The following is a 230,686-nucleotide window of genomic DNA, read 5'->3' on the forward strand; positions in this document are numbered from 1 at the left end:
ATCTCTCGCATCCCACGGCATAAGCGACTCCATATACGGGTTCTTATGCCTTAGTTGTAAGTGTCTACCATGTCCCCGAACAAGCGTTCACTATGTCCCCAGTCTGTACACCCACGGGGAGAGGGAGCAAACACTAAAAACGACAACCAGAGGTTGTCGTTTTGCATTTACTTATGCCACTTCCGCCAGCACAAACATCCCGTACGGGTGGATCTCGAGGTAATAGTTTTCCCCGATGTCCGGCTGTAAGCGCGTGGCGTTCACCTGCAGCAAGATCTCCTGTCCGTGCCACTCCACAATCACCTCGTACTGCGGTCCCATATAGGCGACGTGGCGGATCACGCAGCGCTGGCTTTCGTCGCCGCGCTCGCTCAGGGTGATGGCTTCCGGGCGCACGCCCACGGAGCCTGTACCCTGGCTGGCAAAGTGCAGCGGACGCGGCAAACGGTAGCCGTGGATCTCGACGTAGTCATGGTTGAATGTCGCCGGGAACAGGTTGGCATCGCCCATAAAGCTCGCCATAAAGCGCGACGCCGGCTGGCGATACAGATCCTGCGGGGAGCCAATCTGCATGATGTTGCCTTTGTTCATCACCAGCACCGTGTCGGACACCGCAAACGCCTCGCTCTGATCGTGAGTCACGTACAGCGAGGTAATGTTGAACTGCTTTTGCAGCTCGCGAATTTTATCGCGCATGCTGCGACGCAGGTTGGCGTCGAGGTTACTCAGCGGTTCATCAAACAGCAGCACTTTGGGTTTGAGGATCAGCGCGCGGGCCAGCGCCACACGCTGCTGCTGGCCGCCGGAAATCTGGTCGACAAAGCGATCTTCAAAGCCTTCAAGATCGACCATCGCCAGTGCCTCTTTGACGCGGGCTTTGGTCTCTGCGCGTGAGATGCCGAGCATTTTCAGGCCGTAGCCGACGTTCTCGCCCAACGACATGTGCGGGAACAGGGCGTAAGACTGGAACACCATGCAGATATCGCGCTGCTGAATGGAACGATGGGTCACGTCCTCACCGTCGATCAGGATCTGCCCTTCGGTCGGTTTTTCCAGCCCCGCTACCAGCCGCAGGACCGTGGTTTTGCCGCAGCCGGACGGGCCGAGCAGCGTCACCATCTGTCCCTGGGGGATAGCGAGGTTAATGTTGTCGATGACCGTGTTATTGCCAAAGCGCTTGGTCACGTTGCGAAGTTCAACGAAATGTTTCTGAGTCATAGTGTTACGCCTGGTTTTTGGCTTTTGAACGGGAGGTACGAGACTCACCGATCAGCCAGTCAAAGAGGAAAATGATCGCCAGCATGACCACAATCAGGATCGAGCCGTAGGCAATCGCCACGCCGTATTCGCCGTCTTCCACCCGGTTCAGAATGTAGGCGGTCGCCACGCGGGTATCCGGCGTGACGAGGAACACAATGGCGCTGACGGTGGTAATCGCGCGCACAAAGCTGTAGATCAGCGCCGACAGGATCGCCGGGCGCAGCAGCGGCAGCAGGATGTGGGTGATGGTCCGGAGCGAACCGGCGCGCAGGCTGAGCGAGGCTTCATCCAGCGACTTATCAATCTGCCCCAGCCCCGCAATCCCGGCGCGAATGCCCACCGGCACGTTACGCATCACCATCGAAATAATCACAATCGCCGCCGTGCCGGTCAGGTACACCGGGGCGCTGTTAAACGCCAGAATGTACGACACGCCCGCCACGGTGCCCGGTACCGCAAAGCACAGCATGGTGGTGAACTCGATGGTCTTTTTGCCACGGAACTGCTGGCGTACCACCACCCAGGCGATCAGCAGGCCAAACCCGGCGGTGATCGGTGCGGCAATCCCGGCGTACAGCAGGGTATCGAGCAGCGAAGGCCACGCGCCGTCGCTCATCCCCTGGCCGAACAGCTTGATAAAGTTATCCAGCGTCAGGGTGTAATCCACCCCCCAGTTGACGGTAAAGCTGCCGTAGAAAATGCTGCCGTAGAGCAGGGCGTTAAAGGCGATCCACACCGACAGCAAGGCCACCACGGTCCACACCAGCGTCACCGGCAGCGGCTGCACGTCGCCGCGATACGATTTCCCGGAGACGGTGACGTACGAGCGCTTGCCGATCCACATGTACTGAATGCAGAACACCAGCAGCGAGAACACCAGCAGGAACGCGCCGAGGGTGCTGGCGGCCTGATAGTCCAGCTGCGAGCCGGTGATGTAGAAGTAGATCTGCGTCGCCAGCACGTCGAAGTTACCGCCCAGCACCAGCGGGTTACTGAAATCGGCCAGCGACTGGACGATGACGATCAGGAAGGCGTTGGCCAGCGCCGGTTTCAGCAGCGGAACAAACACGCCGTTAAAGGTCTGCCAGCGGCTGGCGCGCAGGGTGTACGACGCCTCTTCCAGCGACGGATGAATAGTTTTGATCGCCCCGTCGAGGATCATAAAGGCCATCGGGGTGAAGGCCAGCACCTGCGCCAGCCAGATGCCGGTAAACCCGTACAGCCAGTTGGTGTTGGTCAGCCCGAACCAGTCGACCATCAGCTCGGTGACGTAGCCGGAGCGGCCCATCATCAGCGTCACGCCCAGCCCCACCACGAACGGCGGGGTGACGATCGGCAGGATCGAGAAGATACGGCCAATAATGGCGCTGCGTTTCGCGATGCGGGTGGTGTAGATCGCCAGCACCAGGCCAAAGAAGGTACAGCCGATGCCGACCGCCACGCAGAGCAGGATCGAGTTGATGATCACCTGAATGATGTGCGACTGCGACAGCACGGCGACAAACGCCAGCGGAGCGAACTCGCCCGCGTCGTTGGTGAACATCGGAATAAAGATGGCGATACTCGGCCAGACGATGAAAATGCCGATCAGCGCGACGATAGCAATCAGCGAGCCAATCACAAAGCGGTCGCCGCCCAGCCACTCCAGCCGGGTCAGGGCCAGCGACATGATTGCCCCCAGCGCCACAAACAGCACGATAGTGGCATAGCCTAACCCGCGTTCTTCCACCGTGGCGCTGATGACGATAAATGCCATGCACAGCAGCGCCCAGCCAGCGTCAAAATAGTGACGGCTGCGCTGTTCGCGGCGGGCGGAATGAAACGGACGCAGCAGCAGCAGGCTTGGCAGCAGATACCACAGCCAGCTGATGTTGAAGTGCGACCAGCTATAGGCGTCGAGGATCTCGTCGCGGGTGGATTCCAGCAGGCCGTAATCCAGGCTCCAGCTTGGCAGCAGCGCAAAGGCCAGCCAGCCAAGCAAAACCCAAAGGAAGACCGCATCCCGTTTTTTCACGGGATGGAGAGCGAGTGTCTGTGACATAGGAATTCCGGGTGTTGATGAAGTTGTAGGCCGGGCAAGGCGCAGCCGCCGCCCGGCATTTACCGCACAGTGGGCTTATTTACCCATCTTCACGTCGCTGACCCACTTATTGATCAGCGCCTTACGCACGTCCGTTGAGCCGTACTTATCCATGTCGTAGCTGATCAGCTTCAGGTCATCCAGCTTCAGCGAGTTCGGTGAGGTTTCAGCGGTGGTGTTGGTCAGGATCTGGTAGGACTTGCCCTGTTTCCATGCCAGCTCCTGGGCGTCTTTTGACAGCACCCAGTCGACAAACAGCTTCGCATTCTCATCGTTACGCGCGCCTTTCAGGATGCTGACGCCGCCGATTTCATACCCGGTGCCTTCGCACGGTGAAATCAGCTCCAGCGGTGCGCCTTGCTCTTTTTCCAGCGAGTAGTCGTGCAGGAAGCCAATGCCGATGGCGGTTTCACCGCGGGCGGCATTACGCGCTGGGGCGATGCCGGATTTGGTGTACTGGGAGACGTTGCTGTTCAGCTGTTTCAGATAATCGAAGGCCTGATCTTCACCCCACAACTGCACGAAGGTCGCCAGTGCGGTGTAGGCGGTGCCGGAGCTTTGCGGATCGGCAATCTGGATCTCGCCTTTGTATTCCGGTTTGGTCAGATCCTTCCAGCACTGTGGGATTGGCAGATTTTTCTCTTTCAGGCGCTGGGTGTTAACGCCAAAGCCCAGAATACCCACGTATACCGCAGAAGAGAGGTTGCCTTTCACTTTTGCCGGATCGCGGAATTTCTCCATGATCTGCTCGAGGTTTTTCGATTTGTACGGCTGCAGCAGGCCCATTTCACCGGCCTGAGACTGCGGATCCAGCGTGCCGCCGTACCAGACATCGGCCTGCGGGTTTTTCTTCTCGGCATCCACTTTCGCCAGCGTGCTGCCAGAGCCGTTGCGGATAAACGAGGTTTTGACGTCGTATTTGTCGCCAAACGCTTTGGTTTCGGCTTCACACATTTCGTTGGTGGCGCTGCAGTAAACCACCAGACGGCCTTTAGCCTGAGCGGCACCGGAGAAGGTGGCCAGGGCGATCCCAGAGACAATAAGGGTAGAGAGCAGTGTTGTTTTCATTATTCAGCCTTTTGTGACGTTATAGGACTGCGAGACGCGGTGATGCCCGCCATCAGCAGCGGCATCAGTAACAAACCCATCAGCACGGCGGCAATCGAGAGCAAACTGAACATCCCCGACCAGCCGTAGCGTTCAATAACCAGTGACAGCGGCCACCCGGCCAGCGCCGCCCCCAGATAGGCAAACACGCCGAGAAAACCGGTAATCGAGCCTGCGGCCTGCTTGTGTCCGCATTCGACGGCGGCAAGGCCGATCAGCATCTGCGGACCAAAGACAAAAAATCCCACTGTAAAAAAGCACATCGCCAGCAGGGCGTAGTGATGGACCGGGGCCAGCCACAGGGCAGCCACCGACACCATCAATCCCAGCGTGAACAGCAATATCATTGGCGCCCGCTGGCCGCTGAACAGCAGATCCGATCCCCATCCGGCGAACAGCGCGCCGAGTAAACCCCCCACTTCAAACAGCATCACCGTGGCGTTGGCACTCAGCAGGTTGACGCCGTGGCTCTCTGCCAGCCACAGATTGCCCCAGTCGTTCAGGGCGATACGGATCAGATACACCAGCACATACGACGCCCCGAGCAGCCAGATCATCGGGTTTTGCAGCATGGTGGTGCGTAACATTTGCCACAGCCCCATCCGTGGGCTTTGCTGTTGCTGGCGCAACTCCAGTGGATCGTTGCGCCACTCGCCGACCGTTGGCAGACCCTCTTCCTGCGGTGTACCCCGCAGTTGTGTGGTCAGCCACAGGCCGAGCACGATACTGATGATCCCCGGTATCAGCATCGCTGCCTGCCAGCCCCAACGTTGGGCGGCAAAGGCACAAATCAGCGGAATAATGGCCCCGCCAATGTTGATTGAGGTATTCCAGCATCCCCACCAGAAGCCGCGCTCGTTGCGCGAATACCAGTGAGTCAGCAATCTTGCGCACGGCGGCCATCCCCATCCCTGAAAGAAGCCGTTCAGCGTCCAGATAAACAGCAGCAGGGGCAGGGAATCCCCGAAGGCGAACAGCACGTTCAGCACTCCGGTGGCCATCAGGCCGATACCCATAAAGGCCCGCTGCCCCTTACTGTCGTGCCACAGTCCGGCGGCAAATTTCGACAGCCCGTAGCTCAGGTAAAACAGCGAACCGATCAGGCCGATGTCGCTTTTACTCAGCCCCAGATCGATCTGCAGGGCCGGCAGTACGTAGTTGAGGCTTTTGCGCGTCAGGTAAAACGCGGCATAGCCAATCACCATGCAAATCAGCAGTCGCGGGCGCAGTGTCCGGTAGCGTTGAGTAACCTGTTCAGCTGACAGTGCGGGCATGGCGTTCTCCATTTGAGATGACTGTATGAAAGCGCGACGAAAAAGGGATGAGAGAAAGTCTGGCGTGACTAAGACTTTTTCCTGGTTAGCGGTGTGTTTGTTGCAAAATTGTGGGCAGGTTAACAATTACGCGCGTGCCGCCCTGTGATTCGAGGGTGAATTCCCCGCCGAGGGCGTGGACGCGTTCGCGCATCCCCTGAATGCCAAAGCCGGGGCTCTGCTGCGGGCTGATGCCGTGGCCGTTATCCCTGACCTCAAGGCGCAGCTGATCCCCCTGCTGACAGAGCAGGACGCTGACTTCGCTGGCATCGGCGTGCTTGCTGACGTTGTTCAGCAGCTCCTGCAGCAGGCGATAGAGGGTAAAGACCAGGGTTTCGCTCTGCGGCGGGGCGAGAAGCCGGTAATCAAAACGGCAGGCGATCCCACGTTCGGCAAAGGCGAACTCGTTCACCAGATGGTGCAGGGCCTCGTTTAACGACAGTTCGTCGAGCACCGGCGGGCGAAGCTGGCGCAGCAGTTGACGGGTGGAGTGATGAATGCGCCGCGCGAGATCGTTAATCTGCCCGGCGGCGGCTAACGCCTGCGGCGTATCGCCGGTGCGTTTTACCAGCTGGGACTGGATTTGGATGGCGGTGATGTTCTGGCCGATTTCGTCATGCAGCTCGCGGGCCAGCTGTTTGCGGGTGTCTTCTTCGGAGTGGATCAGCTTTTCCGCCAGCGCCCGGCGGGCCTGCAGTTCGTCCTCCAGCCGACGGCGATAGTGATCGAGGTTCATCGCCAGATGCTGCTGGCGGCTGATGGCGATCCCCAGCCCAATCCCCAGCAGCGACTGAGTGGCGAGGAAAATCTCCAGCTCCAGCAGGTCGTTGAACCCGACTCCAACCTGGCGGGCGATGGTGATCATCATGCTGCCCAGCAGCCCGGAGAGCACGCCGCCCTGCCAGCCAAACTTCCACGCCATCACCACGTTGGGCAGAAACACCACGATCAGCAGCAGCCGCTCCAGCGCCGGGGAGAGCACCATCTGGGTGCCAATACCGATGATAAAAAACAGGCTGCACCAGATAATCAGCGAGGTGCGCAGCGGCGGATTGCTGGTATCGAGCCCCAGCAGATGATAGCGATGCTGCTGGCGTAAAAACTCAAACACCAGATAGACAAACGGAGTGAGCAGCACCCCGCCAGTAAAAGAGGCCAGCGCAATCAGGATGGTGGGGCTGTCGAGAAACGGCGCCAGCATCAGGGTCTGGATCAGGGCGTTAAGGGTCACCGCCGCAATCAGCAGGGACAGGCGCTGCCAGTAGAGGGGAAAGCGGTGCCAGTAGTGTTGGGCTACCCACGCCGAAACGGTGCCCAGCAGCGGCACAACCAGCATCAGGGGCCGGGTCAGGAGCTGTTCGCTGTGCAGCCACAGCATCGCGGCCAGCGTCGGCAGGATTAACGCGGGCCAGAAGCGGCGCGAGAGCACAATCATCAGCGCCAGCCAGACGCCCTGCGGCAAGAACAGTACCGCCTGCTGACCGTTCTGGGTCAGGTAAAAACTGAGCGTCCACAGCATCAGCCAGCCTGTGCCCCAGGCCAGCATAATAAACAGGGAGAGGATGATGTGCCGCAGGGAGCGCCGCATCAGTGGCCGTTCAGCAGCTGGTTATCGAGGGCAAAATGCACCAGTTCAATGGTGCTGCTGCACTGCAGTTTGCCCAGCACGTTGGCGCGATGGACGTGGACGGTTTTGTGGCTGAGTTCGAGTTTGAAGGCGATTTCCTTCACGCTGTCGCCCTTGACCAGCAGCTCAAACACCTCTTTTTCGCGCGGGGTCAGGGCCGCCAGCGCCTGGGACGTCGGCTCGCCGCCGCGCAGGGCTTTGACCGCATCGGCACACAGATAATGCCCGCCCATCCCGACGGATCGCACCGCCTGCACCAGCTCCTCCGGGCCGCAGCGTTTGGTGAGATAGCCGCTGGCACCCGCATCGAGCGCGCTCTGCACAAACGCGGGCGTATCATAGATGCTGAGAATAATGGCGCGAAAGCCGGGGCGCTGCTGACGCAGACGTTTGAGCAGGCTCAGGCCGTTTTCATCCGGCATGGCGACATCGAGCACGGCGACGTCGATGGCGTCGCGGGTCAGCGCGGGCCAGGCGTCTGCGGCGCTGCTGTACTGGCCCTCGACCACCAGATCCTGTTCCAGGTTTAACAGCTGGGCGAACCCGGAACGAACTACCACATGGTCGTCCACCAGCACCACTTTGATCATTTCCGATACCTTTGAGGGAGAGTGTGCCTATGATGCCTGTCCGGGCAGGGGTGGCAATCCTGTGCCTGTGGTTATGTAACGGATGTAACATAATTGCAATAAATGGATCGTGATGGTTGAGGGTGGGGTGGGGTGGGGTGGGGTGGGTTGGGTTGGGGGGATATGTGGCAACGGTGGGGGTTCCGTTCACTTTACGTTCTGCGTTTCTCTTTATGCCGCGTCACACGTGAACGTGCGAAGGGGGCTCGCCGCCACCCCCTTCGCCATCCCGGCTCCCGGCAACGAAAATCGCCGCTACGCGGTGCACTCAGCTTATTCCGCCTGGCTTTCGGGTCGGGCGCGATCCTGCATCCATGCAGGTCACGCCCTCTCCGCGCATCCCTGCGCGTCGCCCCGGCCAGGCGAAAACGCTTCGTCGATTTCCAGCCGGACTGGGGTGTCGCGGGGATATCTGCTTCTGCATGATCATTTTCATCGCGGTGATTTCTTGTTTTGCGAGGTTGCCTTTGCGGACGACTTTCCGACAAATTTGCCCACTTTCGAACTCGAGCCCGATCAACGGGGCATTTTCTTTACTGATACGCTAAAAATGCCTCAGTCATTTAAGATCTCACAGCGGCACCGAATCCGGCTGAAAATCGCCGAAGTGTTTCCTGTAGCCAGGGGCGACGCGCATGGATGCGCGGCGAGGGCACGTTCACAGGTGACGCGGCACACAGAGCAGCAAGAAACCTAAAGTGAACGGAACCACCACAATAGCCAACATGTTCACCCCCAAAAACCAACTATCTATTCCCACTTTTTTTCTAAAAACGATTCGGCATTAACGATGCTTTTTAATTCCTTTATCAAAATTCCGCCGCCGGAAATACTGCCTCCATAACAACAGAGGGGAGCAGACATCATGGCAATTTCATCGCGTATCACCTTACTCGGCGCACTGGCGCTGTGGGCATTCCAGGCGCAGGCGGTGGAGGTCACCGTCGCGTATCAAACCTCAGCTGAGCCCGCCAAAGTGGCTCAGGCAGACAACACTTTCGAGAACGCCAGCGGCGCGAAAGTGAACTGGCGTAAGTTCGACAGCGGCGCCAGCATTGTGCGGGCCCTGGCGTCCGGCGATGTGCAGATTGGCAACCTCGGCTCCAGCCCGCTGGCGGTCGCGGCCAGTCAGCAGGTGCCCATCGAAGTGTTCCTGCTCGCCTCCCAGCTCGGTAATTCCGAAGCGCTGGTGGTGAAGAAAAACATCACCAAACCCGAAGACCTGATCGGCAAACGCATCGCGGTGCCGTTTATCTCCACCACCCACTACAGCCTGCTGGCGGCCCTGAAACACTGGGGGATCAAGCCGGGCCAGGTCGAGATCATCAACCTGCAACCCCCGGCAATCATCGCCGCCTGGCAGCGCGGTGATATTGACGGAGCCTATGTCTGGTCGCCTGCGGTGAACGAGCTGGAAAAAGACGGCAGCGTGCTGACCGACTCCGCGCAGGTGGGGCAGTGGGGATCGCCAACCCTCGACGTGTGGGTGGTACGTAAAGACTTCGCTGAGAAGCACCCAGAGATCGTCAAAGCCTTCGCCAAAAGCGCCATCGACGCCCAGCAGCCCTACATTTCTAACCCTGATGAGTGGCTGAAACAGCCTGCAAATCTGGAGAAACTCGCCCGCCTGAGCGGCGTGCCCGAAGCCGACGTGCCGGGGCTGGTGAAAGGGAATACCTACCTGACCCCTGCCCAGCAGCTGCAGCAGCTGGCGGGTCCGGTGAATAAAGCGATTATCGACACCGCCGGGTTCCTGAAAGAGCAGGGCAAAGTGCCTGCTGTTTCGGCGGATTACAGCCAGTACGTGACCGATCGTTTTGTGAAATAACCGGAGGCCGCGATGCTGCATATTTCCAACCTTTACGCCGATTACCACGGCAAACCGGCGCTCGAGGATATCAACCTGACGGTGGACAGCGGTGAGCTGCTGGTGGTGCTGGGGCCGTCGGGCTGCGGCAAAACCACCTTGCTCAATCTGGTAGCCGGGTTTGTGCCTTATCAGCGCGGCAGCATTCAGCTGGCGGGCAAGCGGGTGGAAGGGCCAGGCGCAGAGCGCGGCGTGGTGTTCCAGAACGAAGGGTTGCTGCCGTGGCGTAACGTGCAGGAAAACGTCGCGTTTGGCCTGCAGCTGGCAGGCATCGCGCGGGAAACGCGGCTGAATATCGCCCGCGAAATGCTGAAAAAGGTCGGGCTGGAGGGGGCGGAAAAACGCTTTATCTGGCAGCTCTCTGGCGGTCAGCGTCAGCGCGTCGGGATTGCCCGGGCGCTGGCGGCCAATCCCCAGCTGTTGCTGCTGGATGAACCCTTCGGGGCGCTGGATGCCTTTACCCGGGAGCAGATGCAAACCCTGCTGCTGCGTCTGTGGCATGAGACCGGTAAGCAGGTGCTGCTGATCACCCATGACATCGAAGAAGCGGTGTTTATGGCCACCGAACTGGTGCTGTTGTCGCCGGGGCCGGGTCGGGTACTGGAGCGCCTGCCGCTCAATTTTGCCCACCGCTATGTAGGCGGCGAACCGGTGCGCAGCATCAAATCCGATCCGGACTTTATCGCCCAGCGCGAGTACGTGCTGAGCCGGGTGTTCGACCAGCGGGAGGCCTTCTCATGAGCATTGTGGTGACCGACAAAACGGCGCAAAAACGCCTTACGCTGCGCTGGCCCTTATCGCGTCAACTGACGCTGAGCATCAGCACGCTGCTGGTGCTGCTGGCAATATGGTGGGCGGTGGCAGCCCAGCAGTGGGTGAGCCCGCTGTTTCTGCCCGCGCCAGCCCAGGTGCTGAGCAAATTAATTTCTATTGCCGGTCCACAAGGCTTTATGGATGCCACCCTGTGGCAGCATCTGGCGGCCAGTCTGGGGCGCATTCTGGTGGCGCTGCTGGCAGCAGTAATCATCGGCATCCCGGTGGGGATCGCGATGGGGCTCAGCCCAACGGTGCGCGGGATCCTCGATCCGTTGATCGAGCTGTATCGACCGGTACCGCCGCTGGCGTATCTGCCGCTGATGGTTATCTGGTTTGGCATCGGTGAGACCTCGAAGATCCTGCTGATCTACCTGGCGATTTTTGCCCCGGTGGCGATGTCGGCGGTGGCGGGCGTCAAGAGTGCCCAGCAGGTGCGGCTCCGGGCGGCACAGTCGCTGGGGGCCAGCCGCGTGCAGGTGCTGTGGTTTGTGATTTTGCCCGGCGCGTTGCCGGAGATTTTAACCGGGCTGCGCATTGGGTTAGGCGTGGGCTGGTCGACGCTGGTGGCGGCGGAGCTTATCGCCGCGACGCGGGGGTTAGGGTTTATGGTGCAGTCGGCGGGGGAATTCCTGGCGACCGACGTGGTGTTGGCCGGGATCATGGTGATCGCCGTGATCGCCTTTGGTTTAGAACTGGGGCTGCGCGCGCTACAGCGCCGTCTGACGCCCTGGCATGGAGAGATACAATGAGTGAACGTCTGACCATTACCCCGCTGGGGCCGTACATTGGTGCGCAGATTTCGGGTCTGGATGTGACCCGGCCGTTAAGCGATAACCAGTTTGAGCAGCTGTATCACGCGGTGCTGCGCCATCAGGTAGTGTTCCTGCGCGAGCAGGCGGTGACCCCGCAGCAGCAGCGCGCGCTGGCCCTGCGCTTTGGCGATCTGCATATTCACCCGGTCTACCCGCATGCGGAAGGCGTTGAAGAAATTATCGTGCTGGATACCCATAACGATAACCCGCCGGATAACGACAACTGGCATACCGACGTGACGTTTATCGAGACCCCGCCCGCCGGAGCGATTCTGGCGGCGAAGCTGCTGCCAGAAACCGGTGGTGATACGCTGTGGACCAGCGGCATTGCGGCGTACGAGGCGCTGTCCGCGCCGTTTAAGCAGCTGTTGAGCGGCCTGCGTGCCGAACATGATTTTAAGAAATCGTTCCAGGAATATAAGTATCGCAAAACCGAAGAAGAGCACGCCCGCTGGCAGGAAGCGGTGGCGAAACACCCGCCGCTGCTGCATCCAGTAGTGCGTACCCATCCGGTCAGCGGTAAACAGGCGCTGTTCGTCAACGAGGGCTTCACCACCCGGATCGTTGACCTGAGCGAGAAAGAGAGCGCGGCGCTGTTAGGGTTTCTGTTTGCGCATATCACCAAACCAGAGTTCCAGGTGCGCTGGCGCTGGCAGGAAAACGATCTGGCGATCTGGGATAACCGGGTGACGCAGCACTATGCCAACGCGGATTATCTGCCGCAGCGACGCATCATGCAGCGGGCGACGATTCTGGGGGATAAGCCGTTTTATCGTGCGGGCTGATTGCCCTCACCCCAACCCTCTCCCACGGGGAGAGGGAGAAAAATAGGTAGCCGCCACCCGGCGTTACAAATGTACTTCGATATACCGCTGATAGCGGTTGGCTTTCAGGTAGCACAAGTCCACCAGCACCAGCCCGTCGACGCAGTTGTTGAAGGCCGGATCGCTGCCAAAATCGATAAACTGTACCCCGCCTGGCTCGCACAGTTCGGAATACTGTTTATACAGCGGCGGGATGCCGCAACCCAGATTGCCGAGCAGTGATTTCAGGCGGGTCAGGTCTTCGACGTAATCGACACCCGCAAACTGTGCCAGCACGTCGGGCAGCGAAGCCGGATACGGCTGGCGCGAGACGGCTAAAGGATGGCTGGCCGGGAACCACAGGCGGTAAAACGCCACCAGTAAATCCCGCGCGGCGGGCGGTAATCCGCCCGAAATTGACACCGGGCCGAAGAGATAGCGGTACTGCGGGTAGCGTGCCAGATAAGCGCCGATGCCCGACCACAAATAGTCCAGCCCACGGCGGCCCCAGTAGCGCGGCTGAATAAAGCTGCGTCCCAGCTCGATGCCGTGCTCCAGCACGTCTTCCATTTTGTCGTCGTAATGAAACAGGCTGTAGCTGTACAGCCCGCCGAGCCCGCGGTTTTCGACCTGTGTAGCGGTGGGCATAAAGCGATACGCACCGACCACTTCCAGATCCTCGTCATCCCACAGGATCAGATGCAGGTAGTCATCGTCATAGCTGTCAGTATCCCGACGCTTGCCGCTGCCTTCGCCCACGGCGCGGAATGCCACTTCACGCAAGCGCCCCAGCTCGCGCAAGATCGGCACATCTTCCTGGCCGTTGCGCTGCCACAAATAAATAGTTTTGCCATCGCTGGTTTTCCCCAGACATTCGGCCTGGGCGAGTGCGCGCTTGAGCGTGGCGCGATCCTCGGGCCGCGCAATGGCCGATTCCGTTTTAAACCGGCCAGGCAGTCCCTTGCCAAGACCCATCACGTGCTGACGGCACTGTTCGGCCATCTCACGGGGAGAGAGCGTGGCGCTGAACCAGTGGCTCCAGGGGATCTGCTGGCCGATTTTAATCGGCAGTCGGCTGTGCTGACGGCGGAACATCTGCTGCATCAACAGCAGCATCGACAGGGTGGGGGAAATCAGCGTGCTGGCATAAAACAGCAGGCTGTTGTGCGCCTGAATGTGCATCGGCAGCAGCGGGACGCGCAGCTTGCTTGCGATCTTAATAAAGCCGGAGTGCCATTTTTTATCGCGAATGCCTTTGCGCGTCGGGCGCGAGACTTCGCCCGCCGGGAAGAAGATCAACACCCCCGCGTTTTGCAGGTGCTGTTCCATTTGCACCAGCGATGTTTTGGCGGTTTTGCCGCCCAGATTATCGACCGGAATAAACAGCGAACTGAGCGGTTCAAGGTGCGTTAGCAAGCGGTTGGTGACCACTTTGACATCCCGGCGCACACGGGAAACGGCGTACATCAGCGCCAGGCCGTCGAGCGTGCCTGTCGGATGATTTGCGATAATAACCAGCGGGCCATGTTCGGGGATTTGTTCGAGATCGCGGGAAGAGAGCGTGCAGATAATATCAAGATGTTCCAGAACCTGTTCCACCATATCGAGTCCTTTCAGGTGGCGGTGGGTGGCGGCGAACTGCTGAAACTCCTCTTCGTGTAAAACTTTGCTTAACAGCCTTTTTTGCCAGGGTGCAGGCCTCGCCTGCGGCCAAAGATCGTCGAGAACGCTGTCGATACTAAACATGGTGGCTCCTCCTGCTGTCTTTCCCGGACAGTAGAATAGCCAGATGTCGTTTGCATTGCAGAGGGGTGAAGATTGTGTGGAAGGCCCGGTAAGCGGAGCGCCACCGGGCAAAAGCGGATTAACGCAGGATTTTCTTCTCGGCCAGATCCAGCGCGAAGTAGCTGAAGATCAGATCCGCGCCGGCGCGTTTGATCGCTCCCAGGCTCTCGAGGATCACTTTCTCTTCGTCGATCGCCCCCGCCTGCGCGGCGAATTTGATCATCGCGTACTCGCCGCTCACCTGGTAGGCGCCCAGCGGCAGCTCGGTGCGTTCGCGGATGTCGCGCAGGATATCAAGGTATGCGCCAGCTGGTTTCACCATCAGGCAGTCGGCACCTTGTGCTTCGTCGAGCAGCGATTCACGGATCGCTTCCCGGCGGTTGAGCGGGTTCATCTGATAGGTTTTGCGATCGCCTTTCAGCGCGGTACCGGCGGCTTCACGGAACGGGCCGTAGAACGACGAGGCGAATTTGGTGGAGTAGGACATGATCGCCGTATCGGTGAAGCCCGCCGCGTCCAGCGCCTGGCGAATGGCCTGTACCTGGCCGTCCATCGCGGCCGACGGGGCGATAAAATCTGCACCGGCAGCAGCGGCAATCACCGCCTGCTTGCCTAGATTGATCAGGGTCGCGTCGTTATCGACGCCGTGATCGCACAATACGCCGCAGTGGCCGTGCGAGGTGTATTCGCAGAAGCAGGTGTCGGACATGACGATCATCTCCGGCACGGTCTGTTTGGCAATGCGCGACATGCGCGCCACCAGACCGTCTTCTTTCAGCGCATCGCTGCCGGTGGCATCGGTATGGTGCGAAATGCCGAAGGTCATGATCGAGCGAATACCGGCATTGGCAATGCGCTCGATTTCGCGCGCCAGGTGCTTCTCGGGAATTCGCATCACGCCCGGCATGGCCTCGATGGCTTTATAGTCATCGATCTCTTCTTCAACAAAAATCGGCAACACCAGATCGTTTAAGGTCAGTGTTGTCTCTTCAAACATGGCGCGCAGAGCGGGGGATTTGCGCAGACGACGTGGACGAGCAATTAAATCGGTCATGATATGCCTGACATAGATGAATGAAAGAGGGCCAGTGTACCTGAAATGCCAATTGCCTGTTTTACTAAAATTGTCGTTAAGCCTGAATAATGTGAGTGCGATTATTGGGCCATTCCTTTTTCATTGAATAAAATAAGTTTGCGCAATATGTAATTTAATTAACTGGAGCGGGGTGGGCGGGGGGCTTTTAATCTAACGACATGGCAATGAAAGGCTTTTTGGTGATTTTCTCTTTATTCAAATTCATGCCATTTGTTTCCTTCGTTTTCTTTATTGATATTAATGATGATTTGCAAGTTAAGCTGTTATTTTTTTATATGTAACTTATTGATATTAGTGTTTTTATTTGTATTCCCCGGTGCGTTAAAAGATTATTTATTTGTTTTGTCTGTTTCCGAACTTAATTGATGGATTCATTGAACTATTTTCTTTTGAGGCTGCATAATTCCCGCCGCAATATATTTGCACTGTAGTTACGGACAAACTTGCTTACGTCCCTGAGGAGGGATGAACCAATGCAAACATGGAAAAAGAAACTTGTTGTATCTCAACTTGCATTAGCCTGCACGCTGGCTATCGCTTCTCAAGCCAATGCAAAAGATATCTCTGGTAACAGCTATAACACCTTTGGCTATGACAGTACTGCAACATCGGCCTTGTATAATGGCTATGCTGACTGGAATTACGCTACCGGGACCCACGATGGCGATATCTATCCCGTCATCAATAAGTCGACGCTGAACGGAGTACTCTCAACGTACTACCTGGATGACGGCCTGGATGGGTATAAGAACGCCCTGACTGTCTCCAACAGCACCCTTAACGGCATGATCACCTCTAAGTGCATGACCACTGAATGTGCGGGTGGTCTGAATACGGACGGTACCACTCATCAGCAGTACGATCGTTTTGCGCTGACGCCGGACAACACCACCGTCAACGATACCTATGAGCATTATGCTTACGATGTGGTAAACGGCAGCAACACGACCACGAATTACTGGGACACCTATGCCCTGGGTAATGCCATTACCCTCGACGTCGAATCTGACATTGTTATCCAGAATAACTCCCGTATTGCCGGGATTACCCTGACCCAGGGTTATCAAGAACTGGATAATACGCCGTACGATTCAACGTCTGGTATTGAAGACAGCAGCAACGTCTTTACCAACACCCTGAATGTTAAAGATTCTGTCGTCACGTCAGGGGCTGATAGCGATCTGGGGGCCAACGGTTTCTATGGCCAGTCGGCAAAACCAAGCGATTACGGTGAGAGTACGGCCACGGCATCTGACGATGCTGCGCTGATCGTCAAAGCCAGCAGCGCTGATAACGCGATGCAAACAACGGCTAACTTCGATCATTCGACGCTGACCGGCGATGTGCTGTTCACCAGCACCTTCGATAACAACTTCTATGATAATGGCGATCCGGCTACCGACACGACCAGCGATGGCGTGTACAACCCAACTACAAACGGCTGGGATGGTACCGATAAACTGGATCTGACTCTGACCAACGGCAGCAAGTGGGTCGGTGCAGCCGTCTCCAGCGTTGAGATGATCACCCCGTCGCAGATGTATGGCCTCGGCTACAGCAGCGTCGACTGGCGTGCGCTGGCGGCGAACAGTATCTGGCCATCATCCACCTATGACAGCAACGGTCATCTGGTGGGAAGCGCGGTTTATCAGAGCGGTTTGTTCAATGTCACGCTGGATAACGGTTCAGAGTGGGATACCCGTAAGGGATCCAACATTGACAAGCTGGTCGTTAATAACCGTTCACAGGTCAACGTTGAGAACTCCAGCCTGCTGGCTGACAGCATCAATCTGAGCAACGCGTCGTCAATGAACATTGGTGACGCCGGCGATGTAGCAACAGATAGCCTGTATCTCGACAGCGCAAGTCTGGTTAGTCTGACTCAGGAAACGGCAGAGCTGTACGCGAACACCATCACCGTGGATAACCGCGCAGAGCTGATGCTGGGTCTGGGTCAGGTGGACACCCATAAAATGGTGCTGACCGACGGCGGTGTGCTGAATGTGGGCAGCCGTGACTACGTGTTTAATTCAGATCTGATCAATGCCCGCTATATCACCAACGACAGTAAGCTAGCCGATTACGATTACGGGGTTATTGCCCTGAAATCTGATGGTCATCTGGCTGTAAACGGGGAAGTATCCGGTAACTACAAAGTTCGTCTGGACGATGCGACCGGGGCCGGGTCCGTTGCCGACTACCAAAACAAAGAGATCGTCCGTATTTATGACAACAACGCGGATACCCAGGCCAGCTTTACCGCTGCCAACAAAGCCGATCTCGGGGCTTACACCTATCAGGCACAGCAGCAGGGCGACACCGTGGTGTTGCAGCAGGATCGTCTGACCGATTACGCCAACATGGCGCTGAGCATTCCGTCTGCTAATACCAACATCTGGCATCTGCAGCAGGATGCGCTGGCGAACCGTTTAACCAGCAGCCGTCACGGGCTGACGGATAACGGTGGCGCATGGGTTAACTTCATCGGCGGCAATTTCGACGGCGATAACGGCACGATCAATTACGATCAGGACGTGAGCGGCATCATGGTGGGTGTCGATACTCACATCGAAGGCAATAACGCTGACTGGATCGTGGGTGGCGCGGCAGGCTTTGCGAAAGGCGACATGAGCGATCGTACCGGCCAGGTCGATCAGGATAGCCAGACCGCCATGGTGTACTCCGCGGCGCGCTTTGCTAACGATATCTTCCTCGATAGTTCCCTAAGCTACACCCGCTTCAATAACGACCTTTCGGCAAACATGAGCAACGGCAAATACGTTGAGGGCGATACCTCAACGGATGCCTGGGGCTTTGGGCTGAAGCTGGGCTACGACTGGAAACTGAACGCGTCCGGCTACATTACGCCGTATGCGGCTATTTCCGGCCTGTTCCAGTCGGGTGACGATTATCGTCTGAGCAACGACCTGCAGATGGGCAGTCAGTCCTACGACAGCATGCGTTACGAAGCGGGTATCGACGCCGGTTACACCTTTGGTTATAGCGACGATCAGGCGCTGACCCCGTACTTCAAACTGGCTTACGTTTATGACGATGCCAGTGAGGATGCGAAGGTTAACGGCGACCGCATCGATAACGGGGTGAAAGGCTCTGCCGTTCGCGTCGGGCTGGGTACGCAGTTCAGCTTCACCAAGAACTTCAGTGCCTATACCGATGCCACCTACCTCGGTGGGGGTGACGTTGATCAAAACTGGGGTGCGAACCTCGGTGTGAAATACAGCTGGTAAGGGCTGTGATGCGGGGAGGCTTGCCTCCCCGCTTTTTTAGTATCAGTTAAGGATGACCAGATACCTGCATGAACCGTTATGCGAAACCCATTTCTGAATTCTCCCGGCTCGAAAAGTGCCTTGCCGGCCACTGCACGCCGTTCAAACTCGCTGCCCAGCACCCACTGTTTGGCGATCGTGAAGAAGACGAGAATTACGCGCTGGTGCTGCAGTCAGGCACGCTCAGCATTCACCGTCAGCAGGATGATTTGCTGGTCGAGATTGTCGCCGCACCCTACATCTTCGGGATCAATGCCGGGATGATGGGCTGCAGCACCGAGTATCTGCTGGTGTCCCAGTCACTCTGTTCCGGGTTCTATCTGCCCGCCCCGGATGCCCGCCATCTGATCCAGCAGGCAGGATTATGGGCTGATGCGTTCAGCTGGCTCTCCTGGCATCACCGGGTGATGGAGATCCGCGACACGCAGCTGGTGGGCAATAACTCCTACAGCCAAATTCGCTCCATTCTGCTGGATATGGCCCAGTGGGATGAGGCATTGCGCATGCGGGTTGGGGTGATGGACTTCATTCAGCGGCGGACGCGTATTTCACGCTCGGTGGTGGCAGAGGTGCTGGCAGCGCTGCGACAGGGGGATTACATCAATATGGCCAGGGGCAAACTGGTCAGCATCAACCGTTTGCCCACGGAGTATTAAGGATTACGACGCCGGAATGACCCGCGGTTTGTTCTCGCTCATCTCGACCACCAGCTGGTTGACGCCGTCGCTCATGTTGACGAAGCGCGTCTGCGGCGAACGTGTCACCACCACAAAAACCCCCACGTTAGACTGCGGGATCATGGCCATATAGGTGATGAATCCGCCGCCACCGCCCGTTTTCTGCATAATCCCCGGCCGCCCGTTTTTCGGCGCCATATACACCCAGCCGAGGCCTAGCGCGTCGGCCCGGCCCGGGACGTCCATGCCAATCATCCGTGTGAGCTGGCTACGCTGATAGATCAGGGTCTGCATTCTGTCGGCCTGGTTGCTGCGCGAATAGAAATCGGAGGAGAGGAACTGCTGCATCCAGCGCATCATGTCGCCCGGCGTGGAGTAGACGCCACCGCTGCCCACGGCGGCGAGGGTGTTGTTACACGGACTGGCCCCTTTTTCTGCCACCATCAGGCGCTTGCACTGATCGGGGGAGGGGGTAAAGGTGGTGTCTTTCATCCCCAGCGGACGGGTAATTTGCTCGTCGAACAGCTGGCTGTAGGGTTTACCGGTGGCGGTGGCCAGCGCATCGGCCAGCAGATCAAACGCCAGGTTGGAGTAAGCAGCCTGCGAACCCGGCGCTGATTTCAGACTGGCGGTGGTCAGCCAGTTCCAGCGCTGATCGCGGGTTGGCCAGACGAAAACCGGACGGTGCGCGGCACCACCCGGCTGTTCGCGCGGCAGGGCGCTGGTGTGGGTCGCCAGGTTGACCAGCGTGATCGGCGCGCCCTGATACGTTGGCACACGGGCCCCCGGTGGCGCATATTTGCTGAGCGGATCGTTCAGTTTCACCACGCCCTGGTCGAGCATTTTCACCAGCATCTCGCTGGTCATTAATTTGGTCAGGGAGGCGATGCGCACCACGGAATCAAGCTGTGGGTGGATGTTATTACCCGGACGTGTTTCACCAAAGCTGCGGAATACGCGCTGGTTACCGTCAATTGCCACCAGTGCCATCCCGGTTGCGCCACTGCCGTAAAAAATAAGATTCGCATAGCGATCAACAACATCGGAAGCGAAAGCCGGATCGGCAATCGGCTGGGCAGCCTGCACGCTGGTCAGGCTGGCGGCGTACAACACGGCAGAGAGTAACAGACAACGTTTCAACGAAAGCATCCATGAAGTGAATGAGAAAAGTATGCGTATTTATACTATTAAACCGCGGTTTGCAAAGGCCTGAACAGGCTAACCATAGCGAGAAAAACGTAACCGCGGGTAAATACAAACAATTTGATAGCAGTCGATCTCCCGTTTTGTGACATTGCGCTTATGATAGGCGCGCAGTGCGTCCGCCTTTTCGCGCCGGGAGAGGCCTGACAGGCGAACTAATGCCGGGCCGGCAGGTCTGATAATCCGTCGTCTACAGCAGTGTCTATAACAAAAAAGAAGGAAGCATTATGTTCAAGTCGTTTTTCCCCAAACCGGGACCTTTTTTCCTTTCGGCCTTTATTTGGGCCCTGGTCGCCGTTGTTGTCTGGCAGGCGGGCGGTGGTGCCTGGCTGGAGCGCCTGACGGGCGCCACGGGGGATGTGCCCATCAGCGCCGCGCGCTTCTGGTCGCTGAGCTACCTGCTGTTTTATGCTTATTACGCGCTCTGCGTAGGAATGTTTGCCCTGTTCTGGTTTATCTACTCGCCGCACCGCTGGCAGTACTGGTCGATTCTCGGCACCTCGCTGATTATCTTCGTCACCTGGTTTTTGGTGGAAGTGGGGGTGGCGGTCAACGCCTGGTATGCTCCGTTCTACGACCTGATCCAGACCGCCCTCAGCGCGCCGCATAAAGTGACCATTAATCAGTTCTATCACGAAGTGGGGATCTTCCTCGGGATTGCGCTGATTGCCGTTATCATTGGCGTGATGAATAACTTCTTTGTCAGCCACTACGTGTTCCGCTGGCGTACCGCGATGAACGAATACTATATGGCGCACTGGCAGCAGCTGCGTCATATCGAAGGGGCGGCCCAGCGTGTGCAGGAAGATACCATGCGCTTCGCCTCGACCCTTGAGGATATGGGCGTTAGCTTTATTAACGCCATTATGACCTTGATTGCCTTCCTGCCGGTGCTGGTGACCCTTTCCGCACACGTACCGGAGCTGCCGATTGTCGGTCATCTGCCGTACGGCCTGGTGATCGCCGCGATTGTCTGGTCGCTGATGGGCACCGGCCTGCTGGCGGCGGTGGGGATCAAGCTGCCGGGGCTGGAGTTCAAAAACCAGCGCGTTGAGGCCGCCTACCGTAAAGAGCTGGTGTACGGCGAAGACGATGCTAACCGCGCGTCGCCGCCCACCGTGCGCGAGCTGTTTGGCGCGGTGCGTCGCAACTATTTCCGTCTCTATTTCCACTACATGTACTTCAACATCGCCCGTATTCTGTATCTGCAGGTGGATAACGTTTTCGGCTTATTCCTGCTGTTCCCGTCGATTGTCGCCGGTACGATTACGCTCGGTCTGATGACCCAAATTACTAACGTTTTCGGCCAGGTACGCGGATCCTTCCAGTATCTGATCAGCTCCTGGACCACGCTGGTCGAGCTGATGTCCATCTATAAACGTCTGCGCAGCTTTGAGCGTGAACTGGATGGCCAGCCGTTACAGGAAGTTACCCATACACTGAGCTAATACAGGGAGTTGTTATGTCTTTTGCCGTACCGCGTGCATTACCGTTATCGCTGCTGGCCGTGCTGGTGCTGGCGGGCTGTGCTGAACAAGGCGCTGCCCCGCTGAAAAAGGGCGAAAAGCCCGTCGACGTGGCAAGCGTGGTGCGGCAAAAAATGCCTGCCACGGTGAAAGACCGGGACCAGTGGGCATCAGCGCTGGCAAAAACCTTCGAGAGCCAGAAAATCGCCCCTACCGAGGAGAATATCTGCTCGGTGCTGGCGGTGGCACAGCAGGAGTCGATGTATCAGTCCGACCCGGCGGTGCCTGGGCTGAATAAGATTGCCTGGAAAGAGATAGACCGGCGGGCGGAAAAACTGCACATCCCGTCGTTCCTGGTGCATACGGCGCTGAAAATCAACTCGCCGAACGGCAAGAGCTACAGCCAGCGGCTGGATACGGTGAAAACCGAGAAGCAGCTGAGTGAGATCTTCGATGACATGATTGGCATGGTGCCGATGGGGCAGACGCTGTTTGGCTCCCTCAATCCGGTGCATACCGGTGGGCCGATGCAGGTCAGCATCGCCTTTGCTGAAAAGCATACTAACGGCTATCCGTGGAAAATCGACAATACGGTGCGTCAGGAGGTCTTCTCCCTGCGCGGCGGCCTGTGGTTTGGCACTTACCATCTGCTGAATTATCCCGCCAGCTATAGCGCGCCGCTGTATCGCTTTGCAGACTTTAACGCGGGCTGGTATGCCAGCCGCAATGCGGCATTCCAGAACGCCGTCAGCCGTGCCAGCGGAGTGAAGCTGGCGCTGGATGGCGATTTAATTGCCTACGGCAGCAGCAGCGCCGGCAAAACCGAGCAAACGGTGCGTAAGCTCGGCGGCAAGCTGGGGATGAGCGACAGCGAAATCCGCCGTCAGCTTGAAAAAGGCGACAGCCTGGCGTTTGAGAAAACTGAACTTTATCAGCAAGTGTATAAGCTGGCGGAGCAGAAGGCCGGGAAGAAACTGCCGAGAGAAGTGTTGCCGGGGATCCAGCTGGAGAGTCCGAAAATCACCCGTAATCTGACTACCGCGTGGTTTGCCCAGCGCGTGGACGACCGCCGGGCGCGCTGTATGGCGCTGAATTAGTGGTAACGGCGCCAGCGCAGCACTAGTGCGATAACGCCAAATATCGCGCAGCCCAGCAGGAACGGGATCAAACCAAAAATGGTCCCGACCCCCAGCCCAATCTCAACGCGCGGGCGAACGCTATCCTCAACCTGCATCAGGTGCTCGTACACCCCTGGCGCATGGACGAGGATGTTGAGCAGCTGCGATCCTGCCCAAAAACAGAACAGGACAAAAACGGCATAAGCGATATTACCTGGCGTGGAGGTTTTAGGTTGCTTGCCGCTAAAAATGGGCTTCGACATGCTGAAGTCTGCCATAACTGCCTCCGAAATAATCTGCATGGCCTGGTGCCTTGTGTTCCAGCTGAGTCTGACACCTCAGGGCGGATGTCAATATCAGAATCGTGGTAAATTGGCCTGGGGAATTCTCCTGGATGAGTGATTTCCGCGGGTCATCACAAAATCGTCAACTTAAGTAAAATTGATTCTCATTTCAGATTTTCCGCATCCACCACAGACCTGATGACAAAACTGTGCGAGGATAGATTTTTTCTGCTGGAGCGACCATGAAACTGCCTGCCAAAATCCGCCGTGACTGGCATTACTACGCCTTTGCTATTGGGCTGATCTTTATTCTGAATGGGGTAGTGGGGCTGCTGGGCTTTGAAGCGAAGGGCTGGCAAACCTATGCGGTTGGGCTGGTGACGTGGGTAGTGAGCTTCTGGCTGGCGGGGTTTATTATTCGCCGTCGCCCGGAAGAGACGACGGCGAACGAAGCCGATTAATCCTGTACTGCGATCTGCAGGGCGCTGTCGGCGGCAAAACGCTCCAGCGCCAGTTCAATCAGGCGGGTGATCAGTTCCGGGTAGCTGATACCGCTGGCCTGCCACAGTTTCGGGTACATGCTGATGTTGGTGAAGCCGGGCAGGGTGTTGATTTCATTGATGACCACCCGGTTATCTTCCGTTAAGAAGACGTCCACGCGTGCCATTCCGCGACAGCCCAGCGCCTGATAAGCCTCAATGGCGATAGCGCGGATCCGGTCGTTAATCTCGGCATCCAGCGCGGCGGGAACCACCACCTGCGCGCCCTGGTCATCGATATACTTGGTGTCGTAAGAGTAGAAATCGCTGTTCAGCACCACTTCGCCACAGGTGCTGGCCTGCGGGAAGTCGTTCCCCAGCACCGCACACTCAATCTCACGTCCTTTAATGCCCTGCTCGACCACCACTTTATGATCGAAAGTAAACGCCAGACGTACCGCGTCGTTGAACTGTGCTTCGCTGTTCACTTTGCTGACGCCGACGGAGGAGCCCTGGTTCGCCGGTTTAACGAACAGCGGCAGACCGAAGCGGGCGCTGAGATCGGCAAACACGTGCTGCTCGCGGTTGGCGCGGGTCAGGGTGACAAACGGTGCCACGTTCAGCCCGGCATCGCGCAGCAGGCGCTTGGTGACGTCTTTATCCATGCAAGCGGCGGAACCGAGCACGTCGGATCCGACGAACGGCAGATTGGCCATCCGCAGCATCCCCTGCAGGGAACCGTCTTCGCCCAGCGTGCCGTGAACAATCGGGAAAATAACGTCGATCTGCGAAAGCGACTGCCCACTGTGGGCATTGATCAGCTGGCCCTGCATCCGGCCTGGTACGGCGGCCACGCTGATTTCTGATGGATTTAGCGCGATGTGCGCCGGGTCATCGGCGTTGAGCAAATAGCCGGTTTCGTCGTTAACATGCCACTGGCCCTGTTTATCAATCCCCAGCAGCACCACCTCAAAGCGGCTTTTATCAATCGCGTTAACGATGTTTTTGGCCGACTGGAGAGACACTTCGTGCTCTGCCGATTTACCCCCAAAGACAATACCTACCCGCAACTTCGCCATCACGTACACTCATCCTGTCTGACTCAAAGTCCTTACCATATCACGATGCCCGGCGGGATTCGCCGCCTTCTGCCATAATGTTGGGGCACATTACCGAGGGGGGAGAGTGAAGGGAAAAGGTCTGATTATCTGTGCTGTGATTATTGCTGCGATGGCGGTGGGTTACCGCTGGCTGCCCTCGTACTACAATCCTTTTGCGCCACTCCAGCTTGACGATCCCCCCGGCACGTTAACCCAGTTTAAGCTCAGGCGCCTGACCCCTGAACATTGCGAAACGCTGCTGGCGCAGGCCAACGCGCGTCAACTGATCCGCACCCAGGCGGTGGCCCAGAGCGGGGGAGAGTGCCCGCTGAGTAACGTGGTGCGGGTGCGCAATTTTGGCCCGGTCAGCCTCAGCAGCAGCTTTCTTGCCAGCTGTCCGCTGGCGCTCAGTTCGGCGCTGTTCGTCAGCCAGCAGGCCCAGCCGCTGACCCGCACCCTGATGGGCAGCAGCCTGACGCGCATCGACCATCTTGGCAGCTTTGCCTGTCGCAATATCTATCACCGCCCCGATGCCCGCCGCAGCGAACATGCCAGCGCCGAAGCGTTGGATATCAGCGGCTTTAGCCTGGAGAACGGCCAGCGGGTAAGCGTGCTGCGCGGCTGGCAGAGCGCTAAAACAGAGCCGTGGCTGCGGGCGCTGCTGGGCGCCAGCTGCGGCTACTTTGGCAATGCGCTTGGCCCGGACTATAACGCCGCCCACGCCAACCATTTTCACCTGGGAATGCGCGGATTTGGCTACTGTCCACAGAGCATAAATCACCAGGCAAAAGGCGAAAATATGTGACATGTTTCACAGATATGATGACTGGGGAGATAAAATGCCGAAGTCGTCCCGGTGGCATCTCTGACGCCGTGCGCCGTAACGTAACTTGCTAATCTGGTAGCGAATTCACGCAAAATAAAGACAGTATCCGCCTATGGAATCCTGGAAAGTTAACCTCATTTCGGTCTGGTTTGGTTGTTTTTTCACCGGCCTGGCCATCAGCCAGATTTTACCCTTTTTGCCGCTGTACGTGGCTCAGCTTGGCGTCTCGTCGCACGAGGCACTGTCGATGTGGTCGGGGCTGGTCTTCAGCGTCACCTTCCTGGTGTCGGCCATCGTCTCGCCGATGTGGGGTAGCCTGGCAGACCGCAAGGGGCGCAAGCTGATGCTGCTGCGCGCCTCGCTGGGGATGGCGGTGGCGATCCTGCTGCAGGCTTTTGCCACCAACGTCTGGCAGCTGTTTTTGCTGCGCGCGCTGATGGGGCTGACCTCCGGCTATATTCCCAACGCGATGGCGCTGGTGGCGTCGCAGGTTCCCCGCGAGCGCAGCGGCTGGGCGATCAGTACCCTCTCTACCGCGCAGATCAGCGGGGTGATTGGCGGCCCGCTGATGGGCGGCTTCCTCGCGGATCACGTCGGTCTGCGCGCGGTGTTCTTTATTACCGCTTTTTTGCTGATGGTCAGCTTCCTGGTGACCTTCTTTCTGATTAAAGAGGGGGCGCGTCCGCGCGTGAGCAAGGCCCAGCGCCTGAGCGGAAAAGCCGTTTTCGCCTCGTTGCCTTATCCGGGGCTGGTGATTAGCCTGTTTGTCACCACCCTGGTTATTCAGCTCTGCAACGGCTCGGTGGGGCCGATTCTGGCGCTGTTTATCCAGTCGATGGCCCCCGACAGCAGCAATATTGCTTTCCTCAGTGGAATGATTGCCGCCGTGCCGGGGGTCTCTGCCCTGATGTCCGCGCCACGGCTGGGCAAGCTCGGGGATCGGATTGGCACCGGGCGGATCCTGATGGCCACCCTGGTGGTGGCGGTAGGGTTGTTCTTTGCAATGTCTTTTGTCACCACCCCGTTCCAGCTTGGGGTTTTGCGCTTCCTGCTGGGCTTTGCCGATGGCGCGATGCTGCCCGCCGTGCAAACCCTGCTGATCAAATATTCCAGCGACCAGGTGACCGGACGGATCTTCGGTTATAACCAGTCATTTATGTATTTAGGCAATGTCGCCGGGCCGCTGATGGGGGCGGGAGTATCGGCGATGGCAGGATTCCGCTGGGTATTTGCGGCCACCGCCGTGGTGGTGTTGCTCAATATTATTCAGCTGGCGTGGGCGATGCGCCGTCAGCGCGCGCAGGCCGCCGCCCGGCGCTAAAGTCGATGTACAATATATTTTTCTTATGACCGTCATTATCATTAATTTGAAATGACGGTTCTTATTTTATATTAATTTGCATAATAAGATTTGCGCTTAATTTAAAATTGCGTATTTATGACGTCCCGCGATCTATTTCACAAAAAACGCACTTCATTTCTGAAAATAATACATCCCCCCACTTTGCAAGTTCTTCACGGAATGCTAAGTTCAGCAAAAAACCGCTAAGGAAATAGTGCTGTGAAAAATCTCATTGCTGAATTGCTGGTCAAGCTGGCAGAAAAGGAAGAAGAGTCAAAAGAGCTGGTCGCTCAGGTCGAGGCCCTGGAGATCGTGGTTACAGCTTTGTTACGCCAGATGGCACAAAGCGATCAGCAGGTGCTGATCAAAAACATAGAGGGGGCACTGGAACAAGCCCGACCCGACGCTGAAGTCCCCGCCCATGACAGTGAAATGCTGCAGCAGTATGTGAACAAATTGTTGCGACACCCGCGCAGCTAGCCCCTTCAGTCTTTCGCCCGCTGTCATAGAACCGTCATATCTGATGCCTATAGTCGCTCTGTTTTATTTTTTGATGTATTTCTACATGGAGAAAAATAAGTGAAACAGAGCGCACTCTATATCGCATTAATGCCCTTATTATTTACCCCCGTTATTTATGCTGAAACGGCGGCCACCCATCCGGTACTGGAAAACCGTTCCGCGCAGGGCGATATCACCCAGCCTGGCGGTGCGCGTCGCCTGTCAGAAGATCAGACCGCTGCGCTGCGCGCTTCGTTGAATGACAAACCCGCTAAAAATATTATTCTGCTGATTGGCGACGGGATGGGCGATTCCGAAATTACTGCTGCGCGTAATTACGCAGAAGGCGCGGGCGGCTTTTTCAAAGGCATCGATGCCCTGCCGCTGACCGGGCAATACACCCACTACGCGCTGGATAAAAAATCCGGCAAACCGGATTACGTCACCGACTCTGCCGCCTCCGCGACCGCGTGGACCACCGGTGTGAAGACCTATAATGGCGCGCTGGGCGTGGATATCCATGAGAAAGATCACCAGACCATCCTCGAGCTTGCCAAAGCAGCGGGGCTGGCGACCGGCAACGTCTCAACGGCCGAACTGCAGGATGCGACCCCGGCTGCATTAGTGGCCCACGTGACCTCGCGCAAATGCTATGGCCCGACGGTCACCAGCGAAAAATGCGCCAGCAATGCGCTGGAAAAAGGCGGCAAAGGCTCGATCACCGAGCAGTTGCTGAATGCCCGGGCTGACGTCACCCTCGGCGGCGGGGCGAAAACCTTCGCCGAAACCGCCACCACCGGCGAGTGGCAGGGGAAAACTCTGCGTGAGCAGGCGCAGGCGCGCGGCTACCAGCTGGTAAGCGATGCTTCGTCTCTTGCAGCGATCACCGAAGCCGGTCAGGATAAGCCGCTGCTGGGCCTCTTTGCCGAAGGCAACATGCCGGTACGCTGGGAAGGGCCGAAAGCCAGCTATCACGGCAACATCGATAAGCCTGCTGTAACCTGTACGCCAAATCCTAAGCGTAACGACGCGGTGCCAACTCTGGCGGCGATGACCGATAAAGCCATCTCCCTGCTGAGCAAAAACGAAAAGGGCTTCTTCCTGCAGGTGGAAGGTGCATCGATCGATAAGCAGGATCACGCGGCGAATCCGTGTGGCCAGATTGGCGAAACCGTCGATCTGGACGAGGCGGTACAAAAGGCGCTGGCGTTTGCGAAGCAGGATGGCAATACGCTGGTGATTGTGACCGCTGACCATGCTCATGCCAGCCAGATCGTGGCCCCGGACACCAAAGCCCCGGGCCTGACCCAGGCGCTGACCACCAAAGACGGTGCGGTGATGGCGATGAGCTACGGCAACTCGGAAGAGGAGTCGATGGAACATACCGGCAGCCAGCTGCGTATCGCCGCCTACGGTCCGCATGCGGCTAACGTGGTGGGTCTGACCGATCAAACCGATCTGTTCTACACCATGAAAGCGGCATTAAGTCTGAAGTAACCTCGCTGCCCGGCAGGAAAATTTCCCTGCCGGGTGGTTTTTTTATCAGCACCGACCAGACTTAGGGTGAACATTCACTGAAGGATAGTGCTATGAAAATCACACTGCTGGTTACTCTGCTATTCAGCCTGTTCTCGCTCGCCCCGGCGGGTGCGCAAGATAAACAACCCACCCCGCAGCAGCAACGTATGACCACCTGCAATCAGCAGGCCACCGCCCAGGCGCTGAAAGGCGATTCCCGAAAAACTTACATGAGCGATTGCCTGAAAAATTCCTCGTCTAAGCCTGCTGAAAAAAGCCTGACGCCGCAGCAGCAAAAGATGCGCGAATGCAACGTGCAGGCGACGGAGCAATCCCTGAAAGGGGACGATAGGAATAAGTTTATGAGTGGCTGTTTGAAGAAATCTGTCTAGTTCAAAAGGGTGAGCCGTTCCGGCGGCTCACCCGAAATTTCATACTTAGCCTTTAGTAACCCTTTCTATAATTTGGGAAATTCTATACAGATCAGAGAATTCCCAAAATCATATGAATGATGACAACGTTTACAGCAAAGCCTTTGCCCGAGAAGGAATTAATCAACCTCGTTCGGCAGATGAGCATTATCGCTCGGGTTTGCGTTTTGCACGGCGGCTGCGTTTACCGAGGACGGCGGGTCTGGCTATCCTCTTCTTCCCTGTTGCCAGCGTGCTGGTCGAAGAGGCGGTTGCAGGGACATGGTGGCTGTTGCTGGTGGGTTGGGCGTTTATCTGGCCCCATCTGGCCTGGCAATTGTCGGCCCGTTCCGCCGATCCTTATCATAATGAAATCGTTAATCTCAAAATCGATGCCATTGTTGCCGGGATCTGGATCGGGATGATGGGCATGAATGTGATGCCCACCGCCGCGCTGGTGATGATGATGGGGATGAACCTGATGGGGACGGGGGGATTACGCCTCTTCGGCTCCGGGGCGCTGATGACCACTCTTGCGGTGATCGTCACCCTGCAGTTAACCCACGGCGTACCGCACTTCACCAGCACGCCGCTGGAAAGTCTGCTCGCGTTGCCGGTGCTTGTCGCCTATCCCCTGATCTTCGCCTGGGTCAGCCATCGCACCACCACCCGCCTGTCCGAGCATAAACGGCGGCTGGAGTTGATGAGCAATCTCGACGGGATGACCGGGGTGTTTAACCGTCGTCACTGGGAATTACTGCTGCGCACGGAGTTTGAAAACTGTCGCCGCTACCACCGCAGCGCCACCATTCTGGTGATCGATATCGATCACTTTAAGAGCATCAACGATACCTGGGGCCATGACGTGGGCGATCACGCAATCATCGCCGTTACCCGCCAGCTGCAGCTCACGCTGCGCGCCTGCGATATGGTCGGGCGTTTTGGCGGGGATGAGTTTACGGTGATCATGAGCGGAACGTCGCCAGAAAGCGCGATCGCGGCGATGTCGCGGGTTCACGAGCGGCTGGCTGATTTCCACCTGCCCGCTGCGCCGCAGGTGAGGCTGAGTATCAGCGTAGGCGTCGCGCCGTTAACCGCGTCGATGGTGCATTATCAGGAGTGGCTGAAAGCGGCAGATATCGCGCTCTATAAGGCGAAAAATGCCGGACGTAATCGCACCGAAGTGGCAGCATAACGCCCGGCTATCGGTCAGGATTTACTCAGTAGCTCTGATTTTTCCATGCACTTGGTCATGGCTTCAATAACCGCTGAGCGGAATCCGCGTTCTTCCAGAACGCGCACTGCTTCGATGGTGGTGCCGCCAGGTGAGCAGACCATGTCCTTCAGTTCGCCCGGATGTTTCCCGGTTTCCAGCACCATTTTGGCGGAGCCCATCACCGCCTGTGCCGCAAATTTATAGGCCTGCGCACGCGGCATACCGCCCAGCACCGCCGCATCGGCCATCGCCTCGATAAATATAAACACGTAGGCAGGTGCCGAACCGCTGACCCCCACCACCGGATGGATCATCGCCTCGGCAATCACTTCGGCTTCGCCAAAGCAGCGGAAGATGTTAATCACATCGGCCGTCTCTTCTGTCGTCACCAGCGCGTTAGGGGTGATGGAGGTCATCCCGGCGTTAACCAGCGACGGGGTGTTCGGCATGGCGCGGACGATTTTGCGATCGTGGCCCAGTGCACGCGCCAGCTGATCGAGGGTGACGCCTGCGGCAATCGACACCACCAGCGTATCTTTATTCAGGCTCGAGGTGATGTCGCCCAGCACTTTGAGCATGATGTTGGGTTTGACCGCGCCGAAGACGATATCAGCGACCTGGGCCACTTCCTGCGCGCTTTGTGCGGCGTTGATCCCATACTGGTCGTGCAGGGCGGCGACCTTGTCCGGCGACGGGGTATAGACCCAAATCTGGCCGGGCAGCACCTGGCCGCTGGCAATCAGGCCGCCGAGAATGGCTTTGCCCATGTTACCGCAGCCGATAAAACCGATTTTCTTCTCCATCACATCTCCCTCTTAGACTTTGTTATGTCTGTGGAACTTTAGCCTATCGCGGTTTTTTACGCAGCATTAAAGCGTCTGCGACTTTGCCTGGCGTGGAAAGCAGGCGACAATAGCGCATTACTGTTTGCCGGGGAGAGAACATGGCGATTTGGGTGGATGCCGATGCGTGTCCGAATGTGATTAAAGAGATCCTGTTTCGCGCCGCCGAGCGCGTGCAGATGCCGATGACGCTGGTGGCGAATCAGACGATCCGCGTGCCACCTTCCCGCTTTATCCGCTCCCTGCGGGTATCGGCCGGGTTTGATGAAGCCGATAATGAAATTGTCCGCCTGTGCAGTCCGGAGGATCTGGTGATCACTGCCGATATCCCACTGGCGGCCGAGGTACTGGAGAAAGGCGCCGCCGCGCTGAACCCGCGTGGCGAACGCTATTCCCCGGCGACGATCCGCGAAAAGCTGACGATGCGAGACTTTATGGACACCCTGCGCGGCAGCGGTATTCAGACCGGTGGGCCAGATGGCTTATCCCAACGCGACCGGCAGATGTTTGCCGCAGAGCTGGATAAGTGGCTGCTGGAAGTGAAACGTCGTCAGGGCTAATCATTCATAATATTTATGATTGTGCTACCCTACGCGCGTTGTGGGGTTGTCAACGACAGGTGGGTTCAGGTAAGGTGAGCGCACCAGTCATTGCCATCATTTCTTTACAGCATCCCCCCTGATTTTTCTGGGGTTGACTGAGTTGTAATTTTAATACCACATCTGATGTAATAATTTTTTTACGATTACGCGGTATGCTCGTTCAAGAGTATTATTGCGCGTTTTTAGACTTCACGCTCCGCACGCCTGCGGCCTCAAGGGGAACACCTGGTTATGACCCAGCCTATTTTTTTAATTGGCCCCCGCGGCTGTGGCAAAACAACCGTCGGCCTTGAACTGGCGCGTCTCTGCCAGAGTCAGTTTGTCGATACCGATCACTGGTTGCAGACCCACGCCGGGAAAAGCATTGCTGAGATTGTCGAACAGGAAGGCTGGGACAGTTTCCGCGCCCGCGAAACGGCCACCCTTGAAGCGGTGACTGCCACGTCCGGGATCATCGCCACCGGCGGCGGGATTATCTTATCCGCATACAACCGGCAGTTTATGCGCGAGAAGGGGATTGTCATCTACCTGAGCGCGCCGGTACCGGTGCTGGTTGAACGGCTGGAGGCGTCCCCGGAAGAGGGGCAGCGCCCGACGCTGACCGGCAAGCCCATCAGCGAAGAGGTGAGCGCGGTGCTTGCCGAGCGCGACGCGCTGTATCGCGAAGCCGCCCACCACGTTGTCGATGCGTCGTTAACCCCCGCCCAGGTGGTGCAGCACATTGTCAGGGTGCTGGATCTGGCATGCGCCAGTTAACTGATGTCTATACTGATAGTTCAGCCATTAAATAAGGATGAACTATGCCAACCAGACCTCCCTATCCGCGTGAAGCCCGTATTGTTGCCGTTGAAAAAGGCGCGACGGGCCAGACCGTCACCTGGTATCAGCTGCGCGCCGACCATCCGAAACCTGATTCGCTGATCAGCGAACATGAAACGGAGTCGGAAGCGCAGGATGCCAAAGTGCGTTACGAAGATCCCGATAAGTCCTGAGTTCTTTCTGAAAGCGACAAGAAAGGTACTGCTGTCACATTTTTGCAAAACAGACAACCGTATACGGAGAGGAATATTCAGGTTTAACAGAGGCATTGTTTTTCAGCGCCGGATATTTACATTCCGGCTCCTGAAACAGCTGCTACGCTTTTCAGCGGTTAATTATTGAACAATAAAACGTGCAGCGAAGTGTGACTGTGTCATGGCAGTGGTTGTGAGTAGAGAAAGGCGAGAACGATGAAAGCGACGTTGGCGATCCTCACCATTGGGGTAGTCCCGGTAAGTGAAGTATTACCGCTCTTAACCGAGCATGTGTCTGAACAACAGATTACCCATCACAGCCTGTTGAGTCAGTTGAGTCGGGACGAGGTCATGGAGGACTACGCGCCCGAGCCCGGCGATGTGCTGTTGCCGACGTTACTCAGCGATGGCGGGCTGGCAAATGTCTCGCTACGCAAGATTGAGCGTGCCCTGCAAAGCGTCATCGAAGTGCTCGATAACCAGGGTTATGACGTGATCCTGCTGATGAGCACCGCCAATATTACCGGCCTCGTTGCCCGCAAGGCGATCCTGCTGGAGCCGATGCGGATCATTCCCCCGCTGGTGGGATCGATTGTCGACAGCCATCAGGTTGGGGTGATCGTGCCGATCCCCGAACTGCTGGAAAACCAGTCACAGAAGTGGCAAGGGCTGGTCAATGCGCCGCTGCTGGCGGTGGCCAATCCCATCTGGGACAGCGAAGCGAAACTGATCGACGCCGGACGCGATCTGCTGGATCGCGGAGCCGACGTGCTGATGCTCGATTGCCTCGGTTTCCACCAGCGTCACCGTGACTTATTGCAAAAAACGCTGGACGTGCCGGTGCTGCTTTCTAACGTGCTGGTTGCCCGCCTGGCCTCGGAATTGCTGGTGTAATGATTTTACGTGACAGGCATGGAGTGTCACCCCTATATTGGATTCACATCCAATGACAATAAGGACCAGTCCATGCTTCAAAGTAATGAATACTTTTCCGGTAAAGTGAAATCCATTGGTTTTACCAGCAGCATTACTGGCCGTGCCAGTGTCGGCGTGATGGCGGAAGGCGAGTATGCCTTCGGTACCGCAGAGCCTGAAGAGATGACCGTCGTGAGCGGTTCGCTGAAAGTGTTATTGCCGGGCGAAACCGAGTGGAAGATTTATAACCCAGGCGATGTTTTCAACGTGCCTGGCCACAGTGAGTTCCATCTGCAGGTGGCTGAACCTGCGTCCTACCTGTGTCGCTACCTGTAAAAAAAAAGAGCCGGGTTAACCCGGCTCTGATTCTTTGCGTAAGCCTCTTAACGCTGCGCTTCGCCGCCTAATCCTTCGACCAGACTCTGAATCAACGCCGCCAGTTCACCCGTCATCAGAATGAAATCCGCATCAAAACGCTGGGCATAATCTTCCCGGTCGATATCGTCGTTCTGATCGCGCAATTCGTCGCAGAATTTCAGGCGTTTAATTGAGCCATCGTCACACATCACGAACTGAATACGCTGCTGCCAGTCGAGGGCCAGCTTGGTGACCAGCTTGCCGGCTTCGATATGCACGGCGATTTCATCGCTGACCAAATCCTGCTTCTTGGCGCGGATCACGCCGCCGTCTTCGAGGATGGCTTTCAGCTCGGCTTCATCCAGCAGCTGGAAACCTTGCGCGACATTGTTGGCACGCACCCACTCGGTCAGCGTCAGCTCGATCGGATTTTCCATCGTCAGCGGCACCACCGGCAGCGAGCCCAGGCTCTTACGCAGCAGGGCCAGCGTGTCTTCGGCTTTTTTGGCGCTGGCGCAGTCAACCATAATCAAGCCGTTCACCGTGTCGATCCACATCATCGTCTGATTGAAGCGGCTAAAGGCGCGCGGCAGCAGCGAGTGCAGGACTTCGTCTTTCAGTGAATCTTTTTCGGTTTTTTTCAGCTTGCGGCCCTGTTCGGCTTCAAGCTTGAAAATTTTGGCTTCCAGCGCCTGTTTAACTACCGGCGTTGGCAGGATTTTCTCTTCCTTGCGCGCGCAGATGATGATTTGACCATTGGTAGTGTGGGTCAGGGCATCGCTCTGTGATCCCATCGGCGGAACCCAACCGGTTTTCGCCATCTCCTGGCTGCCACACGGGGTAAATCCGTACAGGGCTAACTGTTTTTCCATCTCGTCTGCGCGAAGCTCGACGTCGCGGCTGAGACGGTAAACCATCAAATTTTTGAACCACAGCATGATAATTTCCACGGCCTTGTCGTTAAATGCAGCGGGCATGATAGCGAATTGTCGCATTGCTTGCATTGCTAATCGGGTAGTGGGCTTCTACTCTGTTGATAATCAAAAAAATGAGGAGTGTCCTGTGCGTATTGGTATTGATCTCGGCGGCACCAAAACAGAAGTGATCGCCCTTGGCGAACAGGGGGAGCAGCTTTTTCGTCATCGTCTGCCGACCCCGCGTGACGATTATCGCCTGACGATAGAGACCATCGCCCAACTGGTGGAGATGGCCGAAAGCGCCACCGGCCAGACCGGCACGGTGGGGATGGGCATTCCAGGCTCGATTTCGCCCTACACCGGGGTGGTGAAAAACGCTAACTCGACCTGGCTCAACGGCCAGCCGTTCGACCGCGACCTGAGCCTGCGCCTGAACCGCGAAGTGCGGCTGGCGAACGACGCCAACTGTCTGGCAGTGTCGGAGGCGATTGACGGCGCGGCGGCCGGGGCGCAAACCGTGTTTGCGGTGATTATCGGTACTGGCTGCGGCTCGGGCGTGGCGTTTAATGGCCGGGCGCATATCGGCGGTAACGGCACCGCAGGCGAGTGGGGGCATAACCCGCTGCCGTGGATGGATGAAGATGAGCTGAAATACCGCGCCGAAGTGCCGTGCTACTGCGGCAAGCAGGGTTGTATCGAAACCTTTATCTCCGGCACCGGCTTTGCCACCGACTATCGTCGCCTGAGCGGTCATCCGCTGAAAGGCAGTGAGATTATGCGGCGGGTGGAGGAGCAGGATCCGCTGGCGGAGCTGGCGTTCAGCCGCTACGAAATGCGGCTGGCAAAATCGCTGGCGCACGTGGTCAATATTCTCGACCCGGATGTGTTCGTGCTGGGCGGCGGGATGAGCAACGTCGACCGTCTATATACCACCTTGCCCCAGCTGGTGAAGCAGTGGGTGTTTGGCGGGGAGTGTGAAACGCCAATCCGCAAAGCGGCACACGGCGATTCCAGCGGCGTGCGTGGTGCGGCCTGGCTGTGGCCGGAATAAAAGCAAAACGGCAACGGAAGTTGCCGTTTTTAATGTGTGTTCCCTCTCCCCGTGGGAGAGGGCCAGGGTGAGGGCATCAGACCGCGCAGGGTCCAGACCCGTCACTCCACCGCAAACACTTTATCCAGCCTGCTGTACCCCAGCCCGTTAATCTTCTTCACCTTAATCTGCACTGGAATACGCTCTTTCATCGCCTCGACGTGGCTGATCACGCCAATGGTTTTACCCGTTGCGTTAAGGGCATCCAGTGCATCCAGCGCGGCGTCCAGCGTTTCGCTGTCCAGGGTGCCAAAACCTTCGTCAAGGAACAGCGAGTCGATACGCGTTTTGTGGCTCACCAGATCCGACAATGCCAGCGCCAGCGCCAGGCTCACCAGGAAACTCTCCCCGCCGGAGAGGGTGCGGGTATCGCGCACCGCGTCCGCCTGCCAGGTATCGACCACTTCCAGCTCCAGCGCGTCGCTGGCCTTGCGCTGCAGCAGGTAACGCCCGTGCAGACGCGTCAGCTGCTGGTTGGCGAGCCACACCAGATTATCCAGCGTCAGCCCCTGAGCAAACTTACGGAAGCGGTCACCGGTGCTGGAGCCAATCAGCGCATTCAGGTATCCCCAGTCTTCCGCCTGGCGGGCGGCGTCTGCAATCTGCTGTATCAGCGTCTGCTGGCGATGGCGGTTATCCTGATCCTGCTTCAGCTGCTGGCGGAACTCCCCCTGGCGGGTGGTGTTTTCGCGCAGGGTCAGCGCGAGCTGCTGCAGCTGTTCCTGCAGGGCCGGGGCGTCAGACCCCAAATCCTGCGGACGGAGCTGCAGATGCGCACTCAACCGATCGCTGGCCTGCTGCAACAGGGCCGTGCTCTGCTGGATTTGATTCTCCAGCGCGTGTTTGCGTTGCTCCAGACGGTGAACCGTTTCGTCATCCAGCAGGGCGGCCAGAAACGCCTCGCGATCGCTAAAGACGCTGGCGGTGAGCGCTGCGGCAAACTGGGTCTGCGACTGCTGCAGGCGCTCGCTTTCCAGCGTGAGCTGCTGTTGCAGCGTGGCAAGCTGGCTGTGCAGCGAGACGCACTCGGTATGGATCTCGCGCCAGTTATCCGGAATAACGGCTTCGGCTTCTGCCGATTCTTCCTCCGGGAGGGTATCCAGCAGCGGCGCGAGGGCAGAAATACGTTCCTGAAGGGTGGTGAGCTGGGTCTGTTTTTCCTGCCACAGCAGGGACTCTTTTTCGCGTTCGGCAAGCCAGGCCGCCTCTGCGCCGTCATCCGGCACGTCCAGTGACAGCGTATGCAGCGCACTTTCCATCGCGCTACGGGTGGTCGTTAACTGCTGGAGATACTGCTGTTCCTGCGTCTCCTCTTCGCCGAGCTGATTTTGCAGGGTCAGGCGCTGGCTAAGCGGGTAGAGCTGCTGCTCGTATTGCTCCTGCTTATTCAGCCACGGGGTAATATCGTCCTGAAGAGTAAGATCAATACCCAGCGATGCACACACCGCCTGCCACTCTTTAGTGAGCGCTTGCTCTTCCTGAGCCAGGGTCTGCGCCTCGTCCGCTGCACGCTGTAACTGCTGGGTTAAGGCGTTGACCTGCCCCAGGATCAGCAGACCGTCCTCTTTGAGTGCGGCGACCTCTTTTTCCATCGACTCCCGGCGCCGCTGGTTTTCGGTCAGCGCTAAGGCCTGATACTGGGCGATGGCCGGGTGTTCGGTTGAACCGCACAGCAGGCAAGGTTTACCGGCCTCCAGTTCGGCACGATAGCTCTCCAGCTTTTTGATGGTCTCTTCATGTTTACAGAGGGCGACAAGGTCAAGATAGTGCTGATTTTTCTCTTTGAACTGCTGGCGACGCAGGGCCAGCGTTTCGTTCAATGTTGCCTGCTCGTTCTGCGCTTTTTGTACGCTTTCGTGATGGTGACGCAGCCGCGTTTGCAGGGGCTGATACTGGGCATGCAGCGTGGCCAGGCGCTGGCGCGACGGACGGGAATGCGTCAGCCGCGTCATTTCGGCCGCCACGTCCTCTGCGCTGAGCGTCAGCGTGGTTTCCGGTAGCGCCGCGAGCTTGTGGCGTAACTCGGCAATCCGCCGCGTCAGCGTCGCCAGCTGGGTTTTATCCCGGCTAAGTTGGGTGAAGTGCGCGCGCCAGCCCGCCAACTCCTGCCCCCACTGGCGGAATCGGTCGTGGTCGTTAAGCCACGGCGTCAGCGCGGCCAGTTCGCTTTGCAGCCGGTCGCGAGCACGCAGCGCCCCGGTGCGGATACGCGCGCGCAGTGCCGTTCTGGCCTGTAAGCGAGTATTCACATCCTGTGCTTGCTGTTCGGTTTGCGCCAGCCGGGCGGTCTGCTCCTGCTGCCGCTCCCACAGCGGACGCAGCAGGGCCGCAGGCTGCGCCAGATGCAGTTTTTCCAGCTCCGGCGTGGCGTCTGTCAGCGCCTGCTGGGCTTGCTGCTGGGCGGTCATCGCCCGCTGCTGCTCGCGCATCAGCTCGTCGTGACGCGTAAGCCATTGAAAATCTTTCTGTTGACTCGCCTGCTGCACCAGCAGGATTTTTTCTTCGTCAGTAAGTACCTGCAAACCTTGCTGCAGTTGCTGTTGCTGCTCTTCACTGAGTAACACCACCCCCGCAGCCTGAGCCTCGCGCATCTCGAGTTCGCTGCGCGCGGCTTTGTGCTTTTCGAATACCATCGCGGAAATCTGGCCATAGATTTCCGTCCCCGTTAGCTCTTCCAGCAGCTCGGCGCGGTCGCTGGCTTTGGCGTTGAGGAAGGCGGCAAACTGGCCCTGCGAGAGCAGCATGGAGCGGGTAAAGCGGCCATAGTCGAGGCCGGTCAGGGCGGCGGTCTGCTCGAGTTTATCGGTCACTTTATCGGCCAGAATTTTACCGTCTTCGCAGCGCGCCAGCTCCACGCGCGGAGCCTGTAAGTTGCCATCCGGCTGATTTCGCGCCCGGTTCTGGCTCCAGAAGGCGCGATAGGCGATGCCTTTTACTTCAAATTCGACTTCCGCCAGGCATTCGGCGGTGTCACGCGTCATCAGATCATTTTGCGTTTGCGACACTTTCTGCAGGCGCGGCGTCTCATGGTACAGCGCCAGGCAGATGGCATCGAGAAGGGTGGTTTTCCCCGCGCCCGTTGCACCGGTAATGGCGAACAGACCGTTACTGGCAAACGGCTCGGCGGTGAAGTCGATTTTCCATTCGCCCTTCAGGGAGTTGAGGTTTTTTAGCCGCAGGCTCAGGATTTTCATCCGCGTTCGTCCTCATCATTGAGCGCGTGCAGCGCATAGGTAAACAGTTCGTTGAGGCGGGCGCGGCGTCCGTCGTCGATCTCCTCCTGCGCCAGCCGACGCTCGAACACCTCTTCGACCTTGAGCTCGCTCAGCGTTTCTCGTTGTGCGCTCAGCAGGATTTTCTCGCGCTGTTCGCGGCTGCGGCGCACCAGCAGAACCTCGACAGGCAGGCCCTCGGCAAGCGCCTGGATCTTGCGCTGCACATCGTGCAGATAGCCGTCGGTGGTGATCTCAATGTCCAGCCACACTGGCGGGTTTTGTTCACGGTCGCGCCACTGCTCAAGCTGTTCGGTGATGGCGGCGAGATCGCCTTTCAGCACCGCCAGCTGCTGGGTGACCGGCACCGTCAGCGTCTCGACGCTGCTCAGCTTGCCCGCGTCAAAACTCACCAGATGGACGCTCTTTTGCTTGCCCGTTTCGTCGAAGCTGAGCGAGATCGGCGAGCCGCAGTAGCGGATGTGCTCGCAGCCGCCAATCATCTGGGCGCGGTGGATATGTCCCAGTGCGATGTAGTCGGCTGACGGGAAGTTTTGCGCCGGGAAGGCATCCAGCGTGCCAATATAGATGTCACGCACCGCGTCACTTTTACTGGCACCGACGGTGGTAAGGTGCCCGGTGGCAATAATGGGTAGGGCGGCATCACCCCGTAATTCACAGGCATCCGTATACTGTTGGGCATAATAGTCGGTGATGGCCTGCAGCAGATGCTGCTGTTTCTGTTGCCCGGAGAGCCCCGCCTGGCTTTGCACCACGTCGCGCGGGCGTAAAAAGGGGATCGGGCACAGCACGGCACCGGGGGTGCCGTCGCGTTTGTTCAGCAGCTGTGGCGCGTGTCCGGCGCTGGCGACCACGGTGGTATTGAGAAAGGCCAGTATTTCACGGGATTCATTGAGCGTGGCCACGGAATCATGATTGCCCGCCACAATCACCAGATGGCAGCCGGTCTGTTGCAGGTTGACCACAAAACGGTTGTACAACTCGCGCGCATAGCTCGGCGGCGATCCGGTATCGAAAATGTCCCCGGCCACCAGGATGGCATCCACCTGCTGCGCCTGGGCTGTCTCAAGCAGCCAGTTGAGGAACGCTTCATGTTCGGCGGCGCGGCTTTTACTGTAAAAGTTTTGCCCCAGATGCCAGTCCGAGGTGTGAAGTATGCGCATAACAGTTCCGTGGCAAAATAAGATGAAGCGGATTATAAGCTTTCACGGCGAGGAAGATAACCGCAGTATTTTGGTCTGTCATAAAACAACGGCTTGCCCTAATCTACTGTCATGTTTTTCATAAATCTGTCATAAATCTGACGCATAATGACGCCGTATTACAAACGTGTAACCTCAATAAGACAGGGCAAAGTATGGCGAGACGTATTCTGGTCGTAGAAGATGAAGCACCCATTCGTGAAATGGTTTGCTTTGTGCTCGAACAAAATGGCTTTCAACCAGTAGAAGCCGAAGATTACGACAGCGCGGTGAATCAACTCAACGAACCCTGGCCCGATCTGATCCTGCTTGACTGGATGTTGCCAGGCGGTTCTGGTCTGCAGTTCATCAAGCATATGAAACGTGAAGCATTAACCCGCGATATCCCGGTTGTGATGCTAACGGCGCGCGGCGAAGAGGAAGATCGCGTTCGCGGTCTGGAGACCGGCGCGGATGATTACATCACCAAACCGTTCTCCCCGAAAGAGCTGGTGGCGCGCATCAAAGCCGTCATGCGCCGTATTTCACCGATGGCGGTGGAAGAGGTGATTGAGATGCAGGGGCTGAGCCTCGACCCGACATCCCATCGCGTGATGACCGGCGAAAACCCGCTGGATATGGGACCGACAGAATTTAAGCTGCTGCACTTCTTTATGACTCACCCGGAACGCGTTTACAGCCGCGAGCAATTGCTGAATAACGTCTGGGGAACCAACGTGTACGTTGAAGACCGGACGGTTGACGTGCATATCCGCCGTTTGCGTAAAGCCCTCGAAACCAGCGGTCACGATCGCATGGTTCAGACTGTCCGCGGCACGGGTTATCGTTTCTCAACCCGTTTCTGAACAATGACAGGAGTGTGACGCGTGCTGGAACGTCTGTCATGGAAAAGGCTGTGTTTTGAACTGGTATTATGCTGTATTCCAGCCCTGATCCTCGGGGCCGTTTTCGGGTATATGCCGTGGTTTCTGCTGGCCGCGGTCACCGGGCTGCTGGTCTGGCATTTCTGGAATTTACTCCGCCTCTCCTGGTGGCTGTGGGTTGACAGAAGTATGACGCCTCCGCCAGGGAGCGGAAGCTGGGAACCTCTGCTGTATGGCCTGCACCAGATGCAGATGCGTAATAAAAAGCGCCGACGCGAGCTGGGCAGCCTGATTAAACGCTTTCGCAGCGGCGCCGAATCGCTGCCGGATGCGGTTATCCTCACCACCGAAGAGGGCACCATGTTCTGGTGCAACGGGCTGGCACAGCAGCTGCTTGGCCTGCGCTGGCCGGATGATAACGGACAGAACATCCTCAACCTGCTGCGCTATCCCGAGTTCGCGCAGTATCTGAAAAAACGCGATTTTACCCGCCCGCATAATTTAGTGCTGAATAACGGTCGCCATCTGGAGATCCGCGTGATGCCCTATAGCGATAAACAGTGGCTGATGGTGGCGCGCGATGTCACCCAGATGCACCAGCTGGAAGGGGCTCGCCGTAACTTCTTTGCCAACGTCAGCCATGAGCTGCGTACCCCGCTGACCGTGCTGCAGGGCTATCTGGAGATGATGCAGGAGCAAACGCTGGAAGGGGCGCCGCGTGAAAAAGCGCTGCACACCATGCGTGAGCAAACGCAGAGGATGGAAGGGCTGGTGCGGCAGTTACTAACCCTTTCGCGGATTGAAGGTTCGCCGACGCTGGCGCTGAATGAAACCATCGATGTTCCGATGATGCTGCGGATGCTGGAGCGCGAGGCGCAAACCTTAAGCCAGCAGCAGCATCAGCTGACCTTCGAGGTGGATAGCACCCTTAAAGTGCGCGGCAGCAATGATGAACTGCGCAGCGCCATCTCGAACCTGGTGTATAACGCCGTGAATCACACCCCGCCCGGGACTCACATTACCGTGCGCTGGCGACATGCTCCCGCAGGGGCGGAGTTTAGCGTCGAAGATAACGGACCGGGTATCGGCCCGGAGCATATTCCTCGCCTGACCGAACGTTTTTATCGGGTGGATAAAGCGCGCTCCCGCCAGACCGGAGGCAGCGGTCTGGGGCTGGCTATCGTGAAACATGCGATTAATCACCACGACAGCCGTCTCGATATCACCAGTACGCCGGGTAAGAGTACGCGTTTCAGCTTCGTGCTCCCGGAACGATTAATTGCCGATAAAACCCCCTGACAGACCACCTGTCATCGAAGGTTGCCACAGGCCAGCGTAAGCTGGCCTGTTTACTTTCCAGCCGGGCGAAGCGCGGATAAATTTTATCCTCCTGTTGCTTTTTTGTTCGCATGATTAGCCATGAGTTTTTCTTATACCCGGTGAATTGTTCCAGTCTTATATTTCACGGTGGCATATTATTCTGGTTTTGCGATCCCTTATTGCCTTTAAACGTTATAAGCGTTTAAATTGCCCCCCTGATATTGTCGGACAGACTGTATTTGCGTGGTAAATCGAAAAAATATTCCTGATCACGCCGGTAGGGGAGCATTTCCCGCTGAGATTGCGCATTTTTTCCGCTGTTTTGTTCCGTAAGGGATAGCGAAAAATTCAACGTTTTCAACACAACACCACAGGCAGTAAGGTTTTATGACCCATCAACTGAAATCGCGCGATATTATCGCGTTGGGCTTTATGACATTTGCGCTGTTCGTTGGCGCAGGCAACATTATCTTCCCGCCGATGGTTGGCTTGCAGGCCGGTGAACACGTCTGGACTGCGGCTATTGGCTTTCTGATCACCGCGGTCGGTCTACCGGTGTTGACCGTGGTGGCGCTGGCAAAAGTCGGCGGCGGCGTCGACAGCCTGAGCGCGCCGATTGGCAAAGTGGCCGGGGTGATGCTGGCCGTGGTCTGCTACCTGGCGATCGGGCCGCTGTTCGCGACCCCACGTACCGCCACCGTCTCCTTTGAAGTGGGGATTGCCCCGCTGACCGGTGATGGCGCGCTGCCGCTGTTTATCTACAGCCTGGTCTACTTCGCTATCGTGATTCTGGTGTCGCTGTATCCGGGCAAACTGCTCGATACCGTGGGCAACTTCCTCGCACCGCTGAAAATTCTGGCACTGGTTGTGCTTGCCGTGGCGGCGATCGTCTGGCCTGCCGGCCCGCTGAGCTCTGCGACCGAAGCCTATCAAAACGCGGCCTTCTCTAACGGCTTTGTGAACGGCTATCTGACCATGGATACGCTGGGTGCGATGGCGTTCGGTATCGTGATTGTGAATGCTGCGCGTTCTCGCGGTGTGACCGAAGCCCGTCTGCTGACGCGCTATACCGTCTGGGCCGGTCTGATGGCGGGTGCCGGTCTGGCGCTGCTTTATCTGGCGCTGTTCCGTCTGGGTTCCGACAGCAGCGTGCTGGTGGATCAGGGCGCTAACGGTGCGGCCATTCTGCATGCTTACGTTCAGCATACCTTTGGCGGTGCGGGCAGCATGATGCTGGCCATCCTGATCTTCCTGGCCTGCCTGGTCACGGCGGTGGGCCTGACCTGCGCCTGTGCTGAGTTCTTTGCTCAGTATGTTCCGCTGTCCTACCGTACGCTGGTGTTTATCCTCGGCGGCTTCTCCATGGCGGTATCCAATCTGGGGCTGAGCCACCTGATTCAGGTGTCGATTCCGGTTCTGACCACCATCTACCCGCCGTGTATCGTGCTGGTGGTGCTGAGCTTTACCCGCGGCTGGTGGCATAATTCCTCACGAATTATCGCCCCGGCGATGTTTATCAGCCTGCTTTTTGGTATCCTTGACGGCATTAAGGCATCCGCTATCAGCGCTATGCTGCCTGCCTGGACACAGCGTCTGCCGCTGTCCGAACAGGGGCTGGCGTGGTTGATGCCTACCGTTGTTGCACTGGTACTGGCTGTTATCTGGGATCGTGCTGCAGGGCGTCAGGTTACTTCTAACGCGCATTAATCAACGGCTGAATGTTTAACCACGGGGCGTAATGCCCCGTGGTTTTTTGTTTTTTTAGTCTGAAATGGCATGACACAAATGGAAAGCACTAACACACTCAAGCGGGGCTTGAGCGCTCGCCACATCCGCTTTATGGCGCTGGGTTCGGCAATCGGTACCGGTCTTTTTTATGGCTCGGCAGATGCCATCAAAATGGCCGGTCCCAGCGTTCTGCTGGCCTATCTTATCGGCGGCGTGGCGGCCTACATCATCATGCGTGCGCTGGGGGAGATGTCTGTTCATAACCCGTCGGCCAGCTCCTTCTCGCGCTATGCACAAGAAAACCTCGGCCCGCTGGCGGGCTATATCACCGGCTGGACCTACTGCTTTGAGATCCTGATCGTGGCGATTGCCGACGTGACGGCCTTCGGCATCTATATGGGCGTCTGGTTCCCGACGGTGCCGCACTGGATTTGGGTGCTGTCGGTGGTATTGATCATCTGCGCCATCAACCTGATGAGCGTAAAGGTGTTCGGCGAGCTGGAGTTCTGGTTCTCGTTCTTTAAAGTCGCCACCATTATCATCATGATTGCCGCCGGTTTCGGAATTATTATCTGGGGGATTGGCAACGGCGGGCAACCGACCGGGATCCACAATCTCTGGAGCAACGGCGGTTTCTTCAGTAACGGCTGGATCGGGATGGTAATGTCGCTGCAGATGGTGATGTTTGCCTACGGTGGCATCGAAATCATCGGCATTACCGCCGGTGAAGCGAAAGACCCGCAGAAATCCATTCCGCGCGCCATCAACTCCGTGCCGATGCGTATTCTGATTTTCTATGTGGGCACGCTGTTTGTGATCATGTCCATCTACCCGTGGAATCAGGTTGGTACCAACGGTAGCCCGTTTGTGCTCACCTTCCAGCACCTGGGGATCACCTTTGCCGCCAGCATCCTTAACTTTGTGGTGCTGACTGCCTCGCTGTCCGCGATTAACGCGGATGTCTTTGGCGTCGGACGTATGCTGCACGGGATGGCTGAGCAGGGCAGTGCGCCGAAAGTGTTCGCCAAAACCTCCACGCGCGGTACGCCGTGGGTGACGGTGATGGTGATGACCGTGGCGCTGCTGCTGTCGGTGTACCTCAACTACATCATGCCCGAGAACGTCTTCCTGGTGATTGCCTCGCTGGCGACCTTCGCCACCGTCTGGGTGTGGATCATGATTTTGATGTCGCAGATTGGCTTCCGTCGTCGTCTGTCGCCAGACGAGGTCAAGGCGCTAAAGTTTAAAGTGCCGGGCGGCGTGGCAACCACTGTCGTTGGCCTGATCTTCCTGGTCTTCATTATTGGCCTGATTGGTTATCACCCGGAAACCCGCATCTCGCTGTATGTCGGTTTTGCGTGGATTGCGCTGCTGCTGGTGGGCTGGGTGTTTAAACGCCGCCGCGAGCGTCAGTTAGCGGAAGTCCAGTAATCAGAATGCCCGGCAAACGCCGGGCATTTTTCTCCTCCCCCTTCCTCCTCCCTCAATAAACCTCTCCGTGAGGAGTGAACATCAACTACCCTGTGGCAAGGTGACCTCATTTCTGGGAAAGGGGATACAAGATGTTGAATGCCTGGCACCTACCGGTTGCCCCATTTATTAAGCAAAACAACGATAAGCTGGTCATTACGCTGTGGCTGACGGGTGAAAACCTGCCTGAGCGGGTGACGCTGCGCGCGGAAGTCGATAATGAAGAAACCTCGTTGCCGATGCATAAACAGCGGGCGCAGCCGCAGCCTGGCGTGACCGCCTGGCGGGCGACGATTGACGTGACGCAAGGCCAGCCGCGCCGCCGCTACAGCTTTAAGATGCTGTGGCATAACCGTCAGCTGTGGTTTACCCCTCAGGGGTTTAGCCGTTTTCCGCCCGCGCGGCTGGAGCAGTTCGCCGTGGATTATCCTGACAACGGCCCACAGTGGGTAGCCGATCAGGTCTTTTATCAGATCTTCCCGGACCGCTTTGCCCGTAGCCAGCGGCGCAATCCGCAGCAGGATCGCACCTATCACCACCACGCGGCTGGTCATGAGGTGATCTTCCGTGAATGGGATGATCCGGTAACGGCCCAGGCGGGCGGGTCGACGTTTTACGGCGGCGATCTTGACGGCATCAGCGAAAAACTGCCGTACCTGAAAAAGCTCGGCGTGACCGCGCTGTATCTCAACCCGGTTTTTGCCGCCCCCAGTGTGCACAAATACGACACCGAAGATTATCGTCGCGTGGACGAGCAGTTTGGCGGCGACGTGGCGCTGCTGCGCCTGCGGGAAAATACCCGTAAGGAAGGGATGCGCCTGATTCTGGATGGCGTGTTTAACCACAGCGGCGATTCGCACGGCTGGTTTGATCGCCACAATCGTGCGACGGGCGGTGCCTGTCACAATCCAGAATCGACCCAGCGGGACTGGTACAGTTTTAACGACGAGGGGCGCGCCCTTGACTGGCTGGGCTATGCCAGCTTGCCGAAGCTCGATTACCAGTCGCCGACGCTGGTGGATGAGATCTACGGTGGTGATGACAGCATTGTGCGTCACTGGCTGAAAGCGCCGTGGAGCATGGACGGCTGGCGGCTGGACGTGGTGCACATGCTTGGCGAGGCTGGCGGGGCGCGCAATAACCTGCAGCATGTCGCCGGGATCACCCGTTCAGCGAAAATTGCCCAGCCCGAAGCGTTTGTCTTTGGCGAGCACTTTGGCGATGCCCGTCAGTGGCTGCAGGTTGATGCGGAAGATTCGGCGATGAACTATCGCGGCTTCACCTTCCCGCTGTGGGGCTTTCTTGCCAACACCGATATCTCCTACGATCCGCAGCAGATCGATGCCCAAACCTGTATGACATGGATGGATAACTACCGCGCCAGTCTGTCGCACCAGCAGCAGCTGCGCATGTTTAACCAGCTCGACAGCCATGACACCGCGCGCTTTAAATCGCTGCTGGGTAAAGACGTGGCGCGCCTGCCGCTGGCGGTCACTTGGCTGTTTAGCTGGCCTGGCGTACCCTGCATTTATTATGGCGATGAGGTGGGCCTGGACGGCAACAACGATCCGTTCTGCCGCAAGACGTTCCCGTGGGAGGCGGAGAAGCAGGACAAGGGGCTACTGTCGCTCTATCAGCGGCTGATCAAGCTGCGTAAACAGAGCCAGGCGCTGCGCTATGGCGGCTGCCAGGTGCTGTACGCCCACGACAACGTGGTGGTGTTTGTGCGCGTCTTTAACCAGCAGCGGGTGCTGGTGGCCATTAACCGTGGCGATGCCTGCGAAGTGGTGCCGGACACGTCCCCGCTGCTCAACGTTAAACAGTGGCTGCTGAAAGAGGGTAAAGGTGTGGCCCAGGATGGCGTGCTCGCGCTGCCTGCGATCTCCGCATCAATCTGGTTCGGTAATTAATCGTTTTTTGCGGCAGGTGTTGCGCACCTGCCGCCTGACCCGTCTACGCTTACCGAAGGGTATGCCCTGGCTAAAAAATCTGAAAAATCGCGTCCTGCGCTAATGGGGATAGCGGAAATGCAACAATTTGTGTCAATCTGCTCAACTCGTCTACAGAGAAGGTGGAAACATGGATGACCTGCTGATCCTTGGCGGTTTTATTGTACTGTTCGCGCTGGTGATCGTACCGATCCTTGCGATTGTTGCGCTCAACCGCAGTTCGGCGGTGCGTTTTGAGCTGGCCGTCCTGCGTCGTCGGGTTGAGGAGCTTGAACAGCGTGGGGTGGCGCAGGCCGCGGTTGCGGAACCTGTTGCGCCTGTGGTTAACATCACCCCGCCAGAGCCGGTGGCAGAGCTGCAGCCTGAGCCCGCCGACCCCTGGCAATCGCAGGCGAAACCCGACGCCGTCGGCAAAGAGCCGCAACCAGAGAAAGTGGCGGCTCCTGGTGCCAAAGCCCGACAGCCTTCTGCATTCGGTGGCGTTATTTCGTCGCTGGTGCGCTGGTTTATGCAGGGCAATCCACTGGCGAAGCTTGGGATCCTGCTGCTGTTTTTCGGTCTGTCGTTCCTGCTGCGCTACACGGTCGAGCACGCTCTGTTCCCGCTTGAGCTGCGCCTGGTCACGGCAGCGCTGTTTGCCATTGCCCTGCTGGCGGTGGGATGGCGGTTACGCCATAAACAACCGGTCTACGCACTGATTTTACAGGGGGGCGCGACCGGTGCACTCTATCTGACCGTTTTTGGCGCGTTCCGCTTATGGCAGATGCTGCCGATGACCCTGGCGTTTGGGTTGCTGGTGGTCATTTGCGCGGCGAGCGTCGGGCTGGCGATCCTGCAAAAGGCGCTCAGCCTGGCGATGCTGGCCAGCCTCGGGGGTTATCTGGCCCCGCTGTTGCTTTCTACTGGCGGCGGCAGTCACGTGGCGCTGTTCTCTTTCTATCTTCTGCTCTCCGTTGGCATTCTTGCCATCAGCGCCTGGCAACACTGGCGCGAGCTTAACCTGCTCGGCCTGTTGTTTACCTTTGGCGTCGGTGGCCTGTGGGGGCTGAACGACTATCAACCGGCCTACTACCTGAGCTGTCAGCTGTTCCTGATTGCCAACACCATCCTGTTTGGTGTGCTGAGCGTGGCGCTGTCGTTGCGGGCGCAGGAGAAAGGGAAGCAAATTGTTGATGGCGTACTGCTGTTCGCCCCGCCGCTGTTAGGCTTTGGCATGCAATACGCGATTATCCGGCATATGGCGTACGGCCCGGCGCTCAGCGCCCTCGGCTACGGTGGTTTCTATCTGGCGTTAGCCTGGCTGGCGCTGCGTCGTTATCCCTCTCTGGGCAGACCGCTGGTGCTGGCGGGGCTGGCGCTCGGCGGGGCCTTTACCACGCTCGCTATCCCGCTGGCGCTGTCGGCGCGCTGGACGGCGATGGCCTGGTCGCTGGAGGGGCTGGGGATCCTCTGGCTCGGCGTACAGCAGAACCAGCGGCGGATGAGCTACAGCGGTACCGGACTGCTGGTGCTAGCCGTCGGAAGTGCGGCCTGGGCGCAGATGCAGGGGACTACACCGCTATCACTGATGCTGATCTTCACGGTTCTCAGCCTGAGCTGGCTGATGGCAGCGTGGCTGTGGCAGGGGATCCAACGTCAGGGCAGCTGGGTACTGCTCGCAGGCGGATTACTGTTCTGGATGGTGGCGCTGTATGCGGCATCACACTGGGTGCTAAAGCACGATTCGCGGGTGTGGTCTGGCGTGCTGGCGTTGATGGCGGTGTCGGTCTGGGGCTGGCGTGCGGTGGCAGCGCGGCTGAAGTGGCAGGCGCTGGATGCCAGCAAATGGCTGCTGTGGCCGACGATGCTGGTCGTGCTGTGCTATCAGATTGGCGCTGAGCAATTATTGGCGGCAGGCTGGCTGAATCTGGCGTGGTGCCTGGCGCTGCCTGCCGCACTGGCCTTGCTCTGGCGTGACGGCCCGACGCTGCCGTCGCGGCTGGCCATGCTTGCCCATCTGACGTTGTTCTGGATGATCCTGCTGGCGCTGGCAACCGAGCTTGTCTGGTTTGCGCGGGATTTGCCGTGGGGGATGGCGGCCTGGGGAAGCGGCCTGTTAATGGCGGCGGGCGGGTTGCTGATGCTGCTGGTTGAGACGGCGGCTCGTCGACAGATCTGGCCGTTCCGGGTCTGGCCGGCACTGTATTCTTCGGTGGCCATGGTTCCGGTGGCGGTGGCGCTGGTGTGCTTACTGGCGGTGACCAATTTACAGGACGGCGTGATTTATCGTCAGGTATACCTCCCGCTGATCAATCCGTTGGAAGAGGGGGCTGCCTTCGCCCTGCTGGGGCTGGTGGTGTTGTATCGCGTCTCGCTGTGGCATTTCCCGATACCGCTATCGCGATACCGGCCGTGGCCCGTTGTTGCGTTACTGGCGCTCGGTTTCTGGTGGTTGAATGGCATGCTGCTGCGCGCGCTGGCGTGGTACGGCGACGTGGCCTGGAGCCTTGAATCGTTGTGGCACTCCCGGCTTATCCAGACCTGCTTTGCGCTGTTCTGGATGCTGGCGGCGCTGGTGGCGATGCTACACGCAACCCGACGGCGTTCCCGCCAGGAATGGCTGTGCGGGGCGGCGCTGCTGGGAATAGTTATTGTGAAACTGATGCTGGTGGACAGCGCACGCGGGGGTGGTCTGGCGCGGGCGGTGGCTTTTATCGGCGTGGCGATTCTGGTGCTCATCATCGGCTATTTCTCACCGTTACCGCCGAAAGCAGGAGAAGCAAAATGAAATGGATGAAAGCGGTGTTATGCAGTGTACTGTTGGCGACAACCGGCGCGGCGATCGGCAGTGACGACCTGCGAGAAGCGCCTGTGGACTACGTGCAGGGCGTGATGCTGGAGACCACCAGCACGTCGCCCTGGCATCGCGTTGCGCTTCCTCAGGCCCTGTATCAAAGTACGGCCTGGCCGGATTTACGCGATGTCCGGGTATTTAACCACCAGGGCGATGTGGTGCCCTTTACCCTGGAAGCACAAAAAAGCCAGCCCGTCACACCCGAGGCGGTAACGCTGCGGCTGTTTCCTTTAGCTATGTCGCCGGTCGCCCCGCGAAAAGAAGGGCAGGAGGGGACCGTTGCCTTTGTCTTACGCTCAACGAGTGGCGTAGAAATTCATCTCGAAAGCGACGATGTAAACTCCCTCGGCCAGAGCTATTTACTGATGCTGCCGGAGACGATGAAAGACTCACTCTATCTGGCGCAATTACGCCTTAATTGGAACACGCCTGCGGGTAACTGGCAGGGAAAAGCCTCCGTGTACGCCAGCCATGATTTACGCGACTGGCAGCCTGTTCAGCAAGATGCGCCGCTGATGGATCTGACGCAGGGTAACGATCGGCTGAAAATGGACGCGATTAACGCCAGCCTGACGCTCTCTGCACAAGGGACGCGCTACCTGCTGGTGATCCTCGACTCGCAAAGCCCGGCTCTGACCCTGAACAGCGTGAGTGCCATTGCCGACAGCAGCGAGCCGGAGTCAGAACGCATCGTGGTTAACGCCCGGGCGGATAAGGCAGGGAATGACGACGCCGTCTGGCGCTGGACGCAACCGCAGCCGCTGAGTGCGCTCAGAATTGAACTGGCAGAGGATGCGGTCTTGCCCGTCGAGCTGTCCTGGCGCAGCGCTGAAAACGCCCCCTGGCAACCGCTGACAAAAACCGTGCTTTACCGTCTGGATGGCAAGCGCTCGGACGATATTCCTCTTTCTGGTCAACCGGTTGAAGCAGTGCGCATGATCCCCGTGAATGCCAGATTGCCCCAGACACTCCCCGCCCTGAGCGGTGTGCGCGACAGTTACCAGCTGATATTTAATGCGCAGGGTAAAGGGCCGTATATGCTGGCCTGGGGAAACCGGGCGGCGCAGAAAGCGGATATTACAATGGATATGCTGATCCCGGCGTCGCTGCGCAAATTGCAGGATGTTGATGATCTTCCGTGGGCCGAGCCGCAGGAGAGCGTGACGCTTGGCGGTGAGGCGCGACTCACGGCAACGTCGGTCGCCGAGCAACGGAGCCTGTGGAAAACGCTGCTGGTGTGGGGAGCGCTGATTGTGGGCGTTGCCGTGCTGGCGCTGATGGCCTGGCGGCTGTGGCGTGAAGTGAAAAAGGACGGGGCGGCGTAATGCCATAAAAAAAGGCCCGCATCTGCGGGCCTTCTCGTCATTCATGCCGATTACAGGCTGGTGACGTTCTCGGTCAGGTATTTCGCTACGCCTGCTGGAGATGCAGCCATACCTTCTTTCCCTTTTTCCCACTGAGCCGGGCACACTTCACCGTGCTCTTCGTGGAACTGCAGCGCGTCAACCATACGCAGCATTTCGTCGATGTTACGACCCAGCGGCAGATCGTTCACGACCTGGTGACGCACGATGCCGTTCGCGTCGATCAGGAAGGAGCCGCGCAGTGCCACGCCAGCGTCCGGATGTTCGATACCGTATGCCTTCTGGATTTCACGCTTGATGTCCGCAACCATTGCGTATTTCACCGCACCGATGCCGCCGTTGTCGACAGGGGTGTTACGCCATGCGTTGTGTACAAACTCAGAGTCGAAGGAGACGCCAACCACTTCCACGCCACGTTTCTGGAATTCTTCGTAACGCTTGTCGAACGCGATCAGCTCAGACGGGCAAACGAAGGTAAAGTCCATCGGCCAGAAGAACAGTACGGTCGCTTTACCGTTGGTGTGCTGCTTGAAGTTGAAGTTATCAACGATTTCACCGTTGCCCAGAACTGCTGCAGCTGTAAAATCCGGAGCCGGACGAGTTACCAGAACCATAAGATTCTCCTGTAATGACTAAGGTTATTTGGAACGCAACGCGGGCCAGTATAGAGAGAGATCGGCCCGCTGACAAAGAGGTGCTGACAATCGTTAAGTCAGTTTTTACCTATCGATCACACTTTGATTAAAGTTGTTTGTTTTTTGCTTGCGCCATCATGCGCGGGTAAAACTGCCAGAAGCGGGTCTCCAGCGCGTCGTAATGGGCGTCCAGATCCTGCCAGGAGTCGCGCAGGGCATCGAGACGCGGGCGGCGGCTGGCCATCCCGTTCAGCACCCGCTGGATGAAATCCATTTCGCTGTAGCGCTCCAGCCAGCGCTCGGACCACAGGTAGTCATTCAGATTGACAAAACGCGGCGGCGAGTCAGGCAGGATCATCGCCACCTGCGCGTGGGCGTAGCGCACAAATGCCGGCAGCGGCATCTCCGGCGACAGTTGCGACCAGTGACGTGACAAAAAGTGATCCCACATCACGTCCAGCGTAATGGGTGCCACCCGGCGCGTTTCGGGGCGGAACCAGGCTTTGGCTTCGGTGACTTCGGGCAGGTTGTCGGTCAGGACATCAATCCGCCGGTGCATGAAAATCCCTTCTACGACGTCAGCGGCGTAATCCTCAGCGGGATTACCGCGCACGAAATCGGCCAGCAAATTGCCGGAAAGGGAGCTGTCAGCGAGGTGGGCGAGGTGCAGGTGAGCGAGAAAATTCATGCGATTCGTTATCCGGATACGGCTAGTTGTTGCAGCAAAGAGGTGTGAGCACTAGACTAAGCCGCCTGTTTTTAAGTCACGAGTATAAGCCATGCGCGTCGCCGATTTCTCCTTTGAATTACCCGAGTCCCTGATTGCCCACTATCCCATGCCTGAGCGCAGTAGCTGCCGCTTGTTGTCGCTGGACGGGCCGACGGGTGCGCTGACGCACGGTACTTTCACCGATTTACTCGACAAGCTCAACCCTGGCGATCTGCTGGTCTTCAACAATACCCGCGTGATCCCGGCCCGTCTGTTTGGCCGTAAAGCCAGCGGCGGAAAGATTGAAGTGCTGGTCGAAAGAATGCTCGATGACAAACGTATTCTGGCACATATTCGCGCATCCAAAGCACCGAAGCCGGGTGCAGAGCTGCTGCTGGGCGATGACGAGAGCATCAATGCCACCATGGTGGCCCGCCACGATGCGCTGTTTGAAGTGCAGTTCAACGATGAGCGTCCGGTGCTGGATATTCTGAATAGCATCGGCCATATGCCGCTGCCACCGTATATCGACCGTCCTGATGAAGAGGCCGACCGCGAGCTGTATCAGACCGTCTACAGCCAGAAGCCGGGCGCGGTTGCGGCTCCCACTGCGGGCCTGCATTTTGACGATCCGCTGCTTGAAAAGCTGCGTGAGAAAGGGGTTGAGCTGGCCTTTGTGACCCTGCACGTAGGGGCGGGCACCTTCCAGCCGGTGCGGGTGGACAGCATTGAAGATCACATCATGCACTCCGAATATGCCGAAGTGCCGCAGGAGGTTGTGGATGCGGTGCTGGCGGCAAAAGCGCGCGGCAGCCGGGTTATCGCCGTGGGCACCACCTCGGTGCGTTCGCTGGAAAGCGCCGCCCAGGCCGCCAGTGATGCGCTGATCGCGCCGTTTTTCAACGATACCAAAATCTTCATCTACCCAGGTTATCAATATCAGGTCGTCGATGCGCTGGTGACCAATTTCCACCTGCCGGAATCGACCCTGATCATGCTGGTGTCGGCATTTGCCGGTTATCAACACACCATGAATGCCTACAAGGCTGCGGTAGAACAAAAATATCGATTTTTTAGCTACGGTGACGCGATGTTTATCACGTACAATCCGCAGGCTTTAAATGAGCGTGTCGGGGAATAGCTCCGCGACACAGGTGTAACGCGCCGGACTGTTTTTCTGGTGCAGGAGAAAACATGAAATTTGAACTCGATACCACCGATGGTCGCGCTCGCCGTGGCCGTCTGGTGTTTGATCGCGGCGTAGTCGAAACGCCAGCCTTTATGCCTGTGGGCACCTACGGCACCGTCAAAGGGATGACGCCGGAAGAGGTCGAAGCCACCGGCGCGCAAATTATCCTCGGTAACACCTTCCACCTGTGGCTGCGTCCGGGTCAGGAAGTCATGAAGCTGCATGGCGATCTGCACGATTTTATGCAGTGGAAAGGTCCCATCCTGACCGATTCCGGCGGCTTCCAGGTGTTTAGCCTTGGTGATATTCGTAAGATCACCGAAAAAGGCGTTCACTTCCGTAACCCGATCAACGGCGACCCGATTTTCCTCGATCCAGAGAAGTCGATGGAGATTCAGAACGATCTCGGTTCCGACATCGTGATGATCTTCGACGAATGTACGCCATACCCGGCAGACTGGGACTACGCGAAGCGTTCGATGGAAATGTCCCTGCGCTGGGCTCAACGCAGCCGCGACCGTTTCGACTCCCTGGAAAACAAAAATGCGCTGTTCGGCATTATTCAGGGTAGCGTTTACGAAGATTTACGCGATATCTCTGTTAAAGGTCTGGTAGAGATAGGTTTTGATGGCTACGCTGTCGGCGGTCTGGCTGTGGGTGAGCCAAAGGAAGATATGCACCGGATTCTGGAGCATGTTTGCCCGCAAATTCCAGCAGATAAACCCCGGTACCTGATGGGCGTGGGTAAACCAGAAGATCTGGTTGAAGGCGTTCGTCGCGGCATTGATATGTTCGACTGCGTCATGCCTACGCGCAACGCGCGTAATGGTCACCTGTTTGTGACTGACGGCGTGGTGAAAATCCGTAATGCGAAGCACAAAAGCGATACCAGCACGCTCGATGCCGAGTGCGATTGCTACACCTGTCGCAATTATTCGCGTGCCTATCTGTACCATCTTGATCGTTGTAATGAAATATTAGGCGCGCGTCTCAACACAATTCATAACCTTCGCTATTACCAGCGCTTAATGGCTGGTTTACGCAAGGCTATCGAAGAGGGTAAATTAGAGAGCTTCGTGACTGATTTTTACCAGCGACAGGGTCGGGATGTCCCACCTTTGAACGTTGATTAATTTATAAAATGAGGGAATTTTAATGAGCTTTTTTATTTCTGATGCGGTAGCGGCAACAGGTGCACCGGCGCAGGGCAGCCCGATGTCTCTGATCCTGATGCTGGTGGTGTTTGGTCTGATTTTCTATTTCATGATCCTGCGCCCACAGCAGAAGCGCACCAAAGAGCACAAAAAGCTGATGGACTCCATCGCTAAAGGTGATGAAGTGCTGACCAACGGTGGCCTGGTGGGTCGTGTGAGCAAGGTTTCCGACAACGGTTATGTTGTTATTGCACTGAACGACACCACTGAAGTGGTTATCAAACGTGACTTCGTAGCTGCCGTTCTGCCGAAAGGCACCATGAAGGCGCTGTAATCAACTTTTCCCAAAGGGAACTGCCGTGTTAAACCGTTATCCTTTGTGGAAGTACATCATGCTGGTCGTCGTGATCCTCGTCGGCCTGCTGTATGCACTCCCCAACCTGTATGGTGAGGATCCGGCTGTTCAAATCACTGGCGCGCGCGGTGTCGCCGCCAGTGAGCAAACGCTGATCCAGGTCCAGAAAACTTTACAAGAAGAAAAAATTACCGCTAAGTCTGTGGCACTGGAAGAGGGCGCAATTCTTGCTCGCTTCGACTCCACCGACACGCAGCTCCGCGCTCGTGAAGCGCTGATGGGCGTGATGGGTGATAAATTTGTCGTGGCGTTGAACCTTGCTCCTGCAACCCCGCGCTGGTTAGCCTCCATTAACGCAGAGCCGATGAAACTCGGTCTTGACCTGCGTGGCGGCGTTCACTTCCTGATGGAAGTGGATATGGACACCGCGCTCGGTAAACTGCAGGAACAAAACATTGATAGCCTGCGCAGCGATCTGCGTGAAAAAGGCATCCCTTACACCACCGTGCGTAAGGAAGATAATTACGGGCTGAGCATCGCGTTTCGCGACAGCACCGCGCGCGATCAGGCGATGGATTACCTGACGCAGCGTCATCGCGATCTGGTGCTGTCCAGCCAGGGTAGCAACCAGCTGCGTGCGGTGATGACCGATGTTCGTCTGAAAGAAGCGCGTGAATACGCGGTTCAGCAGAACATTAACATCCTGCGTAACCGCGTTAACCAGCTTGGCGTTGCCGAACCGCTGGTACAGCGTCAGGGTGCTGACCGTATCGTGGTCGAGCTGCCGGGTATTCAGGATACTGCACGTGCGAAAGAGATTCTCGGCGCAACGGCAACTCTGGAATTCCGTCTGGTCAATACCAACGTCGATCAGTCCGCTGTAGCGTCTGGCCGCGTTCCGGGTGACTCGGAAGTGAAACAGACCCGTGAAGGTCAGCCGGTTGTCATGTACAAGCGTGTGATCCTGACCGGTGACCATATCACCGACTCTACCTCCAGCCAGGACGAATACAACCAGGCGCAGGTTAACATCTCGCTCGACAGCGCAGGTGGCAACATCATGTCTAACTTCACCAAGGACAACATCGGTAAACCGATGGCGACCCTGTTCGTGGAGTACAAAGACAGCGGTAAGAAAGACGCCAACGGCCGTGCGGTTCTGGTGAAGCAGGAAGAGGTGATTAACATCGCCAACATCCAGTCTCGCCTGGGTAACAGCTTCCGTATTACCGGTATCAGTAACCCGAACGAAGCCCGTCAGCTCTCGCTGCTGCTGCGTGCCGGTGCGCTGATTGCGCCAATTCAGATTGTTGAAGAGCGCACTATCGGTCCAACGCTGGGTATGCAGAACATCACCCAGGGGCTGGAGGCTTGTCTGGCCGGTCTGCTGATCTCTATCGTCTTCATGCTGTTCTTCTATAAGAAGTTTGGCCTGATTGCGACGTCCGCGCTGATTGCGAACCTGGTGCTGATTATCGGCATTATGTCCCTGCTGCCAGGGGCAACGCTGACCATGCCGGGGATCGCGGGTATCGTGTTAACCCTTGCGGTTGCGGTCGATGCCAACGTACTGATTAACGAACGTATCAAAGAAGAGTTGAGCAACGGGCGTTCAGTACAACAGGCTATCGATGAAGGTTACCGTGGCGCGTTCAGCTCTATTTTCGATGCGAACGTGACGACGCTAATCAAAGTTCTGATCCTGTACGCTGTCGGTACTGGTGCCATTAAAGGTTTTGCTATCACTACCGGTATCGGTGTGGCGACCTCTATGTTTACCGCTATCGTCGGCACCCGTGCCATCGTGAACCTGCTGTACGGCGGCAAGCGCGTTAAAAAGCTGTCTATCTGAGGAGTGCGTTGTGGCACAGGAATATACTGTTGAGCAATTGAACTACGGCCGTAAAGTCTGGGACTTTATGCGCTGGGATAACTGGGCGTTCGGCATTTCAGGTTTGCTGCTGATCGTCTCTATCGCCATTATGGGCGTGCGTGGTTTTAACTGGGGTCTGGATTTCACCGGTGGTACGGTGATTGAGATTACCCTGGAAAACCCGGTCGATATGGACCAGATGCGCCTGTCGCTGGAAAAGGCGGGCTTTGAAGAGCCGCTGCTGCAGAATTTCGGCAGCAGCCGTGACATCATGGTGCGTATGCCACCGGCGAAGGATGCCAACGGCAGCCAGGAGCTGGGCAGCAAGGTCGTTAACGTCATTAACGAATCGACCAACCAGCATGCGACGGTAAAACGTATTGAGTTCGTGGGTCCGAGCGTGGGTGCAGATCTGGCCCAGACCGGTGCGATGGCACTGTTGGTGGCGCTGATCTCGATCCTGGCATACGTCGGTTTCCGCTTCGAGTGGCGTCTGGCCGCCGGGGTGGTTATCGCGCTGGCGCACGACGTGGTGATCACCATGGGCGTACTGTCACTGTTCCATATCGAGATTGACCTGACGATTGTGGCATCACTGATGTCGGTAATCGGTTACTCGCTGAACGACAGTATCGTGGTATCGGACCGTATCCGTGAAAACTTCCGTAAGATCCGTCGCGGTACGCCGTACGAAATCTTTAACGTGTCGTTGACGCAGACGCTGCACCGTACTTTGATCACCTCCGGTACGACATTGATGGTGATCCTGATGCTGTTCCTCTTCGGCGGCCCGATTCTGGAAGGCTTCTCGCTGACCATGTTGATCGGTGTGTCCATCGGTACAGCCTCTTCCATCTACGTGGCGTCCGCGCTGGCGTTGAAACTGGGTATGCGCCGTGAGCACCTGCTCCAGCAGAAAGTGGAAAAAGAAGGGGCGGATCAGCCGTCAATTCTGCCGTAACAAGAACACTGTCTGAAAATACAATCCCGGCCAAAAGGCCGGGATTTTTTTTATTGGCTCCTGACAAACACTCCTGACAGTATGCTGTCAGGAGGCCTGTCATACACTCCTTCTGAACCCCAATAACAGGCAGGAGAATGTATGAAAAGTGTGATTAACTGGTTTGAAATTCCGGTCGCCGACATGGCGCGGGCCATCGCCTTTTATGAGCCGGTGATGCAGGTGGCGCTGAAGCACGCAAAAATGGACTGTGCCGAGCTGGCAATCTTCCCCCATGAAGACCCGGCAACCGGCGGCGCGCTGGCAAAATTTGACGGCATTACACCTGCTCTGCAGGGCGCTATTATTTACCTGCATACTGACAATCTGGCGGCGACGCTGGATCGTGTGTCATCTGCTGGTGGCGAGTGCGTCTTTGGTCCGCTGGAACTTCCGCGCGGTATTGGCACGATTGCGCTGTTTACCGACAGCGAAGGCAACCGGGTCGGGCTGCACCAGCCTGCCTGATCCCCACAACGAAAGTGAATAACCGATGACCCGACGTGCTGACCGCCTGTTTCAGATAGTCCAGATCCTGCGCGGCAGACGGCTAACCACTGCGGCGCTGCTCGCCGAGCGTTTGGGCGTGTCGGCGCGAACGGTTTATCGTGATATCCGGGATTTATCGCTCTCAGGCGTGCCGGTAGAAGGGGAGGCCGGTAGCGGGTACCGACTGTTGTCGGGCTTCGATTTGCCGCCCCTGATGCTGACCCACCGTGAATCAGAAGCTCTGATGGTGGCAATTCGCCTGCTCAAAACCTGGGGAGGCGAGTCGCTGTCCCGCGAGTTGGAATCGGCGCAGGAGAAGGTGCTGGCGATCTTGCCGGAAGAGAGTCGTCGCAAGGCCGAGCAGACGCGGATCTACGCCCCGGACATTGCGATGCAACATCACTCCCGCAGTAGTTTTGACGTTATTCATCGGGCGATATCCGCCCAGCAGATACTGGCGCTGCACTATCGTGATGAAGCCGGGCAGTTAACCTGGCGCGACGTTCAGCCGCTGGGGATGTTTTTCTGGGGAGAGCACTGGCTATTAGCCGCCTGGTGCGAAAGGCGCGATGACTATCGCTGCTTCCGACTTGACCGATGTCTCAATATTACGCCGATCGACAGACGATTTAGTGAAAGCGCTGACCGGTCGCTGGCTGATTTTCTGCGCAAAGTGAAGAAATAAAAAAGCCAGGTGGCGAGGTAAAAGCAAAACGGCAACGTCTGTTGCCGTTTTTGGTGTTTGCGCCCTCTCCCGTGGGAGAGGGTAGGGGTGAGGGCATCAGCCCGCACAATCCCACATTGATTAGAAGTTGTAACCCACAACCAGGTAACCACCCCAGCCGGTAGAACGGACGTTGAAGTCACCTTTGCCGAAGTTCAGGCTTGCGTCGTCGTTCCACTGACCACCGTTGTGCCAGTAACGTGCCACAACAGAGTAGTGCCAGTGATCGTAGTTCAGGGCCAGAATATGGCTGGACGCGATAGAGTTGTTAGTGCGCGCTTTCTTACCGTCCAGGTCACGGAAGTCGTCGTCGCCCAGGTCTGAACCCCAGTCAAAGTTGGTGAAGCCGATATAGCTCAGGTTACCGCCCCACAGTGAGGTGATCGGCACAAAGTATTTCACTTTGAAACGGTAGCCATCCCACTCGTTTTCGTTTGCTGCACCGTAGTTCTGCCACTGGTATTTCGCATACACGTTCATTGACAGGCTCATTGGCAGGCCAGTGTCGATGTCAGTACCCAGACCCATGTACCAGGTGCTCTGACGACCGTCTTCGTTGCGACCCATGTCGTAGATGTAGTTGTTAGCGATGTACCACTCTTTGAACGGACCGAAGCTCAGGTCAGCACCGGTCAGCTTGTCGATGGAGAAGCGCGGTTCGATCTCCATGAACAGTGGGGAACCGTGGTTCCAGATACCCTTCGCGGTAGAGTTACCGCCGAAGAAGACTGGTGCATCCATGTAACCATAGAAATCAAACCAGTCTTTCTTAGCGAAAGCTTCGTATTCCAGGTAGGTATCGTTACGGATTTGCGGTCCAAAGCGGGTGTGGTAGCTGCCTACTACGTTGACGCTCTGGTGCCACCAGTCGGAGACATACTCTGGTTTATCGTTTTCTGCTGCCTGCACAGCAAAAGTGGAGGAGAGTGCCAGTGCTGCACCGGCTGCGAGTAATGTTTTTTTCATAATGATGCCACTGATTTGAAATCCCTAACGGGAGTGAAAAAGGCGCGAATTGCGTTTCAAAATATTTCGTGTTTCTGCGAGCCTATTATAGGAATCCCTGCTCACAAAAATATGTGTTGTTTCACATATCTCTCATATACGTAATCGATTGCGTTCACGTTTGCGTATTTTAACGGAGCGGATTGTAATGGCAAACATTGATGTTGCCAATCATAACGGCCGAAAGGGGGGCGGAACGTGAAAGACGTTCCGCAGGGGGATTATTGCGCGACGGGCTGAATATCGTGAATGCGGATAAACCCGAGCTGGTCGGGGGTGATTCCGTTTAACTGGAGCGGAATATCGACATCGCTGGGCGCCAGCACGCTGGCCGGGGCGTTGATCAGCTGGGTCTGGACATTCTGTTCCTGGAAGTTATCGGTGGTGCCCTGGATCTGGCCCCAGGCGACGGTGGCGCTAAACGCCGGGAGCGGATCGTTAGATTCCCCCTGAATGCGCAGGGTCGCGCGGGTGCCATCGGCATTGGGTGCCACATTGACCAACGACATGCGCAGGGTGCCAATCTGGCTGTTCAGACGGGCAGGGGTATTCGAGCCGGGCAGCAGGTATACGCCACTGGTGGATTTCACGTTCAGCGCGTTCTGCTGAGTGATTTTTACGGTTTCCTGATTGAGCTTACTCATGGTCGCATTCAGCGAACTCACGCTCTGGTTCATCTGGCGCACTTCACTTTGCTGGGCGCAGGCGCTCAGGCTAAAGAGGCTTCCCACCAGCAGAATACTTAGGTAACGTCTTGTCATGGTGATTATTTCCCTGAGATAACGGATTCTGCTAAGGGTAGTCAACGACCCGGGCTGTGGTATAGATCCTTTATCCCAAAAACGCGTCTTCTTTGTTGTCGGCCCAGTTCAGGGTAAAATAGAGTTCAGTTAACCCGATAGTCAGGACATCGTATGCATTGCCCATTCTGTCTCGCCGTGGATACCAAAGTAATCGACTCCCGACTCGTGGGAGAAGGCTCTTCTGTGCGCCGCCGTCGGCAGTGCCTGGTCTGTAATGAACGTTTCACCACCTTCGAAGTGGCGGAGCTGGTCATGCCGCGCGTTGTGAAAAGTAATGACATCCGCGAGCCGTTCAACGAAGAGAAGCTGCGCAGAGGGATCCTCAAAGCGCTGGAAAAACGCCCGGTCAGCGCCGATGACGTTGAAATGGCGCTCAACCACATTAAATCGCAGCTGCGCGCCACCGGCGAACGCGAAGTGGCCAGCAAAATGATTGGCAACCTGGTGATGGAGCAGCTTAAAAAGCTCGATAAGGTTGCCTATATCCGCTTTGCTTCCGTGTACCGCAGTTTCGAAGATATCAAAGAGTTTGGCGAAGAGATCGCCCGCCTACAGGATTAAGCGTATGCAGGATGAAATGTACATGGCGCGAGCGCTGAAGCTGGCGCAACGCGGACGTTTTACTACCCATCCCAACCCCAATGTCGGCTGCGTCATTGTTAACGATGGCCAGATTGTCGGCGAAGGTTTTCACTACCGCGCCGGTGAGCCGCACGCAGAAGTGCATGCCCTGCGCATGGCTGGCGACAAGGCCCGAGGCGCAACAGCCTATGTGACGCTGGAACCCTGTAGCCATCACGGTCGCACGCCGCCGTGCTGCGACGCGCTGATCGCCGCCGGAGTCTCACGCGTCGTGGCCGCGATGCAGGATCCTAATCCGCAGGTGGCCGGGCGCGGTCTGTACCGTCTGCAGCAGGCGGGCATTGAGGTCAGCCACGGGCTGATGATGAGTGAAGCCGAACGCCTCAACCAGGGTTTCCTCAAGCGGATGCGGACCGGTTTCCCCTATATTCAGCTGAAAATGGGCGCATCGCTTGATGGCCGCACGGCGATGGCCAGCGGCGAAAGTCAGTGGATCACCTCCCCGCAGGCAAGGCGCGATGTGCAACGTCTGCGTGCGCAAAGTCATGCTATTCTCACCAGCCATGCCACCGTGCTGGCAGACGATCCTGCCCTGACCGTGCGCTGGGATGAGCTGAATAACGACACTCAGGCGCTTTACCCGCAGGAGGATGTACGTCAGCCGCTGCGGATTGTGGTAGACCGTGAGAACCGCGTGACCCCTGCGCACCGGATCGTGCAGCAGCCGGGCGAGACCTGGTTTGCTCGCACCCAGCAAGACGATCGTAGCTGGCCGGAAGGGGTACGCAGCATTATGGTGCCGGAGCACAACGGGCACCTGGATTTAGTGGTGCTGATGATGCTGCTGGGCAAACAGCAGGTCAACAGTATCTGGGTCGAAGCGGGCCCGACGCTGGCGGGCGCGTTGTTACAGGCCGGGCTGGTGGATGAGCTGGTTGTCTATCTGGCGCCTAAACTGTTAGGCAGCGACGCCCGTGGCTTGTGCACTCTGCCAGGGCTGGAAAAACTGGCGGATGCCCCGGCATTTCACTTTAGCGAGGTACGTTCGGTTGGACCGGATCTGTGCCTGCATTTGACTAACGCGTAACGGCTTTTTAAATTCGGAAGCGGTGCGCTAAGTATTATGATAAAATCCGCCCCCCTGCGGGGCCAAATGAACCCGTAAAGGAAGAGTATGAACATTATTGAAGCTGCTGTTGCTACCCCAGACGCTCGCGTCGCCATCACCATTGCGCGTTTCAACAACTTCATCAACGACAGCCTGCTGGATGGTGCGATTGACGCCCTGAAACGTATCGGCCAGGTGAAAGACGAAAACATTACCGTTGTCTGGGTTCCAGGTGCTTACGAACTGCCACTGGCAGCGGGTGCACTGGCGAAAACCGGCAAATACGATGCGGTGATCGCGCTGGGTACCGTTATTCGTGGCGGCACGGCACACTTTGAATATGTTGCTGGTGGTGCAAGCAACGGTCTGTTGCACGTCGCGCAGGATGCTGAAATTCCTGTCGCTTTTGGCGTACTCACCACTGAAAGTATTGAACAAGCTATCGAACGCGCTGGCACTAAAGCCGGTAACAAAGGTGCAGAAGCTGCACTGACCGCGCTTGAAATGATCAATGTATTGAAAGCCATCAAGGCCTGATTTTTTTGTAAGGGGAATTCCGTGAAACCTGCTGCTCGTCGCCGCGCCCGTGAATGTGCCGTTCAGGCACTTTACTCCTGGCAGTTGTCCCAGAACGACATCTCTGATGTTGAATACCAGTTCCTGGCGGAACAAGACGTCAAAGACGTTGACGTCGTGTACTTCCGTGAACTGCTGTCGGGAGTGGCGACTAATAGCGCGTATCTCGACGGTCTGATGAAGCCGTACCTGTCCCGTCTGCTCGAAGAGTTGGGTCAGGTTGAAAAAGCGGTGCTGCGCATTGCACTGTTTGAGCTGTCTAAGCGTGACGATGTGCCGTACAAAGTGGCCATCAACGAAGCTATCGAACTGGCGAAAACCTTCGGTGCGGAAGACAGCCACAAATTTGTTAACGGCGTACTGGACAAGGCTGCACCCGCAATCCGTCCCCGCAAAAAGTGATCCCTAAGCCGGAGTGCTGCATTACCCTGTGGGGTGGTGCAGGCTCCGGTTTTTTTATTTTCTTTGCTGAGGCATAACGTATGGCATGTGGCGAATTTTCCCTGATTGCCCGTTATTTTGACCGAGTCAGAAGCGCGCGTCTCGATGTGGAAACCGGCATCGGCGACGACTGTGCTCTTCTTAATATCCCCGAAAAACAGACGCTGGCCATCAGCACCGACACCTTAGTCTGTGGTCGTCATTTCCTGGCAGATATCGATCCAGCCGATCTGGCGTATAAAGCGCTGGCGGTGAACGTCAGCGATCTGGCGGCGATGGGGGCCGATCCGGCGTGGTTAACACTGGCATTGACCCTGCCGGACGTTGACGAAAGCTGGCTGGCTGCCTTCAGCGACGCGCTGTTTGAACAACTCAACTATTACGATATGCAGCTGATCGGTGGCGATACCACCGCCGGACCGCTGTCGATGACGCTGGCGATCCATGGCTATGTGCCCGTGGGTCGCGCCCTGAAACGCTCTGGTGCCAAACCGGGGGACTGGATCTATGTGACCGGTACACCGGGCGATAGCGCGGCGGGGCTGGCCATATTGCAGAAGCATTTAGCCGTGCCGGATGCAGATGACGCGACATACTTTGTACAACGCCATTTACGCCCGACCCCACGCATTCTGCACGGCCAGGCGCTGCGCGATCGTGCCAGTTCAGCGATCGATCTCTCGGATGGCCTGATCTCTGATCTGGGACATATTCTGAAGGCCAGCGGCGTAGGCGCACGGGTGGATCTGGATCTTTTCCCGCTGTCTGACGCTATGCGCAGGAATGTTGAGCCTGAGCAGGCCTTGCGCTGGGCGCTGTCCGGCGGCGAAGACTATGAGCTGTGCTTTACCGTGCCTGAGCTCAATCGCGGTACGCTGGATGTGGCCTTAGCCAATCTGGGCGCGCGATTCACCTGTATCGGGCAGATCCTGCCAGAAAGTGAAGGGATGCAGTTTGTGCAAAACGCGGTGCCGGTCACGCTCGACTGGAAAGGGTACGATCACTTCGCGTGATGTTGCTGTGTGCGGTTTGTGCCGGGGGCGCTGCGCTTGCCCGGCCTACAATATCTACGGTTTTGAAGGCCGGGTAAGGCGATGCCGCTACCCGGCTTTTTTATTACTTAAATCCGACCACCGGATGTTCCCGGTACGGCGTTTCCAGCTCGGCAATCTGCTCTGGGGTCAGCGTTAAATCGACCGCCCCCAATAAATCGTCCAGCTGCTCTTCGCGCGACGCGCCGATGATCGGGGCGGCAACCCCGCGTTTGCTCAGCACCCACGCCAGCGCGACCTGCGCGCGCGTCACGCCCAGTTCATCGGCAATGCCGGTCAAGCGCTCGGCAATTTGCGCATTGTTGGCTTCGGTTTCGTCATACAGCGTTTTACCAAATTCGTCGGATACCGAACGGGCGGTGGTTTCACCCCACGGGCGGGTTAAACGCCCGCGTGCCAGCGGACTCCAGGGGATCACCGCCACGCCATGTTGATAGCACAGGGGCAGCATCTCACGCTCTTCTTCGCGATAAATAAGATTGTAGTGATCCTGCATGGTCGCAAACGGTGCCCAGCCGTTCTCGGCCTGTAGCGCCAGCGCGTCAGCAAATTGCGCAGCATGCATCGATGAGGCACCGATATAGCGCGCTTTCCCCGCTTTTACCACTTCATTCAGCGCGTCAAGCGTCTCTTCAATCGGGGTGTTGTAATCCCAGCGGTGAATTTGCAGCAGATCGACATACTCCATGTTCAGACGTCGTAAACTGTCGTCGATTGAGCGCAGGATCTGTGCCCGGGAGAGCCCTTCCGCCAGGTCGCCCACCTGGTGATAGACTTTAGTGGCGACCACGACCTCATCCCGGCGGGCGAAATCGCGCAGCGCCCGCCCCACGATCTCTTCGCTGCTGCCGTCGGAATAGCTGTTAGCGGTATCAAAGAAGTTAATTCCGCCCTCGAGGGCGTGCTTGATAATCAGGCGACTGCTCTCTTCAGGTAAGGTCCAGGCGTGCTTTCCCCGGTCCGGTTCGCCAAAGGTCATACACCCCAGACATAATCGGGAAACCTTAAGATTTGTTTTTCCTAATGTATTGTATTGCATGGTTCCACTCCTGCTGATTGCTTAAAACAGTACCGTTAAGCATAGCAGGAGCGGAAAGGGGAGGGATTATGCCAGCCAGGCGGTAATGCGTGCTTCGATGCCAGCGGCATCCAGCCCAATTTCGGCACGGGCTTCATCCTGCGTGCCCTGAGGAATAAAGCGGTCCGGCAGGCCGAGATTCAGTACCGGTACAGGTTTGCGGTTGGCCATCAGCACTTCGTTCACGCCGCTGCCTGCGCCGCCCATGATGGCGTTCTCTTCGAGGGTGATCAGTGCCTCATGGCGCGTCGCCATCTCCAGAATCAGCGACTCATCCAGCGGTTTGACAAAACGCATATCCACCAGCGTGGCGTTGAGGGATTCTGCGACTTTTGCCGCTTCCGGCATCAGCGTGCCGAAGTTCAGGATCGCCAGCTTTTCACCCTGACGTTTCACAACGGCTTTGCCAATCGGCAGTTTTTGCAGCGGTTCCAGCGTCACGCCGACCGCATTACCACGCGGATAACGTACCGCCGTTGGGCCGTCCTGATAGTGATAGCCGGTAAATAACATCTGGCGGCATTCGTTTTCGTCACTTGGCGTCATCACCACCATATCCGGGATGCAGCGCAGATAAGAGAGGTCGAATGCGCCCTGATGGGTCTGGCCGTCGGCACCGACAATGCCTGCCCGGTCAATGGCGAACAGCACCGGTAATTTCTGGATCGCGACATCATGAATAACCTGATCGTAGGCGCGCTGCAGAAAGGTAGAGTAGATGGCCACCACGGGCTTATAACCGCCAATCGCCAGGCCTGCGGCGAAGGTCACTGCGTGCTGCTCGGCAATGGCCACGTCAAAATATTGCGTCGGGTACTTTTTCGAGAACTCGACCATCCCGGAGCCTTCGCGCATCGCCGGGGTCACGGCCATTAGCTTGTTGTCTTTGGCCGCCGTTTCACACAGCCAGTCGCCGAAGATTTTAGAATAGCTTGGCATACCGCCGCTGCTTTTTGGCAGACAGCCGCTGGTGGGGTCGAATTTTGGCACCGCGTGAAAGGTGATCGGATCTTTTTCTGCCGGCTCGTAGCCCCGGCCTTTTTTGGTCATAATATGCAGGAACTGCGGGCCTTTCAGGTCACGCATATTTTTCAGCGTGGTGACCAGCCCCAGAACGTCGTGACCGTCTACCGGGCCGATGTAGTTAAAGCCCAGCTCCTCGAACAGCGTACCAGGTACGACCATCCCTTTAATATGTTCTTCGGTGCGTCGCAGCAGCTCTTTGATCGGCGGAACGCCGGAAAAGACTTTTTTTCCGCCTTCGCGCAGGGTCGAGTAAAGCTTGCCGGACAGCAGTTGCGCCAGATGGTTATTCAGCGCACCAACATTTTCAGAAATCGACATCTCGTTGTCATTGAGGACCACCAGCATATCCGGTTTGATATCCCCGGCGTGGTTCATGGCCTCAAACGCCATCCCAGCGGTGATGGCGCCATCGCCAATCACGCTGACGGTGCGGCGCTGTTTGCCCTCTTTCGCTGCTGCGACGGCAATGCCGATCCCGGCAGAAATAGAGGTAGAGGAGTGACCGACGCTCAGCACGTCGTACTCGCTCTCGCCGCGCCACGGGAACGGATGCAGGCCGCCTTTCTGGCGAATAGTGCCAATTTTATCCCGACGACCGGTGAGAATTTTGTGCGGATACGCCTGATGGCCCACGTCCCAGATCAGCTGATCGAACGGGGTATTGTAGACATAGTGCAGCGCTACGGTAAGCTCCACCGTGCCAAGCCCGGAGGCGAAATGGCCGCTGGAACGGCTTACGCTGTCGAGCAGATAGCGACGCAGCTCGTCGCAAAGCTTCGGCAGGCTCTCTTTCGGCAACAGACGTAACTCCTGGCTGGAGTCAACCAACGCCAGCGTCGGGTATTTGGCAATATCAAAACTCATCAAAGGCTCATCGAGATTGTATGTTTATTTATCACGCTGGATTATATAGTCCGCTAGCGCTTCCAGTGCCGAGGTGTCCAGTGACTGCGCGGCCAGTTGGTCTAGCGACTGGCGGGCATCATTAATCAGGTCCCGGGCTTTTTGTTGGGCTTGCTCAAGGCCCAGTAGGGCGGGATAGGTACTTTTGCCAAGCTGCTGATCGGCACCCTGACGTTTCCCCAATGTTGCAGTATCGCCCACGACATCCAGAATGTCATCCTGTACCTGGAACGCCAAACCGATACTCTCTGCGTAGCGATCCAGAATCGGCAGGGCCTGACGCCCGCGTTCACCCGCACTCAGCGCACCCAAACGAACCGCCGCCCGGATTAATGCACCGGTTTTATGGCGATGAATACGCTCAAGCTGTTCCAGATTAACCTGACGGCCTTCGGCCTCCAGATCCAACGCCTGACCCCCGCACATGCCAGCTACGCCGCTTGCCGTTGCCAGCTCTGACACCATCGCCAGGCGATCTCTGTCCGCGACCTCAACCATCGGGGCGTCGCTCAGAATCGCAAAGGCCAGCGTCTGCAGGGCATCGCCTGCCAGGATCGCGTTCGCTTCGCCAAACTTAATATGACAGGTCGGCTGACCGCGACGCAGGTCGTCATCGTCCATCGCCGGTAAATCATCGTGAATCAGCGAATAGGCGTGAATACATTCGACCGCTGCCGCCGGGGCATCCAGCGTGTCATCGCTAATCCCAAACATCTTGCCGGTGGCATAAACCAAAAAGGGACGCAGGCGTTTGCCGCCTAACAGTGCGCCATAGTGCATGGCCTCAACCAGTGGAGTGTTCTGAAAAGGCTGCGGGTCGATAAACCGGCGCAACGCATCGTTAGCACGCTCAACGCACGCCTGAAGCTGGTTCGGAAAATCCATTTACTCGGCGTCCGGCGTGAAGGGGGTCGTAGTGGCATCTTCGTTATCAGAGAGCAGGATCTGCACGCGCTGTTCTGCCTGCTGCAGCTTAACCTGACCCTGACGGGCCAGCTGCACACCGCGTTCGAACTCATTAAGCGCCTCTTCTAACGGCAGCTCGCCGCTTTCCAGACGGGTAACGATTTGCTCAAGTTCACTCAGCGCAGTTTCGAAACTGGCAGGTGCATCGTTTTTCTTCGGCATAGTGAATTTTTGACTCTCAGTTTTATATCCCTGACATGGTATCGGACTCAGGGTAATTATCAAATAACGCGCAATGTGCACAGGCGCTTCGCGATGGTGGTATACTTGCGGGCCTGGATGCAGCCTGGTGGATATGCAGGCTGCTGTACTTTCTTCCATCACAAGCCGTTACCGGCTTGCCAACGAAATATTGCCGCCATGAAGTTTATCATTAAATTGTTCCCGGAAATCACTATCAAAAGCCAATCTGTGCGTTTGCGCTTTATTAAAATATTGACCGGTAACATTCGTAACGTCTTAAAAGAATACGAAGAAACGCTCGCCATTGTGCGCCATTGGGATCACATCGAAGTTCGCGCCAAAGATGAAAGCCAGCGTCTGGACATCCGCGATGCGCTGACGCGAATTCCTGGGATCCACCACATTCTGGATGTCGAAGATGTGCCGTTCACCTCGCTTCACGATATTTTTGAAAAAGTGCTGGTGCAGTTTCGCCCTGAAGTTGAAGGAAAATCCTTCTGCGTGCGCGTGAAGCGTCGCGGAAAGCATGAATTCACCTCAATCGAAGCCGAACGCTACATTGGCGGCGGTCTGAATCAGCACATTGAGTCTGCACGCGTGAAACTGACGCGTCCGGATGTGACGGTGAATCTCGAAATCGAAAACGATCGCCTGCTGCTGGTTAATGGGCGCTATGAAGGCATCGGTGGTTATCCGATCGGGACGCAGGAAGACGTGCTGTCACTGATCTCCGGTGGTTTCGACTCTGGCGTGTCCAGCTATATGCTTATGCGTCGTGGCTGTCGCGTGCATTACTGCTTCTTTAACCTGGGCGGTGCCGCACATGAAATCGGCGTTCGTCAGGTGGCCCATTACCTGTGGAAACGTTTTGGTAGCTCCCACCGCGTGCGTTTTGTCGCTATTAACTTCGAACCTGTGGTTGGCGAAATCCTCGAAAAAGTGGAAGACGGCCAGATGGGCGTGGTGCTGAAGCGCATGATGGTTCGTGCCGCCTCTCAGGTGGCTGAGCGCTACGGCGTGCAGGCACTGGTGACCGGTGAAGCGCTGGGTCAAGTTTCCAGCCAGACGCTGACCAACCTGCGCCTTATCGATAACGTGTCTGATACGCTGATCCTGCGTCCGCTGATCTCCCACGATAAAGAGCACATCATCGATCTTGCGCGCGAAATCGGTACTGCCGATTTTGCCCGTACGATGCCGGAATATTGCGGTGTGATTTCGAAAAGCCCAACCGTCAAAGCGGTGAAGGGTAAGATTGAAGCCGAAGAGCAGAATTTCGATTTCGGCATCCTCGATAAAGTGGTCGCTGAGGCGTCCAATATCGATATCCGCGAAATCGCGCAGCAGACCCAGCAGGACGTGGTGGAAGTAGAAACCGTAACCGGTTTTGGCCCGGACGATGTGCTGCTGGATATCCGTTCGGGTGATGAGCAGGACGCGAATCCGTTTACGCCGGAAGGGGTTGAAGTGGCTTCGCTGCCGTTCTACAAGCTGAGCACTAAGTTTGGCGATCTGGATAAGAATAAAACTTATCTGCTGTGGTGTGAGCGCGGTGTGATGAGCCGTCTGCAGGCGCTCTATCTGCGTGAGCAGGGCTTTACCAATGTGAAGGTATATCGCCCGTAGCCTTAACGCCCGGTGGCGCTGTGCTAACCGGGCGAACGATTTCATGCATTTTGTCGGTCGGGTAAGGCGTAGCCGTCACCCGACTTTTTTATGCATTACGCCTCGTAATAGTTATAAATCCCCGCCGCCATCACCAGCGATGATGCGACTTCGTAAGCTTTTTCGCGACCGACCAGCAGTTCGATTATCTTCAATGCAAAATCAATCGACGTACCTGGACCCTGGCTGGTGAGCAGATTCACACGCGGATCCCAGACCATGCGCTTATCTACCCACTGATCCTCGGGGATACGATCCTTCAGCGCCGGGAAGCCGGTCATGTTCCCTATCGGGAAGAGGTTATGCGGTACAAGGACCGTGGCTGCAGCGGCGCAAATCGCAGCGACAATTTTGCCGGAAAGGTGGAACTGCCGGACGGTTTCGACCAGCAGGGGGCTGTCGCGAAAGCACTCCGCACCCTGCAGGCCACCGGGCAGGACGATGATATCGTAATCGCCGTCAGCGACCTCAACCAGTGGTGCATCGGCCACGACTTTCACGCCACGTGAGCAGGTGATAATCAGATTTCCATCGCTGGCGACGCTTGCAGTGGTCACGCTAATCCCGGCACGAACCAGCAGATCGATAGTGGTAACCGCTTCGGTCTCTTCGCTACCAGGGGCGAGACATACCAGGGCTGACGCGCTCATACTCACTCTCCTTACGTTTAACCTGTTCATACAAATAGACATTTTCAGGCACGCTAATGCCGTGCGCTCGGGCGCGTTTTAACAGGTAGCCCGTGATGTAGTCAATTTCGGTATGCCGCAACCCGCGCACGTCCTGCAGCATCGACGAGATATTCTGTGCCGTGCTTTCGATGACCTCTTCGACGTAATAGCGAATATCGTCCACCGAGGTGTGGATCCCTTCGCGCTCAACGACAGCGGCAACTTCAGCACACAGCGTTGCCAGCTGCTCCGGGTGATTTTTTAGCTCGCCATTCGGGCAGTTCAGCAGCGCAGTCAGCGGGTTAATCACGCAGTTCACCGCCAGTTTGCGCCACATTTGCGGGCGAATATTGTCATGCCAGGCCACATCCGGCAGCACCTGCTGAAACAGATCGGCAAGACCACTGTAGTCACCCTCCTGTGCCCTCGCGGGGCCAATGTGGGTCATGCCGCTGGCGACATGAACAATCACGTTGCCATCCCGGCGCGCAGCATGGGTGGTGATGGCCATGAGCAGTGGCTGGTGGATGCTTTTCAACTCTTCAATAGTGCCCATGCCGTTGTGCAGCAGCATAATCGGCGAGGTGCGGGGAAGGGTGGAGGCCAGTGCTTTGACAGCATCGGAAACCTGCCAGGCTTTCAGTGTCACCAGCAACAGATCGCTTTGCGCCAGGAAGTCAGGATCGTTAGCAATGAGAGATTCATTAAAGATACTCCCATCTTCATCAATCAGGTTTACACTGCAATAGGGCTGCGGCACACGCAGCCAGCCTTGTACTTCATGTCCATGTTTGCACAGTGCGGTCAGCCAAAGTTGTCCAAGCGCTCCGCATCCAAGCACGGTAATTTTCATTGTTCCTCCTCACCTGCAACCACACCAGGTGTTACAGCATTAAGTATAGCGTCGACAGTTAAGCTTCTGTTGAGTTATGCCTCGTTGCGGGTATTATGCAACGCAACAAAAGTAAAGGGAGAAGAAAAGATGCCATCTTTCGATATTGTTTCCGAAGTTGATATCCAGGAAGTACGTAACGGCGTGGATAACGCAAGCCGTGAAGTTGAGACACGTTTCGACTTTCGTGGCGTTGAGGCAAGTTTTGACCTGAACGACGCAAATAAGACCATTAAGATCCTGAGCGAATCGGATTTCCAGGTGACTCAGTTGCTGGATATTTTACGCGCGAAGCTGTTAAAGCGCGGCATTGAAGGGACATCTCTCGATGTGCCAGAAGAGTTCGTCCACAGTGGCAAAACCTGGTTTGTTGAAGCCAAACTGAAGCAGGGCATTGAGAGCGCGATGCAGAAAAAAATCGTCAAGCTCATCAAAGACAGCAAGCTGAAGGTTCAGGCGCAAATTCAGGGTGAAGAAATTCGCGTGACCGGAAAATCCCGTGACGATCTGCAGGGCGTGATGGCGCTGGTGCGCGGCAGCGATCTCGGCCAGCCTTTCCAGTTCAAAAACTTCCGCGATTAAGAAACTTGCCCGGCTCGCCGGGCTTGTTTTCAGGCTTTAAGCGCCAGCTCAACTTCTACGCGATTGGTCAGTTTATTGTCGATTTTGACGTACAAACTGCGCTCTTCAGGTACCAGTAATACCTCACTGACCCCTTCTTTGCTTTCTATTCGCTGTTTTAACGTATCGTTAATCTCGATATCTTGCGGGATTTCTACCCGCAGACTGCTGACGTAGCGCGGCTCTTTCATGGTGCTGGCAACCAGTAGCCATACCGTCGCCAACAGGGCACCTGCCAGGAAGACGGTCTGCGAATCAAATAATCCATCGACCCAGCCGCCCAGCGCGCCACCAATCGCCACACCGATAAACTGGCTGGTGGAGTAAATCCCCATCGCTGTTCCTTTGTAACCTGCCGGTGACTCTTTGCTGATTAACGACGGCAGCAGGGCTTCCATCAGGTTGAAGGCGAGGAAGAACAACTGTACCCCGGCAATCAGTTCCCAGAAGTGTGGGCCAGAGCCCCAGAGCACGATTTCGGCGATTAACAGCAACGCGACGCAGGCAATGAAGACGCGCTTCATCCGTCGCTTCACTTCGGCATAAATAATAAAAGGCACGACGGAAACAAAGGAGATTAACATCGTCACCAGATAGACTTTCCAGTGCTCAGCGGCCGGGAACCCGGCTGCAGCAAGCTGACCCGGCAGGGCGACGAAGGTGGACATCAGCAGGATATGCAGGCACATGATGCCGAAGTTAAGCTTCAGCAGGCGCGGTTCAGCCAATACTTTGCTAAAGCAACCTTTCACCATCCCGGATTCGCGGTTCAACACATGATTTTTACTGTCCGGCACGACCCAGATCGTCAGGGCGATGCCGAGGGTTGCCAGCACCGCAATCATCCAGAATAGCGCGTTCAATCCCAGCGCATGGGTAATGATTGGGCCCAGCACCATCGCAATAGCGAAGGTCACGCCAAAGCTGACGCCGATAAAGGCCATCGCTTTCGTGCGATTTTGTTCACGCGTAAGGTCTGACAGCAGCGCCATGACGGCAGCGGCAATGGCACCTGAGCCCTGCAAGGCACGTCCAAGGATAATGCCCCAGATGGAGTGGGAGAGGGCGGCGATAATGCTACCGGCAACAAATACCAGCAGGCCGCCGACAATCAGTGGCTTGCGGCCGATGCGGTCTGAGAGCAGACCAAACGGGATCTGAAAAACCGCCTGCGCCAGGCCATAAATGCCGATAGCGAGCCCAATTAACGCTTCACTTGCCCCCTGCAATGCCATGCCGTAAGTGGTCAGAACGGGCAGGACCATAAACATGCCAAGCATACGCAATGAGAAAACAGTCCCTAAACCCCAGGTGGCGCGTAACTCGCCTGGCGTCATTTTATAATCGTTCATTACCACCTCAGTCTGAAAAGCGCGACCAGTGTAGTGCGAGTGAGAGGTGGGGTAAACAGAGCGAAGATAAACAAATATTGCTGGTATTAATGATTAGTGCTGTTAAGCGAAAGAGAGGGCGAAGCATGGAACGATATGAGTGAGAAGCAGCCTGATATTGGCGGCAGAAAACGGGCAGCATCGTGGTGCTGCCCATCAACAGATTTAAAGCAAATTACGCACTGGCAGCATTTATGAAGCTGTTCCAGTCGGTTGCTGCATTATTAACGAAGGTGTCCCAGCTGTCGCCGGCTGTCGTTACAAAGCCATTCCAGTTGTCTAAACCAGAAGAAACAAAGGTTTCCCAGTTGTTGCTGCCGTTCAGGAATGAACCAAATGCCTTTGTGCTATCGATAACAAAACCAGCAAAAGCGGCACCGGAGTTTGCAACGAACGAAGCAAAGCCAGCACCAGCACTCACTACAAAGTTGCTAAAGCCGGTTGCTGCGCCAATCAGGTTAAATCCACCAGAAACTTGTGCTATTTCGTGAATTGATAATTCTTTCATTTTTATTCCTTTAAAAAATAATAGTTAAGCCAGCAAAATACTGACCTTGAAATAGTATCATTGTTATTGGTTAGGGTGCATCTATATTTAAATAAAACAGTGAAGATATTCACGCTGTCAATTGATGTTGTTTTTATTTAATGCTCAATCATATGTGCATTACCCTGAGCTGATTTCTGATTGGGCTGATATTTATATTCTTGAATTGGGTGGTGATTTCTATTTTTTATATAAAGCATGAAATCATTATATTCACAGACCTATATGAAGAAGATTATAAAAAAGCGTGATATTAATTCATTACACCAAGGCTAACTCACCTAACTCAACCACATTCCGATATTGATTAAGATCTTGTTGCAGTAAAATTTTATCTTAATGGATGAAAAATTCACTTTTTGTTCATCATTTCTAGCGTAAAAATATACGCTAATTATAGCTGGCTGACCAGGTCATGCCAAAGGGTATGCTCAATGATGATGTCGTCAGTTTTTCTGGGAAATTCCCTGAGTTTAACGACAAGTGTGACTCGAGTTAGAGTCTTTCCAGTAGTGAAAGCATGATATACAAGGAGCGTCTCATGATTTCAATGACATTAATGACATTAAAGTCATTACTTTCCTTACTACACGTTTGCGATTCCAACATCAAAGATGTACTCGTATCATATTACCCAATTTAAAGGTAAGTCGCCGTTACCTTGCACATGTTAACAATAATATGCGTAAGGCTATATGTGACTTATTTTTAAGAATTTAGCGCGCTTACAAATGATGCGTTAAAGAACGGTCACTGTGAATGAAAAAAATGAAAAACAATGCGTGCGCGTTGTGTTTTCCCTATTGACTGTGTGTAAACAATACTATCTGAAGAAAAGGTTCATATGAAAAATCGTGAAAATAAATATGGTTCGATCAAATTAAATCCTATCGCAGCCTCGTTGTTACTGCTGATGCCAGTAATGGCACAAGCGACGGACATTTCTATTATTAATGGCAGCGTCACGGCGGCGGCTAATGGTGTTAACGTCGTTAATATCAAAGAAGCTAACAGCAATGGACTCTCACATAACATTTATGAATCTCTGAACGTGAGCAAAGAGGGGCTGATTTTTAACAACTCCTCCAGCGCCACAAATACCGTGCTGGGCGGTCAAATTGCCGCTAACCCGAATCTGGCTGGCGGTACTGCAAAAGTTATTCTGAACGAAGTGACCTCCCTCAATGCGAGTACCCTTAACGGTCTGATGGAAGTTGCAGGTGATTCAGCACACCTAATCATTGCTAACCCGAATGGCATCACCACTCAGGGTGGCGGTTTCATCAACGCCAAGAAAGCAACCCTGACCACAGGTACATCAACAGTACGTGACGGCGCATTATCTGGCTACTCGGTTAATGGCGGTACTATCACGGTGGCTGGATTGCAGAGCGAATCGCCAACTGAGATTTTGGCGCGTAGCGTTAAAGTCATCGGCGCTATCGAAGTAAGTGAACTTTCCATTGTCGCAGGTAACAATAATATCGATGCGAATGGAAAAGTGACAAGTCAGGCAATGGCGTCTGGCAATGCAAGTTCCTATGGCGTGGATGTTTCTCGTTTGGGCGGTATGTATGCCGATCGCATTAGCCTGATCAGCACTGAAAGCGGGATGGGTGTACGTAACGAAGGCACAATCGCAGGTGGAGAAGGCGGCGTTAAAATTGCCAGCAACGGCAGGCTCATCAACAATTCCGCAACCATAAAATCCAGCGGTGGTATCGATATTAATACCAACGGAAGCCTGAGCAACGTGGCGGGTAAAATTACCAGCGGCAAAAAAATTGCAATTGAAACCGCTAAGAACGTCATTACCAACACCAGTGGTGGTAGCATCACATCTGCTGCAGATGCTTATATTACCAGCGGTGCCTTAAATAACACCAATGGTAAATTGGCTGCAGGCGCTACGCTGGCGGTGAATACCAATCAGCAGAAACTGACTAACTCTGGTAAAGGCAAAAACGCGGGTATTGAAGCAGGCATTGTCGCTCTGGAAACGGGTGTTTTTGAAAACAAAAATGGCCAGATTAATGGTTATTATGTTGGCATGAAGAACACAGCGCTAAATAACAATGCGGGTGTTATTGATGCCTATCAGAATATTGATATGGAAAGTGTTGGAAATATTGAAAATCAGAATGGTTTGATTCGCTCCAATACTGGCGCTATTAAGATTAAAACCACCAAGGCGGTTTATAATAACGGCACCCAGTCTGCTGGTAATGCGGGTTCAGATGCTTTAGGTATTATCGCAGGAAACGGTATTAATGTTTCAGCTGATTATATCTTCAACAACGCCGGTAAAATTGCCTCATCAAATAATATCCTCCTGGAAACAACCAAGGATATCGATAACTACCAGGGCAAAATTGAAAGTAGCCAAAATCTTTCAATTAAAGGTCGTTCAATGCAGACCAGCCAGTCAGGTATCAACGGTGTTAAAGGCGTAAACATTGAACTTTCCGACACTTTCAATAGCCGAATTGGTATTGTTACCTCAACTGAAGGTGATGTATCAATTAAAGCCAAAAAGGTGAGCAACGACAGCTCAATGGTACTGGGTAAAAACATTAGCATCCAGTCTGATACAGATGTTGATAATAAATATTCCCTGATTGTTGCTGATGAAAAACTGGCAATCAACGCGGGTGGTCATGTTAACACCAGCGGTGGCAATATGTTTGGCTACAATGCCGGCCAGTACTTTGGTTTCGCTAACCAGCTGGGTGGATTAGTTGGCGGGACTGGCGTAGAGATCACGGCCAAAAGCTTGAACAGTGATGATAGCCGTATCGTTGCTGAAACAGGCAACCTCAAGATTGATGTGAATGGCGATATGATCAGCAACAACTCTCAAATCGCAGCGAATGCTGGCAGCATGGCGATCAAAGCGAATAAGGTGAGTGGCAATTATTCAACCATTTATGCAGCCGACGACCTGAGCATTGATGCTAACTGGTTATCTCTCAAAGGTAATGGTTCCATTGCTAATAATACCGCCAAGGGCATTATCGCATCTGATAAGAACATTTTAATTAATATTAAAGGTGATTATCATAATGATGGATGGATCAGCGGCAAAGGTGATGTTACTGTTAAAACCTCAGGTATCCTGAATAATAATCACACCATCAGCGCTGATGGCAATTTAAATGTGAATAGCCAATCTGTCATTAACAACAAAGATATGGCTGCTAAAAACAACCTGTCTATCATATCTGAGAATGATGTATCGAGCTCTCTTGGTAGCAACATGTCAGGATACACGACAAATGTTAAGGCGAAAAATATCACCAACTACGGTAATATCGTTGGGGATTCTCAGTTAACCGTAAACGTTAGTAATAACGTATATAACTACAGCAATCTGTTCAGTTCAGGTAAAGCTGTAATCAATGCTGAGAAAATTGTTAACACTGGTTTCTGGGCTGTAGTGGGTGGTGCTCAAGGTTTCCAGTCTAATGCATATATTGCAAATATTTTTGGTAATGTAGTTGGTAGATAATTAAGTAACAGGTAAAAGCAGTGCACAATTGCTGCTTTTACCTTATCAGGATGGGAAATGGATATTCGATCTCTTTTATGTGTTACTACTGTTTTTTTAATTATCAGTTTTAAAGCTACTGCAGAAGTGAAGTTAGGGCGACTTATTACAGAACAAAAAAATAACGACAGCACCTCTTTTCATGAAAGCAAAGTGGAAAAAAAAGATGTCTACTCTAAAGCAAAGGACACTTCAGTTACTGATAATGAGTTTCCACAGGAAACACCATGTTATCTTATTGATGAGTTAGTTATTGAAAACGATTTCCTAAACAATCGCGGCATCCGAAATATTCAGCATCAAGTTGCGGGGAGATGCCTCGGAGTAAAAGGTCTTGAAAAAACGGCGGTGCTCTTACAAGACTATTTGATAAAATCAGGTTATGTCACAACACGAGTGGATACGCCTTCACAGGATTTATTATCAAAAAAATTGATCCTGAATGTAATTCCGGGACGAATTTCAAATATTATTATCACTGATAATAATATTAATAAATCTCTGCTACCATTTGGTAAAGGTGACATTCTCAATATCAGAGATATTGAGCAAGGGCTTGAAAATATCCAAAGAACGCCCGGCGTTGATGTCAAAATTAAAATTCTTCCCGGCGACAGAAATGGGACGAGTGTGGTTGAAATTAATCCTCAGCGTTTCAAAAACTGGAATCTTAGAACGTCGTATAACAACTTTGGGGATGAAAGTACCGGGAGGCAACTTGTTGGTGCTGTGGGCTACCTGTATAATTTTGCCAGGATAAGCGATCTTTTCTATTTGGCGGGTACTTCAAGCCAGACTGGGGGGTACAAAAATCTTAGCACTCATTATAGCTTCCCTGTCGGTTACTCTGAATTTAGTATTTTCTATAGCAATAGTAAATCCACGCAGGGTATCGATATTGGTAAATATAACTTTGATTATGTAGGTAAAACGGAATATTTGAGCCTGAAAGGGTACAGAATGCTGCGTCGAGATGCTAATTCTAAACTTTCTGCATTCGCAGAGATTATCAGACGTAAATATAATTACAGTTTGGGTGGCGAGGAGTTAGTTTTACAGAAGCGCGATATGGGTAATCTGCGTTTAGGTTTAAACTACAAGCAAAATTTTACAGGTTCCACATTAGATTCAAGTATAAGCTGGCAGCGATTTATGACGGGGTTAGGCGGTACAAAAACCCCTGACATGAACACTGGTGCTGTAAGTTCACGAAGTCAGATTGTGAATTTGAATGTGAATTATGTGAATTATGTGAATTGGCTAACTTCATTGCCTGTTCAGGCTTATTACGATATGAATCTCGGTGTACAGTACTCTCCGGATAAGCTTACGCTGCAGGATAAGTTCTCCATTGCTAATCGCTGGAGCGTGAGAGGTTTTGAAAATAGTGGCGGAATTGATGGCGATAATGGATTCTACGTTCAGAACACGTTGAATATAATTACCGGTTATCGAAATTCAATCGCTTACGTCGGTACGGACTATGGTCAAATTGTGGGAGATGTTTCCGCACAGGATGTTGACGGGAAAAAGGTGATGGGTGGCGTTATTGGCGTTAAAGGTGCTGTTAAGGCTTTGGAATATGATCTCTCATTAACCAGTCCATTCCTTTATCCTGATAAAATGGACGTCGACAAATATATCATTAATTTTAATATCGGTTATCAACTTTAATTTTAATAGTGAATAATTCATGCGTATTGGTACTGATATTGTTGAAGTCGACAGGATTGCGAGGGCTGTTTCAGATGGGCAATCAGGTTTTCTTGAGCGAGTGTTCACTGAGAATGAAATAAAAATAATTAACCTCGCTAATCCAGATTATGAACGCGCTTCAGGATTCTGGGCAGCAAAAGAATCCATTGTAAAAGCCGTGGGTTTTGGATTCAGAGATGGAATTCGCTTTCATGATATTGAAGTTACGCATGATGAGTATGGCTGCCCACAATTTATCCTGTCAGGCAGGCTGAAGGAAATTGTCGAGGAACAGAGGGTTGTGAACATATCTCTGAGTATTTCTCACTGCCGTACATACGCGATTGCGGCAACCATTATTTGTTAAGTAAAGGGACATGATGGATATGTTTAAATACAACGACCTCATCAGTAAAACAGTACTGGTTACAGGTGCCAGTGGAGATATCGGCCTTGCTATTTGTGCTAAATTTCTCGAGCAGGAATGTACTGTCTTTGCCTTGTACAACGCTAATGCTACTCCGCTTAACGAGTTGAAAATGAGCCACTCAGCGGGGGATAGACTGCATATCATTCAGTGTGACCTTGCCAACCCTGAAGCTGTCGCTGATCTATGCGGTCGGCTATCCAATGACGCTGGGAAACTGGATGTGCTGGTGAACAATGCGGGCATCGTTAAAGATAGTCTTTTTGCTTCCATGAGTTTTGATGACTTTAGCACGGTGATCAATACGAATCTGCTCAGTCTGTTCCGATTAACAAAAGAAGCATTAATGTTATTACGGGGAGCAGAAAATCCAGCGATCATTAACGTCGCTTCTATTGCCGCTATTGTCCCGAGCGTTGGTCAGATCAACTATAGTGCCTCTAAGGGCGCGATACTCAGCTTTACACGGACATTAGCAGCTGAGCTTGCGCCGCGCGGGGTACGCGTGAATGCCGTGGCTCCGGGGATGATAGAATCTAAAATGGTCAAAAAAGTTTCACGCACAGTCGTTCGCGGAATCACCCACTCGATCCCGTTAAAGCGCCTTGGAAAATGTGACGAAGTGGCGAACACTATTGTCTATCTCAGCTCCGCGGCATCCAGTTACATTGTTGGCCAAACCATCGTTATTGATGGCGGCATGGTAATGCGGTGATTTATGTCTAAATATTCAATTCCTTCAAAAGTCTTTCTCGAAATGGGTGGATGGCGACAACCGTTGTTAATGGTTGACAGAATAGAAGACTATAAGTATGGCGATAACGGATTCATTAAGGTCGTGAAGCACGTTACCTATAACGATCCCTATCTGCTGGGGCATTTTCCTGAAGATCCGATTATGCCAGGTGCGATCATTTCAGAAATCTTTGGTCAGGCGAGTGAGTATTTATCTTTTCTGACAGATATTTGTGATATTTATCGCGAACGTACCGGAGAGGAATTCCGAAGCCTGCGGGATATCCATGGCTGTATCAGCCATCCTGAAATGCTAGAAATAATTCGTGCGCGCCGGGCTCAGGTTCGTGGCGTACTGGCCGCACAAAATTTGAAGTTTAAAGATTCTGCTTACCCGGGTGATACCATAGAAGTACAGAGTAAGCTGGCTTTTTCTGATAGCCATGGTTTTAAACATTATTCGGTTACGGCTAATGTAGGAAAGAAAATAATAAGCCAAGGTACTATTATTAATTTTCGGGAAGTTTTGTAATTCATCAATGGAGTGAAGTTAATGACACATGTTAATGAGAAGATTGACGAGCGAAAAGCCGTGCTTTTTACTATTAAAACTGAAATCATTCAGCGTTTGAATATTCAACGTGAAGAGCATCAAATTGATGATGATACGCCTCTATTTGGCAATGGTCTGAAGCTTGATTCCGTTGATGCTACAGAAATCATCGTTATGCTTGATAAAGCATTTAACATCCAGGTTGAAGAAAGCGATGATCCTTCGTATATGAGAAGCATTAACAGCCTTGCTTCATTTATCATTCATAAGAAAACTGCCTGAGTACGCAATAAAAATCAAATAAAATAAGGACATTTTATGAGTTCGCTTTCAAGTGTACATTTGAAAAACAATGCCAGGATGGGTGTCTATAACAACCGTTCTGTTCCGTCTTCCTATTGTGATTTTTTAGAAGAATATAAAGCGGTACGGGAGAATGTTTTACTGGTTGATTATTCTCACATGTCTATCATTAGTGTAGTCGGAGATGATGCCTGGGCGCTGGTGAATTATATTGCATCTGCTGATGTGTCTATCATCCGTGATGAGCAAGGCATTTATTCTCTGGTGTTAAATGATGACGGGACTGTTCGAGGTGACATTTACACGTTATGCACGTCGGAAGGTTATTATATTCTGTCTGAAAATCTTTCAACTCAGACACTTATGGAAATCTTGCAACAATCCCTCGAAAAGGCTGATGAGCTCGACATTCAGGAAATTCCCAAAATAAAATCCATGGATGTAGATGACTGGGGTGTCATTATGCTTGAAGGACCTTACGCATGGGAAGTTATGGCTGAGGTTTATGGGTTTGACGTAATTGGTTTGCCATATTATGAGTATATGAATACCGATGATGGGCTGATGGTATTCCGCTGTGGTAAGCACGGAGAATTTGCTTATAAAATGATTGGCCCACAGTGCGCACTGGTTGAACTTTGGCATAAATTACTGGGTGTTGGAGTAAAGTATTGCCTCAAAACTGGTGGTCTGGATTATCAAGCTATGGTTCGCGTGGAAAATACAGGTTGGGACGAAAATCTGTATGCAAACTATTCTCGCAATCCTGTTGAGCTGCAAATGCAGTGGGCTGTCCAATATGACAAGGATGATTTTATTGGTAAATCTGCAGTTGAGAAATTATCTCTGGCGAAAGCAGAACGTAAGGTCGTGGGTATTATCCCAATCGTTGAATGCTCCTGTCTAAATTCTAATGACAAAATTATCTTAAATGGACAGGAAATTGGACTGGTGGTTAAGGCCATATTATCTCCTGCATTGCAGAGTTACATTGCTCTGGCAATGATTGACAGTGATTTTGCTCTTTCTGACATTCAGGGTTTTACGATACAAACTGCTGCGGGTGATGTGGCGGCGAAAACCCAGTCTGTGCCTTTCATTTATAACCTGAGCCTATTAGTCAACCCAACAGCGCACAGCTTTGTTGATCCATCCAAAGCGAAAAATGCGCTTTCACAGGAAAACTAATGGCTGAATTAACGCTCCATGAGTGTTTTTCAGCCTGATAGCATTATTTTGCTAAAAATTAATTGGGGAGAATACAGGTTATTATGAAGACGAGCAGAAAAAGAGTCGTCATTACAGGGATGGGGATTTTGTCATCTCTTGCAGAAAATATTGCGGATTTCCGTCAGGCGCTGCTGGAGAAAAAAAACGGTGTTGCTGACAGCGAGCGATTTTCAACGTGGTTTGAAAATGCCCGAGCAGCTGAAGTTCTGCATGACATCGACTACTCTGAATTATCAGAGGAGATCGTCGCCTCCCTCGATAATGCCGCTCTCTGGGCTTACAAAGTTGGTAAGGATGCGCTAAATCAGGCGGGTCTGACTCAACGGTCTGAATGCCTTGAGGAAATGGGTTTAATCGTTGGGGTCTCTTCTGCAGGAACCGAGGCATTTCTCCCTCTCTTTGAGCAGCGTATTCAGGACTTTTCGTTACGTAAGGCGTTATATTCTGGCGGCTTCTCGTCCTGCTGTTCCAGTGCGTCAACTCTTCTAGGATTGAAAGGTGGCGTGGAGCTGGTTGCTACTGCCTGCACCGCAAGCCCTAATGCTGTTGGTATGGCTTTCGATTACATACAGAATGGCAAAAGCAAAACCATGCTGGCTGTTGGAACGGAACCCATTTATTTGCCGACATTTGCGGGCTTTTATGCCCTGAACGTCATGCATCCTGACACCTGCTCACCATTTTCAGGTAATTCGGGTATGTCTATTGGTGAAGGTGCGGGTGCGATTGTATTGGAAGAGTATGAGCATGCCGTTGCGCGTGGTGCCACCATTTATGGCGAAATTCTCTCTTATGCAACCTCCTGTGATGCTTACCATGAAACCGGACCGGATCCACGGGCCAGCGGGGCTGTGCAGGTCATGCTGAAAGCGATGGAAAATGCCGGTGTCACGCCGGAACAGATCGATTACGTCAATGCGCACGGAACGGGAACGGAGGCCAACGACCAAATCGAAACGCTGGCGATGAAAAAAGTCTTCCCCAACGTTGAGAACGTGTTGATCAGCTCTACCAAATCTTATTTTGGGCATAATATCGGCGCTGCAGGTATCGTCGAGCTTATTGCTTGCCTGGTTACGCTGCCTGAGAAAAAAGTTCTGCCAACATTAAACTTTTCAGTGGCACGTCCAAATTGCGATCTTGACTATGTTGCCAACGATTTTCGGCAGAAAGATATCAACATCTTTATGAAAAATAACTACGCATTCGGCGGCAATAACTGCTGCATGATTGTGAGTACCAAGCCCTGTTCAGTTCCCGTGACTACATATGATGCCAAGCGCGTCGCAATTACCGGCATAGGGGCAGTCTCTGCCATTGGACATCAACTGAGTGAGATCCTGGAGCGTGTCCATCAAAGCGACACCTCTGTTGAATTGGGCGAAATTATTTTTCCTGAAGATACCCTTCAGGAAGTTAAAGAGTTGCTGGACGTCCTGGTAAAGACCAATCAGTTCAAAGAACTGCTCGGTGATGAGTATGTCATTGATGCCAATAAGCTTCCGGACGAGGAAAAGGATTTTAAAACCTATCAGGTAACTGGTCTTGAACCCCGTAAGCACTTACGCCGCTTTGACCCTCGTAAAGCGACTCGTGGCGGGACCTTCGCACTGATGGCGCTGTCAGAAGCGCTGAATATGGCAAAACGTCGAATTAAACGCGACGGAGAAGAACTTGGCATGGTCATGGGAATGTCCCGTGGACCGCAAGAGACAACCTACAAATATTTGCAGAGCCTTAAACCGGATCCGAGAAAGGTGCGCACATCTGAATTCCCGGGCTCGCTGATGAACTCGATTGCAACGTTTTGCGGCATTTCTGAAGGCGTAAAGGGATACACGACAACGCTTGCGACAGGTGAGAATGCTGCGCTGGGTGCATTGACGTATGGTTACGAAATCATTCGGCAGCATTTGCAACCCCAGGTCATTGTGGGAGGGGCTGATGAATACTTCCCGTCAATGTCACTGTATATGGATGCTGTAACGCAAAAGCTGCATATGACAGCGGATGCCAGGGACTACCAAATTTATGCCAAAGATGCGAAAGGGTACGTTCCGGGTGAAGGTGCTTGTATGCTGTTACTGGAAGATCCCGAGGCTGCAGTTGCGCGCGGTGCGGAGGTTTTAGCTGAAGTGGTTGGTTACGGCAAATCATGCAGTAACAGTTATTTTGATGCTTCACGAACAGACGAAAAAGCAAGCGCAATGTCGCTGGCAATCCAGCGTGCGCTGAAGGATAGCGGTCTTAATGCCGGGGATATCGATCTGGTTTGCGGTACCAGTAGTGGCAGTGCGGAGAGCGCGAAGATTGAACTTGATGCCATTTACAGCACTTTCCAACATGAACATCCGCAAGTTCCTGTGGTGAATTACAATGCCTTGTTTGGTTTTGTCGCTTCCTCAGCGGGATTGCTAAACCTGGCGATACTTGCAGATTGCATTAAAAAACAATCGGTTCCCGCGATTCCTTTTACTCGCACGTTTGTTGACGATCGTATTAACTTCGTTCGTCAGAATCTTAAACTAATGGTTAAGCATGCGTTGCTGGTAGGAGCTACTGAAGGTGGAAACTATTATGCCTTCGTGATTAAGGGATAATAAGGTGGACAGGAGTTCTATTATTTCAGGCTATAGTGTTAACTTGCCATTTGCAGATAATAGCTTGCAGCTGATCACAAAATTAAAACACGGCGAACGCGTTAAGTTATCGCCGTGGTTTAAATCTGATGCTGAAGCGATAAAATGTGGTTTTAATGGCAATAAGCGAATCGCGAAACTTGAGGGTACAAATGATAGCGACTGTGATTTGCTGTATCGCCTTATTGATAATGCTCTATGTCAGGGCGGCCTAACGGAACACTGCCTGACAGGAGATAATGTCAGAGTCTATCTGACTGGCATTGGCCCACGCATCGACGGGATGGATTATAAAGCGCTTTATGATCAGAATGATATCGAAGATATAAAGTTAACCTCTTCGATTACGCGTTTATGTGTGGCGAACATGTCTCAGGATCAGATTTCATGTAATTTAGCACACAAATATAACCTGAAATATCTTCCACCGAATATGAACTGTACCAGTAATTCTGCTCTGACTGCAGTTCACATAAGCAGTATGGCCATCGAGTGCGGAGGTATTGACCTTGCGCTTGTGATTAACATTTCGAAAATTAAGACTCAGGATATCTGGTTTCTTTCAACGCAAGGGATGCTGGATACTGAAGTCGTGCAACCGTTTGGAATAAACAGTAAAGGGGTTAATTTCGCTGAGGGCTACAGCGTATTACTGCTCGAAAGCGATCGCCATCGTCATGCTAGAGGCCTGAGCGGGGGAGTTAGCCTGAAATCGGTCTATACGCAGATTAACGCGAGCAGAAGTTACGATGCTTCATGGCAAAGTACGACAATGCTCAAATTAATCAATAAGCTGCTAAAAGAAACGGATGTTAAGGTTGAAGAGCTATGTGCAGTGATTCCTCATGCCAACGGGACGGAGATAAGTGACAGCATCGAGGCAACTGCGATTAAATTGTTGGCTGATAATCGGACTCTGCCTGTCCTTACTTATAAGGGGCAAATTGGCTATACCGCCACTGGTTCTGGTCTGGTAGATCTCGTCATTGCAAATCATATATTGGTAAACAGCGAGATAATTACTCCCATCAAGAGTGACGTAATCATGGAAGATATCTCACGTCATATGCTTTTCGAAAATCGCGTGATACCGCATAACAAAAAGCATGTTTTGAAAATGGGAATGGGCGTGGATGGTTCCATTATTGCTGTTATGTTAACCGAAACGAGCAAGGAATAATAAGCATGGATAGCTATATGTATTTATCATCCTTCTCTTTGGTTGAGCCGGATGAAACCTTACATCTGTACTATCCTGGGTGGTTAAACGTGTGGGAATCACACGCATATAACAACGCGTTAAAAGTGACAGGAGCAAATGGCTGGGGATTTAAGCGATTTGGTACAATGAAAGATACCTATATTCGCGAAGCTGTACGCCGGCCGAATTATATGCCCTATATTGATGCAATGGAAAAAGCCACGGATTCAGCATTGTATGATTTATCAGCAAAAGAACGGATGCATTTGTTAAAATCACGCACTGCATTTATTTATGTCGATTCATGGGGCGAGTCTAGTGCATTTGAATATAACATAAGTTCATTGCATGCAGCTATTATAGATACGCTACCTAAAAATCTTGTTAAGAAATTCTCAGTCAATGATGTTACATGCAAAATACGCGGTGAAAAAAATGCATTAATGCAAGCAATGCGTATAGCACAAGACTATTTGTGTTGGGATGTTTTTGATTTTGTCGTTATTTGTGCAGGGTATCGTGCAGTGCCGATTCTGGCGTTTACTGCAGAAGAAATAAATCATAAGCAACAGCGTAAAAAGTATAACAAAAATCACTGTATCAATGTTTCGATTGAGCGCGCTGGTTGTTTTATATTTAGTCAGCGAGAGAGTAAGCTGAAGATCAATTGTGGATCGTACATCAAAGCGGATAATGATAACCCCATCGAGAGCAATAAATTGATTGCTTCTGAACCTAATCTTATTTCATCCGCAGGAGGAACAGAAAATCTTCCAATAACATCTAATCCGTATGGGAGGATGCTCGACCTTATCAAAATTTACGGTAATAGTGGTTGTCTTACTCCAGCGTTGAGTTGGCAATATATTGCTCACCATTCGCTGTGTGATGGAGTGATGAGAACAATATTAGGGGATGGTTTTGGTGGTTATAATTATTTTGATACCTGGTATTAACCAGTCAGGGAGTGAAAGATGCGAAGCAATATTAAGGAGCTTCCTGCAATTTCTATAAATGGTGTTTATAAAAGCTTTGGTCTTTATGAAAATAAAGTTGACGCACTCAAAAACATAAACATTGAAATCGCACAGGGTGAGTTTTTGGCTTTATGTGGTCCTTCCGGAAGCGGAAAAAGTACGTTACTGAACATACTGTCCGGTATCGATAAACCCTCAGAGGGGTACGTACTGTTTCTCAATAAATTGCTGCGTGATTTACCTGAAACGGATCTTGCCACTATTCGTAGTAAACATCTGGGCTTTATTTTTCAATTTTTCAATTTGATACCGGTGCTAAATGCATTTGATAATGTGTTTTATCCACTGGTGCTAAATGGCCATTTCGATGCGAAGTCGGCAAGAGAACGTAGCCTGCATTTTCTCGACAGCGTCGGCCTTGCCGATTTACGGGATCGTAAACCGGGTCAACTATCTGGCGGGCAACAGCAGCGCGTGGCAATTGCAAGGGCGCTGGCGCATGAACCTCAGGTCGTCGTGGCCGATGAGCCGACTGGCAACCTTGATCAGGCTACGGGGGAAGCCGTTTTAGATCTTTTACTCAAAATCAATCAGCAAACAGGAACCACTTTCATTATTTCAACGCACTCTACCCAACTCAAGGAGCGTGCGCAGCGAGTGGTAGAAATCAGGGATGGAGAGTTAGCGTATGATTCGGCCCAGTAAAATATTAATGCTTCTGAGTTTGAGCCTTTTTACGATCCCATTTTGTGGCGTTGCTGATATGTCTCCGGTCCCGGTTGTGGAAAGTGTGCTATTAAACCAGTTTCCGACCCAGCCAGCAGCGTTAGCCAGGACGAGTGAATCCTTGTTTCAGGAATATGAGGAAACCGGTAATGTTTCCTCATTAATTTTTTATTCTTATGGGGTGCTGAAACAGGCGAGCTATTTTTCATCCGTTAACGATTTGATCAAAGCTTCTGAATTTGCCAAAACAGGATTTTTCTATCTTGATGAGGCCGTAGATTCTAATGAGAAAGATTTACGCATCAGGTATATGCGGGCAAGATTGGATGCTTATCTAACGGCGGAACTAGGGCGCTGTGTGATCACTATTTCAGATACCAAGCTGTTACTGGAAAACAAAGAAAAATTCAGTCGTGGAATAGTGGAGCATATCAAGAAAATGCACGTAATAGCGTTGCAGAATTGTAAAATGCATGACCAATCCAGCCTTTCACTAATACAGAAAGATGGACGAAAACCCGGCGTTAAGGTCACTGCCGATGAGGCTCCTTTATGGAGTGTTGAAGAAGTGACGCAAATTATGCTCCCGTTGGTGAAAGGTGATTAAATGTCAAAGGATATGATATTTATTAATTGCATTACACTGGTCATCATTGCTTTTGTGATGTATTGCCTTGTTATACGTTTTCGCGATGCAAAGTTCGCTTTTTTAAATCTTTTCAGACATCGTAGGAGAACCGTTTCAACTATTTCCGCCATCATTCTAGGTGGGGTGGCGATATTTATTTATGGTGGGTTCATTGATTATTCTTTCTGGGTTTTGAAAGAGCAGACCATACGTACGAACATTGGCCATGTACAGATTTATAATAATTCTTATTTTGATACGGCAAACAAAAATAAGAGTTTGATAGAAAATTACGCATTACTCAAAGAAAGTATTTTGAGAGAAAAAAAACTATCTCAGCATATTTCAACAATCTCTGGGCAACTTGAATTCAGTGGTGTTATTTCGCAGTATGAGAATGAAACCTCCAGCTATTTTTCTGCGCAGGGGGTTGAGCCTTTACCTGCACTTAAGTTAGGGGCGTTTGATAAGATCATTTCCGGTAGTGATTTATCGCGAATAAAGCATGACGAAATAACAATAGGCAGTGGCCTGGCTAGGACGCTTAATGCACACTATGCAGACTGGGTGGATGTTATGGTCGTTAATACAGCGGGTGGACAGGGAGCTTTATCCTTAAAATTGCGTGGCATTTTTCAGTCAGGTATTAAAGATTATGATGATGCGTTTATAAAGGTTCCACTGACTACAGCTCAAAGAATAATGAACACGAATGGCGTCAGCAAGGTACTTATCCTGCTAAACAATGATGAAGTTGACGTTTTTGCCACAAACCTAAGGAAGTATATTTCTAACAACAACCTGCCTTTGATCGTTAAAGACTGGAAAGATATGTCTATTTTTTACCAACAGGTTGAGGGAATGCTGTCGGGTATTTATTTCTTTATCAAGCTTATTGTTGCGCTGATTGTTGTGTTTATGATCGGCAACTCAATGACGATGAATATTGCTGAGAGAACCCGAGAAATTACTACTTTAAGAGCGATCGGCTTAAAACCGTGGCATGTCACACAGTTATTCTGGCTGGAAGGCATTTTTCTTGGCGTAATCGGATCGCTCGGCAGCCTCATCGCCGGTTATGCCTTCGCCGCAATAATTAATGTCTATGGTATTGCAATGCCACCTTCACCGGGCCAGTCGGTTGGCTATACCGCTTTCATTAAAACAGACAATCCAGAGTTGATTTGGATTACGTTGGTGTTGCCCGTTTTAACCGCTTCGCTGGCATCAATTTTACCCGCATATCGTGCTTCTCGACTCAACATTACGGATGCATTTAAATTTTCTTAAGGGATGAAGATGAAAAAATATGCATTGCAGTTTTTTACTCTTTTTATGTCAGTTTCATCGGGAGGCACATTCGCCGGGGCTGTAGATAAACAGGCACAGGAGATTATTCGTTTATCGGATGACATTCGCTCTCTCAATGAGCCCTTTCGTTATACCGTGACGGTGCTTGAATACAAAGACGGTGCAGCTGAACCTGCAAATAAGCAAATCCTGGATGTCTCAATGCGTTTTATGAAGCCGGAAAAGGGTGCTCAGGCTGATGCTCGTTCGCTGGCACGCTTTGTCTATCCTCCAAGAGACAAAGGGAAGGTGATGCTCTCTGACTGGTACCAACTCTGGTTTTACACACCAGAACTTCGTCGCCCTATACCCCTCTCCCGTTCGCAGCGCCTTATTGGGCAAATTTCGAATGGTGATGTCATTGTGACTAATTTCGAGTATGCCTACGATTCGACATTAGAAGGAGAAGAGCCGTGCGGGGATAAAATCTGCTACAGGCTATCTTTGGTCCGCAAGTTTGATGAAGTGACTTATCCTCGAGTGATTTATCTGGTGGAGAAGGATAACCAGTACCGACCTTATAAAGCGTCCTATTTTTCTCTGGATGACAAATTGCTCAAGAGTGTGCTTTATCAAAATTATCAATTAATTGTGGGTAAATACCGACCAACGGAGATTGTTGTGCAGAATGCGCGGCATGATAAAGGTTACTCAGTCATGAAGTACAGCGACGTCCGGCTTGAGTCGTTACCAGAATTTCACTTCACAAAAGAATTTATTCAAAGAGGTGAAAAATGAAGATTCCTTCTGCAGTTCTGGCACTCTCTGCCTCGGCTATTGCAGCCGGCGTACAGGCCGATTGTTTATCTGGCGAAGATTTAAAAGCCAATGCGGACGTTGTATTGAGCGCACAGACTTCGTATGTTAATAAAAAAAGTTCAATTTGGCGTATTAAAGGGAGCAATCCTTACACTGCTGACAATGTTTACAATGACCTTGGCCTGAAACTTAGTAGTGCCTGTGCTTTAATCAAAAATAAACTGGACCTGGATTTTTCATTTTATGCGTTGGGCTATTATCCCTCCTTTAGCGTCGGGGCTTTTGAGCAGGATAACAACCGCTCTAAGATCCTGATCAATCAACTTCGGTTAACTTATACGATGTCTGATACTGTGCGCCTTGAAGGAGGAAAACTTAAAATGCCGCAAGGCTCTTTCTTTTTAAGATCGCCTGCGACATTGTTGACCAATTTTTATGCTGCATTTAAGCCTACGCGTCTTTACGATACGGACATGAAGTCGGTTTATAATGAATCATTCTGGGGAGGGAGGCTATCTAAGCAGTTCCGTGATTACGCACTATCGCTTACCGTGGCGCCTAAGCTGACGAGTATTAAAAAATATTATGAGTCCTCAAGTAATTGGTCTGCGAACGAGCGCTCTAACAGTTCTGAACGCTATCTATTGAGCTATAATGATTATCGCTTCAAAAATCATACGCCATCTGTAAACATGATGCTGGGTGATTCACCTTCGCTCGCTTTAGCGGATAGTTATAATTATACATCACAGTTTGTGATCAACGCTGAAGTTGCACTTCATACTGCCCAACAATGGCGACATTTTTCGAGCCAAAGAAGAGCTGAAGTGGAGAATTGGCAGTTCCCTTCCTCTCTATACTCCATGGAAAATAAAAAAGGAATGGAGCTGGCAATAGGTGGTCAATATACGACGGATCGCCTGAGCGTCTTTGGCATTGAGTATTATTTGCAAAGCGAAGGGTATTCAAAAAACCAGTGGCGAGAACAAACGAATTTTATTCGTAGCTCGAATAAAGACACTGGCTATTCTGCGATGAATAAAATTTTTGATGATTACAAATATTTGATGGGTCAGAGATCAGTAATACGGCAAATAAAGGAATGTTACAAGGTAAACATTACATTAATGCGTATGCCAGCTCGGTCTACTCTGCAACCCTATATAGTCATGAATATGGTAGATCATAGCGCATTGTTTGGAACACATTATGTTAAACCCTTGAAAGGTTTGAATGATAAAGCCGAAATTTATACTGGTTTGTACAGCGCACTGGGTAGCACAGATTCTGAGTTTTCACTTTTCGGCGAAACCCTCGGGATTTATGCCGGTTTTAAATACCATTTATAAGGACATAGTATGGTGACAAATAAATCAGAAGAGCCATTGGTACTTCTCTTTGCAGGCCAGGGTAACCCAGTTATTGGCATGGGTGCCGATTTGTGGGATCTGAATTCAACGACAAAGCATATCTGGGATTGCGCCAGTGATATAACGGGAATGGATATCCGGCGACTGTGTCAGAAAGGGCCGATGCCTCGTCTGGTGCAAACGACGGTACAGCAGGTAGCCGTTACGGCAATTAACGTGACGCTTCTTAGTCTTTGCGCGGAAGAACTAGAAAATGCACGCATCGTGGGTACCTGCGGACACAGCGTCGGTGAGTACAGCGCCCTGTATGCTGCGGGGGCGATCACTTTGGAAGCATTGTTTGGAATGATTCACATCCGGGCAAATATCATGAACGATTTAAGCAAGGTTCATAAAGGGTCTATGCTTGCCGTCAAGGGTGCTGATTTCCAGACGATGACTAACATGATTGCATCTTCAAACATTCCGGTAGATATCAGTTGTGACAACAGTCCTCGACAGCAGGTTATTGGTGGAACAGTTTCCGACCTAAGCGACTTTGCCAGTGTACTAATTGATTCGGGCCTTGACGCAGTGAAGTTGGGCGTTAGCGGTGCCTGGCACACGCGTCTGATGACAGAAGGTGTTCAGCAGATGCGTGATGTACTCCATGGTATTGAGATTGCCCGTCCGAAATACAACGTGTTAATGAACGTAACGGGGCAGGCCGAGTTCGATCCGGTGCAAATCAAAGAGAATTTGTCCTTACACCTGACAAATACCGTGCAATGGACAAATACGATGGCGTCTTTTATGCAGCAACCCGCGCCTGTCAGCTTTGTAGAAATCAGCAACAAAGCCTATCTGGGACATATGCTTTGCGATTTCAGAGAGTTTAAGCCTGAAACGGTAATGCACTGTAAAAATTTCGCTGGATTGCAGTGAGGCTATTATGATCCCGGATTATTTAACATTTATTCGCCATCAGGATAAAAGGGTCATCCCAGTAATGTATCTTATTGTCCTGATGCTGCTTGCATTTTACTGGAAGAACACTGGATTTGACTTAACACATGAAGATGCATTGAGCATCAGTGCGCTTTTGTCGTTGATCGTATTCAAATCTATCTATGAGCTTAAGCAGTACTGGGCTTACAAATGCGGTATAAAAAATATCGATTTTTCCTGTTTTCAGGGCAAAGTAGCGTGGCGTTATGCGGAAGTGCTGTGGCATCCGGTAACCCTCGTCATTATATGCTGGTTGCTGTTTTTGCTGATCGTAAGCAGTTGTCTACAATTTCTTGCACCGGTCTACGCAATGCTGAGCATTGCTCTAATTTCGCCGCTGCTGATTTACTTCGTGTATATGTTTGCCCGCCGTAATTATGTCCAGCTGATGAAGCAGGCAGTCGCAAAAAGCGTCAGGTATCGAAACTTACATGCTTATGTTGGTTTCAATGTCTTCATTACCTTCCTGATCAGTGGACTGATTGTCAGTCCACTCAGCTCGCACGATGATTTTTCGTTAGCGGAGGGCTACTTTTCAGCCCGCTTAATGATTGCGATGCTGATTCTGTGCGCCATCGTTTTGGCGGTAAATCTGTTGTTTACACGCCCATCCCGACGCTATCTGTTTTTGGGACGATTGTTCCTGAAAGAGATCGATTTTACCTTATCTCGCTCTATCCCCTGGCCTGCGCTGTACCAAAAATCGTTATGGGTCAGGTTAACGCTTCTGCTGAGTGTTGAGTCATCGTGGATAGTCCTTATTGGCCTATGTTTGACGCTAACAGGCTGGAACATCAATTTTGATGCCTATTTCTTGCTCTGCATCCTGCCTTCAGTGAGTTACTTTTATCTACACGTTTACTGGCTGTGGCACAATGATTACATGATTTCCTGTGACATGTTTTTCCGCTGTATAGATATTGAGAATAAGGGTGAGCTTTGGTAAGCCGCTAACTCTGAGCTACATCTACAACCTCAAGACCCGTTTCGTGATGAGTAATCGTGTTACGGGTATCTTATCGCTAATTTTTTCGTTAATGGCTCGTAGTTGTTGGAATGAGAATCAAGAAAAGAGTTGTTCTCTGTTCTCTAAGGATAATCGGAGCGGGGGATAGTATGACGTAGTGGAAAAATAACTCTGACAGAGAAAATCATTGATAGGGAAGAGGTCAGTCGAGAATGAATTCGACTGACCGGATATTAATTAATTATTGAGCGCGTAGGAGATTTGTCCCCAGTCGGTCGCTGCATTATAAACGAAGTTTGACCATACGCCAGAAGCGGAATAGTTAAATGAGTTGCAAAGGTTAGACAGAATACTCTGCAGGCTGTCAGGATTGTTGGAAGAAGAGTTAGTCGCAAGATCTAATGCTCCTTGTACTGCAGCCAGAGCTGCCACACCAGCAGTTTGAACGCCTGCTTTCACAAGACCCAGTGCGGACTGGACAGTAAAGCTTGCCAGTGCACAAGGAAGGTCAAAAAGGCCAGCACCTGAGACATATTCCATTTCGTTCAGTGTTAATTGTTTCATTATTTATTTCCATGTTTAATGAATTAGTGTCGATAAGCTATTGCGCTCATCTATTTCCATGTTATCAGTAGAATGCAAAAAATGAATAGTGAATATTATTAAGGTGATCTTGTTTAATAAATAATTAAAGGAAAATTGTCTGGCGGGCCGAAATTACTATACAGGATGCTATGTGGGCGTTAATTTAATAAATCGGTATTGTGCTATTTGCTATCTGAATTGAAGAGTTCATATTCCTTCATTTGTCTGACCATAAATCGCCGTTATTGATGAAATCATATTTTATTGAGGACAGCATATGAGGTTGGGTAATCAACGAGTTATAAAAAAACACTCCACAACCTTAGCGGCGTGGAGTGTCTTGAGAGTGCAGTTCATTTTAACAATGAAACTGGCAGTATGTGAGCCGGGCTCAACTGCCTGACATTACTGTGAACCTACCACACGTACGTCAGCAAATTACCTGAGTCAGGCACCATAAAATCGACGGACATCATCACTGAGAGGGAGGTGATAGCGACAATTGAGAACACAAACAGTTTGCGTGCCCACACTTTGTCATCTTCCACTTTATAGCCACGCAACGCCATACCGAGCCACCAGACGCTCACTGCGGCAGCCACCACCAGGTATTTGTACCCGGCGTAACCACCCAGAGAGAGCATCAATGTAGCAATCGCGAAGGCGATGATGTAGAGCGTGATATGGTTCTTGGCCACTGAGATGCCTTTCACCACCGGCAGAACCGGAATGTTCGCCGCCTGATAATCCTTAAAGCGGAAGATCGCAATGGCGTAGGAGTGCGGCATCTGCCACAGGCTAAAGATAGCCAGCAGAATCAGCGCACCGCTGTCGAACTCATTGGTGACGGCGCAGTAGCCAATCACCGGCGGCGCAGCGCCGGAGAGTGAACCAATCAGCGTGCCGTAGACGGAGTGACGCTTCATATACAGGCTGTAGACGCCCACATATACCACGAACCCCATCACCCCCAGCCAGCAGGCCAGAGGGTTGGCACCGAACCACAGCAGCATAAAGCCAGCAAAGCCTAGCAAGGTGGCGTACACCAGCGAGACGGCAGGGGACATCAGGCCTTTTACCAGCACCCGATTTTTGGTCCTTTCCATCTTCCTGTCGATATCCATGTCGATGTAGTTGTTAAATACACAACCGGACGCCACAACCAGTGACACCCCAATCAGCGTAGCAGCAAAGAGGGAATAGTCGATGCTGCCTTTGGAGGCCAGCAGGAACCCCCCGATCACCGAGATCAGGTTGCCAAAGATGATGCCTGGTTTTGTTACTTGCAGGTATTGCTTAAACATACTCGCCGCTCTTAGTGAACCATCATGTTGTAGTTGAGGTTCCACATAATCCAGATGGAGCCGACTACCAGGATTGCGATGATAATCACGGTAAAGATAAAGGCCGTCATATTCCAGCCTTCATCGGACTTGGTGTTCATGTGCAGGAAGCAAACCAGATGCACCAGAATCTGTACCACAGCAGAGATCAGGACTGTGCCCAGAATCACCGTGTGTGACGCCGTTCCGCTCATCACCATCCAGAACGGAATCACCGTCAGGATGATCGACAGGATAAAGCCTGTCATGTAGGTTTTTACGCTACCGTGGGAAGCGCCATGATCGTTAGTATGACTCATTACATCGCCCCCATCAGATAGACAACCGAGAACACGCAGATCCATACCACGTCCAGGAAGTGCCAGAACAAGCTCAGGCACATGATACGGGTACGGTTAGTGCTGGTCAGGCCGCGACGGTGTACCTGGAACATCAGTACCGCCATCCAGATAAGACCAGAGGTCACGTGCAGACCGTGGGTACCGACCAGCGCGAAGAACGCGGACAGGAAGCCACTACGATCCGGGCCCATGCCTTCAGCAATCAGATGATGGAATTCATAGATTTCCATCCCGATAAATCCGGCACCAAACAACCAGGTCAACGCCAGCCAAGAGACAACCTGGCTCTTGTTGTTTTTGTACATGGCGATCGCCGCCATGCCATAGGTGATGGAGCTGAATAACAGCAGGGCGGTTTCTACCAGCACGAACGGCAGCTCAAAAATGTCCTTGCCGGTCGGGCCGCCCGCTGTGCCGTTCACCAGAACGGCATAGGTCGCGAACAGACAGCAGAACAGAATGCAGTCGCTCATCAGGTAGATCCAGAAACCGAAGACTTTCATCGGCCCTGTATCGTGGTGCGCATGTGCGTCATGCGCATGCGCGGTTGGGTGCGCTAGAGTATCAGTTGCCATTTTTCAGCCCCGCTTTAGAAATCTCATCGAAATGCTGGTTTTCCAGTTTTTCGACTTCACGGACTGGTACGTAGTAGTCCACGTCCTCGTCAAAGCTCTTCACAATCCAGCTGATGATCACGCCAGCGAAGCTAGCGATCGCAAGCCACCAGATGTGCCAGATCATTGCGAAGCCAAATACCGTAGCGAAGGCAGCAATAACGATGCCTGCACCGCTGTTTTTCGGCATGTGGATCTCTTCGTAATGCTCAGGTTGCTTATACGCTTCGCCTTTCTCTTTCATTTCCCAGAATGCGTCACGCTCATGAATGTGCGGCACAATGGCAAAGTTATAGAATGGAGGCGGGGAAGAGGTTGCCCACTCCAGCGTACGGCCACCCCACGGGTCACCGGTCAGGTCGCGGTTCTGCTCACGGTCACGAATAGAGACGTAGAACTGAATCAGCTGGCACGCAATACCGCAAGCAATCAGCACCGCACCGCCTGCTGCAACAACCAGCATTGGGTGGAACTGCGGATCAATCTGCTGGCTCAGGCGACGGGTCATACCCATAAAGCCCAGCACGTACAGCGGCATAAAGGCCACGAAGAAACCGACGATCCACAGCCAGAATGCGCGTTTGCCCCAGGTTTCGTTCAGCGTGTAACCGAATGCTTTTGGCCACCAGTAAGTTACGCCAGCGAAGCAGCCGAAGACGACGCCGCCGATGATAACGTTATGGAAGTGCGCAATCAGGAACAGGCTGTTGTGTAGCACAAAGTCTGCGCCCGGTACCGCCAGCAGTACGCCCGTCATCCCGCCCACAGAGAAGGTGACGATGAAGCCGATGGTCCACAGCATCGCTGAGTGGAACACAATACGGCCCTGGTACATGGTGAACAGCCAGTTGAAGATCTTCACCCCGGTTGGGATGGCGATAATCATGGTAGTAATACCGAAGAAGGCGTTTACGTTTGCGCCGGCACCCATCGTAAAGAAGTGGTGCAGCCAAACGACGAACGACAGTACGGTAATACACACGGTTGCCCACACCAGCGAGGTGTAACCAAACAGGCGCTTACGCGAGAAGGTCGCTGCGATTTCGGAGAACACACCGAAGACCGGCAGAACCAGGATGTACACTTCAGGGTGACCCCATGCCCAAATCAGGTTGATGTACATCATCATGTTGCCGCCCATATCATTGGTGAAGAAATGGGTGCCCAGATAGCGATCCAGGGTCAGCAGCGCGACGGTGACAGTTAGAATTGGGAATGACGCGATAATCAGGATGTTGGCGCACAGAGATGCCCAGGTAAATACCGGCATCTTGAACATGGTCATGCCAGGGGCACGCATCTTGATAATGGTCACGAAGAAGTTGATACCGGTCAGGGTTGTACCGATACCGGAGAGCTGAATCGCCCAAATCCAGTAGTCGACGCCAACGCCAGGACTGTACTCAATTCCCGAAAGCGGTGGGTAAGCCAGCCAGCCAGTCTGAGCAAATTCACCTACGCCCAGAGACAGGTTAACCAGGATCACACCGACAACCGTGAACCAGAAGCTCAGGTTGTTCAGGAACGGGTACGCAACGTCGCGTGCGCCGATTTGCAGCGGCACAACCACGTTCATCAGACCGATAACCAACGGCATCGCCACGAAGAAGATCATAATCACGCCGTGCGCGGTAAAGATCTGATCGTAGTGGTGCGGTGGCAAGAAGCCCGCTTCGCCAGCAGAGGCAAGGGCCTGCTGGCTACGCATCATGATTGCATCGGCAAAGCCACGAATTAACATGACGATACCGACGATGCAGTACATGATACCGAGTTTTTTGTGGTCAACCGAGGTCAGCCACTCATTCCACAGGTAGCTCCACTTACCGAAGTAAGTGATTAAGCCGACTAAGGCTGCGCCACCAATGATAATTGCAGCAAGCGTGACCACGATAATTGGTTCATGGTACGGCACCGCATCCAGTGTCAATTTTCCGAACATTTTCTTCCTCGGCCCCTTAGTGAGAGGTTTCCGCGTGGCTCATGTCCATGCCTTCCATTCCTTCATGTGAGCTGTGCTCACCTTCAGGCTGGGTCATTTTCATGCTCTTCCCGTGGTCCATAAATTTGCCAATCACATCTTTGAACAAATCTGGTTTCACGTCAGAGAAGTACTCCACCTTGTTGTATTCGCTAGGCGTTGCCACTTTATCGAACGCGGCCATGTCAGACATGGTGTTCGTAGACTGTTTCGCTTTAGCAACCCACTGGTCGAAAGCGGCACGGTCAGGTGTGGCAATGGCTTTGAACTTCATACCTGAGAAGCCTGGGCCACTGTAGCTGGCGGAGATACCATCAAAGGTGCCTGCTTCATTCGCGATCAGGTGCAGGTTAGTCTGCATACCGGCCATCGCGTAAATCTGGCTACCCAGACGCGGGATAAAGAAGGAGTTCATCACGGAGTTAGACGTTACTTTGAACTGAACCGGAACGTTTGCCGGGAAGGCAATTTCATTCACGGTAGCAATGCCCTGTTCCGGGTAGATGAAGAACCATTTCCAGTCCATGGAGACGACTTCGATCGTGATCGGTTTCTCATCGTGAACCAGCGGCTTAGCAGGTTCGAGCGCGTGAGTGGTTTTCCATGTCAGTACGGCAAGGAACAGGATGATCAGAATCGGCACTGTCCAGACCACAGCTTCCACTTTATTGGAGTGTGACCAGTTAGGGCTGTACTTCGCATCTTTATTACTCGCACGGTACTTCCAGGCAAAACCAACAGCCATCAAGATGGCAGGAATAACCACAATCATCATCAGGCCAAATGCCGTCAGTATGAGCGAGCGTTGCTCCAGTCCAATCTGTCCTTTAGGGTCAAGAAGCGCAGAATCACAGCCACTGAGTAAAACAGTGCCTGCAAATAACGACAACCATCCCAAACTTTTATTGTATTTCCTAAGTGTCATTTAACGACCTCAATTCCACGGGGACCTGGTGGCGTTTAAAGTGTGGGGGCATTTTACGGGAAGGTTACATTACTGTAAACATCATTAGACCTGTGTCAGTGGCGTGTTACTGGGTTCTGCCGGATAAGTCACACATGTTGCAAAATATGACCGTTATTCCAGTGCAAGCGCCGCCGGAAGGGCGTTATAACGAAACCGGCTCCACAGGAGAGGTAGAGCGGGCAATTGGTATAACCATTGCTCAAAACAAACAAATAATTAACAATTCATTATCAATAAACGGACAAATGAAAAACGTAAAATTAAACTTTCATTTGCTGAATCGGTTAATGAAAAATAGCGATTAAAAGGGGTTCCAATAATTTCCGGAATTTTTAGTCGCACAAATCAACAAATATTATTTTTGTCATCAGTAGTTTATTGGTCGTTATAATTTCGCAGGGTTATTAAAACGGCAAATAACGATTTTCTGCATTATGCTGCCTGGATTTTGCGCAGTGCCAGATAATCGAGCAATGCACCTGTCAGGATGCCCGTAAGGGCAAATAGCGCACCGATATCCAGCAGCAGCACCGTATACGGCAATGCCAGCGAGGTGGTGGCATTGACGATTAACGCAACCAGCCACAGCGCTAGCGCAACGCATCCAATCAGTAATAGCGTTAACGCAAAGCGATAGACGGACGGATACAACGTCCTGGGCATAAATTGTTCGGTTCGCTGAGTATATTCCAGCGTCTGACGGCAGATTAATAACAGCACCAGCCCAGGCACCGCGGCAAAGACGGAGAACAAATAAAACGTAGGCCAGCCGTGTGCTTCAACGAACCACCCTGCGATCGGCCCCACATACACTCGACCCACCGCGGACAGCGCAGAAAGCAGGGCGAACTGGGTCGCGGAGAAAGACTTGTTGCATAAGGTCATCAGTAGCGCGACAAATGCTGCTGTTCCCATCCCGCCGCACAGGTTTTCGAAGAACACCGCCGCCGCCATGCTGAACATCTGCTTATCCGTGATGGCCAGAAGCCAGTAACCGGCGTTTGAGATACCCTGCAAAATGCCGAAGATCAGCAGCGCGCGAAACAGGCTTAAGCGCTGCATCAGCACCCCGCCATAGAGCGCACCGACGATGGTGGCTATCAGCCCCAGCGATTTATTGACCACTCCCACTTCTCCGGCATCAAAACCGACGCCGCGAATCAAAAAGGTGGTGGTCAGGCTCATCGCAAATGCGTCGCCGAGCTTGTACAGCACAATCAGCAACAGAATGAGCCAGGCGTTGTTACGGCCAAAGAAATCGCGCAGCGGTTCGGCGACCGCCTGTTCAAGCGAGCGGGGAACCGGTATAACGTCGCTCGGTTCCGGTGCCAGTAGCGTGGCGATCATGCACGGGATCAGCAGCACTGCCATCAGCCAGTACATTCCCTGCCAGCCAAGATATCGGTCCGCCAGCCAAAGCGCCAGCCCACCAGAAACCAGCATCCCCAGACGGTAGCCCAGCACGCTGATTGCCGCGCCCGTACCACGCTCTTCGGCGGAGAGAACGTCGGTTTTCCAGGCGTCGAAAACGATATCCTGCGAGGCAGAGCAGAAGGCGATGACCACTGCCAGCGCGGCCATCCAGCGCAGCTGCGATGTGGGTTCCAGGAACCCCATCGCAGCGACCGACAGCAGCAGTAGCCCTTGAGTTATCAGCAACCAGCCACGACGCCTGCCCAGGAAAGGCGGGGTGTAGCGGTCCATCATCGGCGACCATAAAAACTTAAACACGTAGGCCTGACCGACCAGCGAGAAAAAGCCGATAGTCTTGAGATCGATATTCTCAACGGTCATCCAGGCCTGTAACGTGCCGGACGTCAGTGCGAGCGGTAAACCGGAGGCGAAACCCAGTATCAGCAGGATCGCTGATTTAGGCTGCTGGAAAATACGTAAGTATTGACTGGACATGGGCAGCTAAACTGACCCGACGGGGTGTCGGGTCAGCAGGCAGAATTAACGTGCGTTCTGCTTGATGAATTCGTGAATGCTGGTGTCCTGCGCCATATCGGCGATGGTATCGGTCAGCACGCTGTTCACGGCATCAGCGATGTTTTTATTGGTCGCCTGGAAAGCGCCTTCAACGGAGTAGCTTGCACGGTAGTTCTTGTTCATCTTGTTGCCATTCTTCGCGGTAGCGATGATAGCGATGTCGGCTTTGGTCGCAATGTTGTAGCGCACGTTGCCCTGAGAGACGTCGGCGTACAGGTTGTTCACGATGATCTGCAGATCAACGGCACCACTTGGGCCAACCATATAGCCGCGGGAGGTCATTTGCTTCTCGAGCACTTCCTGCAGCAGGAAGCGCAGATCGCGGGAGGCGGTCAGCGTCACCAGCTGGTTTTCACGGGTGACTTTCGCCAGCGCCTGGTCTTTGCGCTGATCTGCGCCGTTGATGCTAACGGTCACGCCCATCAGGCTCGGATCCTGTTGTGGCAGGGAAATTTTCGGGGAGACGTCAATGGTGGTTGGAGGAGTTGCACAGCCAGCCAACATAAAAAGGGTGACCAGCGGTAAAAGGAGTTTTTTTAACATGTTCGGGCTCTCAACGGATCGTAGGCATAATATAAAGAAAAATTGCCGCCATCATAACATCGCCAACGGCAAGGGGAAGTAGTCAACGCATGTAAATTCATCGCCTTGTCTGAAAACTGACCACCTGATGCGCTTTCATCTTGTACAGGCGACAAAACGGCTTCCACCCTATAGGACTTCATCCCTTTGAATGAGAAAATCAGACGAAAGCTAATTTTTTGTTGTCATCTTGTTATGCAAGCGGTAAAAGCGGCTAATATTTAAAGGGATGAGTGACATCTCAGCGTTGTCGGAGGAGTAATTTCATGATGATACGTGAGCAGATTGAAGATAAGTTAAGGGCGGCGTTTGAACCTGTGTTTCTTGAAGTCGTCGACGAAAGCTATCGTCATAACGTACCGGCAGGGTCTGAAAGCCACTTCAAAGTTGTGCTGGTCAGCGATCGCTTCGCCGGAGAGCGGTTCCTCAATCGTCACCGTATGATTTACAGTACGCTGACGGAAGAGCTCTCCACTACCGTACACGCGCTGGCGCTGCACACCTATACCATCAAGGAATGGAAAGGGTTGCAGGATACCATCTTCGCGTCGCCACCGTGCCGGGGAGCCGGCACTATCGCGTAATAAATCCTGTTTGCAACAGCAGGAGCTTTTCCAGTATGTTGCATCAAGATGACGTTAAAACGGCCTGCGGGCCGTTTTGTTTTGTCCGGGTTTTGAGGCGGTGGCGCGATTTTAAGGCCAAAAATAGCCTTAAATTGTGAAAAAAGCCGCAGCAACATGGGGCAACCGTTCTCGACTCACCTAAGTGATGCCGCTATAATGCCGCGTCTTAATGAATGCTTCGGGATGATTCTGGCGACAGGGAATGTGAATCTGCTAAGAGAGCATCCCGGTATTGCGAGGCAAATTCAGAGTTGACCGAGCACTGTGATTTTTTTGAGGTAACAAGATGCAAGTTTCAGTTGAAACCACTCAAGGCCTTGGCCGCCGTGTAACGATTACTATCGCTGCTGACAGCATCGAAAACGCTGTAAAAAGCGAGCTGGTCAACGTAGCGAAAAAAGTCCGTATTGACGGCTTCCGCAAGGGCAAAGTACCAATGAATGTTGTTGCTCAGCGTTATGGCGCATCTGTTCGCCAGGACGTGCTGGGTGACCTGATGAGCCGCAACTTCGTTGATGCGATCATCAAAGAAAAAATCAACCCAGCCGGTAACCCGACTTATGTTCCAGGCGAATACAAGCAGGGCGAAGACTTCACCTACGCGGTAGAGTTCGAAGTTTACCCAGAAGTTGAGCTGAAAGGTCTGGACGCGATCGAAGTTGAAAAACCGGTCGTTGAAGTCACCGAAGCTGACGTTGACGGTATGCTGGACACCCTGCGTAAGCAGCAGGCGACCTGGAAAGACAAAGACGGCGCTGCGGATGCAGAAGACCGCGTTACCATCGACTTCAACGGTTCTGTAGACGGTGAAGAGTTCGAAGGCGGCAAAGCGTCTGACTTCGTACTGGCGATGGGCCAGGGTCGTATGATCCCAGGCTTCGAAGAAGGTATCAAAGGCCACAGCGCTGGCGAAGAGTTCACTATCGACGTGACCTTCCCGGAAGAATACCACGCTGAAAACCTGAAAGGTAAAGCGGCGAAATTCGCTATTACCCTGAAGAAAGTGGAAGACCGCGAGCTGCCAGAACTGACTGCAGATTTCATCAAACGTTTCGGCGTTGAAGATGGTTCTGTTGAAGGTCTGCGTGCAGAAGTGCGTAAAAACATGGAACGTGAGCTGAAAGGCGCAGTGCGTAACCGCGTTAAGTCTCAGGCGATCGAAGGTCTGGTTCAGGCTAACGAAATCGACATCCCGTCTGCACTCATCGACAACGAAATCGACGTTCTGCGTCGCCAGGCTGCACAGCGTTTCGGTGGCAATGAGAAACAGGCTCTGGAACTGCCACGTGAGCTGTTCGAAGAGCAGGCTAAACGCCGCGTTGTTGTCGGTCTGCTGCTGGGCGAAGTGATTCGTACCCACGAGCTGAAAGCTGACGAAACCCGTGTTAAAGGTCTGATCGAAGAGATGGCCTCTGCCTATGAAGATCCGTCAGAAGTTGTTGAGTTCTATGGCAGCAACAAAGAACTGATGGAAAACATGCGCAACGTCGCACTGGAAGAGCAGGCTGTTGAAGCTGTTCTGGCGAAAGCGAAAGTGTCTGAAAAAGCCACTTCTTTCAACGAACTGATGAACCAGCAGGCGTAACTCTGCCAGGCTTGTTTAAAGTTTGAACAAAAACCCGTTGCCTCTCGGCGGCGGGTTTTTTTTATCACAGTAATAAACCAGGAAGAGTGCTAAAACGCCTTTTCAGTGTTAGCGTTACAACAAAAGATTGTTATGCTTGAAATAGGGCTGAGCCGCCCCCATTAGTGGGTAAGCAGTATTAAAGAGACTGGCTGATAATCCGTCCACAAGGTTACAATCAGTACAGCAGGTATTTTCATTTTTTATCCAGGAGACGGAAATGTCATACAGAGGCGAACGAGATAACTTTGCACCCCATATGGCGCTCGTGCCAATGGTTATTGAACAGACCTCTCGCGGTGAACGTTCATTTGATATCTATTCCCGTCTGCTTAAAGAGCGCGTTATCTTTATGACTGGCCAGGTAGAAGACCACATGGCAAACCTGATCGTCGCGCAGATGCTGTTTCTGGAAGCGGAAAACCCGGAAAAAGATATTTACCTGTACATTAACTCCCCTGGTGGCGTAATCACCGCCGGGATGTCTATTTACGACACCATGCAGTTTATCAAGCCTGATGTGAGCACCATTTGTATGGGCCAGGCGGCCTCCATGGGCGCATTCCTGCTGACGGCAGGGGCGAAAGGCAAGCGTTTCTGCCTGCCAAACTCGCGCGTGATGATTCACCAGCCGCTGGGTGGTTACCAGGGCCAGGCGACAGATATTGAAATTCATGCCCGTGAAATCCTGAAAGTAAAAGGGCGCATGAATGAACTTATGGCTCACCACACGGGTCAATCACTTGAGCAGATCGAGCGTGATACCGAGCGCGATCGCTTCCTGTCCGCACCAGAGGCAGTTGAGTACGGCTTAGTCGACTCCATTTTGACCCACCGTAAATGATGCCCACGACGCGAGTGTGCCGCTATACTAAGGTAGGGCAGCACGTTGCTTACCAGCAGCTTGCGTCTCAGAATGGCATTTGCGTCGTCATGTGCGGCACAAAGAACTTAAAAAGAGGTTTTGACTCATGACAGATAAACGCAAAGATGGTTCGGGCAAACTGTTGTATTGCTCTTTTTGCGGCAAAAGCCAGCATGAAGTGCGCAAACTGATTGCCGGGCCGTCCGTGTATATCTGCGACGAATGTGTCGACTTATGTAACGACATCATCCGCGAAGAGATTAAAGAAGTTGCACCGCACCGTGAGCGCAGCGCGTTGCCAACCCCGCATGAGATCCGTCATCACCTTGACGACTATGTCATCGGTCAGGAGCAGGCGAAAAAAGTGCTGGCCGTGGCGGTGTATAACCACTACAAACGTCTGCGTAACGGGGATAGCAGCAACGGCGTTGAGCTGGGCAAAAGTAACATCTTGCTGATCGGCCCAACCGGTTCCGGTAAAACCCTGTTGGCAGAGACGCTGGCGCGTCTGCTGGATGTTCCGTTCACTATGGCGGATGCAACCACCCTGACCGAAGCCGGTTATGTGGGGGAAGATGTTGAAAACATCATCCAGAAGCTGCTGCAGAAATGTGATTACGACGTACAGAAAGCGCAACGCGGCATCGTGTATATCGATGAGATCGACAAAATCTCGCGTAAATCCGATAACCCGTCCATCACCCGCGATGTGTCCGGTGAAGGTGTGCAGCAGGCGCTGTTGAAGTTGATCGAAGGCACTGTTGCTGCAGTTCCACCGCAGGGAGGCCGTAAGCATCCTCAGCAGGAGTTCCTGCAGGTTGATACGTCTAAAATCCTGTTTATCTGTGGTGGGGCGTTTGCAGGGCTGGATAAAGTCATTGCGAACCGCGTTGAAACCGGTTCGGGTATTGGCTTTGGTGCCACGGTAAAAGCGAAATCTGAAAAAGCGAAAGAGGGCGAACTGCTGACCCAGGTTGAACCGGAAGATATGATCAAGTTTGGTCTGATCCCTGAGTTCATCGGCCGTCTGCCAGTTGTTGCCACGCTGAGCGAGCTGAGCGAAGAAGCGCTCATTCAGATCCTGAAAGAGCCGAAAAACGCGCTGACCAAGCAGTACCAGGCGTTGTTCAATCTGGAAGGCGTTGAGCTGGAGTTCCGTGATGAAGCGTTGAACGCGATCGCCAAAAAAGCGATGATGCGTAAAACCGGCGCCCGTGGCCTGCGTTCTATCGTTGAAGCCGCTTTACTCGATACCATGTACGATCTTCCTTCAATGGAAGAAGTCGAAAAAGTGGTGATTGATGAATCCGTTATCGCTGGGCAAAGCAAGCCGCTGCTGATTTACGGTACCCCAGAAGCCCAGCAGGCATCTGGCGAATAATTCACCAACTCATACAAGCAGTTAATCAAAAAGGGGGGATTTTATCCCCCCTTTTTCTTTTTCCGTAAACATGGCGTTGAATGTATGGGAATCATCCCCATATACTGGATTACATGTTAATGGTTGCATGAAGCACAGTCGCGCAACCTGATTACCTGGCGGACACTAAACTAAGAGAGAGCTCTATGAATCCTGAGCGTTCTGAACGCATTGAAATCCCCGTATTGCCGCTGCGCGATGTGGTGGTTTATCCGCACATGGTCATACCCTTATTCGTAGGGCGGGAAAAATCTATCCGTTGCCTTGAAGCCGCCATGGATCATGATAAAAAAATCATGCTGGTTGCGCAGAAAGAAGCATCAACGGATGAGCCGGGTGTAAACGATCTTTTCACCGTCGGGACCGTGGCCTCTATTTTACAAATGCTGAAGCTGCCTGATGGCACCGTGAAGGTGCTGGTCGAGGGGCTGCAGCGTGCGCGTATTACCACGCTGTCTGATGATGGCGAACATTTCGCGGCTAAAGCGGAATACCTGGAATCGCCGCAGCTTGATGAGCGTGAGCAAGAAGTGCTTGTTCGCACTGCCATTAGCCAGTTTGAAGGCTATATCAAGCTGAACAAGAAAATCCCACCGGAAGTGCTGACGTCGCTGAATAGCATTGACGATCCTGCACGTCTGGCGGACACCATCGCTGCGCACATGCCGCTCAAGCTGGCAGATAAACAGTCCGTGCTGGAGATGTCCGACGTTAACGAACGTCTGGAATATCTGATGGCGATGATGGAGTCGGAAATCGATCTGCTGCAGGTTGAGAAACGCATTCGCAACCGCGTGAAGAAGCAGATGGAGAAATCCCAGCGCGAGTACTATCTGAATGAGCAGATGAAGGCTATTCAGAAAGAGCTCGGCGAGATGGACGATGCGCCGGACGAAAATGAAGCGCTGAAGCGTAAGATCGACGCGGCAAAAATGCCGAAAGAGGCAAAAGAGAAAGCTGAAGCAGAATTGCAGAAGCTGAAAATGATGTCTCCGATGTCGGCAGAAGCAACCGTCGTACGCGGCTACATTGAGTGGATGGTGCAGGTTCCCTGGAATGCCCGTAGCAAGGTCAAAAAAGATCTGCGTCAGGCACAAGAGATCCTCGATACCGACCACTACGGTCTGGAACGTGTGAAAGATCGCATCCTTGAGTATCTTGCGGTTCAGAGCCGTGTGAATAAACTCAAAGGCCCGATCCTGTGCCTGGTTGGGCCGCCGGGGGTGGGTAAAACCTCTCTGGGGCAGTCCATTGCTAAAGCCACCGGACGTAAGTACATCCGTATGGCGCTGGGCGGCGTACGTGACGAAGCAGAAATCCGCGGTCACCGTCGTACTTACATCGGCTCGATGCCGGGTAAACTGATCCAGAAAATGGCGAAAGTCGGCGTTAAAAACCCGCTGTTCCTGCTGGATGAGATCGACAAAATGTCGTCCGACATGCGCGGCGACCCGGCGTCTGCTCTGCTGGAAGTGCTTGACCCAGAACAGAACGTGGCGTTCAGCGATCACTATCTGGAAGTGGACTACGATCTCAGCGACGTAATGTTCGTGGCGACCTCTAACTCCATGAATATTCCCGCTCCGCTGCTGGATCGTATGGAAGTGATCCGTCTTTCTGGCTACACCGAAGACGAAAAGCTGAACATCGCCAAGCGCCACCTGCTGTCTAAGCAGATCGAGCGCAATGCGCTGAAAGAGAGCGAAATTACGGTAGAGGATAGTGCGATTATCAGCATTATTCGTTACTACACCCGTGAAGCGGGCGTGCGTAGCCTGGAGCGCGAAATCTCCAAGCTGTGCCGTAAAGCCGTTAAGAAGCTGCTGTTGGATAAGACCCTGAAGCACGTTGAAATTAACGGCGACAACCTGCACGAATATCTCGGTGTTCAGCGTTATGACTACGGTCGCGCGGAAAACGAAAACCGCGTCGGTCAGGTGACCGGTCTGGCATGGACGGAAGTGGGCGGCGATCTGCTGACCATTGAAACGGCCTGCGTACCGGGTAAGGGCAAGCTCACGTATACCGGTTCTCTGGGTGAAGTGATGCAGGAGTCCATCCAGGCTGCACTGACCGTCGTGCGTGCGCGTGCGGAAAAACTGGGTATTAATGCGGACTTCTACGAGAAACGCGATATCCACGTTCACGTGCCGGAAGGGGCAACGCCGAAAGACGGCCCAAGCGCCGGTATCGCAATGTGTACCGCGCTGGTGTCCTGCCTGACCGGTAACCCGGTTCGCGCCGATGTGGCGATGACCGGCGAAATCACCCTGCGCGGCCTGGTGCTGCCAATTGGTGGTTTGAAAGAAAAACTGCTCGCGGCTCACCGCGGTGGGATTAAAACTGTCCTCATTCCGCATGAAAACAAGCGCGATCTGGAAGAGATCCCGGACAACGTGATTGCCGATCTGGATATTCATCCGGTGAAGCGCATTGAGGAAGTTCTGGCGCTTGCGCTGCAGAACGAACCATCCGGAATGCAGGTTGTAACCGCAAAATAGTGACCTCGCGCAAAGAGCGTCAATAAAAACAAGGCTGGTGGGCTAATTCGGGCTTGCCAGCCTTTTTTTGTATAGCTAATTTAGATCACTGATTGGGCCAGCCTTAACAACGGGTGTTGTAAGGTCATGGCAGGCCTGATATAACTGCTGCGCGGTCGCGTTGTGAAGGATTCAGGCGCGATATAAATTATAAAGAGAGGAAGAGAAGAGTGAACAAATCTCAACTGATTGACAAAATTGCTGCGGGTGCTGATATCTCCAAAGCTGCGGCTGGACGTGCGTTAGATGCTTTAATTGCTTCTGTTACCGAATCTCTGCAGGCTGGGGACGACGTAGCGCTGGTTGGTTTTGGTACTTTTGCTGTTAAAGAGCGTGCTGCCCGTACTGGCCGCAACCCTCAAACCGGCAAAGAGATCACCATCGCTGCTGCTAAAGTTCCGGGCTTCCGCGCGGGCAAAGCGCTGAAAGACGCAGTAAACTGATCGCATTCTTGCTTCAGGGAAGTTAAAAAGTCTCAGGGCGCATCATTTGATGTGCCTTTTTTGTTTGTCCAGGGCCTATTTATACGAGTTTGTGCATGTTCTGGGCTGACAATTGCCCCGGTTTCTTGTCACAATACGCCTTTATGCGCAGCGGTCGGGATTTGCCGTTAGCGTGAGGTCACCTGTCACCTACAGCGGAGTGTGGTCACACCATGATGGACAGCTTACGCACGGCTGCTAACAGTCTCGTGCTCAAGATTATTTTCGGTATCATTATCCTGTCGTTCATTTTGACCGGCGTGAGTGGTTACCTGATTGGCGGTAGTGCAAACTACGCCGCCCAAGTTAATGGCCAGGAAATCAGCCGTGGGCAGTTCGAGAATGCATTTGCCGGTGAACGTAACCGCATGCAGCAACAACTGGGCGAACAGTTCTCTGAACTGGCGGCAAATGAAGGCTACATGAAAACGCTGCGTCAGCAGACGCTGAATCGTCTTATCGACGAAGCGCTGATGGATCAGTATGCCAAAGACCTTGGTCTGGGGATCAGCGATGACCAGGTGAAGAGCGTAATTTTCTCCACCGCCGCTTTCCAGACGGACGGTAAATTCGACAACAATCGTTACAACGCCATCGTCAGCCAGATGGGCATGACGGCCGATCAATATGCTCAGGCGCTGCGTAACCAGCTGACGACTCAGCAGCTGATCAACGCCGTTGTGGGTACCGATTTCATGCTCAAGGGCGAGACTGACGAACTGGCGGCGCTGGTTTCTCAGCAGCGCGTTGTGCGTGAAGCCACTTTCGACGTCAACGTGCTGGCTGCTAAACAGCAGGCGAGCGACGAAGAAGTGAACAGCTACTACGAGCAGAACAAAAGCAACTTTATGGCGCCTGAGCAGTTCCGCGTGAGCTACATTAAGCTCGATGCGGCAGCGATGCAGAGCGACGTATCGGATGCGGATATCCAGTCTTACTACGATCAGCATCAGGATCAGTTCACTCAGCCTCAGCGTAACCGTTTCAGCGTGATTCAGACTAAAACCGAGGCTGACGCGAAAGCTGCCCTTGACGAGCTGAACAAAGGCGCTGATTTCGCAACGGTCGCCAAAGAGAAATCCACCGATATTATCTCTGCCAAAAACGGCGGTGATATGGGCTGGCTGGAAGACGCTACCACGCCTGAAGAGTTGAAAAACGCCGGTCTGAAAGAGAAAGGTCAGCTTTCAGGGGTGATTAAATCTTCTGTAGGCTTCCTGGTCGCACGTCTTGACGACGTACAACCGGCGAAAACCAAGCCGCTGACTGAAGTACGTGATGATATCGCGGCGAAAGTTAAGCAGGAGAAAGCGCTGGATGCCTACTATGCACTGCAGCAGAAGGTGAGCGATGCAGCCAGCAATGACAACGAATCGTTGGCAGGCGCTGAGCAGGTTGCAGGCGTGAAAGCCGTCGAGACAGGCTGGTTCGGTCAGGACAGCCTGCCGGAAGAGCTGAATTTCAAACCGGTTTCCGATGCTATCTTCAACGGCAGCCTGGTAGGCGAAAACGGCACTCCGGGTAGCAACTCTGACATCATCACTGTCGATGGCGATCGTGCCTTTGTGCTGCGTGTGAGCGAGCATAAGCCGGAAGCGATCAAGCCACTGGATGCGGTGAAAGATCAGATTGTGGCGCTGGTGAAGCACAACAAAGCGGTACAGCAGGCGAAGCTAGATGCTGATAAGCTGCTGGCCGAGCTGAAAGCCGGTAAAGGCGATGAAGCGCTTAAAGCGGCAGGCCTGAGCTTCGGTACGCCGAAAACGCTGAGCCGTACCGGTCAGGATCCGATAAGCCAGGCAGCCTTCGCGCTGAGTCAGCCGGCAAAAGACAAGCCGAGCTTCGGTATTGCCAACGATATGCAGGGCAATGTGGTGGTTCTGGCGCTGGATGAAGTAAAAGCGGGCACTATGCCGGAAGAGCAGAAGAGCGCGATGGTGAAGGGAATTACGCAAAATAATGCCCAAATCGCCTTCGAAGCACTGATGAGCAACCTGCGTAAAGAAGCCAAAATCAAGCTGGGCGATATCATCACTCAGCAGCAGTAATTACGTCACTGCTCGCAGATTTTCGCAACGCACTGCAATACCTAAAGGCCGCTTTCGCGGCCTTTTCCATTTCTGCAATCTGCTGTTTGTCCTCTGAATGCGGCCCGATTATTGTGATCTGGCTGTCAACAAACAAGGAGCAAACAGCATGAAACATGGAATCAAGATCCTTTTAATGGCGCTGGCCTTCGTTACCATCGGGATAAGCCACAGTACGCTGGCGGCTACCCAGGCGGGTAAAGCGCAGACCTCGCAAAGTAAGGTCGATGCCCCAACGCCCGCGCCGCCGGAGGCGAAAGCCCCTGTAAGCGGCAAAAGTGCCGAGGCGGCAGGCGAGCGGGTAAGCATTAATGCCGCGTCGGCAGAGGATCTGGCGAGGGTGATGAACGGCGTAGGTCTGAAGAAAGCGCAGGCGATAGTCAGTTATCGTGAAGAGTATGGCCCCTTCAAAACGCTTGATGATTTGACCCAGGTGCCCGGTATTGGCGGGTCGCTAGTGGAGCGGAATCTTGCGCATCTGATGTTGTAATAACTTGCACAGTGGCAAAAATTTGCCAGGATAAAGAGGTCATACCAGTTTTGGCCTCTGAATCTTATAAATAACAACCTGAAGGTTATTGTGCTATGCAGACCCAAATCAAAGTTCGCGGCTTTCATCTTGACGTATATCAACATGTTAACAATGCACGCTATCTCGAGTTTCTTGAAGAAGCGCGCTGGGATGGGCTGGAAAATAGCGACAGTTTTCAATGGATGACGGCGCAGCGCATCGCATTTGTTGTCGCGAACATCAACATTAACTATCGTCGTCCTGCGGTTCTCAGTGATGTACTGACCGTGACCAGCCAACTACAGCAGCTAAACGGCAAAAGCGGCGTACTGAGTCAGATAATTACGCTGGAGCCGGAAGGGCAGGTGGTTGCGGACGCGTTGATTACCTTCGTGTGTATCGATCTACGCACCCAGAAAGCGCTGCCGCTGGAAGGGGAGTTACGTGAAAAGCTGGAGCAGTTAATTAAATAACTCGCCCAGCGGATGCCGGGCGACGCGGTTATCACCCGGCAACATGTGGTTTTTATTTGAGTCCGGTTTTCTTTTTCAGGGATAACATCACCGCCGGTTTATCGGCCAGATAATGATTCAGACCATTGGCCCGCAGGTTACAGGCTGCGCACTGACCGCAGCCATCACCCTGGATCCCGTTATAGCAGGTCAGCGTTTCGCTCCGCACCAGATCCAGCTTGCCCCAGTAGTCCGCCAGCGCCCAGGTTTCGGCCTTGTCGAGCCACATCAGCGGCGTTTCAAAGCGGATATCTTTTGCCATGCCGAGGTTCACCGCGTGGTTGAGGGCTTTAACAAACTCATCCCGGCAGTCCGGGTAGCCGGAAAAATCGGTTTCGCATACGCCGGTGATCACTGCTTCGGCTTTGACCTGATACGCATAGATGGCGGTCAGCGTCAGGAAGAGGATATTACGTCCCGGCACGAAGGTATTGGGAATACCGTCTGCATTTGGCTCATAGTCAGGCACCGGGATGCTGTCGCGCGTCAGGCTGCTTACTGCGAGTTCGTTTAACAGAGTGACATCCAGAACCTTGTGCGCCCGTGCGCCGAGTTGAACCGCCAGTTTCTGTGCAACCCTGATCTCTTCGCTATGGCGCTGGCCATAGTCAAAGGTCACACAATGGACTTCATCATACTGATGTAAAGCCTGAACCAGGCAGGTGGTGGAATCTTGTCCTCCACTGAACACGACAACGGCACGTTTCATTATTCTTCCCAACTTTGACGATTAAAGACGCATGGTAACGTCTGCCCGTGACGGCGACCAGCTTCTTCACGCTTTCGGGGCCGGTAGCCAGGCTTCAGTAAAGTCAAACCAGCCGCGTGGGTTGAGTCGGATACCGTTCACGCCTGGTGGCGCGCTGATTTGATACTGATAGTTAAACAGCGGCGTCAGCACCGCGCTTTCCATCAATCGGGCGAAAACCGCTTTTAACCCCTGATGGCGTTCTTCGGCATCGGACCGGGACTGAACGGCATCGAGGGTTGCCATCAGGTGGGTAAACTGCGGCGCGCTAAGCAGATGCGGCCACAGTGCATCGCAGCGTAACCACTGTTCGAGGGTATATTCCGGCGCTTCGCCAATTAACCGGTCACCCATCATGATATCGGCATCAGCAAGCGACGCGCAGCCATCCCAGGTTTTGGCATCATGGAAAATCACCGTCAGCTGACACCCTTCCTGCGCCAGGTAGCGCTTAAGCTGTTCGGCCATGGTATGTAATTCCACCGGCAGGTGATACACCAGGGTCAGCGTCTCGGGCAGCGAAATGCGCTGCGCCTGCGGCCACTGGGGGATGGTCCACCCTGGCAGCAGTTCTTGCGTGGGCGTGATCAGATCCTCATCCAGTGGCAGCGTATGCAGCAGGGATGAATGATGAATGATCTCCACCAGTCTGCGGGCCTGCATTTCGCTTAGCCGCCCGCTCTGTTTCAGCGTGAGATAACAAAAACCCAGGCTGATGCTGTTACTGACCAGCCGTAAGCTGGCGAGCTCTTCCGGCTCGCCAATGGCGATTTGCACCGGATGACGGCAGCTGGTGCCTAAATCCTGGTCAAAAAGCTGGGGGGTGATCCAGAATTCGATCGCTTTCAGCAGCGGGTGCCCCAGATGGTACTGCTCGTGGCTTTCGAGCCGCACCAGGTCCGGTTCGAACAGGGTCAGCCGAAACGGCCCACTGCCCGTCAGCGGCTGTTGCGGATGCGCCAGGTGGCTGCAATAGCTCGCCAGGCGGTGTGCCAGCCAGTAATCCGGCTGATGCAGCACAAATGTCAGGCACTGAGGATGCGTCAGTTCAATCTGTTTTACGCTGTTAAACAGTCTGCGCAGCGCGGGCAGGGTTAGCAGCAACATTAGCTGCTTCTGCAGTTGGGCCGTCTCAATCTTGTCCCCCGTATGCCAGTGCAGCGTAGAGCGGATGTAGAAATGCCAGCGTAATCCATCGGCGGAGACCTCCCAGTGATGGGCCAGATCGCCGGTGGGTTCGCTACGGGTGTCGTTGAAGCGCGTCAGTCCGGAAAAAATCTGCCCCACCAGATGCTGTTCGGCACGTCCCGGCAAAAAGCCAGGATGCAGCGGGTCGAGCGGACGATAGTAGGGAATACGCAACGTAGGGGTATTGTTCTGCCACTGTCCTCCCAGAAAAGGATGCAGCAGCGCACGCAGCGTCTGGGGCGCCAACTGGGCCAGCTCCAGCGCGTTGTGCTGATGACCGCTTTTTAACGCCTCTTCCATCATCGCATTGCGTAACGAATCGGGCGTCACGTTAAAGCGCAGGTCGCCGCGCTTTCCGCGCCCGGACTGCGCCTGCCAGTTTAACCAGCCCGCATCCTGCGCCTGACGTAAAATCGTACGCACGTGCCGTTCGCTGCAAAAGCAGCGGCTGGCCAGCTCCGCCACGCTCACCTGCTGCGGTGCACCGGCGGAAGGCTGCCACAGCCTTTGGTACTGATTCAATCGATTAAGCAGGCGCATATAAAAACCCGGAACAATAATGTTTAACTATTCAGTATTACTTCCGTATATATCACGCAATACTGATGCACAAGTTAAACCCATTACATTTTCGGGAGCACTATGGCGCGGCTGGCTGCATTTGATATGGACGGCACCTTGTTAATGCCGGACCACCGTTTAGGCGACAAGACCTTGAGTGCGCTTAAGCGGCTGCATGAGCGCGACATTACGCTCACTTTTGCCACCGGACGACATGTGCTGGAAATGCGCCATTTGATGGGCACGTTATCGCTGGAGGCGTTCTTAATCACTGGCAACGGAACGCGCATTCACTCGCTGGAAGGGGACGTATTGTATCGCCAGGATCTCGCGCCAGATGTTGCCGAACAGGTATTACATACCACCTGGGATACCGAGGCCAGCATCCACGTCTTTAACGACACCGGCTGGCTGACCGGCCAGGACATTCCGGCTCTGCTCGAGGCGCATGTTTACAGCGGGTTCCAATACCAGCTAACCGATCTACGTCGGATCCCGGCTCACGCGGTAACCAAAATCTGTTTTTGTAGCGATCATGACGATCTGTGCCGACTGCGCATTCAGCTTAACGAGGCGCTGGGCAACCGCGCGCACCTGACCTTCTCGGCTGTCGATTGCCTGGAAGTGCTGCCGGTAGGATGCAACAAAGGTTCTGCGCTGGCGGTGCTGAGCGACCACCTGGGCTACAGCATGCAGGAGTGCATGGCGTTCGGTGATGCCATGAATGACCGCGAGATGCTGGGCAGCGTCGGTCGCGGCTTGATTATGGGCAATGCGATGCCGCAGCTGATGGCTGAGCTCTCGCATCTGCCGGTTATCGGACACTGCCGTAATGAAGCGGTGTCCCATTTTCTGACTCATTGGCTGGACACACCCGATCTTCCTTATTCCCCCGAATAGTGAGGCTCTTCCAGCAAGCCAGACGAAAGTCTGGCTTTTTTTATTTTACCAGCCGGGCAATTTCTGCCGACCAGGGCGCCACGTCGCCAATAGTGGATTTCACCCACTCGGCGTTGTAATAGGTGTCGAGGTAGCGCTCGCCGCTGTCGCAGAGCAGGGTGACAATCGAGCCTGTTTGCCCGGCCTCGCGCATCCGCGCAGCAAGCTGTAAAGCCCCCCACATGTTAGTCCCGGTTGAAGCGCCCACTTTGCGACCTAGCTGGGTTTCCAGCCAGTGGGCGGTGGCGACGCTGGCGGCATCTGGCACCCGCAGCATTTCGTCGACCACATCGGGAATAAACGACGGCTCGACGCGCGGGCGGCCAATCCCTTCGATTTTGCTGCCCACCGGGCTGCGCAGGTCCGGATTGCGTTGCTGCCAGTAGTCGAGGAAGACTGAGTTTTCCGGATCGACCACCATCAGGCGGGTATCGTAGCCCTGGCAGCGGATATAGCGGCCAATGGTCGCAGATGTCCCACCCGTTCCGGCACTCATTACAATATGCGTCGGTTCGGGGTGCGGCTCGTTTTGCATCTGGCGGAAGATACTGTCGGCAATATTGTTATTGCCACGCCAGTCGGTAGCCCGTTCGGCGAAGGTGAACTGGTCCATATAGTGGCCGTTCAGCTCGCGGGCCAGCATCTCTGAGGCGGCATAGATTCCGCAGGCGCTCTCTACAAAGTGGCAGCGCCCGCCGTAGAATTCAATCTGTTCAATTTTGCGTTTTGCGGTACAGGACGGCATCACGGCGATAAACGGCAGGCCGAGCAGGCGGGCAAAGTAGGCTTCGGACACCGCGGTAGAGCCGGATGACGATTCAATGATGGTGGTGCCTTCATTGATCCAGCCGTTACATAAGCCATACAGGAACAGAGAGCGCGCCAGGCGGTGCTTTAGGCTGCCAGTAGGGTGGGTACTTTCGTCTTTCAGATACAGCTGAATGCCAGCAAAGCCGGGCAGAGTCAGGCGAATAAGGTGCGTGTCGGCCGAGCGCTGATAATCGGCGTTAATTTCACTGATGGCGTGTTTAACCCAGGTACTCTTCATTCCAGTCTTCCGTTTGTCATTTTGTGCCCAGCATAGCGAAAAACACAGAAAAAATTGTTGCTATCTGACCTTTAAAATACAATATCAGGAGAAAAATTTTCTCTGTGGGGGTGGGTATGCTAGATAAAATTGACCGTAAGCTGCTGTCCTTGTTGCAAAGAGACTGCACCCTCTCTTTGCAGGCGCTGGCGGATGCCGTTAATCTGACCACCACGCCCTGCTGGAAACGTCTTAAACGCCTCGAAGATGAAGGCATTCTGCTGGCGCGCGTGGCTCTGCTGGATCCCGAAAAACTGGGGCTTGGATTGACCGCGTTTGTTCTGATAAAAACGCAACATCACAGCAGCGACTGGTATTGCAGGTTCGTTACCGTGGTATCGGATATGCCGGAGGTGCTGGGCTTCTGGCGAATGGCGGGCGAATACGACTACCTGATGCGGGTTCAGGTGGCGGACATGAAACGCTATGATGACTTCTACAAACGGCTGGTGAACAGCGTGCCAGGTCTGTCGAATGTCACCTCCAGCTTCGCGATGGAACAGATAAAATACACCACCGCATTACCCATTGAATAACGTCCCGGCCTTGCCGGAATACGACCCTCAGGAACAGACCGCGTGCGATTATTTGCTCAGTTAAGCTGGTACTTTCGTCGGGAGTGGCAACGCTACCTCGGCGCAGTGGCCCTGCTTATTATCATTGCCATTTTGCAGCTCATTCCGCCAAAAGTGGTGGGCTACGTCGTGGATGACGTGACCGAACAGTATTACAACACCGCACGGGTGATGATGTGGATTGGCACGCTGGTGTTGACGGCAGTCGTCGTCTATCTGCTGCGCTACGTCTGGCGCGTGCTGCTGTTTGGTGCGTCCTATCAGCTTGCGGTAGAGCTGCGGGAAGATTTTTATCGTCAGCTTAGCCGCCAGCATCCGGAATTTTACCTGCGCCACCGCACCGGCGATCTGATTGCCCGCGCCACCAATGACGTCGATCGGGTGGTGTTTGCCGCCGGGGAAGGGGTGCTGACGCTGGTCGATTCGCTGGTGATGGGCTGCGCGGTGCTGATTGTGATGTCCACCCAAATCAGCTGGCAGCTGACGCTGCTGGCGCTGTTGCCGATGCCGCTGATGGCGCTGGCGATCAAACGCTACGGCGATCAGCTGCACCAGCGCTTCAAGCTGGCGCAGGCGGCGTTTTCATCCCTGAACGATCGGACCCAGGAAAGCCTGACCAGCATTCGGATGATCAAAGCGTTCGGCCTGGAAGATCGCCAGTCGGCACTGTTTGCCGCCGATGCTGCGGATACGGGGGCTAAAAACCTGCGGGTTGCCCGCATTGACGCCCGATTTGATCCCACTATTTATATTGCTATCGGCACCGCCAACCTGCTGGCGATTGGCGGTGGCAGCTGGATGGTGATTAACGGCACCCTGACGCTCGGGCAACTGACCAGCTTTGCCATGTATCTGGGGCTGATGATCTGGCCGATGCTGGCCCTGGCCTGGATGTTTAATATCGTCGAGCGCGGGAGCGCCGCTTACAGCCGCATTCGCGCCATGCTCGCCGAAGCACCGGTGGTGAATGATGGCAGCGAACCGGTACCAGAAGGGCGCGGCGAGCTGAGCGTGGCGGTGCGAGCATTTGCGTATCCGCACACGGAAAAAAATACGCTTGAGAACGTCCATTTCACCCTGCAGCCGGGGCAAATGTTGGGCATCTGCGGCCCGACGGGCGCGGGGAAAAGCACCGTGCTTTCACTGATCCAGCGCCACTTTGATATCGACCAGGGCGAGATCCGCTTCCACGATATCCCCCTCACGCAATTGCAGCTGGACAGCTGGCGCAGTCGTCTGGCGGTGGTCAGCCAGACGCCGTTCCTGTTCTCGGATTCCGTTGCCAGCAACATTGCGCTGGGCTGTCCGCAGGCGACCCGGGAAGAGATTGAGCACGTGGCCCGACTCGCCAGCGTGCATGAAGATATCCTGCGTCTGCCACAGGGCTATGAAACCGAGGTCGGCGAACGCGGCGTGATGCTCTCCGGCGGGCAGAAGCAGCGTATTTCCATCGCCCGCGCCCTGCTGCTGAATGCCGAAATCCTGCTGCTCGATGATGCCCTCTCCGCCGTGGACGGACGTACCGAACACCAGATCCTGCACAATTTGCGGCAGTGGGGAGAAGGGCGCACGGTGATTATCAGTGCGCATCGGCTGTCGGCCCTGACCGAAGCTAATGAAATTCTGGTGATGCAGCACGGGCACATCGCCCAACGCGGCGAGCATGAACAGTTGGCGGAACAGCCAGGATGGTATCGCGATATGTATCGTTATCAACAACTGGAAGCGGCACTGGATGACGCACCGGAAATCAACGAGGAGGCCGCCGATGCGTAGTTTTTCCCAGCTGTGGCCGACCCTCAAGCGCCTGCTGGCCTATGGTTCGCCATGGCGCAAACCGCTGTCGCTGGCGGTGGTGCTGCTGTGGATAGCCGCGATTGCCGAAGTGAGCGGGCCGCTACTGATCAGCTACTTCATCGACAATATGGTGGCAAAAAGCTATCTGCCGCTGGGGCTTGTTACCGGGCTGGCGGTCGCCTATGTCGGCTTACAATTCCTGGCCGCCGGGCTGCATTACGTCCAGTCGCTGCTGTTTAACCAGGCCGCCGTCGGAGTCGTTCAGCAGTTGCGAACCGACGTTTTCGATGCTGCACTCCGCCAGCCACTGAGTGAATTTGACACCCAGCCCGTCGGGCAAATTATCTCCCGTGTCACGAATGATACGGAAGTGATCCGCGATCTGTATGTCACGGTGGTGGCAACGGTGCTGCGCAGTGCGGCGCTGGTGGGGGCTATGCTGGTGGCGATGTTCAGCCTTGAGTGGCGGATGGCGCTGATCGCGATGGCGATCTTCCCCGCGGTCATCATCGTGATGATCATCTATCAGCGCTACAGCACGCCGATCGTCCGGCGCATGCGCGCCTATCTGGCCGACATCAACGATGGCTTTAATGAAGTCATCAACGGCATGAGCGTCATTCAGCAGTTTCGCCAGCAGACGCGGTTTGGCGAGCGGATGGGCGAGGCCAGCCGCTCGCACTATATGGCCCGGATGCAGACGCTTCGGCTCGACGGTTTTCTGCTGCGCCCGCTGTTAAGCCTGTTCTCGGCGCTGGTGCTGTGCGGGTTACTGATGCAGTTTAGTTTCGCAGCCGGCGGGACGATTGAGGTGGGAGTGCTGTATGCGTTCATTAGCTATCTGGGACGCCTTAATGAACCGCTGATCGAGTTGACTACCCAGCAGTCGATGCTGCAGCAGGCAGTGGTAGCCGGTGAGCGCGTGTTTGAGCTGATGGACCGGCCGCGTCAGTCTTACGGCAACGACACTCGGGAGCTGCAAAGCGGCACCCTCGAATTCGAGAATGTCTCCTTTGCCTATCGTGAGGATCGGCTGGTGCTGGAGGATATCAACCTGACGGTGCCGTCGCGCAGTTTTGTCGCGCTGGTCGGGCATACCGGCAGCGGGAAAAGTACCCTTGCGAGCCTGCTGATGGGGTATTACCCGCTGACAAAAGGCGAAATTCGTCTGGATGGTCGCCCGCTTGAGACTCTGAGCCACGCCACGCTGCGTAAAGGGGTGGCGATGGTACAGCAGGATCCGGTAGTGCTGGCTGATACGTTCTTTGCCAACATCACGCTGGGCCGCCCGTTCACTGAGGCACAGGTGTGGGATGTGCTGGAAAAAGTCCAACTGGCGGAGCTGGCGCGCGGCCTGCACGATGGCATTCACACCCGGCTGGGCGAGCAGGGTAACAACCTGTCGGTCGGGCAAAAACAGCTTCTGGCGCTGGCTCGCGTCCTGATTGAGACCCCGCAGGTGCTGATCCTCGACGAAGCGACGGCAAGCATCGACTCCGGTACGGAACAGGCTATTCAGCAGGCGTTGGCGGCGGTACGCGAGCACACCACGCTGGTGGTGATTGCCCATCGGCTGTCGACGATTGTGGAGGCAGATACCATTCTGGTGCTTCATCGCGGACAAGCGGTTGAACGCGGTACCCACAAGCAACTGCTTGAGGCTAAAGGGCGTTACTGGCAGATGTACCAACTGCAGCTGGCCGGTGAAGAGCTGGCCGCCAGCGTACGCGAGGAGTCGCTCAGCGCCTGATGCACTAAAAACAGGCAACGCATCGGCCGCTGAAACGGTTGGTGCAGAAATGAAACGCATCATGCACTGTCATGGTGCGTTTTTTTTCGCCCGTTATCCGCCACCCCTCGTATTCCCTCTCTTTTCACTTTTGGCACAGCGCTTGCAATACCTGATCTGTTCGCTAGCCAAAACCGAATTCTGACTGGAGGGGATATATGAAGCTGGTTACCGTGGTAATCAAACCATTCAAACTTGAAGACGTGCGTGAAGCGCTGTCTTCCATGGGCATTCAGGGTCTGACCGTCACCGAAGTGAAAGGCTTTGGTCGGCAGAAGGGTCATGCGGAGCTGTATCGTGGTGCCGAATACAGCGTCAACTTCCTGCCAAAAGTGAAGATTGACGTGGCGATTGCCGACGATCAGCTGGATGAAGTCATCGACGTGATTAGTAAAGCAGCCTACACCGGCAAAATTGGCGACGGCAAAATTTTCGTTGCTGAGCTGCAACGCGTTATTCGCATTCGTACGGGTGAAGCCGACGAAGCGGCACTGTAAAAAACCTGGCACACAGTGATAGGGATCGAAAAAATGAACACAACAACATTTAAAGCAGGTCTGGGGTCTCTGGCACTGCTGCCTGGACTGGCAATGGCTGCCCCTGCGGTGGCGGACAAAGCCGACAACGCCTTTATGATGATCTGCACCGCGCTGGTGCTGTTCATGACCATTCCGGGGATTGCGCTGTTTTACGGCGGCCTGATCCGCGGTAAAAACGTACTTTCAATGCTCACTCAGGTCACCGTGACCTTTGCGCTGGTCTGTGTGCTGTGGGTGGTTTACGGCTACTCGCTGGCCTTCGGCGAAGGCAACGCCTTCTTCGGCAGCTTTAACTGGGCGATGCTGAAAAATATCGAACTGACTGCGGTGATGGGCAGCTTCTATCAGTACATTCACGTGGCGTTCCAGGGCTCCTTCGCCTGTATCACCGTCGGGCTGATTGTTGGCGCGCTGGCGGAACGTATTCGCTTCTCTGCGGTGCTGATCTTCGTGGTGGTCTGGCTGACCCTCTCCTATGTGCCGATTGCGCATATGGTCTGGGGTGGCGGTCTGCTGGCCTCGCACGGTGCGATGGACTTTGCAGGCGGTACCGTGGTTCACATCAACGCCGCCGTCGCGGGTCTGGTGGGTGCTTACCTGATTGGCAAACGCGTCGGTTTTGGCAAAGAAGCGTTCAAACCGCACAATTTGCCGATGGTCTTTACCGGCACCGCGATCCTCTACTTCGGCTGGTTTGGCTTTAACGCCGGTTCTGCTGGTGCGGCTAGCGAAATCGCTGCGCTGGCGTTCGTGAATACCGTCGTGGCGACCGCAGGCGCCATCCTCGCCTGGATCTTTGGCGAATGGACCGTGCGCGGTAAACCTTCGCTGCTGGGTGCGTGTTCTGGCGCGATTGCCGGTCTGGTCGGTATCACCCCAGCCTGCGGTTACGTGGGTGTTGGCGGCGCGCTGATCATTGGTCTGGTGGCGGGTCTGGCGGGTCTGTGGGGCGTAACCGCACTGAAACGTTTACTGCGCGTCGACGACCCTTGTGATGTGTTTGGTGTGCACGGCGTGTGCGGCATCATCGGCTGCATCATGACCGGTATCTTCGCTGCAACGTCGCTTGGCGGTGTAGGGTATGCAGAAGGCGTCAGCATGGGTCATCAGGTGCTGGTCCAGTTGGAAAGTATCGCTATCACTGTCGTCTGGTCAGGTGTGGTCGCCTTTATCGGATACAAACTGGCGGACATGACGGTTGGTCTGCGCGTTCCGGAAGAGCAGGAGCGTGAAGGTCTGGACGTCAACAGTCACGGCGAGAATGCGTATAACGCTTAAGTAAAAGCAAACGGCAACCTCCAGGTTGCCGTTTTAGTTCTTGCACCCTCTCCGGTGGGAGAGGGGCGGGGTGATGGCATCAGGCCGCACACTTTTAACCCCGGTTGCGCATTACCCCTTCCTGCACCGTCGACGCCACCAGCACACCCTCCTGGCTATAGAACTCACCGCGAACAAATCCACGGGCGCTCGATGCCGACGTACTCTCCACGCTGTACAGCAGCCAGTCGTTCATGTTGAACGGACGATGGAACCACATGGAATGATCGATAGTGGCAACTTGCATACCTTTCTCGAGGAAACCCACCCCGTGCGGCTGCAGGGCAACCGGCAAGAAGTTAAAGTCCGAGGCATAGCCCAGCAAATACTGATGCACCCGGAAATCTTCCGGAACCGTACCGTTCGCGCGGATCCACACCTGGCGCGCGGGCTCTGCCGTATGGCCTTTCATCGGGTTATGGAATTCGACCGGGCGGATCTCCAGCGGTTTATCGCAGAGAAACTTCTCTTTAAGCTGCGGGGGCAGCAGGTGTGACAGCGCACGGGCAATGTCGGTTTCTGAGCGCAGGTCGTCCGGGGCAGGCGCAGGCGGCATGCTTTTCTGATGCTCATATCCCGGCTCTGGCGCCTGGAAAGAGGCCGTCATGTAGAAAATAGGTTTGCCGTTCTGGATCGCGGCAACGCGACGGGCGCTGAAGCTGTTGCCATCGCGCAGGACTTCGACGTCATACACGATCGGTTTTTGGCTGTCGCCCGGGCGCAAGAAGTAGCTGTGAAACGAATGCACCAGACGGTCTTCTGGCACCGTCTCTTTGGCGGCATAAAGCGCCTGGCCCACAACCTGGCCGCCAAAAACCTGGCGCAACCCCAGATCTTCGCTTTGTCCCCGAAAGAGACCTTCTTCAATTTTTTCCAGGTTTAATAATGTCAGCAGATTGCCTAGTGCTTGACTCATAGTCGTCCTCAATGAATACGCCGTGGCGAAAGATAGGCAGAGTATAACGCAGAAATGCAAGTGGTCCGATGGGTGCAATAATCTGAATAACGGGGTACTTTCAGGCATAAATAATTGATATGTGCCAGGCTTACTGACGTTATCTTATGTTAGCCACTCGTCTGGCGGGATCGATCCCGCTGGTGCATTGATGATAAGGAGAACTCAATGAAACTCGTGCACATGTTAAGTGGTTTAGCGGTAGCGGTTGCTCTTGCTGCCTGTGCGGATAAAAGTGCAGACATTCAGACGCCAGCGCCAAACCCTAACACTTCTGCCGCGGCGACGGCGCCCGTTATTCAGCAGCCAAATGTTTCAGGTACGATCTGGATCCGACAGAAAGTGGCGCTGCCGCCGGATGCGGTATTAACCGTGACCTTATCTGACGCTTCGCTGGCGGATTCCCCGTCCAAAGTACTGGCGCAGCGCGCGACGCGTACTGAAGGTAAGCAAGCCCCGTTCAAATTTGAACTGCCGTTTAACCCGGCGGATGTCCAGCCTAACGCGCGCATCCTGCTGAGTGCGGCGATCAGCGTAAACGATAAGGTGGTGCTGATGACCGATATCGTGAAGCCGGTCATTAATCAGGGCGGCACGAAAACCGATCTGGTGCTGGTACCTGTCCAGCAGACTGAGCTCCCGCTTCAGCCATCTGGCGGGGCCGTTAATACGGTTCCTTCGACATCACCGACCCAGGTTAGTCCTTCTTCAGCAACACCTGCCCCGACTCAGCTTTAATGCGTACGCCCCTCTTCGTGGGGGGCGCTTTAATAGCGCCAGCGATAGCGAAGCAAATCAATCTGTCCACTCCCTGAAACCTGCACACCTTCAGCCAGCAGCGCCTGGCGCTGGCGCTGGAGATCCGGGCCGGTTAATGAAATAGTGCCACTTCGATTGACGACGCGATGCCAGGGCAGGGTACTGCCTTCCGGCAGGCGTTTCAGTACGCCCCCGACCTGCCGTGCCGCGCGTGGGGAACCGGCCAGACGCGCGACTTCGCCGTAGGTGGTGACCGTGCCTTCGGGAATTGAGGCGACTATCTGCCAGACTCGCTGAGGAAAAGTGTCGTGCTGGTCCATTGTTTACTCCTGTGTGGAGCGAGAAGAATAAGGATTACCCGACAAAATGGGAAGGAAGCGTGCAGTCCGTGTACGTATTGGGCAATAAACCATCACCTGGACGCGGTTAACTTGCAATTGCTATCCCGTACAGTGATAATGCGCCAGCGCGTTGGTTAACAACGCTCTCAATGGGGGCTCTGTTGGTTCTCCCGCAACGCTACTCTGTTTACCAGGTCAGATCCGGAAGGAAGCAGCCAAGGCAGACGACGTGTGTGCCGGGATGTAGCTGGCAGGGCCCCCACCCATTTCTGGGTATCAAACATTCAGGCATAGCCAACGCCGTTCGTGCAAACGTGTCCCTCTCAAGTGCAACAAGCCCGTTAAAAGCAGGGTTATTAACTATTTTTTATGCCCGCCTTTTTATTTTCGCGATTGTCATCATACTGAAATATCACTGTCATTATTTTGTCATAAATGTTGTGCAGTGTAAGTGTGACATTTTTATTATGTATAAGCAGAGAATATATATCTGGATAAGAATGTTAACTTCGTGTATTAAATTAAGAAATTATTGCCAGGGATGTAAAAAACATGACGACTGCGGTACTGAACGTAAAGATTGACGAGGCGTTAAAAGAGAGACTTCGTCATTATGCTGAAGTAAACAATGAGAATTTAAGCGTTACCACAGAGAAACTGCTGTTACTGGCATTCGCGGCAACAGAAGAGGCGGGAGTAACGGAAGAAGATATCGACAATCAGCACACGGAAGAAGAAAACTTAACTCCATTTACTCCTAAAGAAATCAAAGCATTACGCAAACTTCTTAAGAAGAGAAAATGAAACAACATCAGCAAACAACCGCCAGCGATTACTCAGAAGCCTGCCTGCTTCTGCGCTCTGGCTATGTCAAACATGTTCGCCTCGGCTGGGATGTTGGCAGTGATGAGTTCTTTCGAATTGCGTCTGACTGGTGTGATACCGGCGCGAAAATAAAGAAAGAAGGCGATAATTTTGTTATTTCGCTCAAAGGCTTTCCTATTCCTGCTCAGCACTGATCGTCCGCCGCTGAAAATGTCTGACTGTAATTATTACAGTCAGACGTTTTTAACTAATCACTCCCGTCATTTGTGCAATTGCTCACTCTTTCTTGTAATAAATACCAGCGTTGCAGCCCCCTTTATTATTTGAAGGGGTTAAACCAGCGTCCGCTTCAACGATTGCCCACTTTTACTGATGCCCAGCCACAGCGGTTTCAGTCGCAGTAGCGCGTTCTCCAGTTCGGCAGGTTCGAGTGAAAAAGGCATCCGCAGATAGCGATCAAATGCCCCGGACAGCCCAAATCGCGTACCGGTTCCCAGATGAATGCCGGCAACGTCTGCGCGTGCGGCGAGCTGAGTAGCCAGCATATCCGGCAGTTCAATCCAGAATGAAAGTCCCCCCTCCGGCATCTGAAAACGCCAGTCCGGGAAATGTTCCCGCAGCAGGGCCGCACAGCCATCGCGCCGCTCACGCAGCATCTGCCGTCGAGCGGGTAAAAATGTGTCGCTGTTGTCGAACAGCCACAGTGTTGCCAGTTGCTCCAGCAGCGGAGAGCCCAGATCGAGCGTATCGCGGGTTTGTGCAAGGGTAGCAATCGTGCGCGCCGGGGCGCGAACCCAGCCCAGCCGGAGCCCTCCCCAGAAACTTTTCCCCGCCGAACCCAGGGTGATGACATTGCCGTTCGGGCAGAAGGCTGCCAGAGGCGGCGGTGGCGGTGCATCGAACCACAGATCAACCATGGTTTCATCCACCACCAGCGTGGTGCGCGACCGGGCGGCAACCGCCGTAATGGCCTGACGCGTGCTCACATCCATGCAGCGCCCGGTGGGGTTATGGAAATCGGGCATCAGGTACGCCAGGCGCGGCGCGGTCTGGGCGAGGGTGGCGGCAAATCCGTCGCTATCCCAGCCGGTTGGCGGTAGCGATACGCCGACCGGTCGGCAGGATGCCCCCTGAATGGCGGCGATGGCCAGCGGATAGGTAGGGTGATCCACCACGACCCGATCGCCAGGGCCGGTAAGCATGCGCAGCACTAATGCCAGCCCGCTGACGGCACCATTAACGACCATCACTTCCTCTGCCCGGGTGGGTAACCCGCGCGCCGTATAGCGTGCCGCAATGGCGTCACGCAGGGCGGGAAGCCCCAGCTGATCGTAACCGGTTTGCGTCAGATGCTGCGTAATGGCGGTCAGCGAGTGGGTATAAGCCTGATGGATCTCCGGCCCGGCTCCCAGCGCGGCGGTGGAAAGATCCAGCGCCGCGCTGGCGTTAGAGAGGGTAGGTAGCGTCCGGCTGTCGGGCAGGATCACCCGCGATCCACTCCCATGTCGGCTTTCGAGATAGCCATCATCCCGCAGGTGCGCGAGGGCGCTGCTGATGGTGGTGCGGCTGACGTCCAGGGTTAAGGCCAGTTCCCGCTCCCCGGGCAGGCGCGTATCCAGCGCCAGTCGCCCGTCAAGGATCAACAGGCGCAGCGCATCAGCCAGCTGTCGCCAGAGTGGGATACGGGAGGGGCTCTGCTGCCAGCGGCCCAGCAGGCGGGCTAACGACTGGCTTCCAAATCGACGTGATGACATATGCAGTCCACTTTTTGAAAACTGGACATTAATCATAGTGCCATTTCAGGTAATGATGAAAGCAGAGATCATCCGGGAGAGAAACACCATGTCACGTCGATTACTGCAGCTTTATATCGGACTGAGCCTGTATGGCCTGTCTACGGCGATGTTTATTCGCGCGGATCTGGGCGCCGATCCGTGGAACGTATTCCATCTGGGGGTGGCGAAGCTGCTGGCGATGGATATCGGTACGATCATGATCCTGACCGGTGCGCTGGTGCTGCTGTTCTGGATCCCGCTGCGACAGCGTCCGGGCCTGGGCACCATCAGTAACGTGATTGTCATCGGGCTTGCCGCCGATGCGTTCCTGTCCCTGATACCCACGCTTGATTCATTGCTGGCGCGCAGCGTGCTGCTGGCGGCGGCAGTGATTGTTAACGCGCTGGCGACCGGCATGTATATCGGTGCCGGTTTTGGTGCCGGGCCGCGCGACGGTCTGATGACCGGCATCAACGCCCGTACCGGCTGGTCGGTGCGCAGCGTGCGCACCGCAATTGAAATCTCCGTGTTGCTGATTGGCTGGGCGCTGGGCGGAACGTTTGGCGTCGGAACCGTGCTCTATGCGTTAAGCATTGGCCCGCTGATCCAGATCTGCCTGCCGTGGTTTCGTCAGCGGCCGAAGGTGATCATCACCCCAGAACCGGAACGCGTTGTCTGAATTTGCGAAGCGCTCACAAGCTTTGTGCGCGGGGGTGTGACACAATAGTCGCCCCTGTTTTCGCAACGCAGATCTCATGAAAGCCATCACCCTTTACGATGTCGCCCGCCTGGCGGGCGTTTCTTATCAGACCGTTTCACGCGTCATTAACGATGCGACGCATGTCTCCGCCCGTACGCGGGAAAAAGTGCAGCAGGCGATGGCTGAACTGCACTATGTCCCCAATCGCGGAGCCCAGCAGCTGGCAGGCAAACGCACCCGCACACTGGGGCTCATCACCACCGATCTGGCCCTGCATGCGCCGTCGCAAATTGCCTCGGCGGTCAAATCCCGTGCGGGGGAACGCGGCGCGAGCGTGCTGATCTCAATGGTCGAAAACCCCGAGCAGTGCCTGGCGGCGGTGCAGGAGCTACTGGCCCAGCGGGTCGAGGGTTTACTGGTTAACGTCCCGCTGGAAGATGAACAGGCAAAACATCTTCAGGCGCAGGCTGGCCGGGTCCCGGTGTTATTTCTCGATGTCTCACCCACCGCCCGGGTGCATAGCCTGGTGTTTGATGCGCAGCAGGGGGCTACGCTTGGGGCGCAGCATCTGCTGGAGCTAGGCCACCAGCAGATTGCGCTGCTGGGCGGTCCGCAAAGTTCTGTCTCCGCACGGGCGCGGCTTGCGGGCTGGTTGTTGGTGCTGAGTGCAGCGGGGATTGAACCTTGCGCCGTCGCGCAGGGCGACTGGAGTGCCGCCTCGGGGTATGAAAAAGGCCATCAGCTACTGGCGGCGGCCAGCCTCCCACAAGCCATTCTGGTGGCAAACGATCAGATGGCGCTTGGCGTAATGCGCGCCTGCGCAGAGAAAGGCGTTGCCGTTCCCGGGCAACTGTCGGTAGTCGGATTTGACGATACCACCGACAGCGCGTGGTTTACACCGCCGCTGACCACTGTCCGTCAGGCGTTCCGCGAGGCCGGGCTGCGCAGCGTCGAGTGGCTACTGGCGCAGGAAACGCCCACCGAGCCTGCGCAGATGCTGATCCCGGTCGCGCTGGTGGAACGTCATTCCACCGCTCGCCACGGTGTGCCGCAGGGGAGTGAGGATCTGGCCCGGCAGCTAAAATCCCTGGCGATCCTCGCCGAGCAACTGGCACGCCGCTAATGCTTTTGTGATCATTATCGCTTTGGCGCATGATCCCGCTTTACCCTGTCTTCCTGACAGGGCATTGTAGTGAAAATTGTGAGCGCTTCGCAAAGAGGTAATTATGTCCCATCCTGCCCCGCTGACTCTCAGCACACTGATCGCCCGCCGTGACTGGGAAAATCCCGGCGTCACCCAATGGAATCGACTCGCCGCGCATGCGCCGCTGAACAGCTGGCGCGAAGAGGTTGCTGCGCGAGAAGAGGGCCAGACGCGCTCTACCCGCTCGCTGAATGGCACCTGGCAGTTCAGCTTTTTCAGCGCCCCGGAGGAGGTTCCCGACGGCTGGACAACGGAGGATTGCACTGATTCCGTCCCAATGCCGGTTCCTTCTAACTGGCAGATGCAGGGCTTTGATACCCCAATCTACACCAACGTTACCTATCCGATAGCCGTTACGCCCCCGTTTGTTCCGGCTGAGAATCCGACCGGTTGTTACTCGCTCACATTCGACATGGAAGCCAGCTGGCTGGAAAGCGGACAGACGCGACTGGTATTTGAAGGAGTTAACTCGGCATTTTATCTCTGGTGCAACGGCCAGTGGGTGGGCTATTCCCAGGACAGCCGCCTGCCTGCAGAGTTTGACGTTACAGCTTTCCTGCGCGCGGGCAGCAACCGGCTGGCGGTGATGGTGCTGCGCTGGTGCGATGGCAGCTATCTTGAGGACCAGGACATGTGGCGGATGAGCGGGATTTTCCGCGACGTCACCCTGTTGCACAAGCCGGACACGCACATTGCCGATTACCACGTGGTCACGGAACTGAATGCCGACTACGACCGCGCCCGGCTCCAGCTGGGGCTGACCCTGGGTGGGACAGATTATGCCGATTGTGAGGTCGATTTTACGCTCTGGCGTGCCGGAGCGCGCATTGCCAGTGCCACCGGGCATCCCGGATCGGCGGTGGTCGATGAGCGCGGTCACTGGCAGGAGCGCGTCAATGTTTCGATGCCAGTGGCTGAACCGGCCCTGTGGAGTGCTGAAACGCCGCACCTCTATCGCTTAACCATTACGCTGCGCGACGGACAGGGCCAGGTGCTGGACGTTGAAGCTTGCGACGTGGGTTTCCGCCGGGTCGAAATCAGCAACGGCCTGCTGAAGCTCAACGGCAAGCCACTGCTGATCCGCGGGGTTAACCGTCACGAGCATCATCCTGAGAACGGGCAGGTGATGGACGAAGCCACCATGCGCCGCGACATCGAGCTGATGAAGCAGCACAACTTTAACGCCGTGCGCTGCTCGCATTATCCGAATCACCCGCTCTGGTACCGTCTCTGTGACCGCTACGGGCTGTATGTGGTGGATGAGGCCAATATCGAAACGCACGGCATGGTGCCGATGAGCCGCCTGGCGGACGATCCGCTCTGGCTGCCGGCGATGAGCGAGCGCGTGACCCGCATGGTGCAGCGCGATCGCAACCATCCGTCGATCATCATCTGGTCGCTGGGGAATGAATCGGGTCACGGCGCCAACCACGACGCGCTGTACCGCTGGGTGAAGACCACCGATCCGACGCGCCCGGTGCAGTACGAGGGCGGCGGCGCCAACACCGCCGCGACCGATATTGTCTGTCCGATGTATGCCCGCGTCGATCAGGACCAGCCTTTCCCGGCGGTGCCGAAATGGTCGATAAAAAAATGGATCGGCATGCCGGATGAAACACGTCCGCTGATCCTTTGCGAGTATGCCCACGCGATGGGCAACAGTTTTGGTGGCTTTGCCAAATACTGGCAGGCCTTCCGTAAACATCCCCGCCTGCAGGGCGGGTTCGTCTGGGACTGGGTCGACCAGGCGCTGACGAAGCACGATGAACAGGGCAATCCGTTCTGGGCTTACGGCGGTGATTTTGGCGATACGCCTAATGACCGACAGTTTTGTCTGAACGGGCTGGTCTTCCCGGATCGTACGCCGCATCCGGCCCTGTTTGAGGCCCAGCGCGCGCAGCAATTTTTCACCTTTACGCTGCAAAGCCACTCGCCGCTGGTGGTTGAAGTGCACAGCGATTATCTGTTCCGCCCGACGGACAACGAGCAGCTGCGCTGGTCTGTGGTCCGTGAAGGAGACGTGCTGGCAACGGGCGAGGTGGCACTCGCTATCGCGCCAAAGGGTACGCAGCGGCTGGAACTCACTTTGCCGCAGTGGGATATCACGCCGGGCGAAGTGTGGCTGAATGTAGAGGTTTACCAACCCGCAGCCACGCCGTGGTCGGCAGAAAACCACCTGTGCGCCTGGGATCAGTGGTCGCTGCCTGCACCATTAACGATTGTCCCGCCACTGAGCGCGGGAGAAGCGCCGCAGTTGACGGAGGAGAGCGATGGGTTGGTGGTCATCCATCAGCAGCAGCGCTGGGAGTTTAGCCGCACCAGCGGAAACCTGGCGCAGTGGTGGCGAGCGGGCGAGGCGACGCTGCTGTCGCCGCTGAGCGATAACTTTACCCGCGCGCCTCTGGATAATGATATTGGCGTCAGCGAAGCCACGCGCATCGATCCTAATGCCTGGGTGGAGCGCTGGAAGGCGGCGGGGATGTACAACCTGACGCCGCGTCTGCTGCAGTGTGACGGCGAACAGCTCACGCAGGCGGTGACGATTGTTACTCTGCATGCCTGGGAGCACGAGGGCCAGGTGCTGTTCCTGAGCCGTAAGTGCTGGCGTATTGATAGCCACGGTGTGCTGCACGGCGATGTCGAGGTGCAGGTGGCTGGCGATATGCCTGAGCCCGCGCGCATCGGGTTGAGCTGCCAGCTGGCGCACGCGCCGCAAACGGTAAGCTGGTGCGGGCTGGGGCCGCTGGAGAACTATCCTGACCGCAAGCTGGCCGCCCGACAGGGGCGCTGGGAACTGCCGCTGGCAGAATTGCATACGCCGTATATTTTCCCGACGGAAAATGGCCTGCGCTGCGATACCCATCTCCTGGATATCGGGCAGCATCAGCTGCGCGGTGATTTCCACTTCGGCGTGAGCCGCTACAGCCAGGCCCAGCTGCGCGAGACATCTCACCATCATCTGCTGCGCGAAGAGCCCGGCTGCTGGCTGAACGTGGATGCGTTCCATATGGGCGTCGGTGGCGATGACTCATGGAGCCCCAGCGTGTCGCCGGAATTCATCCTGCAGAATAAGACCCTGCATTACACCTTTAGCTGGCAGCAGAACTAAACTTAATCGGCTGATGCGGCTGCACCATGCAGCCGCACACTCACTTCGGAGGTTTATCTGATGAAGTATGTCGATGGTTTTGTGGTGGCCGTTCCCGCACAGAACAAGGAGGCTTATCGCGAGATGGCCGCGAAAGCCGCGCCGCTGTTTAAAGAGTTCGGCGCGCTGCGCATTGTTGAATGTTGGGCGGATGATGTGCCCGACGGCAAATTAACTGACTTTCGTATGGCTGTTAAAGCAGAAGAGGGCGAAGAGGTGGTTTTCAGCTGGATTGAGTATCCGTCGAAAGCGGTTCGCGATGAGGCGAATCAGAAGATGATGAACGATCCCAGAATGAAAGCCTTCGGTGAATCGATGCCGTTTGATGGCAAACGGATGATCTACGGCGGCTTCTCCCCTCTGCTTGATGAGTAACCGTTATTCCCGGCGGCCTGATGGTCGCCGGATGCGTTATCCTTCCGGCTCGATGTTGTTTTCAGCCCACTGAATAAACGCCTCTTTCGGCAGGGCCTTACTGTACAACCAGCCCTGGCCGAACTGCACGCCGTGGCGGCGAAGCCACTCCAACTGACCTTCCGTTTCGACGCCTTCAGCCACCATCGCCAGGTTCAGCGATTTGGCCATCTCAATGATATGTGGGGTAACGTTTTTATGTTCCACGGCATCAACGAATGACTTATCAATCTTCAGGATATCAATGTCCAGATCCTGCAAATAGCTGAGGCTGGAATACCCGGTTCCAAAATCATCAATATAAATGGCGTGGCCCGCGCGTCTGAATCCGGCAATTGCCGGGGCGCTTACGCACGGATCGGCAAAACCTCGCTCGGTGAGTTCCAGTGCAATCTGTGACGGTGAGAGTTGCCAGTCATTAAGCAGACGGCTCAACTGCGGGGGCACGGCGCCGGAGAGCAAATCCGCCGGGGCAAGGTTAATCGAAATATGCTGGTCAGGATGCTGGCGCAGCCACGAGCCCATATCCTCAAACACTTTATCGATAATAAGCGCCGTCAGCTTAGGCGTCAGGCCCGTTTGCTCCGCCAGGGTGATGAAAACATCCGGCGACAGGTAACTGCCATCCGGCTGTCGCCAGCGGGCCAGCGCCTCGGCACCCACCATCCTGCCGCTGTTTAAGGCGACAATGGGCTGGAAATAGACCTCTAGTTCACGGGTATTGATGGCCTCCAGCAAAACCTGTCGTGGCGATTGTAGCCGCCGTAAGATACGCAGGACGAACCAGGCGAATACCAGACTGAACACTATCCCGACGGGCAGCCATAAGAGAAGCTGGTGGCGCCAGCTCTCTTGTAACGGTGTCATTGATGCCCATGACACAATGGTAAACCCCAGGTCTGGCACGTTACGAATACTGTAAATCTTGCCGTCATGCTGAAGATGACTGGCGTTGTCCCGCTGCAATTGATGAAAAATCTGCATATCCAGCGGGCTGCTGCTGGCAAAGATGACATTGTGGAGGGTGCCGACCAGTGCAACGTTAATCGGCCATGAGCCAAAGGGGATCACGTCAATCATCGAGGCCGGATCGATCATCACCAGATAATTCTGCTGACCAATCGCCGCCATGTAACGTTCGAGACCCAAATCGCTTTGCGCTGTCATCCAGGCCCGGTAGCCATCGGGCGTAGTGCGGATTGCGGGCGGTAACGAGGCTGCGTGACTCAATTGTTCAAGCGAGGAACAGAGCGGTTTCAGGTTGTTGATGTAAATCACTTCCTGAACGTAGCGCCATGAAATAGCGGTGCGACGCATCGCCATGGTGTGTTCCCGACTGCAGGGGATGCCTTTGAACGTCTGCATCTGGGCCAGCGCAGATTTCGCTTGGGCAAACACGCGATCGGTGCGGATCTGCACGCGCGATGAGTAGTTTTCCAGATCGGCAACGAACTTATCCTCTGCGTTACGGTGTGCCAGCCATACGCTAAGGGAGACAGGAATAAGGACTGCTGCAATCAGTACGCAGGTCACCAGGCTCACCAGTTGTCGGGTTGTCATGCTCCTGTATCCTTTTTAAAACGCCCGGAAGGGGGCGCGGAAGCTGATGACCATTACGCAAAAAAAACCTGCTAAGCATAGCCTTACTACACGGCACTAACATTGATTGTATTCACAGGCGAAACATCCTGCACGGATCCGGTTAGGGTTGTTTTTCATGCAGCGCTCAGATATGTTTATTGTTATGTTATAACAAAACAATCAATCCACGTTATTCAATGAGGCTAAACATGCAGGTTTTGAATTCTTTGCGCAGCGCCAAACAGCGTCACCCGGATTGCCAGATAGTAAAACGTAAGGGACGGCTGTACGTGATATGTAAATCCAATCCGCGCTTTAAGGCCGTACAGGGAAGGAAGAAGAGACGTTAAGCGGGTGGGGAAGGGTTCGTGCTTGCCGCTAACAGTGCCCCTGTTGGCAGCAAGCCGGTATTATCTGTTCAGCCTGCCGTGCGGGACAGGGTGAAGACATCGTAAAAAGAGAGCTCGCCTTTAGTGGCAACCATCTTCTGTAATTTCTCTTTTTCCTGCGCTGCCACGGACGGGGAATGCAAAATGTTGTCGATCAGCTGACCCGGGACAAAACGCGTGTTGTACCATTCGCCGTTGTAGCAAACGCGAAAATCGAGCACATCAATATCTTCGTAGCGATAACGTGGATTAACGTCGAAAAAGAAGAAGACGTTAAAGACCACAAACAGCACGACCAGCAGCCAGACGGAATCGACTAACGTTTCCGATAACAGCATTACCGCTAACGTGGCCAGCAGGGCCGCATACATGGCCAAAAACAGACCGGGGTGTTTGCGAATAAAGCTGATGCTGAAGCGCGGTTTGTTGTCGCGCTTTTCGCGAGCGTTGAGGTCATTGATGGTTTCGGTAAGCAGGCGTTGTATCTCGGTCATCTTCTGCCTTTCTGGATTGAACGAATAAACACGGGGGATCCGTGCATTTTAAGTGACCATTTTGTTTGAAGAAAGTAACAGTTACGCTAAGAAAAGTCATAACAGTTGCCGGGATAGGGTGAAAATCCGAAGTGGACTGTCTGTAGCGTAAGCGCTGTTTCCCCTGGGGCGATAACGTTCGCCCACCCGGGTGAGAACCTGCCAGCCAATCAGCGTAGGTAGCAGTAAAGAACATGAGAATAAAAGCGGTGAAGTTAGCCTGGCTGCCGTTGACGCCTGGCTTACAGAATCAACGTATAAATTTCCACACTGCTGTTGGGATTTTATCGTACAGCTTATTCATTGTAAGTTCGGCCAGACGATGATCGGCTGCTGAATAAAAGACCGCAAGCTCATTATCAGAAAGCTCGTATTTATTTTTCTCAATAACACGTTCCAGGGTATCAATTGACTGACAACGTCGCAAACGCATCAAATAATCGATTTTTGTTAAGGGTTTATCAGACATAAATGCACCTAATTGTTTGTAATAGTTTTAACTGAAGAAGCTAATGGGTTAGCTCTGCTTGCCGTGACGAAACAACGAAAAAGCCGATTGCCTGATTTACGCCATTTTTGCAAATCCTGCGCGTTAATGCCGTAGCTGCTGAATAACATAAAAGTATCATCCAGGTATTCGTCAATTTGCTCAATCATCTTATTATCTTCGTTATACTTGATTTTATAATTAAGCGCGAAGGTCGCTATATGCTCAATCAACTCGTTTAACTGCAAATTAATGGCAGAGGTTGGATCGTTCACCCAGCCATGGTTGCTTTCATCAAGGTTGGAAAGGCAGTCATGGTACAGGGATTCACAAAGGAATTTCAACTGTGCAATATCTTGCCTTTTAGGCGAGTATTCGTCCATAGCGCATCCCCTTTTGAGTGATTTTTTACTCACCGAACCGCGTTGTCGGGATGGATACAACTGACTTACATCAATGACGACTGCGACTTCTGTTTACGCTCTTGTCATTAACTATAATCTACTCTGAATCGGATTTCACCGCGCTATTACGAAAAATTACAATTACGTAGACCCTTACTCACTTTATGTCCCCGATACATTTATTTTGATCGCTCGCCAGCGACAAAAAAACACCAGGAAAAGTCTTAATAACCCAGATGCTACGCAACGATTTGAGAATTTCTGTAAGCGAATTCACTTTAATATGAAGAGCGGTATAACTGTGGCATAAAATATATAAGTCACCAATAAGCTTATTTTATGATTTTCAATTGCGAAAAAAAAGGCCGCAAACGCGGCCTTTTTTAACAGTTAAAGCAAAATCAGTGACATTACACCGGGTGATTATGCTCGATATCGTCGTTCTTACGGCTGAAGCGGCGACGGACCACCACAAAGAACACCGGAACGAAGAAGATTGCCAGCACGGTCGCGGTCACCATCCCGCCCATTACGCCCGTACCTACGGCGTTCTGTGCACCGGAGCCAGCACCCGAGCTGATTACCAGAGGCATAACCCCCAGGATAAACGCTAGCGAGGTCATCAGTATCGGACGCAGACGCATACGGACAGCGTCCAGCGTAGCTTCTATCAGACCTTTGCCTTCTTTATCCATCAGATCCTTGGCGAATTCGACGATTAATATCGCGTTCTTCGCCGACAAGCCAATGGTTGTGAGCAGGCCCACCTGGAAGTAAACGTCATTTGTCAGACTGCGGAATGTGGCCGCCAGCAGGGCGCCAATGACCCCCAGTGGCACAACCAGCATAACCGAGAACGGAATTGACCAGCTCTCATACAGCGCTGCCAGACACAGGAACACCACAATCAGCGAGATAGCGTACAGGGCAGGGGCCTGGTTGCCGGACAGACGTTCCTGATAGGACATCCCGGTCCAGTCGTAGCCGATACCCGCAGGTAGCTTGCCAGCCAGTTCTTCCATCAGGTTCATGGCTTCACCGGTACTTCTACCAGGTGCTGCCTGACCGAGGATCTCCATTGATGGCAGACCGTTGTAACGTTCCAGACGTGGCGAACCGTATTCCCAGTGTGATGTTGAGAACGCGGAGAACGGCACCATCTGCCCGTTACTGCCTCGCACGTACCAGTTGTTGATATCGTTCGGCAACATACGGTATTGCGCTTCGGACATCACGTACACTTTCTTCACGCGACCACGGTCGATGAAGTCGTTGACGTAGCTACCGCCCCAGGCCGCGCCCAGCGTGGTATTGATATCACTGATAGACACGCCCAGTGCCTGCGCTTTTTCCTGATCGATATCGACTTTGTACTGCGGCGTATCTTCCAGGCCGTTCGGACGCACGCCCACCAGCAGATCCGGATGTTTGGCCACTTCACCAAACAGCTGGTTACGCGCCTGAGTCAGTTTTTCATGACCCAAACCACCCTGGTCGATCAGCTGGAAGTCAAAGCCGGTCGCCGTACCCAGTTCAACAATCGCTGGCAGGTTAAAGGCGAACACCATCGCATCTTTAATCTGCGAGAAGGTGCCCATCGCACGGCCGGTAATGGCCTCAACTTTGTTCTCTTCGCCTGGACGTTCACTCCAGTCTTTCAGAGAGACGAAGGCGATACCGGTGTTCTGACCACGACCCGCAAAGCCGAAGCCGTTAACCGCAAACACCGATTCAACGTTGGCTTTCTCTTTGGTGAGGTAGTAATCAGTCACTTCATCCAGCACTTTCTGGGTACGCTCTTGCGATGCACCCGCTGGCAGCTGTGCCATCGTCAGGAAGACGCCCTGATCCTCGTCCGGCAGGAACGAGCTTGGCAGACGCACGAACAGATACGCCATACCGACCACGATGATGATGTAGAGCAGCAGGTAACGACCGGTGCTGCGCAGGATATTGCCCACGCTGTCGGTGTAGTGATGCGTGCTCTTATCGAACATACGGTTAAACCAGCCGAAGAAACCGGTGGTGGCGCCGTGGCTGCCTTTAGAAACGGGCTTCAGCATGGTGGCACACAGTGCCGGCGTCAGGATCAGTGCGACCAGTACCGACAGGGCCATTGCCGAAACGATAGTGATCGAGAACTGGCGGTAAATCGCACCGGTGGAGCCACCGAAGAAGGCCATCGGGATAAATACCGCTGACAGTACCATCGCGATACCGACCAGCGCGCCCTGGATTTGCCCCATCGATTTACGGGTCGCTTCCTTCGGCGGCAGTCCCTCTTCGGACATCACGCGCTCGACGTTTTCGACCACCACGATGGCGTCATCCACGAGCAGGCCTATCGCGAGCACCATGCCGAACATCGTCAGGGTGTTTATCGAGAAGCCAAAGGCCGACAGGATAGCAAATGTGCCTAACAGAACGACCGGAACGGCGATGGTTGGAATCAGCGTCGCGCGGAAGTTTTGCAGGAACAGATACATCACGATGAAGACCAGGATGATCGCTTCGACCAGCGTTTTGATAACTTCATGAATCGAAATTTTAACGAACGGGGTGGTGTCATACGGGTAAACGATTTTCAGGCCTGATGGGAAGAACGGTTTCATCTTCTCCAGCTCAGCACGGATCGCCGTCGCCGTATCAAGGGCGTTTGCGCCCGTCGCCAGTTTAATCCCCAGACCAGAAGCCGGCTGGCCATTAAACTTCGCGACCACGTCGTAGTTTTCACCGCCCAGTTCAACCTTCGCAACATCGCGCAGGCGAACCTGTGAACCATCCGGGTTCACTTTCAGCATGATTTTACTGAACTCATCTGCCGAGGTCAGACGGGTCTGAGCAATGATCGAGGCATTCAGCTGCTGGCCTTTCACCGGCGGTGTACCGCCTAACTGACCGGCTGCCACCTGGGCGTTCTGCGCTTTAATGGCGGTGATCACGTCGACCGGCGTCAGCTGGAAGTTGTTCAGCTTGTTTGGATCCATCCAGATACGCATCGCGTACTGAGAACCGAACAGCTGTACGTCACCCACACCAGAAGTACGGCTAATCGCATCCTTCATGTTGGCGCCTACGTAGTCGGAAATATCCTCCTGCGTCATGGTGCCGTTGGTGTTGATAACGCCGACAACCATCAGGAAGCTACTGGAGGATTTCTCCACGCTCACGCCCTGCTGTTGTACTTCCTGCGGCAGTAACGGCATGGCCAGCTGCAGTTTGTTCTGCACCTGAACCTGCGCGATGTCCGCATCCGTACCTGACTGGAAGGTCAGCGTAATCTGTACCGTACCGGTTGAGTCACTGTTGGAGGACATGTACATCAGGTTATCGATACCGTTCATGTTCTGTTCGATAACCTGAGTCACGGTGTCCTGCACCGTTTTTGCATCAGCTCCAGGGTAGGTTGCGGCGATTGAAATTGCTGGTGGCGCAATCGTTGGATATTGCGCTACTGGCAGCTTCAGGATCGCAAGTCCCCCGGCTAGCATGATAATAATGGCGATCACCCACGCAAAAATGGGGCGATCGATAAAGAAATTAGGCATGTCTTAACGGCTCCTGTTTAAGTTAAGACTTAGGTTGTTCTGACTGACCATTAGCAGAAGCTTGCTGTTGGTTGTCAGAGGTAACCTCTTGCGCTTTGACCTGGGCGCCCGGGCGAACTTTTTGTAAACCCGTAATGATGACGCGATCGCCATCTTTCAAACCGTCGGTCACTAGCCATTTATCGCCAATCGCCTGCGTTGCCGTGATCTGGCGAACTTCGACTTTATCTTCAGCGCCGATCACCATGGCACTGGCATCACCACGTGGTGTACGGGTGACACCCTGCTGAGGTACCAGCAGTGCGGTTGGGTTGGTCCCTTCTTCGAGGCTGGCGCGAACAAACATCCCTGGCAACAGCTTATGATCCGGGTTCGGGAAGATGGCGCGTAAGGTAATAGACCCGGTGGTCTGATCGACAGTTACGTCGGAGAATTCAAGGCTACCCGCTTGCGGGAACTTAATACCATCGCTGGTCACCAGTTCCACTTTCGCTTTACCGTTCTCCTGCTTCAGCGTGCCGCTCTCCAGCTCCTGTTTCAGACGCAAGAAATCGTTGCTGGACTGGGTCACGTCAACATAGATCGGGTCAAGTTGCTGCACGGTTGCCAGCGCGTTGGTCTGGCCATTTTGCACCAGCGCCCCTTCAGTTACGGACGATTTACCAATGCGACCGCTAATCGGCGAAGTCACTTTGGTGTAGGCCAGGTTAATACGTGCGGTTTCAACCGCTGCTTTTGCCGCGATGACTGCAGCGTTGGCCTGCTGTGCGTCCGCCTGAGCACTATCGTATTCTTGTTGGCTGATGTACTGGGTACCCAACAGTTTTTGATAGCGGTTAACCGTCAGTTGAGCAATTTTTGCCGCAGCCTGGGCCTTCGCCAGATCGCCTTTCGCACTTTCGTACGCGGCCTGGTAGGTTGCAGGATCAATCTGATACAAGGAATCGCCCGCTTTAACATCGCCACCTTCGGTGAAGTTACGTTTCAGGATGATGCCACTCACCTGAGGACGCACTTCCGCAATGCGGTAAGCGCTGGTACGGCCGGGTAATTCTGTCTTGATCTGGAGAGGTTCGGTTTTGAGCGTCACGACACCAACTTCTGGCACCTGCTGCGCTCCTTGTTGAGCCTGTTTCTCGTCACATCCTGTAAGCGCTAAGCTGCCTGAGAGCATCAGAACGATCGCCAGAGGCGTTAACCCTCTGTTTTTGTTCATATGTAAACCTCGATTTCCGATTTCAAATTGATCAATGGATCAAAAGTCCACAAACCCATTGCTGCGGTTATATTATGGTCGTGCTATGGTACATACATTCATAAATGTATGTAAATCTGACTCCCGTAAATTCACTAACGTATGGCACGAAAAACCAAACAACAAGCACTTGAGACACGCCAGCACATTCTTGATGTTGCAATGCGCTTGTTTTCTCAACAGGGTGTTTCTTCTACCTCGCTGGCGCAGATTGCACAGGCTGCTGGCGTGACCCGCGGTGCGATTTATTGGCATTTCAAAAATAAGTCAGATTTATTTAGTGAAATTTGGGAGCTTTCAGAATCCAGTCTTGGGGATCTTGAGACTGAGTATCGGGCAAAATTCCCTGACGATCCACTCTCAGTTCTGAGAGAAATACTGGTCTATATCCTTGAGGCGACAGTTATTGAAGAACGCCGCCGTCTGATGATGGAGATCATATTCCACAAATGCGAGTTTGTCGGAGAGATGGCGATCGTGCAACAGGCACAGCGCAGTTTATGTCTTGAAAGTTACGATCGTATTGAACAGTCGTTGATGCACTGTATTAAAGCCCAAATGCTACCGGCCAATTTGCTCACCCGCCGCGCGGCGATCCTGATGCGCAGCTATATCTCCGGCATTATGGAAAACTGGCTTTTTGCCCCGCAGTCGTTCGATCTGCGGCGTGAAGCCCGCGACTATGTCGCCATCCTGATCGAAATGTATCAGCTCTGCCCAACCCTGCGCGCGCCGTCCGATTCCCCCCTTGCCTGATCGCCCAGGAATTATCCTGGAGCCAACAGTTGATGCTATTTTGCACCTGACCGCCGTGATATTCTTCACGCCGGTCTCTTTGGCATTCATCACACAAAATACTCATAACTATGTCGTACTACACACGCAAACAGCAGCCTTTATTTGCCTTTCTTTTTGTCCTTTTTCTCAGTTTTATGGCGGCACCCGCCGCGTTTGCCCGTGCTGAAAATGCCAATGACACGCCAACGCGTGCAGAAGTGCAAACCCAGCTCGATGCGCTGAGCAAACAAAAAGAACTTAATCCTCAGGATAAGCTGATTCAGCAGGACCTGACGGAGACGCTGGAAACGCTCGATAAACTTGAGCGAATCAAAGCCGAAACCACCCAGCTACGCCAGAAAGTCGCGCAGGCGCCCGAGGCTATGCGTAAGGCCGTTGACAGCCTGAACGCCCTTGGCGATGTGGATAACGACGTTGAAACGCGCAAGACGCTGGCGACGTTATCGTTACGTCAGCTCGAATCGCGCGTGACGCAATTGCTGGACGATCTGCAAAACGCCCAAAGCGATCTGGCGACCTATAATAGCCAGCTGGTCTCTCTGCAAACACAGCCCGAACGTGTGCAGAACGCGATGTACACTGCGTCTCAACAGCTACAGCAGATCCGCAACCGTCTGAATGGCATCTCTGCGGGCGAAGCCGCATTGCGCCCGACTCAGCAAACGCTCCTGCTGACTCAACAGCTACTGCTTAATGCCCAGATTGAACAGCAGCGTAAGAGCCTGGAAGGCAATACCGTCTTGCAGGATACCCTGCAAAAACAGCGCGATTACGTCACCGCTAATATCAACCGCCTTGAGCACCAGCTCCAGCTGCTGCAGGAAGCGGTGAACAGCAAACGCCTGACCCTGACGGAAAAAACCGCTCAGGAGGCGATCAACCCGGACGAAACCGCCCGCATTCAGGAAAATCCGCTGGTGAAGCAAGAGCTGGATATTAACCACCAGCTTAGCCAGCGTTTGATCTCGGCAACCGAAAACGGCAACACCCTGGTTCAGCAGAATATCAAAGTCAAAAACTGGCTGGATCGTGCCCTGCAGTCCGAGCGCAACATTAAAGAACAAATCGCGGTTCTGAAAGGCAGCCTGCTGCTGTCGCGTATCCTTTATCAACAGCAGCAGACCTTACCTTCTGCCGATGAGCTGGAGGATATGACTAACCGCATTGCGGATTTGCGTCTCGAGCAGTTTGAGGTTAACCAGCAGCGCGATGCGATGTTCCAGAGCGATGCTTTTGTGGCCAAAGTGGAAGAAGGGCACACCAGCGAGGTCAATGACGAAGTCCACGACGCGCTGTTGCAAGTGGTAGATATGCGCCGCGAGCTGCTGGATCAGCTGAACAAACAGCTTGGCAACCAGCTGATGATGGCGATCAATTTACAGATCAACCAACAGCAGCTGGTGAGCGTATCCAAAAGCTTGCAGGAGATCCTGACCCAGCAAATCTTCTGGGTAAACAGCAACAAACCAATGGACTGGGACTGGATTAAATCCTTCCCGGGCATGTTGAAAGACCAGATTAATGCGATGAAAATCACCGTTAACTGGGAAAAAGCTGGCCCGGCGGTGGCGATTGCCTTCCTGGCCGGTTTGCCGCTGTTGCTGATTGCCGGCCTAATCCGCTGGCGTCTCGGCTGGCTAAGAAAGTACCAGGAAAAGCTGGCGAACGAAGTGGGGCAACTGCGTAACGACAGTCAGCTTCATACCCCGAAAGCCATTCTTATCGATCTGATCCGCGCCTTACCGGTGTGCCTGCTGATTCTGGCGGCGGGGCTTATCCTGCTGACCATGCAGCTCAATATCAGCGACCTGCTGTGGGCCTTCAGTAAGAAGCTGGCGCTGTTCTGGTTGGTGTTTGGCCTGTGCTGGAAAGTGCTCGAGAAAGACGGCGTGGCGGTGAGCCACTTCAATATGCCTGCCCAACTGACCAGCCACTGGCGACGTCAGATTGTGCGCGTCAGTCTGGCCCTGTTACCGCTGCACTTCTGGTCGGTAGTGTCGGAACTCTCCCCGCTGCACCTGATGGACGATGTGTTGGGGCAAATTGTCATCCTGCTGAACCTGCTGTTGATAAGCGTGCTGATGTGGCCAATGTGCCGCGACAGCTGGCGTGATAAAGAGTCCCACGCCATCCGCCTGGCAACGGTCACTATCCTGTCAATTATTCCACTGGCGCTGATGATCCTGACCGCAACGGGCTATTTCTATACCACGTTACGCCTGTCGGGCCGCTGGATTGAAACCGTCTACCTGGTGATCATCTGGAACCTGCTGTACCAGACCGTGCTGCGCGGCCTGAGCGTGGCGGCCCGCCGTATTGCTTACCGTCGTGCGCTGGCCCGTCGGCAGAATATGGCGAAAGAGGGGGCTGAAGGCGCAGAGCCGCAGGAAGAACCGACTATCGCTCTGGAGCAGGTTAACCAGCAGACGCTGCGTATTACCATGCTGGTGATGGTCGCCCTGTTTGGCGTGCTGTTCTGGGCGATTTGGTCCGATCTGATCACTGTGTTTGCCTATCTCGACAGCATTACCCTGTGGCACTACAACAGCACCGAAGCGGGTGTGGCGGTGGTGAAAAACGTAACCATGGGCAGCCTGCTGTTTGCGCTGGTGTCATCGATGGTGGCCTGGGCGCTGATCCGCAACTTACCGGGCCTGCTGGAAGTGCTGGTGCTCTCGCGCCTGAACATGCGCCAGGGGGCTTCTTACGCCATTACGACTATCCTCAACTACGTGATCCTGGTAGCGGGCGCGATGATCGTCTTCGGTTCGCTCGGCGTCGCCTGGGATAAACTGCAGTGGCTGGCCGCGGCGTTGTCGGTCGGCCTCGGGTTTGGCTTGCAGGAGATCTTCGGTAACTTTGTCTCCGGTCTGATTATTCTGTTCGAACGTCCAGTGCGCATTGGCGATACCGTGACCATCGGGACCTTCTCGGGGACAGTCAGTAAGATCCGTATCCGTGCGACCACCATCACTGACTTCGATCGTAAAGAGGTGATCATCCCGAACAAAGCGTTCGTGACCGAACGCCTGATCAACTGGTCGCTCTCCGACACCATCACCCGCGTGGTGATCCGTCTCGGCGTGGCCTACGGGTCCGATCTGGATAAAGTGAAAAAAATCCTGCTGCAGGCGGCCAGTGAGCATCCGAAAGTGATGCACGATCCGGAACCGTCCGTGTTCTTCACGACGTTCGGCCCGAGCACACTGGATCATGAACTGCGTCTGTACGTGCGTGAGCTGCGCGATCGCAGCTACACGGTAGATGAACTGAACCGCACTATTGAGCGTCTGTGTCGTGAGAACAACATCAATATCGCCTTCAACCAGCTTGAAGTTCATCTGCGTAATGAGAAAGGCGACGAGCACACGGAAGTGAAACGTGAAGTGAAGGGCGACGATCCGACCCCGGCGTGAGACTTTCTTTAACCCTCTCCCTGATCGGGGGAGGGTAATTTCCCCTCAAAATCCCGCTTCACAATTTCCAGCGCTTTCAGCACCGTGTCGATCGGCAGTTCATGACTTTCCAGCAGCATAATTAAATCGACGGCCAGTTTGACCTCGTCCGGGGCATTTTCCAGTGACATCATGTTCTCCATTTAACGGGTCAGACGCGCAATCACGCGTTCAATATCATCCAGCGCTTTGCGACAGCGTGCAAGACGGCCGTCGAGGGCGGTAATTTCACGCATCAGCCGCTGCTGCTCTTCCAGCGTGTCGGCCTGGTCGAGTTTCATCTGGCGTTCATCTTTCATTTCACATAGCCGACGCTCAAATTCCTGGTGCTCCAGGCGCTTGCGTTGCCATTTTGTCGACCCCGCAGAGGGACTGTCCCAGAGACGTAGCGGCCAGGCAGCGATCTCCCGGTGCAGGGCGGCAATTTGCTCAGCCAGATGGGTCGCCAGCCAGACAACCTGCTCAGTCTGCGCCTTTTCTACCGCGTGGCGCAGTTCATCAAGATTGTGCTGGGCTTCATCCAGATACGCCTTCATGACGGTGCTGCGGGTGCGGAACAGCTGCCGGTCAAAACGCGGCTTCAGGGTTGCGTGCTGCATCAACGGGGCGGCCTGCGTGCGCAGATCCGTCAGCTGATTTTGCAGCGTCTGTAAAAGCAAGGCTGTTTTCAATCCGCTCTCCAGTGGTACAGTAGCCGTTCAGTTTGATAACGATTCGCATTATGCAGCGTACTATTTTAATCATCATTGGCTGGCTTGCGGTAGTGCTTGGCACGTTGGGCGTCGTTTTGCCCCTTCTGCCGACCACGCCCTTCATTCTATTGGCGGCGTGGTGCTTTGCCCGTTCGTCGCCGCGTTTTCACCACTGGCTGGTGCATCGCTCGTGGTTTGGCGGCTATTTGCGCCACTGGCAGCAGCACCGGGCCATGCCGCCTGGTGCCAAGCCGCGCGCTATTGCGCTGATCCTCGTGACCTTTGCCATCTCGTTATGGCTGGTCGACATCCTGTGGGTGCGGATCCTGCTGCTGGGGATCCTGAGTTGTCTGTTGATTTTCATGTGGCGGATCCCGGTCGTTGATGAAAAGCAACAAAAGTCATAATCCGTAGAATGGCTGTTGCAATTCTCGCGCGCAGCCAGTAAATTCGACCGTTTTCGAGCACGGGTGCCCCTGGTTAAAGGTTAAACAAATGTTACCTTGACCCTACCGTTATGCGCTCCGTGAGCAACACCGTTTTAATCAGGCATATACTTATGACCGCAACTGCGCAGCAGCTTGAATATATTAAAAACAGCATCAAAAGCATTCAGGATTATCCGAAGCCGGGTATCCTTTTCCGCGATGTCACCAGCTTACTGGAAGACCCGAAAGCCTATGCTCTCAGCATTGAACTGCTGGTTGAGCGTTTTAAGGATGCCGGGATCACCAAAGTGGTTGGCACCGAAGCACGTGGCTTCCTGTTTGGCGCGCCGGTCGCGCTGGCAATGGGCGTCGGTTTTGTCCCGGTGCGCAAGCCGCGTAAACTGCCGCGCGAAACTATCGCTGAAAGCTACGAACTGGAATACGGCACCGATCAGCTGGAGATCCACATCGATGCGATCCAGCCTAGCGATAAAGTGCTGGTGGTTGACGATCTGCTGGCAACGGGCGGCACCATCGAAGCCACCGTTAAGCTGATCCGTCGTCTCGGTGGTGAAGTGACCGACGCGGCCTTCATCATTAACCTGTTCGATCTGGGCGGCGAACAGCGTCTGGAAAAACAGGGCATCACCAGCTACAGCCTCGTGCCTTTCCCGGGACATTAATCCCCCTCCCACAACCTCGCCCAACGGGTGAGGTTGTGTTAGCATTACCCCCTGATTATCCACCTTCCAGCGTTGCAGAGCCCGCCCATGAGTTATCAGGTGTTAGCCCGAAAATGGCGACCTCAAACCTTTGCTGACGTTGTCGGCCAGGAACATGTGCTGACCGCCCTGGCGAACGGCTTATCGCTAGGACGTATCCATCACGCTTATCTTTTTTCCGGCACCCGTGGCGTCGGTAAAACCTCTATTGCCCGTTTGCTGGCAAAAGGCCTTAACTGCGAAAGCGGGATCACCGCAACGCCGTGCGGCGTTTGTGACAACTGCCGTGAAATCGAGCAGGGGCGCTTTGTTGATCTGATTGAGATCGATGCCGCCTCGCGCACCAAAGTCGAAGATACCCGCGATCTGCTGGATAACGTCCAGTACGCGCCGGCGCGCGGCCGCTTCAAGGTCTATCTGATCGACGAAGTGCATATGCTGTCCCGTCACAGCTTTAACGCCCTGCTGAAAACGCTGGAAGAGCCGCCCGCGCACGTTAAATTCCTGCTGGCGACGACCGATCCGCAAAAGCTGCCGGTCACCATTTTATCCCGCTGCCTGCAGTTCCATCTGAAGGCACTGGACGTCGGGCAGATCCGCGATCAGCTCGAGCATATTCTTGATGAAGAGCAGGTGACGCACGAGCCGCGTGCCCTGCAGCTGCTGGCCCGCGCGGCCGACGGCAGCCTGCGCGACGCGCTCAGCCTCACCGATCAGGCGATTGCCAGCGGTGACGGTGTACTTTCAAGGCTTGCGGTGAGCACCATGCTCGGCACGCTGGACGACGATCAGGCGCTGTCGCTGATTGAAGCCGTGGTCGAGGCTAATGGCGAACGCGTCATGACTCTGGTGGATGCTGCGGCCTCACGCGGCATCGAGTGGGAAGCCCTGCTGGTCGAGATGCTCAGCCTGCTGCACCGCATCGCGATGGTCCAGCTCTCTCCGGCAGCCCTCGGCTCGGATATGGCCGCCATTGAACAGCGGATGCGCGAACTGGCGAGAACCATTCCGCCAACGGATGTTCAGCTTTACTATCAAACCTTATTGATTGGCCGCAAAGAGCTGCCGTTTGCACCGGATCGCCGCATGGGCGTTGAAATGGCCCTGCTGCGCGCGCTGGCGTTCCACCCGCGGATGCCGCTGCCTGAACCAGAGGTTCAACCGCCGTCATTCGCTCCGGTGGCCCCTACCGCTGTGTTGACGCCAACGCAGGTGCCCGCGCAGCAGAGTGCGCCGCCGCCGCCGCGTCACGAGGTGCCGCTGTCGGATGCCACCAGCCAGGTGCTCGCCGCCCGCAATCAGCTTCAGCGTGCGCAGGGAGCCCCCAAGCCAAAAAAGAGTGAACCGGCAGCGCCAGGCAGAGCGCGGCCGGTAAATAACGCTGCGCTTGAACGTCTGGCATCGATCTCGGATCGCGTTCAGTCGCGTGCTGCGACAAGCACTCCAGAATCACAACCTCCGGCGAAGAAAGAAGCGTATCGCTGGAAATCCACCGCTCCGACCGAAGCGGTCAAGGTGGAAGTTGCCACGCCGAAGGCGCTGAAAAAAGCGCTGGAGCATGAGAAGACACCGGAGCTGTCCGCTAAGCTTGCCGAAGAGTCACTGGAACGTGACGCCTGGGCCGCTGAGGTCAGCCAGCTTAAGCTTCCTAAGCTGGTGGAACAGGTTGCGCTGAACGCCTGGTGTGAGCAGCAGGGCAGTCAGCTGTGCCTGCATCTGCGGTCGAGCCTGCGCCACCTGAATTCGGCGAGCGCGCAGCAGGTGCTGATCGAGGCACTCGGTACCTTACGGGGTGCGCCGGTTGAATTGACTATCATTGAAGATGATAATCCGGCGGTGCGAACGCCGCTGGAGTGGCGTCAGGCCATCTATGAAGAGAAGCTCGCGCAGGCGCGTGAGTCCATTATCGCGGATAATAACATTCAGACCCTGCAGCGTTATTTTGATGCAGATCTGGATGAAGAGAGTATTCGCCCCATTTGATCGTGAGTCTGACTTACGGTTGTTGTCTGTAACGTGACTGAAGAGAGAAGCCTATGTTTGGTGGTAAAGGCGGTCTGGGTAACCTGATGAAGCAGGCCCAGCAGATGCAAGACAAGATGCAGAAGATGCAGGAAGAGATCGCGCAGCTGGAAGTGACTGGCGAATCGGGCGCAGGTCTGGTTAAAGTGACCATCAACGGCGCGCATAACTGCCGTCGCGTAGAGATCGACCCAAGCTTGTTCGAAGACGACAAAGACATGCTGGAAGATCTGGTTGCTGCGGCATTTAACGATGCTGCACGTCGTATCGACGAAACGCAAAAAGAGAAAATGGCGTCTGTATCCTCTGGAATGCAGCTGCCACCGGGCTTTAAGATGCCGTTCTGATGCAAACCAGTCCGCTGCTCACGCAGCTAATGGAAGCGCTACGCTGCCTGCCGGGCGTGGGTCCGAAGTCGGCGCAGCGCATGGCGTTTACCCTGTTGCAGCGCGATCGCAGCGGCGGAATGCGCCTGGCGCAGGCATTGACTCGCGCCATGTCGGAAATAGGTCACTGCGCCGATTGCCGTACTTTTACCGAGCAGGACGTGTGCAACATCTGCGCCAATCCGCGTCGTCAGGAAAACGGTCAGATTTGCGTGGTGGAGAGTCCCGCGGACATCTACGCCATCGAACAGACCGGGCAGTTTTCTGGCCGCTATTTTGTGCTGATGGGCCATCTTTCGCCGCTGGACGGAATTGGCCCGGATGACATCGGTCTTGACCGGCTGGAGCAGCGTCTGGAAGCGGAGACGCTCACCGAGGTGATCCTCGCCACCAACCCGACGGTAGAAGGGGAGGCGACGGCCAACTATATTGGTGAGCTGTGTGCACAGTATGGCGTCGTTGCCAGCCGAATCGCGCATGGCGTTCCGGTCGGCGGCGAGCTGGAAATGGTCGACGGCACCACGCTGTCGCACTCGTTGGCAGGGCGTCACAAGCTTATTTTCTGAACAAACGGAGGCTGCGTTCGTGGCCTCCGCTTGAAAAGTTTCCTGTTTATCCCCATCTCTCCCTCAACGCTTTTAAACCCCATTAAATGGCATTGTTGAGGTCGACTTAGTATGAAAGGACAAGAAACCCGCGGTTTCCAGTCAGAAGTAAAACAACTTCTGCACCTGATGATCCATTCTCTTTATTCCAATAAAGAAATCTTCCTGCGTGAGCTTATCTCTAACGCCTCCGATGCGGCGGATAAGCTGCGTTTCCGTGCGCTCTCGAAGCCAGAGCTGTACGAAGGTGACGGCGAGTTGCGCGTGCGCGTCTCTTTTGACAAAGAGAACCGCACCCTGACCATCGCCGATAACGGCATCGGGATGACCCGTGATGAGGTCATTGACCATCTCGGGACTATCGCCAAATCCGGCACCAAAGCGTTCCTGCAATCTATGGGTTCCGATCAGGCAAAAGACAGCCAGTTGATTGGCCAGTTCGGTGTCGGCTTCTACTCCGCGTTCATCGTGGCGGATAAAGTCACCGTACGTACCCGCGCTGCGGGTGAAGACGCTGAAAGCGGCGTGTTCTGGGAATCGCACGGTGAAGGTGAATATACCGTTGCCGACATCACCAAAGCGGATCGCGGCACCGAGATCACCTTGCACCTGCGCGAAGGGGAAGACGATTTCCTCAACGACTGGCGTGTGCGCTCCATCATCAGCAAATATTCTGACCATATCGCACTGCCGGTCGAGATTGAAAAGCAGGAAGAGCAGGACGGTGAAACCGTGCTCTCCTGGGAGAAAATCAACAAGGCGCAGGCGCTGTGGACGCGTAACAAGTCTGAAATTAAAGACGACGAGTACAACGAGTTCTATAAGCACATTGCCCACGACTTTACCGATCCGCTGACCTGGAGCCACAACCGCGTGGAAGGGAAGCAGGAGTACACCAGCCTGCTGTACATCCCGGCACAGGCACCGTTTGACATGTGGAACCGCGATCACAAGCACGGCTTGAAGCTGTACGTGCAGCGCGTGTTCATCATGGACGAAGCCGAGCAGTTCATGCCGAACTACCTGCGCTTTGTGCGGGGTCTGATAGATTCCAACGACCTGCCGCTGAACGTCTCCCGTGAGATCCTGCAGGACAGCACGGTTACCCGCAATCTGCGTACTGCCCTGAGCAAACGTGCGCTGCAGATGCTGGATAAGCTGGCGAAAGACAGCGCCGAAAAATACCTGACCTTCTGGAAACAGTTTGGTCTGGCGCTGAAAGAGGGCCCGGCGGAGGATTCAGCCAACGTTGAAGCCATTGCTAAGCTGCTGCGCTTTGCCTCCACGCACACCGACTCTGCCGAGCAGACCGTGTCGCTGGAAGACTATATCGCCCGCATGAAAGAAGGGCAGGAGAAGATCTACTACATCACCGCAGACAGCTATGCTGCGGCGAAGAGCAGCCCGCATCTGGAACTGCTGCGTAAGAAAGGCATCGAAGTGCTGCTGCTTTCCGATCGCATTGATGAGTGGATGATGAACTACCTGACCGAGTTCAGCGGCAAGTCATTCCAGTCTGTGGCGAAAGCGGATGAATCGATCGACAAGCTGGCGGATGAAGTGGACGAAACCGCGAAAGAAGCGGAAAAAGCCCTCGAGCCGTTCGTTGAGCGCGTGAAAACCCATCTGGGCGATCGCGTGAAAGAGGTGCGTTTCACCCACCGTCTGACCGACACGCCCGCTATCGTGACCACCGATTCTGACGAAATGGGCACCCAGATGGCGAAGCTGTTCGCGGCTGCAGGCCAGAGCGTACCGGAAGTGAAGTACATCTTTGAGCTGAACCCGGATCACGCCCTGGTAAAACGCGCGGCAGAAACCGACGACGACGCTCGCTTCGCCGAGTGGGTTGAGCTGCTGCTGGATCAATCCCTGCTGGCCGAGCGCGGCACGCTGGAAGATCCAAACCAGTTTATTAAGCGCGTTAACGCGCTGCTGCTAGCGTAATCACTCCAGTCAGCCCTCTCTTTGCGAGAGGGCTGCAAATCGCCCCTTCTAATATATTCCCCTCATTAACCGTTTCAGCCTCCCCACCTTTCTTGAGCCATTTCCGTCTTGATGGTATTGTTTAGCGCTTTTGAAAAATTGAAACAACTTTTGAGGGGATTTTCGCAATGCGTATTATTCTGCTTGGCGCTCCGGGCGCGGGTAAAGGAACTCAGGCTCAGTTCATCATGGAGAAATACGGTATTCCGCAAATCTCTACGGGTGACATGCTGCGTGCCGCTGTTAAATCTGGCTCCGAGCTGGGCAAACAGGCCAAAGACATCATGGACGCCGGCAAACTGGTGACGGATGAGCTGGTGATCGCACTGGTTAAAGAACGCATTACTCAGGAAGATTGCCGCAACGGTTTCCTGTTGGACGGCTTCCCGCGCACTATTCCGCAGGCTGACGCCATGAAAGAAGCCGGCATCAACGTTGATTACGTGCTGGAGTTCGCCGTACCGGATGAGCTGATCGTTGATCGCATCATTGGTCGTCGCGTACACGCCGCTTCTGGCCGCGTGTACCACATCAAATTCAACCCGCCGAAGGTTGAAGGTAAAGACGACGTGACCGGCGACGAGCTGTCCACGCGTAAAGACGATCAGGAAGAGACCGTGCGTAAGCGCCTGGTGGAATACCATCAGATGACCGCGCCGCTGATCGGCTACTACTCGAAAGAAGCGCAGGCGGGTAACACCCAGTACGCAAAAGTCGACGGCACCAGGCCCGTCGCTGAAGTCCGTGCAGAGCTGGAAAAAATCCTCGGCTAATCGCACCTCTCTCACCCGGTTTTCCGGGTGAGAACATTTCTCATTTCCCCTTTCGCTGCAATTGGTTCCGTTTACGCGCTTTTCAGATACAATTATCAGCCAGTCAAATGGTTATGAGGCGTGAATGAGTCAGGCGAAAACCGGCATCCTGCTTGCCAATTTAGGTACCCCCGAAGCCCCCACCTCCGCAGCGGTCAGCCGTTATCTGCGTCAGTTTCTGAGTGACACGCGCGTTGTGGACACGCCGCGTCTGCTGTGGTGGCCCCTGCTGCGTGGCGTTATTCTGCCGATCCGTTCTCCGCGTGTGGCAAAACTGTATCAGTCGGTCTGGATGGACGAAGGCTCGCCGCTGCTGGTCTTTAGCCGTCGTCAGGAGAAGGCGCTGGCTGCCCGACTGCCGGATACGCCCGTCGTGCTGGGTATGAGCTACGGTAAACCGTCGCTGGGAAGTGCCGTTGATGAGTTGCTGGCGCAGGGTGTTGACCACATCGTGGTACTGGCGCTTTATCCGCAATACTCCTGCTCCACGGTGGCCGCCGTTTGGGACGAGTTGGGGCGCATTCTGGCGACCCGCCGCAGTATTCCAGGCGTGACCTTTATTCGCGACTATGCGGATAACGACATGTATATCAATGCCCTCGCCAGCAGCGCACGCGCATCGTTTGCGAAACACGGCGAGCCGGATCTGCTCCTGCTCTCCTATCACGGTATTCCGCAACGCTTTGCCGATGAAGGTGATGACTATCCCCAGCGCTGTCGCGATACCACCCGCGAGCTGGTTTCCGCGCTGGGCCTGCCGCCTGAGAAGGTCATGATGACCTTCCAGTCGCGCTTTGGCCGTGAGCCGTGGCTGACCCCTTATACCGACGAAACCCTCAAAATGTTGGGCGAGAAGGGCGTGAAGCATATCCAGGTGATGTCGCCAGGATTTGCGGCAGACTGTCTGGAAACGCTGGAAGAGATTGCGGTGCAAAACCGGGAATTCTTCCTTGAAGCAGGCGGGACAAAGTATGAGTACATTCCGGCCCTGAACGACGATCCTGAACATATCGAGATGATGGTGTCGCTGGTGACCAACAGCCGCTAATCGCACTCCGGGCCGGGTTTGTGCTACCATTTCCGGCCCATCCGTTACTCGTAGCCCAGAACATGAAATTTCCCGGTAAACGCAAGTCTAAACACTACTTTCCCGTTAACGCCCGCGATCCGCTGTTGCAACAAATTCAGCCGGAGAATGAGTCCAACGCCGCCTGGGTGGTGGGTATCGATCAGACGCTGGTGGATATTGAAGCAAAAGTGGACGATGCGTTTGTCGCACGTTATGGCCTGAGCGCCGGGCACTCTCTGGTGATTGAAGATGATGTGGCGGAAGCGCTGTATCAGGAGCTGGTGCGTGACAGCCTGATCACCCATCAGTTTGCCGGTGGCACCATCGGTAACACCATGCACAACTACTCTGTACTGGCGGATGACCGCTCGGTGCTGCTGGGCGTCATGTGCAGCAACATCGAAATTGGCGGTTATGCCTACCGTTATCTGTGCAACACCTCCAGCCGTACGGATCTGAACTACCTGCAGGGCGTAGACGGGGCGATTGGCCGCTGCTTTACGCTGATCAGCGATTCCGGCGAGCGTACCTTCGCCATCAGCCCTGGCCACATGAACAAGCTGCGCGCCGAGAGCATTCCGGAAGAGGTGATTGCCGGGGCCTCTGCGCTGGTGCTGACTTCCTATCTGGTGCGCTGTAAGCCGGGCGAGCCGATGCCAGAAGCGACCATGAAGGCGGTGGAGTACGCGAAGAAATACAACGTGCCGGTGGTGCTGACGCTGGGAACGAAATTCGTGATCGCCGATAACCCCGAGTGGTGGCAGGCATTCCTGAAAGAGCACGTCTCGATTCTGGCGATGAACGAAGAAGAGGCCGAAGCCCTGACCGGGGAGAGCGATCCGCTGCTGGCCTCTGATAAAGCGCTGGACTGGGTTGATCTGGTACTGTGCACCGCCGGGCCGGTAGGCTTATATATGGCGGGCTTTACCGAAGAAGGCTCCAAACGTAAAACCCAGCATCCGCTTCTGCCGGGGGCCATCGCCGAGTTCAACCAGTTTGAGTTCAGCCGCGCGATGCGCCACAAAGATTGTCAGAACCCGCTGCGCATCTTCTCTCACATCGCCCCGTATATGGGTGGGCCAGAGAAGATCATGAACACCAACGGCGCAGGCGACGGCGCGTTGGCGGCATTGCTGCACGATATTACTGCTAATGCATTCCACCGCACCAACGTGCCCAATTCCAGCAAACACGCCTATACCTGGTTGACCTACTCGTCGCTGGCGCAGGTGTGCAAGTATGCTAACCGCGTGAGTTATCAGGTGCTGAACCAGCATTCACCGCGCTTAACGCGTGGTCTGCCGGAAAGGGAAGATAGCCTGGAAGAGTCGTACTGGGAGAGGTAAAAGCAAAACGACAACCTCTGGTTGTCGTTTTTAGTGTTTATTCCCTCTCCCCGTGGGAGAGGGCCAGGGCCAGGGCCAGGGCCAGGGTAAGGGCATCTGGCCGCAGAAATTTACCCCGTTACTGCCTCTTCTACCGGCGGTTTCTCCAGCAGCGACAGCATCGTATTAGCAATTTCGCGCTCGCCCATCACCACCTGATTGGCACCGCGCTCAATAATGTATTCCACTTCATCGTCATAATGCGCCCGGGCGATAATCTCCAGGTGCGGGAATCTTTCGCGGGCTGAAACCACAATCTCACCGGCTTCATAGCCGTTGGGGATGGTCAGCAGCAGCCAGCGCGCGCAGTTGAGGTGCGCCAGATCCATAATCTCTTCATTTGCCGCGTTACCCAGCACCGCGCGCACGCCGCGCTCACGCAGCTCGTCCACGCGGGTGCGGGACGTTTCAATGACGACCAGCGGAATGCCCTGCGCCATGAGCTTCTCACCCAGCAGGCTACCGACGCGGCCAAACCCGACGAGCAGCGCATGGTTGCAAATATCCACCGGGATCTGCTTCTCTTCCTCGATCGCCTCTTCCAGAGTCTGCTCTTCGAGGGTTTCAGTTTTATCGAGGTATTTCTCCAGCAGCGCGAACAGCACCGGATTGAGCATAATTGAGAGGATCGCCCCCGCCAGCACCAGGTTTTGTCCCGCCTGCGGCAGCAGGTTCAGCGCCATCCCCAGTCCGGCGAGGATAAAGGCAAATTCACCAATCTGGGCGAGGCTGGCGGCGATGGTCAGCGCGGTACGCGGCGAGTGGCCGAACATACGCACCAGGAAAAAGGCCGCAACGGACTTACCAAAAATGATGATCGCCAACGTACCGAGCACGGCCAGCGGTTGGTCAATCAGCACCAGCGGATCGAACAGCATCCCGACGGAGACAAAGAACAGCACCGCAAAAGCGTCGCGCAGCGGCAGGGTATCGTGCGCGGCACGGTGGCTAAGCTCAGATTCGTTCAGCACCATCCCGGCAAAGAAGGCACCCAGGGCAAAGGAAACATCAAACAGTTCGACAGCGCCAAAGGCGATGCCCAGCGCCAGGGCCAGCACCGCAAGGGTAAACAGCTCGCGCGAACCGGTAGCCGCGCTACGGGAGAGGATCCACGGCACCAGGCGACGACCAACCAGCATCATAATGGCGATAAACGCCACCACCTTGCCGATTGTAATGCCCATATCCAGCGCCAGCGTGGCAAAGCCGACGTTGTCTTTTTCGAGCATACCGGCGATAGCGGGCAGCAATACCAGGGTGAGCACCATCACCAGGTCTTCGACAATCAGCCAGCCAATGGCAATCTGCCCGCGCTGGCTGTCTATCAGTTGCCGCTCTTCAAGCGCGCGCAGCAGCACCACGGTACTGGCGGTGGAGAGACACAGCCCGAACACAATGCCGGTCATCAGCGGCCAGCCCAGCATGGAGGAAAGCGCCATACCCAGTAACGTCGCCACAGCTATCTGGGCGATGGCACCGGGAATGGCGATGGCCTTTACCGCCATCAAATCCTTCAGGGAGAAATGCAAACCGACGCCGAACATCAGCAGGATCACGCCAAGTTCCGCCAGTTCAGGGGCAAGTTTGGTATCAGCAACGAAACCCGGGGTAAACGGACCGGCCAGCACACCCGCTAATAAATAGCCCACCAGAGGGGAAATACGCAGTTTGTTGGCAAGCATGCCGAGTATAAAGGCGAGAACAAGTCCACCGACAATGGTGGTGATAAGCGGTGTGGCGTGATGCATTCCGTCTCCTTTCGCTGCTGTGTTGATCCGTTTTGGTTATAAAACCAAAAAGCCGAGTAATAGTTTATGACAAATCTAATGATTATGTTTATGAATAATTGTTGAATTTTGAAGAAAACAGCAATAAGCGTTAAACGGAAGGAGAACAGGACGATTTTTCAGGAAGGGGGTCAGGTAAGGCTTATGGCAGAAGGAAAGGCTGCGGCCAAAGTCAGACTTTGGCCGCGGATAAATCAGGCTTTATGCCGGTTATCAGGCAGGAATATGGTCAACATCCCCAGAAGTGGCAGGAAAGCGCAGATTTTGTAGACCAAAAAGATACTGGTATGGTCCGCAACCAGCCCTAACACCGCAGCTCCCAGCCCACCCATGCCGAAGGCGAAACCGAAAAACAGCCCGGAAACCATGCCGATACGCCCCGGTAACAGCTCCTGGGCGTACACCAGGATGGCAGAAAACGCCGACGCGAGGATAAAACCAATGATCACGGTTAAAACCCCCGTCCACCATAGGGTTGCATAGGGTAAAAGCAGCGTGAAGGGCGCTACACCGAGGATAGAGCCCCAAATTACATATTTACGCCCAATCTTATCGCCCAAAGGCCCGCCAATAAACGTCCCGGCGGCAACGGCAAACAGGAACGCAAACAGATGAAACTGGGCATTTTGTACCGATAATCCGAATTTTTCCATCAGATAAAAGGTGTAATAGCTGCTGATGCTCGCCATATAGAAGTATTTGGAGAAAATGAGCATTAACAGGATGCTAACGGCCAAGATCACCTTGTTGCGCGGCAGCGGATTGATAACCGGGGCCTGGGGTTTGCCTTTATTCACCCGGTGCTGCGCGGCATACCAGCGGCTGATTTGCGCCAGCACCACAATCGCCAGCAGTGCAGCCAGTACAAACCAGGCGACGTTACCTTTGCCGTACGGGGCGATAACCACCGCCGCCAGCAGCGGACCGAGGGAACTGCCGAAGTTACCGCCCACCTGGAACAGGGATTGCGCCAGCCCGTGACGGCCGCCGGACGCCATTCTCGCCACGCGGGACGATTCCGGGTGGAAGACAGATGAACCGGTACCGACCAGCGCCGCCGCCACCAGCACCCCTTCAAAGCTTCCCGCCATCGCCAGAAGGATCAGCCCGCTGAGGGTAAAACACATGCCAATCGGGAGTGACCACGGCATCGGATATTTATCCGTCCAGTAGCCGACCACCGGCTGAAGTAATGACGACGCCAGCTGGAAAGTGAGGGTGATCATGCCGATCTGTACAAAGGTCAGTGAGAATTCTGACTGCAGCAGCGGGTAGATCGCCAGAATCAGCGACTGGATCATATCGTTAAGCAGATGCGAAAGACTGATCGCGCCGAGAATACCAAATGAGGTGCGCGACTTCGCAGCCGACACCGGGGGAGTAGATTCACTGATTGCCATAAATACCACGTTAATTGTTATTGGAAGTGCAGGGTGTAATTATTATCCGACTAACATACCTGTCCCCGAGATTTGAGGAAAGTCGCAATTCTGAAAAGATATTTGTCTATTCTGGTTACTCATTGTAATTTTTGCGTTTGTCGATGAGTCAGGGAGAGAAGAGATGAAGTTAATGAAGCGAGGCGTTGCGCTGGCAATAATAGCGGCCTGTGGGCTGCTCAGCCTGCCGGCACAAGCCTGGGAACAAGATAAAACCTATAACATCACCATTTTGCATACTAACGATCATCACGGTCACTTCTGGCGCAGCGAGTACGGCGAGTATGGCCTCTCGGCGCAGAAAACGCTGGTGGACGGGATCCGTAAAGAGGTTGCAGCAAAAGGCGGCAGCGTGCTGTTACTTTCCGGAGGCGATATTAATACCGGCGTCCCGGAGTCCGATCTGCAGGATGCCGAACCCGATTTTCGCGGCATGAACCTGATTGGCTACGATGCGATGGCCGTCGGTAACCATGAGTTTGATAATCCGCTGACCGTATTACGCCAGCAGGAAAAGTGGGCCAAATTCCCGTTCCTTTCCGCCAATATTTACCAGAAAAGCACGGGCGAACGCTTATTTAAGCCGTGGGCCATTTTTAAACGACAGGATATTAAAATTGCAGTGGTGGGGCTGACCACCGATGACACAGCCAAAATCGGCAACCCGGAATATTTTACCGATATCGAATTCCGCAAACCGGCCGATGAAGCGAAGCTGGTGATTCAGGAATTGCAGCAGAATGAAAAGCCGGATGTGATCATCGCCACCACCCATATGGGCCATTACGATAATGGCGACCATGGTTCGAACGCGCCTGGCGATGTCGAGATGGCTCGCAGTCTGCCAGCGGGTGCGCTGGCAATGATTGTGGGCGGTCACTCACAGGATCCGGTGTGCATGGCGTCGGAAAATAAAAAGCAGGCGGATTACGTGCCGGGCACCCCTTGCGCACCGGACAAGCAGAACGGGATCTGGATTGTGCAGGCGCATGAGTGGGGCAAATACGTCGGCCGCGCCGATTTCGAATTCCGTAACGGCGAAATGAAGCTGGTGAATTACCAGCTGATCCCAGTCAACCTGAAGAAGAAAGTGACCTACGACAACGGGCAGAGTGAGCGCGTGCTCTATACCCCGGAAATCGCCGAGAACCCGCAGATGCTGTCCCTGCTGTCGCCGTTCCAGAATAAAGGCAAAGCGCAGCTGGATGTGAAGATTGGCACGCTGACCGGCAGGCTGGAAGGCGATCGCAGTAAAGTGCGCTTTGTGCAGACCAATATGGGCCACCTGCTGCTGGCCGCACAAATGGCGCGTACGAATGCTGATTTTGCGGTGATGAGTGGCGGCGGGATCCGCGACTCCATCGAGGGCGGGGATATTACCTATAAAGATGTGCTGAAGGTACAACCGTTCGGCAACGTGGTGGTGTATGCCGACATGAGCGGCAAAGAGGTGAGTGATTACCTGACGGCGGTCGCGAAGATGAAACCGGATTCTGGTGCCTATCCGCAGTTTGCCAACGTCAGCTTCGTGGCAAAAGAGGGCGTCCTCAACGACCTGAAAATCAAAGGGGAACCGGTTGATCCGGCCAAAACTTACCGCATGGCGACCTTAAGCTTTAACGCCACCGGCGGGGATGGTTATCCGCATCTGGATGACAAACCGGGCTATGTTAATACCGGCTTTATCGATGCCGAAGTGCTGAAGCAATACGTCCAGCAGAACTCTCCGCTGGATGTTAATGCGTATGAGCCGAAAGGTGAAGTGAGCTGGCAGTAACCTTTGTTAGTGCCGGGTGGCGGCTACAGGGTTGTGTGACCTGTTGCCCTCACCCTTTCCCACCGGGCTGAGGGAACCCTACAAAAAAATGGGCACGGTCGGCTCCCTCTCCATCCAGGGAGAGGGATGGGGTGAGGAGGAGCATGCGGCTTCGGTGGGGGTTCCGTTCACTTTATGTTCCTTGCTTCTCTGGAATGACCGAACCGGTGAACGTGCCATGGCGGCTCAATCGCCGCCGCCCTGGCAACCCGGGCTCCGGTAATGCCTTACTCCCGGCGCGCAATATCCGCAAACTGCGCGTCCAACATTTTGGCCAGATCGCTGGCCGCCAGTTCAATATCCAGCCCGCGCTTGCCACCCGAAATAAAAATAGTGTCAAAGGTCTGAGAGGGCGCATCAATCAGCGTCGGCAGGCGCTTTTTCTGCCCCAGCGGACTGATACCGCCGACCAGATAGCCCGTTGTGCGTTGCGCCACCATCGGGTCGGCCATATCCACTTTTTTCGCGCCCAGCGCTTTCGCCACTTTCTTCAAATCCAGTTGACCGGCCACCGGCGTCACCGCCACGGCGAGGTGTTTCATGTCACCATTCACCGCAACCAGCAGCGTTTTATAAACCTGATCGGCATTCAGCCCTAACTTGCGCACCACTTCATCACCAAAATTCGTTTCGCTGGGATCGTGGTCGTAGGTGTGGATCCGGAAAGAAATCTTGTTTTTTTCGAGTAATTTAACGGCGGGAGTCATCGCAATCCTTCTTCGCACAGACAATAAACGCCCTAAGCATACGCCTGTGGAGTGGCTAAAAAATAGCACCATCTTGCGCAATAGTGTTGGCAGTGATGGTCACTTTGAGCGACAATCGGCTCAACCGGGGGTCTCCTCCGGCATAATAACAACGATGAAATTCCTCTTTGACGGGCCAATAGAAATATTGGCCGCTTTTTTATCTCAGCAACGACGGCAAGTTCCCCTCACCGTACAAATGCAGCGCCCCCACAGCCACCACGTAGCGACCCGCTGGCAGCGCGTGCAGCTTTGAACACCACGCCTGATTGCGCTCGTGCATTAAGACGTCATACAGTGATTCGCTGAACGTGGCCGGCAGCGCCAGCGTGTCGACGCTGGGCGGCGCTTCCAGCCACCAGCTCACCATCGTTTGCAGCAGACGCGCGTTGGTATGCCAGTGGGTCAGCGTATCTTCCAGCAGCAATAATCCATCGTTTGGCATCTGGCGCAGCAAATCAATCTGGCTGTCAGCCCCTTCCAGCTCGATAACCGGCAACTGCTGCGCACGTGCGGCGTTCAGTAGCTGATAATCGATCCCATAATCACCGCGCAACCCCAGACGCTGCGCCTGGGTGGCCTGTAGCACCATCGCGATTTGCCACAGCGGCTGGCTCTCCAGCATCGAGATCGATAATCCCAGCTCGTCGGCAACCCGCTCCAGTTCAGCCAGCTGCGCCGGATTAAGACGCTCATTCAGAGGGGGGGGGATCGCAAGGCCCGCGAAAGGCGATTCATCGCCGGAGATATCCGCCTCGACGATCAGCGCATCAGCCCCGTGCAGCCGGGTGATAAGACCTGGCGGCAGAGGAGACATATCCCGCGTACCCATATGGATACTGCCCACCAGATGCAGATGCTGCCCGCCAGGCAGGGAGATATCCATTCCCGGCCAGGCGTAGCGGCGGGGAAAAAGGGCGCGAAACGCTATTTTTAGACGATGAAACAAACTCATACGCGCTCCGTGAAAGGAAAAATTCATGCTAGCGCGTGGGGGGGCAGGGTGCAAGACGTCCTTGTCTGCAGTGAAACGTCAGGCTTTAGGCTTAAAGCGCAGCAGTCGGTTGGCATTGCTCACGACGGTTATCGAGGAGAGCGCCATCGCGGCACCTGCCACCACCGGGTTCAGCAGCGTGCCGGTCAGCGGCCATAAGATCCCGGCGGCAATCGGAATGCCAATCGCGTTATAAATAAAAGCCCCCAGCAGGTTCTGCTTCATGTTACTCAGGGTCGCTTTGGCGATCGCCAGCGCGTCGGCAACCCCCGTCAGGCTGTGGCGCATCAGGGTAATCGCCGCCGTCTCGATAGCGACATCGCTGCCGCCGCCCATGGCAATCCCCACTTCCGCCTGCGCCAGCGCCGGGGCATCGTTGATGCCATCTCCGATCATCGCCACCCGACGTCCTTCGCCTTGCAACTTAATAATGGCCTCCGCTTTGCCGTCCGGCAGCACGCCCGCAATCACCTCATCAATGCCGGCTTCTTTCGCGATGGCCTGCGCGGTGATGGCGTTATCACCGGTCAACATCACCAGACGATAGCCCGCACGGTGCAGACGTTGCAGCGCGGCCACGCTGTCAGACCGTAGCGGATCGCGAATGGCGAACAGCGCGGCAGCCTGGCCGTCAACGGCCAGCAATACCGGTGTAGCGCCCTGCAAGGCGTAAGTGTGCAGTTGCTCATCCAGCATACGGGTATCAATACCCTGTTCAGCCAGCAGCGCCTGATTGCCCAGCAGCAGGCGGTGATTATCAACCTCGCCGCTGACGCCCAGGCCACGCAGGGTACGGAAGTTATTCAGCAGGGGTAGAGCGGCTGTCCCCGCTTTCTGCAGAATCGCCTGTGCTAAAGGATGGCTGGAGCCTTGCTCGAGTGAGGCCGCCAGACGTAAAGCGTCGGCTTCGCTGAGGTTGCCCAGGGTATTGACGGCAACCACCTGCGGCTTACCTTCGGTCAGCGTCCCTGTTTTATCAAACACCAGCGTATCCAGGGTGCTGGCATGCTGCAGCGCATCGGCATCACGCACCAGTACCCCGAATTCGGCGGCACGACCCACGCCCGATATAATCGACATCGGCGTCGCCAGCCCGAGTGCACAAGGACAGGCGATGATCAGCACCGTGGTGGCAATCACCAGGGTGTAAACAATCTGCGGTGCAGGGCCAAAGAAGTACCAGATCGCGGCACTGAACAGCGCAATGCCTACCACTACCGGTACGAAGACGGCGGAAATTCTATCGGCCAGTTTGCCAATTTCCGGCTTACTGCTTTGCGCCTGGCGTACCATACGAATAATACGTGACAGCGTGGTTTGGCTGCCGACAGCACTGGCGCGAAACAGCACGCTGCCATCCTGCACCACGGTTCCGGCGTGAACGCTCTCTGCGACACTTTTCTGCTGTGGCACCGGTTCACCGGTGAGCATGGCTTCGTCAAACCAGGCTTCACCCTGGGTAATCTCACCATCGACCGGGACACGATCGCCGGTGGTCAGGCGCAGGATCATACCGGCCTCGACCTCGGCCAGCGGGACGTTTTGCTCGCCATTTTCGGTGACCACCCGCGCAGTTGGCGGGGTTAAATCGAGCAAACGTTCCAGCGCTTTCGAGGAGCGCTGGCGCGCCCGTGCTTCCAGCATATGGCCTAAATTAATCAGGCCGATAATCATCGCGCTGGCTTCATAATAGAGATGCCGCGCTTCCATCGGGAACCACTGCGGCCAGAGGTTGACGCTCATCGAATAGAGCCAGGCGGCTCCGGTGCCCAGCGCCACCAGCGTGTCCATGGTGGCGGTGCGGTTTTTCAGGCTCTTCAACGCGCTGGTATAAAAATGCCCGCCGGCGAAGACCATCACCCCGAGCGTGATAACACCGATAATCAGCCACAAGGTGCGGTTTTCGTCGGTGACCATCATGTTGTCGCCGATCATTCCCCACACCATCACCGGGATCCCGACCAGCAGCGCCACAATGGCCTGCCAGCGGTAGCGTTTCATGGTGGCGATAGCGGTCTCATGCTGGCGCTCACGGCGTTTGATATCATCCTCAATCGCCTCTGCGCCGTAGCCCGCTTTTTCAATCGCCAGCACTAAATCAGCGGCGGAGGCGCTGCCCATCACCAGCGCAGTGCGCTCCGCCAGATTGACCCGCGCCTGTGCGACGCCCGGTACAGCCTGCAAGGCATTCTGCACCCGGGTGACACAACTGGCGCAGCTCATGCCATTGATCAACAGCTGTTGGCTGTCATCAATATCGTGAGCTGCCGGAAGCTCAGTGGGATCCGCTGTCAGTGCTTCCGACGGGAATGTTGATGCTGTCAGCGGATCAGCCTTTGGGTGGCTTAACTCCGCCCCGTAACCGGCCTGTTTGATGGTATCGATCAGGGCATCGGCGGTGGCGCTGCCGGTGATAGCCGCATGATCAAGGGTTACTTCTGCATGTTCGACGTCCGGGCGTTGCTCCAGACTCTCTTTGACGCGTTTGACGCAGTGGCCGCAGGTCAGGCCGTCGAGCGTCAGATCTATACTGTGAGACATACGAAAACTCCTTAAAATATCCGGCCAGATATTGACCGTAGGAACACTTTCATCTAACTGTTATAAAGGTTAAACCTTCCATCAAGGGGAAGGTCAAGGGGGAAAAGTGAATATCAGTGATGTTGCCAAAAAAACCGGGCTCACCAGCAAAGCGATTCGTTTTTATGAAGAGAAGGGGCTGGTGACACCCCCGCTGCGCAGTGAGAATGGCTACCGGAGCTACACGCAAAAGCACCTTGATGAACTCACGCTACTGCGTCAGGCCCGTCAGGTGGGGTTTAATCTGGATGAGTGCGGCGATCTGGTGGATCTGTTTAACGATCCCGCTCGCCACAGTGCGGATGTCAAAAGCCGAACCCTGGAGAAGGTGGCCGAAATCGAGCGCCATATTGTGGAGTTACAGGCGATGCGCGATCGGCTGCTGGCACTCGCCGAGAGCTGTCCGGGGGATGACAGCGCCGATTGTCCGATTATCGACCATCTGTCCGGCTGCTGTCATCGCAAGCATGAGGTTTAGCAGGCCTTAAGGCGAAGGGTGATCCCTTCAACCGACACCACTTCTACTTTGGTTCCGGCGTTGAGATCGTCGTCGGCAACAACGGGCCACGAGCTGTCACCCACCCGCATATGGCCGCGGCCGTTCACCAGATTAGTGTCCAGCGTAAACCGCATCCCGACAAGCTGCTGCCCACGTTGATTAAGCCGGGCATCGGCGGGCTTTTGCGCCCGCACCTGTCGTGAGAGCCAGCGCCACCAGAGCCATGCGGCAATCAGGGTCAGCACGGCAAACATCGCCCCCTGCCACGCCCAGTCGAGCGGCAGCAGCCAGACCAGCAGCCCGGTGGCGACCGCCGCCACGCCGCTCCACAGCAAATAGCCGTTGCCGCCGAGCATCTCTGCCGCCAGCAATATTCCGCCAAGGCTCAGCCAGAAAATGTGCGGATGTGCTGCAATTATCTCGATCATAGTTTGCGCTCGTTGCCGCTGCTTTTAATCAGCTCAGAGATCCCACCGATCGCGCCCATCAGGCTGCTGGCGTCCAGCGGCATCATCACCACTTTGCTGTTGTCCGCCGAGCCGATTTTCTGCAGCGCTTCGGTGTATTTCTGCGCCACAAAGTAGTTAATCGCCTGGATATCCCCTGCGGCAATGGCCTGTGAAACCATTTTGGTGGCTTCTGCTTCCGCTTCTGCCGAACGTTCGCGGGCCTCAGCCTGTAAAAATGCCGACTGACGTTCCCCTTCGGCTTTCAGGATCTGGGACTGTTTCTCCCCTTCGGCTTTCAGGATAGCGGCCTGGCGTATCCCTTCTGCCTCCAGAATATAGGCGCGTTTAGTACGCTCGGCCTTCATCTGCGCATTCATTGACGAGATCAGTTCTGCTGGCGGGCGCACGTCGCGGATTTCAATGCGGGTGACCTTAATGCCCCACGGATTGGTGGCTTCATCGACGATATGCAGCAGGCGGGTATTGATGCTGTCGCGCTGGGAGAGCATTTCATCCAGCTCCATGGAGCCCAGCACGGTACGAATATTGGTCATGGTTAAATTCAGAATCGCTTGCTCAAGGTTGCTCACCTCGTAGGCGGCTTTCGGCGCGTCAATGACCTGAATAAAGCACACTGCATCGATGGTGACGTTGGCGTTATCCCTGGAGATAACCTCCTGGGAAGGAATATCGAGCACCTGTTCCATCATGTTGATCTTGCGGCCAATACGGTCCATAAACGGCACGACAATACTCAGACCGGGCTGCAGCGTGTTGGTGTAGCGGCCAAAACGTTCAACGGTCCACTGATAACCCTGCGGGACAATTTTGACCCCGGCGGCAACAATCACCAGGGCGACGAAGATCAGTACCGGGATAATGATGAGCATTGAAAAACCTCCTGTTTTGCATTCCATGTGGCGATAAAGATTGCGCGTTTGTTGTCCATAAGTATATCGACAAACAGCGCAACATTCGCGCCGAATCAACGGCGCGGGCGGCGCTTGAACGTAAAAAAGCCCCGCTAAAATTAGCAGGGCGACACGATTTTTTGCGGGTTACGGTAGGTCAGGCGTTGTGATGGGTATAGGTAAAATCGGTGATGTATTGCTCGCCGGCTTCATTTATCGCCCGTGACAGGCCAGCGTAATAGGCTTCCAGACCGATGGCTTCAATCTGCTGCAGCTGCTCGCGCACCGGGGCGCAGAACAGACCGGCATTACCGGCTTCGACGCGCTTATTGTTCGGCGGCAGATCGCCGGTAATGGCTTTGAACCAGGTGCGAAGTCCCTGTTTGAGGTTGTTTGGCGCTTTAGACAGATTATCGATCCCCGTCAGTACCTGTAGGGTAGGGAAATGGTCAGCCACAACGGCACTTTTCAGGCGATCAAAGAACTGGTTGAACAGCTCAAAGGATCCCAGATCGATGATTTTGGGTTTGGTGGTTTTGCCGTTTTTGTTGCCGATCTTGCTGGCGGCAGGGGCACTGGAGGGCACGATGCCCGTCTTATGCAAGTCTAATCCGAACAGCAGATTGCAATGCGCGCGGCGCTCTTTCAGCGGGTAAGACATCAACACGTCAATAAACGTCGTCGCCATCACATCCGACAGATTATGGTTGATCAGCCACTGGGTGCGGGAAAAGTCTGCCGGAGAGACAAACCACTCCGGGACTTCGTCGAAGCGCTTCGATTTTCCTTTGCTATCGAATTCAATGAAATGGGCACCGTCATTAAAGGCAAACTTGCAATTTTTAAAGCTGATAATGGTGGTGTTCACAATCAGTGCTTTCTTCACAAAATCAACGACTTCAGGCCCCATGACAAAGCTGGTGATGGCCGATGAATTGATGACTTGCATTAACGTTTCTACATCAGGAACACCGGGTTTGAGGGAGGTGAACTCATAAAAAATGTGTGTCATGCCGCTTACTTCCTATAGTTATTAGCGTGCCATTTCAACCGCGAAAAAGTTTAACATTTCTCACCTGATGAGGCCATTAGCTACGCGTACCGGAATTTTGAGCGGATCACATTCTTGAAGATAAAGATTACTTTTAACGGGTTACCCGTCAACAACAGTGGACATGCTAAAGACTGTATTGTTCAGCGTTAAGTCAGGCTAACTGTTTTAAAGCTATAAACATTAATAAGACTTAACAAACCTTTGCTGGCGGGATAAAAAAGCCGCCCTAAATGTAGTGCACCTCTCTGGAATTGCCCGGTGGCGGCTAGCGCCTTACCGGGCCTACGTAATGTTCTGATATCGCGGGTTTTTTACCTGTGGCAAAGGTATTAGAAATCGCCGGAAATACCTGCGCCAGCCATCCAGCCGTTGTCGAAGGAGCTTGAAGCCTGCATGTTGACGGCAACATGCGGTGTTACGCCTTTCTGCAGACCGGCAGCCAGAGCTGCACCATCACCGTTTGCCGTTCCCGTAGAAAGTGCCCAGGCGTTATCGGAATGATAATGCAGGCTGGACATCGCAGCCGCGTTGTTCAGCCCACGCTTGAGATCGTTGCGGGTATCATCGATATCTTTCGCATTACGCTCAATGGCCTGGCTGTTGCTGGTGATGCGTTGATTGTTGCTGTCGATACGTTGGCTGTTGCCCGCGATCTGCTGGCTGTTATTGTCGATACGCTGGCTATTTACCGAAATATGCTGGTCGTTGTTCTCGATGCGCTGGCTATTGTTAGCGATTCGTTGACCATTGGTATTCACCTGAGTCTGGTTGGTCTGATCAACATAATAGCTGTTCACTTCGCTGGTAGAGTTCACGATGTACGTGTTCCCCGTGGCTTGGCCGGAACGGGTTGTCTTTTTCGTAGGCGTTAAGGGTTGTGGATCGGAAACGCCTTTGGTGGCGGTCAGCGGAGCGGTAGTGGTGTTATCCACGGTTGTGGTATGGGTATCCACAGTTTGACCATTAACAACGACATCATCCGGCGTCCCCTTCACCAGCGTGGCAGGCGTAGTTTGCTCTGTGACGATCAGCACCGTCTTAGTGGGTTCAGGCTGAGGCGTAAGGATATCTTGCGCCACAGGTTCAATGCTCACGACAGGCGGAACGGTTTTGATCTCATAAGCCGGGGTGAGTTGAGCCGCAGGTAAAGGCGGCACATTCATCGGCTGCGGAATGTTATTTGCGGCGAGCTTCGGCGGCACGGACTGCACCGGCACTGGCGGCACATTCATCGGCTGCGGAATGTTATTTGCGGCGAGCTTTGGCGGCACGGACTGCACCGGCACTGGCGGCACATTCATCGGCTGCGGAATGTTATTTGCGGCGAGCTTTGGCGGCACGGACTGCACCGGCACTGGCGGCACGTTCATCGGCTGCGGAATGTTATTTGCAGCGAGCTTCGGCGGCACGGACTGCACTGGCACTGGCGGCACATTCATCGGCTGCGGAATGTTATTTGCGGCGAGCTTCGGCGGCACGGACTGCACCGGCACTGGCGGTACGTTCATCGGCTGCGGAGTGTTATTTGCGGCGAGCTTTGGCGGCACGGACTGCACCGGCACTGGCGGCACATTCATCGGCTGCGGAATGTTATTTGCGGCGAGCTTTGGCGGCACGGACTGCACCGGCACTGGCGGCACATTCATCGGCTGCGGAATGTTATTTACAGCGAGCTTCGGCGGCACGGACTGCACCGGCACTGGCGGCACGTTCATCGGCTGTGGAATAAGAGCAGGCTGCGCAACAGGGGGTTGATGCGGAGCCAGTACAGGCTGTGGCGCCTGCGGTGTCGGTGTCGCGACTGGAGTGATAGACCCATCTTTAAAGGCATTGCGCGCCGCCTGAAGCTGACCATTAGCAAAATGATCCTCGCTGCGGCGTTGAGCGATCAACGCGAATGCATCCTGATGCGCTTTGGCTGCGGCAGCGCCTTCATCTGAAAGTACCCCGTATTGATCTAAGGTCTTCATCATATCGGCAGAGGACTCACGCTCGGCGCGCAGTGACGCAGCGTAATTTTTGTGTGCGATTTGTTCGAATTCCGCAGCACCTTTAAGGTTTGCGACAGCCTGGTCGGCGCTGATCGCATAAACATTTGGCGCAACAATGCACATGGCAATGGCCGATGCGAGCAGTCTGACGGTGGTATTCATCTCTACATGTCCTGAGGTCAATTGATTGATCAACGATAAAATTGCAGAGCGGCAGACAAAATGAAGTCTCTGTCTCTCTGAGTGATGTAGGGGATGTAAGTGTCTTTTTGTTGTCTTTTGTGTAACTAGCATTTTTAGTTGTTACACTTTTAAATGGATTCTAAACAATAAATAGTTATTGGCAAGTCAATTGGTGATGGATTTTTAATAGTCTTTCATAAGTGATGTTTCGAACGAAATCACGATATATTTCGCTTACAGAGGTGTGTTAACTGAAGTGAGTGATTAGTCTTTTTTATACCGAGTTGTAAGTGAATAGATGTCTGAAAGCGCACTTTTGCTGAAATAAGCTGGATTTATTAGCGCTGCGTAATGGCGATGTTGGTTTTTTGTAATGTAATGACTAGACTTGCATAAGACTTTTATTTGTCTTTGTTGTCAGGGGTGACGATCGGCCAGTCGGGTAATAAGAACAGTTAATCTGTCCATAGACTGGAAAGGCGCTATCAGTATGTGTCGGAAGGGAAATGAAACAGAAAGGTTACAGCAGAAGGGTTGACCCGGTGAGCATTGCGCCACCGGGCTGGTGCCGTGGGATCAGTACAGCAGAGCGTAAAGCTTGCGGCGATAGGTTGAGGCCAGCGTATCGCCGGTACCGAGCGCCGCCAGGATTTCCTGGAACATCTTACGCGCCTGACCGTCAGCCGCCGCCAAATCCGTTTTCAGATGGCTGAACAGCAATTCCAGCGCCTCTTCGTTGCGACCTACCTGATGCAACTGCAGAGCCAGCTGGCTGGCTAACGCCGCGTCAGCAGGATTAGCAGCAACCTGCTGCTGCAACAGCTGAATTTCCGGCGTATCGGCGGCCTGCTTCAGCAGTTCAATTTGTGCCACCAGACCCTGATAACGGGTATCCTGATCCTGCATCGGGATGGTTTTCAGCACCCCTTCAGCCTCTTCAGAACGTTTCAGGGTAATCAGCGTTTCCGCCAGCAGTAAGCCAATCTGGCTGTCCTGTGCGGATAACTGCCAGGCGTCTTTCAGCAGCGGCAGGGCTTCCTCATGCTTGCCTTCCCCCATCAATGCCATCGCCTGCTGGGCTTTCAGCTCCTCTTCACGCGGCAGCACTTTGTCCAGCAGGGCGCGGATCGCCTCTTCTGGCTGCGGGCCCTGGAAGCCATCAACCGGCTGACCGTTCTGGAACAGATACACCGTTGGAATGGCGCGCAGGCCAAACTGGGAGGCGATCATCTGCTCGGCGTCGCAATCCAGTTTTGCCAGAATGAACTGACCGTTGTACTGCGCCGCAAGATTTTCCAGCACCGGCGTCAGCTCCAGACAGTGCTGACTACGCTCAGACCAGAAGTAGAACAGCACCGGTTTGATCATCGACTGTTCAAGCGTCTGCTGCAGGTTTGCTTCGGTAATGTTGACAATATTCTGTACGGACATGCGTCTTTTCTCTGTTATGAGTTTTCATTTACATGGGGGCGTGGCGCGTGGCTTCAACTCAGCCCTGTAAAATTTTGTCCATCATCCGGCCGGGCAGCAGGCGCTTAAGCAGGCCGACAGCATGGGTCACCAGGGTGACCGGATAACGCATTTTGGGTTTTTTGCTTTCAAAAGCATGGCGCACTTTGACGACGACCGCCTCCGGGCCGAGGGTAAAACGTGCGGCAATACCCGGATTCTCGACGGGCTTGTCGGTCTGAGTCTGGTTGACGTTATCGGTAAAGCGGGTGCGGATTGGGCCTGGCTCAATTAAACACACTTTGATCCCGCTGTGGCGTAACTCCATACGCAGCGCATCCGACCAGGCCTCCAGTGCATATTTGCTGGCGGCGTAAGCCCCGCGACCCGGGGTGGAAATCAGCCCCATCACCGAAGAGGTCATCACGATCCGCCCTTCACCGTGTGGCAACATGGCGGGCAGCAGGCGCATGGTCAGCTGATGAATGCCAAAAAAGTTGGCAGAAAACTGCTGCTCAAGTTGCGGGCGGGAAATGGTTTGCAGCGGGCCGTACACGCCAAAACCGGCATTGTTAAACAGGCCATACAGCCGATTACCGGTCAGGGCGATCACCTCGTCGGCGGCGCGCTCAATGCTGTCCGGGTTATCCAGATCCAGCAGCACGCCGGTAAATCCCATGCTGTTCATCCGTTCTACGTCGTCGGGTTTGCGGCAGGCGGCCAGCACCCAGAATCCCTGACGCTTCAATTCAAGGGCGCTTTCATAGCCAATCCCGCTGGAACATCCTGTTATTAAGACCGATTTTTGCATAACTTTACCTGTCACAATCTCCGCTGAATTACGACTCATGTTTAACTAAGGGTGCCAGCCGGGTCGCCATCCAGTCGGCGATAAACGGCTGTGCGTCCCGATTGGGGTGAATACCGTCGTCCTGCATCCACTGCGGCTTCAGGTAGACCTCTTCCATAAAAAAGGGCAGTAGCGGAATATCAAACTCTTTGGCAAGTTTGGGGTATATCGCACTGAAGGCTTCATTATAGCGACGGCCATAGTTTGCCGGCAGTCGAATTTGCATCAGCAGCGGCTGGGCGTTCGCGGCGCGAATATCCTGCAGAATTTTGCGCAGGGTTTGCTCCGTCTGCTGTGGCTGGAATCCGCGCAGGCCATCATTGCCGCCGAGTTCCACCAGCACCCAGCGTGGCTGATGCTGCTTAAGTAAAGCAGGCAGGCGAGAGAGCCCCTGCTGGGACGTATCGCCGCTGATGCTGCCATTGATCACCGGCGTTTTGGTCTGCCATTTATCGTTCAGCAGCGCGGGCCAGGCGGCACTGGCCGCCATCCGATAGCCTGCGCTCAGGCTGTCACCCAGAATTAATATCGTGTCTGCCGCCGCGGCGCGGCATGTCATCAGAATCAAAAAAAGGAAAGGCAAATGCCAGCGGAAAACATTGTTGAAGTTCATCGTCTTAAGAAGTCCGTGGGTCAGGGGGAGCACGAGCTTTCCATCCTTACCGGAGTTGAACTCATTGTCAAACGCGGGCAAAGCATCGCGCTGATTGGTGAGTCGGGCTCCGGCAAGTCAACGCTACTGGCGATCCTCGCGGGGCTGGATGACGGCAGCAGCGGTGAAGTCAACCTCGTCGGGCAGCCGCTGCACAGCCAGGATGAAGAGGCGCGTGCCGCCCTGCGCGCAAAGCACATCGGCTTTGTTTTCCAGTCATTTATGCTGATCCCGACCCTTAATGCGCTGGAGAACGTCGAGCTGCCGGGCCTGCTGCACGGCGAAAATACCACCCACAGTCGCGAGAGCGCAAAAGCGCTGCTGGAGCAACTGGGGCTCGGCAAACGTCTCGATCATCTTCCGGCGCAGCTTTCCGGCGGTGAGCAGCAGCGCGTGGCGCTGGCGCGCGCCTTTAACGGCCGCCCGGATGTGCTGTTTGCCGATGAACCGACCGGCAACCTCGATCGCCAGACCGGGGATAAAATTGCCGACCTGCTGTTCTCGCTCAATCGGGAAAACGGCACGACGCTGATCCTCGTCACTCACGATCCGCAACTGGCGGCTCGCTGCGATCGCCGTCTGCGGCTGGTGAACGGTCTGTTGCAGGAGGAAGCATGATTGCCCGCTGGTTCTGGCGCGAATGGCGCTCACCCTCACTGCTGATCGTCTGGCTGGCGTTGAGCCTGGCGGTGGCCTGTGTGCTGGCGCTCGGCAGCGTCAGCGATCGGATGGAAAAGGGGCTCAGCCAGCAAAGCCGCGAGTTTATGGCAGGAGACCGAACCCTGCGCAGCTCACGCGAGGTGCCGCAGGCGTGGCTGGATGAGGCGCAAAAGCAGGGTCTAAAAGTGAGCGAGCAGCTCAGCTTCCAGACCATGACCTTTGCCCGGGACACGCCGCAGCTGGCGAGCGTGAAGGCGGTGGACAATGTCTATCCGATGTATGGCGATCTCCAGACCCATCCGCCAGGCCTGAAACCGGCCCCGGGAACGGTGCTGCTGGCCTCGCGTCTGATGGCGCTGCTGAACCTGAAAACCGGCGACAGCATCGACGTCGGGGATGCCACACTGAAAATTGCCGGGGAAGTGGTGCAGGAGCCGGATTCCGGCTTTAACCCGTTCCAGATGGCACCGCGCCTGCTGATGAACACCGCCGACGTGGCGAAAACCGGGGCGGTACAGCCCGGCAGCCGCGTCACCTGGCGCTATAAGTTTGGCGGTACCCCCGTTCAGCTGGCGGCTTACGAAAAATGGCTGTTGCCGCAGCTGAAACCGGAGCATCGCTGGACCGGGCTCGAGCAAGAGGACGGCGCGCTGGGTAAATCGCTGGAGCGTTCCCAGCAGTTCCTGCTGCTCTCCGCGCTGCTGACCCTGCTGCTGGCAGTGGCGGCGGTGGCGGTGGCCATGAGCCACTACTGCCGCAGCCGCTACGATCTGGTGGCGATCCTCAAAACGCTGGGGGCGGGCAGGGCGCAGCTGCGCAAGCTGATTGTCGGCCAGTGGCTGATGGTGCTCGCACTCTCTGCCCTCACCGGCGGGGCGATGGGGCTGCTGTTTGAAAAGGTCCTGATGGTACTGCTTAAACCTGTGCTGCCAGCCGCGCTGCCGCCGGCCAGCCTGTGGCCGTGGGTGTGGGCGATTGGCGCAATGACGGTGATTTCCCTGCTGGTGGGGCTGCGTCCGTACCGCCTGCTGCTGGCGACTCAGCCGCTGCGGGTGCTGCGCCGGGACGTGGTAGCCAGCGTCTGGCCGCTGAAAGTGTACCTGCCGACTATCGTGGTGGTAGTGGTGGCGCTGCTTGCCTGGCTGATGGGCGGCAGCATGTTGCTGTGGGCGGTGCTGGCAGGTGCCGTGGTGCTGGCGTTGCTGTGCGGCGTACTGGGCTGGATGTTGCTCAGCGTGCTGCGCGGGTTAACGGTGAAATCACTCCCGGTGCGTCTGGCGGTGAACCGCCTGCTGCGCCAGCCGTGGTCGACCCTCAGCCAGCTGTCGGCATTTTCGCTGTCGTTTATGCTGCTGGCGCTGCTGCTGGTGCTGCGCGGCGATCTGCTGGATCGCTGGCAACAGCAACTCCCGGCAGAAAGCCCGAACTATTTTCTGATTAACATCGCCCCGGAGCAAGTCACGCCGTTAAAAGGGTTCCTCTCCGAGCATCAGATTGTGCCTGCGGCGTTCTACCCTATCGTGCGGGCGCGTCTGACCCAGATTAACGGTGAGTCGACCGAGGGCAATAAGGATGAATCGCTCAACCGCGAGCTAAACCTCACCTGGCAGGAGAAACAGCCGGATCACAACCCGATCACCGCGGGAAGCTGGCCGCCAAAAGCGGGCGAAGTGTCGATGGAAGAGGGGCTGGCAACGCGCCTTAACGTCGGGCTGGGCGATACGGTGACCTTTACCGGCGATACGCAGGATTTCAGCGCCAAAGTCACCAGCCTGCGTAAAGTGGACTGGGAGAGCCTACGACCTAACTTCTTCTTTATCTTCCCGTCCGGGGCGCTGGATGGTCAGCCTCAGAGCTGGCTGACCAGTTTCCGCTGGGAAAACGGCAACGGCATGCTCACCCAGCTGAACCGGGAGTTCCCGACCATCAGCCTGCTGGATATCGGGGCGATCCTCAAACAGGTTGGCCAGGTGCTAGAGCAGGTCAGTCGGGCGCTGGAGGTGATGGTGGTGCTGGTGACCCTTTGCGGCGTCCTGCTGCTGCTGGCCCAGGTGCAGGTGGGTATGCGCCAGCGCCATCAGGAGCTGGTGGTTTATCGCACCCTGGGCGCGGGCAAAAAGCTGCTGCGCACCACCCTGTGGAGTGAGTTTGCTCTGCTGGGGCTGGTGGCCGGACTGGTGGCCGCCATCGGGGCAGAAACCGCGCTGGCGGTGCTGCAAACCCGGGTGTTTGACTTCCCGTGGGAGCCTGACTGGCGGCTGTGGGTGATCCTGCCGCTGAGCGGGGCGCTGATGCTCTCCCTGTGCGGCGGCTGGCTGGGGGCGCGTTTACTGAAAGGCAAAGCCCTGTTCCGCCAGTTCGCGGGTTAATTTCCCTTCGTAATCATCACGCGCCGGTTTTTATACTGGCGCGTGATACTTAAGTAGCATAAAAAGATAACTCCTTGAATTTTAGTGGCACAAATCATTAAAAACGGGTCAACACGGGTCGATAAATTCCGGTTAACATTCACCAGCTAAATAAATAGCAGTGTGTGTCTATCAAGGAATAATAATGACCATAAATAAAACAGCGCTGGCGGTTGCGATCGGCGCGGCAGTGGCATTGACGTCTTTTGCATCCCAGGCAGAAATCACCGTCCTAAAACAAGATCCGCAGGCGGGTAACCCGCTGAGCCGTCTGAACTTCACCGTCGGCGGCAGTATTCGTCCTCAGTTCCAGAACATGACCGGCAATGACGGCAAAAACAGCTACAAGCGTAACGGCTTTGACGGTGGCACCCGCTTCCGTTTTGCAGCGGATTACTACCTGTTTGATGACATCAGCTGGGTGAGCTACTACGAGCTGGGTGTCAACATTCCGGCGCAGTTCAACTGGGATCATCACTATGCTGACGGCGCGCACGACACCTCCCGTCGTATGCTCTACACCGGTCTGAAAAGCGATACCTGGGGCACCCTGACTTTCGGCCAGCAGAACAGCGTCTATTACGACGTGGTGGGCGCGAAAACCGATATCTGGGATTACGACATGATCGGCCAGGCACCGGGTAACGGCATCAACGGCGACTACGACGGCTCTTACCGTTCACGCCAGATGCTGAAATACAAAAAAACCGTCGGTGATGCCGATCTGTATGCCTCTTACCTGTTCGAAGACAGCGAATTCCTGGCAAAAGACGGGATGCGCTACAAGCGTAAAGGCGGCGGCTCGTTGGGTGTGAACTACCACCTGACCGAGGACCTGACCTGGGGTACCGCGTGGAACTACACCCGCGCAGACATGCGTAACCCGAGCAACAACGACAGCAAATCCTACGATCAGAACATCCTCGGTACCGCTCTGAGCTGGAAACCCGACAACTGGACCTTCTCTGCAGGCGGCGGCTGGTATCAGAACTTTATGACCAGCAAAAAAGCGTCAGTAAATGACTACTTTGCCGGTGATGCGTGGGGTATCGAGTACTTCGCGGGCTACACCTTCCCGGTTGAACAGTATGCGCTGAAATCCGTCCAGCCTTACTTTATGGGCGATCGCATCGAGACCATGAACGGTCGCAACTACCAGCGCATCGACAACGGCGTGGGTATTAGCTTCCAGCTGGATTACGGTTTCCGTGTTGACTACGAGCACGTGTTCACCTCCAGCACCGACGATCTGGGCGACATGAACCTGGTCCGTCTGCGTTACGACTTCTAAGTCTGCGTTGTTTGTCCCCGGTGGTGCGTTGCTCACCGGGGCTACCCTCGACCCCGCCAGCAAAACATTGCCGAAAATCGCATAACCCATCTCCTGTACATTCAACGACATAATTCGCAACATCATGAAATAATTTCAAGGACGCGGCCTGTGATCTGTGTCATGTTAACGGCAACCGCGCCGCATCGTACGGCGCACCCACATCACGCATCACCGCTTTGAAATGGAGATCTCATGGGATTACGTCACACGCTTCGTGCTGCCGCCGGCGCGCTTTTGCTGGTCTGCGGCTTGCAAGCTGCCCAGGCTAACAGCGATCCACACACTATCGTCTTCGGCGTTGCGCCGGGCCCGTATGGCGACATGGTCAAGCAGGCTATTGCGCCGTCGCTGAAAGAGAAAGGTTACAAGGTAGTGGTGCGCGAATTCAGCGACTACGTGCAGCCCAATATGGCGCTGGCCAACGGCAGCATCGATGCCAACCTGTTCCAGCACTCACTCTATTTCAGCAAATTCACGGCCGATAAAGATCTGAAACTCACCAAATTGCTGGCGGTGCCGACGGCTGGGATGGGTTTCTACTCCCGCAAGGTGAAGAGTCTCGATGAGCTGAAAAAAGGCGATATCGTCACGCTGTCGAACGATCCGACCAACCTCGCGCGCGGCCTGCGTTTCCTCGCATCGCTGAAGCTGATCACCATCAAAGAGAATATCGATCCGACCAAAGCCTCGGAGCGCGACATTGCCAGCAACCCGAAAGGGCTGGTGTTCAAACCGCTGGAAGCGGCCCAGCTGCCACGCACGCTGGACAGCGTCACCGCCTCGCTGGTAAACGGCAACTTCGCCATTGCCGCCGGGCTGGATCTCTCCAGCGCCCTTGCCCAGGAACAGCTGGACGAAAACCTGAAAAATATCATTGCGGTACGCACGGAAGATGCGGACAAGCCGTTTGCCAAAGACATTGTGACGGTGGTGCAATCACCAGCCTATCGCGCGGTGATTGACGACCCGAAAAATGTCTATCAATCGTTCCAGAAACCAGACTGGATGACGGCCGCCAAACCCTGATCGCGCCGGGCAGACACCAGGGCAGCAGCGGCTGCCCTTTTCGCATTTCTGAGGTAGTCATGATTGAGTTAGAGAAGGTCTGCGTCGATTTCCAGACCGGACGCGGGCCCGCCACCCGGGCGGTGTCAGACGTCAGCCTGCGCATTGCTGCTGGCGAAATTTTTGGCATTGTCGGCACCAGCGGTGCGGGCAAGAGCACCCTGCTGCGCACCCTAAATGCCCTCCAGCGCCCGGCATCGGGCAGCGTGAAGGTCAACGGCGTGGAAATCTCCGCCCTTGAAGGTGCCAGTTTGCGCCAGGCTCGCCAGCGTATCGGCATGATTTTCCAGCATTTCAACTTGATGCACACCCGCACTGTGGCGCAGAACGTGGCCTTTAGCCTGAAGGCCGCAGGCTGGGAGCGCAGCAAAATTGTCCCGCGCGTCAGCGAAATCCTCGCCCTGGTGGGGCTCAGCGATAAAGCCAACCGCTACCCGGTGCAGCTCAGCGGCGGGCAGAAGCAGCGCGTCGGCATTGCCCGCGCCATTGCTAACCATCCTGATGTCCTGCTCTGCGATGAGCCGACTTCGGCGCTGGATCTGGAAACCTCCGCCACCATTCTGGCGCTGTTAAAGCAGATCAATGAACAGATGGGGATCACCATCGTGCTGATCACCCACGAGATGAACGTGATCAAGTCGATCTGCGATCGCGTGGCGGTCATGTCCGGCGGCGAAGTGGTCGAGCTGGGCGAGGTGTTTGATGTTTTTGCCCATCCGCAGCATGCGTTTACCCGGCAGCTGGTGTCGCACACCCTGAACCTGACGTTGCCGGAACGCCTGCAGCAGCATCTGCCGGGGCAATTGCTGAAGATCTTGTTTATCGGCGATTCTGCCGAGCAGCCGGTGCTGTCTGAGGTGGCGGTGAAATTTGGCGTGGCGGTGAATATCCTGCACGGCAAGATCGAGTATATCGGCGAGCGTGCGTTGGGCATTTTAGTCGTCCAGCTGACTGCGCCAGAAAACCCCTCTGCCGTGGCGCTGGCGGTAGAACATATCCGTAATCGTACCGCCCAGGTGGAGGTGATCCGTGGATGATTTACTGCTCGACCTCAGTCTGGCATTTAACGAAACCTTCCAGATGCTTGGCATCTCAACGGTGCTGGCGATCCTCGGCGGCCTGCCGCTGGGCTTTCTGATTTTTGTCACCGACCGCCATCTGTTCTGGCAAAACCGTTTTGTCTATCTGGTGAGCTCGGTGCTGGTGAACATCATCCGCTCGGTGCCGTTTGTGATTTTACTGGTGCTGCTGCTGCCGTTAACGCAGTTCCTGTTGGGCAACACCATCGGGCCGATTGCCGCCTCTGTGCCGCTGTCGGTGGCGGCGATTGCGTTTTACGCCCGGCTGGTGGACAGCGCTCTGCGCGAAGTGGATAAAGGGATCATCGAAGCGGCCGAAGCCTTTGGCGCCAGCCCGATGCGCATTATCTGCACCGTGCTGTTACCGGAGGCGAGCGCCGGACTGCTGCGCGGCCTGACCATTACCCTGGTGAGTTTGATCGGCTATTCGGCAATGGCCGGGATTGTCGGCGGCGGCGGGGTAGGGGATCTGGCGATCCGCTACGGCTACTACCGCTACGAAACCCAGGTGATGGTGGTGACGGTGATCGCGCTGATTGTGCTGGTGCAAATCGTGCAAGTGCTCGGCGACTGGCTGGCGAAACGCGCCGATAAGCGCGATCGCCGGTAGACATTTCAGGCCGTCAGCCAGGCGGCCACCTCGTTAAATGCGCCCCGATAGACGATCTTGTCGGCTTTTTTCTCCAGCTGATAACGGTACATCGGGTCGTAATAGTCATTGAGCAGTGGCGCAAGCCAGGCGAAGTGCGCCTCGGTACTGCCTGTGCGCCGCTGCTCGATGAGCCCGCTGTCCAGCAGGGCGGCGAACTCAGTAAAACGCTGCAGCCCCAGGCGACGGCGGATGGCGAACAGGCCGTGGTGCAGGTATTCGCCGTACTCACGCCAGCCCGCCTCTTCGCCGTACCGGCTACGAAACGCCTGCCACATGTGCTCGAAATACTCTTCGCGCAGCCGATCAAGACGGACCTCAAACGGATCCTCGACCACCACAATCGGCGACTGCGCCATCCGCTCACGCAGGCACGCCGGCAGGTGGTTAGAGCCAATCATCCGGCCTTCATCTTCCAGCACCCAACGGCTGGCGTCTTTCTTTAACAGGTCGGTGGCGAGATGATTTTCAAAGCTCGCCTGCGACAGCTGCGGCGTCAGCGTGCGGCCAAACGACGAGCCGCGATGGTGCGCCAGCCCTTCAAGATCGACGCCCTGCGGATGGGCTTTGACCAGCAGGGTCTTGCCGCTGCCGGTGCAGCCGCCAATCAGCACGGCGGGTTTTTGCGCCTGCTCGACCGTGGCCTGCATCGCCGCCTGGCGCAGCGCTTTATAGCCGCCACGGATCAGCGGGTAATCGACGCCAGCGTCTTTTAGCCACGCCTGCACGATATGGGATCGCTGCCCGCCCCGGGCGCAGCTAATGTAGCCCTGCGGGTGCATCAGGCAGGCCACTTTCCACGCCTCCAGCCGCTGTCCGCGGGTGTCGCCGGTGACCAGCCGATGGCCGAGCGCCAGCGCGGCGTCCGCCCCGTGGCGTTTATAACAGGTGCCCACGGCGGCGCGTTCGTCGTCATTCATTAACGGCAGGTTGATGGCCGCAGGCATCGCGCCCTGGGCAAATTCCACGGGCGCGCGCACGTCGATTAACGGCGTGTCGGCGGTAAGTATGGCGCGGTAGTCCGTCCCATCGTTCATAAGGATCCCTCATTACAGCGATGGGCTGGATTGTACGCCGGGGAAGGGGAAGGTCAACTCCCCGGCGCTGAGGCTTAACGCAGGGTCGATTGCGCCCAGGCGATGCCGCTGGCGTATTCCGCTGGCAGCAGGGGAACGAGGGCGTCGAGGGCGGCGCTCAGTCGTGCAACGTCGGTATCGTTCAGGTTCAGGTGTCCGACCTTGCGGCCCGGACGCACCTCTTTGTCGTACCAGTGCAGATGCACCAGCGGCTGCGACAGCCAGGCGTCGTTCAGATCGGTGCCGATCAGGTTGATCATCACCGACGGGCTGTTGACCACCGGCTGCGGCAGCGGCAGGCCGGTAATGGCCCGCAGATGCAGCTCAAACTGGCTGATGGAGGCCCCGTTTTGCGTCCAGTGACCGCTGTTGTGCACGCGCGGGGCCAGCTCGTTGATCAGCAGGCCTTCCGGGGTGACAAAGCACTCCATCGCCATCACGCCGACATAGCCCAGCTCCTGCATGATTGCTGACAGCATGCTTTCGGCCTGCGCCTGCTGCTGCGCATCTGCCTGCGGGAAGGCTACGCTGGTGCGCAGAATACCGTCCTGGTGCAGGTTGTGGGTCAGAGGATAAAACACGGTGCTGCCGTCGTGGGCGCGGGCGCCGACCAGCGACACTTCGCCGCTGAAGTTAATGCCCTGCTCAACGATGCACTCGCCGTAGCATTCGTCCGGCAGCTGATCGGTTTCAGTGGCGCGCAGACGCCACTGACCGCGGCCGTCGTAGCCGCCGACGCGGCGTTTGACGATCGCCAGTTCACCCAGGGTGTCGAACACGCCTGCCCACTGTGATTTCTCGGTCAGCAGCTGCCACGGGGCGGTGGCAAGGCTCAGATCGTCGAACAGCTGTTTTTGCGTCAGACGGTCGGCGATTATCGGGAATACGTCGCGGTTAACGAACGCGTTATGGCGCGCCAGCTCGCGGGTTAAGGCGGTCTCTGGCCAGCGCTCAATCTCGGCGGTAATTACGCTTTGCTGGAACGGAACGGATTCGGGTTCATCGTCCAGCCCGACCGGCCAGACGGTAATGCCCAGCGGCTCACCGGCCTGACGCAGCATGCGGCCTAACTGACCGTTGCCGAGGACGCAAACCTGCTTCATGCCGCACCTCGCGGGTCTGGATTCTCCAGCACCTCATCGGTTTGGGCTGCGCGGAACGCAACCAGGCGCTGATGCAGCGCTTGATCGTGGGTCGCCAGAATTTGTGCGGCCAGCAGGGCGGCATTGGCGGCACCCGCTTTACCGATCGCCAGTGTACCCACCGGAATGCCGCGTGGCATCTGCACGATAGAGTAGAGACTGTCGACGCCGCTCAGGGCTGCGCTTTGCACCGGTACGCCGAGCACCGGGACCAGCGTTTTGGCGGCAATCATGCCAGGCAGATGCGCGGCCCCGCCGGCACCGGCAATAATCACCTGATAGCCGTTCTCTTCTGCACTTTCGGCGAAGCTGAACAGTTTATCGGGGGTGCGGTGTGCGGAGACCACTTCAACGTGGTGTGGAACATGCAGGATTTCGAAGATTTCGGTGGCAAACTGCATGGTAGCCCAGTCGCTTTTGGACCCCATCACGATGGCGACACGCGCCGGATTATTGCTGGAAGACATGCGGCTAAAAACTCCTGTGAGGCACAATTCTCGGCTTTTGAGGCCACAGAGAATAGCACGATCCTCAGGCAAGGAAAACGGTTGCGCGGCTAAAGTTGCGGCAAAAAGCGGGGATTATTTAAAACGGAAAGGCGATAAGTTCGATGCCTTCCGGCGAGACTTTTACCATTGAACCCTGCTCATGCCAGGCACCCAATACCACGCGCTGGGCGGGTTCACCGTTGGCGGTGAGCGGATGCATATCCGGGCGATGAGTATGGCCGTGGATCAGCCACTGTACGCGGTGTTTTTCCATCATCTGGACCACCGCCTGCGGATTAACGTCCATGATGGTCATCGATTTACTGCTGTTCGCGGCTTTGCTGCCCGCACGCATTTTGGCGGCGATGCGGCTACGAATAAACAGCGGCAGGGCCAGAAACAGGGTCTGGATCCAGGGGGTATGCACTTTGGCGCGAAACGCAAGATAACCGGTGTCGTCGGTGCAGAGCGTGTCGCCATGCATGATCAACATCCTGCGGCCGTACAGGTCGAGAACAGTCTCTTCCGCCAGCAGGGTCATGCCGCATTCGCGGGCAAAACGCTTGCCGATCAGAAAGTCACGGTTACCGTGGATAAAGAAGCAGGGGACGCCAGCATTGACCAGGGCGTTGATCGCGTATGCTATTTCGCGGTGTAGCGGGTTGGGATCGTCATCGCCAATCCAGGCTTCGAACAGATCGCCGAGGATGTACAGGGCGTCGGCGTGACGCGCTTCACCCTGTAAAAAACGCAGAAAACCGGCGGTGATCGCCGGTTCTTCTGTTTGCAGATGCAGATCTGCAATAAAGAGTGTCGCCACCAATTACTCGCTGACGGTCACGCTTGTGATCACAACGTCTTCTTTAGGAACGTCCTGATGCATACCGCTGCGGCCAGTGGAGACGCCTTTGATCTTCTCGACCACGTCCATACCGTCAGCCACTTCTGCGAATACGCAGTAGCCCCAACCCTGCAGGTTTTCACCGGAGAAGTTCAGGAAGTCGTTGTCAGCCACGTTGATGAAGAACTGGGCAGTTGCTGAGTGTGGTGCCTGAGTACGGGCCATTGCCAGCGTACCGCGGGTGTTTTTCAGACCGTTGTTGGCTTCGTTTTTGATCGCTGCTTTGGTCTCTTTCTGGTTCATACCAGGTTCAAAACCGCCGCCCTGGATCATAAAGCCGTTAATAACACGGTGGAAAATGGTGTTGTCGTAGAAACCTTCGCGGCAGTAGTCCAGGAAGTTTTTAACTGTTTCAGGCGCTTTATCATCAAAGGTATTGATGACGATATCGCCATGATTAGTGTGGAAAGTAACCATTTTTGCATCCTGTTCCGTTTTAGTGGTGCTTCGACCCCGTGGGGGGCCACAATAAGCGCTTGTTATAGCATAACCTCACGGCGCGATCACCTTGCATTGTGCGCCGCTTCGCGTTTGAATTAGTGTAGAATACGCCGTTTTCGTCCACACACGTCTCACATGGAATCTTCGATGTTAAAAATCTTCAATACCCTGACGCGCCAAAAAGAGGAATTCAAACCTATTCATGCCGGGGAAGTCGGCATGTACGTGTGTGGTATTACCGTTTACGATCTCTGTCATATCGGCCATGGTCGTACCTTCGTCTCCTTTGACGTGGTCTCCCGCTATTTGCGCTTCCTCGGGTACAACCTTAAGTATGTACGCAATATCACCGATATCGACGATAAAATTATCAAACGCGCCAATGAAAACGGCGAAAACTTCGTCGATTTAGTCGACCGGATGATCGCTGAAATGCACCGCGATTTTGACGCGCTGAACATTCTGCGCCCGGATCTGGAGCCGCGTGCAACGCACCACATTCCGGAAATCATTGAAATCACCGAGCAGCTGATCGCCAAAGGTCACGCCTATGTAGCCGACAACGGCGACGTGATGTTCGACGTGCCGACCGATCCGCACTACGGTCAGCTCTCCCGTCAGGATCTGGATCAGCTACAGGCCGGTGCCCGCGTTGATGTGGTGGACGTGAAGCGCAACCCGATGGATTTTGTGCTGTGGAAGATGTCGAAAGCCGGTGAACCGAGCTGGCCATCGCCGTGGGGCGAAGGGCGTCCGGGCTGGCACATTGAATGTTCGGCCATGAACTGCAAACAGCTGGGCAATCACTTCGATATTCATGGCGGCGGTTCAGACCTGATGTTCCCGCACCATGAAAACGAAATCGCCCAGTCCACCTGCGCGCACGACGGTGAATACGTCAACGTCTGGATGCACTCCGGGATGGTGATGATTGACCGCGAGAAGATGTCAAAATCGCTGGGCAACTTCTTTACCGTGCGCGACGTGCTGAAATACTACGACGCTGAAACCATCCGCTACTTCCTGATGTCCGGCCACTATCGCAGCCAGCTGAACTACAGCGAAGAGAACCTCAAGCAGGCGCGTTCCGCTCTCGAGCGCTTGTATACCGCCCTGCGCGGCACCGATAAATCGGTACCGGCTGCGGGTGGCGACGCGTTTGAAGCCCGCTTTATCGAGGCGATGAACGATGATTTCAACACCCCGGAAGCGTACTCCGCACTGTTCGATATGGCGCGTGAAGTGAATCGCCTGAAAGGTGAAGATGCCCAGGCCGCTAACGCGCTGGCTTCACACATGCGTAAGCTGTCCGGCGTGCTGGGCCTGCTGGAGCAGGAGCCAGAAGCCTTCCTGCAGAGCGGTGCCCAGGCGGACGACGGCGAAGTGGCGGAAATTGAAGCTCTGATTAAAGCGCGTCTGGATGCGCGTCAGGCCAAAGATTGGGCCGCTGCCGATGCCGCGCGTAACCGTCTGACCGAGATGGGCATCATTCTGGAAGATGGCCCGCAGGGCACCATCTGGCGTCGTAAGTAAGTTTTCCCCTCACCCTAACCCTCTCCCAAAAGGAGAGGGGATGGTTCGGTTTTCTCCCTCTCCCCGTGGGTGAGGGCCGGGGTGAGGGCATCAGCGCGCACGTCGCCACCACAACATCCCCAGCACCACTGCCCCCGGCAACCACACCCACAGCAGTTCTGAGATAATCACCTGATGGCCGTAAGGCGTCATATAGCGCGACAGGGCAAACGGCGCGACCTTGATCACCTGCCACGGGGCAAAGAAGCGTTCATCCAACCACGGCCACAGCCAGCCGACCCCTTTACCGCCCGTCGTCACTGAATCCAGCAGGCTGTGCGACAGCAGCGAAACCGTCAGGAACACCCAGCAGCGCAGGAGCCCCGCGCCGAACCATCGTCGTCCTGCTAAAACGCAGAGTATTGGCACCACAAAGGCAAACAGCAGCGAGTGGGTAAAACCGCGATGACCAAAAATATTGCCGTAGGCGATGCCGAATTTAAACGCCAGTACGTCGGCATCCGGCAGCATGGCAAGGACTACCCCGGCAAACAGCAGGCGCGGGGGAATAACGCGGGTACCCAAGCCTAAGCCAAGGCAAAGCGGGACTGCGGCGTGGGTGATGATGGTAGGCATAGCAATTATCCATGGCAAATCATGGAAATATAGCAGAGTGCGGCCAAACTCTGCCTCAGGATTAAATCTGAATTCAGGCGGATTCCCGGGCGAACAGCTGGCCGGAGAGCGTAATGCGCTGGGTTTGCAGCTCGGGCTCTTTCAGCTTGCGGATCATCAGCCCCGCCGCCTGGCGTCCGGTCTCTTCGCTGGCAGACGACACGTAGGTAAAGGACGGTGAAGTGAGATTGATGTGCAGCATATCTTCAAACCCCACCAGCGCCACCTGCTGGGTCAGAAACACGTCTTTGCCGACGGTACGCCCCACGTGATGGATCCCGGAAATCGAGCCGATCATCGCGTCCGGCGAGTGGCAGAGCAGGGCGGTAAGGGTGTTGTTTTTCTCGAGCAGTTGCCGGGCCGCAAAGCTCACCGCCTGGGTATCGTCGCTGCAGGCCGGGGCCGACTCTTCGCGGAACACCAGACCGTTTTGCGTCATCGCGCTGCGAAACCCCAGCAGGCGCTGCTCGCGGATCAGGTCGCCTTCTCGGCCGCCGATATAGGCAATGTTGCGGTGCCCACGCTCAATCAGATAGCGGGTGGCGAGGTGCGCTGCCTGGCGGTTATCACGCATCACCAGATTGCAGGATTCCTCTAACAACGATTGCGACACCGCCACCAGCGGCAGGGCACACTGGCGGATCAATGCGGGCAGGGCGGCAGTGCGAGTATCAGAGGCCAGATAGATTACCCCGGCGACGCCCTGCTGCTTAAAGGAGAGCAGGCAACGCTCCAGGTGTTCTCCGTCGTTCAGCGGCTGGCCGAGAAAGACCATATAGCCTTGTTTCTCAAGTTCCTGGACGATGCTGGCCATCACTTTGATGGAAAAACTGTCGCTGAAATCACGCAGGATCAGACCGATAAGATTGGAGGTATTGGCACGGAGGTTGGCTGCGGCAACGTTATGCACGTAGCCCAACGCGGTGATGGCGGCGTGAACCTTTTCGATCGTGGCCTCGGAGATTTTTCCCTTCTGGCGTAACACCAGCGAGACGGTCGAAACCGACACGCCGGACTCTCTGGCGACATCAATGATGCTGACCTTCTTCACATCTTCTCCCTGAAATGCCTGATAAGACAACGTCCCCCGTAAGAGTACAGGAGACGCGTCAATCAGGCTGAATTATTTACCGATCATCGTCGACATGGTTTGGGCGATAAACTGTGCCCTTGCGCCAAAGATAACCTGGATGCCCGAGTCGCCCACGAAGACCACCCCGCGTGCGCCCAGCCCGTTCAGGCCGTCTTTATCGACCATGCTGCTCTTGGTCACTTCCAGACGCAGACGGGTGATACAGGAGCCAACCGAGTCGATGTTCTGCGCGCCGCCCAGCAGACCGATAATTTCGGTGGCGATTTCGGTATCCGTTTTGTCATTCGCATTGGCGGTGACGTCGGTACGGCCCGGCGTTTTCACGTCGAGGCGACGGATCACAAAGCGGAAGGTGAAGTAGTAAATCAGTGCCATCGGCACGCCGATAATCACCGCGCTGAGGAAGTTGGTCTGGTAGCCGTTGAACGACGGCAGGATGCCAAACGACAGGTAGTCGATAAAGCCCGCCGAGAACGATTTGGCGATGTGCGCATCCAGCAGATACATGCTCATGTACGCCAGGCCCGCCATGATGGCGTTGAAGACGTACAGGACCGGTGCCACGAAGATAAAGGTGAACTCAACCGGCTCGGTGATCCCGGTCAGGAAACAGGTCAGCGCGGCAGAGAACAGAATACCGGCGGCAATCTTTTTGTTTTTGGTGTGCGCTTCGTGGTACATCGCCAGACAGGCCGCCGGCAGCGCGAACAGCATCAGCGGGAACTCACCCTGCATGAACTTACCGGCATTCTGGTAAGTGTCGCTGCTGAAGGATTTCACCCCTTCTTCCAGCATTTTGAACCAGATGGTCTGGTCGCCGTGGATAACCTGACCAGCCTGGGTGGTGTAATCGCCAAACGAGTACCAGAACGACGGATACCAGATATGGTGCAGACCCAGCGGGATCAGCGCACGTTCCACCAGACCAAAGATAAAGGTCGAGGCCGCCTGATTGTCACCGTTGACGATCACTGACAGCGCATCGATACCGGCCTGAATGTGCTGCCAGACGTACGGCAGCAGCAGACCCATCACGAACGACAGGAAGGCGGTAGCAATCGCCACAAAGCGCTTGCCGGAGAAGAAGCCGAGGAATTCTGGCAGCTGCAGGGTGTGGAAGCGGTTATAGCACCACGCGGCCAAAATACCGCACAGCAGGCCGCCAAAGACGCCCATCTGCAGCGTCGGGATCCCCACCACCATCGCGTATTTGCCGCCCTGGGACGCCATTTCCGGAGTGATGCTCAGCACCGTCCCGATGGTAATGTTGGTGATAAACACCGACACCGCCGCAGAGAGTGCCGCGATCCCCGATTCCGAAGCCAGACCCACGGCCGAGCCAATGGCGAACAGCATCGGCAGGTTATCAAAGATCACCCCGCCCGCGTTCATCATCAGCGGTAAATGGAACTTATCGCCGAAGGCCAACAGCAGGCCTGCGGCTGGAAGCAGCGAGATCGGCAGCATTAAGGCGCGACCAATCATCGATAATTTCGACAGCGATTTAACAAATCCTGATATCAGGCTCATGCTGATTTCCCCGAGTGACGCTCTGTGAGCGCTGTTATAGTAGTGAGTAGAACGTTTTAGTAGAACGTTCTACTTATCGTGGGGAAAGCCTATAAATCGTGCAACTAAATTTTCACATTTCAACAGATGAAATAGTGATTATTTGAAGTCGATCGATAATTAACCGTGATGGTAATGGGGATATGTGATCCCCTCTCCCGTTGGGAGAGGGTTAGGGTGAGGGCAACAGCGTGATGCGGTGTTTAGGCTACAACTGTAATGCTCTGACCCTGGAAACTCACCGTCTGACCGGCGACGATTTTGCAACGTTTGCGGGTTTCCACCGCGCCGTCGACGTTCACCAGACCGTCAGCGATAAAGCTCTTCGCCTGGGCACCGCTTTCGCTCCAGCCTTCCAGCTTGAGCAGATCGCACAGCTCGACGTGCGGGTGTTTACCTAATGAAAATGTGGCCATCTTACGCTTCCTCTACGTCGTGATACTCAACGCATGCCTGCAAAGTATTCTCAATCAATGTGGCTACGGTCATTGGACCGACGCCACCCGGTACCGGCGTGATAAACGATGCGCGCTCGGCGGCATCTTCATACACCACATCGCCGACCACTTTGCCGTTTTCCAGACGGTTAATCCCCACGTCCACGACAATCGCGCCTTTTTTAATCCATTCGCCCGGAATAAAGCCCGGCTTGCCCACGGCGACGATCAGCAGGTCTGCGTTTTCGACGTGGTGACGCAGGTTTCGGGTAAAGCGGTGGGTCACAGTGGTGGTACAGCCTGCCAGCAGCAGCTCCATGCTCATCGGACGACCGACAATGTTGGAGGCACCAATCACCACGGCGTTCAGGCCGTAAGTGTCGATGTTGTAGCGTTCGAGCAGCGTCACGATACCGCGCGGGGTGCACGGACGCAGGCGCGGCGCACGCTGGCACAGCCGACCGACGTTGTACGGATGGAAACCGTCGACGTCTTTATCCGGCGAGATACGTTCCAGCACTTTCACGTTGTCGATGCCCGCAGGCAGCGGCAGCTGGACCAGGATCCCGTCGATGGCTTTATCGGCGTTCAGGGTATCAATCAGCTCAAGCAGTTCTGCTTCGCTGGTGGTTTCTGGCAGATCGTAGGAGCGGGAGAGAAACCCAACCTCTTCGCACGCTTTACGCTTGCTGCCGACATAAATTTGCGATGCCGGGTTGCTGCCGACCAGTACAACGGCCAGCCCAGGGGCGCGTTTTCCTGCTGCTGTACGCGCCTTAACTTTTTCCGCAACCTCAGAGCGCACCTGCTGCGCAATCGTTTTACCGTCAATAATCTTTGCTGCCATCAGAGAGAAGATTCCGTCTGTAAGGTATGAAAAGGGGAATGGACATATTTTGTCAGAAGCGAGCGCTGCTGTCAGTCACACTTTGCGAGATTTCGCGCGCGGACTGCCCTGCATGCGCGATACCCCTGGTTGGGTCAGGGGTAATTTCTTAGGCCATTTTAGGATGTGACCTGGACAACTGGCAGTGTTTTGGCATATTCGCTTATTAATTCCTGCGTTACTTTAGCCCCGGCGAAATAATCCATCAATTATGCCATTGGTCGTATTTCTTATTTCCTGCAGTTATCGGGAAGGGCTTTTTACGTTTAAAGGAATAGATATGAACTTAAGTAAAATGGCGACAACTGTCGTTGCTACTCTGGCACTGGTTTCAGCTGCCGCTTATGCCGAAGATCCAGTACCTGCTCCGGCGGTTTCCGTTAATGGCGGCACTGTCCATTTTAAAGGGGAATTAGTCAATGCTGCCTGTGCAGTCAATACTGAATCCGCCGATCAGATTGTTAATCTGGGTCAGTACCGCACGGCGAAATTCAGCAATGTGGGCGACACCACGACAAATGTGCCGTTTACCATTGAACTGAACGACTGCGATCCTGCGGTGGCGAAAACGGCATCTGTTGCCTTTTCCGGCCAAATTGATGGCAGCGACAACACCCTGCTGGCGGTCTCTTCCGGTAGCAACGATAACGCGGCGAAAGGCGTAGGTATCGAAATCCTCGACAGCAAATCCAGCACGCTGATTCCGGACGGTGCCAGCTTCTCGGCTGCGCAGACGCTGATCGAAGGCACCAACACCCTCAAATTCGCCGCGCGTTACAAAGCGACCGCCGCGACCACCGAACCCGGCAAGGCAAACGCCGACGCCACCTTCGTCATGAAGTACGAATAACGACGAATCAGGTCTCAGGGAAGAGACCGCTTACCCGTGAATCGAGGACGAAGGATGAGGTGGACAAGGATCCTGTTTTTGCTGTGGTGTACGGCCGTATCACCGGCAATAGCCCACAGCGTACTGGTGGATGGCGGGAAAGTGCATATCAAAGGCGAGCTGGTTAACGGCGGCTGTGCCGTTGCGCCCGACAGCCAGAGTCTGCGCGTGGAAATGGGACAATATCGCACCAATTCGTTTGACGGCGTCGGCAGTTTTTCGACGGTGAATGTGCCCTTTACCCTACGTCTGGTGGACTGCAGCGTGGATGTCTCGCAGACAGTCGGGGTGATGTTTCAGGGGGCAACGCCCGCCGCCGATCCGCAGGTTTTCCTCGCGTCCTCCCGGCCCGGCGAAAGCCCGGTGAGCAGCGGCGTTGGGCTGGCACTCTTCGATTCGCAGCAAAACCTGATTATTCCCAACGCCCCCGCGAAAACCGGGTTAGCCCTCAGCACCCGCGAGTTGGTTTTTCATTTTAGCGCCCGCTACCGGGTGATTTCCGCACATTTAGTCCCCGGCAATATTCAGTCGGATGTCTGGTTTACGTTGGTTTATCCCTGACGACAAACACGCCAGCGAACATATAATTAAAGGTAAAGTTGTGATGAACATTCTCTTTAAATCCGGGCTGATCGTTTCTTTTATTTTTATGCTGTTTTCGGCAGCGGCATCTGCGTCGGGTGGAATTGCCCTGGGCGCCACCCGTGTTATTTATCCGGCTGATGCAAAACAGACCTCGCTGGCCATTACCAACAGCAATAAACAAGAGCGCTATTTAATTAACGCGTGGATTGAAAACGATCGCGGACAAAAAGAAAAAACCTTCGTCGTAACGCCGCCGCTGTTCGTCAGCGAGGCCAACAGTGAAAACACCTTACGCATTATTTACGCCGGACCGGATCTGCCTGCCGATCGTGAATCGCTGTTTTTTATGAACGTAAAGGCGATCCCGTCGCTGAGTAAATCCAGTCAGGAAGACAAAAACGTCCTGCAGCTGGCGATCCTGTCGCGCATCAAGCTGTTCGTGCGGCCCAGTAAACTGGCGTTGCCGCCGGAAGAGGCGCTGTCGCACCTGCGCTTTGAACGTGTGGGCAACCACCTGAAGGTGAGCAATGCCTCGCCGTATTACATCACGCTGGTGAATATTCAGCTCGGCGGAAAGAAGTTGGATAACCTGATGATCGCGCCCAAAAACCATGCGCAGCAGGCGATCCCGGCCGGGGCCAGCGGCACGCTCTCCTGGCAGAGCGTTAACGACTACGGCGCGATCACGCCCGCGCGCAGTGCCAGCCTGTGAGCAGAGCCAGCGTCATGCCCAAGCCGCGCTGGCGTTACTGCCCGGTTGCCCTGGCCCTGATGGCCACGCTCTGGCCGCAGTTGAGCCTGAGTGAGAGCTACTTCAACCCGGCCTTTTTGTCGGACGGCGCGGCGAGTGTCGCGGATTTGTCGCAATTTGAGCAGGGCCACCGACAGGCACCCGGCCTTTATCGCGTCGACATCTGGCGCAATGACGAATTTATCGGCACCCTGGATGTCCCCTTCCAGACCGCGGAAGACGACCCTCCGCCATCCGCCGGTGGGCTGACGCCGTGCATTACCCGCGCCATGCTCGAGCGAATGGGGGTGAACTTCGCGGCTTTTCCGACGCTGGCAACCCTGGCGGCAGGGCAGTGTGCCCCGCTGAAAACAGCGATTCCGGGCAGTGAAGTGGCGTTTAATTTTGCCTCATTACGCCTGAACATCAGCCTGCCGCAGGTGGCGATGCAAAACAGCGCGCGCGGATATATCCCCCCGGAACAGTGGGATGAAGGCATTCCGGCGATGCTGCTGAACTACAGCTTCAGCGGTAACCGGGGAAGTGATGACGACAGCTACTATCTGAACCTGCAAAGTGGGCTGAACTATGGGGCATGGCGGCTGCGGAACAACGGCGCATGGCGCTATAGCAGCAGCAACGGCACGCGGCACAACGAATGGCAGAATATCGGCACCTGGGCGCAGCGCACGGTCATCCCGCTGAAAAGCGAGCTGGTGCTGGGCGACAACAACACCGGGAACGATGTGTTCGACAGCGTGGGCTTTCGCGGGGGGCGGCTGTACTCCTCGGACAGCATGTACCCCGACAGCATGCAGGGCTATGCGCCCACCGTGCGCGGCATTGCCCGCACGCCCGCCAAAGTGGTAATCCGCCAAAATGGCTATGTTGTTTATCAGGGTTACGTGCAGGCCGGAGGCTTTGCCATTACCGACCTCAACCCGACCTCATCCAGCGGTGACCTTGACGTCACGGTGGAAGAGAAAGATGGCAGCCAGCAGCGCTACGTGGTGCCGTACTCAACGGTTCCGCTCCTGCAGCGTGAAGGGCGGCTGAAATATGACCTGGTCGCCGGGGATTACCGCAGCGGTAACAGCGATCAGAATACCCCGTTTTTCACCCAGGGAACCCTGATTGCCGGCCTGACGAATGGCTACACCCTGTACGGCGGTACGCAGCTTGCCTCACGCTACACGGCGCTCGCGCTGGGTGCCGGTAAAAATCTGGGCGACTGGGGGGCGGTCTCGCTCGATCTGACTCACGCCCGCAGCCAGCTGGCGGACGACAGCCGCCATGAAGGGCAATCCCTGCGTTTCCTGTACGCCAAATCCCTGAACCGCTTTGGCACCAACTTCCAGCTGCTGGGCTATCGCTACTCGACAAAAGGGTTTTACACCCTCGATGACGTGGCGTGGCGCGTGATGGAAGGTTATCAGTACAGCGATGAAGACGGCGACAATGACGGATTGCCGGATGTGCAGAGCTACCACAACCTGGCGTGGAATAAAAAAGGGCGCTTGCAGGTCAATATTTCCCAATCGCTGGGGGATTACGGCTCGCTGTATCTCTCCGGTAGCGAACAGACGTACTGGGGAACCCGCGACGCCAGCACCTGGTATCAACTCGGCTATGCCGGCGGTGTTAAAGGGGTGAGCTACTCTGTCTCCTGGTCGTGGAACCAGGCGGTGGGGATCGACGGCACGGACAAAATTGTCGCCTTTAACCTGTCAGTTCCGTTCAGTTTGTTTAGCGGCCACGCTTATCGCCGCGACAGTGCGTTTGACCGCGCCTATGCCACGGCCTCGGCCAGCCGCAGCAGTGAGGGTGACAGCAGCTGGCAAACCGGCGTCAGCGGCACGCTGCTGGACGACCGAAACCTGAACTACAGCGTGACCCAGGGCCACAGCAATAATGGCGGCGTCAGCAGCGGCAGTGCCAGCGCTAACTGGCTGGCGACCTACGGAACACTGGGCGCCGGGTATAACTATTCCGGCAGTCAACACGATCTCAACTGGCAGCTGTCGGGCGGCATGGTGGGGCATGCCGATGGCGTCACCTTAAGCCAGCCGCTGGGCGACACCAACGTGCTGATTAAAGCGCCGGGGGCCTCCGGCGTCAGCATCGAAAACCAGACCGGGGTCAAAACAGACTGGCGGGGTTACGCGGTGATGCCGTACGCCACGGTGTATCGCTATAACCGCGTTGCGCTGAATACCAATACCATGAGCAATAACACCGACGTTGAGAACAACGTCAGCAGCGTGGTGCCCACCAAAGGCGCGCTGGTGCGTGCCAGCTTTGACACCCGCATCGGCGTGCGCGCCTTGCTGACCGCGATGCACGCCAACCAGCCGGTGCCCTTTGGTGCCGTGGTGCGCGAGGTCAACATCGGGGTCACCAGCATGGTGGGGGATGACGGACAGATATACCTGAGCGGCCTGCCGCTTGCGGGTGAACTGCTCATTCAGTGGGGCAACGGCGCGAGCGCCCAGTGTCGCGCGCCGTATACGCTGCCCGAAACGAGCCTGCAACAGGCCATCACGCTTAAGGAGATCCGCTGTGATTAATACCCGATGTCTGCTGGTACCGCTGCTGGCATTGTTACCCGCCGCCCAGGCGCTGGCGACCGTATGCGCCAATGAAAATGGCGTGCCGACCGATATCTTTTACGATCTGACGGATACGTTTAACAGCGCCAACAACCATATCGGCCAAATCGTTACCCTCAGCGAAAAATCCCAGTGGGTGGGGGTGAATGCGGTCTGCCCAACCGGCACAAAGGGGGATACCACCAAGCGTAGCTATGTGACTGATTTCCCGATAACCGCGACGATAGATAACTATAAGTACCTGCGACTGAATGATTATCTCGATGGCGCGATGAAAATCACCGACAGCTATTCGGGCGTTTTTTATCCCCCGGCAAACTATATCCAGATGGGACATCATGACAATGTGGCAAAACATAAACCCTTTCCGGTGAACGACTCTCATCTGATCTTTCGGCTGAAAGTGACAAAGCGGTTTATCAATATGGTGGTCATCCCGCGCGCGATAATGTTCCGCGTGTATGTCACGACCACCTCCGCCGATCCGCTGGTGACGCCGGTCTATACCATCTCCTACAGCGGCACCGTGCAGGTGCCCCAGAGTTGCGCGATCAACGCCGGGCAGATCGTGGAATTCGATTTTGGAGATATGGGGGCCTCGCTGTTCAGCAAGGCCGGGGCCGGAAACCGGCCGGAAGGGGTGACCGCGCAGAGCAAAACCCTCGCCATCAAATGCACCAACGTTGAAGCCAACGCCTACCTGACAATGCGTATCGAGGCGGAAAAAGCGTCCGGCAGCGCGATGGTATCCGATAACCCGGACGTGGGATTCGTGGTGGCGACCGCATCCGGCACGCCGCTCACGCCCAATAATCTCGGCAGCCTGATCCCGTACAGACTTGATGATGACGGCTCAGCGCAGGTGGGGATCATGGCGTGGCCGGTCAGTATTACCGGCAATAAACCCGCAGAAGGGCGGTTTACCTCACGCGGCTATTTGCGCGTGGATTATCAGTAAGGAGGGCGAAATGCGTAAAGGGATCGCAGCGGCACTGACCGCCGTTGCGCTGTGGCAGCCACTGAGCCAGGCGGATACGCCTCTCGGGCAGATTAATATTCAGCTCTACGGCAACATTGTTGATTTTACCTGCGTGGCAGAAGGCAGCGACAGCAGCAAAGCGGTGCCTTTAGGCACCTGGCCTACCAAACAGGTAGCGACAAGCGGCAGCCGGACGCAGGCGATACCTTTTAGCCTGAAGCTTACGGGCTGCCCACCGGGGTCGGCGTCAATCACCTTTTCTGGCGACGCAGATACCACCGATAGTCAGCTTCTGGCTCTGAACGATGTCAGCCAGGCCCGCAATGTGGCGGTAGAAATTCTCGACAGGGACAAAACACGCCTGCCGCTTCAGCAGGCCAGCCGCGAGGTCAACGTCGATGCAGAAGGAAATGCGGAGCTGGCGTTTTATGCCAACTATATTGCCACCGCTAACAATCCGCAGCCGGGACGTGCCGATGCAGATGCCACCTTTATGATTAACTATAATTGAGCGGGTGAGGCTCCCTGAAACGTCATAATGTGACAGGGAGGTTTTTCAGTCAGAGCAGTTCATGATCTTTGGCATAATCAATGAGCTCAACGATGGTCTGAACGCCTAATTTCGTATAGATATTTGATTTGTGGGCGCTAATGGTTTTATTACTCAGCAGCAGCTGCCCGGCAATTTCTTTATTTGATAAGCCATTAGCCAGATATCGCAACACTGTGACCTCCCGATTAGACAGCGGCATATCCATCAACATTCCTTTTCGCATATTTAAATGGCTTATAAAATTCAGCGTATCGGACGGGAAAAATGAATATCCGCCCAGCAACATTTCGACAGCATTATAGATATCGCCCAGATCTTTTCGCTTACTGACAAAACCATTCGCACCGGCGCGCATCGCTCGCCCGGCATAGAAAGACTCTGATTTCGACGATAAGAACAGTACCTTTATCTTATCGTTTAATTGTTTGATTCTCTTAAGTAAAGTGAATCCATCCGTCCCCGGAAGTTCGATATCCAGGATCACCATATCGACCGGGTGGTTGCGGATGTAATCGAGGGTTTCATGGCAGTCTCCCGATTTAAGCGTGATCTCAATGTTTTTATTGGTCTGTAGCAGGACTTCTATCGACATTCTGACGATAGGGTGTTCGTCCATAATGATTACGGATGCCGGTTTCATTTTTATGCCTCAGATTGTTAAAGCGCTGATAATCCGGAAGGATAATTCTTTTGGTCCTTATAGGAGGGAATTCCCTGGAAAGAGCGAAAGCATCCTTGTTAACGTAATGGCGAAAATATTGCCGCAGCGCGGTGACTAAATAGGGATTTACTGTCAATTAAAATGGTGTTTCTTATTCACGACTGGAATAGCGCTTATTATACCTTGTAACTGTTCTGCGAAAAGCCTGCAAACTGCCAGGCGCATCTTGCTCAATATGATGTTCTACAGAGTGAAAGCGAATATTTTAAAAACGGTCTAAACATCCATTAATTTTCATCTGGGCGAACTATCCTGGTTTTGTAACAACAAAAAATAACACAACTCTCTAATTGTTAAGGTTGTGTGATAATTAATTTCAAAGTTTATCCACTCAGAAAACCTCGTTATAGCCGGTAAAAAGCCGTACCATCCGCATGAATCCCCTACTTGAAAGCCCTGTGCACCAATAAGACTAATCTCACTCTCTGCCAGCAGGATCTGCTGCGGGCCACTCCGCCCCTCACGATGTGAAATGCCGAAGTCATTTGTTTTTACATCACTATCATAAAATTAACCGAATCAACCAAACCTTAACGACTGGATAAAAATGTTGCACTGTCCCCGTCAGCCAGGATTTAACGTTATCGGAAAGGGTAAATTAGGAATAGTTGCTCATGTGAATGAGCTGTTAAATAAACGCATAAAACTAACATTGGCGCGTAAGCTATTTCCTAAAATTCCTTAAGAATAAGGGGTTTAACAGCCCGTTTTTTTCAATAATCGGAAAGCCGGTTCAATAAATGCAGCAGCGCCTGGCGATGATGTAAACCGAGTTTGTCGACGATGCGCCCCACGCGATACACGACACAGCTGTAGGGGCGATCGCGCAGCCTGGCAATGTTGCGCAGTGACTCCCCGGACAGGACAAGCCGCAGAATGGCCCATTCTTCGCGCGTAAACCACTCCCTGCCAGCGGCGACGGGATGCGAATTGTGGGAAAGCATCTGCTGAAGTAGGGCGGCGGAAGACTGGCGTTCAATCACATTAAACGGCCCGGCGGCTTTACAAAAAAGCCGCAGATCATAGTCATCGGCCCGGATCAGCACATTAACCGGCGTGTAAGGGGGATACAGCCTCTGCCTGCGCAGGCTGTCGAGCGTTTCCGTCAGGGATTGCGACTGGCACGCCATATCCACCACCAGTCTGGCAGAGGGCCACTGCTGTACAGCACTCAGCGCAGGCGCCAGGGTATCGAAATGACTGCAGTGGTTTAGAGGGGAGGGGCTGGCCTGGAGTCCGATACGCAGATAATGATCGCCGGTGACCAGCACTATCCAGGGGGCGTCTGTTTTTCGGTGCTGATTAATGGACTGGCTAAGGTAAACAAGGCGGTCAAAAAAGGGCGCATTAAAATGAGTTTGCGCAAAACCTATCGAATCACTTCCTGTTCGACGCCGTCGGTAGCGGCGTACACTGATGCGCATATCATCCCTCTGCTGTTATGTTCCGGCTTACGGGCACCGGGCTACCGCAGGGTAGTGTGCGGGCAAACAGCAGGTGAAAATAGCAGGTGCGACTTAAAATGGGCTAAGGCATTTCGTAGTTATACGAGGCGAGTAATGACCAAAAAACAGGCGGCTTGATTGCGGAGCAACAGGCAAGCGGTGATAAGAGAGGCATTCGAACCGAAAGGCATTGACTCACCAGACATTGACCGTATAATTCGCAGCGTTTCACCCCTCGCAGTACACGCATCTCAATGCGCCCTTAGCTCAGTTGGATAGAGCAACGGCCTTCTAAGCCGTAGGTCGTAGGTTCGAATCCTACAGGGCGTACCATTCAAATTCAGCTAGTTACCCAAATATACAGCGCAAAAATCACTCTTGCGGGAACCGCATCGTCCAAAAAATTAAAATCGCCATGGTGCAGTGAGACGCCTACAGCGTCTGTATAATGAGCGGGATCTGTTCGGGCAGGACAGAATAGCGGTGGACCCGTACCCAGAGGAAATGATGTCTGTTATTGCGCAATACCATATCGAGCAGCAGAGCGTCAGCACGCAGCCTGAGGCAACCCTGATCGCCCGCATGCCATCGGCGGGCGCGACCCAGACCAGCGTTCCCGCCTCTTTGTCGCAGATGAACAACAGCTTACAACCGATGATGACTCAGCCTGCGGCCAGCGCCCCGCATACCGCCGACACCCGTCCGGTATCGCCAGAAGCGACCCCCGCCACGCTCGATAAGTTGGATCAATTCGCCCGGTCGCAGGGCTGGAGTGAGCAGCAGATTGCTCTGATGGAACAGCCGTCCCGGCGCAAGAACGGCGGCACCAGCCAGCCCTGGTCGGCTCAGGGCGGCCCACTGGCGAGCCGCGAATGGGCATTTGCCGCGCTGAACACAAACTGGCTGCCGACTTCCCCGCAGCAGTCAGGCGGTATTCGCGGCATTCGCAATAACAACCCTGGCAACCTGGAGGCCAGCTGGGCTTTTAGCTGGCTGGGGCAGAATGGCACTGACGGACGTTTTGCCACCTTCACCTCGCCAGAACACGGGATCCGTGCCCTGGGGATGAATCTGCTTTCATATCAACGGCGTGGGCTGGACACCATCAGTAAAATCATCACCCGTTGGGCACCGCCGCAGGATAATAACAATACCCCCGCTTATATCCAGAAGGTCAGCAGCGCGTTAGGCGTGACGCCCGATACCCGACTGGACGTGGCTTCACCCTCTGTATTGAGCGCGCTGAGCAAAGCGATTATCCATCAGGAAAACGGGACGATTCCTTTTTCTGAAGAGGTGATTCACAACGGGGTGTTTTCGGCGCTGGGTCTGACGGATCTGTCCGGGAGTCAGCGGCCGGTATTAACCCTCCCCCCGGTTTCGGATGACGCTACCCAGGGCATAGTACCGACGCGACAGGAACATCGGCAAAAATAGAGTCGGCTGATTTAACACAAATATACACAGTGAGATAATAAGCCAGCGAATATTATCGCCTGTGCCTGATATAAGAGATATTAAATTGTCAGGGTCTGGATTGGTTTTTTTAACACTGTGTCCACAGCACATGATATATAACAATTTGATATATAATAAATCAGCCCCGGACGTGGATTTTTTTAACCTTTGTGATCATGCTAAATACACCTTGCTCACCGGAGTGAGGCAATTGTAGCTCGCCTGTTTTTTTACAAGGAGTCAGGTTATGAAAAAGACGATCGCCATTCTGCTGGGAACTGCTGTGCTGTTTACCTCTAACGTCTTCGCTGCTGAACTGCTTTCCCGCGAGGACTTTAAAAAAGTCGAAACGCAGTATGACAAAATCGGGACGGTATCGACCTCGAATCAAGTGGCGGCATCGGATGCGAAGAAAGAGCTGATTGAAAAAGCCGATCAAAAAGGCGCTGACGTGCTGGTGCTGACCTCAGGCCATACCGATAAGAAAATTCACGGTACTGCTGATATCTACAAGAAGAAATAATTCTGTTGCCACCCCTTTGCGGGGTGGCACCTGTTTAGCGTGTCGCGACCTGATAAATCAACTCACTGGCCGATAGCGGTTTGCTGAAATAAAATCCCTGCAGATAATCAATTCGTTTGCTGCGCAGATAGTTGGCCTGCGCTTCGGTTTCGACCCCTTCGGCAATAATTTTCAGACGCATGTTTTTCGCCAGATCAATCAGGCTGTCCACCAGCCGCGTATCGTCACTCACGCCTATCTGACTGACAAACTGCTTATCAATTTTAATAAATTCCGGGTTGAGGGCGGAAATATAGGCCAGGTTCGAATAGCCGGTGCCAAAGTCATCCAGCGCCAGCGAGATATCGGCCCGGCGCAGGGCGGCAAACCACTCATTGAGCTGCGGAGTAAAGTGCAGCGGGTGCCGCTCGGTGATCTCTACCACCACGTGACTCTGGTTGGCCTTAAGCTTGCGCACCATCTCGCGGGTATCGCATTCAAAGCGCGGATCGAGGCAGTTCTGGGCACTAATGTTGATACAGATATAGGTCCCGTGCGGGAAGCGGTGGATCTGATGCTGCAGATCCGTCACCACCTGCTCCATCAGCAGGTGGGTCAGAGGCACGATCAGATGGTGCTTTTCCGCCAGCGGAATAAAGACATCCGGCGAGACATAGCCGTAAAGCGGGTGACGCCAGCGGGCCAGCACCTCGATCCCGGCTATCTGCCCACTGCGGGCATCAATAAAGGGCTGGTAAAAAGGGGCGATCTGCCGCTGGGCAATCGCCGTACGCAGCGTATTGATCGGGGAGTGCAAGCGTCGGGAAAAACAGCGTGCTAACCCCGCGTTGATCCCCGAAAGCATCGTGTTCAGGTTTTTATATGACCGTTTCATCCCGCTACCCTCTGTGGACATCAAAATTTGACCCAGTCGCTCGACGAGTGAGAAGGGGCCTTTTTCGTGGATGCCGGGGCGCGGGCAGGGGCGCGTGGCGCTGCGCCCGGCACCTGGAAAATCGCCACCACCTGTTCCAACTGAACGGCCCGATCCTCCAGCGAACTGGCTGCCGCGGATGATTCTTCCACCAGCGCGGCGTTTTGCTGGGTGGTGGTGTCCATCTCGGTCATCGCCTGGGCAATTTGTGAAATCCCCCGGCTCTGTTCGTCGGTGGCGGCAGCAATCTCGCTCATGATGTCGCGCACCTGCGCCACGGAGGTCTCGATACGTGACATCGCTTCACCGGCACCGCTGACCAGGGTAAAGCCGTTGTCCACGTACACCACCGATTCGTTGATCAGGTTTTCGATCTCTTTTGCCGACTGGGCGCTGCGCTGGGCAAGGGTGCGCACTTCTGCGGCCACCACCGCAAAGCCTTTGCCCTGATCGCCCGCACGCGCGGCTTCGACGGCGGCGTTCAGCGCCAGGATATTGGTCTGGAAGGCGATGCTATTGATGACGGCGGTGATCTCAGAGATACGGTGCGAGCTGCTTCGCACATTCTTCATGGTATCGATCACCCTCTGCGAGATTTCACTGCCTTCGCTGGCATGCGCCGATGCCTCTTGTGCCAGCAGGCGTGCGTGGTTGGCGTTCTCGGCATTCAGCGCCACGGTGGAGGTGAGCTGTTCCATGCTGGCGGCAGTCTCGACCACGGCGGCGGACTGCTGCTCGGTGCGTGACGACAGATCCATATTCCCGGCGGCAATTTCGGATGCCGATCGCGCCACGCTTTCTACGCCGTCCCGCACGTCATAAATGATGCTTTTCAGATTCTCATTCATGGTAGCGACCGCCTGCATCAGCAGGCCCGGTTCATCCCGGCGGCGGCTGCTGAGATTACTGGTGAGATCGCCTTTAGCAATCTGCCCGGCCACCCGCAAGGTTTCATTCAGCGGACGGGTAATCGACAGGGTGATCCCCAGCGCCAGCAGAATGCCGGCAATAATGGCAATCGCGGCTACGGTAATCATCTGGATTTTCACTGCGCTTACCGTTTCGGTCACTTTCTCTTGCTGCAACATGAACAGTGACTGTATGGCTTTCGTTACTTCAATGGCTTGCGCAGCCATACGCTGCGAAAGTGCTGACTCTTCAGTCCAGCTTCGCTGGTAATTATCAATCCCAGAGGTGATGACTTTGATATCGTCAACACCCTTCAGGATCCAGGTTTTCTGATCGTCCGGCACGGCCTGCAGCAACAGACTGGAATCCGATAAGCCAACGGCTAATCGTTGGCGAAGATACTGTTCCATCTTATCGTTTGGTTGCGCCTTAAAAAGGCTCATCTGAGAATCAATATCGCTCATAATGAAGGCAACCTGGGCTGCAACCAGCGACTGCTCAGGGGGTAGGGTTCCGCTACGGCTGAGTTTGTCCGCAATCACTGAGTTCGCGCACAGTTCATCCGTGTTGAGCTTTGCTTCACTGCTGTGCATCCGACTGAGCGAATCTAAGAAGGGATCCTGAATGGTCACATAGTTATTGATGGCGGTTGCCGTGCGTTCCAGCGCCGCTTTGTTTTTATCAAACCAGGTAAATTGCTCAAGCCTGGCAATGGAACCTTGCATATGGGACGTGGCGGCCTTGACCTGATCGAGGTACTTTTTGTCAAACGTGAACTGATAGTTCAGACGACCGGTGCGCATTTCTGCCAGCGAGTTCGACAGATCCTCAACCAGACCGTTTTTCTTAACTTTGTCCTGAATGTTGATGAGCCCCAGCAAACCTGCCGACAGGATTGCAATCGAAAAAAGTAATACAGTGGCAAAACCAAAAAATAGCTTTTTATTGATTTTTAAATTTGCAAAGAAAGAGGTTATATTCATTTTTTTTATCCATTCCCGCCATGTTTTGCTATTGGGGGGTGTCCTTGTTTATCATCATTAAGGTATTGAGCTAAAAAAAAGCCCTTTGCACTCTGTGCGCAGGGCAAAGGCCTGGGTTGACATCACTCACTCAGACTATCTGTTTTCTCCTCTTTTTTAACTGGCTGAGTCGGGAGTTCACTCAGCCTATAATAAACGGGGGTGACGTTAGGGTAATTGATCATATACCCTCGGCCTTTCACGTTGCGGATGAAGTCATCCGGCAAACCGAGCAGGCTCAATTTTTTATTCAGGTTGTGTAACACTTGCCATAATCGCTGGGTGGAGGGCGATAAGTTATTTTCCTCCCAGATTTTTTCGAACAGTTCTTCTTTGGCAATAATCTTTCGCCGACCATGCTCCAGCAGATACAGAAATAACCGGAGCATGGTTTCATTAAAATAGATTGAGGCAAATGCCATGCTTTTTTCGGTGTGGCTGCCGGTGAGCCGATACAACCTGCGATTTGAAATATCAAAATGAATTTCTTCGCCGATCATAAAGCCATAGAGTCGATAACCCATTTCATTTATTCCTGCACGCTTTGATATTAGCCAACCACCCCGACAGTGCTGTCGTACATTTACCCACACCATTAATGTGGTGGATTATATGGCTGCTCTGAATGCTTTCCAATACACACCCCGGTGCGCTATAAGAAACCGGGTGCCAAACCCTTTATGGTTAGTTATTCGTTTATGTAATCCATATTTTCAGCATAAAAATCTGCCATTTATTTGCTTTATGCTGCTATATGCCAGATTCGGGTGATGAAACCATGCATCAATATAAAATGGCGAATTTGCGCGTAATGCTGGCATTTCACGCTGATGATAAGCGGTGTGTGAGGGTCTGATGCAGCATGGCCGCTTTCGCTGTCTTCACAATGCGTTCTGGTGGGCGAAAAGAGGAGTGAAGTTATATGATTTATACTGAATCAGAAGTTTGACGAAGCGTATCCCTTTGAAATGTAGCCTGTGGTCATGACATGAAGACTGTTTTTCTGATTAACGAGACGGTGCTGTTCGAACCCGATGCGCGACGGGTGTGCTCCCGGGCCCATTACCCGGAGCGCGCAGTGATCCTGCATGGTCCGGTGAGTGAGTGCCTGCTTCAACTCCTTGAACACAATGACCAGCTGCTGACCCAGCGTTATCTGTTTGCCACGGTGTGGGAAAAGCAGGGCGCGGTGGTGACCACCAATGCGCTGTATCAAACTATCGCCTCGATCCGCAAAGCGCTGAAAAGTGCCGGGCTGGAGGACAATGTCATTATCACCGTGCCCAAAGCGGGCTTTAAATCCGTCGCGCAGCTGCGCACCGGCAGCGCAGATGCCTTTGTTGAGCGGCATAAAACGGTGCAACCACTCACTTTACCAGACGAATCTATTGTAGAGCGGAAACCGGTTGCAACGCCGTTGGTATCGGGTTTCTGGACCTCCCGCCGGGCGTACGGGCTGGCTGCGGGACTATTTTTACTCTCCTGTAGCGTGCTGTTTATTACGCTTCGACAGGGAGAGTCTGTATTTGCCCACTATCCGTTAATCGGCAACAGCAACGGCTGCGAGGTGTATTCTTCCTGGCATGATAAAGAGAAAAGCCGCAGCATCCTGGAGGCGCTGTCGCAACGCTTTCCGCTGCCCTGTAAACGCGGGGATGTGGCGTATCTGACCCTGAACCAGACGCAGCAGGGAATATCGGTGATTATCTGCGATCAGATACCGGAAAACAGCGCCGCCCGCTGTCAGTCTATTTTTTACCGGCAGCCCTATGATGAAAATGAATAAATTAACCGCGCGTTGGATGCTAACTGGAATAGCCATTATTACCCCGGTGCTGGCGGCGGGGTATATTCATCATCAGCGTGATGATTTTAGCTGTGAATCCAGGGTCACGGTTGTAGATAAACATGACTATGTCGATGTTCTGGTGAGCTTTTCATTTCACGATGGCAAAGGTCTTTACCAGGCCTCGGGCGAAGACAATAAACCCAATCAACCGCCCGTTGCGGTCAGTAATAATGTGATGTTTGATTACTGGCGTGAAGACGGGCGGATGATTATGGTCTCCAGTGAAACCAACGAATTACCCAAAGTTACCCTGCCGTTTAGAGTAAATATCCCCGATTTCTTTCGTCATCGGGAGCGTGGATTAAGAATGCAGGTCGTTCCCGCTAATTCCTCCAGCTATTATTTTATCTACAACAATTCCCCCGTTTTCTATTGCAGCAAAGGGTAATAAGGCGCAGCAGACGTCTGCTTTCGTTCGCTTTTTTTACCTTGTTGCGCATATTTACACTTGATCACAGATTCATAATGAGTATAGTTCTCATTCTCTTTAGTGTTTGCGGGCGCGCAAGGATATTTCCCGCAAGTTGAGTGAGCGTCGATCTCACACGGAACACAGAGTGTTAACGGTGGACGCTAATGGCCTGATGGCCTCATATCACAACCCTAATCGCAACGCATAAGCGGCGCAGGCGTCCTCCTCAAATTCGATTTGCACGGTAAAGGATGTTCCTGATGACCAAAAAATTGTCCGCCCTGGCGCTGCTCGTCGCCGTCTCCCTGAGCGGCTGCGCTGCCCATAACACGGCGACAACCACGCCTGCTGCTGACGCGCCAAAACCGGCAACCGCCCCTGCGCAAACCAACCTCGTGCAGCGCGATCTCGCCGATGGCTTGTATGAAATGGTATTGAGCCCGAAAGGCGATGCACTGTACGTGGCCAGCTCAGAAGGCTTTAAGGACGTGCAGGGCGGGGTGGTCTACAAGCTTGACCCGACCACGCTGAAAACCCTGGGCCGCAGCCATACGGATCTGAAAAACTTTGCCCTCGCCATCTCCCCGGACGGCAGCACCGTGTATGCCACTAACTCGCTCGACGGTGGGATCAGTGCGATCAGCACCGCGGATGGCAAAGTCAAACAGCGCCTGCTGTTTACCGAACGCAATAAAGAAGGTTATCCGTACGGTGCGCGTCAGGTGCTGCTGCATAACGACGTGCTCTACATCGGCGGCGTCGCCGATCCGGCGGTCATCTGGGTGGTGGATGCGAAAACGCTGAAACTGAAAAAGACCATCAAAAACGCCGGCCAGTGGGTTACCGGCCTGCTGTGGTCTGAGACAACTCAGCGCATTTACGTCGCCAACGGCGGCGGTGAAATCCTGGTGCTGGATCCCCGCAGTAATCGCATCGAAAAACGCTGGAAGCCGCTTGGCGACAAACCGGCGCTGCTGCTGAACCTGGCAGAAGACAAAGCCACCGGCCGCCTGTTCGTGACCGACACCTCCAAAGCGAAAACCACCCTGGTGCTGGATATCCGTACCGGTGAAGTGATTAAGCAGCTGGATATCGGCGACTCAATGGCGGTGAAATTCAACCCGGTGCGTAACGAGCTGTACGTCACCCAGCGCGAAAGCGGAAAAGTGCTGAGCCTCGACGCCACCACCTTTGCCGTGAAGCAGAGCTGGGATCTGCCGCCGAACCCGAACAGCCTACAGCTGTCGGCCGATGGCCAGACCCTGTACGTCACCGTTAAGCAGGCGTTCAACAAAGATCACTCCACCAACGGGCCGGACAGCGTAGTGCGTATCGCCCTGAAATAATCTTATTACTTATAAATATTTAGGCCCGGTAACGGGCCATTTTGCGCAGATTTTGAACGAGTTGATCATGAACAACACCAGAATAATGAACAAAACGCTGCTGGCGCTCGCCATCGGTGCCATTACCCATTCCGCCATGGCGGCAGAGAACAAAAAAGAAGACACCATTGTGGTGCAGACCGCTGCGGCCAGCGATTTCAAACCCGGCGGTGACCAGCTGGTGCCGGCCTTCCTTGACGGACAGGTGGCGAACGGCGGGCGGATGGGGATGCTCGGTCAGCAAAATGCAATGGACGTGCCGTTTAACATCATCAGCTACACCTCCAAGCTGGTGGAAGATCAGCAGGCGCGCACCATCGCCGACGTGGTGGCGAACGATGCGGGCGTACAGTCCGTGCAGGGCTACGGCAACAGCGCAGAAAGCTTCCGTATTCGCGGCCTGAAGTTTGATGGCGATGACATGACCTTCGGCGGCTTGTCCGGCGTGCTGCCGCGTCAGGTGGTTGACGCTCAGATGGTGGATCGCATTGAGATCTTCAAAGGTGCTAACTCCCTGATGAACGGTGCGGCCAGCTCCGGCGTCGGTGGGATGATCAACCTCGAGCCGAAACACGCGGGGGCCACCCCGCAGGCGAAGGTCGGCGTTGATTACACCTCGGAGTCGCAGATTGGTACTACCCTGGATGCCGGTCGTCGCTTTGGCGACAGCGACCAGTTCGGCGCGCGCGTTAACGTGGTTCACCGCGAAGGTGAAGCCCCGGTCGAAAACGATCGCCGCCGCACCACGCTGCTCTCCACCGGCCTCGATTACGCGGGTGAAGACTTCCGTACCTCCGTGGACATGGGCTATCAAAAGAAAACCTTCCACGGCTCAGAGACCGGGGTCAACGTTGCCGGGGTTAACTTCGTGCCAGAGCCGCCGAAAAACGATCGCAACTACAACCAGAAATGGGCTTACAGCAATATCGAAAACGAATTCGGCATGTGGCGCAGCGAGTACGACATCAACGACAGCTGGACCGCTTACACCGGACTTGGCGCGCAGCACGCCCATGAAGAGGGGCTGTACAGCGGCGCGAAGCTGGTTGACGCCAGCGGCAAAGCTACCGCCACTCGGCTGGATACCAACCGTATCAGCGACAGCGTGAGCGGCATGGCGGGCATTCGCGGTAACTTTGATACCGGTTTTGTCTCGCACAAAGTTAACGTCGGCTATTCGGCGATGACCAAAAACGAGAAAATCGCCTGGAAGATGTCAGCGGCCGCCAACAACCCGGTAACCAACATCTACCACAACACCGGCGTCAATGCCCCACCGAGCACCAACTCCAACGGCGCGGGCGGTAACTACAGCGATCCGCTGACCAGCGGCCGCACCCGTACCCAGGGCTGGCTGTTGAGCGACACCCTCGGCGTGCTGGATGACAGCCTGCTGTTCACCGCCGGTGCCCGTCATCAGAAAGTGGTGATCCGCGGTTATAACAAAGTTACCGGCCTGGAAAACGCGGGCGACAGCTTCGACGGCGACCGCTGGATGCCAACCTACGGCGTGGTCTACAAGCCGTGGGAGCAGCTGTCTCTGTACGCGAACCACACCGAAGCGCTGCAGCCGGGCAAAACCGCGCCAAACACCGCCACCAACTATGGCCAGAGCACCGGGATCGTCCACTCTAAGCAAAATGAAGTGGGCCTGAAGGCTGATTTTGGTCGCGTCGGCGGCTCGCTGGCGTTGTTCGAAATCAAAATGCCAACCCCGATCCTCGACAGCAACAAACATTACGGTCTGGATGCCGAGCAGCGTAACCGCGGCGTGGAGTTGAACATCTTCGGCGAGCCGATGCTGGGCCTGCGTCTGAACGCCAGCGCCACCTGGCTGCAGGCGGAGCTGACCAAAACCAAAGATGGGATCAACCAGGGCAATGACGCGATTGGCGTGCCGAACTTCTACGCCGTACTGGGCGCGGAGTACGACATCAAGCCGATTGACGGCCTGACCGCCACCGCCCGCGTGAACCACTCCGGTTCCCAGTATGCGGACCTGACCAACAGCAAAAAGCTGGACAGCTACACCACCCTGGATCTGGGCATGCGTTACCGCTTCGCGGTCAACAATAACCAGAACCAGATGACCGTTCGCGCCGGTATTGAGAACCTTACCGATGAGAACTACTGGTCAAGCGTAGACGACAGCGGCACTTACCTGTTCCAGGGTGAGCCGCGTACCGTTAAGGTTTCCGTCGGCTACGAGTTCTGAGTTCGACCCTCGTTATCCGGGGCAAGGATGCCCCACCTACATCCCCGCGCCTTTACTTGCTACCACCTGGCTGAAGTGTTAAAAGGTGCCCCTTCCATAGAAAGAGACAGGGGTCAGACGTGAAAAACGCGTCATCCGCTTCAGACAACGGTGTTGCTGAAGCCTCGTCGGAACAGATTCCGACGCTGCATCGTGGTTTACAAAACCGACATATTCAACTTATCGCCCTCGGTGGCGCTATCGGCACCGGGCTGTTCCTCGGCATCGGGCCTGCCATTCAGATGGCCGGGCCTGCGGTGCTGCTGGGCTACGCCATTGCGGGCGTTATTGCGTTTCTGATCATGCGCCAGCTCGGCGAGATGGTGGTTGAAGAGCCGGTATCAGGCTCCTTCGCCCATTTTGCCTACAAATACTGGGGGCCGTTCGCCGGCTTCCTCTCCGGCTGGAACTACTGGGTGATGTTCGTGCTGGTGGGAATGGCAGAGCTGACCGCTGCGGGCATCTACATGCAGTACTGGCTGCCGGACGTGCCGACCTGGATTTGGGCGGCGGTATTTTTCATCATTATTAACGCCGTTAATCTGGTGAACGTGCGCCTGTACGGTGAGACCGAGTTCTGGTTTGCGCTGATCAAAGTGCTGGCGATAATCGGCATGATCGGCTTCGGCCTGTGGCTGCTGTTCTCCGGCAACGGCGGCGAGCGCGCCAGCGTCGACAACCTGTGGAAGCACGGCGGGTTCCTGGCCACCGGCTGGAAAGGGCTGGTGCTGTCGCTGGCGGTGATCATGTTCTCGTTCGGTGGACTGGAGCTTATCGGCATCACCGCCGCCGAAGCGCAGGACCCGCATAAAAGCATCCCGAAAGCGGTCAATCAGGTGGTGTACCGTATTCTGCTGTTTTACATCGGCTCGCTGGTGGTGCTGCTGGCGCTTTATCCGTGGGTGGACGTGAAATCGGACAGCAGTCCGTTTGTGATGATTTTCCACGATATGAACAGCAACCTGGTGGCATCTGCGCTGAACTTTGTCATTCTGGTGGCGTCCCTGTCGGTATATAACAGCGGCGTGTACTCCAACAGCCGGATGCTGTTTGGCCTGTCCGTGCAAGGCAATGCGCCGAAGTTCCTGACCCGCATCAGCCGACGCGGCGTGCCGGTGAATTCGCTGCTGCTGTCCGGCGGGATCACTTCGCTGGTGGTGCTGGTTAACTACCTGCTGCCGCACGAGGCCTTTGGCCTGCTGATGGCGCTGGTGGTCGCAACCCTGCTGCTGAACTGGATCATGATCTGCCTGGCGCACCTGCGTTTTCGCGCGGCGATGCGGCGCAAAGGGCGCGAAACGCAGTTCAAAGCGCTGCTCTACCCGGCGGGTAACTACATCTGTATCGCCTTCCTGGCGATGATCCTGGTGCTCATGTGCACCATGGACGGGATGCGTACCTCGGCGATCCTGTTGCCGGTGTGGATTGTGTTCCTGTTTGCCGCGTTTAAGCTGTCACGGAAATAAAAGCAAAACGGCAACGACGTTGCCGTTTTTAGTGTGTACGCCCTCTCAAGGTGAATGCAAAAAGCAACGGTAGTTGCTTTTTTATTGTTTGCTCCCTCTCCCTGTGGGAGAGGGCCGGGGTGAGGGCATCAGGCCGCACAATCCCGCACAATCCTCTGTTTGCCCGGCGGCGCTGCGCTTGCACGGGCCTACAAAACCAAACGTAGGACGGGTAAGGCGAAGCCGCCACCCGGCAGAGAAGCGAGCGCAATCCCCTATAAACCCTCTGTTAAAAATGAAACGCAACGCGCTTCCCGGTCGGCAGGGTGACGTCAATACTCACTTCGCCCCCCAGGGCTTTTACATAGCGCTTCAACGTAGAAAGGCGTGGGTCATTATCCGGCTGCTCTATCTTTGCTACGTTAGGTTGTTTTACCCCCATTGCTGTAGCAAGCTCCGTTTGTGATATGTTGAGCTCTTCGCGAAGTTGGTTTAATGCCACGATAATACGCAACTCTTCCACTTTCGCGGCAATCCGCTCTTTACTCTCTTCACTCTGCTGGGCCATCAGTTCTTTTAACGTAGCCATGAGGCCTCCTTAGATGCCAGATACTTGCTGAACTCAGCGTCAGCAAGGTTGATCATTTGCTTGTAGAAACGCTTTTCAACTTTTCCTGTTTTATTGCCAGCCGTTGTTTCGACTTCCCATATAATGATGTCCTTATAGCCAAAAGGCTATATCCGCAAGTCTGTAAGCCTGCATTCTGCTGTGGGCCGGGTCAGGCGAAGCCGCCACCCACCCCTTTCCGCCCCGAATTTCATCTTTATCGTGATCGCCTTCCCAGATCTCACTCAACTCACAGGATCTTTGTTTTGTAATCGATTACTTTCTGTCTGATACGTTTTGTAATCGATTACTTTTTAAGGGTGGGGATCAACATGGTGTCAACAACTGAAGGTAGTGGAAAGGTGATGGGGCAGCATCGGCTGCTGGTTCCGCGCCTCTCTCTGATGATGTTCCTGCAATTTTTTATCTGGGGTAGCTGGTCTGTTACGCTCGGTCTGGTGATGACCCAGCACAACATGTCTCTGCTTATCGGCGATGCGTTCTCGGCGGGGCCAATTGCTTCGATTCTGTCGCCGTTCGTCCTCGGCATGCTGGTGGACCGCTTCTTTGCCTCGCAAAAGGTGATGGCGGTGATGCACCTGGCAGGCGCGGCAATCCTGTGGTTTGTCCCGGGCGCGTTGATTGCTGAAAACGGAGCCCTGCTGATTGGCCTGCTGTTTGGCTACACGCTCTGCTATATGCCGACCCTGGCGCTGACCAACAACATCGCCTTCCACAGCCTGGCGAACGTCGACAAGACCTTCCCGGTGGTGCGCGTGTTTGGCACCATCGGCTGGATTGTGGCCGGGATCTTTATCGGTGTTACCGGCGTGGCCTCCAGTGTCACCATCTTCCAGGTGGCGGCGGCAAGCTCGGTGATCCTCGCCATCTATAGTCTGACCCTGCCACACACGCCAGCCCCGGCCAAAGGCCTGCCGGTGAAAATGCGCGATCTGTTCTGCGCCGACGCCTTTGCCCTGCTGAAGACCCGTCACTTCTTCATCTTCTGTATGTGCGCCATGCTGATTTCAGTTCCGCTGGGCACCTACTACGCCTACACCGCGTCGTACCTGGCGGATGCCGGTATCGCGGATGTCAGTACTGCGATGTCGTTCGGTCAGATGTCTGAAATCTTCTTCATGCTGGTGATCCCGCTGCTGTTCCGCCGCTTGGGCGTGAAGTACATGCTGCTGATCGGCATGCTGGCGTGGTTTGTCCGTTACGCGATGTTTGCCATGGGCGTCAGTGAAGAGGGCCGCGTGCTGCTGTATCTCGGCATCCTGCTGCACGGCGTCTGCTACGACTTCTTCTTTGTGGTGGGCTTTATCTATACCGACCGCGTGGCGGGCGACAAGGTGAAAGGTCAGGCACAGAGCATGATCGTGATGTTCACCTACGGCATCGGTATGCTGCTGGGTTCGCAAATTTCTGGTGCGCTCTACAACCGCCTGGTGGCGGGGCAGCCTGTGCCTGAAGCCTGGGTCACCTTCTGGTGGATCCCGGCGGTGGCGGCTGCAGTTATCGCACTTGTTTTCCTTGTTTCGTTCAAATATGAAGATGACAAGGCGTAATGTCTGGAGGTGGTATGAGGACAATTAAAGGTCCGGGTATTTTTCTGACGCAGTTCATCGGGGGGGAAGCACCTTTCAATACCCTCGAGGGGCTGGCAGGCTGGGCAGCGGAAAAGGGCTACAAAGCCCTGCAAATTCCCTGCAACCATAAAGCGATTTTCGACGTAGAGCGGGCGGCCGAAAGCCAGGCCTACTGCGATGAAATAAACGCCACGCTGGCGGCGCACGGGCTGGTCATCAGCGAGCTGTCTACGCATCTTGAAGGGCAGCTGGTTGCCGTACACCCGACCTACGACGAGGCCTTTGATAACTTTGCGCCTCAGGCGGTACGCGGCAATGCCGCCGCCCGCCAGGCCTGGGCTGTCGATATCATCAAAAAAGCGGCCGTGGCATCGGCAAGGCTCGGCTTAACCGCCCATGCGACCTTCTCCGGGTCGCTGGCCTGGCCGTTTATCTATCCCTGGCCGCCGCACAACGAGGCGCGCTTTGAAGAGGCCTTTGGCGAGCTGGCCCGTCGCTGGCGGCCGATTCTGGACGCCTTCGACGAGCAGGGGGTTAACGTCTGTTTTGAGCTGCATCCGGGTGAAGATCTGCACGATGGCGTGACCTTTGAGCGTTTTCTGGCGTTGGTGGACAACCACCCGCGCTGCAATATTCTGTTTGATCCCAGCCATCTATTGCTCCAGCAGATGGATTACCTGGCGTTTATCGATCACTACCACACCCGCATCAAAGCGTTTCACGTTAAAGATGCCGAATACCGCGCCAACGGGCGCAGCGGCGTGTTCGGCGGGTATCAAAACTGGATTAACCGCGCCGGGCGCTTCCGCTCGCCGGGCGACGGGCAGGTGGATTTCAAGGGTATTTTCAGCAAGCTCACCCAGTACGACTACGACGGCTGGGCGGTGCTGGAGTGGGAGTGCTGCATGAAGGATGGCGACACCGGCGCGCGGGAAGGACGGGAATTTATCTCTCGCCACATTATCCCGGTTTCCTCCCGGGCGTTCGATGATTTTGCCGCAGGAGAACTTCATGATTAACGTCGGTATTATCGGCAGCGGCTTTATTGGACCGGCGCATATCGAAGCTCTGCGCCGTCTGGGGTTTGTTCAGGTCGTCGCCCTGTGCGACGGCTCGCAGGAATTAGCCGAAGCGAAAGCCAAAGAATTAAACATTCCCCATGCCTATGGCAGCGTCGACGCGCTGCTGGCGCACCCGGATCTGCACGTGGTGCATAACTGCACCCCGAACCATCTGCATGCGGAGATCAATCGCCAGATCCTGCGCGCCGGGAAGCATGTGTTCTCGGAAAAACCGCTGTGCATGACCCCGGAAGAGGCGCGTGAGCTGGTGGCGCTGGCGGAGCAGGCGGGGGTGATCCACGGCGTGAGCTTTGTCTATCGTCAGTTTGCGATGGTGCGCCAGGCGGCCAGTATGCTGGAAGCGGGTAGTCTTGGACGTTTGTTTGCCGCCCACGGCAGCTATCTGCAGGACTGGATGCTGCTGGAAACCGACTATAACTGGCGAGTGGATGCCGCGCTCGGCGGAGCATCGCGGGCGGTGGCGGACATCGGTTCCCACTGGTGCGACACCATCCAGTTTATTACCGGACGCCGCATTACCGCGGTGATGGCCGATCTTTCCATCGTCTGGCCGACCCGCAAGTCGAACGTCGCCGGGAATCAGACCTTTGGCCAGGCACAGGAGGCGGTGTACGAAGATAAGCCCGTCAGCACCGAGGACTTTGGTTCGGTACTGTTCCGCTTTGACGACGGCAGCAAAGGCAGCTTTAACGTCTCGCAGGTCAGCGCCGGGCGTAAAAACCGCCTGAGCCTGGAAGTGAACGGCAGTGAGGCCTCCGTGGCCTGGGATCAGGAAGTGCCCCAGCAGCTGTGGGTGGGTCATCGTGCCCAGCCGAATCAGACTCTGACTGACGATCCGGGCCTGATGAACCGCGACGTCGCCAGCAGCGCCCACTTCCCCGGTGGGCATATTGAAGGCTGGCCCGATGCCTTCAAAAACATGATGGCCCAGTTTTATCAGGCGGTGCAGGCCGGTAAAATGCCGGAGAAACCCGTTTTCGCCACCTTCCACGACGGTGCGGATGTGATGTATATCATTGATGCAATAGTGAAAAGTCATCAGCAGCAGGGCTGGGTGAGCATCGACCGTTAACCCGTTGCCCGGTACGCCGGGCAGCGAATTTATGGTAGCCTGCTCAGAACGCTCATTGCAGGATTACAGTCGCTATGTCCATTCAGAAAATCGCCCAGCTTGCGGGCGTCTCGGTGGCGACGGTATCGCGCGTGTTGAATAACAGCGATACCGTCAAAGCCAAAAACCGCGATCGCGTCTTGCAGGCCATCAAAGAGGCCAATTACCAGCCCAACCTGCTGGCTCGTCAGCTGCGCACGGCGCGCAGCTCCATGATTCTGGTGATGGTGTCCAACATCGCCAACCCGTTCTGCGCCGAAGTGGTCAAAGGCATTGAAGAGCAGGCGGAGAAAAATGGCTATCGCATTCTGCTGTGCAACTCCAGCTCGGACATCGAACGCTCCCGCTCCGGCCTGAGCCTGCTGTCCGGCAAAATGGTTGACGGCATTATCACCATGGACGCTTTTTCCCGCCTGAACGAACTGGCGACGCTGATTGGCGATGCGCCCTGGGTGCAGTGTGCTGAATACGCCGACGCCGGGGCGGTGTCCTGCGTCGGCATCAACGACATCGATGCCGCCCAGCATGTGGTCAGCCGCCTCGCCGACGCTGGCCGCCAGCGCATTGCGCTGATTAACCACGACCTGAGCTATAAATATTCCCGCCTGCGCGAGCGCGGCTACAAGAGCGTGGTGCATCTGCGCGATTTTGCTTATCAGGCGGTGCAGTACGCCAGCGACCTGAGCGCCGCTGCGGGGATGGCGGCGATGAGCAAACTGCTGGCCGCTGAGCCGCGTCCGGATGCGGTATTTGCCGTGTCGGATATACTGGCCGCCGGGGCGTTGCGCGCCATCGAGCAGGCCGGCCTGCGGGTGCCGGAGGATATTGCGGTCGTCGGATTTGACGGTACGGAACTGGCCGGGCTGGTTTCACCGCCGCTCAGCACCATTGAACAGCCGTCGCGGGATATCGGACGTAAAGCGGTGGATTTACTGCTGAATAAAATCGATAACCCCGATGCGCCCACCGAACGGGTGATGATGAGCTGGCGCTATATCGAACGCGCCAGCTCCTGAGTTATTTCGCCAGCACGCCGGCCAGGGAGCGAATATCGTTTCCGGTCGGGGTCTGGTGAATGCGCAGACCAAATTCATCGATCACCGCAAAAATATGATCGAAGATATCGGCCTGAATTCCTTCATATTCCGCCCAGATAACCGTATTGGTAAACGCATATATTTCTATCGGCAAACCGTTGGTATCCGGCGCAAGCTGACGCACCATTAAGGTCATATCGTTGCGGATCCGTGGATGGTTGCGCAGATATTCATTCAGGTACGCGCGGAAGGTGCCAATATTGGTCATCTTACGCAGATTCAGCGTCGATTCGCCTTCACCATTCTGCTGATTCCACAGGGTGATTTCTTCATGCCGCGCCGCCATATACGGCTTTAGCAGCCGGGCCTGAATCAGGTGCTGCTGCTCATCGGCATCAAGAAAATGAATGCTGGTGCTATCAATGTTCAGGCTGCGTTTAATGCGCCGCCCGCCCGAGGCCGACATGCCGCTCCAGTTGATAAAGGCATCGGACACCAGCGCCCAGGTGGGAATAGTGGTGATGGTGTTATCGAAGTTGCGCACCTTAACGGTGGTCAGGCCGATATCCGTCACCGTGCCGTTGGCACCGTATTTGGGCATTTCCAGCCAGTCGCCGAGCTTGAGCATGTCGTTGGCGGAGAGCTGGATCCCGGCCACTAAGCCGAGTATCGGGTCTTTAAACACCAGCATCAGCACGGCGGCCATCGCCCCCAGGCCGCTGATCAGAATGGCGGGGGACTGACCAATCAACAGGGAGATAATCAGAATCCCCGCCAGAATGGCGCTCACCAGTTTGATGCCCTGGAAAATCCCCTTCAGCGGCAGCTGCGAGGCGGTGGCCATTTTTTGCGACAGGTTGAAAATCACGTCCAGCAGCGAGAAGAATGCAAGCAGGGCGTAAATCATCACCCACAGCTTGGCGCAGGTGGCCAGTATATTCGCCGCGTCGCTGCCCGTTTGCAGCCACAGTACCGCCTGAACGTTGACGATAATCCCCTGCAGGGTAAAGGCCAGACGGTGAAATAACTTATTCTGGGTAATAATCTGTAGCCATAAATGGCTACTGGCCTGCGCGCGTTTCTCAAAAGCACGCAGCACGATTTTGTGTAAAATAAAATGAATAATGAGCGCGGTAAGAAAAATAATACCAAAGATAATCACAAGCGATGTTGTGTGGTTAATTTCAATGCCTGACTCTTCTAACTGGGCGATTAATTCCTGCATAACGTCTCCTGTATTGATGCAGCCGCCATAATGGCGGCTGCGGATCTATTATGCAAATTCGTCAGGGGTTACTTCACGGCGGGGCAGGGCTTCACCGTGGGCAGAGACAGGCGATGGCGTAGCAGCAGCGTAACCAGTGCCAGCACCACCATCATCACCGTTTCGACCATCAGGAAGATGTTGATGGCCTGGGCGTAATCGCCGTGATGCTGTTGCAGCGCGTGCAGCAAAATCGCGCCAAAAATAGCCGGGCCGAGGCCGAGCGCAGCCTGTTGCAGGGTGCTCAGAATGGCACTGGCGGCACCGGCGTCATCGGGCTGGATATCGCGCATTCCAATGCGATAGAAGCTGTTCACAATCAGCGCCTGGCCGTAGCCCACCAGCCCGGTGGCAGGGGCCAGCGTCAGGGCGGTGTTCTCCAGCCCCCAGGTGCGGAAGGTGGCAATCAGCGCCAGCAGACCGGTTATCTGAATAGCCAGCCCCATCAGCAGAATGCGGCTGGTGCTGTAGCGGGCAATCAGGCGCGGCGCAAACCACGCCGAGATGAAGTAGGTCACCCCGAGGGCGATAAAGCTGTTGCCGGACTGCCACGGGGCCATGCCGAGGCCGGTCTGCATGGTCAGCGCCATGCAGAACATAAACCCGGACCACGCGCTGAAAAACAGCATCGCAATCAGCACCCCAAAGCGGATGCTGCTGAGCTGCATTAAGCGCGGTGGGATCAGTGGATCGGCGTTCTCACGCTCTTTTTTGCGCGCATTTAACGCCATCAATACGGCCAACGGGATAATGGCGAGAAGCATCGCTCTCAGCGGCCAGGACCAGTGCCACTGTGGGCCGAGCGCCATCGGGAACAGCAGACAGCAGAGGATCGCCGCAAGCAGCGCGGTGCCCTGCCAGTCGATGCGCGACGGCAACTCCCGGCGCGTTTCCGGCACGTGGCGACGGCTCAACGCCAGCACCAGCAGGCAAATCGGCACGTTGATAAAGAAGGCGTTGCGCCAGCCGAGCCCGGCGATATCCGCCGACACCAGCCAGCCGCCGCCCATCTGCCCGACGATAAAGGCAATCCCGCCGATACCGCCAAACAGACTGATGGCTTTGGCGTGGGCGGTGCCTTTCAGCGTGACGTGCAGGGTGGCAAGAATTTGCGGCATGATCAGCGCCGCGCCCGCGCCCTGAACGATGCGCGCCGCCAGCAGTTGCTCGATAGTGCCCGCCATCCCGCACAGCAGCGAGGCCAGGCCAAAGCTCGCCACGCCCCACATAAACAGCCGCCGCCGGCCGAAGTTATCCCCGAGCTTGCTGCCGAGCGCCAGACAGACGGCGAACGCCACGCCATACAGGGCAACAATCAGCTCCAGTTCGGTGGCGGTGGCGTGCAGGGAGTGGGTGATCGAATCCAGCGCCACGTTGGTGATCGAGGTATCAATCAGCGGCAGCATCTGGCCGGTTAGCAGCAATATCAGCCCGGCGCGACCCGGTGAAACAGCAGACGAATTCATGGTGACTCCATTGCGTCATTCAGCGAAGAGCCGTAGCATCGTCGATATCATAAACGGGTACCAGTCCCTGCTTATACTGGTATTGGTACTACCCTGCTGGAGGGATTATGTCGCAGATTATCGAACCCACCCTGTCGTTACAGGAAGAGAACCGCAGACAGCTGGGGGCGTTTTTGCGCGCCCGACGCGAGAGTCTCGATCCGCAGCGTCTGGGGCTGCCGCGCAGCGGACGCCGCCGCACCCCTGGCCTGCGCCGGGAAGAGGTGGCGATGCTGGCGGACGTGGGCGTGACCTGGTACACCTGGCTGGAGCAGGGTCGGGACGTAAACCCATCCAGCGTGGTGATGACGGCGGTGGCAAAAGCGCTGCAGTGTTCACCAACCGAAGCCCGCCACCTGTTTGTGCTGGCCGGGCTACCGCCGGGCGAAGCGCCGCAGGCGGCCTGCTGCGAGGGCATCAGCGAGGGGACGCGCCGCCTGCTGGATACCCTGATGCCGAAACCCGCCAGCATCCAGAAACCGAACTTCGATATCGTGGCGTGGAATGACAGTTTCGGCCATCTGATGGGGGTCGACTTCAATGACATTCCCCCGGAAGATCGCAACTGCATTTATCTCTATCTCACCCATCCGGCGTGGCGCGCCCGCCTCGGTAGACGCGACGACGTGCTGGCGATTTTTGTCTCTTATTTTCGCGCAGCAATGGCCGAGCACCGGGGCGATCCGGCGTGGGAAGCCCAGCTGGCGCGCTTCTTTGCGGTATCGGCAGAATTCGAGGCATTGTGGCACCAGCGTAATGACGTGCGCGGCGTAGAAAACCAGATCAAGCTGTTCGCGCATCCGCAGCTCGGTGATTTTCAGCTCCAGCAGATGTACTGGTATTCCGCCCCGCGCAACGGTTCGCGCCTGCTGGTGTATCTGCCGGTGGACGACGCTGGGGAGAGGGCGCTGGCATGGCTGGAGCAGCAGGCAAGAAGAGAGATTAACTGAGAATTTTGCGAGCAGGTTTCAGGGAATTGTCGCGCGTTCGTTCTGCTCTGGAGAAAGGGTGTAAGGTGAATCACGAAACCAAAAATTAGCCTTTAATGCAAATTGCCATATATGCTAATTTTCTGTTGATGAGTAGAGTTTCACTGGACATGTTTGCCCCTGAAACGACAACAGGAGATGTTGGATGAGCAAGAAGATTATTGACTGGGATACGCTGAGAGCCGAGCTGTTAAGCGATTCAGACGTGCAGGCTGCGTTTGACGCCGAAGAGCGTAAGGCACGCCTGCGTGAGATGCTGGCACAGTGGCGCAAGCATGCCGGACTGACTCGTGCGCAGGTCGCAGAGAGAATGGGCGTCAGTGCGCCAACCGTCTCGCGAATGGAAGCCAATATTACCCGGGCGAGTCTGGATACCTTGACCCGCTATGCGCTGGTATGTGGGGTTAAGCATCCGCAAATTACGCTTTATTGAGTCCGGGTTCAAACAGCACTCAACCCGCTGAATGTCCGGCATTTCGATGGCATATGAAGTCGACTATACTAACGCGATGAGAAATAACCCGTGTCGCCATTGATGATTGATAATGCTGATTTCAGCCACAAATTAGGTCTTGTCTCGCGAAATGTCGAACATACCGAGGCCTTTCTGGCGCGCGGTGCGGCAGATTTTCAGCTGCCAGGCTTTGTTCTGCCTGCGGGTTATCGGCTACTTAAATCGTTGTATGCTGACGAATATCGAATTGTGACGACCGACGAAGGTATGCCGTACACGGCCTATGCCGTGAAGCTGTATTTTCATCAGGATATTACGTTCCCGCAGGGTGCTGCGACGCAGGTGATGGTCTGGCGTACTACGCGTACGGTTCATCAGCCGGTGGTCAGCGGCTTCCCTCAGTTTTTTTTCCAGTGGCTATTGAGCGAGTACGACATCGTGGTCTCTGACAGCGAGCAAACCGGGGACGGGCAACGCTTCTGGTTACGCATGATCGACTGGGCATTTACCCTGAACTATCAGATAAGCGTGGCTGATGGCACGGTGGACGAAGAGTGGCAATTGACGCCGGTCAACTCTTACGCCGAGCTGGAAGAGCGTTGGATAACGTTCGCCTGGGGTTACGATCGGGATGTGCATCCGCATCGCAGACTGGTTATCAGTAAAAAGTAACGGGCCGCTGAGAGCGGCCCGTTTGCTTAGCACTCCGTCACAACCGTGCTTAACGGCAGGCGGGATTTCGGCAGCGCGGCGTTGAAATCTTCCACGCTGTGATGGCCGACCGGCACCACCACCACGCTGGTGAAGCCCTGTTCGGTCAGGCCGAATTCGGCGTCCAGCACTGCGGCGTCAAAGCCTTCGATCGGCACGGCATCCAGACCCAGTGCGCCTACGCCCAGCAGGAAGCTGCCGACGTTCAGGTACACCTGTTTTGCCATCCAGTGATGATCGTCTTTCAGACTGACACGGTGCATGTCAGCAAAGAAGGTACGGCCTTTGTGGTTTGCCGCTTTCGCTTCCGGGGTAGCAAAACGGCCATCGGCCTCTTCCTGATCCACCACACGCGTTAGCCAGGCGTCGTCCATTGCGGTTTTGGCGCAGAACACCACCACGTGGGACGCATCCAGCATTTTGCGCTCGTTAAAGACAAAGCCACCGGCCGCTGATTTGGCGACCCGCGCTTTGCCTTCTTCGGTGCTGGCCACGATAAAGTGCCAGGGCTGCGAGTTGGTGCTGGACGGGCTGAACTGCAGCAGGGTTTTGATTTTTTCTGCCTGCTCGGCGGTCAGTTTTTTTGTCGGATCAAAGGCCTTAGTGGAGTGACGTTTTAAGGCAACCGAAATGATATCCATAACTACTCCTGGGGTTAAGTTCGCCCGGTGGGGCGCAAAAGGAAAATTTACGCGCCGGGGCGCATCTGCTTCTGGGTACGTTTAGGCAGTTTATCGACCACCAGATTCCAGGAATCGTTCACCAGATCGGCAATCAGACCCGGGCTGATATCGTCTCCGGCGTAGACTGAAATCCAGTGTTTTTTATTCAGGTGATAGCCCGGCTCAATGCTGCGGTAAATCTGCTGGTTGAGCAGCGAGGTTTGCGGATCGGATTTCAGGCTGACGTGCAGGCGCCCGTGCGCCACGCCCATCAGCATAAAAATCTTGCCGCCGACCTTAAACACATCGTATTCCGGGCCAAACGGCCAGCAGTGCTCGGTAAAGGGCAGCTCCAGCGCCACGTTCTGGGCGCAGGCTTGCAGCGTTTTACTGTCCATTAGCATCCTCGTCAGCAAGGGCGCGCCACATGGCTTCAAAACCCAGCGCTTTAAACTCGTCGGCGCGCGCCGGTTCGCGGGTGGCGAAAGACATGGTGGTCTCCGCCAGCGACAGGAACAGCGCGTCGCCAAACAGGCGAAATTCTTCGGACATAAACACCGGGCGGATCCGGCGACGGCAGAGCTCATGCAGCTCCGGGAACATCTCGTGCACCGCCTGTTCAGTTTCGGCGTTGATCTTCTCACTCACCCCGAGCTGGCGGATAGCGCCATGGGCGACGGGATTGCGGATCCCCCAGTCAACGTAACTGTTCCAGATATTGCGGGTATGCTCTTTCGGCGTACTGAGGCTGCGGTCGAGATTGGCCAGCATGGCCTGGCACAGATCCTGTTTCAGGTGCAGGTAGAGGGCGTTGAGCAGATCGTCTTTGGTGGCAAAATAGCGAAACAGGGTGCCTTCAGCGACACCTGCGCTGCGGGCGATTAACGCGGTCGAGGCCGCAATGCCCGAGTGGGCAAAGGCGTGGGTTGCCGCGTCTAACAACGCCAGTTTTTTATCTTCACTCTTCGGACGAGCCACTGCATTTCCCCCATTCATGTTCAAAAACCTTGATTGAATCATGCCGTTTGCGCACCTGCAACGCGGAATGTCAAAGAATTAAAAGCTTCTTGACGGCTTTCGCATCACTCCTATAATGAGTGCTTACTCACTCATAAGCAAGTTTTGCCCGCGCAGGCCATTGGATGGGGCGCGAATTCGGGTCTGGATATGAAAAAGCGTTTCATTGTTTACATGGTGGTAGTGATGATTGTAGCGTCAGCGGCGAGTTTACCTTTTGTCCTGAATCCCGGATTTGGCCAGCCGCCACAGGGTGTGCAGTTGAGTGAGATTGAAACGTCGCCGCAATATCGCGACGGTCAGTTCCATAATGCGTTGCCAACGCCGGAATACACCGGCAGCAAGAGCCTGCTGGCGGCGTGGTGGGGCTTTTTGACGACCAAAACCCCGAATGCCCGGCCTGACGCGCCGTTGCCGTTGGTGAAGACCGATCTCGCCAGCCTGCCGCTGGATCAGGAGACGCTGGTCTGGCTGGGGCACTCGTCGTGGTATCTGCAGCTGGCGGGTAAACGTATTCTGATCGATCCGGTGTTCAGCAACTACGCCGCGCCGTTCTCATTCCTGAATAAAGCCTTCGCCGGGGAGTATCCGTGGCGCGCCGAAACGATGCCCGACATCGATCTGCTGATAATTTCCCACGATCACTACGATCATCTCGATTACGCCACCATCAAAGCGCTGATGCCGAAAGTTAAACGCGTCGTTACGCCGCTCGGGGTGGGCTCGCATCTGCGCTACTGGGGGGTGGATCCCGACCGCATTGAGGAGCGCGACTGGGAGCAGTCGGTGCGCATCAGCGATGAACTGACCGTCCACGTCCTGCCCGCGCGGCATTTTTCCGGGCGTGGCCTGAAACGTAACCAGACGCTGTGGGGCAGTTTTATGTTTGTCACGCCGCAGAGAAAGGTGTTCTACAGCGGCGATTCCGGCTATGGCCCGCATTTTAGCGCCATTGGCGAGAAGTTCGGCCCGGTCGATCTGGCGATCATGGAGAACGGGCAGTACGACCTGGACTGGAAGCACATCCACATGCTGCCTGCCGAAACGGCGCAGGCCGCGGTAGATCTGCAAGCCCGCGCCGTGGTGCCGGGGCACTCCGGGCGCTTTGTGCTGGCCAAACATACCTGGAACGATCCGCTGATTCAGCTGACGCTGGCGAGCAAAGACAAAAACTATCGGCTGTGGACGCCTGAGCCTGGCGAGCCTGTCCGGGTGGACGATGTCACGCAGCAATTTCGAGTGTGGTGGGAATAATGTTAAATCGAAGAGCAGAGGGGGAGAGCGATATGACAATTTCCGCTCAGGTTATCGACACAATCGTTGAATGGATCGACGACAATCTCCATCAGCCGCTGCGGATCGACGAGATCGCCCGGCATGCAGGTTACTCCAAATGGCACCTGCAGCGGTTATTTATGCAGTACAAAGGCGAGAGCCTGGGGCGCTATATTCGCGAGCGCAAGCTGCTGCTGGCGGCGCGCGACCTGCGCGAGTCAGATGAGAAGGTCTACGACATTTGCCTGCGCTACGGCTTTGATTCCCAGCAGACCTTTACTCGCATCTTTACCCGTACCTTTAACCAGCCGCCGGGCGCGTATCGCAAAGATAACCACAGTCGGGCGCATTGAAACATGGGAAATGTAGGCCGGGTAAGGCGTTGCCGTCACCCGGTTTTTTTATGGGCTCGGTGCTCATAAATTGCCCGGTGGCGCTGCGCTTACCGGGCCTACAAAATAACTTACCAGCTGTAATTCACCGTCGCCGTCACTGTACGGCCAATCCCGTAGAAGCACGCCGTATCGCTTGCGCACGATGCCACATACTTGGTATCTGCCAGGTTATTGACGTTGAACTGCACGCTGGCGCCTTTCAGGCCGCTGTTCATTTCGCCCAGATCGTAACTCACCATTGCGTCATACAGATCCACCGACGGTACCTTGAAGGTATTCTTCGCATCGCCGTAGCTGGTGCCGATATAGCGCATGCCCACGCCTGCGGTCAGGCTCTTCAGCGCGCCGCCAGGAAGGGTGTAGCTGGCGAAAGCTGAAGCCATATGCGCCGGAATACGCGCAGGCGTTTTGCCTTCGGTACCCGCTACCGTGGTGCTTTTGGTTGTTGCATCGGTATAAGTATAAGAACCGATCAGGTTGATGTTATCCATCAGCGTAGAGTGAATCTCAGCCTCAACGCCTTTCGAGCGTACCTTGCCCGCATTCTCGAACCAGCCCTCAGCGCTGTTGTAAGTCGCCACGTTTTCCTGGATTAAATCGTACAGCGCCAGGGTCATCAGCGTGGTGTCGATCGGCTGGTACTTCAGGCCAATTTCGGTCTGCTCACCGGTCGTCGGTTTAAACGGTCCCACGCCCGGCGCCCGGTTGGTTTGCAGGTTCGGTTCAAACGAGGTGCTATAGCTGACATACGGCGACAAACCAAAGTCGAACGCGTACAGCAGGCCGGTACGCCAGGTGAATTTGCTGTCGTTCTGCTGGATGAAGCTATTATCGGTAAAGTCGTTGGTACGGACTTCACTCCAGTCGTAGCGCCCGGAAACCAGCCACTCCCAGCTATTCCAGCTCATCTGATCCTGCAGGTACAGACCCATCTGATCGAGATTTTGCTGCTCGTCGCTCGCCGTTCTGAAAGTGCTTTCATCCACCTTCACGCCGTATATCGGATTTTGCCAGTCGAGGTCGTACTGTGAGCCGGTACCGCGTTCGAGCAGCTGTTTATCTTTGCTGGTCTTATAGTCAAATCCGCCGAGCAGGGTATGACTGACTGCACCCGTATTTGCCAAATATTCCAGCTGGTTATCGAGGCCAAACTCGTCAGTGGTACGTTCCTCGTGCTGGGCGCGGCGGGTCAGTACCGAACTGTTGGCGGCGCTGGTGGCGTAAACCAGGTAACGATACTTCTGCTTGATGGTGGCGTAACGCGCGTTCTGGCGGAAGGTGAGGTTATCCGCGAACTGATGTTCCAGTTCATAGCCGATCATCGTCTGCTCGCGCCAGGACTGATCGTAATCCGGATCGCTGACGTTAAAGTCGCGCGGTATGTATTTGCCATCAACGCTCTTCACCGTGCCATACGCGGGCAGGAAGTTACGGTAGCCGGCGTCCGGATCTTTCTGGTAGCTGGTGAGCAGCGTAAAGCGGGTCTGATCGTTCGGATACCAGGTGATCGCCGGGGCAATCGCCATGCGCGTCTCTTTGTAGTCCTCCACCTGATTGTGCTGAGTGCGGGCGATACCGTTCACGCGATACAGCACCCGGCCGTCATCGCTGAGTTTGCCGCCAAAATCAAACGCCCCTTCGGCGAGGTCGTTATTGCCGGTGCGCAACTGCAGGTTATGAATGGACTCCGCGGTCGGGCGCTTGCTGGTCATACTGATTAACCCCCCCGGGTTGACCTGGCCAAACAGTACCGAAGCCGGACCACGTACCAGTTCCACGCGCTCCAGCAGCCACGGGTCAATCGTGCCCGTTTGTGATGAGGCGGTGGCGCCAAAGCTTAATCCGTCGAGGAATTTCGGCACATAGCTGAAGCCACGTACAAACACCTCGTCGTTACGGTTTGACGATCCACGGTACTCGGTAAACACGCCCGCCGAGTAGCGCAGCGCCTGCGATACCGACGTCACGTCCTGCATTTTCATCTGATCGCGGGTGATCACCGACACAGACTGCGGCGTCTTGATGATCTCTGCGCTGGTCTTGGTGGCAGAGAGGGTTTTGGTTGCCACAATCCCTTTTACCGGCGCAGTGGGTTCTTCATTCATCCCCTGCGTAACGGTAATGGTTTCTTCTTTTGTTTCTGCCTGAGCCGCCACGCTGGCCGTCGCCAGACTCAGAAGCCAGAGTTGCATTATCTTATTATTTTTAAACATTATTATTTAACATCCTTGGTTGCTATCGCCATAAAAACACCGGTAAATCGGATTTGATGATATTGCAAATCATTACCATTTGCATTAGCGTTGGTAACAAATTTCGTCGGGGAACGCGTGGTAATGAAGAGGGTATGGAGTGGGTTGTTATTAGGGATCGGTGCGCTGCCCGCGGTGGCGGCGACGTGTGAACACTCGTCCTTGCAGGGTGAAGTGCAGGGGAAATTTGATGCCAGCGGCGAAGTCTGCTTTGCGCTGCCCGAACTGACTGAAAATTATGTTTCTGCCACGCTGAACGGCGTGACGGATGCCCGTCTGCTGGACGGGAAAAACCGCCGCATTCGCGCGCTGATTGAAAATGGCCCGGTGGATGGTGAACACACGTTGCTCTTTGCGCTGCCGGTGAAGCAGAACACCTCGCTGGTGCTGCACGGCGAAGCGGGTAAGCCGTGGCGTTTTCAGTGGCGAATGAAAGAGACGTCTGCATTACCGCGCGTACAAATGCTGGAGCCTGAAAGCCCGACGCTACAGGCGCTGGCAAAAACGGTTGCTGCCGGTGGGAGTAGTGATGCGTTCTGGCAGGCGCAGAGTCGGCAGGGAACGCCGATGGTGGAACCGGTGGATGCCCGCCATAAGCGTGTGACCTTTTTATGGCGCGGTGCGCGGCACAACGTTTTTATTCTGGGTTCTCCGGCGGGCGATCACGATCCGCTGTTCCGCCTGGGTAACAGCGACGTCTGGTTTCGCAGCTACGTGGTGCCCGCCGATACGGTGATGCAGTACAAGCTCGCGCCAGATGTGCCGTTGATTGACGGCTCCCCGCGCGATCAGCGTCGGGCGATCCTGGTGAGCGCACAGGCCGATCCGCTTAATCCGAACACCTTTGGTGAACAGGAGACGGATCGCTGGAACCGCTATTCTCTGCTCGATCTCAGTCC

The 230,686-nt window shown here is 55.0% G+C and carries 208 protein-coding genes, 1 tRNA gene, 1 other RNA gene, 1 pseudogene and 1 other annotated feature (1 of these 212 cut by a window edge); of the genes and pseudogenes, 128 read left to right on the top strand and 83 right to left on the bottom strand.

Features of this window, described 5'->3' with window-relative positions; translation table 11 throughout:
• Positions 1-171: 171 nt before the first annotated feature.
• The 6 genes from fbpC to M8013_RS09945 all read right to left on the bottom strand — a co-directional run bounded on the left by fbpC (position 172) and on the right by M8013_RS09945 (position 7,977).
• The gene (gene fbpC / locus M8013_RS09920) at positions 172-1,218 is read right to left on the bottom strand and encodes a ferric ABC transporter ATP-binding protein (protein ID WP_271267638.1); all 1,047 of its coding nucleotides are present in this window, start codon (positions 1,216-1,218) and stop codon (positions 172-174) included.
• A 4-nt stretch (positions 1,219-1,222) separates the two neighbouring features.
• The gene (locus M8013_RS09925) at positions 1,223-3,301 is read right to left on the bottom strand and encodes an ABC transporter permease (protein ID WP_271267639.1); all 2,079 of its coding nucleotides are present in this window, start codon (positions 3,299-3,301) and stop codon (positions 1,223-1,225) included.
• 75 nt (positions 3,302-3,376) lie between these two features.
• On the bottom strand, positions 3,377-4,408 hold the full coding sequence (locus tag M8013_RS09930) for an ABC transporter substrate-binding protein (protein ID WP_271267640.1): 1,032 nt from the start codon (positions 4,406-4,408) through the stop codon (positions 3,377-3,379).
• On the bottom strand, positions 4,408-5,721 hold the full coding sequence (uhpC, locus tag M8013_RS09935; protein WP_271267641.1) for an MFS transporter family glucose-6-phosphate receptor UhpC: 1,314 nt from the start codon (positions 5,719-5,721) through the stop codon (positions 4,408-4,410). The genes M8013_RS09930 and uhpC overlap by 1 nt, the downstream gene beginning before the upstream one ends.
• An 85-nt stretch (positions 5,722-5,806) precedes the next feature.
• Complete coding sequence (locus M8013_RS09940; protein WP_271267642.1) at positions 5,807-7,348, bottom strand: MASE1 domain-containing sensor histidine kinase; 1,542 nt, start codon at positions 7,346-7,348, stop codon at positions 5,807-5,809.
• Positions 7,348-7,977 carry a response regulator transcription factor gene (locus M8013_RS09945; protein WP_271267643.1) on the bottom strand — a complete coding sequence of 210 codons (630 nt, stop codon included), beginning with the start codon at positions 7,975-7,977 and terminating at the stop codon, positions 7,348-7,350. The genes M8013_RS09940 and M8013_RS09945 overlap by 1 nt, the downstream gene beginning before the upstream one ends.
• A 904-nt stretch (positions 7,978-8,881) precedes the next feature.
• Here M8013_RS09945 and tauA point away from each other — a divergent pair.
• The 4 genes from tauA to tauD are packed head-to-tail and all read left to right on the top strand — an operon-like array spanning position 8,882 to position 12,296.
• On the top strand, positions 8,882-9,844 hold the full coding sequence (gene tauA, locus M8013_RS09950; RefSeq protein ID WP_271267644.1) for a taurine ABC transporter substrate-binding protein: 963 nt from the start codon (positions 8,882-8,884) through the stop codon (positions 9,842-9,844).
• Positions 9,845-9,856: 12 nt separating this feature from the next.
• The gene (tauB, locus tag M8013_RS09955) at positions 9,857-10,624 is read left to right on the top strand and encodes a taurine ABC transporter ATP-binding subunit (protein ID WP_271267645.1); all 768 of its coding nucleotides are present in this window, start codon (positions 9,857-9,859) and stop codon (positions 10,622-10,624) included.
• Positions 10,621-11,448, top strand: coding sequence for a taurine ABC transporter permease TauC (gene tauC / locus M8013_RS09960; protein ID WP_271267646.1), 828 nt, complete (start codon positions 10,621-10,623; stop codon positions 11,446-11,448). Before tauB ends, tauC begins: the two co-directional genes overlap by 4 nt.
• Positions 11,445-12,296, top strand: coding sequence for a taurine dioxygenase (tauD, locus tag M8013_RS09965; protein WP_271267647.1), 852 nt, complete (start codon positions 11,445-11,447; stop codon positions 12,294-12,296). The genes tauC and tauD overlap by 4 nt, the downstream gene beginning before the upstream one ends.
• A 63-nt stretch (positions 12,297-12,359) precedes the next feature.
• On the opposite strand, the gene olsF is transcribed toward tauD, so the two are convergent.
• Positions 12,360-14,060 (bottom strand): bifunctional ornithine lipid synthase OlsF, encoded by a 1,701-nt coding sequence (olsF, locus tag M8013_RS09970; RefSeq protein WP_271267648.1) that lies wholly within the window; start codon positions 14,058-14,060, stop codon positions 12,360-12,362.
• Positions 14,061-14,178: 118 nt separating this feature from the next.
• On the bottom strand, positions 14,179-15,153 hold the full coding sequence (gene hemB / locus M8013_RS09975) for a porphobilinogen synthase (protein ID WP_271267649.1): 975 nt from the start codon (positions 15,151-15,153) through the stop codon (positions 14,179-14,181).
• Positions 15,154-15,668: 515 nt separating this feature from the next.
• Here hemB and M8013_RS09980 point away from each other — a divergent pair.
• Positions 15,669-18,443, top strand: a complete 2,775-nt coding sequence (locus tag M8013_RS09980) for an autotransporter outer membrane beta-barrel domain-containing protein (protein ID WP_271267650.1) — start codon at positions 15,669-15,671, stop codon at positions 18,441-18,443.
• A 68-nt stretch (positions 18,444-18,511) separates the two neighbouring features.
• Positions 18,512-19,138 (top strand): helix-turn-helix domain-containing protein, encoded by a 627-nt coding sequence (locus tag M8013_RS09985; protein ID WP_271267651.1) that lies wholly within the window; start codon positions 18,512-18,514, stop codon positions 19,136-19,138.
• A 3-nt stretch (positions 19,139-19,141) separates the two neighbouring features.
• Here M8013_RS09985 and ampH read toward each other — a convergent pair whose 3' ends face one another.
• The gene (gene ampH, locus M8013_RS09990) at positions 19,142-20,299 is read right to left on the bottom strand and encodes a D-alanyl-D-alanine-carboxypeptidase/endopeptidase AmpH (protein WP_271267652.1); all 1,158 of its coding nucleotides are present in this window, start codon (positions 20,297-20,299) and stop codon (positions 19,142-19,144) included.
• Between the two features lie 290 nt (positions 20,300-20,589).
• Between ampH and sbmA the strand changes: the two genes are divergently transcribed.
• Both sbmA and M8013_RS10000 read left to right on the top strand, forming a co-directional pair.
• On the top strand, positions 20,590-21,810 hold the full coding sequence (gene sbmA / locus M8013_RS09995) for a peptide antibiotic transporter SbmA (protein WP_271267653.1): 1,221 nt from the start codon (positions 20,590-20,592) through the stop codon (positions 21,808-21,810).
• Positions 21,811-21,824: 14 nt separating this feature from the next.
• Positions 21,825-22,925, top strand: coding sequence for a DUF1615 domain-containing protein (locus M8013_RS10000; protein WP_271267654.1), 1,101 nt, complete (start codon positions 21,825-21,827; stop codon positions 22,923-22,925).
• Here M8013_RS10000 and M8013_RS10005 read toward each other — a convergent pair.
• Positions 22,922-23,224 (bottom strand): DUF2755 family protein, encoded by a 303-nt coding sequence (locus M8013_RS10005; RefSeq protein WP_271267846.1) that lies wholly within the window; start codon positions 23,222-23,224, stop codon positions 22,922-22,924. The genes M8013_RS10000 and M8013_RS10005 overlap by 4 nt on opposite strands.
• A 248-nt stretch (positions 23,225-23,472) precedes the next feature.
• On the opposite strand from M8013_RS10005, the gene M8013_RS10010 reads away from it, so the two are divergent.
• Entirely contained in the window at positions 23,473-23,691 is a 219-nt protein-coding gene (locus M8013_RS10010; RefSeq protein ID WP_271267655.1) for a DUF2754 domain-containing protein, read from the top strand.
• On the opposite strand, the gene ddlA is transcribed toward M8013_RS10010, so the two are convergent.
• Positions 23,688-24,788, bottom strand: a complete 1,101-nt coding sequence (ddlA, locus tag M8013_RS10015; protein WP_271267847.1) for a D-alanine--D-alanine ligase — start codon at positions 24,786-24,788, stop codon at positions 23,688-23,690. The genes M8013_RS10010 and ddlA overlap by 4 nt on opposite strands.
• 106 nt (positions 24,789-24,894) lie before the next feature.
• Here ddlA and M8013_RS10020 point away from each other — a divergent pair, with 106 nt between their 5' ends.
• The 6 genes from M8013_RS10020 (at position 24,895) to adrA (ending at position 30,601) form a co-directional block, all read left to right on the top strand.
• Positions 24,895-25,614 (top strand): extensin-like domain-containing protein, encoded by a 720-nt coding sequence (locus tag M8013_RS10020; protein ID WP_271267656.1) that lies wholly within the window; start codon positions 24,895-24,897, stop codon positions 25,612-25,614.
• Between the two features lie 133 nt (positions 25,615-25,747).
• The gene (locus M8013_RS10025; protein WP_271267657.1) at positions 25,748-26,956 is read left to right on the top strand and encodes a multidrug efflux MFS transporter; all 1,209 of its coding nucleotides are present in this window, start codon (positions 25,748-25,750) and stop codon (positions 26,954-26,956) included.
• A 240-nt stretch (positions 26,957-27,196) separates the two neighbouring features.
• Complete coding sequence (gene iraP / locus M8013_RS10030) at positions 27,197-27,457, top strand: anti-adapter protein IraP (RefSeq protein ID WP_271267658.1); 261 nt, start codon at positions 27,197-27,199, stop codon at positions 27,455-27,457.
• Positions 27,458-27,556: 99 nt separating this feature from the next.
• Positions 27,557-28,975 carry an alkaline phosphatase gene (gene phoA / locus M8013_RS10035; protein WP_271267659.1) on the top strand — a complete coding sequence of 473 codons (1,419 nt, stop codon included), beginning with the start codon at positions 27,557-27,559 and terminating at the stop codon, positions 28,973-28,975.
• 92 nt (positions 28,976-29,067) lie between these two features.
• Entirely contained in the window at positions 29,068-29,388 is a 321-nt protein-coding gene (gene psiF, locus M8013_RS10040) for a phosphate starvation-inducible protein PsiF (RefSeq protein ID WP_271267660.1), read from the top strand.
• Between the two features lie 112 nt (positions 29,389-29,500).
• Positions 29,501-30,601 (top strand): diguanylate cyclase AdrA, encoded by a 1,101-nt coding sequence (gene adrA, locus M8013_RS10045; RefSeq protein WP_271267661.1) that lies wholly within the window; start codon positions 29,501-29,503, stop codon positions 30,599-30,601.
• Positions 30,602-30,615: 14 nt separating this feature from the next.
• Here adrA and proC read toward each other — a convergent pair whose 3' ends face one another.
• On the bottom strand, positions 30,616-31,425 hold the full coding sequence (proC, locus tag M8013_RS10050) for a pyrroline-5-carboxylate reductase (RefSeq protein WP_271267662.1): 810 nt from the start codon (positions 31,423-31,425) through the stop codon (positions 30,616-30,618).
• A 140-nt stretch (positions 31,426-31,565) separates the two neighbouring features.
• Between proC and M8013_RS10055 the strand changes: the two genes are divergently transcribed.
• The 5 genes from M8013_RS10055 to ppnP all read left to right on the top strand — a co-directional run bounded on the left by M8013_RS10055 (position 31,566) and on the right by ppnP (position 34,330).
• Entirely contained in the window at positions 31,566-32,024 is a 459-nt protein-coding gene (locus M8013_RS10055) for a YaiI/YqxD family protein (RefSeq protein WP_271267663.1), read from the top strand.
• Between the two features lie 273 nt (positions 32,025-32,297).
• Positions 32,298-32,822: a shikimate kinase AroL gene (gene aroL / locus M8013_RS10060; protein WP_271267664.1), complete on the top strand. Its 525-nt coding sequence runs from the start codon at positions 32,298-32,300 to the stop codon at positions 32,820-32,822.
• Positions 32,823-32,866: 44 nt separating this feature from the next.
• Positions 32,867-33,058 (top strand): protein YaiA, encoded by a 192-nt coding sequence (yaiA, locus tag M8013_RS10065; protein WP_271267665.1) that lies wholly within the window; start codon positions 32,867-32,869, stop codon positions 33,056-33,058.
• A 237-nt stretch (positions 33,059-33,295) separates the two neighbouring features.
• A complete protein-coding gene (locus M8013_RS10070; protein ID WP_271267666.1) occupies positions 33,296-33,973 on the top strand; it encodes an AroM family protein in 678 nt (225 codons plus the stop codon).
• A gap of 72 nt (positions 33,974-34,045) precedes the next feature.
• A complete protein-coding gene (ppnP, locus tag M8013_RS10075; protein WP_271267667.1) occupies positions 34,046-34,330 on the top strand; it encodes a pyrimidine/purine nucleoside phosphorylase in 285 nt (94 codons plus the stop codon).
• A 47-nt stretch (positions 34,331-34,377) separates the two neighbouring features.
• On the opposite strand, the gene rdgC is transcribed toward ppnP, so the two are convergent.
• Entirely contained in the window at positions 34,378-35,289 is a 912-nt protein-coding gene (gene rdgC, locus M8013_RS10080) for a recombination-associated protein RdgC (protein ID WP_271267668.1), read from the bottom strand.
• A gap of 124 nt (positions 35,290-35,413) precedes the next feature.
• On the opposite strand from rdgC, the gene mak reads away from it, so the two are divergent.
• Complete coding sequence (mak, locus tag M8013_RS10085; protein ID WP_271267669.1) at positions 35,414-36,319, top strand: fructokinase; 906 nt, start codon at positions 35,414-35,416, stop codon at positions 36,317-36,319.
• A 101-nt stretch (positions 36,320-36,420) separates the two neighbouring features.
• Here the strand turns inward: mak and sbcC are convergent, their stop codons facing one another.
• Positions 36,421-39,552 carry an exonuclease subunit SbcC gene (gene sbcC, locus M8013_RS10090; RefSeq protein ID WP_271267670.1) on the bottom strand — a complete coding sequence of 1,044 codons (3,132 nt, stop codon included), beginning with the start codon at positions 39,550-39,552 and terminating at the stop codon, positions 36,421-36,423.
• The gene (gene sbcD, locus M8013_RS10095; protein ID WP_271267671.1) at positions 39,549-40,754 is read right to left on the bottom strand and encodes an exonuclease subunit SbcD; all 1,206 of its coding nucleotides are present in this window, start codon (positions 40,752-40,754) and stop codon (positions 39,549-39,551) included. Before sbcD ends, sbcC begins: the two co-directional genes overlap by 4 nt.
• A 194-nt stretch (positions 40,755-40,948) precedes the next feature.
• On the opposite strand from sbcD, the gene phoB reads away from it, so the two are divergent.
• The 7 genes from phoB to M8013_RS10130 all read left to right on the top strand — a co-directional run bounded on the left by phoB (position 40,949) and on the right by M8013_RS10130 (position 52,281).
• Complete coding sequence (phoB, locus tag M8013_RS10100; protein WP_271267672.1) at positions 40,949-41,638, top strand: phosphate response regulator transcription factor PhoB; 690 nt, start codon at positions 40,949-40,951, stop codon at positions 41,636-41,638.
• 21 nt (positions 41,639-41,659) lie between these two features.
• The gene (phoR, locus tag M8013_RS10105) at positions 41,660-42,955 is read left to right on the top strand and encodes a phosphate regulon sensor histidine kinase PhoR (RefSeq protein ID WP_271267673.1); all 1,296 of its coding nucleotides are present in this window, start codon (positions 41,660-41,662) and stop codon (positions 42,953-42,955) included.
• A 408-nt stretch (positions 42,956-43,363) separates the two neighbouring features.
• The gene (brnQ, locus tag M8013_RS10110) at positions 43,364-44,683 is read left to right on the top strand and encodes a branched-chain amino acid transporter carrier protein BrnQ (RefSeq protein ID WP_271267674.1); all 1,320 of its coding nucleotides are present in this window, start codon (positions 43,364-43,366) and stop codon (positions 44,681-44,683) included.
• A 78-nt stretch (positions 44,684-44,761) separates the two neighbouring features.
• Complete coding sequence (gene proY, locus M8013_RS10115; RefSeq protein WP_271267675.1) at positions 44,762-46,135, top strand: proline-specific permease ProY; 1,374 nt, start codon at positions 44,762-44,764, stop codon at positions 46,133-46,135.
• Between the two features lie 131 nt (positions 46,136-46,266).
• A complete protein-coding gene (gene malZ / locus M8013_RS10120; protein ID WP_271267676.1) occupies positions 46,267-48,084 on the top strand; it encodes a maltodextrin glucosidase in 1,818 nt (605 codons plus the stop codon).
• A 169-nt stretch (positions 48,085-48,253) separates the two neighbouring features.
• The gene (locus M8013_RS10125; protein WP_271267677.1) at positions 48,254-50,890 is read left to right on the top strand and encodes a DUF2339 domain-containing protein; all 2,637 of its coding nucleotides are present in this window, start codon (positions 48,254-48,256) and stop codon (positions 50,888-50,890) included.
• Complete coding sequence (locus tag M8013_RS10130; RefSeq protein ID WP_271267678.1) at positions 50,887-52,281, top strand: DUF3999 domain-containing protein; 1,395 nt, start codon at positions 50,887-50,889, stop codon at positions 52,279-52,281. The genes M8013_RS10125 and M8013_RS10130 overlap by 4 nt, the downstream gene beginning before the upstream one ends.
• Before the next feature lie 50 nt (positions 52,282-52,331).
• Here the strand turns inward: M8013_RS10130 and M8013_RS10135 are convergent, their stop codons facing one another.
• Together M8013_RS10135 and acpH are read right to left on the bottom strand one after the other, a co-directional pair.
• On the bottom strand, positions 52,332-52,934 hold the full coding sequence (locus M8013_RS10135; RefSeq protein ID WP_271267679.1) for a peroxiredoxin C: 603 nt from the start codon (positions 52,932-52,934) through the stop codon (positions 52,332-52,334).
• Positions 52,935-53,061: 127 nt separating this feature from the next.
• A complete protein-coding gene (acpH, locus tag M8013_RS10140) occupies positions 53,062-53,643 on the bottom strand; it encodes an ACP phosphodiesterase (protein WP_271267680.1) in 582 nt (193 codons plus the stop codon).
• 91 nt (positions 53,644-53,734) lie between these two features.
• Between acpH and queA the strand changes: the two genes are divergently transcribed.
• The 7 genes from queA to M8013_RS10175 all read left to right on the top strand — a co-directional run bounded on the left by queA (position 53,735) and on the right by M8013_RS10175 (position 60,409).
• A complete protein-coding gene (gene queA, locus M8013_RS10145) occupies positions 53,735-54,805 on the top strand; it encodes a tRNA preQ1(34) S-adenosylmethionine ribosyltransferase-isomerase QueA (RefSeq protein ID WP_271267681.1) in 1,071 nt (356 codons plus the stop codon).
• Between the two features lie 53 nt (positions 54,806-54,858).
• Entirely contained in the window at positions 54,859-55,986 is a 1,128-nt protein-coding gene (gene tgt, locus M8013_RS10150; RefSeq protein WP_271267682.1) for a tRNA guanosine(34) transglycosylase Tgt, read from the top strand.
• Positions 55,987-56,008: 22 nt separating this feature from the next.
• Positions 56,009-56,341: a preprotein translocase subunit YajC gene (gene yajC, locus M8013_RS10155; protein WP_271267683.1), complete on the top strand. Its 333-nt coding sequence runs from the start codon at positions 56,009-56,011 to the stop codon at positions 56,339-56,341.
• Between the two features lie 25 nt (positions 56,342-56,366).
• Entirely contained in the window at positions 56,367-58,214 is a 1,848-nt protein-coding gene (secD, locus tag M8013_RS10160) for a protein translocase subunit SecD (protein WP_271267684.1), read from the top strand.
• Between the two features lie 10 nt (positions 58,215-58,224).
• Positions 58,225-59,196 (top strand): protein translocase subunit SecF, encoded by a 972-nt coding sequence (gene secF, locus M8013_RS10165; protein ID WP_271267685.1) that lies wholly within the window; start codon positions 58,225-58,227, stop codon positions 59,194-59,196.
• Positions 59,197-59,337: 141 nt separating this feature from the next.
• Entirely contained in the window at positions 59,338-59,703 is a 366-nt protein-coding gene (locus M8013_RS10170; RefSeq protein WP_271267686.1) for a VOC family protein, read from the top strand.
• Positions 59,704-59,728: 25 nt separating this feature from the next.
• Entirely contained in the window at positions 59,729-60,409 is a 681-nt protein-coding gene (locus M8013_RS10175) for a helix-turn-helix transcriptional regulator (RefSeq protein ID WP_271267687.1), read from the top strand.
• A gap of 120 nt (positions 60,410-60,529) precedes the next feature.
• Here M8013_RS10175 and M8013_RS10180 read toward each other — a convergent pair whose 3' ends face one another.
• Together M8013_RS10180 and M8013_RS10185 are read right to left on the bottom strand one after the other, a co-directional pair.
• Positions 60,530-61,414 (bottom strand): nucleoside-specific channel-forming protein Tsx, encoded by an 885-nt coding sequence (locus tag M8013_RS10180; protein WP_271267688.1) that lies wholly within the window; start codon positions 61,412-61,414, stop codon positions 60,530-60,532.
• Positions 61,415-61,674: 260 nt separating this feature from the next.
• The gene (locus tag M8013_RS10185; protein ID WP_271267689.1) at positions 61,675-62,214 is read right to left on the bottom strand and encodes a SadB/YajI family lipoprotein; all 540 of its coding nucleotides are present in this window, start codon (positions 62,212-62,214) and stop codon (positions 61,675-61,677) included.
• A gap of 153 nt (positions 62,215-62,367) precedes the next feature.
• Here M8013_RS10185 and nrdR point away from each other — a divergent pair, with 153 nt between their 5' ends.
• The 5 genes from nrdR (at position 62,368) to thiL (ending at position 65,976) form a co-directional block, all read left to right on the top strand.
• Positions 62,368-62,817, top strand: coding sequence for a transcriptional regulator NrdR (gene nrdR / locus M8013_RS10190; protein WP_271267690.1), 450 nt, complete (start codon positions 62,368-62,370; stop codon positions 62,815-62,817).
• 4 nt (positions 62,818-62,821) lie between these two features.
• Positions 62,822-63,925 carry a bifunctional diaminohydroxyphosphoribosylaminopyrimidine deaminase/5-amino-6-(5-phosphoribosylamino)uracil reductase RibD gene (gene ribD / locus M8013_RS10195; RefSeq protein ID WP_271267691.1) on the top strand — a complete coding sequence of 368 codons (1,104 nt, stop codon included), beginning with the start codon at positions 62,822-62,824 and terminating at the stop codon, positions 63,923-63,925.
• Between the two features lie 87 nt (positions 63,926-64,012).
• Positions 64,013-64,483 (top strand): 6,7-dimethyl-8-ribityllumazine synthase, encoded by a 471-nt coding sequence (ribH, locus tag M8013_RS10200; protein ID WP_271267692.1) that lies wholly within the window; start codon positions 64,013-64,015, stop codon positions 64,481-64,483.
• Positions 64,484-64,504: 21 nt separating this feature from the next.
• Positions 64,505-64,924, top strand: a complete 420-nt coding sequence (nusB, locus tag M8013_RS10205; protein ID WP_052283886.1) for a transcription antitermination factor NusB — start codon at positions 64,505-64,507, stop codon at positions 64,922-64,924.
• Positions 64,925-65,004: 80 nt separating this feature from the next.
• Positions 65,005-65,976: a thiamine-phosphate kinase gene (thiL, locus tag M8013_RS10210; protein ID WP_271267693.1), complete on the top strand. Its 972-nt coding sequence runs from the start codon at positions 65,005-65,007 to the stop codon at positions 65,974-65,976.
• Positions 65,977-66,079: 103 nt separating this feature from the next.
• Here the strand turns inward: thiL and M8013_RS10215 are convergent, their stop codons facing one another.
• The 4 genes from M8013_RS10215 to xseB all read right to left on the bottom strand — a co-directional run bounded on the left by M8013_RS10215 (position 66,080) and on the right by xseB (position 70,150).
• On the bottom strand, positions 66,080-67,054 hold the full coding sequence (locus M8013_RS10215; RefSeq protein WP_271267694.1) for an aldo/keto reductase: 975 nt from the start codon (positions 67,052-67,054) through the stop codon (positions 66,080-66,082).
• A gap of 66 nt (positions 67,055-67,120) precedes the next feature.
• On the bottom strand, positions 67,121-68,983 hold the full coding sequence (gene dxs / locus M8013_RS10220; protein WP_271267695.1) for a 1-deoxy-D-xylulose-5-phosphate synthase: 1,863 nt from the start codon (positions 68,981-68,983) through the stop codon (positions 67,121-67,123).
• Positions 68,984-69,007: 24 nt separating this feature from the next.
• Entirely contained in the window at positions 69,008-69,907 is a 900-nt protein-coding gene (ispA, locus tag M8013_RS10225) for a (2E,6E)-farnesyl diphosphate synthase (RefSeq protein ID WP_271267696.1), read from the bottom strand.
• Complete coding sequence (gene xseB / locus M8013_RS10230; protein ID WP_271267697.1) at positions 69,908-70,150, bottom strand: exodeoxyribonuclease VII small subunit; 243 nt, start codon at positions 70,148-70,150, stop codon at positions 69,908-69,910.
• A gap of 198 nt (positions 70,151-70,348) precedes the next feature.
• On the opposite strand from xseB, the gene thiI reads away from it, so the two are divergent.
• Positions 70,349-71,797, top strand: coding sequence for a tRNA uracil 4-sulfurtransferase ThiI (thiI, locus tag M8013_RS10235; protein ID WP_271267698.1), 1,449 nt, complete (start codon positions 70,349-70,351; stop codon positions 71,795-71,797).
• A 95-nt stretch (positions 71,798-71,892) separates the two neighbouring features.
• Here the strand turns inward: thiI and yajL are convergent, their stop codons facing one another.
• Positions 71,893-72,486, bottom strand: coding sequence for a protein deglycase YajL (yajL, locus tag M8013_RS10240; RefSeq protein WP_271267699.1), 594 nt, complete (start codon positions 72,484-72,486; stop codon positions 71,893-71,895).
• Positions 72,449-73,360, bottom strand: coding sequence for a 2-dehydropantoate 2-reductase (gene panE, locus M8013_RS10245; protein WP_271267700.1), 912 nt, complete (start codon positions 73,358-73,360; stop codon positions 72,449-72,451). The genes yajL and panE overlap by 38 nt, the downstream gene beginning before the upstream one ends.
• Positions 73,361-73,489: 129 nt before the next feature.
• On the opposite strand from panE, the gene M8013_RS10250 reads away from it, so the two are divergent.
• Positions 73,490-73,981: a YajQ family cyclic di-GMP-binding protein gene (locus M8013_RS10250; RefSeq protein ID WP_271267701.1), complete on the top strand. Its 492-nt coding sequence runs from the start codon at positions 73,490-73,492 to the stop codon at positions 73,979-73,981.
• 29 nt (positions 73,982-74,010) lie between these two features.
• Here M8013_RS10250 and M8013_RS10255 read toward each other — a convergent pair whose 3' ends face one another.
• Both M8013_RS10255 and M8013_RS10260 read right to left on the bottom strand, forming a co-directional pair.
• A complete protein-coding gene (locus M8013_RS10255) occupies positions 74,011-75,372 on the bottom strand; it encodes an MFS transporter (RefSeq protein WP_271267702.1) in 1,362 nt (453 codons plus the stop codon).
• Between the two features lie 214 nt (positions 75,373-75,586).
• Positions 75,587-75,919 (bottom strand): hypothetical protein, encoded by a 333-nt coding sequence (locus M8013_RS10260; RefSeq protein ID WP_271267703.1) that lies wholly within the window; start codon positions 75,917-75,919, stop codon positions 75,587-75,589.
• 883 nt (positions 75,920-76,802) lie between these two features.
• Here M8013_RS10260 and M8013_RS10265 point away from each other — a divergent pair.
• From M8013_RS10265 to M8013_RS10345, 17 genes and pseudogenes are all read left to right on the top strand, one after another.
• Positions 76,803-79,466, top strand: coding sequence for a two-partner secretion domain-containing protein (locus M8013_RS10265; protein WP_271267704.1), 2,664 nt, complete (start codon positions 76,803-76,805; stop codon positions 79,464-79,466).
• Between the two features lie 57 nt (positions 79,467-79,523).
• Positions 79,524-81,179 (top strand): ShlB/FhaC/HecB family hemolysin secretion/activation protein, encoded by a 1,656-nt coding sequence (locus M8013_RS10270; protein ID WP_271267705.1) that lies wholly within the window; start codon positions 79,524-79,526, stop codon positions 81,177-81,179.
• A 19-nt stretch (positions 81,180-81,198) separates the two neighbouring features.
• Positions 81,199-81,567: a holo-ACP synthase gene (gene acpS, locus M8013_RS10275; RefSeq protein ID WP_271267706.1), complete on the top strand. Its 369-nt coding sequence runs from the start codon at positions 81,199-81,201 to the stop codon at positions 81,565-81,567.
• Positions 81,568-81,580: 13 nt separating this feature from the next.
• A complete protein-coding gene (locus M8013_RS10280) occupies positions 81,581-82,342 on the top strand; it encodes an SDR family oxidoreductase (RefSeq protein ID WP_271267848.1) in 762 nt (253 codons plus the stop codon).
• A 3-nt stretch (positions 82,343-82,345) separates the two neighbouring features.
• Positions 82,346-82,894: a hotdog family protein gene (locus M8013_RS10285; RefSeq protein WP_271267707.1), complete on the top strand. Its 549-nt coding sequence runs from the start codon at positions 82,346-82,348 to the stop codon at positions 82,892-82,894.
• A gap of 21 nt (positions 82,895-82,915) precedes the next feature.
• Positions 82,916-83,197: an acyl carrier protein gene (locus tag M8013_RS10290; protein WP_271267708.1), complete on the top strand. Its 282-nt coding sequence runs from the start codon at positions 82,916-82,918 to the stop codon at positions 83,195-83,197.
• Between the two features lie 36 nt (positions 83,198-83,233).
• Positions 83,234-84,406, top strand: a complete 1,173-nt coding sequence (locus tag M8013_RS10295) for an aminomethyl transferase family protein (RefSeq protein ID WP_271267709.1) — start codon at positions 83,234-83,236, stop codon at positions 84,404-84,406.
• An 83-nt stretch (positions 84,407-84,489) separates the two neighbouring features.
• Positions 84,490-87,048: a beta-ketoacyl-[acyl-carrier-protein] synthase family protein gene (locus tag M8013_RS10300; RefSeq protein WP_271267710.1), complete on the top strand. Its 2,559-nt coding sequence runs from the start codon at positions 84,490-84,492 to the stop codon at positions 87,046-87,048.
• 4 nt (positions 87,049-87,052) lie between these two features.
• Positions 87,053-88,267: a beta-ketoacyl synthase N-terminal-like domain-containing protein gene (locus M8013_RS10305; protein ID WP_271267711.1), complete on the top strand. Its 1,215-nt coding sequence runs from the start codon at positions 87,053-87,055 to the stop codon at positions 88,265-88,267.
• A 5-nt stretch (positions 88,268-88,272) separates the two neighbouring features.
• Positions 88,273-89,244 (top strand): ATP-binding protein, encoded by a 972-nt coding sequence (locus M8013_RS10310; protein ID WP_271267712.1) that lies wholly within the window; start codon positions 88,273-88,275, stop codon positions 89,242-89,244.
• A gap of 18 nt (positions 89,245-89,262) precedes the next feature.
• Complete coding sequence (locus M8013_RS10315) at positions 89,263-89,970, top strand: ABC transporter ATP-binding protein (RefSeq protein WP_271267713.1); 708 nt, start codon at positions 89,263-89,265, stop codon at positions 89,968-89,970.
• A complete protein-coding gene (locus tag M8013_RS10320; RefSeq protein ID WP_271267714.1) occupies positions 89,954-90,598 on the top strand; it encodes a hypothetical protein in 645 nt (214 codons plus the stop codon). Before M8013_RS10315 ends, M8013_RS10320 begins: the two co-directional genes overlap by 17 nt.
• Positions 90,599-91,909 (top strand): ABC transporter permease, encoded by a 1,311-nt coding sequence (locus M8013_RS10325; protein ID WP_271267715.1) that lies wholly within the window; start codon positions 90,599-90,601, stop codon positions 91,907-91,909.
• A 45-nt stretch (positions 91,910-91,954) separates the two neighbouring features.
• Positions 91,955-92,707: an outer membrane lipoprotein-sorting protein gene (locus tag M8013_RS10330; protein ID WP_271267849.1), complete on the top strand. Its 753-nt coding sequence runs from the start codon at positions 91,955-91,957 to the stop codon at positions 92,705-92,707.
• Positions 92,704-94,077, top strand: a pseudogene (locus tag M8013_RS10335) (hypothetical protein). The gene M8013_RS10330 and the pseudogene M8013_RS10335 overlap by 4 nt, the downstream one beginning before the upstream one ends.
• A gap of 9 nt (positions 94,078-94,086) precedes the next feature.
• Positions 94,087-95,022: an ACP S-malonyltransferase gene (locus tag M8013_RS10340; protein ID WP_271267716.1), complete on the top strand. Its 936-nt coding sequence runs from the start codon at positions 94,087-94,089 to the stop codon at positions 95,020-95,022.
• Positions 95,023-95,029: 7 nt separating this feature from the next.
• On the top strand, positions 95,030-96,031 hold the full coding sequence (locus tag M8013_RS10345) for a hypothetical protein (protein ID WP_271267717.1): 1,002 nt from the start codon (positions 95,030-95,032) through the stop codon (positions 96,029-96,031).
• Between the two features lie 258 nt (positions 96,032-96,289).
• On the opposite strand, the gene M8013_RS10350 is transcribed toward M8013_RS10345, so the two are convergent.
• From M8013_RS10350 to cyoA, 6 genes are all read right to left on the bottom strand, one after another.
• Positions 96,290-96,616, bottom strand: a complete 327-nt coding sequence (locus tag M8013_RS10350) for a hypothetical protein (protein WP_271267718.1) — start codon at positions 96,614-96,616, stop codon at positions 96,290-96,292.
• 437 nt (positions 96,617-97,053) lie between these two features.
• Positions 97,054-97,941, bottom strand: a complete 888-nt coding sequence (gene cyoE / locus M8013_RS10355) for a heme o synthase (RefSeq protein WP_271267719.1) — start codon at positions 97,939-97,941, stop codon at positions 97,054-97,056.
• A gap of 11 nt (positions 97,942-97,952) precedes the next feature.
• Positions 97,953-98,279 (bottom strand): cytochrome o ubiquinol oxidase subunit IV, encoded by a 327-nt coding sequence (locus M8013_RS10360; protein ID WP_271267720.1) that lies wholly within the window; start codon positions 98,277-98,279, stop codon positions 97,953-97,955.
• Positions 98,279-98,896 carry a cytochrome o ubiquinol oxidase subunit III gene (locus M8013_RS10365; protein WP_271267721.1) on the bottom strand — a complete coding sequence of 206 codons (618 nt, stop codon included), beginning with the start codon at positions 98,894-98,896 and terminating at the stop codon, positions 98,279-98,281. Before M8013_RS10365 ends, M8013_RS10360 begins: the two co-directional genes overlap by 1 nt.
• Positions 98,886-100,877 carry a cytochrome o ubiquinol oxidase subunit I gene (cyoB, locus tag M8013_RS10370; RefSeq protein ID WP_271267722.1) on the bottom strand — a complete coding sequence of 664 codons (1,992 nt, stop codon included), beginning with the start codon at positions 100,875-100,877 and terminating at the stop codon, positions 98,886-98,888. The genes M8013_RS10365 and cyoB overlap by 11 nt, the downstream gene beginning before the upstream one ends.
• Positions 100,878-100,893: 16 nt before the next feature.
• A complete protein-coding gene (gene cyoA / locus M8013_RS10375; protein WP_271267723.1) occupies positions 100,894-101,841 on the bottom strand; it encodes a cytochrome o ubiquinol oxidase subunit II in 948 nt (315 codons plus the stop codon).
• Positions 101,842-101,975: 134 nt separating this feature from the next.
• Between cyoA and M8013_RS10380 the strand changes: the two genes are divergently transcribed.
• A complete protein-coding gene (locus tag M8013_RS10380; protein WP_271267724.1) occupies positions 101,976-102,188 on the top strand; it encodes a hypothetical protein in 213 nt (70 codons plus the stop codon).
• Positions 102,189-102,315: 127 nt separating this feature from the next.
• Here the strand turns inward: M8013_RS10380 and ampG are convergent, their stop codons facing one another.
• The gene (gene ampG, locus M8013_RS10385; RefSeq protein WP_271267725.1) at positions 102,316-103,791 is read right to left on the bottom strand and encodes a muropeptide MFS transporter AmpG; all 1,476 of its coding nucleotides are present in this window, start codon (positions 103,789-103,791) and stop codon (positions 102,316-102,318) included.
• A 45-nt stretch (positions 103,792-103,836) separates the two neighbouring features.
• On the bottom strand, positions 103,837-104,415 hold the full coding sequence (locus tag M8013_RS10390; RefSeq protein WP_271267726.1) for a lipoprotein: 579 nt from the start codon (positions 104,413-104,415) through the stop codon (positions 103,837-103,839).
• 305 nt (positions 104,416-104,720) lie between these two features.
• On the opposite strand from M8013_RS10390, the gene bolA reads away from it, so the two are divergent.
• From bolA to M8013_RS10435, 9 genes are all read left to right on the top strand, one after another.
• On the top strand, positions 104,721-105,038 hold the full coding sequence (bolA, locus tag M8013_RS10395; protein WP_271267727.1) for a transcriptional regulator BolA: 318 nt from the start codon (positions 104,721-104,723) through the stop codon (positions 105,036-105,038).
• A gap of 328 nt (positions 105,039-105,366) precedes the next feature.
• Positions 105,367-106,665: a trigger factor gene (gene tig, locus M8013_RS10400; RefSeq protein WP_271267728.1), complete on the top strand. Its 1,299-nt coding sequence runs from the start codon at positions 105,367-105,369 to the stop codon at positions 106,663-106,665.
• A 259-nt stretch (positions 106,666-106,924) separates the two neighbouring features.
• The gene (gene clpP / locus M8013_RS10405; protein WP_271267729.1) at positions 106,925-107,548 is read left to right on the top strand and encodes an ATP-dependent Clp endopeptidase proteolytic subunit ClpP; all 624 of its coding nucleotides are present in this window, start codon (positions 106,925-106,927) and stop codon (positions 107,546-107,548) included.
• Positions 107,549-107,675: 127 nt separating this feature from the next.
• Entirely contained in the window at positions 107,676-108,950 is a 1,275-nt protein-coding gene (gene clpX, locus M8013_RS10410) for an ATP-dependent protease ATP-binding subunit ClpX (RefSeq protein WP_271267730.1), read from the top strand.
• A gap of 185 nt (positions 108,951-109,135) precedes the next feature.
• Positions 109,136-111,490: an endopeptidase La gene (gene lon / locus M8013_RS10415; RefSeq protein WP_271267731.1), complete on the top strand. Its 2,355-nt coding sequence runs from the start codon at positions 109,136-109,138 to the stop codon at positions 111,488-111,490.
• A 209-nt stretch (positions 111,491-111,699) separates the two neighbouring features.
• Positions 111,700-111,972 carry a nucleoid-associated protein HU-beta gene (gene hupB / locus M8013_RS10420; RefSeq protein WP_002444653.1) on the top strand — a complete coding sequence of 91 codons (273 nt, stop codon included), beginning with the start codon at positions 111,700-111,702 and terminating at the stop codon, positions 111,970-111,972.
• Between the two features lie 212 nt (positions 111,973-112,184).
• Positions 112,185-114,059 (top strand): peptidylprolyl isomerase, encoded by a 1,875-nt coding sequence (gene ppiD / locus M8013_RS10425; protein ID WP_271267732.1) that lies wholly within the window; start codon positions 112,185-112,187, stop codon positions 114,057-114,059.
• Between the two features lie 148 nt (positions 114,060-114,207).
• Positions 114,208-114,588: a helix-hairpin-helix domain-containing protein gene (locus tag M8013_RS10430; RefSeq protein WP_271267733.1), complete on the top strand. Its 381-nt coding sequence runs from the start codon at positions 114,208-114,210 to the stop codon at positions 114,586-114,588.
• Positions 114,589-114,683: 95 nt separating this feature from the next.
• The gene (locus tag M8013_RS10435) at positions 114,684-115,082 is read left to right on the top strand and encodes a YbgC/FadM family acyl-CoA thioesterase (protein ID WP_271267734.1); all 399 of its coding nucleotides are present in this window, start codon (positions 114,684-114,686) and stop codon (positions 115,080-115,082) included.
• A gap of 52 nt (positions 115,083-115,134) precedes the next feature.
• Here M8013_RS10435 and queC read toward each other — a convergent pair whose 3' ends face one another.
• Positions 115,135-115,830, bottom strand: a complete 696-nt coding sequence (queC, locus tag M8013_RS10440; RefSeq protein ID WP_271267735.1) for a 7-cyano-7-deazaguanine synthase QueC — start codon at positions 115,828-115,830, stop codon at positions 115,135-115,137.
• A 66-nt stretch (positions 115,831-115,896) separates the two neighbouring features.
• Complete coding sequence (locus tag M8013_RS10445) at positions 115,897-117,597, bottom strand: SgrR family transcriptional regulator (protein WP_271267736.1); 1,701 nt, start codon at positions 117,595-117,597, stop codon at positions 115,897-115,899.
• A 102-nt stretch (positions 117,598-117,699) separates the two neighbouring features.
• Here M8013_RS10445 and cof point away from each other — a divergent pair, with 102 nt between their 5' ends.
• Positions 117,700-118,518 carry an HMP-PP phosphatase gene (gene cof, locus M8013_RS10450; protein ID WP_271267737.1) on the top strand — a complete coding sequence of 273 codons (819 nt, stop codon included), beginning with the start codon at positions 117,700-117,702 and terminating at the stop codon, positions 118,516-118,518.
• Between the two features lie 40 nt (positions 118,519-118,558).
• On the opposite strand, the gene M8013_RS10455 is transcribed toward cof, so the two are convergent.
• The gene (locus M8013_RS10455) at positions 118,559-119,605 is read right to left on the bottom strand and encodes a PLP-dependent cysteine synthase family protein (RefSeq protein WP_271267738.1); all 1,047 of its coding nucleotides are present in this window, start codon (positions 119,603-119,605) and stop codon (positions 118,559-118,561) included.
• A gap of 116 nt (positions 119,606-119,721) precedes the next feature.
• Here M8013_RS10455 and M8013_RS10460 point away from each other — a divergent pair, with 116 nt between their 5' ends.
• The 5 genes from M8013_RS10460 to amtB all read left to right on the top strand — a co-directional run bounded on the left by M8013_RS10460 (position 119,722) and on the right by amtB (position 125,622).
• Complete coding sequence (locus M8013_RS10460) at positions 119,722-120,180, top strand: Lrp/AsnC family transcriptional regulator (RefSeq protein WP_271267739.1); 459 nt, start codon at positions 119,722-119,724, stop codon at positions 120,178-120,180.
• Positions 120,181-120,222: 42 nt separating this feature from the next.
• A complete protein-coding gene (locus M8013_RS10465; RefSeq protein WP_271267740.1) occupies positions 120,223-121,995 on the top strand; it encodes a SmdA family multidrug ABC transporter permease/ATP-binding protein in 1,773 nt (590 codons plus the stop codon).
• Positions 121,988-123,766, top strand: coding sequence for a SmdB family multidrug efflux ABC transporter permease/ATP-binding protein (locus tag M8013_RS10470; RefSeq protein WP_271267741.1), 1,779 nt, complete (start codon positions 121,988-121,990; stop codon positions 123,764-123,766). The genes M8013_RS10465 and M8013_RS10470 overlap by 8 nt, the downstream gene beginning before the upstream one ends.
• Before the next feature lie 197 nt (positions 123,767-123,963).
• Positions 123,964-124,302 carry a P-II family nitrogen regulator gene (gene glnK, locus M8013_RS10475; RefSeq protein ID WP_032616849.1) on the top strand — a complete coding sequence of 113 codons (339 nt, stop codon included), beginning with the start codon at positions 123,964-123,966 and terminating at the stop codon, positions 124,300-124,302.
• Positions 124,303-124,335: 33 nt separating this feature from the next.
• Positions 124,336-125,622, top strand: coding sequence for an ammonium transporter AmtB (gene amtB, locus M8013_RS10480; protein ID WP_271267742.1), 1,287 nt, complete (start codon positions 124,336-124,338; stop codon positions 125,620-125,622).
• Positions 125,623-125,716: 94 nt separating this feature from the next.
• Here amtB and tesB read toward each other — a convergent pair whose 3' ends face one another.
• The gene (tesB, locus tag M8013_RS10485; protein ID WP_271267743.1) at positions 125,717-126,577 is read right to left on the bottom strand and encodes an acyl-CoA thioesterase II; all 861 of its coding nucleotides are present in this window, start codon (positions 126,575-126,577) and stop codon (positions 125,717-125,719) included.
• A gap of 207 nt (positions 126,578-126,784) precedes the next feature.
• Here tesB and M8013_RS10490 point away from each other — a divergent pair, with 207 nt between their 5' ends.
• A complete protein-coding gene (locus M8013_RS10490; protein ID WP_271267744.1) occupies positions 126,785-127,354 on the top strand; it encodes a YbaY family lipoprotein in 570 nt (189 codons plus the stop codon).
• A 29-nt stretch (positions 127,355-127,383) separates the two neighbouring features.
• Here M8013_RS10490 and M8013_RS10495 read toward each other — a convergent pair whose 3' ends face one another.
• Positions 127,384-127,695: an MGMT family protein gene (locus tag M8013_RS10495; protein WP_271267745.1), complete on the bottom strand. Its 312-nt coding sequence runs from the start codon at positions 127,693-127,695 to the stop codon at positions 127,384-127,386.
• Between the two features lie 180 nt (positions 127,696-127,875).
• Between M8013_RS10495 and ffs the strand changes: the two genes are divergently transcribed.
• The 3 genes from ffs to M8013_RS10510 all read left to right on the top strand — a co-directional run bounded on the left by ffs (position 127,876) and on the right by M8013_RS10510 (position 128,735).
• An RNA gene (gene ffs, locus M8013_RS10500) (signal recognition particle sRNA small type) lies at positions 127,876-127,972 on the top strand.
• A gap of 296 nt (positions 127,973-128,268) precedes the next feature.
• Positions 128,269-128,520, top strand: coding sequence for a hypothetical protein (locus M8013_RS10505; RefSeq protein ID WP_271267746.1), 252 nt, complete (start codon positions 128,269-128,271; stop codon positions 128,518-128,520).
• The gene (locus tag M8013_RS10510; protein WP_271267747.1) at positions 128,517-128,735 is read left to right on the top strand and encodes a hypothetical protein; all 219 of its coding nucleotides are present in this window, start codon (positions 128,517-128,519) and stop codon (positions 128,733-128,735) included. Before M8013_RS10505 ends, M8013_RS10510 begins: the two co-directional genes overlap by 4 nt.
• A gap of 138 nt (positions 128,736-128,873) precedes the next feature.
• On the opposite strand, the gene yczR is transcribed toward M8013_RS10510, so the two are convergent.
• Positions 128,874-130,295, bottom strand: a complete 1,422-nt coding sequence (gene yczR / locus M8013_RS10515; protein WP_271267748.1) for a MocR-like transcription factor YczR — start codon at positions 130,293-130,295, stop codon at positions 128,874-128,876.
• An 88-nt stretch (positions 130,296-130,383) separates the two neighbouring features.
• On the opposite strand from yczR, the gene yczE reads away from it, so the two are divergent.
• From yczE to M8013_RS10535, 4 genes are all read left to right on the top strand, one after another.
• Positions 130,384-130,995: a membrane protein YczE gene (gene yczE / locus M8013_RS10520; RefSeq protein WP_271267749.1), complete on the top strand. Its 612-nt coding sequence runs from the start codon at positions 130,384-130,386 to the stop codon at positions 130,993-130,995.
• Between the two features lie 76 nt (positions 130,996-131,071).
• Entirely contained in the window at positions 131,072-132,139 is a 1,068-nt protein-coding gene (locus M8013_RS10525; protein ID WP_271267750.1) for a LacI family DNA-binding transcriptional regulator, read from the top strand.
• A 103-nt stretch (positions 132,140-132,242) separates the two neighbouring features.
• Complete coding sequence (locus M8013_RS10530; protein WP_271267751.1) at positions 132,243-135,329, top strand: beta-galactosidase; 3,087 nt, start codon at positions 132,243-132,245, stop codon at positions 135,327-135,329.
• A 60-nt stretch (positions 135,330-135,389) separates the two neighbouring features.
• Positions 135,390-135,743, top strand: coding sequence for a DUF1428 domain-containing protein (locus tag M8013_RS10535; protein ID WP_271267752.1), 354 nt, complete (start codon positions 135,390-135,392; stop codon positions 135,741-135,743).
• Positions 135,744-135,779: 36 nt separating this feature from the next.
• Here M8013_RS10535 and M8013_RS10540 read toward each other — a convergent pair whose 3' ends face one another.
• Positions 135,780-137,342 (bottom strand): EAL domain-containing protein, encoded by a 1,563-nt coding sequence (locus M8013_RS10540; protein WP_271267753.1) that lies wholly within the window; start codon positions 137,340-137,342, stop codon positions 135,780-135,782.
• A 230-nt stretch (positions 137,343-137,572) separates the two neighbouring features.
• On the opposite strand from M8013_RS10540, the gene ykgO reads away from it, so the two are divergent.
• Positions 137,573-137,713 (top strand): type B 50S ribosomal protein L36, encoded by a 141-nt coding sequence (gene ykgO, locus M8013_RS10545; protein WP_003859006.1) that lies wholly within the window; start codon positions 137,573-137,575, stop codon positions 137,711-137,713.
• 68 nt (positions 137,714-137,781) lie between these two features.
• Here ykgO and M8013_RS10550 read toward each other — a convergent pair whose 3' ends face one another.
• The 5 genes from M8013_RS10550 to acrA form a co-directional block, all read right to left on the bottom strand.
• Positions 137,782-138,246 carry a YlaC family protein gene (locus M8013_RS10550; RefSeq protein ID WP_271267754.1) on the bottom strand — a complete coding sequence of 155 codons (465 nt, stop codon included), beginning with the start codon at positions 138,244-138,246 and terminating at the stop codon, positions 137,782-137,784.
• Between the two features lie 289 nt (positions 138,247-138,535).
• Positions 138,536-138,754, bottom strand: coding sequence for an HHA domain-containing protein (locus tag M8013_RS10555; RefSeq protein ID WP_271267755.1), 219 nt, complete (start codon positions 138,752-138,754; stop codon positions 138,536-138,538).
• An 8-nt stretch (positions 138,755-138,762) separates the two neighbouring features.
• Positions 138,763-139,155, bottom strand: coding sequence for an Hha toxicity modulator TomB (gene tomB / locus M8013_RS10560; protein WP_271267756.1), 393 nt, complete (start codon positions 139,153-139,155; stop codon positions 138,763-138,765).
• A 431-nt stretch (positions 139,156-139,586) separates the two neighbouring features.
• Positions 139,587-142,724, bottom strand: coding sequence for a multidrug efflux RND transporter permease subunit AcrB (gene acrB, locus M8013_RS10565; protein WP_271267757.1), 3,138 nt, complete (start codon positions 142,722-142,724; stop codon positions 139,587-139,589).
• Positions 142,725-142,746: 22 nt separating this feature from the next.
• Positions 142,747-143,940, bottom strand: a complete 1,194-nt coding sequence (acrA, locus tag M8013_RS10570; RefSeq protein WP_271267758.1) for a multidrug efflux RND transporter periplasmic adaptor subunit AcrA — start codon at positions 143,938-143,940, stop codon at positions 142,747-142,749.
• Positions 143,941-144,081: 141 nt separating this feature from the next.
• Between acrA and acrR the strand changes: the two genes are divergently transcribed.
• Complete coding sequence (gene acrR / locus M8013_RS10575; protein ID WP_271267759.1) at positions 144,082-144,735, top strand: multidrug efflux transporter transcriptional repressor AcrR; 654 nt, start codon at positions 144,082-144,084, stop codon at positions 144,733-144,735.
• Between the two features lie 110 nt (positions 144,736-144,845).
• Entirely contained in the window at positions 144,846-148,193 is a 3,348-nt protein-coding gene (gene mscK / locus M8013_RS10580; protein ID WP_271267760.1) for a mechanosensitive channel MscK, read from the top strand.
• A gap of 8 nt (positions 148,194-148,201) precedes the next feature.
• Here the strand turns inward: mscK and rsmS are convergent, their stop codons facing one another.
• Together rsmS and priC are read right to left on the bottom strand one after the other, a co-directional pair.
• Entirely contained in the window at positions 148,202-148,363 is a 162-nt protein-coding gene (rsmS, locus tag M8013_RS10585; RefSeq protein ID WP_271267850.1) for a pleiotropic regulatory protein RsmS, read from the bottom strand.
• Positions 148,364-148,375: 12 nt separating this feature from the next.
• The gene (priC, locus tag M8013_RS10590) at positions 148,376-148,903 is read right to left on the bottom strand and encodes a primosomal replication protein N'' (protein WP_271267761.1); all 528 of its coding nucleotides are present in this window, start codon (positions 148,901-148,903) and stop codon (positions 148,376-148,378) included.
• A 50-nt stretch (positions 148,904-148,953) separates the two neighbouring features.
• Here priC and M8013_RS10595 point away from each other — a divergent pair, with 50 nt between their 5' ends.
• The 9 genes from M8013_RS10595 (at position 148,954) to M8013_RS10635 (ending at position 158,300) form a co-directional block, all read left to right on the top strand.
• Positions 148,954-149,331 (top strand): DUF454 family protein, encoded by a 378-nt coding sequence (locus M8013_RS10595; RefSeq protein ID WP_271267762.1) that lies wholly within the window; start codon positions 148,954-148,956, stop codon positions 149,329-149,331.
• Between the two features lie 152 nt (positions 149,332-149,483).
• Positions 149,484-150,035 carry an adenine phosphoribosyltransferase gene (apt, locus tag M8013_RS10600; RefSeq protein ID WP_271267763.1) on the top strand — a complete coding sequence of 184 codons (552 nt, stop codon included), beginning with the start codon at positions 149,484-149,486 and terminating at the stop codon, positions 150,033-150,035.
• Between the two features lie 87 nt (positions 150,036-150,122).
• Entirely contained in the window at positions 150,123-152,057 is a 1,935-nt protein-coding gene (gene dnaX / locus M8013_RS10605; RefSeq protein WP_271267764.1) for a DNA polymerase III subunit gamma/tau, read from the top strand.
• Positions 151,387-151,451 (top strand) — a sequence feature (DnaX frameshifting element). It overlaps the preceding gene by 65 nt.
• A 53-nt stretch (positions 152,058-152,110) precedes the next feature.
• Positions 152,111-152,443: a YbaB/EbfC family nucleoid-associated protein gene (locus tag M8013_RS10610; protein WP_271267765.1), complete on the top strand. Its 333-nt coding sequence runs from the start codon at positions 152,111-152,113 to the stop codon at positions 152,441-152,443.
• Positions 152,443-153,048, top strand: coding sequence for a recombination mediator RecR (recR, locus tag M8013_RS10615; protein WP_271267766.1), 606 nt, complete (start codon positions 152,443-152,445; stop codon positions 153,046-153,048). The genes M8013_RS10610 and recR overlap by 1 nt, the downstream gene beginning before the upstream one ends.
• Positions 153,049-153,159: 111 nt before the next feature.
• On the top strand, positions 153,160-155,034 hold the full coding sequence (htpG, locus tag M8013_RS10620) for a molecular chaperone HtpG (protein ID WP_271267767.1): 1,875 nt from the start codon (positions 153,160-153,162) through the stop codon (positions 155,032-155,034).
• 167 nt (positions 155,035-155,201) lie between these two features.
• Positions 155,202-155,846 carry an adenylate kinase gene (adk, locus tag M8013_RS10625; protein ID WP_271267768.1) on the top strand — a complete coding sequence of 215 codons (645 nt, stop codon included), beginning with the start codon at positions 155,202-155,204 and terminating at the stop codon, positions 155,844-155,846.
• 124 nt (positions 155,847-155,970) lie between these two features.
• Positions 155,971-156,933: a ferrochelatase gene (hemH, locus tag M8013_RS10630; RefSeq protein ID WP_271267769.1), complete on the top strand. Its 963-nt coding sequence runs from the start codon at positions 155,971-155,973 to the stop codon at positions 156,931-156,933.
• 62 nt (positions 156,934-156,995) lie between these two features.
• On the top strand, positions 156,996-158,300 hold the full coding sequence (locus M8013_RS10635) for an inosine/guanosine kinase (RefSeq protein WP_271267770.1): 1,305 nt from the start codon (positions 156,996-156,998) through the stop codon (positions 158,298-158,300).
• A gap of 110 nt (positions 158,301-158,410) precedes the next feature.
• On the opposite strand, the gene ybaL is transcribed toward M8013_RS10635, so the two are convergent.
• Together ybaL and M8013_RS10645 are read right to left on the bottom strand one after the other, a co-directional pair.
• Positions 158,411-160,087, bottom strand: a complete 1,677-nt coding sequence (gene ybaL / locus M8013_RS10640) for a YbaL family putative K(+) efflux transporter (protein ID WP_271267771.1) — start codon at positions 160,085-160,087, stop codon at positions 158,411-158,413.
• A 233-nt stretch (positions 160,088-160,320) separates the two neighbouring features.
• Positions 160,321-161,526 (bottom strand): MFS transporter, encoded by a 1,206-nt coding sequence (locus M8013_RS10645; protein ID WP_271267772.1) that lies wholly within the window; start codon positions 161,524-161,526, stop codon positions 160,321-160,323.
• A gap of 163 nt (positions 161,527-161,689) precedes the next feature.
• Here M8013_RS10645 and ushA point away from each other — a divergent pair, with 163 nt between their 5' ends.
• A complete protein-coding gene (gene ushA, locus M8013_RS10650) occupies positions 161,690-163,342 on the top strand; it encodes a bifunctional UDP-sugar hydrolase/5'-nucleotidase UshA (protein WP_271267773.1) in 1,653 nt (550 codons plus the stop codon).
• A 266-nt stretch (positions 163,343-163,608) separates the two neighbouring features.
• Here the strand turns inward: ushA and ybaK are convergent, their stop codons facing one another.
• The 3 genes from ybaK to copA form a co-directional block, all read right to left on the bottom strand.
• Entirely contained in the window at positions 163,609-164,088 is a 480-nt protein-coding gene (gene ybaK, locus M8013_RS10655; protein ID WP_271267774.1) for a Cys-tRNA(Pro)/Cys-tRNA(Cys) deacylase YbaK, read from the bottom strand.
• Between the two features lie 199 nt (positions 164,089-164,287).
• On the bottom strand, positions 164,288-165,082 hold the full coding sequence (locus M8013_RS10660) for a TraB/GumN family protein (protein ID WP_271267775.1): 795 nt from the start codon (positions 165,080-165,082) through the stop codon (positions 164,288-164,290).
• A 78-nt stretch (positions 165,083-165,160) separates the two neighbouring features.
• Positions 165,161-167,662, bottom strand: a complete 2,502-nt coding sequence (gene copA, locus M8013_RS10665) for a copper-exporting P-type ATPase CopA (protein WP_271267776.1) — start codon at positions 167,660-167,662, stop codon at positions 165,161-165,163.
• Positions 167,663-167,768: 106 nt separating this feature from the next.
• On the opposite strand from copA, the gene cueR reads away from it, so the two are divergent.
• Positions 167,769-168,179, top strand: coding sequence for a Cu(I)-responsive transcriptional regulator (gene cueR / locus M8013_RS10670; protein WP_271267777.1), 411 nt, complete (start codon positions 167,769-167,771; stop codon positions 168,177-168,179).
• Here the strand turns inward: cueR and M8013_RS10675 are convergent.
• The 7 genes from M8013_RS10675 to tesA all read right to left on the bottom strand — a co-directional run bounded on the left by M8013_RS10675 (position 168,176) and on the right by tesA (position 175,700).
• The gene (locus tag M8013_RS10675; RefSeq protein WP_271267778.1) at positions 168,176-168,628 is read right to left on the bottom strand and encodes an NfeD family protein; all 453 of its coding nucleotides are present in this window, start codon (positions 168,626-168,628) and stop codon (positions 168,176-168,178) included. The two genes, cueR and M8013_RS10675, sit on opposite strands and share 4 nt — an antisense overlap.
• Positions 168,625-169,539 (bottom strand): SPFH domain-containing protein, encoded by a 915-nt coding sequence (locus tag M8013_RS10680; protein WP_271267779.1) that lies wholly within the window; start codon positions 169,537-169,539, stop codon positions 168,625-168,627. Before M8013_RS10680 ends, M8013_RS10675 begins: the two co-directional genes overlap by 4 nt.
• Before the next feature lie 178 nt (positions 169,540-169,717).
• Entirely contained in the window at positions 169,718-170,572 is an 855-nt protein-coding gene (locus M8013_RS10685) for a hypothetical protein (protein WP_271267780.1), read from the bottom strand.
• A 371-nt stretch (positions 170,573-170,943) separates the two neighbouring features.
• On the bottom strand, positions 170,944-172,767 hold the full coding sequence (locus M8013_RS10690; RefSeq protein WP_271267781.1) for a hypothetical protein: 1,824 nt from the start codon (positions 172,765-172,767) through the stop codon (positions 170,944-170,946).
• Positions 172,768-173,364: 597 nt separating this feature from the next.
• Complete coding sequence (locus M8013_RS10695; protein WP_271267782.1) at positions 173,365-174,219, bottom strand: co-chaperone YbbN; 855 nt, start codon at positions 174,217-174,219, stop codon at positions 173,365-173,367.
• Positions 174,220-174,277: 58 nt separating this feature from the next.
• Positions 174,278-175,087, bottom strand: a complete 810-nt coding sequence (locus M8013_RS10700; protein ID WP_271267783.1) for an SDR family oxidoreductase — start codon at positions 175,085-175,087, stop codon at positions 174,278-174,280.
• Complete coding sequence (gene tesA, locus M8013_RS10705; RefSeq protein WP_271267784.1) at positions 175,077-175,700, bottom strand: multifunctional acyl-CoA thioesterase I/protease I/lysophospholipase L1; 624 nt, start codon at positions 175,698-175,700, stop codon at positions 175,077-175,079. The genes M8013_RS10700 and tesA overlap by 11 nt, the downstream gene beginning before the upstream one ends.
• Between tesA and ybbA the strand changes: the two genes are divergently transcribed.
• From ybbA to M8013_RS10735, 6 genes are all read left to right on the top strand, one after another.
• On the top strand, positions 175,671-176,357 hold the full coding sequence (gene ybbA / locus M8013_RS10710) for a putative ABC transporter ATP-binding protein YbbA (protein WP_271267785.1): 687 nt from the start codon (positions 175,671-175,673) through the stop codon (positions 176,355-176,357). The genes tesA and ybbA overlap by 30 nt on opposite strands.
• A complete protein-coding gene (ybbP, locus tag M8013_RS10715; protein WP_271267786.1) occupies positions 176,354-178,768 on the top strand; it encodes a putative ABC transporter permease subunit YbbP in 2,415 nt (804 codons plus the stop codon). Before ybbA ends, ybbP begins: the two co-directional genes overlap by 4 nt.
• Before the next feature lie 184 nt (positions 178,769-178,952).
• The gene (locus M8013_RS10720) at positions 178,953-180,098 is read left to right on the top strand and encodes a porin (RefSeq protein WP_271267787.1); all 1,146 of its coding nucleotides are present in this window, start codon (positions 178,953-178,955) and stop codon (positions 180,096-180,098) included.
• Between the two features lie 234 nt (positions 180,099-180,332).
• Positions 180,333-181,166 (top strand): MetQ/NlpA family ABC transporter substrate-binding protein, encoded by an 834-nt coding sequence (locus tag M8013_RS10725; RefSeq protein WP_271267788.1) that lies wholly within the window; start codon positions 180,333-180,335, stop codon positions 181,164-181,166.
• Positions 181,167-181,225: 59 nt separating this feature from the next.
• Positions 181,226-182,242, top strand: a complete 1,017-nt coding sequence (gene sfbB / locus M8013_RS10730; RefSeq protein WP_271267789.1) for a virulence-associated ABC transporter ATP-binding protein SfbB — start codon at positions 181,226-181,228, stop codon at positions 182,240-182,242.
• Positions 182,235-182,894: a methionine ABC transporter permease gene (locus M8013_RS10735; protein WP_271267790.1), complete on the top strand. Its 660-nt coding sequence runs from the start codon at positions 182,235-182,237 to the stop codon at positions 182,892-182,894. Before sfbB ends, M8013_RS10735 begins: the two co-directional genes overlap by 8 nt.
• Before the next feature lie 5 nt (positions 182,895-182,899).
• Here M8013_RS10735 and mnmH read toward each other — a convergent pair whose 3' ends face one another.
• The 5 genes from mnmH to ppiB form a co-directional block, all read right to left on the bottom strand.
• Positions 182,900-183,970 carry a tRNA 2-selenouridine(34) synthase MnmH gene (mnmH, locus tag M8013_RS10740; RefSeq protein WP_271267791.1) on the bottom strand — a complete coding sequence of 357 codons (1,071 nt, stop codon included), beginning with the start codon at positions 183,968-183,970 and terminating at the stop codon, positions 182,900-182,902.
• 74 nt (positions 183,971-184,044) lie between these two features.
• Complete coding sequence (gene purK, locus M8013_RS10745) at positions 184,045-185,112, bottom strand: 5-(carboxyamino)imidazole ribonucleotide synthase (protein ID WP_271267792.1); 1,068 nt, start codon at positions 185,110-185,112, stop codon at positions 184,045-184,047.
• Entirely contained in the window at positions 185,109-185,618 is a 510-nt protein-coding gene (gene purE / locus M8013_RS10750; protein WP_271267793.1) for a 5-(carboxyamino)imidazole ribonucleotide mutase, read from the bottom strand. Before purE ends, purK begins: the two co-directional genes overlap by 4 nt.
• Before the next feature lie 118 nt (positions 185,619-185,736).
• Positions 185,737-186,459, bottom strand: coding sequence for a UDP-2,3-diacylglucosamine diphosphatase (gene lpxH / locus M8013_RS10755; protein WP_271267794.1), 723 nt, complete (start codon positions 186,457-186,459; stop codon positions 185,737-185,739).
• Positions 186,460-186,462: 3 nt separating this feature from the next.
• A complete protein-coding gene (gene ppiB, locus M8013_RS10760) occupies positions 186,463-186,957 on the bottom strand; it encodes a peptidylprolyl isomerase B (RefSeq protein WP_271267795.1) in 495 nt (164 codons plus the stop codon).
• A 171-nt stretch (positions 186,958-187,128) separates the two neighbouring features.
• Here ppiB and cysS point away from each other — a divergent pair, with 171 nt between their 5' ends.
• Positions 187,129-188,514, top strand: coding sequence for a cysteine--tRNA ligase (gene cysS, locus M8013_RS10765; protein WP_271267796.1), 1,386 nt, complete (start codon positions 187,129-187,131; stop codon positions 188,512-188,514).
• 90 nt (positions 188,515-188,604) lie between these two features.
• Here cysS and M8013_RS10770 read toward each other — a convergent pair whose 3' ends face one another.
• The 5 genes from M8013_RS10770 to folD form a co-directional block, all read right to left on the bottom strand.
• Positions 188,605-189,129: a metal-dependent hydrolase gene (locus tag M8013_RS10770; protein WP_271267797.1), complete on the bottom strand. Its 525-nt coding sequence runs from the start codon at positions 189,127-189,129 to the stop codon at positions 188,605-188,607.
• A gap of 73 nt (positions 189,130-189,202) precedes the next feature.
• Positions 189,203-190,219, bottom strand: a complete 1,017-nt coding sequence (gene malI / locus M8013_RS10775; RefSeq protein ID WP_271267798.1) for a Mal regulon transcriptional regulator MalI — start codon at positions 190,217-190,219, stop codon at positions 189,203-189,205.
• Positions 190,220-190,291: 72 nt separating this feature from the next.
• Entirely contained in the window at positions 190,292-191,791 is a 1,500-nt protein-coding gene (locus M8013_RS10780) for a PTS transporter subunit EIIC (RefSeq protein WP_271267799.1), read from the bottom strand.
• 242 nt (positions 191,792-192,033) lie between these two features.
• Positions 192,034-192,246, bottom strand: a complete 213-nt coding sequence (ybcJ, locus tag M8013_RS10785) for a ribosome-associated protein YbcJ (protein WP_271267800.1) — start codon at positions 192,244-192,246, stop codon at positions 192,034-192,036.
• A 1-nt stretch (position 192,247) separates the two neighbouring features.
• The gene (folD, locus tag M8013_RS10790; RefSeq protein WP_271267801.1) at positions 192,248-193,114 is read right to left on the bottom strand and encodes a bifunctional methylenetetrahydrofolate dehydrogenase/methenyltetrahydrofolate cyclohydrolase FolD; all 867 of its coding nucleotides are present in this window, start codon (positions 193,112-193,114) and stop codon (positions 192,248-192,250) included.
• 319 nt (positions 193,115-193,433) lie between these two features.
• Between folD and fimA the strand changes: the two genes are divergently transcribed.
• Genes fimA through sfmF form a run of 6 tightly spaced genes read left to right on the top strand, consistent with a single transcriptional unit; the run spans position 193,434 to position 199,456 of the window.
• The gene (gene fimA, locus M8013_RS10795) at positions 193,434-194,003 is read left to right on the top strand and encodes a type 1 fimbrial major subunit FimA (RefSeq protein WP_271267802.1); all 570 of its coding nucleotides are present in this window, start codon (positions 193,434-193,436) and stop codon (positions 194,001-194,003) included.
• Between the two features lie 54 nt (positions 194,004-194,057).
• Positions 194,058-194,603 (top strand): type 1 fimbrial protein subunit FimI, encoded by a 546-nt coding sequence (gene fimI, locus M8013_RS10800; protein ID WP_271267803.1) that lies wholly within the window; start codon positions 194,058-194,060, stop codon positions 194,601-194,603.
• Positions 194,604-194,646: 43 nt separating this feature from the next.
• The gene (fimC, locus tag M8013_RS10805) at positions 194,647-195,339 is read left to right on the top strand and encodes a type 1 fimbria chaperone FimC (RefSeq protein ID WP_271267804.1); all 693 of its coding nucleotides are present in this window, start codon (positions 194,647-194,649) and stop codon (positions 195,337-195,339) included.
• 14 nt (positions 195,340-195,353) lie between these two features.
• The gene (locus M8013_RS10810) at positions 195,354-197,924 is read left to right on the top strand and encodes a fimbrial biogenesis usher protein (RefSeq protein ID WP_271267805.1); all 2,571 of its coding nucleotides are present in this window, start codon (positions 195,354-195,356) and stop codon (positions 197,922-197,924) included.
• Positions 197,917-198,924, top strand: a complete 1,008-nt coding sequence (gene fimH / locus M8013_RS10815) for a type 1 fimbria D-mannose specific adhesin FimH (protein ID WP_271267806.1) — start codon at positions 197,917-197,919, stop codon at positions 198,922-198,924. The genes M8013_RS10810 and fimH overlap by 8 nt, the downstream gene beginning before the upstream one ends.
• Before the next feature lie 10 nt (positions 198,925-198,934).
• Entirely contained in the window at positions 198,935-199,456 is a 522-nt protein-coding gene (sfmF, locus tag M8013_RS10820) for a fimbria assembly protein (RefSeq protein WP_271267807.1), read from the top strand.
• A 49-nt stretch (positions 199,457-199,505) separates the two neighbouring features.
• On the opposite strand, the gene fimZ is transcribed toward sfmF, so the two are convergent.
• The gene (fimZ, locus tag M8013_RS10825) at positions 199,506-200,138 is read right to left on the bottom strand and encodes a fimbria biosynthesis transcriptional regulator FimZ (RefSeq protein WP_271267808.1); all 633 of its coding nucleotides are present in this window, start codon (positions 200,136-200,138) and stop codon (positions 199,506-199,508) included.
• A gap of 794 nt (positions 200,139-200,932) precedes the next feature.
• Positions 200,933-201,643 carry a helix-turn-helix transcriptional regulator gene (locus M8013_RS10830; RefSeq protein WP_271267809.1) on the bottom strand — a complete coding sequence of 237 codons (711 nt, stop codon included), beginning with the start codon at positions 201,641-201,643 and terminating at the stop codon, positions 200,933-200,935.
• A 277-nt stretch (positions 201,644-201,920) separates the two neighbouring features.
• Between M8013_RS10830 and M8013_RS10835 the strand changes: the two genes are divergently transcribed.
• From M8013_RS10835 to yahO, 3 genes are all read left to right on the top strand, one after another.
• Positions 201,921-201,997 (top strand) — tRNA-Arg (locus M8013_RS10835).
• Positions 201,998-202,168: 171 nt separating this feature from the next.
• Positions 202,169-203,101 carry a hypothetical protein gene (locus tag M8013_RS10840; protein WP_271267810.1) on the top strand — a complete coding sequence of 311 codons (933 nt, stop codon included), beginning with the start codon at positions 202,169-202,171 and terminating at the stop codon, positions 203,099-203,101.
• Between the two features lie 268 nt (positions 203,102-203,369).
• Positions 203,370-203,645 carry a DUF1471 family periplasmic protein YahO gene (gene yahO / locus M8013_RS10845; RefSeq protein ID WP_271267811.1) on the top strand — a complete coding sequence of 92 codons (276 nt, stop codon included), beginning with the start codon at positions 203,370-203,372 and terminating at the stop codon, positions 203,643-203,645.
• Positions 203,646-203,679: 34 nt separating this feature from the next.
• On the opposite strand, the gene M8013_RS10850 is transcribed toward yahO, so the two are convergent.
• From M8013_RS10850 to M8013_RS10860, 3 genes are all read right to left on the bottom strand, one after another.
• Complete coding sequence (locus M8013_RS10850) at positions 203,680-204,519, bottom strand: EAL domain-containing protein (protein WP_271267812.1); 840 nt, start codon at positions 204,517-204,519, stop codon at positions 203,680-203,682.
• 20 nt (positions 204,520-204,539) lie between these two features.
• A complete protein-coding gene (locus M8013_RS10855) occupies positions 204,540-206,450 on the bottom strand; it encodes a methyl-accepting chemotaxis protein (RefSeq protein WP_271267813.1) in 1,911 nt (636 codons plus the stop codon).
• 122 nt (positions 206,451-206,572) lie between these two features.
• Positions 206,573-207,013 carry a winged helix-turn-helix domain-containing protein gene (locus M8013_RS10860; protein ID WP_271267814.1) on the bottom strand — a complete coding sequence of 147 codons (441 nt, stop codon included), beginning with the start codon at positions 207,011-207,013 and terminating at the stop codon, positions 206,573-206,575.
• A gap of 464 nt (positions 207,014-207,477) precedes the next feature.
• Here M8013_RS10860 and M8013_RS10865 point away from each other — a divergent pair, with 464 nt between their 5' ends.
• The 5 genes from M8013_RS10865 (at position 207,478) to pheP (ending at position 213,855) form a co-directional block, all read left to right on the top strand.
• A complete protein-coding gene (locus M8013_RS10865) occupies positions 207,478-208,275 on the top strand; it encodes a winged helix-turn-helix domain-containing protein (RefSeq protein WP_271267815.1) in 798 nt (265 codons plus the stop codon).
• Entirely contained in the window at positions 208,259-208,726 is a 468-nt protein-coding gene (locus M8013_RS10870; RefSeq protein ID WP_271267816.1) for a hypothetical protein, read from the top strand. The genes M8013_RS10865 and M8013_RS10870 overlap by 17 nt, the downstream gene beginning before the upstream one ends.
• Positions 208,727-209,010: 284 nt before the next feature.
• Positions 209,011-210,096, top strand: a complete 1,086-nt coding sequence (locus tag M8013_RS10875; protein ID WP_271267817.1) for a YncE family protein — start codon at positions 209,011-209,013, stop codon at positions 210,094-210,096.
• Positions 210,097-210,163: 67 nt separating this feature from the next.
• Positions 210,164-212,350 carry a TonB-dependent receptor gene (locus tag M8013_RS10880; RefSeq protein ID WP_271267818.1) on the top strand — a complete coding sequence of 729 codons (2,187 nt, stop codon included), beginning with the start codon at positions 210,164-210,166 and terminating at the stop codon, positions 212,348-212,350.
• A gap of 119 nt (positions 212,351-212,469) precedes the next feature.
• On the top strand, positions 212,470-213,855 hold the full coding sequence (gene pheP, locus M8013_RS10885; protein ID WP_271267819.1) for a phenylalanine transporter: 1,386 nt from the start codon (positions 212,470-212,472) through the stop codon (positions 213,853-213,855).
• 268 nt (positions 213,856-214,123) lie between these two features.
• On the opposite strand, the gene M8013_RS10890 is transcribed toward pheP, so the two are convergent.
• Positions 214,124-214,423 carry a helix-turn-helix domain-containing protein gene (locus M8013_RS10890; protein WP_271267820.1) on the bottom strand — a complete coding sequence of 100 codons (300 nt, stop codon included), beginning with the start codon at positions 214,421-214,423 and terminating at the stop codon, positions 214,124-214,126.
• Between the two features lie 350 nt (positions 214,424-214,773).
• Here M8013_RS10890 and M8013_RS10895 point away from each other — a divergent pair, with 350 nt between their 5' ends.
• The 4 genes from M8013_RS10895 to M8013_RS10910 all read left to right on the top strand — a co-directional run bounded on the left by M8013_RS10895 (position 214,774) and on the right by M8013_RS10910 (position 219,242).
• On the top strand, positions 214,774-216,012 hold the full coding sequence (locus tag M8013_RS10895; RefSeq protein WP_271267821.1) for an MFS transporter: 1,239 nt from the start codon (positions 214,774-214,776) through the stop codon (positions 216,010-216,012).
• A gap of 14 nt (positions 216,013-216,026) precedes the next feature.
• Complete coding sequence (locus M8013_RS10900; RefSeq protein ID WP_271267822.1) at positions 216,027-217,052, top strand: sugar phosphate isomerase/epimerase family protein; 1,026 nt, start codon at positions 216,027-216,029, stop codon at positions 217,050-217,052.
• Complete coding sequence (locus M8013_RS10905) at positions 217,045-218,187, top strand: Gfo/Idh/MocA family protein (protein ID WP_271267823.1); 1,143 nt, start codon at positions 217,045-217,047, stop codon at positions 218,185-218,187. Before M8013_RS10900 ends, M8013_RS10905 begins: the two co-directional genes overlap by 8 nt.
• A gap of 74 nt (positions 218,188-218,261) precedes the next feature.
• Positions 218,262-219,242, top strand: a complete 981-nt coding sequence (locus M8013_RS10910; protein ID WP_271267824.1) for a LacI family DNA-binding transcriptional regulator — start codon at positions 218,262-218,264, stop codon at positions 219,240-219,242.
• A 1-nt stretch (position 219,243) separates the two neighbouring features.
• Here the strand turns inward: M8013_RS10910 and M8013_RS10915 are convergent, their stop codons facing one another.
• Both M8013_RS10915 and M8013_RS10920 read right to left on the bottom strand, forming a co-directional pair.
• Positions 219,244-220,488 (bottom strand): mechanosensitive ion channel family protein, encoded by a 1,245-nt coding sequence (locus M8013_RS10915; RefSeq protein ID WP_271267825.1) that lies wholly within the window; start codon positions 220,486-220,488, stop codon positions 219,244-219,246.
• Positions 220,489-220,556: 68 nt separating this feature from the next.
• Entirely contained in the window at positions 220,557-221,993 is a 1,437-nt protein-coding gene (locus M8013_RS10920; protein ID WP_271267826.1) for an MFS transporter, read from the bottom strand.
• Positions 221,994-222,100: 107 nt separating this feature from the next.
• Between M8013_RS10920 and M8013_RS10925 the strand changes: the two genes are divergently transcribed.
• From M8013_RS10925 to M8013_RS10935, 3 genes are all read left to right on the top strand, one after another.
• Positions 222,101-222,982, top strand: coding sequence for a helix-turn-helix transcriptional regulator (locus M8013_RS10925; protein ID WP_271267827.1), 882 nt, complete (start codon positions 222,101-222,103; stop codon positions 222,980-222,982).
• Between the two features lie 184 nt (positions 222,983-223,166).
• A complete protein-coding gene (locus tag M8013_RS10930; protein WP_271267828.1) occupies positions 223,167-223,454 on the top strand; it encodes a helix-turn-helix domain-containing protein in 288 nt (95 codons plus the stop codon).
• A 90-nt stretch (positions 223,455-223,544) separates the two neighbouring features.
• Positions 223,545-224,147 (top strand): hypothetical protein, encoded by a 603-nt coding sequence (locus M8013_RS10935; protein ID WP_271267829.1) that lies wholly within the window; start codon positions 223,545-223,547, stop codon positions 224,145-224,147.
• 26 nt (positions 224,148-224,173) lie between these two features.
• On the opposite strand, the gene nfsB is transcribed toward M8013_RS10935, so the two are convergent.
• Genes nfsB through M8013_RS10950 form a run of 3 tightly spaced genes read right to left on the bottom strand, consistent with a single transcriptional unit; the run spans position 224,174 to position 225,826 of the window.
• Entirely contained in the window at positions 224,174-224,827 is a 654-nt protein-coding gene (gene nfsB, locus M8013_RS10940; RefSeq protein WP_271267830.1) for an oxygen-insensitive NAD(P)H nitroreductase, read from the bottom strand.
• A gap of 47 nt (positions 224,828-224,874) precedes the next feature.
• Positions 224,875-225,246 carry an MmcQ/YjbR family DNA-binding protein gene (locus M8013_RS10945; protein ID WP_271267831.1) on the bottom strand — a complete coding sequence of 124 codons (372 nt, stop codon included), beginning with the start codon at positions 225,244-225,246 and terminating at the stop codon, positions 224,875-224,877.
• Positions 225,236-225,826: a TetR/AcrR family transcriptional regulator gene (locus M8013_RS10950; protein ID WP_271267832.1), complete on the bottom strand. Its 591-nt coding sequence runs from the start codon at positions 225,824-225,826 to the stop codon at positions 225,236-225,238. The genes M8013_RS10945 and M8013_RS10950 overlap by 11 nt, the downstream gene beginning before the upstream one ends.
• A 189-nt stretch (positions 225,827-226,015) precedes the next feature.
• Between M8013_RS10950 and M8013_RS10955 the strand changes: the two genes are divergently transcribed.
• Positions 226,016-227,119 carry an MBL fold metallo-hydrolase gene (locus M8013_RS10955; protein WP_271267833.1) on the top strand — a complete coding sequence of 368 codons (1,104 nt, stop codon included), beginning with the start codon at positions 226,016-226,018 and terminating at the stop codon, positions 227,117-227,119.
• 32 nt (positions 227,120-227,151) lie between these two features.
• Complete coding sequence (locus tag M8013_RS10960) at positions 227,152-227,493, top strand: RamA family antibiotic efflux transcriptional regulator (RefSeq protein WP_271267834.1); 342 nt, start codon at positions 227,152-227,154, stop codon at positions 227,491-227,493.
• Positions 227,494-227,603: 110 nt separating this feature from the next.
• Here the strand turns inward: M8013_RS10960 and M8013_RS10965 are convergent, their stop codons facing one another.
• Positions 227,604-229,748, bottom strand: coding sequence for a TonB-dependent siderophore receptor (locus tag M8013_RS10965; protein WP_271267835.1), 2,145 nt, complete (start codon positions 229,746-229,748; stop codon positions 227,604-227,606).
• A 123-nt stretch (positions 229,749-229,871) separates the two neighbouring features.
• Between M8013_RS10965 and M8013_RS10970 the strand changes: the two genes are divergently transcribed.
• Positions 229,872-230,686: the 5' portion of an alpha/beta hydrolase-fold protein gene (locus M8013_RS10970; RefSeq protein ID WP_271267836.1), read on the top strand. The gene runs 754 nt beyond the window's last position; 815 of the gene's 1,569 nt are visible here — the first part of the coding sequence; it begins with the start codon at positions 229,872-229,874; its stop codon lies beyond the right edge, outside the window.

Origin of the sequence: Silvania confinis, assembly GCF_025564085.1 — a bacterium.
Classification (GTDB): domain Bacteria; phylum Pseudomonadota; class Gammaproteobacteria; order Enterobacterales; family Enterobacteriaceae; genus Enterobacter; species Enterobacter confinis.

Excerpts from the sequence above, each read along its gene's own strand:
- M8013_RS10925 (WP_271267827.1), top strand. The coding sequence starts at position 222,101 with ATGTCGCAGATTATCGAACCCACCCTGTCGTTACAGGAAGAGAACCGC.
- M8013_RS10930 (WP_271267828.1), top strand. The coding sequence starts at position 223,167 with ATGAGCAAGAAGATTATTGACTGGGATACGCTGAGAGCCGAGCTGTTA.
- M8013_RS10455 (WP_271267738.1), bottom strand. The coding sequence starts at position 119,605 with ATGAAGAGTACCTGGGTTAAACACGCCATCAGTGAAATTAACGCCGAT.
- queC (WP_271267735.1), bottom strand. The coding sequence starts at position 115,830 with ATGAAACGTGCCGTTGTCGTGTTCAGTGGAGGACAAGATTCCACCACC.
- M8013_RS10910 (WP_271267824.1), top strand. The coding sequence starts at position 218,262 with ATGTCCATTCAGAAAATCGCCCAGCTTGCGGGCGTCTCGGTGGCGACG.
- M8013_RS10855 (WP_271267813.1), bottom strand. The coding sequence starts at position 206,450 with ATGAATATAACCTCTTTCTTTGCAAATTTAAAAATCAATAAAAAGCTA.
- M8013_RS10445 (WP_271267736.1), bottom strand. The coding sequence starts at position 117,597 with ATGCGCCTGCTTAATCGATTGAATCAGTACCAAAGGCTGTGGCAGCCT.
- sfmF (WP_271267807.1), top strand. The coding sequence starts at position 198,935 with ATGCGTAAAGGGATCGCAGCGGCACTGACCGCCGTTGCGCTGTGGCAG.
- M8013_RS10920 (WP_271267826.1), bottom strand. The coding sequence starts at position 221,993 with ATGAATTCGTCTGCTGTTTCACCGGGTCGCGCCGGGCTGATATTGCTG.
- M8013_RS10540 (WP_271267753.1), bottom strand. The coding sequence starts at position 137,342 with ATGACAACCCGACAACTGGTGAGCCTGGTGACCTGCGTACTGATTGCA.
- tesA (WP_271267784.1), bottom strand. The coding sequence starts at position 175,700 with ATGAACTTCAACAATGTTTTCCGCTGGCATTTGCCTTTCCTTTTTTTG.
- M8013_RS10595 (WP_271267762.1), top strand. The coding sequence starts at position 148,954 with ATGCAGCGTACTATTTTAATCATCATTGGCTGGCTTGCGGTAGTGCTT.
- M8013_RS10260 (WP_271267703.1), bottom strand. The coding sequence starts at position 75,919 with ATGAAAGAATTATCAATTCACGAAATAGCACAAGTTTCTGGTGGATTT.
- dxs (WP_271267695.1), bottom strand. The coding sequence starts at position 68,983 with ATGAGTTTTGATATTGCCAAATACCCGACGCTGGCGTTGGTTGACTCC.
- M8013_RS10810 (WP_271267805.1), top strand. The coding sequence starts at position 195,354 with ATGCCCAAGCCGCGCTGGCGTTACTGCCCGGTTGCCCTGGCCCTGATG.
- M8013_RS10680 (WP_271267779.1), bottom strand. The coding sequence starts at position 169,539 with ATGCTCATCATTATCCCGGTACTGATCTTCGTCGCCCTGGTGATTGTT.
- M8013_RS10880 (WP_271267818.1), top strand. The coding sequence starts at position 210,164 with ATGAACAACACCAGAATAATGAACAAAACGCTGCTGGCGCTCGCCATC.
- psiF (WP_271267660.1), top strand. The coding sequence starts at position 29,068 with ATGAAAATCACACTGCTGGTTACTCTGCTATTCAGCCTGTTCTCGCTC.
- M8013_RS10300 (WP_271267710.1), top strand. The coding sequence starts at position 84,490 with ATGAAGACGAGCAGAAAAAGAGTCGTCATTACAGGGATGGGGATTTTG.
- queA (WP_271267681.1), top strand. The coding sequence starts at position 53,735 with ATGCGCGTCGCCGATTTCTCCTTTGAATTACCCGAGTCCCTGATTGCC.
- yczR (WP_271267748.1), bottom strand. The coding sequence starts at position 130,295 with ATGTCATCACGTCGATTTGGAAGCCAGTCGTTAGCCCGCCTGCTGGGC.
- M8013_RS10965 (WP_271267835.1), bottom strand. The coding sequence starts at position 229,748 with ATGTTTAAAAATAATAAGATAATGCAACTCTGGCTTCTGAGTCTGGCG.
- purK (WP_271267792.1), bottom strand. The coding sequence starts at position 185,112 with ATGAAGCAGGTTTGCGTCCTCGGCAACGGTCAGTTAGGCCGCATGCTG.
- folD (WP_271267801.1), bottom strand. The coding sequence starts at position 193,114 with ATGGCAGCAAAGATTATTGACGGTAAAACGATTGCGCAGCAGGTGCGC.
- M8013_RS10265 (WP_271267704.1), top strand. The coding sequence starts at position 76,803 with ATGAAAAATCGTGAAAATAAATATGGTTCGATCAAATTAAATCCTATC.
- M8013_RS10135 (WP_271267679.1), bottom strand. The coding sequence starts at position 52,934 with ATGGTTCTGGTAACTCGTCCGGCTCCGGATTTTACAGCTGCAGCAGTT.
- ispA (WP_271267696.1), bottom strand. The coding sequence starts at position 69,907 with ATGGATTTTCCGAACCAGCTTCAGGCGTGCGTTGAGCGTGCTAACGAT.
- sbcC (WP_271267670.1), bottom strand. The coding sequence starts at position 39,552 with ATGAAAATCCTGAGCCTGCGGCTAAAAAACCTCAACTCCCTGAAGGGC.
- M8013_RS10490 (WP_271267744.1), top strand. The coding sequence starts at position 126,785 with ATGAAACTCGTGCACATGTTAAGTGGTTTAGCGGTAGCGGTTGCTCTT.
- sfbB (WP_271267789.1), top strand. The coding sequence starts at position 181,226 with ATGATTGAGTTAGAGAAGGTCTGCGTCGATTTCCAGACCGGACGCGGG.
- hemH (WP_271267769.1), top strand. The coding sequence starts at position 155,971 with ATGAGTCAGGCGAAAACCGGCATCCTGCTTGCCAATTTAGGTACCCCC.
- M8013_RS10170 (WP_271267686.1), top strand. The coding sequence starts at position 59,338 with ATGAAAAGTGTGATTAACTGGTTTGAAATTCCGGTCGCCGACATGGCG.
- amtB (WP_271267742.1), top strand. The coding sequence starts at position 124,336 with ATGAACACAACAACATTTAAAGCAGGTCTGGGGTCTCTGGCACTGCTG.
- M8013_RS10340 (WP_271267716.1), top strand. The coding sequence starts at position 94,087 with ATGGTGACAAATAAATCAGAAGAGCCATTGGTACTTCTCTTTGCAGGC.
- M8013_RS10960 (WP_271267834.1), top strand. The coding sequence starts at position 227,152 with ATGACAATTTCCGCTCAGGTTATCGACACAATCGTTGAATGGATCGAC.
- M8013_RS10330 (WP_271267849.1), top strand. The coding sequence starts at position 91,955 with ATGTCAGTTTCATCGGGAGGCACATTCGCCGGGGCTGTAGATAAACAG.
- M8013_RS10890 (WP_271267820.1), bottom strand. The coding sequence starts at position 214,423 with ATGGCTACGTTAAAAGAACTGATGGCCCAGCAGAGTGAAGAGAGTAAA.
- ppiD (WP_271267732.1), top strand. The coding sequence starts at position 112,185 with ATGATGGACAGCTTACGCACGGCTGCTAACAGTCTCGTGCTCAAGATT.
- M8013_RS10780 (WP_271267799.1), bottom strand. The coding sequence starts at position 191,791 with ATGAGCCTGATATCAGGATTTGTTAAATCGCTGTCGAAATTATCGATG.
- yahO (WP_271267811.1), top strand. The coding sequence starts at position 203,370 with ATGAAAAAGACGATCGCCATTCTGCTGGGAACTGCTGTGCTGTTTACC.
- M8013_RS10130 (WP_271267678.1), top strand. The coding sequence starts at position 50,887 with ATGAAATGGATGAAAGCGGTGTTATGCAGTGTACTGTTGGCGACAACC.
- olsF (WP_271267648.1), bottom strand. The coding sequence starts at position 14,060 with ATGTTTAGTATCGACAGCGTTCTCGACGATCTTTGGCCGCAGGCGAGG.
- htpG (WP_271267767.1), top strand. The coding sequence starts at position 153,160 with ATGAAAGGACAAGAAACCCGCGGTTTCCAGTCAGAAGTAAAACAACTT.
- fimA (WP_271267802.1), top strand. The coding sequence starts at position 193,434 with ATGAACTTAAGTAAAATGGCGACAACTGTCGTTGCTACTCTGGCACTG.
- cof (WP_271267737.1), top strand. The coding sequence starts at position 117,700 with ATGGCGCGGCTGGCTGCATTTGATATGGACGGCACCTTGTTAATGCCG.
- ybaK (WP_271267774.1), bottom strand. The coding sequence starts at position 164,088 with ATGACTCCCGCCGTTAAATTACTCGAAAAAAACAAGATTTCTTTCCGG.
- M8013_RS10025 (WP_271267657.1), top strand. The coding sequence starts at position 25,748 with ATGGAATCCTGGAAAGTTAACCTCATTTCGGTCTGGTTTGGTTGTTTT.
- M8013_RS10550 (WP_271267754.1), bottom strand. The coding sequence starts at position 138,246 with ATGACCGAGATACAACGCCTGCTTACCGAAACCATCAATGACCTCAAC.
- mnmH (WP_271267791.1), bottom strand. The coding sequence starts at position 183,970 with ATGAACGATGGGACGGACTACCGCGCCATACTTACCGCCGACACGCCG.
- M8013_RS10695 (WP_271267782.1), bottom strand. The coding sequence starts at position 174,219 with ATGTCCGTACAGAATATTGTCAACATTACCGAAGCAAACCTGCAGCAG.
- M8013_RS10320 (WP_271267714.1), top strand. The coding sequence starts at position 89,954 with ATGATTCGGCCCAGTAAAATATTAATGCTTCTGAGTTTGAGCCTTTTT.
- M8013_RS10295 (WP_271267709.1), top strand. The coding sequence starts at position 83,234 with ATGAGTTCGCTTTCAAGTGTACATTTGAAAAACAATGCCAGGATGGGT.
- ybaL (WP_271267771.1), bottom strand. The coding sequence starts at position 160,087 with ATGCATCACGCCACACCGCTTATCACCACCATTGTCGGTGGACTTGTT.
- M8013_RS09985 (WP_271267651.1), top strand. The coding sequence starts at position 18,512 with ATGAACCGTTATGCGAAACCCATTTCTGAATTCTCCCGGCTCGAAAAG.
- M8013_RS10175 (WP_271267687.1), top strand. The coding sequence starts at position 59,729 with ATGACCCGACGTGCTGACCGCCTGTTTCAGATAGTCCAGATCCTGCGC.
- M8013_RS10365 (WP_271267721.1), bottom strand. The coding sequence starts at position 98,896 with ATGGCAACTGATACTCTAGCGCACCCAACCGCGCATGCGCATGACGCA.
- copA (WP_271267776.1), bottom strand. The coding sequence starts at position 167,662 with ATGTCTCACAGTATAGATCTGACGCTCGACGGCCTGACCTGCGGCCAC.
- M8013_RS10325 (WP_271267715.1), top strand. The coding sequence starts at position 90,599 with ATGTCAAAGGATATGATATTTATTAATTGCATTACACTGGTCATCATT.
- acrR (WP_271267759.1), top strand. The coding sequence starts at position 144,082 with ATGGCACGAAAAACCAAACAACAAGCACTTGAGACACGCCAGCACATT.
- dnaX (WP_271267764.1), top strand. The coding sequence starts at position 150,123 with ATGAGTTATCAGGTGTTAGCCCGAAAATGGCGACCTCAAACCTTTGCT.
- fimI (WP_271267803.1), top strand. The coding sequence starts at position 194,058 with ATGAGGTGGACAAGGATCCTGTTTTTGCTGTGGTGTACGGCCGTATCA.
- ybbP (WP_271267786.1), top strand. The coding sequence starts at position 176,354 with ATGATTGCCCGCTGGTTCTGGCGCGAATGGCGCTCACCCTCACTGCTG.
- M8013_RS10125 (WP_271267677.1), top strand. The coding sequence starts at position 48,254 with ATGGATGACCTGCTGATCCTTGGCGGTTTTATTGTACTGTTCGCGCTG.
- M8013_RS09940 (WP_271267642.1), bottom strand. The coding sequence starts at position 7,348 with ATGCGGCGCTCCCTGCGGCACATCATCCTCTCCCTGTTTATTATGCTG.
- M8013_RS10900 (WP_271267822.1), top strand. The coding sequence starts at position 216,027 with ATGAGGACAATTAAAGGTCCGGGTATTTTTCTGACGCAGTTCATCGGG.
- hemB (WP_271267649.1), bottom strand. The coding sequence starts at position 15,153 with ATGACCGATTTAATTGCTCGTCCACGTCGTCTGCGCAAATCCCCCGCT.
- M8013_RS10955 (WP_271267833.1), top strand. The coding sequence starts at position 226,016 with ATGAAAAAGCGTTTCATTGTTTACATGGTGGTAGTGATGATTGTAGCG.
- ribD (WP_271267691.1), top strand. The coding sequence starts at position 62,822 with ATGCAGGATGAAATGTACATGGCGCGAGCGCTGAAGCTGGCGCAACGC.
- fbpC (WP_271267638.1), bottom strand. The coding sequence starts at position 1,218 with ATGACTCAGAAACATTTCGTTGAACTTCGCAACGTGACCAAGCGCTTT.
- M8013_RS10070 (WP_271267666.1), top strand. The coding sequence starts at position 33,296 with ATGAAAGCGACGTTGGCGATCCTCACCATTGGGGTAGTCCCGGTAAGT.
- purE (WP_271267793.1), bottom strand. The coding sequence starts at position 185,618 with ATGTCTTCCAGCAATAATCCGGCGCGTGTCGCCATCGTGATGGGGTCC.
- yaiA (WP_271267665.1), top strand. The coding sequence starts at position 32,867 with ATGCCAACCAGACCTCCCTATCCGCGTGAAGCCCGTATTGTTGCCGTT.
- acpS (WP_271267706.1), top strand. The coding sequence starts at position 81,199 with ATGCGTATTGGTACTGATATTGTTGAAGTCGACAGGATTGCGAGGGCT.
- acrA (WP_271267758.1), bottom strand. The coding sequence starts at position 143,940 with ATGAACAAAAACAGAGGGTTAACGCCTCTGGCGATCGTTCTGATGCTC.
- tig (WP_271267728.1), top strand. The coding sequence starts at position 105,367 with ATGCAAGTTTCAGTTGAAACCACTCAAGGCCTTGGCCGCCGTGTAACG.
- M8013_RS10530 (WP_271267751.1), top strand. The coding sequence starts at position 132,243 with ATGTCCCATCCTGCCCCGCTGACTCTCAGCACACTGATCGCCCGCCGT.
- M8013_RS10875 (WP_271267817.1), top strand. The coding sequence starts at position 209,011 with ATGACCAAAAAATTGTCCGCCCTGGCGCTGCTCGTCGCCGTCTCCCTG.
- uhpC (WP_271267641.1), bottom strand. The coding sequence starts at position 5,721 with ATGCCCGCACTGTCAGCTGAACAGGTTACTCAACGCTACCGGACACTG.
- sbcD (WP_271267671.1), bottom strand. The coding sequence starts at position 40,754 with ATGCGCATACTTCACACCTCGGACTGGCATCTGGGGCAAAACTTTTAC.
- M8013_RS10830 (WP_271267809.1), bottom strand. The coding sequence starts at position 201,643 with ATGCGCATCAGTGTACGCCGCTACCGACGGCGTCGAACAGGAAGTGAT.
- M8013_RS10285 (WP_271267707.1), top strand. The coding sequence starts at position 82,346 with ATGTCTAAATATTCAATTCCTTCAAAAGTCTTTCTCGAAATGGGTGGA.
- M8013_RS10505 (WP_271267746.1), top strand. The coding sequence starts at position 128,269 with ATGACGACTGCGGTACTGAACGTAAAGATTGACGAGGCGTTAAAAGAG.
- rdgC (WP_271267668.1), bottom strand. The coding sequence starts at position 35,289 with ATGCTGTGGTTCAAAAATTTGATGGTTTACCGTCTCAGCCGCGACGTC.
- malZ (WP_271267676.1), top strand. The coding sequence starts at position 46,267 with ATGTTGAATGCCTGGCACCTACCGGTTGCCCCATTTATTAAGCAAAAC.
- fimC (WP_271267804.1), top strand. The coding sequence starts at position 194,647 with ATGAACATTCTCTTTAAATCCGGGCTGATCGTTTCTTTTATTTTTATG.
- tesB (WP_271267743.1), bottom strand. The coding sequence starts at position 126,577 with ATGAGTCAAGCACTAGGCAATCTGCTGACATTATTAAACCTGGAAAAA.
- M8013_RS10390 (WP_271267726.1), bottom strand. The coding sequence starts at position 104,415 with ATGTTAAAAAAACTCCTTTTACCGCTGGTCACCCTTTTTATGTTGGCT.
- M8013_RS09980 (WP_271267650.1), top strand. The coding sequence starts at position 15,669 with ATGCAAACATGGAAAAAGAAACTTGTTGTATCTCAACTTGCATTAGCC.
- M8013_RS10185 (WP_271267689.1), bottom strand. The coding sequence starts at position 62,214 with ATGACAAGACGTTACCTAAGTATTCTGCTGGTGGGAAGCCTCTTTAGC.
- rsmS (WP_271267850.1), bottom strand. The coding sequence starts at position 148,363 with ATGTCACTGGAAAATGCCCCGGACGAGGTCAAACTGGCCGTCGATTTA.
- nfsB (WP_271267830.1), bottom strand. The coding sequence starts at position 224,827 with ATGGATATCATTTCGGTTGCCTTAAAACGTCACTCCACTAAGGCCTTT.
- ppnP (WP_271267667.1), top strand. The coding sequence starts at position 34,046 with ATGCTTCAAAGTAATGAATACTTTTCCGGTAAAGTGAAATCCATTGGT.
- M8013_RS10895 (WP_271267821.1), top strand. The coding sequence starts at position 214,774 with ATGGTGTCAACAACTGAAGGTAGTGGAAAGGTGATGGGGCAGCATCGG.
- mscK (WP_271267760.1), top strand. The coding sequence starts at position 144,846 with ATGTCGTACTACACACGCAAACAGCAGCCTTTATTTGCCTTTCTTTTT.
- M8013_RS10860 (WP_271267814.1), bottom strand. The coding sequence starts at position 207,013 with ATGGGTTATCGACTCTATGGCTTTATGATCGGCGAAGAAATTCATTTT.
- ppiB (WP_271267795.1), bottom strand. The coding sequence starts at position 186,957 with ATGGTTACTTTCCACACTAATCATGGCGATATCGTCATCAATACCTTT.
- M8013_RS10345 (WP_271267717.1), top strand. The coding sequence starts at position 95,030 with ATGATCCCGGATTATTTAACATTTATTCGCCATCAGGATAAAAGGGTC.
- M8013_RS09945 (WP_271267643.1), bottom strand. The coding sequence starts at position 7,977 with ATGATCAAAGTGGTGCTGGTGGACGACCATGTGGTAGTTCGTTCCGGG.
- M8013_RS09930 (WP_271267640.1), bottom strand. The coding sequence starts at position 4,408 with ATGAAAACAACACTGCTCTCTACCCTTATTGTCTCTGGGATCGCCCTG.
- ybcJ (WP_271267800.1), bottom strand. The coding sequence starts at position 192,246 with ATGGCCACATTTTCATTAGGTAAACACCCGCACGTCGAGCTGTGCGAT.
- M8013_RS10905 (WP_271267823.1), top strand. The coding sequence starts at position 217,045 with ATGATTAACGTCGGTATTATCGGCAGCGGCTTTATTGGACCGGCGCAT.
- M8013_RS10310 (WP_271267712.1), top strand. The coding sequence starts at position 88,273 with ATGGATAGCTATATGTATTTATCATCCTTCTCTTTGGTTGAGCCGGAT.
- tauD (WP_271267647.1), top strand. The coding sequence starts at position 11,445 with ATGAGTGAACGTCTGACCATTACCCCGCTGGGGCCGTACATTGGTGCG.
- M8013_RS10865 (WP_271267815.1), top strand. The coding sequence starts at position 207,478 with ATGAAGACTGTTTTTCTGATTAACGAGACGGTGCTGTTCGAACCCGAT.
- M8013_RS10525 (WP_271267750.1), top strand. The coding sequence starts at position 131,072 with ATGAAAGCCATCACCCTTTACGATGTCGCCCGCCTGGCGGGCGTTTCT.
- cyoE (WP_271267719.1), bottom strand. The coding sequence starts at position 97,941 with ATGTTTAAGCAATACCTGCAAGTAACAAAACCAGGCATCATCTTTGGC.
- ykgO (WP_003859006.1), top strand. The coding sequence starts at position 137,573 with ATGCAGGTTTTGAATTCTTTGCGCAGCGCCAAACAGCGTCACCCGGAT.
- M8013_RS10005 (WP_271267846.1), bottom strand. The coding sequence starts at position 23,224 with ATGGCAGACTTCAGCATGTCGAAGCCCATTTTTAGCGGCAAGCAACCT.
- tomB (WP_271267756.1), bottom strand. The coding sequence starts at position 139,155 with ATGGACGAATACTCGCCTAAAAGGCAAGATATTGCACAGTTGAAATTC.
- M8013_RS10315 (WP_271267713.1), top strand. The coding sequence starts at position 89,263 with ATGCGAAGCAATATTAAGGAGCTTCCTGCAATTTCTATAAATGGTGTT.
- M8013_RS10215 (WP_271267694.1), bottom strand. The coding sequence starts at position 67,054 with ATGCAATACAATACATTAGGAAAAACAAATCTTAAGGTTTCCCGATTA.
- M8013_RS10055 (WP_271267663.1), top strand. The coding sequence starts at position 31,566 with ATGGCGATTTGGGTGGATGCCGATGCGTGTCCGAATGTGATTAAAGAG.
- tauC (WP_271267646.1), top strand. The coding sequence starts at position 10,621 with ATGAGCATTGTGGTGACCGACAAAACGGCGCAAAAACGCCTTACGCTG.
- M8013_RS10610 (WP_271267765.1), top strand. The coding sequence starts at position 152,111 with ATGTTTGGTGGTAAAGGCGGTCTGGGTAACCTGATGAAGCAGGCCCAG.
- M8013_RS10720 (WP_271267787.1), top strand. The coding sequence starts at position 178,953 with ATGACCATAAATAAAACAGCGCTGGCGGTTGCGATCGGCGCGGCAGTG.
- thiI (WP_271267698.1), top strand. The coding sequence starts at position 70,349 with ATGAAGTTTATCATTAAATTGTTCCCGGAAATCACTATCAAAAGCCAA.
- clpX (WP_271267730.1), top strand. The coding sequence starts at position 107,676 with ATGACAGATAAACGCAAAGATGGTTCGGGCAAACTGTTGTATTGCTCT.
- thiL (WP_271267693.1), top strand. The coding sequence starts at position 65,005 with ATGGCATGTGGCGAATTTTCCCTGATTGCCCGTTATTTTGACCGAGTC.
- M8013_RS10280 (WP_271267848.1), top strand. The coding sequence starts at position 81,581 with ATGGATATGTTTAAATACAACGACCTCATCAGTAAAACAGTACTGGTT.
- M8013_RS10555 (WP_271267755.1), bottom strand. The coding sequence starts at position 138,754 with ATGTCTGATAAACCCTTAACAAAAATCGATTATTTGATGCGTTTGCGA.
- tgt (WP_271267682.1), top strand. The coding sequence starts at position 54,859 with ATGAAATTTGAACTCGATACCACCGATGGTCGCGCTCGCCGTGGCCGT.
- proY (WP_271267675.1), top strand. The coding sequence starts at position 44,762 with ATGGAAAGCACTAACACACTCAAGCGGGGCTTGAGCGCTCGCCACATC.
- clpP (WP_271267729.1), top strand. The coding sequence starts at position 106,925 with ATGTCATACAGAGGCGAACGAGATAACTTTGCACCCCATATGGCGCTC.
- yajC (WP_271267683.1), top strand. The coding sequence starts at position 56,009 with ATGAGCTTTTTTATTTCTGATGCGGTAGCGGCAACAGGTGCACCGGCG.
- acpH (WP_271267680.1), bottom strand. The coding sequence starts at position 53,643 with ATGAATTTTCTCGCTCACCTGCACCTCGCCCACCTCGCTGACAGCTCC.
- M8013_RS10290 (WP_271267708.1), top strand. The coding sequence starts at position 82,916 with ATGACACATGTTAATGAGAAGATTGACGAGCGAAAAGCCGTGCTTTTT.
- acrB (WP_271267757.1), bottom strand. The coding sequence starts at position 142,724 with ATGCCTAATTTCTTTATCGATCGCCCCATTTTTGCGTGGGTGATCGCC.
- M8013_RS10430 (WP_271267733.1), top strand. The coding sequence starts at position 114,208 with ATGAAACATGGAATCAAGATCCTTTTAATGGCGCTGGCCTTCGTTACC.
- M8013_RS10945 (WP_271267831.1), bottom strand. The coding sequence starts at position 225,246 with ATGGACAGTAAAACGCTGCAAGCCTGCGCCCAGAACGTGGCGCTGGAG.
- bolA (WP_271267727.1), top strand. The coding sequence starts at position 104,721 with ATGATGATACGTGAGCAGATTGAAGATAAGTTAAGGGCGGCGTTTGAA.
- tauB (WP_271267645.1), top strand. The coding sequence starts at position 9,857 with ATGCTGCATATTTCCAACCTTTACGCCGATTACCACGGCAAACCGGCG.
- yczE (WP_271267749.1), top strand. The coding sequence starts at position 130,384 with ATGTCACGTCGATTACTGCAGCTTTATATCGGACTGAGCCTGTATGGC.
- M8013_RS10000 (WP_271267654.1), top strand. The coding sequence starts at position 21,825 with ATGTCTTTTGCCGTACCGCGTGCATTACCGTTATCGCTGCTGGCCGTG.
- adrA (WP_271267661.1), top strand. The coding sequence starts at position 29,501 with ATGAATGATGACAACGTTTACAGCAAAGCCTTTGCCCGAGAAGGAATT.
- phoB (WP_271267672.1), top strand. The coding sequence starts at position 40,949 with ATGGCGAGACGTATTCTGGTCGTAGAAGATGAAGCACCCATTCGTGAA.
- lon (WP_271267731.1), top strand. The coding sequence starts at position 109,136 with ATGAATCCTGAGCGTTCTGAACGCATTGAAATCCCCGTATTGCCGCTG.
- M8013_RS10635 (WP_271267770.1), top strand. The coding sequence starts at position 156,996 with ATGAAATTTCCCGGTAAACGCAAGTCTAAACACTACTTTCCCGTTAAC.
- panE (WP_271267700.1), bottom strand. The coding sequence starts at position 73,360 with ATGAAAATTACCGTGCTTGGATGCGGAGCGCTTGGACAACTTTGGCTG.
- M8013_RS10495 (WP_271267745.1), bottom strand. The coding sequence starts at position 127,695 with ATGGACCAGCACGACACTTTTCCTCAGCGAGTCTGGCAGATAGTCGCC.
- adk (WP_271267768.1), top strand. The coding sequence starts at position 155,202 with ATGCGTATTATTCTGCTTGGCGCTCCGGGCGCGGGTAAAGGAACTCAG.
- M8013_RS10470 (WP_271267741.1), top strand. The coding sequence starts at position 121,988 with ATGCGTAGTTTTTCCCAGCTGTGGCCGACCCTCAAGCGCCTGCTGGCC.
- M8013_RS10460 (WP_271267739.1), top strand. The coding sequence starts at position 119,722 with ATGCTAGATAAAATTGACCGTAAGCTGCTGTCCTTGTTGCAAAGAGAC.
- yajL (WP_271267699.1), bottom strand. The coding sequence starts at position 72,486 with ATGAGCGCGTCAGCCCTGGTATGTCTCGCCCCTGGTAGCGAAGAGACC.
- M8013_RS10645 (WP_271267772.1), bottom strand. The coding sequence starts at position 161,526 with ATGGCAATCAGTGAATCTACTCCCCCGGTGTCGGCTGCGAAGTCGCGC.
- sbmA (WP_271267653.1), top strand. The coding sequence starts at position 20,590 with ATGTTCAAGTCGTTTTTCCCCAAACCGGGACCTTTTTTCCTTTCGGCC.
- ushA (WP_271267773.1), top strand. The coding sequence starts at position 161,690 with ATGAAGTTAATGAAGCGAGGCGTTGCGCTGGCAATAATAGCGGCCTGT.
- tauA (WP_271267644.1), top strand. The coding sequence starts at position 8,882 with ATGGCAATTTCATCGCGTATCACCTTACTCGGCGCACTGGCGCTGTGG.
- M8013_RS10850 (WP_271267812.1), bottom strand. The coding sequence starts at position 204,519 with ATGAAACGGTCATATAAAAACCTGAACACGATGCTTTCGGGGATCAAC.
- M8013_RS10675 (WP_271267778.1), bottom strand. The coding sequence starts at position 168,628 with ATGATCGAGATAATTGCAGCACATCCGCACATTTTCTGGCTGAGCCTT.
- glnK (WP_032616849.1), top strand. The coding sequence starts at position 123,964 with ATGAAGCTGGTTACCGTGGTAATCAAACCATTCAAACTTGAAGACGTG.
- M8013_RS10725 (WP_271267788.1), top strand. The coding sequence starts at position 180,333 with ATGGGATTACGTCACACGCTTCGTGCTGCCGCCGGCGCGCTTTTGCTG.
- M8013_RS10255 (WP_271267702.1), bottom strand. The coding sequence starts at position 75,372 with ATGAACGATTATAAAATGACGCCAGGCGAGTTACGCGCCACCTGGGGT.
- M8013_RS10770 (WP_271267797.1), bottom strand. The coding sequence starts at position 189,129 with ATGCCTACCATCATCACCCACGCCGCAGTCCCGCTTTGCCTTGGCTTA.
- M8013_RS10840 (WP_271267810.1), top strand. The coding sequence starts at position 202,169 with ATGATGTCTGTTATTGCGCAATACCATATCGAGCAGCAGAGCGTCAGC.
- M8013_RS10010 (WP_271267655.1), top strand. The coding sequence starts at position 23,473 with ATGAAACTGCCTGCCAAAATCCGCCGTGACTGGCATTACTACGCCTTT.
- xseB (WP_271267697.1), bottom strand. The coding sequence starts at position 70,150 with ATGCCGAAGAAAAACGATGCACCTGCCAGTTTCGAAACTGCGCTGAGT.
- recR (WP_271267766.1), top strand. The coding sequence starts at position 152,443 with ATGCAAACCAGTCCGCTGCTCACGCAGCTAATGGAAGCGCTACGCTGC.
- M8013_RS10535 (WP_271267752.1), top strand. The coding sequence starts at position 135,390 with ATGAAGTATGTCGATGGTTTTGTGGTGGCCGTTCCCGCACAGAACAAG.
- M8013_RS10700 (WP_271267783.1), bottom strand. The coding sequence starts at position 175,087 with ATGAGTCGTAATTCAGCGGAGATTGTGACAGGTAAAGTTATGCAAAAA.
- M8013_RS10690 (WP_271267781.1), bottom strand. The coding sequence starts at position 172,767 with ATGAATACCACCGTCAGACTGCTCGCATCGGCCATTGCCATGTGCATT.
- brnQ (WP_271267674.1), top strand. The coding sequence starts at position 43,364 with ATGACCCATCAACTGAAATCGCGCGATATTATCGCGTTGGGCTTTATG.
- M8013_RS10350 (WP_271267718.1), bottom strand. The coding sequence starts at position 96,616 with ATGAAACAATTAACACTGAACGAAATGGAATATGTCTCAGGTGCTGGC.
- M8013_RS10660 (WP_271267775.1), bottom strand. The coding sequence starts at position 165,082 with ATGAGTTTGTTTCATCGTCTAAAAATAGCGTTTCGCGCCCTTTTTCCC.
- M8013_RS09925 (WP_271267639.1), bottom strand. The coding sequence starts at position 3,301 with ATGTCACAGACACTCGCTCTCCATCCCGTGAAAAAACGGGATGCGGTC.
- cysS (WP_271267796.1), top strand. The coding sequence starts at position 187,129 with ATGTTAAAAATCTTCAATACCCTGACGCGCCAAAAAGAGGAATTCAAA.
- M8013_RS10250 (WP_271267701.1), top strand. The coding sequence starts at position 73,490 with ATGCCATCTTTCGATATTGTTTCCGAAGTTGATATCCAGGAAGTACGT.
- M8013_RS10180 (WP_271267688.1), bottom strand. The coding sequence starts at position 61,414 with ATGAAAAAAACATTACTCGCAGCCGGTGCAGCACTGGCACTCTCCTCC.
- M8013_RS10510 (WP_271267747.1), top strand. The coding sequence starts at position 128,517 with ATGAAACAACATCAGCAAACAACCGCCAGCGATTACTCAGAAGCCTGC.
- cyoB (WP_271267722.1), bottom strand. The coding sequence starts at position 100,877 with ATGTTCGGAAAATTGACACTGGATGCGGTGCCGTACCATGAACCAATT.
- cyoA (WP_271267723.1), bottom strand. The coding sequence starts at position 101,841 with ATGACACTTAGGAAATACAATAAAAGTTTGGGATGGTTGTCGTTATTT.
- M8013_RS10360 (WP_271267720.1), bottom strand. The coding sequence starts at position 98,279 with ATGAGTCATACTAACGATCATGGCGCTTCCCACGGTAGCGTAAAAACC.
- ampG (WP_271267725.1), bottom strand. The coding sequence starts at position 103,791 with ATGTCCAGTCAATACTTACGTATTTTCCAGCAGCCTAAATCAGCGATC.
- M8013_RS10380 (WP_271267724.1), top strand. The coding sequence starts at position 101,976 with ATGTTGCAAAATATGACCGTTATTCCAGTGCAAGCGCCGCCGGAAGGG.
- M8013_RS10870 (WP_271267816.1), top strand. The coding sequence starts at position 208,259 with ATGATGAAAATGAATAAATTAACCGCGCGTTGGATGCTAACTGGAATA.
- aroL (WP_271267664.1), top strand. The coding sequence starts at position 32,298 with ATGACCCAGCCTATTTTTTTAATTGGCCCCCGCGGCTGTGGCAAAACA.
- nrdR (WP_271267690.1), top strand. The coding sequence starts at position 62,368 with ATGCATTGCCCATTCTGTCTCGCCGTGGATACCAAAGTAATCGACTCC.
- ddlA (WP_271267847.1), bottom strand. The coding sequence starts at position 24,788 with ATGGCGAAGTTGCGGGTAGGTATTGTCTTTGGGGGTAAATCGGCAGAG.
- M8013_RS10685 (WP_271267780.1), bottom strand. The coding sequence starts at position 170,572 with ATGACACACATTTTTTATGAGTTCACCTCCCTCAAACCCGGTGTTCCT.
- proC (WP_271267662.1), bottom strand. The coding sequence starts at position 31,425 with ATGGAGAAGAAAATCGGTTTTATCGGCTGCGGTAACATGGGCAAAGCC.
- apt (WP_271267763.1), top strand. The coding sequence starts at position 149,484 with ATGACCGCAACTGCGCAGCAGCTTGAATATATTAAAAACAGCATCAAA.
- ybbA (WP_271267785.1), top strand. The coding sequence starts at position 175,671 with ATGCCAGCGGAAAACATTGTTGAAGTTCATCGTCTTAAGAAGTCCGTG.
- ribH (WP_271267692.1), top strand. The coding sequence starts at position 64,013 with ATGAACATTATTGAAGCTGCTGTTGCTACCCCAGACGCTCGCGTCGCC.
- M8013_RS10435 (WP_271267734.1), top strand. The coding sequence starts at position 114,684 with ATGCAGACCCAAATCAAAGTTCGCGGCTTTCATCTTGACGTATATCAA.
- M8013_RS10915 (WP_271267825.1), bottom strand. The coding sequence starts at position 220,488 with ATGCAGGAATTAATCGCCCAGTTAGAAGAGTCAGGCATTGAAATTAAC.
- M8013_RS10270 (WP_271267705.1), top strand. The coding sequence starts at position 79,524 with ATGGATATTCGATCTCTTTTATGTGTTACTACTGTTTTTTTAATTATC.
- fimZ (WP_271267808.1), bottom strand. The coding sequence starts at position 200,138 with ATGAAACCGGCATCCGTAATCATTATGGACGAACACCCTATCGTCAGA.